240 protein-coding genes, 8 tRNA genes and 8 pseudogenes (2 of these 256 only partly in view) are annotated in these 226,808 nt (G+C 52.6%); 93 read left to right on the top strand and 163 right to left on the bottom strand.

The window, feature by feature from the left end:
• Positions 1–1,020: the 3' portion of a putative basic amino acid antiporter YfcC gene (gene yfcC / locus HV302_RS08020; protein ID WP_181627173.1), read on the top strand. It extends 501 nt beyond the left edge of the window; only the last 1,020 of its 1,521 coding nucleotides appear in the window; the start codon falls outside the window, past its left edge; it ends in the stop codon at positions 1,018–1,020.
• A gap of 56 nt (positions 1,021–1,076) precedes the next feature.
• Here yfcC and yfcD read toward each other — a convergent pair whose 3' ends face one another.
• Genes yfcD through yfcF form a run of 3 tightly spaced genes read right to left on the bottom strand, consistent with a single transcriptional unit; the run spans position 1,077 to position 2,939 of the window.
• Positions 1,077–1,631, bottom strand: coding sequence for an NUDIX hydrolase YfcD (yfcD, locus tag HV302_RS08015; RefSeq protein ID WP_006683645.1), 555 nt, complete (start codon positions 1,629–1,631; stop codon positions 1,077–1,079).
• A 56-nt stretch (positions 1,632–1,687) separates the two neighbouring features.
• On the bottom strand, positions 1,688–2,239 hold the full coding sequence (yfcE, locus tag HV302_RS08010) for a phosphodiesterase (RefSeq protein ID WP_016153846.1): 552 nt from the start codon (positions 2,237–2,239) through the stop codon (positions 1,688–1,690).
• Between the two features lie 55 nt (positions 2,240–2,294).
• The gene (gene yfcF, locus HV302_RS08005; RefSeq protein ID WP_016153847.1) at positions 2,295–2,939 is read right to left on the bottom strand and encodes a glutathione transferase; all 645 of its coding nucleotides are present in this window, start codon (positions 2,937–2,939) and stop codon (positions 2,295–2,297) included.
• 134 nt (positions 2,940–3,073) lie between these two features.
• Between yfcF and yfcG the strand changes: the two genes are divergently transcribed.
• The 4 genes from yfcG (at position 3,074) to HV302_RS07985 (ending at position 5,642) form a co-directional block, all read left to right on the top strand.
• Positions 3,074–3,709 (top strand): GSH-dependent disulfide bond oxidoreductase, encoded by a 636-nt coding sequence (yfcG, locus tag HV302_RS08000; RefSeq protein ID WP_016153848.1) that lies wholly within the window; start codon positions 3,074–3,076, stop codon positions 3,707–3,709.
• A 54-nt stretch (positions 3,710–3,763) separates the two neighbouring features.
• Entirely contained in the window at positions 3,764–4,126 is a 363-nt protein-coding gene (gene folX / locus HV302_RS07995) for a dihydroneopterin triphosphate 2'-epimerase (RefSeq protein ID WP_016153849.1), read from the top strand.
• 20 nt (positions 4,127–4,146) lie between these two features.
• Complete coding sequence (locus HV302_RS07990; RefSeq protein ID WP_016153850.1) at positions 4,147–5,040, top strand: TIGR01777 family oxidoreductase; 894 nt, start codon at positions 4,147–4,149, stop codon at positions 5,038–5,040.
• A 71-nt stretch (positions 5,041–5,111) separates the two neighbouring features.
• Entirely contained in the window at positions 5,112–5,642 is a 531-nt protein-coding gene (locus HV302_RS07985) for a GNAT family N-acetyltransferase (RefSeq protein ID WP_181627172.1), read from the top strand.
• Between the two features lie 18 nt (positions 5,643–5,660).
• Here the strand turns inward: HV302_RS07985 and hisP are convergent, their stop codons facing one another.
• The 15 genes from hisP to pdxB all read right to left on the bottom strand — a co-directional run bounded on the left by hisP (position 5,661) and on the right by pdxB (position 19,942).
• A complete protein-coding gene (hisP, locus tag HV302_RS07980) occupies positions 5,661–6,434 on the bottom strand; it encodes a histidine ABC transporter ATP-binding protein HisP (protein ID WP_043017062.1) in 774 nt (257 codons plus the stop codon).
• A gap of 13 nt (positions 6,435–6,447) precedes the next feature.
• Complete coding sequence (gene hisM, locus HV302_RS07975; protein WP_003028116.1) at positions 6,448–7,155, bottom strand: histidine ABC transporter permease HisM; 708 nt, start codon at positions 7,153–7,155, stop codon at positions 6,448–6,450.
• A complete protein-coding gene (locus tag HV302_RS07970; protein ID WP_016153853.1) occupies positions 7,152–7,838 on the bottom strand; it encodes a histidine ABC transporter permease HisQ in 687 nt (228 codons plus the stop codon). Before HV302_RS07970 ends, hisM begins: the two co-directional genes overlap by 4 nt.
• A gap of 186 nt (positions 7,839–8,024) precedes the next feature.
• Complete coding sequence (gene hisJ, locus HV302_RS07965; protein ID WP_181627171.1) at positions 8,025–8,807, bottom strand: histidine ABC transporter substrate-binding protein HisJ; 783 nt, start codon at positions 8,805–8,807, stop codon at positions 8,025–8,027.
• A gap of 247 nt (positions 8,808–9,054) precedes the next feature.
• A complete protein-coding gene (argT, locus tag HV302_RS07960; protein ID WP_006683634.1) occupies positions 9,055–9,837 on the bottom strand; it encodes a lysine/arginine/ornithine ABC transporter substrate-binding protein ArgT in 783 nt (260 codons plus the stop codon).
• A gap of 288 nt (positions 9,838–10,125) precedes the next feature.
• The gene (locus HV302_RS07955) at positions 10,126–10,695 is read right to left on the bottom strand and encodes a UbiX family flavin prenyltransferase (RefSeq protein WP_181627170.1); all 570 of its coding nucleotides are present in this window, start codon (positions 10,693–10,695) and stop codon (positions 10,126–10,128) included.
• A 95-nt stretch (positions 10,696–10,790) separates the two neighbouring features.
• On the bottom strand, positions 10,791–12,308 hold the full coding sequence (gene purF, locus HV302_RS07950) for an amidophosphoribosyltransferase (protein WP_005129677.1): 1,518 nt from the start codon (positions 12,306–12,308) through the stop codon (positions 10,791–10,793).
• Between the two features lie 33 nt (positions 12,309–12,341).
• Positions 12,342–12,830, bottom strand: coding sequence for a colicin V production protein (cvpA, locus tag HV302_RS07945; RefSeq protein WP_005129678.1), 489 nt, complete (start codon positions 12,828–12,830; stop codon positions 12,342–12,344).
• Between the two features lie 221 nt (positions 12,831–13,051).
• Positions 13,052–13,714: a cell division protein DedD gene (dedD, locus tag HV302_RS07940; protein WP_053389550.1), complete on the bottom strand. Its 663-nt coding sequence runs from the start codon at positions 13,712–13,714 to the stop codon at positions 13,052–13,054.
• Positions 13,704–14,972, bottom strand: a complete 1,269-nt coding sequence (folC, locus tag HV302_RS07935; RefSeq protein WP_181627169.1) for a bifunctional tetrahydrofolate synthase/dihydrofolate synthase — start codon at positions 14,970–14,972, stop codon at positions 13,704–13,706. Before folC ends, dedD begins: the two co-directional genes overlap by 11 nt.
• Positions 14,973–15,164: 192 nt before the next feature.
• Positions 15,165–16,079, bottom strand: coding sequence for an acetyl-CoA carboxylase, carboxyltransferase subunit beta (gene accD, locus HV302_RS07930; protein WP_016153859.1), 915 nt, complete (start codon positions 16,077–16,079; stop codon positions 15,165–15,167).
• A gap of 149 nt (positions 16,080–16,228) precedes the next feature.
• On the bottom strand, positions 16,229–16,888 hold the full coding sequence (locus HV302_RS07925; RefSeq protein WP_016153860.1) for a DedA family protein: 660 nt from the start codon (positions 16,886–16,888) through the stop codon (positions 16,229–16,231).
• Positions 16,889–16,912: 24 nt separating this feature from the next.
• Positions 16,913–17,725 carry a tRNA pseudouridine(38-40) synthase TruA gene (gene truA / locus HV302_RS07920; RefSeq protein ID WP_016157050.1) on the bottom strand — a complete coding sequence of 271 codons (813 nt, stop codon included), beginning with the start codon at positions 17,723–17,725 and terminating at the stop codon, positions 16,913–16,915.
• On the bottom strand, positions 17,725–18,738 hold the full coding sequence (locus HV302_RS07915; protein ID WP_016157051.1) for an aspartate-semialdehyde dehydrogenase: 1,014 nt from the start codon (positions 18,736–18,738) through the stop codon (positions 17,725–17,727). Before HV302_RS07915 ends, truA begins: the two co-directional genes overlap by 1 nt.
• Positions 18,739–18,805: 67 nt before the next feature.
• Positions 18,806–19,942: a 4-phosphoerythronate dehydrogenase PdxB gene (gene pdxB, locus HV302_RS07910; RefSeq protein ID WP_181627168.1), complete on the bottom strand. Its 1,137-nt coding sequence runs from the start codon at positions 19,940–19,942 to the stop codon at positions 18,806–18,808.
• Between the two features lie 108 nt (positions 19,943–20,050).
• Here pdxB and flk point away from each other — a divergent pair, with 108 nt between their 5' ends.
• The gene (gene flk, locus HV302_RS07905) at positions 20,051–21,052 is read left to right on the top strand and encodes a flagella biosynthesis regulator Flk (protein ID WP_181627448.1); all 1,002 of its coding nucleotides are present in this window, start codon (positions 20,051–20,053) and stop codon (positions 21,050–21,052) included.
• Here flk and HV302_RS07900 read toward each other — a convergent pair.
• Together HV302_RS07900 and HV302_RS07895 are read right to left on the bottom strand one after the other, a co-directional pair.
• Positions 21,049–22,227, bottom strand: coding sequence for an MFS transporter (locus HV302_RS07900; protein ID WP_181627167.1), 1,179 nt, complete (start codon positions 22,225–22,227; stop codon positions 21,049–21,051). The genes flk and HV302_RS07900 overlap by 4 nt on opposite strands.
• Before the next feature lie 179 nt (positions 22,228–22,406).
• Positions 22,407–22,784 (bottom strand): hypothetical protein, encoded by a 378-nt coding sequence (locus tag HV302_RS07895; protein WP_181627166.1) that lies wholly within the window; start codon positions 22,782–22,784, stop codon positions 22,407–22,409.
• A 173-nt stretch (positions 22,785–22,957) separates the two neighbouring features.
• Between HV302_RS07895 and HV302_RS07890 the strand changes: the two genes are divergently transcribed.
• The 3 genes from HV302_RS07890 (at position 22,958) to HV302_RS07880 (ending at position 24,257) form a co-directional block, all read left to right on the top strand.
• Positions 22,958–23,209: a helix-turn-helix domain-containing protein gene (locus tag HV302_RS07890; RefSeq protein WP_181627165.1), complete on the top strand. Its 252-nt coding sequence runs from the start codon at positions 22,958–22,960 to the stop codon at positions 23,207–23,209.
• Positions 23,210–23,364: 155 nt separating this feature from the next.
• Positions 23,365–23,733 (top strand): NlpC/P60 family protein, encoded by a 369-nt coding sequence (locus HV302_RS07885; protein WP_016153868.1) that lies wholly within the window; start codon positions 23,365–23,367, stop codon positions 23,731–23,733.
• Positions 23,733–24,257: a YbjP/YqhG family protein gene (locus tag HV302_RS07880; RefSeq protein ID WP_181627164.1), complete on the top strand. Its 525-nt coding sequence runs from the start codon at positions 23,733–23,735 to the stop codon at positions 24,255–24,257. The genes HV302_RS07885 and HV302_RS07880 overlap by 1 nt, the downstream gene beginning before the upstream one ends.
• A gap of 53 nt (positions 24,258–24,310) precedes the next feature.
• Here the strand turns inward: HV302_RS07880 and fabB are convergent, their stop codons facing one another.
• Positions 24,311–25,531, bottom strand: coding sequence for a beta-ketoacyl-ACP synthase I (fabB, locus tag HV302_RS07875; RefSeq protein WP_181627163.1), 1,221 nt, complete (start codon positions 25,529–25,531; stop codon positions 24,311–24,313).
• 159 nt (positions 25,532–25,690) lie between these two features.
• Between fabB and mnmC the strand changes: the two genes are divergently transcribed.
• Complete coding sequence (gene mnmC / locus HV302_RS07870; protein ID WP_181627162.1) at positions 25,691–27,691, top strand: bifunctional tRNA (5-methylaminomethyl-2-thiouridine)(34)-methyltransferase MnmD/FAD-dependent 5-carboxymethylaminomethyl-2-thiouridine(34) oxidoreductase MnmC; 2,001 nt, start codon at positions 25,691–25,693, stop codon at positions 27,689–27,691.
• A 121-nt stretch (positions 27,692–27,812) separates the two neighbouring features.
• Here the strand turns inward: mnmC and HV302_RS07865 are convergent, their stop codons facing one another.
• From HV302_RS07865 to prmB, 6 genes are read right to left on the bottom strand one after another with little or no spacing between them, the layout of a single operon-like run.
• A complete protein-coding gene (locus tag HV302_RS07865; RefSeq protein ID WP_016157057.1) occupies positions 27,813–28,091 on the bottom strand; it encodes a YfcL family protein in 279 nt (92 codons plus the stop codon).
• A gap of 32 nt (positions 28,092–28,123) precedes the next feature.
• Positions 28,124–28,672, bottom strand: coding sequence for an elongation factor P hydroxylase (locus HV302_RS07860; protein WP_016153873.1), 549 nt, complete (start codon positions 28,670–28,672; stop codon positions 28,124–28,126).
• Positions 28,672–29,481 carry a sulfite exporter TauE/SafE family protein gene (locus HV302_RS07855; protein WP_016153874.1) on the bottom strand — a complete coding sequence of 270 codons (810 nt, stop codon included), beginning with the start codon at positions 29,479–29,481 and terminating at the stop codon, positions 28,672–28,674. Before HV302_RS07855 ends, HV302_RS07860 begins: the two co-directional genes overlap by 1 nt.
• Positions 29,481–30,305, bottom strand: coding sequence for a penicillin-insensitive murein endopeptidase (mepA, locus tag HV302_RS07850; protein ID WP_181627161.1), 825 nt, complete (start codon positions 30,303–30,305; stop codon positions 29,481–29,483). The genes HV302_RS07855 and mepA overlap by 1 nt, the downstream gene beginning before the upstream one ends.
• A gap of 3 nt (positions 30,306–30,308) precedes the next feature.
• Positions 30,309–31,394, bottom strand: a complete 1,086-nt coding sequence (gene aroC, locus HV302_RS07845; RefSeq protein ID WP_003028170.1) for a chorismate synthase — start codon at positions 31,392–31,394, stop codon at positions 30,309–30,311.
• A 39-nt stretch (positions 31,395–31,433) separates the two neighbouring features.
• Entirely contained in the window at positions 31,434–32,366 is a 933-nt protein-coding gene (gene prmB / locus HV302_RS07840) for a 50S ribosomal protein L3 N(5)-glutamine methyltransferase (RefSeq protein WP_016157058.1), read from the bottom strand.
• 166 nt (positions 32,367–32,532) lie between these two features.
• Here prmB and smrB point away from each other — a divergent pair, with 166 nt between their 5' ends.
• Complete coding sequence (gene smrB / locus HV302_RS07835) at positions 32,533–33,084, top strand: endonuclease SmrB (RefSeq protein ID WP_016157059.1); 552 nt, start codon at positions 32,533–32,535, stop codon at positions 33,082–33,084.
• Between the two features lie 80 nt (positions 33,085–33,164).
• Here the strand turns inward: smrB and sixA are convergent, their stop codons facing one another.
• The 4 genes from sixA to HV302_RS07815 all read right to left on the bottom strand — a co-directional run bounded on the left by sixA (position 33,165) and on the right by HV302_RS07815 (position 37,777).
• Complete coding sequence (sixA, locus tag HV302_RS07830; RefSeq protein ID WP_003028179.1) at positions 33,165–33,650, bottom strand: phosphohistidine phosphatase SixA; 486 nt, start codon at positions 33,648–33,650, stop codon at positions 33,165–33,167.
• A gap of 208 nt (positions 33,651–33,858) precedes the next feature.
• Complete coding sequence (fadJ, locus tag HV302_RS07825; protein ID WP_181627160.1) at positions 33,859–36,006, bottom strand: fatty acid oxidation complex subunit alpha FadJ; 2,148 nt, start codon at positions 36,004–36,006, stop codon at positions 33,859–33,861.
• Entirely contained in the window at positions 36,006–37,316 is a 1,311-nt protein-coding gene (gene fadI / locus HV302_RS07820; protein WP_016153879.1) for an acetyl-CoA C-acyltransferase FadI, read from the bottom strand. The genes fadJ and fadI overlap by 1 nt, the downstream gene beginning before the upstream one ends.
• Before the next feature lie 176 nt (positions 37,317–37,492).
• Positions 37,493–37,777, bottom strand: coding sequence for a YfcZ/YiiS family protein (locus tag HV302_RS07815; protein ID WP_003834838.1), 285 nt, complete (start codon positions 37,775–37,777; stop codon positions 37,493–37,495).
• 371 nt (positions 37,778–38,148) lie between these two features.
• On the opposite strand from HV302_RS07815, the gene fadL reads away from it, so the two are divergent.
• A complete protein-coding gene (fadL, locus tag HV302_RS07810; RefSeq protein WP_016157062.1) occupies positions 38,149–39,429 on the top strand; it encodes a long-chain fatty acid transporter FadL in 1,281 nt (426 codons plus the stop codon).
• A 59-nt stretch (positions 39,430–39,488) separates the two neighbouring features.
• On the opposite strand, the gene mlaA is transcribed toward fadL, so the two are convergent.
• A complete protein-coding gene (mlaA, locus tag HV302_RS07805; protein ID WP_003028190.1) occupies positions 39,489–40,244 on the bottom strand; it encodes a phospholipid-binding lipoprotein MlaA in 756 nt (251 codons plus the stop codon).
• Between the two features lie 288 nt (positions 40,245–40,532).
• On the opposite strand from mlaA, the gene HV302_RS07800 reads away from it, so the two are divergent.
• From HV302_RS07800 to HV302_RS07770, 7 genes and pseudogenes are all read left to right on the top strand, one after another.
• Positions 40,533–41,474: a formate/nitrite transporter family protein gene (locus tag HV302_RS07800; RefSeq protein WP_047416338.1), complete on the top strand. Its 942-nt coding sequence runs from the start codon at positions 40,533–40,535 to the stop codon at positions 41,472–41,474.
• Between the two features lie 75 nt (positions 41,475–41,549).
• Positions 41,550–41,624, top strand: a tRNA-Arg gene (locus tag HV302_RS07795).
• 160 nt (positions 41,625–41,784) lie between these two features.
• Positions 41,785–42,942, top strand: a complete 1,158-nt coding sequence (locus tag HV302_RS07790; protein WP_181627159.1) for a tyrosine-type recombinase/integrase — start codon at positions 41,785–41,787, stop codon at positions 42,940–42,942.
• Between the two features lie 21 nt (positions 42,943–42,963).
• Positions 42,964–43,083, top strand: a pseudogene (locus HV302_RS07785) (DinI-like family protein); the annotation flags it as partial.
• Positions 43,076–43,246: a hypothetical protein gene (locus HV302_RS07780; protein ID WP_191212338.1), complete on the top strand. Its 171-nt coding sequence runs from the start codon at positions 43,076–43,078 to the stop codon at positions 43,244–43,246. The pseudogene HV302_RS07785 and the gene HV302_RS07780, both read left to right, overlap by 8 nt.
• On the top strand, positions 43,203–43,925 hold the full coding sequence (locus HV302_RS07775; RefSeq protein ID WP_191212337.1) for a phage tail protein: 723 nt from the start codon (positions 43,203–43,205) through the stop codon (positions 43,923–43,925). Before HV302_RS07780 ends, HV302_RS07775 begins: the two co-directional genes overlap by 44 nt.
• Entirely contained in the window at positions 43,925–44,116 is a 192-nt protein-coding gene (locus tag HV302_RS07770; protein ID WP_181627156.1) for a hypothetical protein, read from the top strand. The genes HV302_RS07775 and HV302_RS07770 overlap by 1 nt, the downstream gene beginning before the upstream one ends.
• 205 nt (positions 44,117–44,321) lie before the next feature.
• On the opposite strand, the gene HV302_RS28215 is transcribed toward HV302_RS07770, so the two are convergent.
• Complete coding sequence (locus tag HV302_RS28215; RefSeq protein WP_326928770.1) at positions 44,322–45,323, bottom strand: hypothetical protein; 1,002 nt, start codon at positions 45,321–45,323, stop codon at positions 44,322–44,324.
• 43 nt (positions 45,324–45,366) lie between these two features.
• On the opposite strand from HV302_RS28215, the gene HV302_RS28210 reads away from it, so the two are divergent.
• Positions 45,367–45,579 carry a hypothetical protein gene (locus tag HV302_RS28210; protein WP_326928769.1) on the top strand — a complete coding sequence of 71 codons (213 nt, stop codon included), beginning with the start codon at positions 45,367–45,369 and terminating at the stop codon, positions 45,577–45,579.
• A gap of 107 nt (positions 45,580–45,686) precedes the next feature.
• Here the strand turns inward: HV302_RS28210 and HV302_RS07755 are convergent.
• The 10 genes and pseudogenes from HV302_RS07755 to HV302_RS07710 form a co-directional block, all read right to left on the bottom strand.
• Positions 45,687–45,893: pseudogene (locus tag HV302_RS07755) on the bottom strand (hypothetical protein); the annotation flags it as partial.
• A 167-nt stretch (positions 45,894–46,060) separates the two neighbouring features.
• Positions 46,061–49,897 (bottom strand): phage tail tip fiber protein, encoded by a 3,837-nt coding sequence (locus HV302_RS07750; RefSeq protein ID WP_181627155.1) that lies wholly within the window; start codon positions 49,895–49,897, stop codon positions 46,061–46,063.
• 55 nt (positions 49,898–49,952) lie between these two features.
• Complete coding sequence (locus HV302_RS07745; RefSeq protein WP_181627154.1) at positions 49,953–50,546, bottom strand: tail assembly protein; 594 nt, start codon at positions 50,544–50,546, stop codon at positions 49,953–49,955.
• Positions 50,534–51,265, bottom strand: a complete 732-nt coding sequence (locus HV302_RS07740) for a C40 family peptidase (protein ID WP_181627153.1) — start codon at positions 51,263–51,265, stop codon at positions 50,534–50,536. The genes HV302_RS07745 and HV302_RS07740 overlap by 13 nt, the downstream gene beginning before the upstream one ends.
• Before the next feature lie 12 nt (positions 51,266–51,277).
• Positions 51,278–52,051, bottom strand: a complete 774-nt coding sequence (locus HV302_RS07735) for a phage minor tail protein L (protein WP_181627152.1) — start codon at positions 52,049–52,051, stop codon at positions 51,278–51,280.
• 8 nt (positions 52,052–52,059) lie between these two features.
• Complete coding sequence (locus HV302_RS07730) at positions 52,060–52,410, bottom strand: phage tail protein (RefSeq protein WP_181627151.1); 351 nt, start codon at positions 52,408–52,410, stop codon at positions 52,060–52,062.
• 344 nt (positions 52,411–52,754) lie between these two features.
• Positions 52,755–52,931, bottom strand: a complete 177-nt coding sequence (locus HV302_RS07725; protein ID WP_158513309.1) for a hypothetical protein — start codon at positions 52,929–52,931, stop codon at positions 52,755–52,757.
• 99 nt (positions 52,932–53,030) lie between these two features.
• Positions 53,031–53,807, bottom strand: coding sequence for an ORF6N domain-containing protein (locus HV302_RS07720; RefSeq protein WP_181627150.1), 777 nt, complete (start codon positions 53,805–53,807; stop codon positions 53,031–53,033).
• A gap of 270 nt (positions 53,808–54,077) precedes the next feature.
• Positions 54,078–54,428, bottom strand: a pseudogene (locus HV302_RS28205) (BRO-N domain-containing protein); the annotation flags it as partial.
• Positions 54,429–54,501: 73 nt separating this feature from the next.
• Positions 54,502–54,675: a toxin-antitoxin system HicB family antitoxin gene (locus HV302_RS07710; protein WP_181627148.1), complete on the bottom strand. Its 174-nt coding sequence runs from the start codon at positions 54,673–54,675 to the stop codon at positions 54,502–54,504.
• 111 nt (positions 54,676–54,786) lie between these two features.
• Between HV302_RS07710 and HV302_RS28200 the strand changes: the two genes are divergently transcribed.
• Positions 54,787–55,116 (top strand): Arc family DNA-binding protein, encoded by a 330-nt coding sequence (locus tag HV302_RS28200; protein ID WP_326928768.1) that lies wholly within the window; start codon positions 54,787–54,789, stop codon positions 55,114–55,116.
• A 211-nt stretch (positions 55,117–55,327) separates the two neighbouring features.
• Here the strand turns inward: HV302_RS28200 and HV302_RS07700 are convergent, their stop codons facing one another.
• From HV302_RS07700 to HV302_RS07525, 36 genes and pseudogenes are all read right to left on the bottom strand, one after another.
• Positions 55,328–55,810, bottom strand: coding sequence for a membrane lipoprotein lipid attachment site-containing protein (locus HV302_RS07700; protein WP_181627147.1), 483 nt, complete (start codon positions 55,808–55,810; stop codon positions 55,328–55,330).
• Positions 55,811–55,913: 103 nt separating this feature from the next.
• Positions 55,914–58,724 (bottom strand): phage tail tape measure protein, encoded by a 2,811-nt coding sequence (locus HV302_RS07695; RefSeq protein WP_181627146.1) that lies wholly within the window; start codon positions 58,722–58,724, stop codon positions 55,914–55,916.
• Positions 58,724–59,011, bottom strand: a complete 288-nt coding sequence (locus tag HV302_RS07690) for a DUF1799 domain-containing protein (protein ID WP_016247126.1) — start codon at positions 59,009–59,011, stop codon at positions 58,724–58,726. Before HV302_RS07690 ends, HV302_RS07695 begins: the two co-directional genes overlap by 1 nt.
• A 17-nt stretch (positions 59,012–59,028) precedes the next feature.
• Complete coding sequence (locus HV302_RS07685) at positions 59,029–59,367, bottom strand: phage tail assembly chaperone (RefSeq protein WP_181627145.1); 339 nt, start codon at positions 59,365–59,367, stop codon at positions 59,029–59,031.
• Between the two features lie 65 nt (positions 59,368–59,432).
• Positions 59,433–60,116: a phage tail tip fiber protein gene (locus HV302_RS07680; RefSeq protein WP_326928767.1), complete on the bottom strand. Its 684-nt coding sequence runs from the start codon at positions 60,114–60,116 to the stop codon at positions 59,433–59,435.
• Positions 60,117–60,144: 28 nt separating this feature from the next.
• On the bottom strand, positions 60,145–61,077 hold the full coding sequence (locus tag HV302_RS07675) for a phage tail tube protein (RefSeq protein WP_181627143.1): 933 nt from the start codon (positions 61,075–61,077) through the stop codon (positions 60,145–60,147).
• A gap of 45 nt (positions 61,078–61,122) precedes the next feature.
• Positions 61,123–61,572, bottom strand: coding sequence for a phage tail terminator-like protein (locus HV302_RS07670; protein ID WP_181627142.1), 450 nt, complete (start codon positions 61,570–61,572; stop codon positions 61,123–61,125).
• On the bottom strand, positions 61,562–62,161 hold the full coding sequence (locus HV302_RS07665; RefSeq protein WP_181627141.1) for a hypothetical protein: 600 nt from the start codon (positions 62,159–62,161) through the stop codon (positions 61,562–61,564). Before HV302_RS07665 ends, HV302_RS07670 begins: the two co-directional genes overlap by 11 nt.
• A gap of 2 nt (positions 62,162–62,163) precedes the next feature.
• A complete protein-coding gene (locus HV302_RS07660; protein ID WP_181627446.1) occupies positions 62,164–62,517 on the bottom strand; it encodes a hypothetical protein in 354 nt (117 codons plus the stop codon).
• A 1-nt stretch (position 62,518) separates the two neighbouring features.
• Positions 62,519–63,001: a DnaT-like ssDNA-binding protein gene (locus HV302_RS07655; RefSeq protein ID WP_181627140.1), complete on the bottom strand. Its 483-nt coding sequence runs from the start codon at positions 62,999–63,001 to the stop codon at positions 62,519–62,521.
• 2 nt (positions 63,002–63,003) lie between these two features.
• Entirely contained in the window at positions 63,004–63,177 is a 174-nt protein-coding gene (locus HV302_RS07650) for a hypothetical protein (RefSeq protein ID WP_181627139.1), read from the bottom strand.
• A 39-nt stretch (positions 63,178–63,216) separates the two neighbouring features.
• Positions 63,217–64,356, bottom strand: coding sequence for a P22 phage major capsid protein family protein (locus HV302_RS07645; RefSeq protein WP_181627138.1), 1,140 nt, complete (start codon positions 64,354–64,356; stop codon positions 63,217–63,219).
• A gap of 16 nt (positions 64,357–64,372) precedes the next feature.
• Positions 64,373–65,125 (bottom strand): DUF6651 domain-containing protein, encoded by a 753-nt coding sequence (locus HV302_RS07640; RefSeq protein ID WP_181627137.1) that lies wholly within the window; start codon positions 65,123–65,125, stop codon positions 64,373–64,375.
• Positions 65,126–65,250: 125 nt separating this feature from the next.
• Positions 65,251–65,394, bottom strand: coding sequence for a hypothetical protein (locus HV302_RS07635; protein ID WP_153879484.1), 144 nt, complete (start codon positions 65,392–65,394; stop codon positions 65,251–65,253).
• A gap of 2 nt (positions 65,395–65,396) precedes the next feature.
• The gene (locus tag HV302_RS07630) at positions 65,397–66,503 is read right to left on the bottom strand and encodes a hypothetical protein (protein ID WP_181627136.1); all 1,107 of its coding nucleotides are present in this window, start codon (positions 66,501–66,503) and stop codon (positions 65,397–65,399) included.
• 1 nt (position 66,504) lies between these two features.
• Entirely contained in the window at positions 66,505–67,908 is a 1,404-nt protein-coding gene (locus HV302_RS07625) for a DUF4055 domain-containing protein (protein WP_181627135.1), read from the bottom strand.
• Positions 67,909–67,912: 4 nt separating this feature from the next.
• Complete coding sequence (locus HV302_RS07620; RefSeq protein WP_181627134.1) at positions 67,913–69,484, bottom strand: terminase; 1,572 nt, start codon at positions 69,482–69,484, stop codon at positions 67,913–67,915.
• Positions 69,481–69,969 (bottom strand): DUF2280 domain-containing protein, encoded by a 489-nt coding sequence (locus tag HV302_RS07615; protein ID WP_094543014.1) that lies wholly within the window; start codon positions 69,967–69,969, stop codon positions 69,481–69,483. The genes HV302_RS07620 and HV302_RS07615 overlap by 4 nt, the downstream gene beginning before the upstream one ends.
• A 31-nt stretch (positions 69,970–70,000) precedes the next feature.
• The gene (locus tag HV302_RS07610) at positions 70,001–70,639 is read right to left on the bottom strand and encodes a putative metallopeptidase (RefSeq protein ID WP_181627133.1); all 639 of its coding nucleotides are present in this window, start codon (positions 70,637–70,639) and stop codon (positions 70,001–70,003) included.
• Positions 70,640–70,642: 3 nt separating this feature from the next.
• Complete coding sequence (locus tag HV302_RS07605) at positions 70,643–71,014, bottom strand: hypothetical protein (RefSeq protein ID WP_019076559.1); 372 nt, start codon at positions 71,012–71,014, stop codon at positions 70,643–70,645.
• A 367-nt stretch (positions 71,015–71,381) separates the two neighbouring features.
• Positions 71,382–71,843 (bottom strand): lysis protein, encoded by a 462-nt coding sequence (locus tag HV302_RS07600; RefSeq protein ID WP_181627132.1) that lies wholly within the window; start codon positions 71,841–71,843, stop codon positions 71,382–71,384.
• Positions 71,840–72,334: a lysozyme gene (locus tag HV302_RS07595; protein WP_181627131.1), complete on the bottom strand. Its 495-nt coding sequence runs from the start codon at positions 72,332–72,334 to the stop codon at positions 71,840–71,842. Before HV302_RS07595 ends, HV302_RS07600 begins: the two co-directional genes overlap by 4 nt.
• A complete protein-coding gene (locus HV302_RS07590) occupies positions 72,312–72,536 on the bottom strand; it encodes a class II holin family protein (protein ID WP_181627130.1) in 225 nt (74 codons plus the stop codon). Before HV302_RS07590 ends, HV302_RS07595 begins: the two co-directional genes overlap by 23 nt.
• Before the next feature lie 178 nt (positions 72,537–72,714).
• Positions 72,715–72,789 (bottom strand) — tRNA-Asn (locus tag HV302_RS07585).
• A gap of 144 nt (positions 72,790–72,933) precedes the next feature.
• Positions 72,934–73,617 carry a DUF1133 family protein gene (locus HV302_RS07580; protein WP_181627129.1) on the bottom strand — a complete coding sequence of 228 codons (684 nt, stop codon included), beginning with the start codon at positions 73,615–73,617 and terminating at the stop codon, positions 72,934–72,936.
• On the bottom strand, positions 73,614–74,201 hold the full coding sequence (locus HV302_RS07575; protein WP_181627128.1) for a recombination protein NinG: 588 nt from the start codon (positions 74,199–74,201) through the stop codon (positions 73,614–73,616). Before HV302_RS07575 ends, HV302_RS07580 begins: the two co-directional genes overlap by 4 nt.
• Positions 74,194–74,862: a metallophosphoesterase gene (locus HV302_RS07570; protein WP_181627127.1), complete on the bottom strand. Its 669-nt coding sequence runs from the start codon at positions 74,860–74,862 to the stop codon at positions 74,194–74,196. Before HV302_RS07570 ends, HV302_RS07575 begins: the two co-directional genes overlap by 8 nt.
• Positions 74,859–75,290, bottom strand: a complete 432-nt coding sequence (locus tag HV302_RS07565) for a hypothetical protein (protein WP_181627126.1) — start codon at positions 75,288–75,290, stop codon at positions 74,859–74,861. The genes HV302_RS07570 and HV302_RS07565 overlap by 4 nt, the downstream gene beginning before the upstream one ends.
• 199 nt (positions 75,291–75,489) lie before the next feature.
• Positions 75,490–76,332, bottom strand: coding sequence for a DUF551 domain-containing protein (locus HV302_RS07560; RefSeq protein ID WP_326928766.1), 843 nt, complete (start codon positions 76,330–76,332; stop codon positions 75,490–75,492).
• On the bottom strand, positions 76,329–76,586 hold the full coding sequence (locus HV302_RS28195; protein WP_326928765.1) for a hypothetical protein: 258 nt from the start codon (positions 76,584–76,586) through the stop codon (positions 76,329–76,331). Before HV302_RS28195 ends, HV302_RS07560 begins: the two co-directional genes overlap by 4 nt.
• Positions 76,583–76,900 (bottom strand): MarR family winged helix-turn-helix transcriptional regulator, encoded by a 318-nt coding sequence (locus tag HV302_RS07550; RefSeq protein WP_181627125.1) that lies wholly within the window; start codon positions 76,898–76,900, stop codon positions 76,583–76,585. Before HV302_RS07550 ends, HV302_RS28195 begins: the two co-directional genes overlap by 4 nt.
• On the bottom strand, positions 76,897–78,261 hold the full coding sequence (locus HV302_RS07545) for a replicative DNA helicase (protein WP_181627124.1): 1,365 nt from the start codon (positions 78,259–78,261) through the stop codon (positions 76,897–76,899). Before HV302_RS07545 ends, HV302_RS07550 begins: the two co-directional genes overlap by 4 nt.
• 577 nt (positions 78,262–78,838) lie before the next feature.
• Positions 78,839–79,292: pseudogene (locus HV302_RS28540) on the bottom strand (replication protein); the annotation flags it as partial.
• The gene (locus HV302_RS07535) at positions 79,279–79,443 is read right to left on the bottom strand and encodes a hypothetical protein (protein WP_181627122.1); all 165 of its coding nucleotides are present in this window, start codon (positions 79,441–79,443) and stop codon (positions 79,279–79,281) included. The gene HV302_RS07535 and the pseudogene HV302_RS28540, both read right to left, overlap by 14 nt.
• Positions 79,444–79,466: 23 nt before the next feature.
• Entirely contained in the window at positions 79,467–79,781 is a 315-nt protein-coding gene (locus HV302_RS07530; RefSeq protein ID WP_181627121.1) for a CII family transcriptional regulator, read from the bottom strand.
• A 146-nt stretch (positions 79,782–79,927) separates the two neighbouring features.
• The gene (locus HV302_RS07525; protein WP_080096710.1) at positions 79,928–80,146 is read right to left on the bottom strand and encodes a transcriptional regulator; all 219 of its coding nucleotides are present in this window, start codon (positions 80,144–80,146) and stop codon (positions 79,928–79,930) included.
• A gap of 110 nt (positions 80,147–80,256) precedes the next feature.
• Here HV302_RS07525 and HV302_RS07520 point away from each other — a divergent pair, with 110 nt between their 5' ends.
• Together HV302_RS07520 and HV302_RS07515 are read left to right on the top strand one after the other, a co-directional pair.
• Positions 80,257–80,973: an XRE family transcriptional regulator gene (locus HV302_RS07520; RefSeq protein WP_181627120.1), complete on the top strand. Its 717-nt coding sequence runs from the start codon at positions 80,257–80,259 to the stop codon at positions 80,971–80,973.
• A gap of 254 nt (positions 80,974–81,227) precedes the next feature.
• Positions 81,228–82,175, top strand: coding sequence for a P63C domain-containing protein (locus HV302_RS07515; protein WP_161623292.1), 948 nt, complete (start codon positions 81,228–81,230; stop codon positions 82,173–82,175).
• Between the two features lie 32 nt (positions 82,176–82,207).
• On the opposite strand, the gene HV302_RS07510 is transcribed toward HV302_RS07515, so the two are convergent.
• The gene (locus HV302_RS07510; protein WP_181627119.1) at positions 82,208–82,432 is read right to left on the bottom strand and encodes a hypothetical protein; all 225 of its coding nucleotides are present in this window, start codon (positions 82,430–82,432) and stop codon (positions 82,208–82,210) included.
• 281 nt (positions 82,433–82,713) lie between these two features.
• On the opposite strand from HV302_RS07510, the gene HV302_RS28535 reads away from it, so the two are divergent.
• The 18 genes from HV302_RS28535 to HV302_RS07420 all read left to right on the top strand — a co-directional run bounded on the left by HV302_RS28535 (position 82,714) and on the right by HV302_RS07420 (position 90,468).
• Positions 82,714–83,130, top strand: a complete 417-nt coding sequence (locus tag HV302_RS28535) for an HNH endonuclease (protein WP_000947484.1) — start codon at positions 82,714–82,716, stop codon at positions 83,128–83,130.
• A 173-nt stretch (positions 83,131–83,303) separates the two neighbouring features.
• Positions 83,304–83,465 (top strand): hypothetical protein, encoded by a 162-nt coding sequence (locus HV302_RS07500; RefSeq protein ID WP_164091700.1) that lies wholly within the window; start codon positions 83,304–83,306, stop codon positions 83,463–83,465.
• A gap of 46 nt (positions 83,466–83,511) precedes the next feature.
• Complete coding sequence (locus HV302_RS07495; RefSeq protein ID WP_181627118.1) at positions 83,512–83,841, top strand: hypothetical protein; 330 nt, start codon at positions 83,512–83,514, stop codon at positions 83,839–83,841.
• 155 nt (positions 83,842–83,996) lie between these two features.
• On the top strand, positions 83,997–84,314 hold the full coding sequence (locus HV302_RS28190) for a hypothetical protein (RefSeq protein ID WP_326928764.1): 318 nt from the start codon (positions 83,997–83,999) through the stop codon (positions 84,312–84,314).
• A gap of 188 nt (positions 84,315–84,502) precedes the next feature.
• The gene (locus HV302_RS07485; protein ID WP_181627117.1) at positions 84,503–84,664 is read left to right on the top strand and encodes a hypothetical protein; all 162 of its coding nucleotides are present in this window, start codon (positions 84,503–84,505) and stop codon (positions 84,662–84,664) included.
• Entirely contained in the window at positions 84,661–84,819 is a 159-nt protein-coding gene (locus HV302_RS07480; RefSeq protein ID WP_181627116.1) for a host cell division inhibitory peptide Kil, read from the top strand. The genes HV302_RS07485 and HV302_RS07480 overlap by 4 nt, the downstream gene beginning before the upstream one ends.
• Positions 84,803–85,105, top strand: coding sequence for a hypothetical protein (locus tag HV302_RS07475; protein WP_181627115.1), 303 nt, complete (start codon positions 84,803–84,805; stop codon positions 85,103–85,105). Before HV302_RS07480 ends, HV302_RS07475 begins: the two co-directional genes overlap by 17 nt.
• 73 nt (positions 85,106–85,178) lie before the next feature.
• Positions 85,179–86,150 carry a hypothetical protein gene (locus HV302_RS07470; RefSeq protein ID WP_181627114.1) on the top strand — a complete coding sequence of 324 codons (972 nt, stop codon included), beginning with the start codon at positions 85,179–85,181 and terminating at the stop codon, positions 86,148–86,150.
• A 7-nt stretch (positions 86,151–86,157) separates the two neighbouring features.
• The gene (locus HV302_RS07465; RefSeq protein WP_181627113.1) at positions 86,158–86,355 is read left to right on the top strand and encodes a hypothetical protein; all 198 of its coding nucleotides are present in this window, start codon (positions 86,158–86,160) and stop codon (positions 86,353–86,355) included.
• Positions 86,352–86,510, top strand: a complete 159-nt coding sequence (locus HV302_RS07460; protein WP_181627112.1) for a hypothetical protein — start codon at positions 86,352–86,354, stop codon at positions 86,508–86,510. Before HV302_RS07465 ends, HV302_RS07460 begins: the two co-directional genes overlap by 4 nt.
• Positions 86,507–87,232 (top strand): Rad52/Rad22 family DNA repair protein, encoded by a 726-nt coding sequence (locus HV302_RS07455; protein WP_181627111.1) that lies wholly within the window; start codon positions 86,507–86,509, stop codon positions 87,230–87,232. The genes HV302_RS07460 and HV302_RS07455 overlap by 4 nt, the downstream gene beginning before the upstream one ends.
• 321 nt (positions 87,233–87,553) lie before the next feature.
• Complete coding sequence (locus tag HV302_RS28185) at positions 87,554–88,006, top strand: hypothetical protein (protein ID WP_326928781.1); 453 nt, start codon at positions 87,554–87,556, stop codon at positions 88,004–88,006.
• A 97-nt stretch (positions 88,007–88,103) separates the two neighbouring features.
• Positions 88,104–88,376: a DUF5405 family protein gene (locus HV302_RS07445; protein ID WP_071701032.1), complete on the top strand. Its 273-nt coding sequence runs from the start codon at positions 88,104–88,106 to the stop codon at positions 88,374–88,376.
• The gene (locus HV302_RS07440) at positions 88,373–88,594 is read left to right on the top strand and encodes a TraR/DksA family transcriptional regulator (RefSeq protein WP_181627110.1); all 222 of its coding nucleotides are present in this window, start codon (positions 88,373–88,375) and stop codon (positions 88,592–88,594) included. Before HV302_RS07445 ends, HV302_RS07440 begins: the two co-directional genes overlap by 4 nt.
• The gene (locus HV302_RS07435) at positions 88,594–89,676 is read left to right on the top strand and encodes a DNA cytosine methyltransferase (RefSeq protein WP_181627109.1); all 1,083 of its coding nucleotides are present in this window, start codon (positions 88,594–88,596) and stop codon (positions 89,674–89,676) included. The genes HV302_RS07440 and HV302_RS07435 overlap by 1 nt, the downstream gene beginning before the upstream one ends.
• Positions 89,639–89,878, top strand: a complete 240-nt coding sequence (locus HV302_RS07430; RefSeq protein ID WP_181627108.1) for a DUF4222 domain-containing protein — start codon at positions 89,639–89,641, stop codon at positions 89,876–89,878. Before HV302_RS07435 ends, HV302_RS07430 begins: the two co-directional genes overlap by 38 nt.
• 9 nt (positions 89,879–89,887) lie before the next feature.
• Entirely contained in the window at positions 89,888–90,064 is a 177-nt protein-coding gene (locus HV302_RS07425) for a hypothetical protein (RefSeq protein WP_181627107.1), read from the top strand.
• Between the two features lie 203 nt (positions 90,065–90,267).
• Positions 90,268–90,468, top strand: coding sequence for a helix-turn-helix transcriptional regulator (locus HV302_RS07420; protein ID WP_023294204.1), 201 nt, complete (start codon positions 90,268–90,270; stop codon positions 90,466–90,468).
• Between the two features lie 138 nt (positions 90,469–90,606).
• On the opposite strand, the gene HV302_RS07415 is transcribed toward HV302_RS07420, so the two are convergent.
• Positions 90,607–91,233 (bottom strand): DNA-binding protein, encoded by a 627-nt coding sequence (locus HV302_RS07415; RefSeq protein ID WP_053389554.1) that lies wholly within the window; start codon positions 91,231–91,233, stop codon positions 90,607–90,609.
• Positions 91,234–91,550: 317 nt separating this feature from the next.
• Between HV302_RS07415 and HV302_RS07410 the strand changes: the two genes are divergently transcribed.
• Together HV302_RS07410 and HV302_RS07405 are read left to right on the top strand one after the other, a co-directional pair.
• Positions 91,551–92,582 (top strand): isoaspartyl peptidase/L-asparaginase family protein, encoded by a 1,032-nt coding sequence (locus tag HV302_RS07410; RefSeq protein WP_137351907.1) that lies wholly within the window; start codon positions 91,551–91,553, stop codon positions 92,580–92,582.
• A 203-nt stretch (positions 92,583–92,785) separates the two neighbouring features.
• Positions 92,786–93,954 (top strand): IS3-like element IS911 family transposase gene (locus tag HV302_RS07405; RefSeq protein ID WP_094461488.1). Its coding sequence is split into 2 segments (ribosomal slippage): positions 92,786–93,035 and positions 93,035–93,954, totalling 1,170 coding nucleotides; the frame shifts between segments, so codons are not numbered across the junction.
• Here the strand turns inward: HV302_RS07405 and HV302_RS07400 are convergent.
• Positions 93,944–95,431 (bottom strand): annotated as a pseudogene (locus HV302_RS07400) (methyl-accepting chemotaxis protein); the annotation flags it as partial. The gene HV302_RS07405 and the pseudogene HV302_RS07400 sit on opposite strands and share 11 nt — an antisense overlap.
• 374 nt (positions 95,432–95,805) lie before the next feature.
• On the opposite strand from HV302_RS07400, the gene HV302_RS07395 reads away from it, so the two are divergent.
• A complete protein-coding gene (locus HV302_RS07395; RefSeq protein WP_016157066.1) occupies positions 95,806–96,345 on the top strand; it encodes a DUF2058 domain-containing protein in 540 nt (179 codons plus the stop codon).
• Positions 96,346–96,449: 104 nt separating this feature from the next.
• On the opposite strand, the gene pgtA is transcribed toward HV302_RS07395, so the two are convergent.
• From pgtA to pgtC, 3 genes are read right to left on the bottom strand one after another with little or no spacing between them, the layout of a single operon-like run.
• The gene (gene pgtA, locus HV302_RS07390) at positions 96,450–97,697 is read right to left on the bottom strand and encodes a two-component system response regulator PgtA (RefSeq protein ID WP_181627106.1); all 1,248 of its coding nucleotides are present in this window, start codon (positions 97,695–97,697) and stop codon (positions 96,450–96,452) included.
• Positions 97,687–99,681: a two-component system sensor histidine kinase PgtB gene (gene pgtB, locus HV302_RS07385; RefSeq protein WP_181627445.1), complete on the bottom strand. Its 1,995-nt coding sequence runs from the start codon at positions 99,679–99,681 to the stop codon at positions 97,687–97,689. Before pgtB ends, pgtA begins: the two co-directional genes overlap by 11 nt.
• A gap of 11 nt (positions 99,682–99,692) precedes the next feature.
• Complete coding sequence (gene pgtC, locus HV302_RS07380; protein WP_419095938.1) at positions 99,693–100,886, bottom strand: phosphoglycerate transport regulator PgtC; 1,194 nt, start codon at positions 100,884–100,886, stop codon at positions 99,693–99,695.
• 421 nt (positions 100,887–101,307) lie between these two features.
• Here pgtC and pgtP point away from each other — a divergent pair, with 421 nt between their 5' ends.
• Positions 101,308–102,699: a phosphoglycerate transporter PgtP gene (pgtP, locus tag HV302_RS07375; RefSeq protein WP_016153890.1), complete on the top strand. Its 1,392-nt coding sequence runs from the start codon at positions 101,308–101,310 to the stop codon at positions 102,697–102,699.
• An 83-nt stretch (positions 102,700–102,782) separates the two neighbouring features.
• Here the strand turns inward: pgtP and HV302_RS07370 are convergent, their stop codons facing one another.
• Entirely contained in the window at positions 102,783–103,025 is a 243-nt protein-coding gene (locus HV302_RS07370; RefSeq protein WP_016153891.1) for a DUF2545 family protein, read from the bottom strand.
• 442 nt (positions 103,026–103,467) lie between these two features.
• Between HV302_RS07370 and lpxP the strand changes: the two genes are divergently transcribed.
• Positions 103,468–104,388 (top strand): kdo(2)-lipid IV(A) palmitoleoyltransferase, encoded by a 921-nt coding sequence (lpxP, locus tag HV302_RS07365; RefSeq protein WP_016157070.1) that lies wholly within the window; start codon positions 103,468–103,470, stop codon positions 104,386–104,388.
• Positions 104,389–104,429: 41 nt separating this feature from the next.
• Here the strand turns inward: lpxP and HV302_RS07360 are convergent, their stop codons facing one another.
• A complete protein-coding gene (locus HV302_RS07360) occupies positions 104,430–105,044 on the bottom strand; it encodes a lysozyme inhibitor LprI family protein (protein WP_016153893.1) in 615 nt (204 codons plus the stop codon).
• A gap of 343 nt (positions 105,045–105,387) precedes the next feature.
• On the opposite strand from HV302_RS07360, the gene ypdK reads away from it, so the two are divergent.
• Positions 105,388–105,459, top strand: coding sequence for a membrane protein YpdK (gene ypdK / locus HV302_RS07355; RefSeq protein WP_010723117.1), 72 nt, complete (start codon positions 105,388–105,390; stop codon positions 105,457–105,459).
• Positions 105,460–105,525: 66 nt separating this feature from the next.
• On the opposite strand, the gene alaC is transcribed toward ypdK, so the two are convergent.
• Positions 105,526–106,764 (bottom strand): alanine transaminase, encoded by a 1,239-nt coding sequence (gene alaC, locus HV302_RS07350; RefSeq protein WP_016153894.1) that lies wholly within the window; start codon positions 106,762–106,764, stop codon positions 105,526–105,528.
• Between the two features lie 387 nt (positions 106,765–107,151).
• Between alaC and HV302_RS07345 the strand changes: the two genes are divergently transcribed.
• The 4 genes from HV302_RS07345 to HV302_RS07330 all read left to right on the top strand — a co-directional run bounded on the left by HV302_RS07345 (position 107,152) and on the right by HV302_RS07330 (position 110,765).
• Positions 107,152–108,849: a sensor histidine kinase gene (locus tag HV302_RS07345; RefSeq protein ID WP_181627105.1), complete on the top strand. Its 1,698-nt coding sequence runs from the start codon at positions 107,152–107,154 to the stop codon at positions 108,847–108,849.
• Between the two features lie 14 nt (positions 108,850–108,863).
• On the top strand, positions 108,864–109,598 hold the full coding sequence (gene ypdB / locus HV302_RS07340; protein WP_181221362.1) for a two-component system response regulator YpdB: 735 nt from the start codon (positions 108,864–108,866) through the stop codon (positions 109,596–109,598).
• Between the two features lie 15 nt (positions 109,599–109,613).
• Positions 109,614–110,477 (top strand): AraC family transcriptional regulator, encoded by an 864-nt coding sequence (locus HV302_RS07335; RefSeq protein ID WP_181627104.1) that lies wholly within the window; start codon positions 109,614–109,616, stop codon positions 110,475–110,477.
• Between the two features lie 99 nt (positions 110,478–110,576).
• Positions 110,577–110,765 carry a hypothetical protein gene (locus HV302_RS07330; protein ID WP_032931709.1) on the top strand — a complete coding sequence of 63 codons (189 nt, stop codon included), beginning with the start codon at positions 110,577–110,579 and terminating at the stop codon, positions 110,763–110,765.
• 77 nt (positions 110,766–110,842) lie between these two features.
• Here HV302_RS07330 and ptsP read toward each other — a convergent pair whose 3' ends face one another.
• From ptsP to glk, 6 genes are all read right to left on the bottom strand, one after another.
• Positions 110,843–113,338: a phosphoenolpyruvate--protein phosphotransferase gene (gene ptsP / locus HV302_RS07325; protein WP_181627103.1), complete on the bottom strand. Its 2,496-nt coding sequence runs from the start codon at positions 113,336–113,338 to the stop codon at positions 110,843–110,845.
• A 23-nt stretch (positions 113,339–113,361) separates the two neighbouring features.
• A complete protein-coding gene (ypdE, locus tag HV302_RS07320; protein ID WP_181599023.1) occupies positions 113,362–114,402 on the bottom strand; it encodes an aminopeptidase in 1,041 nt (346 codons plus the stop codon).
• Positions 114,402–115,487: an aminopeptidase gene (gene ypdF / locus HV302_RS07315; RefSeq protein WP_181627102.1), complete on the bottom strand. Its 1,086-nt coding sequence runs from the start codon at positions 115,485–115,487 to the stop codon at positions 114,402–114,404. The genes ypdE and ypdF overlap by 1 nt, the downstream gene beginning before the upstream one ends.
• Before the next feature lie 17 nt (positions 115,488–115,504).
• On the bottom strand, positions 115,505–116,752 hold the full coding sequence (locus tag HV302_RS07310) for a PTS fructose transporter subunit IIC (RefSeq protein ID WP_047499810.1): 1,248 nt from the start codon (positions 116,750–116,752) through the stop codon (positions 115,505–115,507).
• Between the two features lie 20 nt (positions 116,753–116,772).
• Positions 116,773–117,099 (bottom strand): PTS fructose transporter subunit IIB, encoded by a 327-nt coding sequence (locus HV302_RS07305; protein WP_003028254.1) that lies wholly within the window; start codon positions 117,097–117,099, stop codon positions 116,773–116,775.
• Between the two features lie 221 nt (positions 117,100–117,320).
• On the bottom strand, positions 117,321–118,286 hold the full coding sequence (gene glk, locus HV302_RS07300; protein WP_016153902.1) for a glucokinase: 966 nt from the start codon (positions 118,284–118,286) through the stop codon (positions 117,321–117,323).
• 204 nt (positions 118,287–118,490) lie between these two features.
• Between glk and HV302_RS07295 the strand changes: the two genes are divergently transcribed.
• Positions 118,491–119,726, top strand: a complete 1,236-nt coding sequence (locus HV302_RS07295) for an ion channel protein (RefSeq protein WP_053389666.1) — start codon at positions 118,491–118,493, stop codon at positions 119,724–119,726.
• Here HV302_RS07295 and HV302_RS07290 read toward each other — a convergent pair whose 3' ends face one another.
• Positions 119,727–121,379, bottom strand: a complete 1,653-nt coding sequence (locus HV302_RS07290; protein WP_181627101.1) for an alpha-keto acid decarboxylase family protein — start codon at positions 121,377–121,379, stop codon at positions 119,727–119,729. It abuts the gene before it with no gap.
• A 182-nt stretch (positions 121,380–121,561) separates the two neighbouring features.
• Between HV302_RS07290 and mgrA the strand changes: the two genes are divergently transcribed.
• From mgrA to HV302_RS07265, 5 genes are all read left to right on the top strand, one after another.
• A complete protein-coding gene (mgrA, locus tag HV302_RS07285; protein WP_016153905.1) occupies positions 121,562–122,560 on the top strand; it encodes an L-glyceraldehyde 3-phosphate reductase in 999 nt (332 codons plus the stop codon).
• 128 nt (positions 122,561–122,688) lie between these two features.
• Positions 122,689–123,018, top strand: coding sequence for a DUF2502 domain-containing protein YpeC (gene ypeC / locus HV302_RS07280; RefSeq protein WP_016153906.1), 330 nt, complete (start codon positions 122,689–122,691; stop codon positions 123,016–123,018).
• Positions 123,019–123,420: 402 nt separating this feature from the next.
• Positions 123,421–124,980: a PTS transporter subunit EIIC gene (locus tag HV302_RS07275; RefSeq protein ID WP_016153907.1), complete on the top strand. Its 1,560-nt coding sequence runs from the start codon at positions 123,421–123,423 to the stop codon at positions 124,978–124,980.
• 16 nt (positions 124,981–124,996) lie between these two features.
• Complete coding sequence (locus tag HV302_RS07270) at positions 124,997–126,349, top strand: class-II fumarase/aspartase family protein (RefSeq protein ID WP_181627100.1); 1,353 nt, start codon at positions 124,997–124,999, stop codon at positions 126,347–126,349.
• Positions 126,342–127,553: an N-acetylglucosamine-6-phosphate deacetylase gene (locus tag HV302_RS07265; RefSeq protein WP_181627099.1), complete on the top strand. Its 1,212-nt coding sequence runs from the start codon at positions 126,342–126,344 to the stop codon at positions 127,551–127,553. Before HV302_RS07270 ends, HV302_RS07265 begins: the two co-directional genes overlap by 8 nt.
• Here the strand turns inward: HV302_RS07265 and HV302_RS07260 are convergent.
• The 6 genes from HV302_RS07260 to HV302_RS28530 all read right to left on the bottom strand — a co-directional run bounded on the left by HV302_RS07260 (position 127,546) and on the right by HV302_RS28530 (position 131,263).
• Positions 127,546–128,355 carry a hypothetical protein gene (locus tag HV302_RS07260; protein WP_326928763.1) on the bottom strand — a complete coding sequence of 270 codons (810 nt, stop codon included), beginning with the start codon at positions 128,353–128,355 and terminating at the stop codon, positions 127,546–127,548. The genes HV302_RS07265 and HV302_RS07260 overlap by 8 nt on opposite strands.
• A gap of 52 nt (positions 128,356–128,407) precedes the next feature.
• Positions 128,408–129,105 (bottom strand): IS1 family transposase gene (locus HV302_RS07255; protein ID WP_223429336.1). Its coding sequence is split into 2 segments (ribosomal slippage): positions 128,408–128,856 and positions 128,856–129,105, totalling 699 coding nucleotides; the frame shifts between segments, so codons are not numbered across the junction.
• Between the two features lie 33 nt (positions 129,106–129,138).
• Positions 129,139–129,612: a hypothetical protein gene (locus tag HV302_RS28180; RefSeq protein WP_326928762.1), complete on the bottom strand. Its 474-nt coding sequence runs from the start codon at positions 129,610–129,612 to the stop codon at positions 129,139–129,141.
• A gap of 33 nt (positions 129,613–129,645) precedes the next feature.
• Complete coding sequence (locus HV302_RS28175) at positions 129,646–129,870, bottom strand: hypothetical protein (RefSeq protein ID WP_326928761.1); 225 nt, start codon at positions 129,868–129,870, stop codon at positions 129,646–129,648.
• An 83-nt stretch (positions 129,871–129,953) separates the two neighbouring features.
• Positions 129,954–131,192, bottom strand: coding sequence for an Nramp family divalent metal transporter (locus HV302_RS07245; protein ID WP_016153911.1), 1,239 nt, complete (start codon positions 131,190–131,192; stop codon positions 129,954–129,956).
• Positions 131,189–131,263, bottom strand: a complete 75-nt coding sequence (locus HV302_RS28530; RefSeq protein ID WP_418135078.1) for a hypothetical protein — start codon at positions 131,261–131,263, stop codon at positions 131,189–131,191. Before HV302_RS28530 ends, HV302_RS07245 begins: the two co-directional genes overlap by 4 nt.
• A gap of 273 nt (positions 131,264–131,536) precedes the next feature.
• Between HV302_RS28530 and nupC the strand changes: the two genes are divergently transcribed.
• Positions 131,537–132,739 (top strand): nucleoside permease NupC, encoded by a 1,203-nt coding sequence (gene nupC / locus HV302_RS07240; RefSeq protein WP_016153912.1) that lies wholly within the window; start codon positions 131,537–131,539, stop codon positions 132,737–132,739.
• A 153-nt stretch (positions 132,740–132,892) separates the two neighbouring features.
• Here the strand turns inward: nupC and HV302_RS07235 are convergent.
• Positions 132,893–132,968: transfer RNA gene (locus HV302_RS07235), tRNA-Ala, on the bottom strand.
• 42 nt (positions 132,969–133,010) lie between these two features.
• A tRNA-Ala gene (locus HV302_RS07230) sits at positions 133,011–133,086 on the bottom strand.
• 221 nt (positions 133,087–133,307) lie between these two features.
• Here HV302_RS07230 and HV302_RS07225 point away from each other — a divergent pair.
• Together HV302_RS07225 and HV302_RS07220 are read left to right on the top strand one after the other, a co-directional pair.
• Positions 133,308–133,670 carry a YfeC-like transcriptional regulator gene (locus HV302_RS07225; protein WP_016153913.1) on the top strand — a complete coding sequence of 121 codons (363 nt, stop codon included), beginning with the start codon at positions 133,308–133,310 and terminating at the stop codon, positions 133,668–133,670.
• 1 nt (position 133,671) lies between these two features.
• A complete protein-coding gene (locus HV302_RS07220) occupies positions 133,672–134,064 on the top strand; it encodes a MerR family transcriptional regulator (protein ID WP_181627098.1) in 393 nt (130 codons plus the stop codon).
• 56 nt (positions 134,065–134,120) lie between these two features.
• On the opposite strand, the gene gltX is transcribed toward HV302_RS07220, so the two are convergent.
• Positions 134,121–135,536 carry a glutamate--tRNA ligase gene (gene gltX / locus HV302_RS07215; RefSeq protein WP_005130009.1) on the bottom strand — a complete coding sequence of 472 codons (1,416 nt, stop codon included), beginning with the start codon at positions 135,534–135,536 and terminating at the stop codon, positions 134,121–134,123.
• Positions 135,537–135,794: 258 nt separating this feature from the next.
• On the opposite strand from gltX, the gene HV302_RS07210 reads away from it, so the two are divergent.
• The 4 genes from HV302_RS07210 to HV302_RS07195 all read left to right on the top strand — a co-directional run bounded on the left by HV302_RS07210 (position 135,795) and on the right by HV302_RS07195 (position 136,194).
• Positions 135,795–135,870, top strand: a tRNA-Val gene (locus HV302_RS07210).
• Between the two features lie 46 nt (positions 135,871–135,916).
• Positions 135,917–135,992, top strand: a tRNA-Val gene (locus HV302_RS07205).
• Positions 135,993–136,038: 46 nt separating this feature from the next.
• A tRNA-Val gene (locus HV302_RS07200) sits at positions 136,039–136,114 on the top strand.
• 4 nt (positions 136,115–136,118) lie between these two features.
• Positions 136,119–136,194, top strand: a tRNA-Lys gene (locus tag HV302_RS07195).
• Positions 136,195–136,417: 223 nt separating this feature from the next.
• On the opposite strand, the gene HV302_RS07185 is transcribed toward HV302_RS07195, so the two are convergent.
• Positions 136,418–137,344 carry a LysR family transcriptional regulator gene (locus HV302_RS07185; RefSeq protein WP_016153919.1) on the bottom strand — a complete coding sequence of 309 codons (927 nt, stop codon included), beginning with the start codon at positions 137,342–137,344 and terminating at the stop codon, positions 136,418–136,420.
• Between the two features lie 89 nt (positions 137,345–137,433).
• Here HV302_RS07185 and HV302_RS07180 point away from each other — a divergent pair, with 89 nt between their 5' ends.
• The gene (locus HV302_RS07180; RefSeq protein WP_016153920.1) at positions 137,434–138,432 is read left to right on the top strand and encodes a bile acid:sodium symporter family protein; all 999 of its coding nucleotides are present in this window, start codon (positions 137,434–137,436) and stop codon (positions 138,430–138,432) included.
• Here the strand turns inward: HV302_RS07180 and HV302_RS07175 are convergent.
• The 3 genes from HV302_RS07175 to zipA all read right to left on the bottom strand — a co-directional run bounded on the left by HV302_RS07175 (position 138,429) and on the right by zipA (position 141,707).
• A complete protein-coding gene (locus tag HV302_RS07175) occupies positions 138,429–138,647 on the bottom strand; it encodes a DUF3820 family protein (RefSeq protein WP_016153921.1) in 219 nt (72 codons plus the stop codon). The two genes, HV302_RS07180 and HV302_RS07175, sit on opposite strands and share 4 nt — an antisense overlap.
• A gap of 1 nt (position 138,648) precedes the next feature.
• Positions 138,649–140,664, bottom strand: coding sequence for an NAD-dependent DNA ligase LigA (gene ligA / locus HV302_RS07170; RefSeq protein ID WP_181627097.1), 2,016 nt, complete (start codon positions 140,662–140,664; stop codon positions 138,649–138,651).
• Between the two features lie 71 nt (positions 140,665–140,735).
• Positions 140,736–141,707, bottom strand: a complete 972-nt coding sequence (gene zipA, locus HV302_RS07165; protein WP_181627096.1) for a cell division protein ZipA — start codon at positions 141,705–141,707, stop codon at positions 140,736–140,738.
• Between the two features lie 230 nt (positions 141,708–141,937).
• Here zipA and cysZ point away from each other — a divergent pair, with 230 nt between their 5' ends.
• The 5 genes from cysZ (at position 141,938) to crr (ending at position 146,798) form a co-directional block, all read left to right on the top strand.
• Positions 141,938–142,699, top strand: coding sequence for a sulfate transporter CysZ (gene cysZ / locus HV302_RS07160; RefSeq protein WP_016153924.1), 762 nt, complete (start codon positions 141,938–141,940; stop codon positions 142,697–142,699).
• Positions 142,700–142,862: 163 nt separating this feature from the next.
• The gene (gene cysK, locus HV302_RS07155; RefSeq protein ID WP_005121957.1) at positions 142,863–143,834 is read left to right on the top strand and encodes a cysteine synthase A; all 972 of its coding nucleotides are present in this window, start codon (positions 142,863–142,865) and stop codon (positions 143,832–143,834) included.
• 383 nt (positions 143,835–144,217) lie between these two features.
• A complete protein-coding gene (ptsH, locus tag HV302_RS07150) occupies positions 144,218–144,475 on the top strand; it encodes a phosphocarrier protein Hpr (protein ID WP_002913505.1) in 258 nt (85 codons plus the stop codon).
• A 45-nt stretch (positions 144,476–144,520) separates the two neighbouring features.
• Positions 144,521–146,248 (top strand): phosphoenolpyruvate-protein phosphotransferase PtsI, encoded by a 1,728-nt coding sequence (ptsI, locus tag HV302_RS07145; RefSeq protein WP_016153925.1) that lies wholly within the window; start codon positions 144,521–144,523, stop codon positions 146,246–146,248.
• A 40-nt stretch (positions 146,249–146,288) separates the two neighbouring features.
• Entirely contained in the window at positions 146,289–146,798 is a 510-nt protein-coding gene (gene crr / locus HV302_RS07140; protein ID WP_000522253.1) for a PTS glucose transporter subunit IIA, read from the top strand.
• Positions 146,799–146,874: 76 nt separating this feature from the next.
• Here the strand turns inward: crr and HV302_RS07135 are convergent, their stop codons facing one another.
• Both HV302_RS07135 and pdxK read right to left on the bottom strand, forming a co-directional pair.
• Complete coding sequence (locus tag HV302_RS07135; RefSeq protein ID WP_016153926.1) at positions 146,875–147,114, bottom strand: hypothetical protein; 240 nt, start codon at positions 147,112–147,114, stop codon at positions 146,875–146,877.
• Positions 147,111–147,965, bottom strand: coding sequence for a pyridoxine/pyridoxal/pyridoxamine kinase (gene pdxK / locus HV302_RS07130; protein ID WP_181627095.1), 855 nt, complete (start codon positions 147,963–147,965; stop codon positions 147,111–147,113). The genes HV302_RS07135 and pdxK overlap by 4 nt, the downstream gene beginning before the upstream one ends.
• 82 nt (positions 147,966–148,047) lie before the next feature.
• Between pdxK and ptsJ the strand changes: the two genes are divergently transcribed.
• Both ptsJ and HV302_RS07120 read left to right on the top strand, forming a co-directional pair.
• The gene (ptsJ, locus tag HV302_RS07125) at positions 148,048–149,340 is read left to right on the top strand and encodes a MocR-like B6 salvage transcription factor PtsJ (protein WP_181627094.1); all 1,293 of its coding nucleotides are present in this window, start codon (positions 148,048–148,050) and stop codon (positions 149,338–149,340) included.
• 13 nt (positions 149,341–149,353) lie between these two features.
• Positions 149,354–150,070 (top strand): type 1 glutamine amidotransferase, encoded by a 717-nt coding sequence (locus HV302_RS07120; RefSeq protein ID WP_181627093.1) that lies wholly within the window; start codon positions 149,354–149,356, stop codon positions 150,068–150,070.
• A 91-nt stretch (positions 150,071–150,161) separates the two neighbouring features.
• On the opposite strand, the gene cysM is transcribed toward HV302_RS07120, so the two are convergent.
• The 7 genes from cysM to HV302_RS07085 form a co-directional block, all read right to left on the bottom strand.
• Positions 150,162–151,073 (bottom strand): cysteine synthase CysM, encoded by a 912-nt coding sequence (gene cysM / locus HV302_RS07115; RefSeq protein WP_016153930.1) that lies wholly within the window; start codon positions 151,071–151,073, stop codon positions 150,162–150,164.
• 118 nt (positions 151,074–151,191) lie between these two features.
• Positions 151,192–152,289, bottom strand: coding sequence for a sulfate/thiosulfate ABC transporter ATP-binding protein CysA (gene cysA / locus HV302_RS07110; protein WP_016153931.1), 1,098 nt, complete (start codon positions 152,287–152,289; stop codon positions 151,192–151,194).
• Positions 152,279–153,154: a sulfate/thiosulfate ABC transporter permease CysW gene (gene cysW / locus HV302_RS07105; RefSeq protein WP_016153932.1), complete on the bottom strand. Its 876-nt coding sequence runs from the start codon at positions 153,152–153,154 to the stop codon at positions 152,279–152,281. Before cysW ends, cysA begins: the two co-directional genes overlap by 11 nt.
• A complete protein-coding gene (cysT, locus tag HV302_RS07100) occupies positions 153,154–153,987 on the bottom strand; it encodes a sulfate/thiosulfate ABC transporter permease CysT (protein ID WP_003038061.1) in 834 nt (277 codons plus the stop codon). Before cysT ends, cysW begins: the two co-directional genes overlap by 1 nt.
• Complete coding sequence (locus tag HV302_RS07095; protein WP_181627092.1) at positions 153,988–155,004, bottom strand: sulfate ABC transporter substrate-binding protein; 1,017 nt, start codon at positions 155,002–155,004, stop codon at positions 153,988–153,990. It abuts the gene before it with no gap.
• Positions 155,005–155,160: 156 nt separating this feature from the next.
• A complete protein-coding gene (gene ucpA / locus HV302_RS07090; RefSeq protein WP_016153934.1) occupies positions 155,161–155,952 on the bottom strand; it encodes an SDR family oxidoreductase UcpA in 792 nt (263 codons plus the stop codon).
• A 174-nt stretch (positions 155,953–156,126) separates the two neighbouring features.
• A complete protein-coding gene (locus HV302_RS07085; protein WP_016153935.1) occupies positions 156,127–156,783 on the bottom strand; it encodes a FadR/GntR family transcriptional regulator in 657 nt (218 codons plus the stop codon).
• 144 nt (positions 156,784–156,927) lie between these two features.
• Here HV302_RS07085 and HV302_RS07080 point away from each other — a divergent pair, with 144 nt between their 5' ends.
• Together HV302_RS07080 and HV302_RS07075 are read left to right on the top strand one after the other, a co-directional pair.
• Positions 156,928–157,587: an anaerobic C4-dicarboxylate transporter family protein gene (locus tag HV302_RS07080; RefSeq protein ID WP_326928760.1), complete on the top strand. Its 660-nt coding sequence runs from the start codon at positions 156,928–156,930 to the stop codon at positions 157,585–157,587.
• 28 nt (positions 157,588–157,615) lie between these two features.
• A protein-coding gene (locus HV302_RS07075) for an IS1 family transposase (RefSeq protein ID WP_223429336.1) occupies positions 157,616–158,313 on the top strand; the annotation gives its coding sequence in 2 pieces (ribosomal slippage) (positions 157,616–157,865 and positions 157,865–158,313; 699 coding nt in all).
• Between the two features lie 10 nt (positions 158,314–158,323).
• On the opposite strand, the gene HV302_RS07070 is transcribed toward HV302_RS07075, so the two are convergent.
• Positions 158,324–159,463, bottom strand: coding sequence for an anaerobic C4-dicarboxylate transporter family protein (locus HV302_RS07070; RefSeq protein WP_326928759.1), 1,140 nt, complete (start codon positions 159,461–159,463; stop codon positions 158,324–158,326).
• 62 nt (positions 159,464–159,525) lie between these two features.
• The gene (locus tag HV302_RS07065; protein WP_326928758.1) at positions 159,526–159,699 is read right to left on the bottom strand and encodes a hypothetical protein; all 174 of its coding nucleotides are present in this window, start codon (positions 159,697–159,699) and stop codon (positions 159,526–159,528) included.
• A 70-nt stretch (positions 159,700–159,769) separates the two neighbouring features.
• Here HV302_RS07065 and HV302_RS07060 point away from each other — a divergent pair.
• A protein-coding gene (locus HV302_RS07060; RefSeq protein WP_223429336.1) for an IS1 family transposase occupies positions 159,770–160,467 on the top strand; the annotation gives its coding sequence in 2 pieces (ribosomal slippage) (positions 159,770–160,019 and positions 160,019–160,467; 699 coding nt in all).
• On the opposite strand, the gene argH is transcribed toward HV302_RS07060, so the two are convergent.
• The 5 genes from argH to HV302_RS07035 form a co-directional block, all read right to left on the bottom strand.
• A complete protein-coding gene (argH, locus tag HV302_RS07055) occupies positions 160,461–161,678 on the bottom strand; it encodes an argininosuccinate lyase (RefSeq protein ID WP_326928757.1) in 1,218 nt (405 codons plus the stop codon). The two genes, HV302_RS07060 and argH, sit on opposite strands and share 7 nt — an antisense overlap.
• A 456-nt stretch (positions 161,679–162,134) precedes the next feature.
• Positions 162,135–163,034 carry a porphyrinogen peroxidase gene (gene yfeX / locus HV302_RS07050; protein WP_016153939.1) on the bottom strand — a complete coding sequence of 300 codons (900 nt, stop codon included), beginning with the start codon at positions 163,032–163,034 and terminating at the stop codon, positions 162,135–162,137.
• Positions 163,035–163,128: 94 nt separating this feature from the next.
• The gene (locus HV302_RS07045) at positions 163,129–163,704 is read right to left on the bottom strand and encodes an RpoE-regulated lipoprotein (protein WP_016153940.1); all 576 of its coding nucleotides are present in this window, start codon (positions 163,702–163,704) and stop codon (positions 163,129–163,131) included.
• Between the two features lie 59 nt (positions 163,705–163,763).
• Positions 163,764–164,213: a DUF2919 domain-containing protein gene (locus HV302_RS07040; RefSeq protein ID WP_181627091.1), complete on the bottom strand. Its 450-nt coding sequence runs from the start codon at positions 164,211–164,213 to the stop codon at positions 163,764–163,766.
• Positions 164,200–164,625: a GNAT family acetyltransferase gene (locus tag HV302_RS07035; RefSeq protein ID WP_003038048.1), complete on the bottom strand. Its 426-nt coding sequence runs from the start codon at positions 164,623–164,625 to the stop codon at positions 164,200–164,202. The genes HV302_RS07040 and HV302_RS07035 overlap by 14 nt, the downstream gene beginning before the upstream one ends.
• 211 nt (positions 164,626–164,836) lie before the next feature.
• Here HV302_RS07035 and amiA point away from each other — a divergent pair, with 211 nt between their 5' ends.
• Together amiA and hemF are read left to right on the top strand one after the other, a co-directional pair.
• Positions 164,837–165,706 (top strand): N-acetylmuramoyl-L-alanine amidase AmiA, encoded by an 870-nt coding sequence (gene amiA / locus HV302_RS07030; protein ID WP_016153942.1) that lies wholly within the window; start codon positions 164,837–164,839, stop codon positions 165,704–165,706.
• A gap of 2 nt (positions 165,707–165,708) precedes the next feature.
• The gene (gene hemF / locus HV302_RS07025) at positions 165,709–166,608 is read left to right on the top strand and encodes an oxygen-dependent coproporphyrinogen oxidase (RefSeq protein WP_019077353.1); all 900 of its coding nucleotides are present in this window, start codon (positions 165,709–165,711) and stop codon (positions 166,606–166,608) included.
• A 67-nt stretch (positions 166,609–166,675) separates the two neighbouring features.
• Here hemF and eutR read toward each other — a convergent pair whose 3' ends face one another.
• The 18 genes from eutR to maeB form a co-directional block, all read right to left on the bottom strand.
• On the bottom strand, positions 166,676–167,728 hold the full coding sequence (gene eutR / locus HV302_RS07020) for an HTH-type transcriptional regulator EutR (protein WP_181627090.1): 1,053 nt from the start codon (positions 167,726–167,728) through the stop codon (positions 166,676–166,678).
• Positions 167,729–167,776: 48 nt separating this feature from the next.
• On the bottom strand, positions 167,777–168,307 hold the full coding sequence (gene eutK, locus HV302_RS07015) for an ethanolamine utilization microcompartment protein EutK (RefSeq protein WP_016157100.1): 531 nt from the start codon (positions 168,305–168,307) through the stop codon (positions 167,777–167,779).
• Between the two features lie 11 nt (positions 168,308–168,318).
• Positions 168,319–168,978, bottom strand: coding sequence for an ethanolamine utilization microcompartment protein EutL (gene eutL / locus HV302_RS07010; protein WP_016153946.1), 660 nt, complete (start codon positions 168,976–168,978; stop codon positions 168,319–168,321).
• Between the two features lie 9 nt (positions 168,979–168,987).
• Positions 168,988–169,884, bottom strand: a complete 897-nt coding sequence (gene eutC / locus HV302_RS07005) for an ethanolamine ammonia-lyase subunit EutC (protein ID WP_181627089.1) — start codon at positions 169,882–169,884, stop codon at positions 168,988–168,990.
• A 20-nt stretch (positions 169,885–169,904) separates the two neighbouring features.
• Positions 169,905–171,266 carry an ethanolamine ammonia-lyase subunit alpha gene (gene eutB / locus HV302_RS07000; RefSeq protein WP_003038029.1) on the bottom strand — a complete coding sequence of 454 codons (1,362 nt, stop codon included), beginning with the start codon at positions 171,264–171,266 and terminating at the stop codon, positions 169,905–169,907.
• Between the two features lie 11 nt (positions 171,267–171,277).
• On the bottom strand, positions 171,278–172,681 hold the full coding sequence (eutA, locus tag HV302_RS06995; RefSeq protein WP_016153949.1) for an ethanolamine ammonia-lyase reactivating factor EutA: 1,404 nt from the start codon (positions 172,679–172,681) through the stop codon (positions 171,278–171,280).
• Complete coding sequence (eutH, locus tag HV302_RS06990; RefSeq protein WP_016153950.1) at positions 172,678–173,910, bottom strand: ethanolamine utilization protein EutH; 1,233 nt, start codon at positions 173,908–173,910, stop codon at positions 172,678–172,680. The genes eutA and eutH overlap by 4 nt, the downstream gene beginning before the upstream one ends.
• A 27-nt stretch (positions 173,911–173,937) precedes the next feature.
• Positions 173,938–175,125 (bottom strand): ethanolamine utilization ethanol dehydrogenase EutG, encoded by a 1,188-nt coding sequence (gene eutG / locus HV302_RS06985; protein WP_016153951.1) that lies wholly within the window; start codon positions 175,123–175,125, stop codon positions 173,938–173,940.
• A complete protein-coding gene (gene eutJ, locus HV302_RS06980; RefSeq protein ID WP_016153952.1) occupies positions 175,115–175,954 on the bottom strand; it encodes an ethanolamine utilization protein EutJ in 840 nt (279 codons plus the stop codon). The genes eutG and eutJ overlap by 11 nt, the downstream gene beginning before the upstream one ends.
• 12 nt (positions 175,955–175,966) lie before the next feature.
• Positions 175,967–177,370, bottom strand: coding sequence for an aldehyde dehydrogenase family protein (locus HV302_RS06975; protein ID WP_016153953.1), 1,404 nt, complete (start codon positions 177,368–177,370; stop codon positions 175,967–175,969).
• An 11-nt stretch (positions 177,371–177,381) separates the two neighbouring features.
• A complete protein-coding gene (gene eutN / locus HV302_RS06970; RefSeq protein WP_016153954.1) occupies positions 177,382–177,669 on the bottom strand; it encodes an ethanolamine utilization microcompartment protein EutN in 288 nt (95 codons plus the stop codon).
• Positions 177,670–177,783: 114 nt separating this feature from the next.
• Entirely contained in the window at positions 177,784–178,077 is a 294-nt protein-coding gene (gene eutM / locus HV302_RS06965) for an ethanolamine utilization microcompartment protein EutM (RefSeq protein WP_003835054.1), read from the bottom strand.
• Between the two features lie 36 nt (positions 178,078–178,113).
• Positions 178,114–179,130 (bottom strand): phosphate acetyltransferase, encoded by a 1,017-nt coding sequence (gene pta, locus HV302_RS06960; protein WP_016153955.1) that lies wholly within the window; start codon positions 179,128–179,130, stop codon positions 178,114–178,116.
• Complete coding sequence (eutT, locus tag HV302_RS06955; protein WP_016157103.1) at positions 179,127–179,930, bottom strand: ethanolamine utilization cob(I)yrinic acid a,c-diamide adenosyltransferase EutT; 804 nt, start codon at positions 179,928–179,930, stop codon at positions 179,127–179,129. The genes pta and eutT overlap by 4 nt, the downstream gene beginning before the upstream one ends.
• A 9-nt stretch (positions 179,931–179,939) precedes the next feature.
• A complete protein-coding gene (gene eutQ, locus HV302_RS06950; RefSeq protein ID WP_049041588.1) occupies positions 179,940–180,644 on the bottom strand; it encodes an ethanolamine utilization acetate kinase EutQ in 705 nt (234 codons plus the stop codon).
• Positions 180,622–181,101, bottom strand: coding sequence for an ethanolamine utilization acetate kinase EutP (gene eutP / locus HV302_RS06945; protein WP_016153958.1), 480 nt, complete (start codon positions 181,099–181,101; stop codon positions 180,622–180,624). The genes eutQ and eutP overlap by 23 nt, the downstream gene beginning before the upstream one ends.
• Positions 181,102–181,113: 12 nt before the next feature.
• Positions 181,114–181,449: an ethanolamine utilization microcompartment protein EutS gene (gene eutS / locus HV302_RS06940; protein ID WP_003037995.1), complete on the bottom strand. Its 336-nt coding sequence runs from the start codon at positions 181,447–181,449 to the stop codon at positions 181,114–181,116.
• A 161-nt stretch (positions 181,450–181,610) separates the two neighbouring features.
• Entirely contained in the window at positions 181,611–183,890 is a 2,280-nt protein-coding gene (gene maeB, locus HV302_RS06935; protein ID WP_016153959.1) for an NADP-dependent oxaloacetate-decarboxylating malate dehydrogenase, read from the bottom strand.
• 280 nt (positions 183,891–184,170) lie between these two features.
• Between maeB and tkt the strand changes: the two are divergent.
• Positions 184,171–186,164 (top strand): annotated as a pseudogene (gene tkt / locus HV302_RS06930) (transketolase).
• Here the strand turns inward: tkt and HV302_RS06925 are convergent.
• From HV302_RS06925 to aegA, 3 genes are all read right to left on the bottom strand, one after another.
• Positions 186,154–187,197, bottom strand: coding sequence for a DUF1176 domain-containing protein (locus HV302_RS06925; protein ID WP_181627088.1), 1,044 nt, complete (start codon positions 187,195–187,197; stop codon positions 186,154–186,156). The pseudogene tkt and the gene HV302_RS06925 sit on opposite strands and share 11 nt — an antisense overlap.
• Before the next feature lie 123 nt (positions 187,198–187,320).
• Positions 187,321–187,896 (bottom strand): GDP-mannose pyrophosphatase NudK, encoded by a 576-nt coding sequence (gene nudK, locus HV302_RS06920; protein WP_181627087.1) that lies wholly within the window; start codon positions 187,894–187,896, stop codon positions 187,321–187,323.
• 157 nt (positions 187,897–188,053) lie between these two features.
• Positions 188,054–190,033, bottom strand: a complete 1,980-nt coding sequence (gene aegA, locus HV302_RS06915; protein ID WP_181627086.1) for a formate-dependent uric acid utilization protein AegA — start codon at positions 190,031–190,033, stop codon at positions 188,054–188,056.
• Positions 190,034–190,296: 263 nt separating this feature from the next.
• Between aegA and narQ the strand changes: the two genes are divergently transcribed.
• Entirely contained in the window at positions 190,297–191,994 is a 1,698-nt protein-coding gene (gene narQ / locus HV302_RS06910; protein ID WP_103928445.1) for a nitrate/nitrite two-component system sensor histidine kinase NarQ, read from the top strand.
• Between the two features lie 184 nt (positions 191,995–192,178).
• Positions 192,179–195,292 carry a multidrug efflux RND transporter permease AcrD gene (gene acrD / locus HV302_RS06905; protein WP_016153965.1) on the top strand — a complete coding sequence of 1,038 codons (3,114 nt, stop codon included), beginning with the start codon at positions 192,179–192,181 and terminating at the stop codon, positions 195,290–195,292.
• 75 nt (positions 195,293–195,367) lie between these two features.
• Here acrD and ypfM read toward each other — a convergent pair whose 3' ends face one another.
• On the bottom strand, positions 195,368–195,427 hold the full coding sequence (gene ypfM, locus HV302_RS06900) for a protein YpfM (RefSeq protein WP_001386977.1): 60 nt from the start codon (positions 195,425–195,427) through the stop codon (positions 195,368–195,370).
• Between the two features lie 389 nt (positions 195,428–195,816).
• Between ypfM and HV302_RS06895 the strand changes: the two genes are divergently transcribed.
• Genes HV302_RS06895 through HV302_RS06885 form a run of 3 tightly spaced genes read left to right on the top strand, consistent with a single transcriptional unit; the run spans position 195,817 to position 197,532 of the window.
• Positions 195,817–196,173: an ArsC family reductase gene (locus tag HV302_RS06895; RefSeq protein WP_016153966.1), complete on the top strand. Its 357-nt coding sequence runs from the start codon at positions 195,817–195,819 to the stop codon at positions 196,171–196,173.
• 3 nt (positions 196,174–196,176) lie between these two features.
• Complete coding sequence (gene dapE, locus HV302_RS06890) at positions 196,177–197,304, top strand: succinyl-diaminopimelate desuccinylase (protein WP_016153967.1); 1,128 nt, start codon at positions 196,177–196,179, stop codon at positions 197,302–197,304.
• Between the two features lie 27 nt (positions 197,305–197,331).
• Complete coding sequence (locus tag HV302_RS06885; RefSeq protein WP_003835080.1) at positions 197,332–197,532, top strand: YpfN family protein; 201 nt, start codon at positions 197,332–197,334, stop codon at positions 197,530–197,532.
• Positions 197,533–197,580: 48 nt separating this feature from the next.
• Here HV302_RS06885 and ypfH read toward each other — a convergent pair whose 3' ends face one another.
• The 6 genes and pseudogenes from ypfH to dapA form a co-directional block, all read right to left on the bottom strand.
• Complete coding sequence (ypfH, locus tag HV302_RS06880; RefSeq protein ID WP_181627085.1) at positions 197,581–198,279, bottom strand: esterase; 699 nt, start codon at positions 198,277–198,279, stop codon at positions 197,581–197,583.
• Positions 198,280–198,352: 73 nt separating this feature from the next.
• Positions 198,353–200,368: a tRNA(Met) cytidine acetyltransferase TmcA gene (locus tag HV302_RS06875; RefSeq protein WP_181627084.1), complete on the bottom strand. Its 2,016-nt coding sequence runs from the start codon at positions 200,366–200,368 to the stop codon at positions 198,353–198,355.
• A gap of 15 nt (positions 200,369–200,383) precedes the next feature.
• Positions 200,384–200,914, bottom strand: a pseudogene (ypfJ, locus tag HV302_RS06870) (KPN_02809 family neutral zinc metallopeptidase); the annotation flags it as partial.
• 177 nt (positions 200,915–201,091) lie between these two features.
• Positions 201,092–201,805, bottom strand: a complete 714-nt coding sequence (gene purC / locus HV302_RS06865; protein ID WP_003835086.1) for a phosphoribosylaminoimidazolesuccinocarboxamide synthase — start codon at positions 201,803–201,805, stop codon at positions 201,092–201,094.
• 111 nt (positions 201,806–201,916) lie between these two features.
• Positions 201,917–202,951, bottom strand: a complete 1,035-nt coding sequence (gene bamC / locus HV302_RS06860) for an outer membrane protein assembly factor BamC (RefSeq protein WP_181627083.1) — start codon at positions 202,949–202,951, stop codon at positions 201,917–201,919.
• A gap of 16 nt (positions 202,952–202,967) precedes the next feature.
• Complete coding sequence (dapA, locus tag HV302_RS06855; RefSeq protein WP_016153972.1) at positions 202,968–203,846, bottom strand: 4-hydroxy-tetrahydrodipicolinate synthase; 879 nt, start codon at positions 203,844–203,846, stop codon at positions 202,968–202,970.
• Between the two features lie 145 nt (positions 203,847–203,991).
• On the opposite strand from dapA, the gene HV302_RS06850 reads away from it, so the two are divergent.
• Positions 203,992–204,564 (top strand): glycine cleavage system transcriptional repressor, encoded by a 573-nt coding sequence (locus tag HV302_RS06850; protein WP_003037954.1) that lies wholly within the window; start codon positions 203,992–203,994, stop codon positions 204,562–204,564.
• On the top strand, positions 204,564–205,034 hold the full coding sequence (bcp, locus tag HV302_RS06845; protein WP_003835095.1) for a thioredoxin-dependent thiol peroxidase: 471 nt from the start codon (positions 204,564–204,566) through the stop codon (positions 205,032–205,034). Before HV302_RS06850 ends, bcp begins: the two co-directional genes overlap by 1 nt.
• Before the next feature lie 115 nt (positions 205,035–205,149).
• On the opposite strand, the gene iadA is transcribed toward bcp, so the two are convergent.
• The 4 genes from iadA to HV302_RS06825 form a co-directional block, all read right to left on the bottom strand.
• Positions 205,150–206,313 (bottom strand): beta-aspartyl-peptidase, encoded by a 1,164-nt coding sequence (gene iadA / locus HV302_RS06840; protein ID WP_049282283.1) that lies wholly within the window; start codon positions 206,311–206,313, stop codon positions 205,150–205,152.
• 11 nt (positions 206,314–206,324) lie between these two features.
• Entirely contained in the window at positions 206,325–206,786 is a 462-nt protein-coding gene (locus HV302_RS06835) for a YjiG family protein (RefSeq protein ID WP_181627082.1), read from the bottom strand.
• A 1-nt stretch (position 206,787) separates the two neighbouring features.
• A complete protein-coding gene (locus HV302_RS06830) occupies positions 206,788–207,447 on the bottom strand; it encodes a nucleoside recognition domain-containing protein (RefSeq protein WP_016153974.1) in 660 nt (219 codons plus the stop codon).
• Positions 207,448–207,613: 166 nt separating this feature from the next.
• Entirely contained in the window at positions 207,614–208,678 is a 1,065-nt protein-coding gene (locus HV302_RS06825) for an AI-2E family transporter (RefSeq protein ID WP_181627081.1), read from the bottom strand.
• Between the two features lie 226 nt (positions 208,679–208,904).
• On the opposite strand from HV302_RS06825, the gene bepA reads away from it, so the two are divergent.
• Positions 208,905–210,368: a beta-barrel assembly-enhancing protease gene (bepA, locus tag HV302_RS06820; protein WP_181627080.1), complete on the top strand. Its 1,464-nt coding sequence runs from the start codon at positions 208,905–208,907 to the stop codon at positions 210,366–210,368.
• 87 nt (positions 210,369–210,455) lie between these two features.
• Positions 210,456–210,815 (top strand): arsenate reductase (glutaredoxin), encoded by a 360-nt coding sequence (gene arsC / locus HV302_RS06815; RefSeq protein ID WP_046275209.1) that lies wholly within the window; start codon positions 210,456–210,458, stop codon positions 210,813–210,815.
• 35 nt (positions 210,816–210,850) lie between these two features.
• Here the strand turns inward: arsC and HV302_RS06810 are convergent, their stop codons facing one another.
• From HV302_RS06810 to HV302_RS06795, 4 genes are all read right to left on the bottom strand, one after another.
• Positions 210,851–211,552 carry a DnaA inactivator Hda gene (locus HV302_RS06810; protein WP_200049399.1) on the bottom strand — a complete coding sequence of 234 codons (702 nt, stop codon included), beginning with the start codon at positions 211,550–211,552 and terminating at the stop codon, positions 210,851–210,853.
• 95 nt (positions 211,553–211,647) lie between these two features.
• On the bottom strand, positions 211,648–212,937 hold the full coding sequence (uraA, locus tag HV302_RS06805) for a uracil permease (protein ID WP_016157119.1): 1,290 nt from the start codon (positions 212,935–212,937) through the stop codon (positions 211,648–211,650).
• A gap of 95 nt (positions 212,938–213,032) precedes the next feature.
• Positions 213,033–213,659: a uracil phosphoribosyltransferase gene (gene upp / locus HV302_RS06800; RefSeq protein WP_003835110.1), complete on the bottom strand. Its 627-nt coding sequence runs from the start codon at positions 213,657–213,659 to the stop codon at positions 213,033–213,035.
• A 182-nt stretch (positions 213,660–213,841) separates the two neighbouring features.
• Positions 213,842–215,272 (bottom strand): 6-phospho-beta-glucosidase, encoded by a 1,431-nt coding sequence (locus HV302_RS06795; RefSeq protein WP_101700124.1) that lies wholly within the window; start codon positions 215,270–215,272, stop codon positions 213,842–213,844.
• Positions 215,273–215,567: 295 nt separating this feature from the next.
• Between HV302_RS06795 and purM the strand changes: the two genes are divergently transcribed.
• The 4 genes from purM (at position 215,568) to ppx (ending at position 221,070) form a co-directional block, all read left to right on the top strand.
• Entirely contained in the window at positions 215,568–216,605 is a 1,038-nt protein-coding gene (purM, locus tag HV302_RS06790; protein WP_016157121.1) for a phosphoribosylformylglycinamidine cyclo-ligase, read from the top strand.
• On the top strand, positions 216,602–217,246 hold the full coding sequence (purN, locus tag HV302_RS06785; RefSeq protein ID WP_016153983.1) for a phosphoribosylglycinamide formyltransferase: 645 nt from the start codon (positions 216,602–216,604) through the stop codon (positions 217,244–217,246). Before purM ends, purN begins: the two co-directional genes overlap by 4 nt.
• Before the next feature lie 211 nt (positions 217,247–217,457).
• Positions 217,458–219,524, top strand: coding sequence for a polyphosphate kinase 1 (gene ppk1, locus HV302_RS06780; RefSeq protein WP_181627079.1), 2,067 nt, complete (start codon positions 217,458–217,460; stop codon positions 219,522–219,524).
• A gap of 4 nt (positions 219,525–219,528) precedes the next feature.
• Positions 219,529–221,070, top strand: coding sequence for an exopolyphosphatase (gene ppx / locus HV302_RS06775; protein WP_047358231.1), 1,542 nt, complete (start codon positions 219,529–219,531; stop codon positions 221,068–221,070).
• Here ppx and HV302_RS06770 read toward each other — a convergent pair.
• A pseudogene (locus tag HV302_RS06770) lies at positions 221,050–222,138 on the bottom strand (cyclic diguanylate phosphodiesterase); the annotation flags it as partial. The gene ppx and the pseudogene HV302_RS06770 sit on opposite strands and share 21 nt — an antisense overlap.
• A 55-nt stretch (positions 222,139–222,193) precedes the next feature.
• Here HV302_RS06770 and HV302_RS06765 point away from each other — a divergent pair.
• Positions 222,194–222,891 (top strand): IS1 family transposase gene (locus HV302_RS06765; RefSeq protein WP_223429336.1). Its coding sequence is split into 2 segments (ribosomal slippage): positions 222,194–222,443 and positions 222,443–222,891, totalling 699 coding nucleotides; the frame shifts between segments, so codons are not numbered across the junction.
• Positions 222,892–223,022: 131 nt separating this feature from the next.
• Complete coding sequence (locus tag HV302_RS06760) at positions 223,023–223,226, top strand: YfgG family protein (protein WP_047416419.1); 204 nt, start codon at positions 223,023–223,025, stop codon at positions 223,224–223,226.
• Positions 223,227–223,781: 555 nt separating this feature from the next.
• Here HV302_RS06760 and guaA read toward each other — a convergent pair.
• Positions 223,782–225,359 carry a glutamine-hydrolyzing GMP synthase gene (guaA, locus tag HV302_RS06755; protein WP_016153990.1) on the bottom strand — a complete coding sequence of 526 codons (1,578 nt, stop codon included), beginning with the start codon at positions 225,357–225,359 and terminating at the stop codon, positions 223,782–223,784.
• Positions 225,360–225,422: 63 nt separating this feature from the next.
• On the bottom strand, positions 225,423–226,808 hold the 3' portion of the coding sequence (gene guaB / locus HV302_RS06750) for an IMP dehydrogenase (RefSeq protein ID WP_019077375.1). It continues 81 nt past the right edge of the window; the window shows 1,386 of its 1,467 coding nt (coding positions 82–1,467); the start codon falls outside the window, past its right edge; it ends in the stop codon at positions 225,423–225,425.

Genomic DNA, 226,808 nt, shown 5'->3' with positions numbered 1-226,808 from the left:
GGGGAAGAGGCGGTCGCCTTTGCCATTATTATCGCACCGTTAATGGTACGGTTAGGTTACGACAGTATCACCACCGTTCTGGTCACCTATATTGCGACTCAGATTGGATTCGCCAGCTCATGGATGAACCCGTTCTGCGTGGTCGTCGCGCAGGGGATTGCGGGCGTGCCGGTGCTCTCTGGTTCCGGTCTGCGTATCATTGTGTGGGTGGTTGCGACCCTGATAGGGCTGACCTTCACGCTGGCCTATGCGGCGCGCGTCAAAAAGAATCCGCTTTTGTCCCGGGTACATGAATCCGACCGTTTCTTTCGCGAACAGCAGGACGACGTTGTGGAACGACGCTTCACGCTGGGCGACTGGCTGGTGCTGCTGGTGCTGACTGCGGTAATGATTTGGGTTGTCTGGGGCGTGATCGTCAACGCGTGGTTTATTCCTGAGATCGCCAGTCAGTTCTTCACCATGGGCCTGGTAATTGGCATCATCGGCGTGGTCTTTCGTCTCAACGGCATGACGGTCAACATCATGGCCTCCTCATTCACTGAAGGCGCGAGAATGATGATTGCTCCTGCCCTGCTGGTCGGTTTTGCCAAGGGCATATTACTGCTGGTCGGTAATGGAGAAGCGGGGGAAGCCAGCGTGTTGAACACGCTGCTGCACAGCATTGCCAACGGCATCAGCGGGCTGGATAACGCCATCGCGGCGTGGTTTATGCTGCTGTTCCAGGCGGTGTTTAATTTCTTCGTTACTTCCGGCTCTGGTCAGGCTGCATTGACCATGCCGTTATTAGCACCCTTAGGCGATCTGGTTGGCGTAAACCGTCAGGTCACCGTACTGGCCTTCCAGTTTGGCGACGGATTCAGTCATATTATCTATCCTACATCGGCATCGCTGATGGCAACGTTAGGCGTGTGTCGGGTGGATTTTCGTAACTGGCTGAAGGTAGGCGCCACGCTGTTGGGACTGCTGTTTATTATGTCCAGCGTGGTGGTAATTGGCGCGCAGATAATGGGTTACCATTAAAAAACGATTGCCCGGCCTACACGACTTCTCGACGCTGTAGGCCGGATGAGCAGATTTTACTCAGCTTCTTCCTGCTTTTCGGCTTTCGCCCCTTCATTCTTAGCGTTGCGGGTCATCCACAGCGCCAGGGCTTTCAGTGAGTCCGGCGTAAATTCGTCGCAGCGCGCGGTAATTTCTTCCGGCGTCAGCCAGCAAACTTCACTAACCTCTTCTTCCTGAAGCGCAAACGGTCCGTGGGAAACACAGCTAAACAGCCCGCCCCATACGCGACAGTTCTGGTCTTCAAAATAAAACTGCCCATGCTCGGCAAACGGCACGCCCGCAATCCCCAGTTCCTCTTCCGCTTCACGGCGCGCTGAATCCAGTAGTTGCTCGTCAGCCTGCACAACACCGCCAGCGGTGGCATCCAGCATGCCGGGCAAAAAATCTTTTGTCTCAGTACGGCGCTGAACCAGAATTTTGCCCATACCATCATGCACGACGATATACGTTGCACGATGACGTAAGCGTTGCGCCCGCATTTGTTCCCGGCTGGATTGTGCAATGACTTCGTTGTCTTCATTCACAATATCCACCCATTCCGTACTTGCCAAACGACGCTGTTCCACCATCAGGAAACCTTCTTTTTTCTTGCGCTCTTACGGCGCGTTTATGTTTGTGGGGTAAATTACGGATTAATCTCGACCTGTGCAATAACACTTTGATCATTGAGTGCCATTACGCTGAGAACATTATCATCCAGAATCCCGTAACTTGCCGCAAAGCCCCCTTTCGGGATGCTTACCGAGCCGGGATTGAAGTGGTAAACATCCCCTTGACGCTCAGCGACGGGCAAATGTGTATGCCCATAAACCAGCACATCTCCCACGTTGAGCGCCGGCATATTTTGCGGGCCAAAAAGATGCCCGTGGGTCAAAAAGAGTCGCTGGTTTTCTGTCAGAATTTGCTGCCACGGCGCGGTCATCGGAAAATGCAGGAGCATCTGATCCACTTCGCTGTCACAATTGCCACGCACCGCGATAATCCGCGCTGCCAGCGCATTCAACCGCTCAGCAACCTGCGCAGGCGCATAGCCTTCCGGGAGCGCATTACGCGGTCCGTGGTTTAAAACATCACCCAATATCACCAGCCATTGCGCACCGCTTGCGGCAAACCGTTCAAGTACGCGTTCCGTGGCTGGCAACGAACCATGAATGTCCGATGCGAACATCAGTTTCATCACTCACTCCTCGTTGAAAAGTACCTTGTAATGATACTGGATTACGCCCCGTTTTTCAGCAGGAACGCTTCGCTGAAAGCGCGATAAAACGCTGGACTGAAGCGCGCTGCCACTGGAAGGCGGCATATTCTGCAAGCGCTTCGGGAACCTCATCGCCGTTAAGGACCAGACGATTCAGCATTAGCGCTAAATCGCAGTCGGCAATACACCATTCGCCAAATAAATTCTGCTTACCGTGGCTCAATAAATGGCTCGCAGTGGCGAACAATTTCTCCGCACTGACTTTTCCCGCTTCGCTTAACGGACCTTTCTTCACGCCAGCAAAAACCACGTCCGTTGAGCGTTCTTCACGGATAGGCATCAGATCGCTGCGGATCCACGCCTGAACCTGGCGCGCCCGCGCGCGCTTTTGCACATCGTGTGGGTAGATACGCTCCCACTGCGGCGGCGCAAAACTCTCTTCCAGGAACTCAGTAATCGCTGATGATTCGCTCAGCTCGAAACCGTCGATTTCAAGCACCGGCACGCGCCGCGTTAACGCATACCCTTGCCATGAAGGTTGCAAGTGTTCGCCGCTGTTGAGATCAACGGTTTTCAGCGTAAAAGGCAGTCCTTTCTCTTGCAGAGCGACATAAACAGACAGCACGTAAGGGGAGAAAAAATTGGCATCTGACCACAGCGTAATTGCAGATTTGCTCATAATGTCCTCTGAAATGTATTGGCTTGCCTTCAAAATATAGAGTCTTTCTCTCACTGTCACTTGATGAAAACTCACGCACGCCAACAGGCTCTATACTTGTTATGACCCGGTTCATGACAAAACGGACGCTGAAAATGATCGATCTCTATTACACTCCATCGCCAAACGGTCACAAAATCACGCTGTTTCTTGAAGAGGCGCAGCTGCAATACCGTCTGATTCATGTCGATATCAGCAAAGGTAGCCAGTTTCACCCTGATTTTCTGCAAATCTCACCAAACAATAAAATCCCGGCCATTATCGACAGTGCCCCGGTAGACGGCGGAAAGCCCATCAGCCTGTTTGAGTCCGGAGAAATTTTACTCTATCTGGCAGAAAAGAGCGGTAAGCTGCTGAGCGGTGAGTTACGTGAACGCCACACTACGCTGCAGTGGTTGTTCTGGCAGGTCAGCGGCCTCGGACCCATGCTGGGTCAGAATCATCATTTTAGCCACTACGCCCCACAAACGATTCCCTACGCCATTGAAAGATACCAGGTTGAAACCCAGCGCCTGTACAACGTGATGAATAAACGTCTGGAAACGTCCCCCTGGCTGGGAGGCGATCACTACAGCATTGCCGACATTGCCTGCTGGCCGTGGATCCACGCCCATCAGCGTCAGCGCATCGACCTCGACAACTACCCGGCGGTCAATAACTGGCATGAACGCATCCGTACGCGTCCCGCAACGGAACGCGCCATGCAACAAGCACAAAGTGAGAAGCGGTGACGCGATTCGGTTCTCGTGTATCATGCAAAGGTTCATACATGGAGGAAACCTGCAATGTCACAACCTGACGCAATTATTCGTATAAAAAACCTTCGTCTGCGCACTTTTATCGGCATTAAAGAAGAGGAGATCCTTAACCGCCAGGATATCGTCATCAACATTGCCATTCACTATCCGGCAGACAAAGCCCGTACCAGCGAAGATATCAACGACGCGCTGAATTATCGCACTATCACCAAGAGCATCATTGCCCACGTGGAGGGTAACCGCTTCTCATTGTTAGAAAAATTAACTCAAGATGTGCTCGATATCGCACGCGAACATCACTGGGTCACTTATGCTCAAGTAGAGATAGATAAACTTCACGCATTACGTTACGCCGACTCAGTCTCTATGACGCTGAGCTGGCAGCGCTAAAACATAACCCGGGAGGCGACATGCAGATTCTGATTACCGGCGGTACTGGCCTGATTGGACGTCATCTGATCCCCCGCTTGCTGGAACTGGGGCATCAGATAACCGTAGTGACCCGTTCTCCAGATAAGGCGCGTCAGATTCTCGACTCCCGGGTTACGCTGTCCAAAGGGCTGGAAGAGCGGCAAAATCTCAATGACATTGATGCCGTCATTAACCTTGCCGGAGAGCCGATTGCGGACAAGCGCTGGAGTGCCCAGCAAAAGGAACGCCTGTGTCAGAGCCGCTGGGTCATCACGCAGAAGCTGGTCGATTTAATCAATGCCAGCGAGACACCGCCCGCAGTGCTAATTTCCGGTTCCGCTACCGGTTACTACGGCGATTTAGGCGAAGTGGTGGTCACAGAAGAAGAGCCGCCGCATAACGAATTTACCCATAAGCTGTGCGCCCGCTGGGAGCAAATTGCCAGCACCGCGCAAAGCGACAAAACCCGCGTGTGTATGCTGCGCACCGGCGTGGTACTGGCCTCTGCTGGCGGCATTCTGGCGAAAATGGTCCCGCCGTTTCGTCTTGGCTTAGGCGGACCAATTGGCAACGGACGCCAGTATATGGCCTGGATCCATATTGATGATATGGTCAACGGAATTCTCTGGCTGCTGGATAACGATCTGCGCGGTCCCTTCAATATGGTTTCACCGTACCCGGTGCACAATGAGCAGTTTGCCCACGCGCTGGGCCACGCCCTGAACCGTCCTGCCATTCTGCGCGTTCCCGCCACCGCAATGCGGTTGCTGATGGGCGAATCTTCAGTGCTGGTTCTCGGCGGGCAGCGAGCGTTGCCAAAACGCCTGGAAGCGTCCGGTTTCGCGTTTCGCTGGTACGATTTAGAAGAAGCGCTGGCGGATGTCATCCGATAACCCCTAAGCGCTATTCACGGTCGCCGTTGTGGTGGTAAGGTTATAGGCCAGATTTCTGCAATGGCGACGTTATGGCGATAATTTCGACTCCCCGACTTACCCTCTCTTTGTTTCAGTTTTCTGACTGGTCATTTTTCCAGAAACTACGTGAATGTCCTGAAGTCATGCGCTATATGGGCAACATCGCCCCGGTGAAAGATACGCGTCTGTTATTCGCCAGACGCCTTGCCGCACAGCACACTTTTGTCATCCGCGAGCACAACAACCCGACGCCGCTCGGCGATATTGGTCTGCAAATCAGCCATCTCTACCCGCACGAAGCCGACCTCGGCTACGCCATCTTGCCACAGGCGCAGGGGAAAGGTATTGCCAACGAAGCCGTACGCGCGGTGTGCCAGTACGCCTTCGAGCACGCGGCGGTCACGGCGATAAATGCTTACGCACTGGCGGATAATAAGGGCTCAATACGGATTCTGGAAAAAACGGGGTTCGTGCGTACGCAGGTACTGGAAAAGGCGTATGAGATTGATGGTATCGCCTACGACGACTGGGTTTATCGTCTGGAGTGCGACGCGCTAAAATCCCAGGCCCGGAAAGCGTAGCGCCTCCGGGCAGGTGACTTACTTCAACGAACCTTTGAGGAACTGCTGCAAACGCGGGCTTTGCGGATTACCAAATACCTGCTCCGGATCGCCCTCTTCTTCAATCTTCCCCTGATGCAGGAAAATCACGTGCGTGGAGACATGACGGGCAAACCCCATTTCGTGGGTCACGACCACCATGGTTTTTCCCTCTTCGGCCAGTTGTTGCATAATGCGCAGCACTTCGCCCACCAGCTCCGGGTCAAGTGCCGACGTGGGTTCATCAAACAGCAACACTTCCGGTTCCATCGCCAGCGCACGAGCAATGGAGACACGCTGCTGCTGACCACCGGACAGATGCACCGGATATTTGCCCTGAGCGCGCTCATCAATACCCACTTTCGCCAGATACTTCACCGCACGTTCGCGAGCTTCCTGCTTGCTCAGCCCCAACACCTGGATCGGCGCTTCCATCACGTTTTCCAGCACCGTCATGTGGCTCCACAGATTAAAGTGCTGAAAGACCATCGTCAGTCGCGTGCGCAGCAAGCGCAGCTGATTTTTGTCTGCAACCTTAAGCTGGCCGTCTTTGTCGCGTACCAGACCAATGTTCTGACCACTCACCACAATCGACCCGGCGCTCGGTTTCTCGAGAAAGTTAATGCAGCGCAGGAAGGTACTTTTACCGGAACCTGACGAGCCAATAATACTGATAACATCACCCGCATTGGCCTGCAGCGATACCCCTTTCAGCACTTCATGTTCGCCGTAGTGCTTATGTAAATCGATAACGTTTAATTTATTTTCAGACATCGTGTTACTCGAATCATTTAGAGGATACATGCTGCAACCAGCGTTTTTCCGCTTTACGGAACAGACTGATCAGGACATACGAAATAATCAAATACAGAACAGCGGCAATACCGAAGGCGGTAAACGGCTGATACGTTGCCGAGTTGATATCGCGGGCGATTTTCAACAAATCAGGTACCGTTGCGGTAAACGCCAGCGCCGTGGAGTGCAGCATTAAAATAACTTCATTGCTGTAAGCCGGCAGCGCAATACGCAGCGCGGAAGGCAAAATAATGCAGCGATACAGTTTAAACGACGAGAAACCGTAAGCGCGCGCGGCTTCAATCTCACCATGGGGTACGGAACGAATAGCCCCGGCGAAAATCTCCGTGGTATAGGCGCAGGTATTCAGCGTCAGCGCCAGCACGGTGCAATTTAGCCCACTGCGGAAAAACGCGTTGAGGAAGTCCGTGCCTTTGACTATCTCCAGCGTATACATCCCGGAATAAAACACCAGCAACTGGACGTACAGCGGCGTCCCACGAAAAATATAGGTGAACAGCCAGATGGGAAACTGGATAAATTTATTACTGGAAACACGACCAATTGCCAAAAACAGCGCCAGTATCCCGCCCATCACCACCGATGAAATCAGAAGCCACAGGGTGATAGCCACGCCGGTGTAGCGATACCCGTCGGTCCACAGCAGGGACTTCCAGTATTCCTGAATAATCTCAATCACAGGTCAGCCCTCTTCACACCCACGGAATAGCGGCGCTCAAGGTACAGCAGCACACCATTAGAAACAGTGGTAAACACCAGATAGATGACCCCGCACACTACGGCAAAATAGAACGGCTCCCAGGTACTTTTTCCGGCAAGCTGAGTGGCTTTCACCACGTCTTCCAGGCCGAGCAACGATACCAGCGCCGTGGCCTTAAGAATGACCTGCCAGTTGTTGCCAATTCCCGGTAAGGCATAGCGCATCATCGCCGGGAACATAATGCGGCGAAATATTTGTGAACTGGTAAAACCGAATGCCGTCGCGGCTTCAATATGTCCTTTGGGCACGGCCATAAATGCGCCACGAAATGTTTCGGTAAAATAGGCTCCGTAGATAAACCCGAGCGTAATAATACCCGCGACCATCGGATCGATATCAATCTGGCTGATACCGATTGCATCGGTAAGGGTATTCAGCGCGATTTGTAATCCGTAAAAGATGAGCAGCATTAAGACCAGATCGGGCACGCCGCGGATAAGCGTTGTGTACCCTTCGAAAATAAGCGCCAACGCCCGGCTTTGCGACAGCTTAGCTGCCGCGCCGACAAGGCCTATCAGAACCGCCAGTACCACCGAGCTAAGTGCCAGCTCCAGCGTAACAATTGCGCCCTGTAAAATAACACCTGAAAAGCCATACAACATGCTGCCTGTCCTGTCGTGTGTGGTGGAGTAATAAGCCTCTTTTGATTTCAGACAAACTGTTAAATGCGGGATGGCGACTTTGCCTTATCCGGCCTACAAAATCGCTGTAGACCGGATACGCACAGCGCCATCAGGCATAAATTCAACACGTCAAAAATCTACGGGCTTTATCAGCACCTGCGGTGATTAACCGCCGTAAACATCAAAATCGAAGTACTTTTTCGCCAGCTTCTCGTAAGTACCGTCAGCTCGCATCTCGGCAAAGGCTTTGTTCAGTGCTTCGCGCAGTTCGTTATCATCTTTGCGCAGCCCCATACCGGTACCCACGCCGAATAACTTCTCATCTTTTACAGATGCGCCGCCGAATTTGTAATCTTTACCGACCGGCTGTTTCAGGAAGCCTTCGCTGGCTGCGACTTCATCCTGGAAAGCAGCATCAATACGCCCGGCAGTCAGGTCAGAATAGATATTGTCTTGCCCCTGATAAGAGACAATTTCAATGCCTTTTGGCGCCCAGTGCTCGTTGCCGAAGGTTTCCTGAGTCGTGCCCTGCAGCACGCCAACACGTTTACCTTTCAGCGACTCAATGGTTGGCTGAATAGCAGAATCTTTAGCGACAACCAGACGCGAGTCGGCTGCATAAAGCTTGTCGGTAAAGGCGATTTCCTGCTGACGTTTTTCAGTGATGGAAAGCGAGGACATAATCGCATCGATTTTCTTCGCTTTTAACGAAGGGATAAGCGCGTCCAGCGGGTTTTCCACGAAGGTACATTGTGTATTGATACGTTTGCACAGCTCTTTAGCCAGATCGATATCAAAACCGACTAATTCACCCTGTGCATTTTTCGATTCGAACGGCGCATAAGTAGGATCGGTACCGATACGAATTTTTTGCGGAATGGCTGCAAATGCTGCGGTAGCACTGGATAAAGCCAGGACCAGAGAAAGAGACAACACCAGTTTTTTCATAACTATCCTCAACAGACTGTCTTTTATAGGGGATCTTTACAGGACCAGGTGCAGTTATCGTGCCATTAATCGGGCCGACAAGGCAAAGCATTCTACCCTGTCGGCGGTATTTATTTGCATGAAAAGCGCTTAAGTATGCACTCATGCTTATTAAGACAGCGACAAAAGCACCAAAACAGTGCACTGAATTTATTATGCACCGTAATGGTTACCCGCAATGGTGCAGTCCATTCCCCGCTGCGGCGTATTAATCGCCGTAGACATTGAAGTTAAAATACTTGCTCGCCATTTTGTCGTAGGTGCCGTCTTTGCGCAGTTCGCCCAGCGCTTTATCGAAAGCAGCTTTCAGCTCTGCATCATCTTTGCGCAAGCCAATCCCGGTGCCGTCACCAAAGTATTTTTTATCTTTCACCGACGGACCAGCAAAAGCGTAGTCCTTACCGGCAGGCTGCTTCAGGAAGCCTTCGCTGGCCGCGACTTCATCCTGCAACGCCGCGTCCAGACGACCCGCTGTCAGGTCAGAATAGATAAGGTCCTGGTTCGCATAGGCCACCACATCTACGCCTTTGCTGCGCCAGTTGTCATTAGCATAGGCTTCCTGAGTCGAGCCTTGCAGTACGCCAACATGTTTACCTTTGAGGGAATCAAGAGTCGGTTGAATTGGGGAACCTTTCGCGGCGATCAGACGTGAGTCTGCTGCGTAAAGCTTGTCTGAGAACGCAATCTCTTGCTGACGCTTCTCAGTGATTGAAAGCGAGGAGATGATGGCATCAATTTTTTTCGCTTTCAGCGACGGGATCAGCGCGTCAAAGTCGCTGGCTACCCAGGTACATTTGATCTGCATGCGCTTACACATCTCATTTCCCAGATCGATATCAAAGCCGACAAAGTCGCCTTTGGCATCTTTAGAGGAAAAAGGTGCGTACGTTGTATCTGTACCAATACGAACCGTCTGCGGAAGTGCTGCGTAGCTGGCCGCGGTGGCGGAGAGTCCTACCAGCAAAGACAAAGCAAGAACCGTCTTCTTCATACATAACCCTCAAGTGGCGTAATTTTATTATGTTTTACGTTGTGTTGTGTGTTTGCAGACTTTTTCATGCAGGTCTTATGCCATTTTCGCGTCGATGAGGATATTCGACGTTAAATATGTTAATAAAACGTTGCAATAATGTCCTGATTTTGAAGATAGCAGGTCTGACGGTTGAACCGCAGCGTTTCGTTGAGTTTTAACGAATTAAATGTTGAGGATATGATCGCGGTTACAAAATTGCCCTGAAACAGGGCAACGGATGTTTCTTTGCACGCTGATGGAACGGTTTTACGCCCCTTGCCAGCGGGTGAACAGATCCTGTGGAAGGGAGATATCAAACTGGTCGAGTACGCGGTTAACTGTTTGATTAATCACATCATCTAGCGTTTGCGGGCGATGATAGAATGCCGGAACTGGCGGCATAATCACCGCGCCAATTTCTGCCGCCTGCGTCATCAGCCGCAGATGCCCCAGATGCAGGGGCGTTTCACGCACGCACAGCACCAGCGGGCGGCGTTCTTTCAACACCACGTCTGCCGCACGGGTAAGCAGCCCATCGGTGTAACTGTGGACGATGCCTGAAAGCGTTTTGATTGAACAAGGTAATATTACCATTCCGGCGGTCTGAAAAGAGCCGGAAGAGATACTGGCGGCGATATCGCGCGTATCGTGATTTACATTCGCCAGTGCCTGCACATCGCGTACAGAGAGGTCAGTTTCCAGCGCCAGCGTCTGTCGGGCAGCAGCACTCATCACCAGATGGGTTTCCACATCAGTAACGTCACGCAAAACCTGCAGCAGGCGCACGCCATAAATCGCGGCACTGGCACCGCTAATCCCTACAATGAGTCGTTTCATTTTTTCGCCCTTACTTGCTTCAGGGCTGACTTTGCAGGTTTTTATGCGCAGTTGCAAGTCAGTCCACTCTATGTGTCCTGACCTGCAACAGAACATTACCCTTCGTTATGCATCTCGAGGTTTTCCGCTTCGTTCTGACGCAAAATTGCTTTGGCATCGTCATTACGCAGGGAGTCAAGGAAATCGAGATATTGCTGGTCGACGTCTTTGGTGACGTACACGCCGTTAAACACTGAACATTCAAACTGCTGAATATCCGGGTTCTCAGCGCGGACCGCTTCAATCAGATCGTTTAGATCCTGGAAGATAAGACCGTCTGCACCGATTATCTGGCGAATCTCGTCCACTTCGCGACCATGAGCAATCAGCTCCGTCGCCGTAGGCATATCGATACCATAAACGTTCGGGAAGCGAATTTCCGGGGCCGCAGAGGCCAGATACACTTTCTTCGCTCCGGCTTCACGCGCCATCTCGATAATCTGTTCGGAGGTGGTACCGCGCACGATGGAGTCATCCACCAGCAGCACGTTTTTATCACGGAATTCCGCACGGTTGGCGTTCAGCTTACGGCGCACGGATTTACGGCGCAGCTGCTGACCGGGCATGATAAAGGTACGGCCCACGTAGCGGTTTTTCACAAAACCCTGACGGTACGGCTTACCGAGAATACGGGCAATTTCCAGCGCGATATCGCAGGAGGTTTCCGGAATCGGGATCACCACGTCAATGTCCAGATCTTCCCACTCACGAGCAATTTTTTCGCCAAGCTTGGTACCCATATTTACACGGGCGCTGTAGACGGAAATCTTGTCGATAAAGGAGTCAGGACGTGCGAAGTAAACGTATTCAAACAGGCACGGATTGCTGACCGGGTTATCGGCACACTGGCGAGTAAACAGCTGACCTTTTTCGGTGATATACACCGCTTCGCCAGGTGCCACATCGCGCAGGAATTCAAAGCCCAGCGTATCCAGCGCCACGCTCTCGGAGGCTACCATATACTCGGTACGACCATCCCCGATATCGCGTTTACCCAGTACCAGCGGACGGATACCGTTAGGATCGCGGAAGGCAACCATACCGTGGCCGATAATCATCGCCACGCAGGCATAGGCGCCGCGGATCTGGCGGTTGGTTGCCGCAATAGCAGCAAAAATATTATCGGCTTCCAGCGGATAATGGCGGAAGTTATCCAGCTCGCTGGCGAAAATATTCAGCAAAATTTCAGAGTCTGAAGTGGTATTGATGTGGCGGCGCTTTTCTTCAAACAGCTTTTTACGCAGCTCATGCGCATTGGTCAGGTTGCCATTATGGGCAAGCGTGATGCCATACGGTGAGTTGACGTAAAAAGGTTGAGCTTCGGAGGCGCTGGAGCTGCCAGCCGTTGGGTAACGCACATGACCGATGCCCATATTGCCCTGCAAACGCTGCATATGGCGCGCTTCAAAAATATCGCTCACCATTCCGTTTGCTTTACGCAAGCGGAAGCAGTTGTTGGCATCAATGGTGATGATGCCTGCGGCATCCTGACCACGATGCTGGAGCACCGTTAACGCGTCATAAATCGACTGGTTTACCGGCATAACACCGGCGATACCGACAATACCGCACATACGTCTTTTCCTCGTTCAGCAACAACCCAAAGTTTATACTTTGGGCAAGAAACTTGACGAGCTTTGCAGATAGTCAAAGAACCATCTGATGATGAAACTGAACTGCGGGATCAGCTGCGACTTGCTCCAGTCTTCACTTTTCGACAGACCGGTAAAGGTATCGAGAAAGAACAGTATGGCGGCGACGATCAGCGCTCCTCGCAGAGCACCAAAGCAGATCCCCAACACCCTGTCGGTACCCGACAGGCCTGTTTTCTCTACCAGTTGGCCTATCACAAAGTTAACGATAGCGCCGACGATAAGTGTCGCGATAAACAGTATCGCGATAGCAATCCCATTTCGAACGAGTTCGTCTTCAAAGCCCGTAAACCAGACAGACAGGTAAGTGTAGTAATGGCTGGCGACAAAGAAAGCACAACCCCAAGTCACCAACGATAATGCTTCACGAACAAAGCCACGGATCAGGCTAACCAGACAGGAAAAACCAATCACCGCGATAATAGCGTAATCAATCCAGACCATAAGTGTCCCACGATTTAACGCCCTGTCGTCCTGTTCGGGGCGCATTCTAACAGAAAAAGAAAACGTTTGCGTAGGGATTTCCTTTCCACGCGTAAATAAAAATGGCGCTGAAAAAATCTTCAACGCCATACCGTTTTATGCCTCTTCGGGCACTGCCGGATAGCGGTAAAAACGCCCTATCCGGCCTGAATTAAGAGCAGCGCCGTGAACAGCGCAATCCCTTAATTAGGGGTATACCCCATCACTACGCCACTCAGACCGGAGATCTTCTGCAGCTCGCCCAGCGAGCTCTTCAGCTTATCTTTGGAGGCGTCAGGTCCTACGAGAATACGGGTTATTTTACCCTGCACCGGCGTTGACGGGGAAGTATATACCCGGAAGCCCGCGCCACGAAGTTTACCCACGATCTCATTGACCTTATCCGCATTTTTCAGCGCACCGAGCTGTACAACGTACGCTTTGCCGGTTGGAGCTGGCGGTTCCACCGCGGCCGGTTTCGGCGCTGGAGCCGGTGCTGGCGTCGGAGCGACGGCAACCGGCTGCGGCTTCGGTTTGGGTTTCGGCTGTTCTACAGGCGCGGGGACAGGATCTAACTCCGCACTGTTTGCCGTCGTCAAACGTGACGGATCCAACGATGGCGCGGCAGCATCACCCGCGCGCACCTCTTCTGCCGCCCCTTCCGGCGGCTGCGTTGGCAGCGCCTGCGTGGCTGCAGGCATCATGTCTGGTTCATCGCGATCGCCGGGTTTCGGCACCAGCGGGATCGCCGCAAACTCATCCTGATAATGTTTTTTTTGCCCGTCAAGCAGCCCGGGGAGCACAATCACCCCCAGCGCGACCAGCACAATTGTGCCGACTAATCGATTCTGAAACTTACTCGCCACCGCTTCTCCCCACGTCTATCACTTCCATGACATGTGCGACAGTGTGAAACGATCCACACACCAACACGGTATCTTCTGGCTTCGCCTCAGCTAGCGCCGCAGACCATGCCTGCGCCACGCTGTCATAGGCGTAGCCTTTGCCCAGATGCTCCAGCAGTTGTTCTGCAGTAGCACCACGCGGCCCTTCCAGGGGCGCACAGTACCAGGCGTCAACCACGCTTTTTAACCAGGCTAACGTACCGGCAATATCTTTATCATGTAGCATACCGATAACCGCAAGTACACGCCCGCTTTTCACTAATTTTTTCAGACGGCCGGTCAGATACTCCGCCGCATGCGGGTTATGGGCAACATCAAAAATCACCCGCGGCGACTCGCTCACAATCTGGAAGCGCCCCGGTAAAATCGCCTGTTCAATACCGTCACAAATGGCCTGCTCGCTGACGTTAAGCCCGCTTGCGCGCAGTGCTGCCAGTGCGGTCGCGGCGTTAGGTTGTGGGACCTGCGGCAACGGCAGGTGCGCCAACGTGCCGTGACTGTCCGTAAAGGACCAGTCGTTCTCCGTGACCGCATAGCGCCAGTCCACGTCGCAGCGTTGCAAAATCGCCCCGCTCTCTTGCGCAACATCGGCAATGGTGTATGGCATTTCCGGCTCGCCAACGATAGCCGGTTTCTCTGCACGGAAAATTCCTGCCTTCTCACGACCAATGCTTTCGCGATCCGGGCCCAGCCAGTCAGTATGGTCAAGCGCAATGCTGGTGACCACCGCAACATCGGCATCTACGATATTGGTCGCGTCAAGGCGACCGCCTAACCCAACTTCCAGGATGACGACATCCAGTTGGGCCTGTTTAAACAGCCAGAGCGCCGATAACGTGCCGTATTCAAAGTAGGTCAGGGAAATATCGCCACGCGCGTCTTCAATCTCAGCAAACGAGGCGGTATGCGCTGATTCCGGCAGTTCACGTCCCTGCACGCGTACGCGTTCCGTGTAGCGTACCAGATGCGGCGAACTGTAAACGCCAACTTTATAACCTGCTGCGGTCAGCACAGATTCCAGCGTACGGCAGGTTGTGCCTTTCCCATTGGTTCCTGCCACCGTAAAAACAAATGGCGCGGGTTTCAACACACCCAGTTTGCGCGCCACCTGACTTACGCGTTCCAGGCCGAGATCGATGGTTTTACTGTGCAGGTTTTCCAGATAAGAAAGCCACGATGCCAGGGGCGACGCGGCTTGAGGAATACGTTTATTGTCCATGATGGCTGTAGATTCTTTACGTTGAGAAAAGCAAAAGGGCAGCACCAACCGGCCTGCCCTTTTTTACACGTTGTTTTTCACGTTGCAGATGCGTTGGCTGTGCTCGCTCACCCGAATCACTTACCTGTGTAAGCTCATCGGGATCAACTCTCTTATCGCCTGCCTGCAACCCGAAACCCATAGAGTAAACTATCAGGCCTCTGATTCCTGATCGGGAACCGGAGGTACCACCTCGCCTTCACGCGGCTCATCCGGATTCGGCGTAGGAAGATTCATCAGCTTCGCCAGAATGCTTGCCAGTTTCAGGCGCATTTCCGGACGGCGGACGATCATATCGATAGCGCCTTTTTCAATCAGGAACTCGCTACGCTGGAATCCCGGCGGCAGTTTCTCTCGTACGGTTTGCTCGATAACACGCGGACCAGCAAAGCCGATCAGTGCTTTCGGTTCTGCAATGTTGAGATCGCCCAGCATCGCGAAGCTAGCAGAAACACCGCCCATTGTTGGATCGGTCAGTACAGAAATATACGGTAAACCGCGTTCCTGCATTTTCGCCAGCGCAGCAGAGGTTTTCGCCATCTGCATCAGAGACATCAGCGCTTCCTGCATACGCGCCCCGCCAGAAGCGGAGAAGCAGATCAGCGGACAGTTATCTTCCAGCGCCTGCTCAACGGCACGGACAAAACGCGCGCCGACCACAGAGCCCATGGAGCCGCCCATAAACGCGAACTCGAATGCAGCAGCAACGACCGGCATACCGTGCAGCGTGCCTTTCATTACCACCAGCGCATCTTTCTCGCCAGTTTCTTTCTGCGCAGAAGCCAGTCTGTCTTTGTACTTTTTGGAGTCACGAAACTTCAGCACATCTTTCGGCTCAAGCTCGCTACCCAGTTCCACAAGAGAACCTTCATCTAACAGGCTATGCAGGCGATTGCGCGCCGACATGCGCATATGATGGTCACACTTCGGACAGACCTCAAGATTACGTTCCAGCTCAGCACGGTATAAAACCTGACCGCAGCTATCACACTTGGTCCACACCCCTTCAGGAATGCTTGCCTTGCGGGTGGGAGTAATGTTGCTTTTAATTCGTTCAATCCAGCTCATTGGTGACCTTTCTGCCTGAACCCTAGTCAGCTTTGTTATAAGGGGCGCATAATGCCATTTTTGCCCCTAACAGACCATGAATGTTGCACATTAAAACATAACAGCCCGAAACTTTGGATAAAAAAGTGGTCGAACCGCTGAGTTACTTTCTATTTTGCAGCCCGTGACGCAGCGCGTTTATGGCGAATCACTTCAATTATGCCCGGCAATACGGAAAGGACGATGATCGCCACAATCAGTAATTTCAGGTTTTCCTGAACGATCGGCAGATCGCCGAACAGATAGCCTGCATAGGTGAACAGCAATACCCACAGCAGCGCGCCTGCGACGTTATACATCGCAAAGTGACGGTAGGACATGTGCCCCATACCGGCAACAAACGGTGCAAATGTACGCACAATAGGTACGAAACGCGCGAGGATAATCGTTTTGCCGCCATGACGCTCGTAGAACGCATGGGTTTTATCCAGGTAACTGCGACGGAAAATTTTAGAGTTCGGGTTACTGAAGAGTTTTTCACCGAACAAACGGCCAATCGTGTAGTTCACCGCATCGCCGATAATTGCCGCCACAATCATCAACATCACCATCAGATGAACATTGAGATCGTTAGTTGGCAGCGCAGAAAGCGCGCCAGCGACAAACAGTAGCGAGTCTCCCGGCAGGAACGGCGTCACCACCAGCCCGGTTTCGCAGAACAGGATCAGAAACAGAATCGCGTATACCCAGATACCGTATTCCGCAACCAGCTCCGCCAGATGCACATCAATGTGCAGGATAAAATCGATAAGAAAGTAAATCAGGTCCATAGTTTTGCCTTTATACGACTCAAATTAGTCCGCCAGAAATAGCGGGCCCATAGGCGGTTTTGGCAGGTCGAACCGTTCCGGGTAATCTACTGCAACCAGATACAATCCTTCCGCTTTCGCCGTTGCCGCTGCCAGCGTTCTGTCCTTCGCCGCTAGCAGTTCTGCTATCCAGCTCTCCGGCTGGTTGTTGGCACCTACTTCCATCAGGCTGCCGACAATATTCCTGACCATATGATGTACAAAGGCATTCGCTTTAATATCCACCACCACATATGCACCAAAACGTTCAACGTTAATGTGCATCACGTTACGCCACGGTGTGCGCGACTGACACTGCACCGCCCGAAACGAAGTAAAATCATTTTCGCCAATCAAACACTGGGCCGCACGATGCATACGCTCAGCGTCCAGCGGTTCATAGTAATGGGTTACCCCTTTACCTAAAACCGCAGGGCGCAACCGATGATTGTAGATGATGTAGCGATAACGGCGAGCCGTAGCGCTAAATCGGGCATGGAAATCATCGGGTACAGCTTTCACCCAGCGCACAGCAATGTCACCAGGTAAATTCGCATTTACCCCCAGTGTCCAGGCTGCATCTTTACGCTGGGCAGTCGTTTCAAAGTGCACGACCTGCCCTGTGCCATGAACGCCCGCATCCGTGCGTCCCGCACAAAAGACAGTGATGCGTTCATTCGCCACCTGAGAGAGCGCTTTTTCCAGTTTTTCCTGAACGCTACGCACTTCGTTCTGGCGCTGCCAGCCATAATATTTGCTGCCGTCATACTCAATGCCCAGCGCAATTTTATGGGTTGACGGCTGTTGCAGGTCAGACATTAGTACAGGTACTCCTGCACCAGTTTTTCCGCAATTTTCACCGCCATCAACGCACCGCCAAAGCGTACGTTGTCTGCCACAGACCAGAACTGAACCTGTTCCGGCATCCCATAATCGTTATGCACACAGCCAACTGAAAGGTGCGGAGTACCTGACGCATCGCCAACCTGCGTCGGGATATAGGTCTCTTCTGACAACACTACGTCCTCACCGCGTGAAAACGCATCGCGTGCTTCTTCCGCCGCCAACGGACGCAGAGCTTCAAAATTCACCATCTGTGCGTGGCCATAAAATACCGGCGACTGCACGATGCTGGCGGAAATAAGCAGCCCGTCGTCCTGCATAATTTTGCGCACTTCATCGACGATACGGCGCTCTTCGCGCACGCTACCTTCGCGATCCGGCAGCAGCGGCAGCATGTTGAACGCCAGCTGACGGCCAAAGAAATCGTCATCGTCAATCGGGATGCCGTTCAGTAGTTTCGCGCTCTGTCCGGCAAGCGCATCTACGGCTTTTTTACCGTGAGCGGAAGCAGAAATAATATTGGTCACCGTAATACGTGACAGCCCGCCGTCATCAATTAGCGGCTTCAGCGCAGACAGCAGTTGGCTGGTCAGGCTGGAAGGGACCGCAATCACATTACGGTTGCGGTAATCCGCCAGTACGAACGGGTTAACGTCCGGAACCACCAGCGGAACGTCCGGCTCAAGCGCGAACAGGCCACTGCTGTCGATAACCAGGCAACCGGCATTGGTCGCTTCTTCCACCCATGCGGCGGTGGCTTCAGCGCCCGCAACAAAAAATGCCAGTTGCGCCTGCGTCCAGTCAAAGTCTACAACGTCCTGAACAAGGACCGATTTACCGTTAAAACGCAGATGCTCACCCGCGCTTTCATTACGCGCCAGCGCATAAATTTCACCGACCGGGAACTGGCGTTCAGCCAGCGTATCGAGCAGGGCTTCGCCTACGGCGCCCGTTGCGCCCAGAATGGCAATATTCCAGCCTTCAGACATGGTGATTTACTCCAGAAATACGTAAGCGTCCCTGTCGCATTATTCGACAGGGAGCATTAAGAAGACATTAATGTGCCGGGTGATAAACAGCGTTAAAACCCAGCTTACACAGCAAGGTAGCAGCCGTTGCGTCGTCACAAATCACGTATAAAGACGACCATTCACGGCGCTCAAGATAATTTTTACGCAGCTTATCAAACTCACCCGGAATTCCAGCGACTTTACGCAGCGGCGCATCATCGCGGCGCACATCATACACTAAATGCACCAGCCTTTTCAGCGTTGGCTGATCTAACGGGCCATGCAGTGTGATACGACCAAATTCCGGCGCAGGTAACAGGGTATTGAGCGCAACGTGTTGTTCGCGACCAATAAACTTGCTAAAAGCCTCAAAGACCTGCGTGGTGCCGCGCGCTTTTCCTTCCAGGGTATACCCGGCAATGTGCGCCGTGCCGATATCGGCTTTCTCCAGCAATGCCACATTGAGATCCGGCTCCCCTTCCCAGACATCCAGCACGACGCTCAGCGACTGCCCGGCATTCAATCGGTTCAGCAATGCCGTATTGTCGATGACCGGCCCGCGGCAGGCGTTGATCACAATGGTGCCCGGCTTCAGCCGGCTAATCAGCGCATCATCTGCCAGGTGCAGCGTTTTGTACGGTCCGTCTTTAAACAACGGCGTATGGAAAGTCAACACATCGGCTTGCTCTACCAGTTCGTCCAGCGAGCGGAAATCTCCCTCGTCACCGCGATCGGCTCGCGGCGGATCGCACAGCAGCGTGCGGATCCCCAGTGCTTCCAGACGTGCCTGCAAACGTCCTCCCACATTGCCCACGCCTACGATGCCTACAGTACGATCGCGTAACGCAAACCCGTCGCGCTCCGCCAGCATCAGCAACGCTGAAAAAACATATTCTACGACCGCAATCGCGTTACAGCCGGGCGCTGCGGAAAAGCCGATCTTCGACTGCGCAAGCCAGGCTTCATCCACATGGTCCGTGCCTGCGGTTGCCGTGCCGACAAATTGAACCGGTTTTCCGCTAAGCAGTGATTCATTTACTTTCGTCACCGAGCGCACCATTAAGGCATCCGCATCATCCAGTTCGGCAACGGGAATCGGGCGACCGGGAACCGCTTTGACCTCCCCCAAACGACTGAACAGTTCGCGGGCATAGGGCATATTTTCATCAACGAGGATTTTCACGTCTTTCGCACCTGTTTGAGAACGAGAGTTAACCGGGCAAGTGTGCCATAATCTCGCCGCCAGGCATACTGCGAGACCTGGTCAGCACAGATTTAAGGAACAGAGATGATGCAGCCCATTTCAGGTACACCCGCACGCCCTCCCGGCGAAGGCCAAAATGCCCCTTCTGCTGCGGGTGAACAACCGTTATCCACACAACAACGTACCGTGCTGGAACGACTGATTACCCGTCTGATTTCACTCACCCAACAGCAAAGCGCCGAGGTGTGGGCCGGAATGAAGCACGATCTGGGCGTCAAAAGTGATACGCCGCTGCAATCACGTCACTTTCCTGCCGCGGAGCAAAACCTGAATCAGCGGCTGGGTGTTGCTCAGCAAAATCATGCTAATCGTCAGGTTCTCTCACAACTCACTGAATTACTGAGTCAGGGAAATAACCGCCAGGCGGTAAGTGATTTTATCCGTCAGCAGTATGGGCAAACGGCGCTCAGCCAGCTCACGCCTGAGCAGTTGAAGAACGTGCTCACGCTGCTGCAACAAGGGCAGCTTTCTATACCGCAACCGCAACAGCGCCCGGCCACCGATCGTCCGTTATTACCCGCAGAGCACAATACGCTGAACCAGTTGGTTACCAAACTGGCGGCGGCCACGGGAGAGTCAGGTAAGATGATCTGGCAGTCAATGTTAGAGCTGTCTGGCGTAAAAAGCGGTGAGCTGATCCCCGCCAAACAGTTTACTCATCTGGTCACCTGGCTGCAGGCGAGCCAGACGCTCAGCCTGCAAAGTGCCCCGACGTTACAAACGCTCCAGGCTGCGTTGAAGCTACCATTAGAGCCGAATGAGCTGACGGCAATAAAAGAGTATGCGCAGCAGACGTATCAGATCCAACCACAAACGATTCTGACCACGGTGCAGGTGCAGGACTTGCTGAATCAAATCTTCCTGCGCCGCGTTGAACGGGAACGCGAGCTAAACGATCCGCGCCATCTTCAACCTATTTACAGCCCGTTCGCGCCGATGATTGAAACGGTTAAATCTCTGTCGGCACGACCGGGACTGCTGTTTGTCGCGTTAATGATCGCATTAGCCATTTTCTGGCTGGTTGCTTAACCTTTGCGCAGCGTAAGCAGCGTCACGACAATCCCCACCACGGCGGATATCGCTCCGGCAAGGAATACAGAGGGATAACCGTACGCGGTGGCCAGCACCCCGGCGACCGGGCCGCTTATGCCGTAGGAGATATCCTGAAACGCGGCGTAACCGCCCAGCGCCGTACCGCGAACCTGCGCGGGCACTCGCTTCACAACCTCTACGCCCAATGCCGGGAAGATAAGCGAACACCCTGCCCCGGTTAGTGCCGCCCCGAGCAGCGCAATCCATGCTGATGGGGCCTGCCACAGCAGAATCAGCCCCGCGGTTTCAACCAGTAAGGAGACAACGGCTACCTTCACGCCTCCGAACCGATCCGGCATCCAGCCAAACAGAATGCGCATCAGCACAAACGCCCCGCCAAACGCGGTCAGGGTGAACCCCGCCATCGTCCAGCCGTTGCTGACAAAATAGAGTGAAATAAACGTACCGATCACCGCAAAGCCAACGCCCTGCAGCGCCAGGCCCAGGCCCGGTTTCCAGATAAACCCTACCACGCTCCATAACGAAGGGCGTTCTCCTGCATGAGCAGGCACTTTGCGAACGGTGCCGTTGAATGCCCATGCCAGCAGCGGTAATACCATTGTCGTTCCCGCCAGCGCCGCAAAGCCAAAGTGGCTATGGATCAGCAAGCCCAGCGGTGCACCGGCGGCCAGCGCACCGTAAATCGCCATCCCGTTCCACGACATCACCTTACCCGAGCGTGTTGGACCGACCAGCCCAAGCCCCCAGGTCAGCGTTCCGGTGAGCAGTTGGCTTTCGCCAAAACCGAGGATCAAACGCCCGACGATTAACAATGCAAATTTTACGGGGACAGAAACAGGCAATAGCGCGGCTAACAGCCACGCCGCGCCCGCCAACCCACAGGCAAACATCCCCTGTAGCGCCGAACGTTTGGCGCCATATTGATCGGCTAAGCGCCCGGCGTAGCCGCGCGTTAATACCGTTGCCAGAAACTGTACGCCTACGGCGATACCAACCATGGTGTTGCCATAGCCCAGCTCCTGATGCACAAACAGAGGAATAACGGGCAAAGGTAGACCGACCGTCATATAGGTCAGGAAAACTGCAAAAGCGATACGAAACAGCGAAAAGTTCGCCGAAGGTGTTTTTTCTTGTTGGGTTACAGCTGTCATGCGTTACTCCAAAATGCAGAGTAAGGCGAGGAATGTCCACGCCCCCTCTACCTGACTTTCAGGATTAAGGTGCGTTGGATAACGTTAAACGCTTACGCATTATCAGATAGATAATGTTGAGTGCGAAGTCTGCCTGTGAGCCACTAAATTTGTCAACCCTGAAATCTCACCAGGTTGGTTCACGGTAAAGACGACTTTTCGTCGAATAAAAAAGGAAATACAGCATCAATTCCTTTTGTGCCAAACAGTCCGGTCACCTGCTTGCGCTGCCCCGGCGTCAGCAGTCTGAACATCATATCCCAGATCTCTTTCGGTTCCGCTTCCTGTACGCAACGGCTCTCTAAGGCCAGCACCTTTTCAGTTTCTTTCAGGTAAGGACGGAGATACAAAGGGAAAATGGAGATATGAAACTCCTCAGCCTTTGATTTAACACGTTTGCGCTTCACGCCCTCTTTGCCTTCACTGTACATGTTTAAACGGGAACGAACCGCAGGCGCGCTTCCTGGAAACCCCGGCAATTCAAGACATTCCTTTACCGTGAACCACTCTTTTGCCATTAGTTTCTTTCCTTTCTGCCTGTGGAATAAAAAATATTTTTTCTTTTACGCGAAATTTCAGTTTTATTCTGGCAATATTCCAGTGACCAAAAAGAAAGTTACATTCTTTTGTTTCTCTGGTTTATACCCTGAAAAATATCGGCGCCGATAACACATTTCCTTAGGATTACAGAATGGAACACAAAAGCCAAGACTGGCATCGTGCAGATATTAAAAGTGCACTGGAAAAAAAAGGAATCACGCTCAGAGATCTTTCTCGTGCGGCTGGATTATCGCCCGATTCACTGCGCAATGTATTTACCCGAAGCTGGCCCAGAGCGGAGCAGATCATTGCGCAGGCGCTCGAAACCTCGCCAGACATGATTTGGCCGTCACGCTATCCACGCCAGCAGCCAGAGGATAAAACAAGTAATACTGAATATTAAATAGATCACTCGTAATTTATCGAGCATATAAATTAATAAATATCCCAGCTTAATATATTGAGAATATTAATAGCACTATTTGCCATTTCCAATTGCGTAAATACTGTTAAAGCATCACGTAATTGCTATTACGTATGTTATTAACAGGAGTCGTTATGAGTTGGGATAAAAAGGTGGCGGTCAATTACGCCAAATCGCACGCGAGTTCACATTCACAAGGGCGCTGTGCGGAATATACCCGCAAAGCTGTTCAGGCAGGCGGCGTTACTCTTGGGCGCACTTACCATGCCAAAGATTATGGTCCGATGCTGAAAAACGCCGGTTTCAGCGCCATTGGCGCGCTTGAAGAGCCGCGCGAAGGGGATGTCATCATCATTCAACCTTATGCTAATGGAAACCCGAGCGGTCACATGGCGATATATGACGGTCATGACTGGTATTCCGACTTCAAACAGCGAGACATGTGGGCCGGTCCGGGTTATCGGACCGCAAAGCCGTCATACACCATTTACAGGAAGAAGTAATGAAAGCCTTTCCACTGATTGTTCTCATCCTGCTGATTTGTGGCTGTACCCCTTCTCACCGTGACAGCACGCAGGATGTGAAACAGTTCTATCTTTCGTGGATGAAGAACTACACTCAGGATCCGGATGCGCCCCGCGAAACATCAGCATTACTGCAACGCTATGTCGCCAAAGAGGTTATCGGGCGTCTGGCGCTAATTGATACGCTTTATGAGCAGGAGATCGTGCAAGCGGACTACTTTATGTATGTGCAGGATTACGCACCGGCATGGATCCCGCTGTTGCGGGTTGGACAGGCGCAGCCATTCCTCGGCGGTGAAAAACTGAACCTGCAGTTAGGCACTGAGTCAGCCCCTATTCAACTGGAGGTATATACCCGTTGGGAGCAAGGACGGTGGAAAATTTATCGTGTCCGGGACGCGGGTCGTCATTACGAGCAGCCCATTTACAATGCCGGAGAGATTACGCGAGCCAGAGCATGGTCCGCTGAGATCGCGCCGGAATACGAAAAAATGCCGAAGTAAACACGGTAAAAAGGGAGCCTGTTGGCTCCCTTTATTCGTATTCAATCTGAGACTTACGCCTTCAGCTTACGCATAACCAGCGTAGCGTTGGTGCCGCCAAAGCCGAAGCTGTTGGACATCACGGTGGTCAGCGCCTGCTCGGTCGGTTTGGTCACGATGTTCAGACCTGCCGCCTGCTCATCCAGCTCTTCAATGTTGATGCTTGGCGCGATAAAGCCATGTTCCAGCATCAGCAGAGAGTAGATAGCTTCCTGCACGCCAGCCGCGCCCAGTGAGTGACCGGTCATCGCTTTGGTTGCGGAGATTGCCGGGCTGTTGTTGCCAAACACTTCGCGGATTGCGCCCAGTTCTTTCACGTCACCAACCGGAGTCGAGGTACCGTGAGAGTTCAGGTAGTCGATCGGCGTGTCTACACCGTGCATCGCCATCTGCATGCAACGTACTGCGCCTTCGCCAGACGGAGCAACCATGTCTGCGCCATCGGACGTTGCGCCGTAACCGACGATTTCCGCATAGATGTGCGCGCCACGTGCCAGAGCGTGCTCCAGTTCTTCAACCACGACCATACCGCCGCCGCCAGCAATAACGAAACCGTCGCGGTTTGCGTCATAGGTACGGGAAGCTTTTGACGGTTCGTCGTTGTATTTGGTAGACAGCGCGCCCATTGCATCGAATTCACACGCCATTTCCCAGCACAGCTCTTCGCCGCCGCCAGCAAAAACGATGTCCTGTTTGCCCAGATGAATTTGTTCTACCGCGTTGCCGATGCAGTGCGCAGATGTCGCACAGGCAGAACTGATGGAGTAGTTTACGCCGTGGATTTTGAACGGAGTTGCGAGGCAGGCAGAAACGCCGGACGCCATCGCTTTGGTGACCACATACGGGCCAACCGCTTTCAGACCACGTGGGCTACGCATTGCGTCAGCGCCGAACACCTGAAAACGTGGGGAGCCGCCGCCGGAACCTGCAATCAGGCCAACGCGCGGGTTGTTCTGGTAATCTTCTGCAGCAAGGCCGGAATCAGCCACTGCCTGCTCCATTGATAGGAATGCATAGATGGATGCGTCGCTCATGAAGCGCACTACTTTGCGGTCAATGAGGCCAGTGGTATCCAGTTTTACGTTGCCCCAAACGTGGCTACGCATGCCGGAGTCCTTCAGCTCCTGAGAGAAAGTGATCCCTGAACGTCCTTCACGCAGAGATGCCAGGACTTCCTGCTGGTTATTACCGATGCTGGAAACGATGCCCAAGCCAGTAATCACTGCACGTTTCATTCAATACCTCTGTAAGTCGCACTATTTTAAAGTTTCGAGTGGCACAATAGCGTACACTTGTACGCCGAACAAGTCCGATCAGCCATTTTATGTGGAAATTTGCGCAGCCAGGCACTCATCGCTAAGATCGGGACACAGCCTGTCAGACGAGTAACTTACGTGAAACAATACGCTATACAACCTGCCAACCTTGAATTCAACGCTGAGGGTACACCTGTTTCCCGAGATTTTGACGATGTCTATTTTTCTAATGATAACGGGCTGGAAGAGACACGTTACGTCTTTCTCGGCGGTAACCATCTCGCACAACGATTCCCTGCGCATTCACGTCCTCTCTTCGTGGTGGCAGAAAGCGGGTTTGGCACCGGACTTAACTTCCTCACGCTCTGGCAGGCATTTGCTGATTTTCGCGATACCCACCCTGAAGCTACCCTGGAAAGATTACATTTCATCAGCTTTGAAAAATATCCGCTGACGCGTGAAGATCTCACCTTAGCCCACCAGCACTGGCCAGAACTTGCCCCGTGGACCACGGCACTGCAAGAACAATGGCCGCTGCCGCTGGCGGGATGTCATCGCCTGCTGCTTGATGATGGGCGCGTCACGCTGGATCTGTGGTTTGGCGATATAAACGAACTGACCAGTACGCTGGATGACTCTCTGAATCAAAAGGTGGACGCCTGGTTCCTGGACGGTTTCGCACCGGCAAAAAACCCGGATATGTGGACGCCAACGCTGTTTAACGCGATGGCCCGACTGGCTCGTCCCGGCGGGACGCTGGCAACCTTTACATCGGCAGGCTTTGTACGTCGGGGGTTGCAGGAAGCCGGGTTTACAATGCAAAAATGCAAAGGCTTTGGGCGCAAACGCGAAATGCTCTGTGGCGTGATGGAACAGACTCAGGCGCTCATCTCCTCGGCGCCATGGTTTGCGCGTACGGGAACAGATAAGCGCGAAGCCGCCATTATTGGTGGAGGAATTGCCAGCGCATTGCTGTCACTGGCGTTATTGCGCCGCGGCTGGCAGGTCACGCTGTATTGCGCCGACGATAAACCTGCCGGGGGCGCATCCGGTAATCGCCAGGGGGCGCTCTACCCCCTACTTAGCAAACATGACGCAGCCATTAATCTCTTTTTCCCCACTGCGTTTACCTTCGCCCGACGACTGTATGACGCCCTCCCCGTTGAGTTCGCGCATGACTGGTGCGGCGTGACGCAACTCGCATGGGATGAGAAAAGCCAGCAAAAAATCACCCAGATGCTGTCCCTTGAACTGCCCGCTGCGCTCGCCGTCGGGGTTGACGCACAGCAGGTATTACAAACAACAGGTGTGGAAACCGGATGCGGCGGGATTCAGTATCCGGCCGGAGGATGGCTGTACCCGGCGCAGTTAACCGCCGCGGTACTGGACTATGCAACAACCCTGGGATTACGCACCCGCTACCAACATACGCTGACCTCACTGATTCGCCAGACAGCAAGCTGGCAATTGCAGTTTTCCAGTGGAGAAACCGCCTCTCACGCAGCAGTCGTTCTGGCTAACGGTCATCGCATTAGCGGTTTTGAGCAAACGCAGCCGCTACCGGTGTACTCCGTGGGCGGTCAGGTGAGTCATATTCCCACCACACCTGCACTTTCAGCGTTACGTCAGGTGCTGTGCTATGACGGCTACCTCACGCCGCACAACCCGCAAAATCAGCAGCACTGCATTGGCGCCAGCTATCATCGTGGGAGTGAAGAGACAGCGTATCGCGAGGACGATCAGCAACAAAACCGTCAACGCTTAATCGACTGCTTCCCGAACGCTATGTGGGCAAAAGAGGTAGACGTTAGTGACAATGCCGCCCGCTGCGGGGTGCGCTGCGCCACGCGCGATCACATGCCAATGGTCGGCAACGTCGCGGACTATGACGCCACGCTCAGCCAGTACACCACACTTGCTGCAGACAAAGAGCACGCCGTAAGCGCGCCGGTTTATTCCGATTTATTTATGCTGGGCGCGCTGGGATCGCGCGGGCTGTGTACTGCCCCGCTGTGTGCAGAAATTCTGGCTTCGCAAATGAGCAATGAACCGATTCCCATGGATGCCAGCACGCTGGCGGCGCTAAATCCAAATCGTCTGTGGGTCAGGAAGTTATTGAAGGGTAAAGCGGTGAAATAAAAGGATGGGGTGCCCTCTCGTCATGGCCTGATGACGCTACGCTTATCAGGCCTACAAACACCCCAACAAGGTAGGCCGGATAAGACACCAGAGCGTCGCCATCCGGCACAATTTACCGCAATTATTGTGCAGTAGCCTTCTGGAACAGAGTGTCCCACATTTCTTTCACTAACGCCTGGTCACGCGGCGATAGTTCGCCTGCGCTGATGGCTTTTTCCAGGCTGCTGGTCACATTGGCGTACAATGCCTCAGCGGAATGGTCCTCGCCAGCGTCCAGTTCGGCCACGGCCAGCGTCAGGTGTCCACGCAAATAGCCACTGGCAAACAACTCATCATCGCTGGCGTGCTCTACCATATCGTCGATTAATGCCAGAATGCGTGATTCAAACTCCGCGATCATCTTCTTTCCTCATTGTAAACGTGGCAGCGACTTCAGTTGAGCGCCTCGGGCCACGGGAATTGTTCCGCCTTAAGTTCAGGCGTGTGATAATAATTCTGTAACGCGTTAATGAAGCGCGCCGGACGTTCAGGGATCCCCTTTTCCAGGTACTCCATCACCTGAGCATGAACACGGCGCTGGAATACCACGCGATCCGGTTCAAAGTCCCCTTCAAGGTTGTCGCAACTGACGTTAAACGGGTAGCCCGCCGCCATGCAAAACAGCCAGTCAAACGCCTGCGGCTTCACTTCCACATCTTCAAACTGGCATTGCGTCTTCGCGTCGCGTCCGTCCGGACAGTACCAGTAACCGAAGTCGACCAGTTCACGCCGCGCCTTACCGGCGATGCACCAGTGTGAAATTTCGTGTAACGCACTGGCGTAATAGCCATGCGCAAAAACGATACGGTGATACGGTAATTCCGCATCCGCAGGAAGATAGATCGGTTCGTCATCGCCTTTAATCAGACGGGTATTAAATTCATCGGCAAAGCAGCCGTTAAAAATCTCAATTAACTGTTCGTAGTGATGGGTATTATTCATTAGTTCATCCCCAGCCAGTGGAGAATCTCCTGTCCATGATTATCATAAAGTAGCTTGGCGCTCATCACGGCGGAGACAATGACGATCATTGGCCGAATGAGTTTTTGTCCTTTACTGAGCACCAGCCGTGAGCCCATCCGTGCGCCAATAAACTGGCCAATGAGCATCACAAATCCGGTCGCCCAAATCACTTTGCCGCCGAGGGCAAACAGCAACAGCCCGCCGATATTCGATGTGGCATTTAATACTTTGGCGTGGGCCGTCGATTTCGCCAGGTTGTAGCCGCACAGCATGACAAAAGCCAGCGCGTAGAACGACCCCGCAGCCGGACCAAAAAAGCCATCGTAAAAGCCGACGCAGCCCCCGGCCACCAGCGCGAAAGGCAACCCATGCAACCGACGCTGTCGGTCCTCCTCCCCCACTTTCGGCATCAACAGAAAGTAAAGGCCAATACAGATAACCAGAACCGGCAGGATCTGGCGCAGAATATCTGACTGCACGTGCTGAACCAACAGCGCGCCGCTCATTGAGCCGATAAAAGTCATGAAGATATTGAGCTTCTGATCCGCCAGATTAACCACGCCCCGGCGAATAAAATAGAGGGAGGAAGAGATAGATCCTCCACAGGCCTGTAGCTTATTGGTAGCCAGCGCTTGCGCGGGTGGCATCCCGGCCGCCATCAATGCCGGGATAGTGAGTAAACCACCGCCTCCGGCCAGAGAATCAATAAAACCTGCCAGCATCGCCACGAAAAAAAGCACACCTAACAGCAGTGGCGACACCATAAACAGAGAGGCAAAATGATCCATTAGAGTACATGCTCGTCCAGTAGCGCCAGGCAGGAAGGCGGCAACGGCGGCGGTGTCTTCTTCTCAGGCTTGGTGGTTCCAGGTTTCGGAGGTTCGAACCAGCTTTGCAGCTCCGCGCCGCAGCCGTCACCCGGTGGTGGTAACGGTTGATCTTCGCACTCAAGACTGTCGGCAGGACAACGTAACCGTACGTGCATATGCGCACGATGCTGGAACCATGGCCGCACTTTACGCAACCAGTCCCTGTCGGTCCCTGCATCCAGACAAAGTTGCTGCTTAATCGCCGGATTCACGAAAATACGCGTGACTTCATTATCTTTTGCCGCCAGCCTGATCAGGCTGAAAATCTCCGGCTTCCAGAGTGACGGCACGACACGTTTGCCATCCTGTGAGACCAGATCTAACGCCTGCGGCCGCAGCAGTTGCGACTGGGTCCAGCGGGTTTTCGGCAGTTGCAGGAAAATATCTACATCCAGTCCCGTCTGGTGGCTGGCGTGACCGCCATTGAATCGCCCACCGGCCGGCATGCCCATATCGCCGATTAACACCGTACCCAGCCCCAGATTGTTGGCCTGATTACTCAGACGCTGGATAAACATCACCAGATCCGGATGGCCAAAGTAACGGCGCTGATCGGTGCGCATCACCTGATAGTGTTCTGACTGTACAGGCAGCGTATCTGCGCCAACAATACAGCCGTTGGAGAACGCGCCAATAGACTGCGCGCTGCCTGCAACCGGATGGGTAATTTTCTGCCAGGGCGTCGCCGCCAGACAGGCGGTGCTGGCAAACAGAGCCAGCGCCGCAAGTGCCGTTTTTTTCATCTCTTACCAGCGTGGAATATCGGTCTTCACGTCCGCATTTTGCGCCCGCTGACGCAGCAGGTGATCCATCAACACGATCGCCAGCATCGCTTCGGCGATTGGCACGGCGCGGATCCCAACACACGGATCGTGACGACCTTTGGTGATCATTTCGACTTCTTCACCAAAGCGATTAATAGTGCGCCCTGGAACGGTAATACTCGAGGTCGGTTTCAGCGCCATATGAGCAATGATTTGTTGCCCACTGCTGATCCCACCAAGAATGCCGCCCGCATGATTACTCTGGAAACCTTCTTTGGTGATTTCATCACGGTTCTGGCTGCCGCGCAGTGCAACAACGTCAAAACCGTCGCCAATCTCAACACCTTTAACGGCGTTAATGCTCATCAGCGCGTGAGCGATATCAGCATCCAGGCGGTCAAATACAGGTTCACCGAGACCCGCTGGTACGCCGCTTGCAACCACGGTCACCTTCGCTCCGATGGAGTCGCCCTCTTTCTTCAGCCCACGCATCAGTTCGTCCAGCGCCTCGAGTTTATCCGGATCTGGACAAAAGAACGGGTTAAGTTCCACCTGGGACCAGTCTTTGATCTCCAGCGGAATATCACCCATCTGCGTCAGACAGCCGCGAATTTCAACGCCGAACTTTTCCGCCAGATATTTTTTGGCAATCGCTCCGGCCGCAACGCGCATCGCCGTTTCACGTGCGGATGAGCGTCCGCCGCCACGGTAGTCACGCAGGCCATACTTCTGCTCATAGGTATAGTCGGCGTGTCCTGGACGAAAAACGTCCTTAATCGCGCCGTAATCCTGTGAACGCTGATCGGTATTTTCGATCAACAGGCCAATGCTGGTGCCGGTGGTAACGCCCTCGAACACACCGGAGAGGATTTTCACCTGATCCGGCTCACGACGCTGCGTAGTGTAGCGCGATGTGCCCGGACGGCGTCTGTCGAGATCGTGCTGCAGGTCAGCTTCTGTCAGAGAAATGCCCGGCGGAACACCATCGACAATACAACCGAGCGCCAGCCCGTGTGATTCACCGAAAGTGGTTACGCGAAAGAGTTGCCCAATTGTGTTTCCTGCCATCACGGCTCCGTTATGAGTGTTGTGTATGTGCGCGTGTATTTAGTCTTTATAAATGCTGAAGTGCTCGCGAGCAGCAACTAACTGCTCTTTGGTCAGCATGAATACACCTTCACCGCCGTTGTCGAACTCCAGCCAGGTGAACGGTACATCCGGGTATTGCTCTATCAGATGTACCATGCTGTTTCCGACTTCACAAATCAGAATACCGTTATCTGACAGGTAGTCCGGAGCGTTACCCAGAATGCGACGGGTAAGTTTTAGTCCATCGCTGCCGGACGCCAGACCCAGCTCAGGTTCATGACGATATTCGTTTGGCAGATCGGACATATCTTCCGCATCGACATACGGCGGATTGGTCACAATCAGGTCATACTGGACTTTCAGCAGATCGCGGAACAGATCGGAACGGATCGGCGTAACATGATGGATCAGGCCGTGCTCTTCAATATTGTGTTCGGTCACCGCCAGCGCGTCGGTGGAAATATCCACCGCATCCACTTCGGCCTCCGGGAAAGCATAGGCGCAGGCAATGGCAATACAGCCGCTGCCGGTACACATATCCAGGATATGCTGCGGCTGCTCATTAATAAGGCCCGCAAAGCGGTTATTAATAAGCTCGCCAATCGGCGAACGTGGTACCAACACGCGCTCATCAACATAAAACTCATGCCCGCAGAACCAGGCTTTGTTGGTCAAATAAGCGACCGGAATGCGCTCGTTGACGCGGCGAATCACGCGTTCAACAATGCGATGGCGCTCGCTGGAAGTCAGACGCGCGGTACGCATATCTTCTGGAATATCCAGCGGCAGATAAAGTGACGGCAGCACCAGTTGTACGGCCTCGTCCCATGGGTTATCCGTGCCATGGCCATACCAGATGTTCGCCGCGCTAAAACGGCTGACCGCCCAACGCAACATGTCCTGAATGGTATGCAGTTCACTCACTGCTTCATCGACGAAAATTTTATCCACGTATTCCTCCAGGGCATGCTCGTATTAATTTCGGCGGCTAGTTTGCCACGAAGACGGCGATAAATCAGCATTCACACAGGGCCTGAGCGCGAAAATTGCGTTTTAAGCGATCGGATGCCCGCCGAGTCGGGTTAAACTAACGAAAAATAAAAGATGAGACTCTCGAATGAAAAAGAAAACATCGCTCAGCGAGGAGGATCAGACGCTGTTTCGCCAGCTGATGACCGGCACGCGTAAAATTAAACAGGACACCATTGTTCACCGACCGCTACGTAAAAAAATTACCGAGGTTCCGGTTAAAAGGCTGCTGCAGGAACAAGCTGATGCCAGTCACTATTTCTCGGACGAGTTTCAGCCGCTGCTAAATACGGACGGCCCGGTAAGATATCTGCGTGCCGACGTCAGCCATTTCGAACTGAAGAAAATGCGCCGTGGCGATTACTCCCCGGAGCTGTTTCTCGATCTGCACGGGCTGACCCAGCAGCAGGCCAAACAGGAGTTAGGCGCGCTGATTGCCGCCTGTCGTCGTGAGCATGTGTTTTGCGCCTGCGTGATGCATGGTCACGGAAAACATATTCTTAAGCAGCAAACGCCGCTCTGGCTGGCGCAGCATCCGCACGTGATGGCCTTTCATCAAGCGCCAAAAGAGTACGGTGGCGACGCCGCGCTGCTGCTGCTGATTGAAGTGGAAGAGTGGCAACCACCCGAACTTCCCTGATGCAGAAAAACAGAAAGAGCCGCATTTGCGGCTCTTTGATTTTCCGGATGACGGCTGTGCCTTATCCGATTCCAGGCTTTTTAAATTGCTTTTGCCATTTTCAGGTTACACGGGCTCATCTGCCAGTTAAAAGTACCCTTCCCGCTCTCATCAAGCGTTACGCTGGCAATCGCTGATGTGGTAAACATCGGCGGTGTTTCGCCTGGGCAAAGTTCAGACACCAGATACCCCACTAAAGGTAAGTGAGAGATGACCAGCGCCGTGGCGATACCTTCATTGGCCAGAGCCTGTAAATAGGCGCTGACCAGACCGACATCGCCGCAGGGAGTCAGCTCCGGCAAAACATCCACACCGGTTGGCAGGTTCATACATTCCCCCACCACATCCAGCGTTTGTTCGGCTCGTAGGAACGGGCTCACCAGAACACGTTCGATATCCACTTTTTGACCTTTCAGCCAGTTCGCCATCAGGCGAGATTCGTCACAACCACAGGAGGTTAAGGGACGAACCGAATCACTGGCGGCATCGAGGGCTGCGTCGCCGTGACGCATGATAAAAACTTGCATATTGCACCGCTTTTGTTAACCAGAATCACCGACACCTTTATCCACAGCCCCTATTGACCGTGGTAACGATGTGGTGGCCGGCATTGTGCCTTATCCATTCACCGAATGAAACGCTGTTTTTTACCTCAACGGCGTAAGTATAGTCAATCTCTGTTTACATTTTGAGCGCGACCCATACATTCAGTGCGGATTCATCCTACCTTTGACCTCATGAATTCAGGTCAGTTTCCCCATTACTCCAGAATCTTTCACCGCGTTCCGCCATCTGCAATAACTGCTCACACGGCGTAAACCGCGAGCCGTATTGCGTGGTCAGTCGTTGCAGAGCAGCAACCACTTCACCCGCGCCGAGCGAATCCATATACCGGAACGGGCCGCCGAGGAAGGGCGGAAAACCAATACCAAATACAGCGCCGATATCGCCATCACGCGCGCTGCGGATAATCTTCTCATCGAAACAGCGTGCTGCTTCATTGAGCATTAACATAACGCACCGCTCGGCTATCTGCGCGGCGGTGAGTCGGCCCTGCCCCTGGACGCCAATAAGCGTATAAATTGCAGGGTCGACCTGTTTTTTGCTTTTACGCCCTTTCGCTCCATAAAGATAGAAACCCCGACCATTTTTTCTACCTTTGCGATCGTCATTCAAAATTGAAGCAACAACATTTGCAGGCGCGCTAAAACGTTCTCCATATGCAGCTTCAAGCACTGGTATAATTTTAGTGCCCGTATCAATTCCGACCTCATCCAAAAGTTGGATTGGCCCGACCGGAAAACCAAACTTAACCAGCGCGGCGTCAATGGCTTCAACCCGCTCGCCTTCGGTCAGCATACGAATAGCTTCGTTAATGTATGGCGCTAAAATGCGGTTAACATAAAATCCGGCCTTATCTCTGACCACTATCGGCGTTTTGCCCTGCTTTTTCGCCAGTTTAACGGTTGTGGCAATTGTCTGCTCAGAGGTCGTGGCATGCGGGATAACCTCGACCAGCGGCATTTTTTCCACCGGGCTAAAGAAGTGCAAACCAATTACTTGTTGAGGCCTGGCAGCGTTCGCCGCAATATCGCCAATCGGCAAAGATGAGGTGTTAGAGGCAAAAATGGTATGAGATGCGCAATTTTGTTCAACTTCTGCCACCATCTGTTGTTTTAACGCCAGATCTTCAAATACGGCTTCAATAACCAGGTCGCGATGAGCGAAGCCACGGTAATCGGTTGATCCCGAAATCAGCGCCAGCTGTTTATCACGCTCGCTGGCTTTGATATGACGGCGGCGAACCTTCGTTTCAAGCTGATCCCAGCTGTACTTCAGCGCGTGGTTGATTCCCTTGGCATTTATATCTTTGATACGCACCGGCAAGCCGCCTTTACAGGCCGTTACATAGGCAATACCGCCCCCCATCAGACCGCCGCCCAAAATGCCTACACTGTTTAGCGGGCCAGGCTTCACATCACTTCCGGGATCCTTTTTCACATCGGTGTTGGCAAAAAAGATGTGCCGCAGCGCCTGAGACTGAGATGTCATCGCCAGTTCGCCAAACGCGCGGGCTTCGGCGTCGTAACCGCTGCTGCTGCCTTGCGCCAGGCCGGTTTCGATGACCTCAAGGATACGTTCTGTTGCAGGGTAGTTGCCCTGCGTTTTTTGCGCCGTCTTTTTACTGGCCATGCGGAATAACAGCGCCCGCCCCAGCGGCCCCGCTAGCACACGCTCTCGCACCGGCAGAGTACGGTGTGCGGTACTGTCCTTTTTGGCCAGTTCTACGGCCGCTTCCAGCAAAATGGTATGCGGTACAATTTCATCCACTAAACCCACTTTCAGCGCCTGTTTTGCACGTAGTTGTTTTCCGGTGAGGATCATATCCAGCGCGGTACTGACGCCAATCAGACGGGGCAACCGCTGGGTACCGCCAGAGCCGGGCAGCAGACCAAGCTGCACTTCCGGTAAACCCAGTACGGTTTTAGCATCATCGGTACAAATACGATTGTGGCACGCCAGCGCCATCTCCAGGCCACCGCCGAGACAGGCGCCATGAATTGCGGCGATAACGGGGATCGGCAAGGCATTAATTTCCGCCATAATCTGCTGCCCCTGGCGTGCCAGCGTTTCAGCTTCCTGCGCGCTGCGACAGCGACCAATCATGTTGATATCCGCCCCGGCAATGAAGTTATCGGGTTTCGCCGAAATGAACACCACGCCGCGTAATGCTTTGTTATCGCGAATTTGTTTCAGAATGACCCGAACCTGAGAGGCAAATTCCGCCTTCAGGGTATTCATTTTCTCTCCGGGCACATCAATGGTAACAACAGCGACGTTATCCAGACGTACGTTTAGCGTAAAAGCCGATGTCATTTCCATTATTCCGCCTCCAGAACCATTGCCGCACCCAGACCACCTGCTGCACAGGCTGTCACTAAACCAAAACCACCACCACGACGTCGTAACTCATGGAGAGTTTGGGTGATCATGCGAGCACCGGTGGCGGCGAAGGGGTGTCCATAGGCAATCGATCCGCCCAGCACGTTAAATTTACTGTCATCAACCTCGCCCGTGGCATGCGCCCTGCCGAGCACTTCGCGGGCAAAACGTTCGCTACCCAGCAGTTGAAGATTCGCCAGCGTTTGTGCGGCAAATGCTTCATGCATATCGATCAGGGTTAAATCAGCCATGGTCAGACCCGCTCTCTCCAGGGCAAGCGGCGTTGACCACGCCGGCCCCAACAGCATGTCCTGCCAGACATCGATGGCGGTAAAGGCAAAACTACGCAGGTATCCCAGCGGCACCAGCCCCAACTCTTTCGCACGCGATTCCGTCATCATAATCACGGCGGCTGCGCCGTCCGTTAGCGGGGTACTGTTCGCCGCGGTAACGGTGCCGTGCTTTCGGTCAAAGGCCGGACGCAGTTTGGCGTAATCGGCCAGCGTAGAGTTACCGCGAATATTGTTATCTTCTGAAAAAGGATCTTTGAAAGGTGGCGCGTAGGTGGTCATCACCTCATCTGCCAGTTTGCCTTCAGACCACGCCTGAGCGGCGCGCTGATGAGAACGGTGCGCCAGGGCATCCTGTTGCTCTCGCGTAATCCCATAAGTTTTGGCCATTTGCTCGGCCGTATCCCCCATGCGTAAACCGGTGGAATACTCGGCGACGGCTGGCGGTACGGGCATCAGGTCACGTAAGCGCAGTCGGGAGAAAAGTTTAAGACGCTGACCGGTGGTCCGGGCCTTATTGACATCCACCAGCACCCGCGCCAACTTTTTGCTAACGCCAATAGGCAGAACTGACGAGGAGTCCGCACCGCCGGCAATTCCTGCGCGGATAGTCCCCGCCATCAGGCTTTCCGCGACATTCGCCACCGCCTGGAAGCTGGTGGCGCAGGCTCGGCTTACGCTGTAGGCATCGGTGTGCACATTCATCCCGGTTCCCAGCACGATTTCACGAGCAATATTTGGGGCCTCGGGCATTTGCACCACCTGGCCAAAGACCAGTTGCTCAATCACATCAGCAGAAATTTCGCTGCGCGCCAGCAGCTCGCCAACGACCATTTTCCCCAAATCTACGGCGGGAATGCCATGAAACGCGGTTGCCTGGCGGGCAAATGGCGTACGCAATCCGCTTACGATGGCGATGCGATCGCCCTGGCGGGTAACCAGCGGTAAAGCCTGACTCATAACACTCCCCTGTAAAAAATAAAAATAAGTGGTCTGACCTGATCACAGTCTTAACCAATTTTTTACATTTAGCCAAGCAGGGAGAAAAGAAAGTGGGAGCTAAGACACAGTGAATAATCACTGACAGTGACGAAAAAGCCCTTGCTACCGGGTAACAAGGGCTTTTAAAGAAGGGATTAACGCAGACCCAGTTGGAAGATCAGCGTTTCAGCTTCACAGGCAAAAACAAAGTCGATATCCAGACGCACACCTTCAGACTCTTCAGTAAAGGTCGAGGTGATTTGGCAAGGCTCAGATTCCACGCCACGCGCCTTCTCAGTCAGAGCGGCCAGCGTTTCTTCTGCCTCTGCACGATTCGCGAACACACGGCTGTATGACGCGGTGCAATCGGAGTTGTCCATGATGGTGCCAACATCCATACAGCAGCAAACCGGGGTTTCATCAGCACTGCATTTACTCATTGTAGATTTCCTCTGTATTCGCACCTGTGGTGCCAGATAAACGATGGGGATATTTTACGCTCCCATTATTCGCCTCTCCAGTCGTTAATTGTATGAAATGGGATAAGTGACCGAAATCACACTTAAAAATGATCTAAAACAAAAATCACCCAAACAGGTGAGTGTGCATACCCGCAATTTTGCCAGCTGGATCGCGTTTCCGAGATCAGAATTGAAAATATTTATAAACATACTTGCAACATTTCAGCTGGTCAGACCTATACTCTCGGCACTGGTCTGATTTCTAAGTTGTACCTCAGACCCTACACTTCGCGCTCCTGTTACGGTATGTAACATTGTTTGTATAAAAATAAATCAATGAGGTTATGGTCATGAGCCAGAAAACCCTGTTTACAAAGTCTGCTCTCGCAGTCGCAGTGGCAATTATCTCCACACAGGCCTGGTCTGCAGGCTTTCAGTTAAACGAATTTTCTTCCTCTGGCCTTGGCCGGGCATATTCGGGTGAAGGCGCTATTGCAGATGATGCAGGTAACGCCAGTCGTAACCCGGCGCTGATTATGATGTTTGACCGCCCTACTTTTTCAGCGGGTGCGGTGTATATCGATCCAGACGTGAATATTTCCGGTAAATCGCCATACACCGGTCGCAGCACCGATGCGGACAACATCGCGCCTACGGCGTGGGTTCCCAATGCTCACTTCGTGATGCCGATCAACGAACAGTTTGGTTGGGGGGCTTCTGTCACGTCAAACTATGGCCTGGCAACCGAATTTAACGATAACTACATCGTCGGCGAATACGGCGGGAAGACCGATCTTAAAACGGTCAACCTGAACCTGAGCGGTGCCTACCGTCTGAATGATAGCTGGAGCTTTGGCGTTGGTTTTAATGCCGTCTATGCCGATGCAAAAATTGAGCGTTATTCCGGTGAACAAACTGCTGCATTGCCAAAAGTCAGCCAGAAAATTGCCAGCCTGAAAGGTGACGAATGGGGTTACGGCTGGAACGCCGGAATTTTGTACGAGCTGGATAAAAATAACCGCTACGGTTTAACGTATCGGTCTGAAGTCAAAATCGACTTCGATGGCGATTACAAGAGCGGCATCCGCACCCAGGCCAACGCGTTACCTGGCGCAGGCACGGCGTTCCCTTGGGGAACCACCAACGCCACCGTCCCAGGTTCTCTGACGCTTAACCTGCCGGAAATGTGGGAACTGTCGGGTTACAACCGCGTTGCACCACAGTGGGCTATTCACTACAGCATGGCTTACACCAGTTGGAGTCAGTTCCAGGAACTGAAAGCAACCGGCACCAACGGGCAGACGCTGTTCTATAAAGAAGAAGGGTTCAAAGATTCTTACCGCATCGCGCTGGGTACGACTTATTACATGGATAAAAGCTGGACCTTCCGTACCGGTATCGCCTATGACGATAGCCCGGTTCCTGCGAGCAAGCGTTCCATCTCCATTCCAGACCAGGACCGTCTGTGGCTGAGTGCGGGTACCACTTACGCCTTCAATGATGACGCGTCCATTGACGTAGGCGTTTCTTATATGCACGGCCAGAAAGTGACCGTCAAAGAAGGCCCATATACTTTCGATTCTGAAGGTAAAGCCTGGCTGTTCGGTACCAACTTCAACTACGCATTCTGATTTTCTTCAGATATAAAAAAGGTGAGCTTTTTAGCTCACCTTTTTATTTTCATCCTTCCTTACTCAGAATCGATCTCTTTTAAATCGTCCTGAATATCTTTCGCGTTCGGGTTTTCTTCTGGTTTGAGTTTGCCACCGTTCGCAATAAAGTCATGACGCTGGAAGTAAGCTTCTCGCACCATGATGTAAGGGTCGGAAGATTGACGCAGCAGACCGTCGGAATCAAGCAGTTGCGCGCGGGTTTCAATCCCTTCAACCGTCCATTTACCTATCGACAACGGCCAGGTCAGCCAGGACAGTACCGGATACAGCGTATCCACCATGTCGCCGCCATCATCACGCAGCGTGAAGCTGCCGTAGAATGGAAGCTGCATATACGGTCCATAACCAACGTCATAGTGGCCTAACGTACTACCAAAACGGTGTGGTTCAACGCGCTGTAACTTCGGATTAGCCATACCCGCCACGTCGATAAATCCGCCCATACCTAACAGGGTGTTCAGGAAGAAACGGGTGAAGTGCACCATCCCCTGATAGGGGTCGCCTTGCAGGAAGTAGTTGACCATAACGGCCGGCTCTTCAAGGTTGCCGGTAAAATTGCTCAAACCGTTACGCGCTGGCTGCGGGACATAATCACGCCAGGCAACTGCCACCGGTCGAACAACGTATGGATCTAAAACATTAAAGTTGAAGTTGTACATGGTGCGGTTGAACCCTTCAAATGGGTCCGAACGCCCCTGCTGTTCAGTACCAGAGCTCGCACACCCCACCAAAAGTGTGGTTCCCAGCGCAAGCGCCGACAGGCGAAGCTTCATAAGTGTCTCCCTGTGTATTATGGCTATCGCTGATTGCCATCCATGACGGAACGATGACGTATCCGCCTGTTTAGATGTGAGCGATTGTAACAGCACGTCAAATGATGTCTATATACCCTGTGTTACTGATTTGATCATAGCCTGGTAATGCGCACTCCGCGGCGGCTCTATTCTAGCTACCCCAATAAAAACAAACGTTACCATTTTTGCTATCTCAGACTTTCTCCCGCTGATTTTCGGGCAAAAGCCGCTACGCTTTAGCAATACGTGCTAATTCAGGATTCGGCTATGAATGACATTGAGAACGAAAAGATTGATCGGCACAGCGACGAACTCCAGGTCGACAGTGACGAAAAGCTAGAGGGTAAAAAGATTGAGGTCGATGAGGACAGACTCCCCTCCCGCGCCATGGCGATCCATGAACATATCCGCCAGGATGGGGAGAAAGAAATGGAGCGCGACGCGATGGCGCTACTGTGGTCAGCCATCGCTGCGGGACTGTCGATGGGCGCCTCGCTACTGGCTAAAGGAATTTTTCATGTGCAACTGGAAGGTGTGCCTGGGGGATTTTTGCTGGAGAACCTCGGTTATACCTTCGGCTTTATAATTGTCATTATGGCCCGCCAGCAACTGTTTACCGAAAATACCGTCACCGCCGTCCTGCCGGTAATGCAAAACCCTACGCTCGGCAATTTTGGCCTGCTGATGCGCCTGTGGAGCGTGGTTCTGCTGGGTAATATTATTGGCACCGGAGTTGCCGCATGGGCGTTTGAGCATATGCCGATTTTTGATGAAGAAACCCGCGATGCTTTTGTCAAAATCGGCATGGATGTGATGAAAAACACGCCAACGGAGATGTTTTCCAACGCCATCATTTCTGGCTGGTTAATTGCCACAATGGTATGGATGTTTCCCGCCGCCGGTGCGGCAAAGATTGTGGTTATTATTCTGATGACCTGGCTGATTGCGCTGGGCGATACCACGCACATCGTCGTCGGTTCGGTGGAAATTCTCTATCTGGTCTTTAATGGTACGCTGCACTGGAGTGATTTCTTCTGGCCCTTTGCTCTCCCTACGCTCGCCGGGAATATCTGTGGCGGGACGTTTATCTTCGCGCTGATGAGCCACGCGCAGATCCGCAATGATATGAGCAATAAACGCAAAGAAGAAGCCAGGTTGCAAGCCAGGCGGGATGAGCAAAAGCAGAAAAACCAGAAAAAACAGGCGTGAATGGTGACGGTTTGAGCAGTTGGGTGGCCTGAGGCTTACCGTTGTGAGTAAAAAACGCTATACTCGTGCCGCTTCGTCCCCTTAGTTAAATGGATATAACGAGCCCCTCCTAAGGGCTAGTTGCAGGTTCGATTCCTGCAGGGGATACCATTTCACAGTTCGCCACTCTCCGCAGTAGTTCGCAAAATCCCTTACACAGCAAGCTCTCAATAAAATATTAGTTCGCCATAGTTCGCAATAGAACGTTGACAGCCTCATGCTTCGGCGGGTAAAAAACGAGTAAATAATTTTACCCTCCGGAATTTTACCCATGCTCACCATCAAGCAGATCGACGCGGCAAAGCCGAAAGATAAACCGTACCGGCTGCTCGACAGCAACGGGCTGTACCTTTATGTGCCGGTTACCGGAAAGAAAGTCTGGCAATTGCGTTACAAGCTCGATGGTAAAGAGAAGGTGATGACGGTAGGAAAATATCCACTCATGTCATTGCAGGAAGCCAGAGACAAAGCGTGGCTTGCCAAAAAGGATGTTTCTGTCGGTGTCGATCCGGTAAAAGCAAAAAAGCTGTCAGTTAAAGACAACTCGTTCGGCTCTATATACCAGGAATGGTACGAGCACAAAAAACAGGTATGGTCAGAGGTATACAGCACCGAGCTGTCGCGCATGTTCCAGGATGACATTCTGCCGTTGATTGGCGGGATGGAGATTAACGAGATAGAACCAATGCAGATACTGGAAGTGATCCGCAGGTTCGAAGACCGTGGAGCAATGGAACGGGCCAATAAGGCGCGGCGGCGGTGCGGGGAAGTATTCAGGTACGCGATTGTTACCGGCCGCGCGAAGTATAACCCGGCCCCTGATCTTGCTGATGCCATGAAGGGATACCGGAAGAAGAACTACCCTTTCCTTCCTGCAGACCAGATACCAGCATTCAATAAGGCACTGGCTGGGTTCTCCGGGAGCATCGTTTCACGCATAGCAACGCAGGTTCTGCAATACACGGTGCTCAGAACAAAAGAACTCCGGTCCATGCAATGGTCGAACGTCGACTTTGAAACCAGGACGATTACGATCGCCGAAGAGGTGATGAAAGGACGCCGCCCTCATCTTGTTCCAATGTCAGATCAGGTTGTCTCTCTGCTTGAAATGCTGAGGCCGGTAACACAGCCTATATCAAGCTTCGTGTTCGCCGGACGTAATGATAAAACAAAGCCAATCAGTGAGAATGCCGTGCTGCTTGTTATTCGCCAGATAGGATATGAAGGTATAGCAAGTGGCCACGGTTTCCGGCACCAGTTCAGCACAATAATGAATGAACACGAATGGCCCGCTGATGCTATTGAGAAGCAACTGGCGCACGCTAACAGTGGATCAATACGCGGGATTTACAATCACGCTCAGTACATGGATAAGCGCCGGGAGATGATGCAGTGGTGGGCGGACTGGCTTGATGAGAAGGTGTCATAGAAAAGCAGCGCAAAGCCTTGCAAACCGATGATGATACTGCCGGCGATCAACACTGACGCCAGCAAGCATGAGAAAGAACAGATAAGCCGTACTGTTCAGGAAATGTTTGAAGAGGCTGAATTCTGGTTAGTGAGTGAGTAAAGATTTTCAATATCCGCCACAGTTACGTCTTGATTACGCTGTGGCGGATATTCATTTTCGTAAACGTTGGTTTAGGCGGCGGCCTGTCCGGCGTCGTCGGCGCAACGCGCAACGCAGCTATGAGCATCGCTACGGCGTCAGCTACCGCTACTTTTACGGCTGATGAAATTATTGTAGAAACAGCACTGGGCGGTACTCAATATCGACTCAGTTCTTTTAATAAAACTATCAATTTAGGGGTTGTCGGTGCGGGCGGGATGGATGTTGCTGTATCGGCGGGAGTTAGATATTTAGGCATTTATGCAATTTATAACCCGACAACTGGCGCATCTGCTTTACTGTCGACTGCGAATGCAACTGATGCTACCGGCGTATTCTCTACTATATATAACGGCGCTTTGCCATCAGGATACACGGCGTCCGCACTTATCAGCGTTTGGCTTACATCAAGTGGGACGTTTTATGTTGGGTATCAGATTGACCGTAAAGTCTATATAACGTCAAACGTAATCCTGAGTACGACAACAACAGCAACCGCCGCGTCAGTATTAAGTTCCTCATCATCAGCATTTCCAAAAAATGCAAAGACAATCTCCGGGTCAATTGCGACAACCACATCAAGCCAGCAAGTTGCCGAAATTTGGCTATTAGCCTTGCCGATTATCTATAACGGTCCTCGATTCGCCCTTAACTCAATCTGGGCATCAGGCGGCGGCCTGGGTTCCTGCGTTTTCTTTAATGACCATGCAATTACCACGCCGCAGACCATCTATTACAGTGCGTTCTCAACGAATGGCGCGACATTCCAATTTTCAATTAACTTAACAGGATACACATTCTGATGAGCACGAAAATTTATGTGGTTTTAAGCGGTGATGGCAAGTCAATACAGACATATTTTGGCACAACAGATCAGGACCCGGCACAGTGTCCGGGCATTACATCTGTGCAATCCTCAGACCAGATTTATCACGACTATTACGCACTCATGACAACTTACGGGATGCAGTACGGTATGGTCGTGCCTGATTAATTATCGTCATGCCTTGGTAGGAACCGGCCAATACTGCGTCACAATAACTGGGAATGAACTCCAGAAGGCCGCATATCGAGGATCTGATTCATCAACCGTTCCAAGATTTTCGAATGAATCAGGTAATGGGGGGTTACTAAAGTACGTGACGATATCCTTTTCGTCTTTCCCTGAAAACTGAACATAGATTGTCGTCATTTTAACCTCAAAAACTATAACATGTAATATATATGCTAAACGATGGCGTTCCAGTCGATGATGTCAGCGATATTCCCGCCATCTGCGAAGTGGGAATTGATATATTTGAAAACGAAGAGCCAACCGCAGAAAATGCTTGGACCGTAGATGTCATCCCATGCTCACCACTTCGTTGAGAATCAGAAGATATTAATATACTCATCAAACTGGTTTCTGATGAGTACATTAATAATGAACCAGAAACTAAAACAGCGTTAGGTGGTACTAGGGTTGCTATTGAAATAGTGCTACCAGGGGGATACTGAGTTGTGGTTGCCAGCACGGCCCTTGTTGGAGAGGTATTAATATTTCTATTTACTTGTGATCCCGTCAAAAACTGCGACCCTGAACTGGTAGGCCAGACGGATATTAATGCTGACGCAGTATAACCAGCTGGCATATTTGCACCGCCATATACCTGCGGGGCAACAGCTGCCGTGGCATTGACAGCCAGCATCGCACTGGCCGCAGTTGTCGGGTTATAAATCGCATACAGTGCAACATAGCCTGAAACCGGCGCAGTGCCCGTGTCCATCCCGCCAGCGCCGGTTGTAGCTAGGTTGATTGTTTTGTTGAAGCTCCCAAGGCGATATTGCAATCCACCCAGCGCGACACCGACAATCAGCTCATCTGCTGTAAATGTGGCTATTGCTGATGGCGCAGTGACGCTCATTCGTGCGTTTATGGCCGCGCCAACGACACCAGTTAATCCCGAACCTAAACCAAGGTTTGCGAGAGCGTCTGCGGCGTTGTTTGCGCCGAGTCCTCCCTGCTTCAAACTTAACGGGGTGGTCAGCCCTTTCAGCTCTGTGATATCGCTATTTGCCCCTTTCCTGGCGAGACCACCAATGGCCGGAATGGTTACACTGGTCCCATTAATCGTTACGGTGATGCTCTGGTTCGCTGAGATGCTGGCGAACGTCGCCCATGCTCCGATATTCTCGCCGTACTCATTAATAATCTGCGACATACTTTGCGCCAGGCCATCGACTGAGAGGCTGTCGGTAACGAGGATGCCGTACGTCTGTCCGCTCAGTGCCGGTGAAGCAGCCGGGGTAACGGTTAACGATGTGCCGCTGTTGATAGCGGTGATCTGGAACATCTGGACCGGGTTAGACATGACAATAATCGTCTGGCCAGCGCGAACCTGGCTGGCTGGTGCCGTCCAGTTCGTGCCGGTGCCGGTTGCGGTATTACCGTTGATGCTGATGGTTCCGGTGTTATAAATCATATTTTCTCCAGGCATAAAAAAACAGCCGAAGCGGTTAATATGTTAATCGTAGTTTGCCGTTTTTATGGCCGTCGTGGTCGTATGAAAGTCCACGCCGGAAGGTGTCCATGTACCGCTATAGGTGCGGGTCTCCGGGTCATACGTATCCGGAACGCGGATTACGCGCCCTCGCGGTTCGCAGGATATTTGCGGGATAGAGCCGTTAAACTGGCTTGAATCGAATTCGATGTGGAGTAACGCTGTGTTTGGATATCGTAACTTGGCGTCAATAACCTCAGTGAAGCTCTGCAGCGTCATCGTGTCGCTGATTACGCGCTTAATTTCGTACAATTTATTGTCAGGGCCAATGACGATCATGCCCGGCAGAACACCGTTGGCTGTCATTTCCAGCTGATTGAAGCCGTACCGCGCCACCAGCGCCTGCTCAAATACCGGCTCCATCGCATCGGCTCTCCATCTAACTGTGTCGCTCCTTATTAACTAAAGAATCTATCTGTTGCAGGGGAGACGATTACTGTAAATCGGTTTACAGTAAAGTAAAGCGTATTTGGTTGTCCCCCTTGCACCTTCCAGACGTTGACTGTGATTGGTACGTTGACCGCGCCTGCAGGTACATCCACATAACCTACAACGTTTCGGAGGATTGAGGTGGTATTGTTGAACGTTTCATCAAACATAACTACTCCGTTTATCGTTAGCTGGACCCTAAATTGGTTATCTGGTCTAGAAACGCCCATTGAAATGGCTGAATATGGTATGCAAATACGAGCAGGATAATTCAGGCCACCTCTCCAGTATAATGTCTGGCTCCTTCCGTCCCCTCCTGCTATAGACATTTGCGGGAAAGTCCAAATTGCGCAAACGTCACCCTCTATTTTATTAGCTCGGACCGTCCCATTAAAATATCCGTCATTGCCGTAAATTGTACCGCGGACTGTTACGTTATTGAATTCACTATTTCCATTTTTATTGATATGCCAGCCTACCGAACCTGTAACATAGTTGTTGGACTGGATGTAGTTGCCGATTTTGGCGTTACTGATGGTGCCATCGCCTATCACCGTATCCCTGATAATCACCTGCCCGTTCTGAATAACAAACGGTAGCGTAACAGTATCTCCAGCCTGATGAGTCACCGCAAATCGGTCAGCAAGGAAAACAACTTGCGACTGCATACCGTTCGGAGTGTTCTCAACGCCGATCCCCATCCCCGCGGCGTAATACTGTCCGTTGCTGGCCACGCCAACTTTGATTGAGTACAGCGCGGATAAATCACCGTTGATACCTGCAATGGCCTGGGCGTTTGTCGTGATGGATGAGGTATGCCCTTCAACCGTCGCTGTGATGGCGTTGATTTGTGTCGCCGTCGCCTGCTGATAATTCGAAACCGTCTGGCTCAGGCTGTTAATCGAGGATTTATTACCGGCGACGTCCGTTTGCAGACTTAACAGCGATTGAGCAGTGGCCTCCTTCTCATCGACGATAACCTGATCGATGCGGTCCAGCTGCGCGCTGTTTCCGGCAACCGTGGCTGAGAGCGTTTTCCGCGTGGCGACCTGCGCCAGGTTGCTCTGAATAATCGCGATGGCGGAGTTCTTCATCTGCCCGTTCACGCCGTCCATACTTAGCGCGATTTCATCGATTTTAACTGCGGCTTGCGCCAGCCCGTCAGCGTTCTCCTGAATATCTTTGGCCTGTTGCTCAAGGTCATCGACAGCCTGTTTAATATCATTAGCCATGCCAGCGACTTTCTCACTGGTGTCGACAGCATTCTCCATCAGGTCCTTAAACACCAAGGAGTCTTTCATATCCTCCAGGATAGAATCCGTGATATCGGAAACATCGACGCTCGCCTGCCCGCGCACCAAGTCTGTCCATCCGCTCTGATTCCCGATCCTGTCTACAAGACGAGCCCGGTACCAGAACTCCTGCCCAGCCTTTAGCCCCATCTGCTGATAAAGTTTCTGCGGATACGGTACAGATGCCAAAAGCATTGGATTTGAACCGTCAGCTGCAATGCTGTATTGCAGTTCAGTGCTCATGGTGTCACCAGTATTGGCAGGAAATCCCCAGGTAACGTTAACCCCAAAGATGACATCTTCGGAGGCCGTGAGCCCTACAGGTTTTGGAACATCACCCGCACGCCCCGTCAGGTGGGTAAGCGCAGAAGTTGCCCACAGGCTGGATGAACCACCAGAGCTGATAGCGCGGACGCGGACCAGATAATCACCCTCGAAAATGCCAGGCACTTCGATATTGCGAAGACCGGTCTCCGGTACGTTAATCCACTCATTGTCGCCGCGCTTCCACTGTGCCCGATAGGCTATGACATCGGCCTGTGGCTTACCGTTCTTGTCGACAGGTGCATCCCAGGATGCTGTAAGAGTAGCCACTCGCTGCCCCTGGCGCACCGCGTCATAGCTCGCGACCACAATATTGGTCGGCTGGTTGACTAGGCCAGTTGGTATCAGGCTCGTTGGTGGCGTGTCCAGACGGGCATTGTTATCGACCGCATCATATTTTGACGCGTTGTATTCTGCGCCAGTGATGCTGAAGGTATTTTCCTCGTCGTTAAATGTCAGATTGGTGACGCGGAAGTACTGAAGACGCAGCTGACCCGCATCGATGACGAATACTGCGTTAGGTGCTGGCACCGCAGTAAACGGCGTGGACACAATAAGTTGTGTGCCATTTACCGCCTGGATTACCCTGCTTTCAACAATACCACCCTGCGTTCGAATCATCAGCGTATCGCCAGCAACGGCGCTGGTACCGCGATCCGTTGTTACGGCTTTAAGTCCGGCGTTGTAATCAACAACACGTCCACCATAGACCCGCCCTGACAACCGTTCATCAGCAAAAGCGAAAACGGTACCCGGCACATATGCGAATCCATCAAGCCCGGTCTGCAGCGTGATGATGCGGTCAAGAGAGTTCGAATAGACCGCCCAACTTCCACGGCGCTGCGCCTCGCTTTCGCGCGTACATCCGATCGCCGTCAACTGTGTCTGCTTAAACTTAAACTGCTTCACCAACTCAGGGAATATCACGGCGGTGGTGCGATCCTGGTAGTGATTATCCGGGTCGCTGAAGTTAATCAGCGCCGAACTGTAGCGGTTCTTCTCGCTTCCGCTCGAGTAGCTCGGCTTACCTACAACGGATGCGCGGGTGAGTATCTGCAACTTCGACGTGTCTGCCGGCATGTCCGAGACAACATTGAACATGTTGTTGCCCCAGAACGTCATGCCGTTGAAGCCTGCGGCGATATCCTTGATCACCTGCCAGGCGTCGGCCTGAGCCTGAATATAAACGTCAAACATAAAACGAGGCTCGGTACCGCTACCTCCCTTGCCATCCGGCACTTTCTGATCACAACGCTGGGCAATACGATACAACTCCCACTTATCAAGCATCGCTGCCGTAACCCTGCGACCGAGACCAAAGCGGGGTTCAGTCAGAATATCGAACCAAATCCATGCGGGATTATTCGTCCATCCCCATTTGAATGTACCGTCCCATGTACCGCTATACGCACGAGCAATCGGATCGTAGTTCTGAGGGATACGGATTACCCTTCCCTTCGGCTTACATGAAATCTTCGGAATATTGCTGAATGACTTAGCATTGAATGACACATACAGCAGCGCCGTGTGCGGATATCGCAGGCGGGCATCGATTACCTCAGTGATTGCCTGCACCTGGGTTTTGTTCTGCAGCATCTGGCTAGTGCTATCAGCGGTATCTCGAACAACGCGAATCTGCCAACCGGTTGTAGCTTTGGGCAAATTGATACGGTGCGTCAGCTCATAGAGAGAGCTGAGTTTCTCCGTCACCGTTTTGGTCATCACCGTAGAATACGCGCCACCATCAACGGCGAGATCAATATGGTATTGCACGGTTGTACCAACGATATCACCATCATTTTCCTGCTGCTGAAGTCCTGGAATACCAATGCGCACCAGTACGGCATCGATCTGGGTATTACTGATAGCTCGAGTCCATGGGGTGACTTTCGTCAGCGAAACACCAATGCTGGTTTCATTTTCAACTGCCGGGAATCCGGGGATTGGTGTCTGAACCTGAGTGCCAGAACGGAAGTCCCAGGTAACGTTCTCAAAGTTCATCGTACCATCGGCATTGCCCAGCGGAGTGCCGTCTAAGAAAATACGCGTGGCATCCAGCCCACCAGCAAACTCACCTTCACCCAGCGCCAGCAACATACGACAACGCGCCATAGATTGGGCTGAATCAGGCTGTTCTACGGGCGTGTGCTGCTTCTGGCTGCCACCCTTTGCACCAGTAATCTTTGCCATATTGCATCCATAAAAAAAGCACCCGGAGGGGTGCTAATTGAAAGATAAGGAGTCGTCAGATATCTTCGGCAACTATGCCGGCACTGATGATGGCGCCGCCAATCTCGCGCTCACCGTAGAGCACCGCTACCGGGTTACCCATGGCAAGAGTGTTTACCGAACCACCGAAAGCATAGCTGGGTTTATTATCAGGGTCATCACGTCCCTGTAGTCCTCTCGATTGAGGTGATAGCATTTGGTAAATGCCACCGGCCATCATGCCAACACCACCAGCAGCAAGGCTCGCGCCAAAGGTGGCAAGCGCTCCGGAACTGAAATATGATATGGCTATTCCCGCGACCACCATCACAGCACCGAGGATAGTCTGGAATATCCCTGCTTTTTTCGCTCCCTCCATTACAGGTGCAATACGGATATCACTATCCCCCGCCAGTTCTTTAAAGTCCTTCACGCCGATATTGCGTTTCCCACGAAACACGGCGAAAGTCATGCCGTTCTTTTTGGCGTCATAAAGATATTGCTCCAGCCCGTCGAAATTGATGCACAGGGCTTTCACCGCTTCCGCTGACGTTTGCACTGCCAACTTATGCACTCGCCCAAATCGCGCACCCAGCGCGCCGTACAATCGAATCGTGGTTAAGCGCGCCATGGCTGAATCTCCTGCGGCAAATATTTATGACGGACGCAGATCATCGTCCTGTCTTTGAAATAACCTCGCGCATACGGCGTGATACAGGATGGTTGCCCGTACAGATGGTGAAGCAGCTCGCCTTCCTCGGTAATGATCCCCGCGTGGTTCCACTTACTGGATTCAACCTGCATGATGACCATACAGCCTGGCGACGGGTCGCATTCGACAAACCCTTCCCGCTCCCAGTTATCGAAATACAGGTTGTCCGGGTACTGGCTTTCCCACCACGGGTAATCGACGCGGAAATCAGTCAGCGTTACGCTCTGGGTAGCGTGCCAGTCCATGACCAGTCCCCAGCAGTCGTGAGAGCCCAGGATGAACGGGCGGCCAATCAGCGGGATGGCGTCCGGTGTTATCTCGGCATATTCCTCGCAGTCCGGGGCGTAGATGCCCCACACCACACCGGAGTTGTTGCACTGCTGGCGATCGAGGTCGGACGGGATAGGCCGCGAGCCGTCACCCGGATGTGAGTGGATGACACGGATAATCGTGCCGGCATCTTCAGCATTCGCCCAGTGTTCACCATCGATACGGAAATGATCTGTCGGGTTTTCGTGGCTGTTCGGAACCGGGATATAACGCTGGCGCCGCCCCGACTGAATGATGAGACCGCAGCACTCGTGCGGGGATTCCTCCAGCGCATGCGCTCGGATCGCCTTCATAATCGTTTTATTCATTTAGATGTCCGGTTATCGAGAGAAAAGCACGGTTGCTGGATAGCCGCCGAAATCGAGGATTGCGGTATTGGGCTCAGCCAGGCCAGCACCAAACCGCTTACGACAATCGCTCAGACAACCACCGCATACATCCAATGCAGGGTCAGTGACTACATTACCTTTCGCATCGAAATACGCCGTGCCATTGTAGGTACAGCCATCACCGCTGCGGTATTGCCCGCGCAAAGCCCACTCACAGAGTGATGTGATCTGCCGGGTGGGAATAACCAGATTCTGCAAATCCGCCGGGCTGCTAAGAGACCACGACACCACCTCATCATCTTCTGAGGTTTTGGTATCCAGCCAGAAGGTTTGCAAAGAGAACGCTGTCGGATCCGCCGTTGGGTTAACGCCGCCCGGAAAGTTCACCGCGTCAAGATAAACGGCGTAGGTGTCGATGATGCTTACCTTCGCGTTAACCATGTCCTTGAACTGCAGGCAGAGCGCAGTGATATGCCCGTCAAGGTTCGATACGCTAAGTTTCGGCTCAGCGGCCTGGTCGGTCGAGAGAGCGAGGTCAGAAATCTGGAATGGCCAGAAGTCGAAGGTTTTACCATCCCAAAATATGGGCTTTGGTCCAAGTTTAGTCTCATCGCCTTTCGCCGCTTCGATCTCGGCGGGTGTATGGGGAAATGGACTGTAGTGGAAGCGATGAATACCGCCACTGAACTCTGAAGCATCTACTTCAACCAGCCGGACTCTACCGCCCGGCGCCAGCATTGCAGCTGTATCAATCAGTGCTGTCATGCTCCACCTCAGGCATAGACGCCATAGGCGCGTTTAATCGTGAATGTCAGCTCAGCGAATTTGCTGCTAATCTGGTTTTTGCGCACGGAGTCGGCGACAACGCGGTACAGCCCCTTCTCTTCTCCCGGCGGTGTGATGATGAAAGCCTTAACGGTATGCTCCAACAGGAAGTCGCGAACTACGTTAACTTCCGCCTCCGTTCCTGCGTGCTTCATTGGAACCTGAATGGCGGTGGAGTTAATACCGTTCTCAGCTACCTGCTCATAACCATCACCGAACTGTGCTGATCTTACGGTCTGACTGTATTCCACTGCGCCAGCACCGAGTTGTGAGTGCCAGTTATATGTCTCAACGGCCATATTTGCTCCATAAAAAAAACCACCCAAGGGTGGCTACTGTCTGAATATCAGGATGTTGCTAACTGATAACCCTGGTTAATGTGTAGACTCAGCCCGTCAGCGGTGGGACGCTGACGCACTCTGGGAAGGAGGGATGGCTGATTACCTCTGGTTAAGGGAATTTAAAATGGGAAAGTTTTCCATCACATCAATTCGGGATATTGACTGGCAGTCAGACCCATCAAGAACAGGAAACTGCAATGTAACTATTGGCCTCAATACGCCCGCGGGATTCACACAAGTCACATTCGATCCAGGCGATATGGACATCAGAAAATCAACTATCGAAGAGCTTGAAAAGGTGGCTATTGAGAAATTCCACGAGCGGCTAAAGTAGCCGTATCGATATAAGCACTAAATTCGTTAATTCGATTTCTGATAACACTCTCAAAGCAGGAAAGCGCCTCGTTCGTGTCACTGACCTGCTTTTTAAGAGCTGAGACATCTTTCTCCAGCGCTTCAATGCGTTCTTCTAAAGTCATAACGTTCTCCTGCCTTTCGGCTATAGATGTAAAAAACCCGCCGTTAAGCGGGTTTGAGATGTCCTGAATTCTCAGGAGATTTGCCGAGGCTTCGGCTGATTAAAAGATCTTGCGCAAATCCACTCCATACACAGCAAGCCATGCCGCACGGGGCCATGACTTAACCGAGCCAAAACGCGGGTCGTTAACATCATGTGGGGTGGAGTCATTCTCCCGACACCATTTACGCAGAGGCTGCCAGGGGAACTTCTTTCCGAGCTTCTTCTCTACCGGGATAATAGCTGCATAGTTTTTCCCTTCACCAAGGCGTTCTGCCAACTTATTTTTCTCGCGCACAGCGATAGAGGCAGTCGTCATAGCTGTTACTTCTCGCTTCTCGGAAATCCAGCGTTTCTCTTTAACTGCACGATCGCGCTGTTCAATGACAATCCTGTTCATTTTCACCTGAGAAAGCAGATTTTCAAGAGCCTGCTCGTAAGTATCCGGCAATGCCATGTTTTCACGTGGACGGAAGTACGCTTCCTCTAACACCTCGTAATAATCCCAGGCAAGGTCAGTTTCAAGCATCTTCGCGTGCCTAGAAGCTCCGCGATCAGTCCACAGAACAACACTTTTTGCACGCTTTCCAACTACCCCGATAATTTCGGGTCTGTTCTTCAGATCCCGAAGCTCCTCGCCAACCACCTTGAAGTAATGTTTACCCTCTTCGAAACGGCTTTTGTTATTGAGAAAATTATCGCTAATGTTTTTTTCAGTCGCGCCATACCCATTAGCAAGAAATTCAGTGGTAACAACTCGTTTACCGCGGTACGTTATTTCTGGCACGTGGGGTGTAGTGACAATTGAGCCTACATTTGCTACATTCTTAGAAGTCATTCGACATTCCTTATGTAAGAGTTAGGGTTTGTGACATAGCCGCCAGCTGTAACTGGCGGTTTTTCTTTACTGCAAGTAGCTAGTGCGATGTTTAACACCTCCTTTTGATCTCCCTTTCATGTTCATCGTGTACATCCAGAACATATTCATTGTCGAGTTAAGGCGAGCAGCCATCTTTGGATCGAAGGCGTTTATTTGCTGGCGAGCTGAATCCCATGTTTCACAAATCAGCACAAGACTTGAAATAAGACCATCGTCTTTCTCATCCTTTTTGCTGTACTTACCAGTCTTACGAATTGAAGTAAGAACTTCCGCAGTAACCCATTTGCGAAACTGATGAGGGATAGAGACGAAATTTACGGCATCGCGACAGCGGAGCACCAATGTAAACATCCCTGATTCACTGATGATATTAGCCTCGCCCTGACGCCCTAAGTTGAACTTAGACCGTTCATCATCGTCTAGAGATTTCAATGACATAGACGGGTTGCTCAATTTGAGTGCTTTGCAAACATCCTCTGCTACAAACCACGGTTCTCCATCCTTCGTTATGACACGAACATCATGAAAGCCAAACTTAAAGATGGTGAATTCTGGTACTGGTTTTGTTAAACTTTTCATGTCGATATTTCCTAGTCGGTTATTTTCGATAGAAGCCCGGTTAGTGTTCGCGCACTTCCGGGCTTCGCTGTATTTAGCGACCATTCGCCACCTCTTCCCTCACGCCCTTCGCCAGCAGACGAACAATTGCAGAGTTCAGAGAAATGCAGTCCATCTCAGCCAAGCGCCGGATATCTTTATCCAAACTAGCTGGTAGACGAAGGTTTAGCTTGATGTTCTTCCGTTCTGTAAAAAGTGATTCTTGCATATCAATCTCCATCTTTGGGGCCAAGTTAACACCTGATATTAAATTAACACCATTGCAGCATATGTCAAGTTGGCCCCATAATAAATTCAGGAAATAATTTTGAGGATTACCATGAGCAAGTATCCAAGTCAGATGCAGGATAAGTTCAACCTTCGCTTCCCGGACGGGATGCGGGATGCAATTGCAGAGAGAGCTAAGCAGAATGGTAGGTCGATGAATTCAGAGATCGTGCAGATTCTTGAAGATGCACTTTCTGGGAAAGCGAAGTCCATCAAATTCGATATGGTTAATGGAAAGCCAATAGAGATTAAAAATGTAGATAATCCAGAAGGTATAATTAAGGCACTAACCGCTTTCGCTGAGGCCCTTACTGAGATGCACAAAAACCCGGCCGATGTAGATATAAAGGAGTTGTTAAGTGACGACAAAGATCCAACCTGACCGCGCTACGCCACCACCCAACTGTTAAAGAGCACCTACCCCGTATAGCGCGGGTGGGTGCTGGAAGCTAGGTGCTGTAGTGCAGAAATTACCCGTGGGGTAATTTGAATAGATATGGTGATGTGGTCGTAGCACACAATGCTAAAAAGCCCACCTGAGTGGGCTGTGATTAAAGATCCGTGTTGGGTTTAGTGTTATGGGAGCAGCATAATCACATATTTTTGTAGTAACCCACCTTCGCATCGAAATCCTGTTTAGCGAGTGGTGTTTGGCTAGTTACGTATGTTTCCCAAGAGCTGTACGCCTCGATGAGCGCTCTTTTTTCATCTGCATTATTGGTGCTTTCCTTCATGATATCGAAAGCGCCTGATGCTATTTCCTTCCGCTTATCCTTTCTATTTGCCCCACACGATGCAATTGCGTCAGCGACAGAAGAATTCCACCCAACAAGCTGAAGGATATCCAGCCTTTTTTGAGTTACGAACTGATCAGCTGAGGCATTGCGAGCCTGCACAGAGAGAAACTCTGCGAAGTCTTTTTTGTTTGTCGGCGAATGAGAAGGTGCTTCGATAGCAACATCGCATTTTGAAAGCTCATCATACTTGGCTTGCTTTTGAGTGTTGCTGCTTGAGCCACTCACAGTACACGCAGAAAGCGCTAAGGCTAGCACAGCAGTCACAAAGACCTTTTTCATTATCATCCCCTGATTAGTATGGTTTTGAGCATAATAACCAAGGGATGCTTTGGTGTAACTAGGTACGTGTGATATTGCTTTCTCAAAATGACTTCAATGAGAATTACTTCGGCTGGAACTGTCGTCCGAGCAATCCATCACTCCTGGATGCCCTCACTAGGACTTCAGTCACCTTGGCTTCGATCTCCTTTCCTAACGCTCTTGCTGCATCACTCCCATCACCAGAAGTGGTTGATGATGAGTTGCCCTTATTATCGACGTAAATATCAATATTGACCTGAGGTTGGGACCCACCGCCTCCTTGCGCCCTTACGCCAAGTCGTCCAGCAGAGTCTCGAGTTAGCGGCATAATTGCTTCAGCGCCGGCCTCGGCAAACACACCGCCCTTGGCAAACTTCGACGCGCCCTGGAAGGTGAAATACTGAGGAGAATCGTAGACACCATTTACATACTTACTAAGACCCGGCGAATCATAGACGCCTCCTTTAGCATTCGGGGTGTAAGACGGAACAGCAAATGATTGCCCTCCTCCGGGGGATGATGATGCACCGCCATTTATCCAGCCCATAGCTGCTTGCACTGCATAGGCAACCATCAACTGGTTTACGACCTGCGTGATCATCTTCAGCATCGACATCCCAAATGACTTAATCGATGCTTTACCAGTGGTCATAAGGTCGGTAAGCATGTCGGATAGTCCGGTAAGAGCTGAACCAGCAACGCCCTTCACTGCGCTGTAGGTATCGGTCGCAGCCTCCAGATATTCATTCCATCCGCTCAATGCACCTGCTTTCCAGTCTCCCCGCAACTTATCCTCTTCGGCATAGTAGTTACGAAGGGCAGCTAGCTCTTTCTCATAGCCTGTATCTTCGAGCTTACCGCCTCCGTTTAGCCACCCCTGACGGAGTTGCGCTTCTTCCATCATGCGCTGCGTTTGGCGACCACTGAGACCTGCACTGTCACGCAAAGCATCGGTCTTTTCCGACATCTGCGTGAAGTATTTATTCGCCTGCTGCGCCAGGCCGTTAATCTTCTGCTGGGCCTCAACTTCCTTGTTCTTTTGGTCAACAATCTTGGCAGCGTTAAGAATGGCTTCACGGCTCGACAGGAGTGATTTTTCCTGCGTGGTTAGGGCTCGGGTTTTGGCTGCCTCGTCCAGTTCCGCAAAGCGTGACTGCTGTTTGCTGAGTTCGGTATTTCTGACCTGAGTATCACCAGTTTGACGTAGCGTTTCGAGGGTCTGAGTCAGTGTTCTCGATTGAGCCTGGTAGTTCTCGATGGTGCGATCACCAGCATCAACCTTTACGGTGGGTGATTTGGGGTTATTCTTTTTGTCACGCTGCTTTATTGCATCCTCGACCTCACGCTGGCGCAACGCAATGAGTTGCTGAGCGTTTGCAATTGCCTCTTTATCTCCAGAGAAAGCAATTTTCCTTGACTGCTCTCGAGCCTCTTTAAGCCTTGCCTCTGCTCCTGCAACGCGATCGGTTGATTCCCACGTTTTATTGATCCAGTCAACTGAGTCTGCGACTGCTTTATTGCCATCGATTGTCAGCTGGTTCATCGTTTTTTGCAGGTCAATTCCCTGCTCAATGAATTTCAGCCCATAATCAATACCACCGCCAAGCGCGACGTTCTGCTTGCCGAGATTTGAACCAGTATACTTGTTCTTCTCCTTTATAGCGGCTTCTGACCACGCGTCACCGATCTTAAGAATCTCTCGTCGATGAGCGTCAATGTCAGCATTCAGTGCAGTGAAATTGCCCGTGCTTTTGTATTTTTCAACCTCTTTCCTCGCTTCATCATAGCTATAGCCGACATCAATCAGTTTTTTAATTGATTCGCTGGCTCCATCATTGGTGGTAATGAACATCTTGCTAACTTCATCAATCGCCTTACCTGTTTTGTCAGATATGGCGACCATGTTAAGCGCGAGCCGTTCAGCAGCATCACCACTAGCACCAAGAGAAGATGTCGTTATTTTTGATGCTTCATCAATCTGCTGCCGCGCCTTGTACACAGCAACAGCCAACACGCCAAATGCTAGCGCTGACAAACTAAGTGCAGCATTTATTGGATTCAGGAAGGACAAAAACACTTTGAGGGTATTACCAACACCACCAAATGAATCTTTAATCTGCCCACCCTGCTGCAGCAGGATCAGGAATGGAGACTGCCCACCAGCTAACTGCGTTGCAATATCAGTGAACTGCGCAGGAAGCATCCGCAGCGCCTGGTTATATTGCCCAACAGATAAGCCAGCGCGGCGCGCAGCAACTTCCTGCCGCGATAACGCCTCAGGGAGCACGTCAGCCACACTGGATAGGCGCTGGCGTGTCTGATTCAGGACATCGTTAAAGTGTTCAAACTGGGCACCGTTGATGCGGCCTGCTTCGAAGTGGGCCACCAACTGCGCATGCTGCTCATCCAGCGAGTTGAATGCACGGATCGTCGGGTCAATGGAGCCCAGCAGGCCTTTTAGTGCTGCGGATTGCTTCTCAGCGGCCTGGGTGGCCGCCAGCTCGGCCTGCGCTTTCGCCGCCGCTTCGCCAGTGTCGGTTAGCTTTAGGCGAGTGTCGTCCAGAATTTTGCTATACGCCTGGAACGAATCGGTATCCAGAAACCCCTTCGACTGGAAGTTACGTAGCGCAGCCTGCTGCTCGTCAAGCCGGTTCAGCGCCTTGTTTACCGGGTCGATGTTCTCCAGCAACCCCTTCAGCGCGGTCTGCTGTTCCTTAATACCTGCCGTGCCTTGTTTGGTCGACTCAGCGCCAGCACGGAAAACACTGTTCAGGTCATCAGCCTTGCCGACGGCACCTGCCGCTGCCTCTCCGAGTTTATCCAGTTCATTGCTGGCTGTTTTCAGGTCGGCAACATCGGCCCGCAAAGTAATCGAGGCGATCTGGTCTGTCATTACTTCGTCTCCTTATGCATTACTTTGAGAGCCTCGCTTTCCATAATTTGAAGGTCAGCCATGCAGGCCGCCGCATCCTCAACCCCATGTAACTCGAACATCCAGGGGAGAACGTTGTAATCAAGGCCGGTCGCCCCGCTCGCGCCGACTCGCCACTGGGTCGCCAGGGAAGAGAAGATGGTGAAGGACCTCCACACCGAGGGCAGGATCCCCACCTCTTCCTCCACGTCCTCAGGCGTCAAACCAAAAGCGCTCAGCTCCGCGAGCGTCGGTCCCGGCGTATACAATGCTGCGGCGACCTGCCTCAGTTTTTTTCGCGGATACCCATAAGCTCTTTGGCGTAGGCCAGACCGATGCTGTCGAACGCGCGAGGATAGTTCTTCAGGAGGACAATTACGTTATCGCGGGTGAACTCGTCAGGTAGCGCCCAGCCTTCGACAATTTCCATCAGGTAGTCGGCCTGTGGCTCGATAGCAGCCTTTTTACCTTCAGCGGCCTTTTGCAGCTTCTCGTCCATGGAGCGCAGCTCTTCCAGCGTCTTATGGCGGAAAGTGAAAGTCAGTTTGCCGTCTTCGGCCCCGGCGCGCGGAATGCTCGCTGTCACAGAAAATGTAGGAGTGGGGATGAGTGAGAACTTAGTCATTTCGGTTCCTTAGAAAAAGAAAAACCCGCCGGAGCGGGTCGATTTTTTGAGTGTGTGAGCGTAATTTAGCGGCTGTACAGCAGGCCGCCGGGCTTCAGTGCGTTACGGATTGCATCGTTTACCGCATCGTGCATCGCTTGTTGCAGGCCAGCCGGATGATATTGGAACAGATTGCTTTCTCGTACCGTGTCAATGATGGCCATTTTCATTTCGTCACAGAGCACAGTTTTCATCATCTTCATGTCGCTTACCGCGGCCTTTCCGACGGCTTCATGCACCTTAAAGTGATCAGCTTTAAACTCAACCTTGCCCTGGTCGCCTTCAACATCTACGGCCATACCGGCAGCGTATTCTTTTCCATCATTGTTGATGTTCAACGTCACGTTATAGTTAGCAGAAACAATGCCACTACCAATAAAGGCATCTTTGATAAAGACCTTGCCATCTTTGACGCTAATAGCCCATCCCGTGGCTTTATCTTCTGTTACTCGTTCAATGCGGAAACTGAATGGACTCTTTTCATAAAGCCCCATGGCAATCGTTCTTTTCCCATCACGATCATAACGGGCTGTATACTCAGCCGTTTGAAGCTCATGGCCATCGTCACGTAATATGAGCACCATATCTTTATTCATTTTTTCATTTTCTTTTAGGCGTGAGCCTGTCGCACAGCAAAGCCGCCGAAAGTAATCGGTTTGCCCAGGCTCACAGCTGAAAGACTTTCTTTGATGTGCGCGTGCGATGCGCATAAATGAGCCCGGCGAACCGGGCCGGTTTTTAGCTGACGGTGACGGCGCACGCAGCAGAAGTAAGCGTCTTGCCTGCGGCATCGGTGACTTCACAGGTGTACGAACCAGCATCACCGGACGCAACCGACGGGATGCTGAACGTCGATGCGGTTTTGCCAGGAATTGCTGTGCTGCCCTTTTTCCACACGTAGGTGTAAGGCGCGGAACCGCCCTGCATAACCACTGCCAGATCCAACGCTGCACCACTGGCAACAGTTTTGGTTGCTGGCAAGTCAGTCAGGAACGCCAGCGGCGTAGCGGATGCATCAACGATAGGGTAAATCTGCATATCTGATTCGAAGTTCATACGCGCTTCATTGCTTTCCACAGCGTTGATTTCGGTCTTCGGCACTTTCTGGAAGGACACCTTGGCAGAGTAGTAACGATCCGCTTTTCCGCGCGGGTTGTGGAACCAGACAGCCGTGGTATCGCTAGATTCATCAAGTTCAATCAGCCGTTTGTAGATAGCCAACTGCGGGTCATGCGCGAAGGTGTAGACCTGCACCACGGCATTTTTGAACGTTGGGATGGTACGGGCCTTATCATCTTCCAGGAACTGGATAGAGATAGTCTGCTGGTCACCGCCTTCGGTAGAGAGCGTCATCACCTGTGGCATGGTGATCCACGAATCAATTTTACGCAGTGTGCCAGCGCCAGTGCCTGCCGGGAATTTAGCAGTGTTGGTGGTATCGAACGCTTCCAGCACGATTTTTGTACCGGAGACTGACTTAACGCGCACGACCATGTTGTCGAGCTTCAACCAGCCAGAGTTAACCTGGACAACATCGCCCGCGAGGATGCCAGCAGCCGAGGCAACGGTCAGTTCGCATTCCGTGGCATTGGATGCTGCAGTGAAAATAATCGGCGCAAGATAGGCCTTGGCCACGTTTACACGCGACCCGTTAGGGATTGCGAATGCCATTGCATTCTCCTGAATTGAGGTATGAAAAACCCGCCGTTTGGCGGATCAGTAATCAGCGCGGTACTGCATGCTGACGGGGGTGGTGTAGGTGATGGAGCCGCTACTGCCGTTTGGTGCTGACGTCGGGCGATCCTGTATTGGGGAGCGCACCTGCGGCGGCCCGTTGATGTAAACGGTCAGGTCACCATCCGCCAGCGGCAGCCCTTCCGGGAATGCGTCAGCGACCGACGTTGCCAGCCCCCTTGCTTGCGTTACGCCGCTGCCGGCAGGCGCGATGATGTTCAGTTGCAGGATGCCATGATAGGTACGCATCTGACCCTCCAGATCCTGTCCCACCGTTTGGGCGGGCAAGATATAAACGCGCCCGTATGGCGCATTATCAGGGGGAGTAAACGCGATGTTCGGCCAGGCTATCGGCAGGCCCAGCGAAGAACCGATAACCGCGATCCGGCTTTCCAGCAGCTCAGCGATCCGCATTGACTGGTCACCGGCCATTGCGCACCTCGCTCATTGCCTCACGGAACAGCTGCGCGGCGTCCAGCGCAGTGATGCCGACCATGCCACCGGGTGCCTGACCGGAATGCCCGCTCTCCAGCGCTACCGCATAAGGCATGTTATTGGTGAAATAAATCGAGTTGACTTGACCTACCCGGAACACCTCCAGCACCGCCAAGCCGCGGGAGTTTGAGCCCTGCCCGGAAGCATCTGGGATATCGTTCGTCTCTGTGGGCTGGCTATCGAACCCGACATACCAGTTGTTCTTGAACCGACCACCGACATAACCCTCAGGCTTTTTGATGTCCATCGAGTCGTTTACACGCAAACCGCGCTTTAGTCGTCCCGATTTGGTCAGGTTGGCAGGATCAACGCGAAGGGCAGCATTATGGTCACGCACCGCAGCGTTATAGGCCACTGCGGTCTGGTTTACCTCCCATTTTTCCGGCTGCCCAATGGGCGACATCTCAACGAGCTGAGCGAGGATTTTAATGCCCGTCCGGCGCACCACTTCGTCCATCTCCTGCTTCGAGCTATCAACGAACAACTGAATGACAGCCAGGAACGGCTGATTAGCTGTGCTGGCCATACTCACGCCCTCAGTTGTATGTTGTAGGAGATCAGTTCATCAGCAGGCTTGACCGGATTCGGCTGCACCACGCGCCATTTCTTGCCGTCGATTTCGATACGGTCATCGATACGCACTTCTGTTTCAAACGTGGCCGCCAGCTTCTTATCGCCGGTGGCGATTAGGGAGCCGTCGATTTCTCGGGATGAGTATTCGGTGATAACGCCGGTGACGGTCGCAGTCATCGCCGGGGTGGTGACCTCTTTCCCGAACTGATCGCGGGTAGTGCCGCCGCCGCGGGTCAGCTGATAGGTTCTGCCGTTTTCGGTCAGCAGCCGGGTCGCGGTGTTGCGCATGCGTCGGTAGTCGATTGGCATATCACCCCCTTTCGATGCGGATCTGATTGCCGCCAACCACCAGCCCTCGCAGCAAGGAGTAGAACCAAGGGAATGATGGCGCAGCCTTGTTGGTACCCGCCTCGTACTGAACAGTTACCGCACCCTCGACGCGCTCCATCGTCACCGCGCCACCACCGGCAACCGAAGGCATTAAGTCAATCTCCTGCGACTCGATAGCCAGGCGGCACTGCGCGTCAACCAACCGCTGTGGGATAGCATCATCCGGCAGGTCAACACCATCAAAACGAACGCCAGAGCGAGGCCATGATAGCGGCTGTGAAGCAACGCTGCGCTGCCCGCGCCATGACTTACCCTCCAGATAATCCATCGCCTGTATCAGCATCTGCCCACACTCGCCATCATCGGCAGGCACGGTATATCCGCGCCCCGCCGCAAACGCGCGCAGGTCAACAACGCTGGCGTAGGTGTTAAAGTCTGGCGAATGAGGATCGGCCACCAGCATGGTTATTCCTCCAGGCGCCAGTCCAGCGCCAGCCAGTTGTCGATTTCGTCAGGGTGAACCTCAGCACTCAGCGGGCCACCAGGAAACTCTGGGGTATCACGCACCATCTCTACCAGGTCACCCGCATTCTTCTCAGCCTCGCGCTGTGCGCGCTGCTCTTTGGTTAATCCGGCCATTGGGCCTCCTGAAAAACAAAGGGGCCGAAGCCCCAGTAGTTAACCCATGATGATGGCGGAATGACGCGGCGCCACAGCGGCCACGCCCCATGCCAGACCGACCTCGTAACGAACCTGGCGGTACTGACGGTACAGAGCGACCTGGAAGGTGATGCCGGATACCGGGTCGGTCACGTTCATGACGTCATCAGCAGTATCGCCACCTTCAGGCATTGCAGGGGTACGGCTAGCCAGCAGGAATGCGCCGCGGTCAAACGCCATGTTCGGCGCAAACTCGCTGAGCACAGTGACTGCTGCCTGGTCAGCCAGATCCTGACGGAGGCCCGGTGCGCTGATGGTGATGCTGGAAGACGTTGCCGCCACAACCAGGTACTGGTTGTCATCGCCGTCAAACTTCACAGCAGTGCCCGCAGCAATGCCGCCGGTTCCCGCCGAGATGGCAACGATGATATCGCCCTCTTTTTTCGCACCGTTGGCCTTGTAACCAGCCGCGGTGCTTTTCGCTGTGCGCTTAATGCTGAAGGACTCATGGAGGTTGAAGCCCATGATGCGACCGATCACACCTTCACGCAGCAACTGGTCGGTACCCGCTTCGTTCGCTTTGAACAGTACGGACTGCTTACCACGAATGGATGCCATCGCCTCGCCGCCAAGCACCATGCGTAGGTCGGTGGTCGGCGCGCCGTTATCGGTCAGGATTTGGCGCGCCAGCGCCGCATCGGACAGATCGTCCTTGATGCTAAACGGCGTGTCTTTCGGTGCACCAACAGCACGCGAGGAGTTGAGGTAAAGTGCAGCAAGGTCAGCATCAACTTCGTTCGCCAGTGCGCGGAACGCCTGTTTGAACTGGTCGGCCAGAATGGTGTTGTAGGTACCGGCCGGGCCAAGCGCCAGTTGTTCTTCACCGTTCCATTTGACCGGAGCCATTTTGGATTTGGTGATTTTGACATCCACACCACCGATGGTCTGGTCGCCAGTATTAGGTGCTGACGGCCCCGGCGTAATATCTTCAGTGGTGGCTGCAGGTGCGACTGGCGCACGTACAGTCTGGTCTTTTGCAGCAGCATCCGCTTTCGCGTCACGCGCCACCGCAGGAATAAAACCAGTTTGCTCGCGGGACACTACGTCCAGCGCGGTATAGATGGTCGGGATCAGACCAGTAAGGGTATTGCCTGCCATTTATGGCTCCTTTCGATTAATCAACGATGCTGACGCTGTCTTTGAGTGCCGCTTGCTTTCCGGCACCATCCAGAGCGTCAAAAGCAGCGCGTTTCATGGTTTTTTGCCCGGCCTGATGCTGCGATTGGTGAGAACCACCGCCGCTATTACCGGACGCTTTGAGGATGTAGTCTTTCTGCGGATGCAACTCGACCAGAGATTCCAGCGCTTCATCGAATCCAGCCAGTTCGCCAGGCTTGGTGCGGGAGAACACCTTGTTGCCCTGCCCGTCGTAGGCAACGACCTTGCCGTCTTCGATTTTGAAGTTCTGTCCGAAGTGGGAACGCACGAACTCAGCCGGGATCGCCATCTTTTCGGAGATGAACTTCGAGCCACCGAAACGGCCGCCAATCATCTCGTTATAAAGCTGAGTCTCCAGTGTCTGGCTCTTGCCATTCGCTTCGTCTAACTGCTGCTGGAATGCCTTGGTAATTTCGGCTTTCACCTGGTCAACGGCACCAGCGTCGATCAGCTTCTTCTGGTCGATTTTGGTCATCATATCCAGGGCTTCGAGCGCCTTGGTCGGGTCGGTGATGCCAGCGAATTTGGCGAGACCGGCTTCCGCCGCTTCCTTCGCTTCGCGGTGAGTTTTGGCCTCGCCATTCAGAGAAGTGATTTTTGTCATCGCTGCGACCGCATCGAACGGGATTTCTTTGCCATCATCATGGACGTAAACAGGCATACCGTTTTCAACGACCACATTGCCGTTAGCATCGAGTTTGAGTTTCATTGTTTTGCTCCAGCCTTCCGGCCATTGGTAATAGGTCATCCGACCCGGTCACCGCGTCGCATCCGCTCAGCGGCAGGCATAAAAAAGGCCGCCCGGAGGCAGCCTTGATTTCAATGTTGCAATGCTCAGAGCTTATTGATTATTTGCTCTGCGGTTTTAGCATCTTCTTCTGATGGCTCACCAGATAAGGCATAGGCAATCATCGCCATCATGATGAATTTGCGCTCAGCCTCAGTCAGGGTGACAGTTTTGTCTTTTTCGATTTGCATGGTTAACCCTCGAACGCCGACGCATCCACGCGACGCAGTTCGTCCATGGTGAGAAACTCCCCGGCATCGTTAAACATCTCCGGCACGGTGATTTTTCCGTCCCGAAGCATCATGGCGCGGGTAACGCCCAGCACCTGCTCCTGTCGCGCGTACGGCTGCCGGGTTAGCCAGTCGGCATAACTGGTATGCGCTGGTACTTGGCCATCCATTGATGCGCGTGTGGCGCTGCTCAGCTCGCCTGACGCTATCTGCAATTCTTCCCACGACTTCGTGAGCAGGATTTCGCAGGACCTGCATAGAAAATGGATTTTTCCCGGCCCGCGTAGGTAGGGAATTTCATGCCCCAGCGGCTTGCCATCGAGCGTATAGAGTTTGCGGTCGCGGATGATGCACCACTGGCTGGTATGCGTATCCAGGGTTGAGGACCACTGTTTGGCCTTCACGATATCGCTATTGGCCTGAGCGAAGTCCTGACGCGCCGAGGCAGCCATATGATTAACCGCCGTGCGGGTCACCACCGCCAGGTCGCGCCGGGATGCGTTAATCACCCCGTCTTCACGATTACGCTGCGGCGTACCCGCTACGCGCCGGACAATCTGCTCTACCGTTTCGCCCTGGAGGAAACCAGAGCGAACAGCGTTGGTGATTTTGTCCAACCGATCTGATTCAAGCTTCTTCCCCCACTCCTTCAGCAAGCGTCCCTGGAAGGGCTGCGCCACAGCTGCGGCGTAAACCTGCTCAGGCGCGATACTCTGGAGTGGAACGTGTTTCAGGATTTGCTCAGGAATAATGCTGCTGAACAGGTCCAGTTGATACCCGGCTTCATACTCAATGTAGCGCGTCAATTCTCGCGCCAGCGCCGTGTTAACCGGTTCGTAGGCCTGCTGGTTGAGATCCCGCACACCAGCCAGTAGCGATGCAAGGCGGCGCGCGCTGTAGGTGTCGGCACGCTTACCCTCCAGCAGCACCAGCAGTTTTGCGGCCAGGTCAGCATCCATCCTATTCAGCAACGCGACCATGCGCCGGGCGACGCCGGTGCCGTAGCGCGTCACATAAAGGCCATGCGCTATCGTCTCGTCCTGTAGGCGGTCATTGACGGAGCGTGCCATATCACACCTCTTCCGGCGGCGGTTCGGTCAGTGAGGCTGATTCAGCCAGCAACTCGCTCAGCACCACATCAGGATCCGCATCGGCATCAATAATGTTCAACTTCTGTAGCGATTTAATCGCATCAGCTCGACGGATATCACCACCCTGGCGCAGTGCCTGGATGGCAAGCGCGGCGGACGGATTGAATACGGTCGATTCGACATCCAGCTCAGTGCGAACATCTACGTTGCCGCCCTCCTTCTCGCCGATGTACTCGGCCATGATTTGCAGAATGTTGTCGATCGCATCTTCAAGGCTGGTAGCCATGGTGTAGAGCGGTGACTGCTCCTGCATTTTCTCTTCAGAGGTCTGGTCTACCGATTTGGTAGAGGTGTTTTCCGTACGAAGCAGCTTCGCGCCCGCCTGGCGCATCTGCTCCACAAGTTCTGCCAGCGACTCTTTACCAGCACCGATGGAGGAGCCTGTATGCTCGACGTATTCCAGACCCTGCTTTTGCCGATCAGTGAACGACGTAGCTGAAGACGAGCCAATTATCAGCTCTTGCCCCTCTTCCAAACCGAACACCGTGAGCAACGGCACCCTGGCTACGTGCAGAATGTTGTCCTGCTCGCTTTGACTCTGCCAGTGCTTGATGTTCAGCAGGGCCATGTTGAGCAGTGGAGGTGATCCGCACATAAACCCGGTGCGCTTGGTGTAGAGCGTGACCAGAGTGATATCTCTGCGGGAGGTTTGCCACTCTTCGTGCAGCGCCCATGTTGCGTGACCTTCTGCGCCGGTAGACTTGCGATAAATCTCAACCTTGCCAGGAGTAAGCAGTCGGATCTGCTCAACCTTCGTCTGCCCGAAGTCGTCGCCATCTTCGACAACCACCTCTTTGATGCGCAGAGCTGTGAGTTGCACCTTGCCGCCGACCATCTTCGACTTCCAGCCAATCACTTGGCGGGGATTCAGCATCGTGACATACGGGCGCGCGCCAGTAGCTTTCTCGTCGGCTTTGGTCTTAACCTGTTCGGCATCCACCCTGGGATAGTCCACCAGCGCATGGGAAAGGCCATACTGCATCGCCAGGCTGAAGAATGCCTGCGCCCATACATCAAGGCGACTGCCTTCCAGGTCAATGTTCTTCGCATTCTCACGGAGTTTATCTGGGACGTTCTCTCCCAATTGGATCGGCTCAGCGAACACACGCCCGACATTCTGGTTAATCGTCTCTTCGTAGGCTGGTAGTAGCGTGGCCACGGCCAGGCGCTTTTTGTAGTCTTCTTTGTCTTCTTTTGGCCAGCGCGGGAGATAAGACTCTCCAAGCTGTCGCATATAGAGCGTGCCGCCCATCAGGGCATCGTTGATATCCCACGCCTCGACCATGTTCCCATAGTCCAGATTGGGTGTTGAGATGTCAGGCATGGTTTTAAATCCGTAGGTTGGTGACTTTGCCGACTTTCTTCGGCGGTGAATGCAGAACGGCGTATCGCGTGCCGTCCCAGTCGTGGTCTTCCTGCTGGGTATCTACATCGTCAGGGTTTTTGCTGTCGCGCACGAGTACCGGCACACGGCTTATCCAGCCACGGCAATAGTCGAAAACGTAAAATGCAGGTTTCTCTGGGATGCCGGATTCAAGTTTCTTACCTTCGACAACGGCCTCAAGCATGTCAGCAAACAGGGCCGCACCGTTCACACGCGATCCTGGCTTTTTGTTGGATGGCACCCACTTAACGTCCTGAGATTCCATCTTCTGAGCAATGGATAACTCATCATCACCAGTGTTATAGATCGCACCGTCAGCCGGGCCAGGGAGAACCATCTTACAGATGCCGGGCATGATATTGAGTTGCCCCTGAGTTACCCCGTTGAGTTTTATCTCTTCGGGCTCAGCAAGCTCTACGCCCACCAGCCGCTTATCAACCCACGCCACACCCTTGGCAACGTTGGTGGAGGACATGTTCAAGCCCTTGTTGAGCTCGTCCGGCGGGCAGCCGTACCACTCACCAATCAGGATCAGCGACCCGGCAGGCGGGCAGAACTGGCGACCATCAGGCAGCTCAGCGGTGGTGCCGTCAGCCCGCGCCCACCAGAGGTTAGAGAACGGCTTCGACTCACCCCAGTCATGGGAACGGTCAACCGTCCAGCTATCCGGGATGCGGAACGGCTTAATGACGTGCAGCGATGCATTCCACAGGTGGTCAAAGCGCCCACCGCTGGTGACATCCCAGGAGCCCTCTACCCAAGCTTTGCGGCGGTTCGGGTCTTTGATGGCCATCAGCGTTGCGATGTACTGGGGATCCAGATACGGGTTCTCTTTGAACGAGCCGTGAATAGCAACGCGGGTAAGGGTTACATCTTCTTCGCGCTCGGTCTGAGGGTTAAACACCTTCTGAGTTTCGCGAATGATGGTGCCGCGAGGTGCTGGCTCGATGAAGCGCTTCTTCACCCACGTATGGCCGATGCCAAACGGGTTTGTCGTGCTAAATGTTTCGAGCGGGATCGGCTTTAGCAGCAAGCCACCATCCAGCGGATAGTTTTCAGGCCTGAACGATGAGCGGCGGCAGGAGAACATCATCTCGTAGAATTCCGGCGACTGCTGTTTCGTCAATTCGTTAAAGCCAATGAATGGGAATTCCTGCCCGTGGTAATCCCAGTAGTCACCCTCTTCTTTCCCGAAGCGGAAAAGCAACTCTTCGCCAGTAGGCCATACCCAACGTAATTCACTGGCAGAAGCCAGGTAACGAGCGCCATCATTGAATAGCCGATACATACGCTTTGACTGGGTGATGATGTCGGTGAGGTTTTTATACTCGGTATCGAATATCACCCCACGCCAGAACGAACCGTAACCCAGACCAACCAGACGACGAAAGCGCGCCAGCTGCGCGGCAGTTTTACCCGGCCCGCGCGTGCCCTCGTAGAGAATTTCGTTACATGGACAGCTCAGGGAGAGCGATTGCGATCCCGGCAAGGGTTTCCAGACGGCTTTGTAATTCATCCACCAAGAACCTCGCTCTGCTGCTTCTGCGCTGCTGCTTCCCACTCATTCACGTTATCGCAGGATGGGACCGGCATAACGTTATGAGTGGCAACCACTATTTGCTCTACTTTTTGTTTGTTCGTGTAAGCATCGCCAACTTCCTTGGCCGCCTGCTCCATCAGGGCGGCAGTAAGGGCCATGTTTTTCATTCCCTCTGCTTTCGTAGCCATCCTGTCGAGTACACGCAGCCGATATGCCTTATTGGCGATCGGGATATCGGAAATTTCATTCTGGAAGCGTTCGCGAGTTGCGTTGAAAAGTTCGACCCACTTTTTTGCGAGCGTCTTACCGCTGGCCTTCGTAGGGTCGTGAGATTCGGCCTGTTGTCGGGTTATATTGATCCCGAATTCTTTTTGGACAGCCTCGACCACCTGCGATGGCGTGTCATAACACGCAAGCGACTGAATGATGAAGGCTTTCACATCAGGTTTTAATGCAGCCATAAATCACCATTCGTCTTATACAGTCCAGTATTTAAGCCAGTTTCAGCATGCACGTCCCGCATGCTCTGGCGATGTTAAGTTTTGCCACCTCTGCAGGTTGATTGGCTGCGTCCACCAGCTCTTGCACGTCGGCACTCGCTCCGTATCTACGCACAACACCAACGAACTCTTCAACATCGTGGCCACGCAGTGTAAGCACTGGCTGCCCGGTCTCTTTATTGAACTTTGGCGCGCCATAGTCATCGGTGGCCTGGGCTATGTGATAAAGCTCATGCTCTACCAGGGCGCAGAATTCAAGGTCGCTGCATTGCGTACAGTAATCCGCTGCCAGCGTGATGATGAACTTCGGAATGCGCCCGAACCATTCGTACATCTGCTGTTCCATTCTGGCTTTCTGCCATCCACCAGCGCGGAGCATTACCTGTTCGGCCTGTCCGAGAACGTAGCGCCCTTTCTTCGCGAATGAGTCAGAAGCCCACATAAAACACAAATCAGCTTCCATTAAATGGGCGTGGTCTGGGTTATGGATGCTTCCGCTATCGCTGAGGATTTGATGGATTATCCAGTCATGCACTTCATTGGCGGGGATCAATCTGGTGTAGGGCTGCCAGTTATCAGGGCCAATGAAATTAACTGGTGGAAGTGGCCTGCGATCGTCTTCGTTCACCATGAGTTAATCCTGTTTTATATACGGCAAAAATGCCGAAAACATTCTGTCGAGCAGATAGCAGTAGGTTTCATTTGCCGTTCCAGTGTCGATTGTCACACCAACATCATTGCAGCAGTAAAACGTTGCATGAGCGCATTCGTGAACAAGGGTACTAACGCTGTTATCGAAAACACCAATCAGATAAACGTTTTCACCTGTTACATCATCGAAAAAATGGCGGCACGCGCCGTTGAACATGCTTACGTCAGCCAGGGAGACACCAAGCGCTTTTTCTGCCTGCTGCCATTCCTCTTTTGACCGACACAGATACACATTCGCACAGTGAAACAACGGAACGAAAAAGCGCGGTAACTTAGGCCATTTTGTTTTTGCCATTTTTATTACCTCAGGATTTCATTATCGAAGCCCCTCAGTGAAGAGCTTCTGTAATAACTACAGTAACGGGCTGCACAATGCGCCAGTGCTGCGAGGGTGGGCGCCAAAGATATTGATTTTCTCTCGCACGTCTTCGCTGCACATTCGCTCTACGATTCGCCATTCCGCCTTGTCAGGAAGTGCACTTAGGGATGCGGCACTAACCACATATTCTACCGCCCGCCGAAGAGTGCATTTCGTTCTGGACAGGGAGAAGTTGTCGAAAGAGAGAGATGCGATAAACGCCCAGCACCCAGCAAGGAAAGCGGTAATTCGAGGGTAAAACTTAGCCATGCGGTACTCCTGTTTGTTGGTTTCCAGTGCCAGGTTATTTCAGGCACTGCGTGTTGATGTATTCCTGCAGATAGCCAACCTGCTTCGTTACTGTGGCGATTCGCTCTCTGAGGGTGAAATAATCCCGTTGAGCGGAGTCTGTAAGTCGGGGGCCGGAAGCATCGCCCAGGCTGCCGGTGCCGGTCGCTCCGTTCGCGGGACACTTGGCGCTGACGCGCAACCCACACTTGCCATCGCTAACGCAACGCTGCAAATCATCAAGCTGCTTTTTCGCATCAGCTAAGTCCTTCGTGTATTTGGCATCCAGTGCAGCGACATCACGCTGCCTGGTTTGCATGTCTGTGATGGTTGCGTTAGCCAGGTTCAGCGCCTGAGTTTTCTCATCGCGCTGCTTCTTGTATTCGGTGGCGTTGTCTCGGTAGTGGTTAACAGCCCATCCAAGCGATACCAGCAGGCAGATAATCACAGCCCATATAGCGGCGGTTACGCGGCTCATTTCTGGCTCCACTCGCAGACTTCACGCTCAACCTCACGGCGGGTGATTAGCCCTTTCCACTGCTGGCCACCGGCATATGTCCAGCGCTGCAATTCTTTGCATGCACCGGGCAAGTCGCCGGAGTTAAGTTTTTTCAGCAGAGTGGATTTACCGAAAGCACCAGACCCGACGTTATAAGCGAACGAGTACAACGCGGCCCGGGTGGTTACCGGTATTTTTACCTTGATGAGCGGGTCAATCTGGTTAGCGACTTTGTACAGGTCATCATTCAGGAGAACATCGCATTCTTTGTCTGTGTAACGGTGACCGCGGCGGATATCGTTCCCAGTGTGCCCATCACATACCGTCCATACCCCTACTACGTCCTGATACGGATAATATCTGCGTCCTTCCAGACCATCAGCATTGCCCAGCATTACCGCGGCAATCGTAATAGCACCGGACCCGCCAAGAATCGCACCAACCAGTTTATTCCTGAGCGTCGGGTTCATCGTGGCTCCTGCGGCGTCGATTATCTTCGCGGATCTTGAAATAGAGGTTTGTCAGGTATGTCAGTACGGCAACGACTATGCCAACGAGTACGCCAATGGCGTTCCACTGCTCAGGACTGTAGGCGTTAAGCATGCCGTTCAGGATGCTACCGGCAGAAGCGCCATAGGCCGCACCAGTGGTTAGTTTTTCCATGCGATACATGCTCTCACCTCGCGTTTTTAGCGGGTGCTGTGTCGTAGTAGGGGAAAGGCCGTCAGACACATATGCTACGGGGCATCTGAGTTTGAATGTCTGCGGCCTGCAATAAAAAAGCCAGCGGTTAGGCTGGCAATAGAGGGTAGTGCGTTGAGCTTTCGCTCTTATGGTCCTGGTAGGTATTTGGCGGGACAGGAAGGATTCGAACCTTCGACCAATCGGTTAACAGCCGATCGCACAACCTCTGTGCTTCTGACCCTGAATGCAAAAAGCCCCTGCATTTCTGCAAGGGCTCTTAATTTTTGGTGGCTTCATCTCAAGGCGTCTATCGACCCGGTGTGCGATGTTTGCTTATTTCCTCACCACCCCGCTCTTTCGCCTTTGACGTCCGAGCATACACTGATTATGCATCTTCAAAACTTGTTTTCAAGTCTTTTTTGAAAGTTTCTTTATTTTCGATGCCAAGTTCTGCAATTAACGTGAAGAAGACAGCAGAATTGAACAACTCGATACACCAACGAACACGATCGATGCACTGTTTTTCAGTCAAAAAAGGTGCGTGGTGATACTGCATCCAACGGGCCATGTCGTTAATGGTCTTACGCCAGGTGTAATAGTCCTTCCCGATTTCGTAGACAATGCTGTTTTTTGGGAATGATTTGAGGATGATCCGCTCCATGAATTCGGCCTCTTCTTCATCAGCAGCATTACCCATCAAATCGGATAGAGACTTTTTGGGCCAGATGATAGCTTTTGCCTGCATGATAAGCTGATCTCCTGAATATCCCATTTTGCGCAGACCAGATAGCACGGTAGTAATCCTCTCCTGCTGCTCACCAGTCCATCCAGTGAGTATCATCGACCACATACCACCACCGCCAGACAGATATGAGGTATCACTACCACCAAACTCTCTACCCCAAAGTCCTAATAGCGAACGAACCCAGCGACTTTGCGACGGAGTGAGGCGGCGATATTTCCCGAGATATGAGCGGCGCGGTACAGAAGCCAACTTCATCCATGAGCATTCAGGGTCGGCACGCAGCACCGATGCTTTCTGGTAATTTTCGATATCGGTGCGGGTCATGCTGCCTCCTGCTGTTTCAGTTTTTTGAGCTTTGCGCGGTAATGCGCAGCCAGTGCGTCGAGTTCTTCACGGGTCCATTTCTTTGCTTCGTGCGGGCCCATCAGACGGTCATATGCTGCCTGTCCAATCTTGGTGATCAGCCGCGGGCGGTATTCGCCGATATTTCCTGACAGATAGGAGTTACAGGCCTCACACTGGATATGACAGTTGGTTTCGTCGTAGCGGGTTTCTGGCGATGCGCCGACAGTACGGAAGTGACCAGCGTTCATCTTCGCGCCGGAGTTACGACCACAACTGATGCATGGTTGTCCTGCGTCACGCTGGCGAATAAACGCGCTAAACGCTATCTGGGCGCGTTTGTGATATTGGCTAAGTGGTTGCAAGGCTTTCTTGCGAATCTTCAGCTCACGGCGTTCCTGCTGAGCCTCCTGCTTGCGCTTGCGCTCGGCTGCCAGTTTCTTCCTGGCTAACAGGAGTTGGCTGTACTCGAAGCCATGCTCAGGACAGCACCACCAGACGTTGTCGTAGGTAGCGGTGAATTTGGTCTTGCAGATTTTGCAGTTGCGGCGGGCTGGCTTACGCATGGGCACCGCCCTGAACCTGCACCATTGTCAGGTTTCCGCAGAATACGGCACCGGTATCGATATACATCTGGTTGGCGTATTTGACTGGTTCGCGCGCCGGTGTATGCCCGAAGATAAACAGGTCTGCACCGGTGATTTCGTGATGGTTCCCATCTTGTGAATTGGCGATCCGCTCTCTGTTCCAGATCACCTGCTCTTCGTCGATATCCTTTCCGAACTCATAGACTCCCGCCGGGTAGTCGGCGTGGCAGACAACAATCTTCTTATCACCGGTCACCAGTTCAATGACCAACGGCAACTCAGCCGCTTTGTGAACGAGCGCCTTAGCCAGCACTTCTTTGTCGTAGTCGAGATTGAAGAACCAGCCTCCTCCATTCATCAGCCAGTGATTGACGTTGCCGTACTCCGACAAGCTGTCGATCATCATCTGCTCATGGTTTCCGCGAACCGCCCGGAACCACGGCATCGTGATCAGCTCCAGACACTCTACATTTTCAGCGCCGCGGTCGATGAGGTCACCGACAGAGATAAGCAGGTCATGCGCCGGGTCGAACTTGAGTTCATCCAGCTTGCCCATCAGATTTGTGTAGCAACCATGCAGATCGCCCACCACCCAGACATTGCGCCAGTCAGCACCGTTAATGCGTTGATAGATGCTCATACGTTTTCATGTCCTTTTGCGTGGTATTCGGAGTTCGCGGGGATCCGCAGCTTGATGCCGCGCTCGATGCACCAGACTTCGATGCGGCGCAGGTAGAAGGTCATTTCTTCTGAGTCGAGAAGCTTTGTAGACTTAACCCATTTCGTTTCACCGAAAATTGTCACTGGCTTAGCCGGGCAATAGAGGTCTTTGAAGAATTCATGGAGTTCTTCATCGGTGTGGGTTTCGGTTGAATTCCGACTTGCCGCTTCAGCGACATCGCTATTCCACATCCACATAAGTGAGTTCTGAGGAATGGAGCGCTTTTCTTTCCACGGCTTGATGATGAGGCGATAGCAGTCGCCAGACTCCAGCATTGGCTGTATCTGCTGACCGATAGCGTTGAAGTTGGATTTGTGTAGACGGATGCCGTCTTTATGCAGGTTCATACGCCACCTCCGAGAGGTAACGCAGAATGCAGAAAATCGCAGGTGCATTTCTGCATCTGTGAAAGGTGGTTTGAAGTACTCTTTGTGTTTCGCATCTAATTTCCCAATCAGATGCAGAGGTCACAGCCGGGTGCTCAATCCGACTGCGACATAATTATAACATTAATTTTGATAGTGGGTAATGTTGCTTGACGTTGCGTTAGTCATCACCTTCAGACAGTTTTTGCATAGCTCCGGCGTAACGCTGCATTCCATGTTCAAGCGATGACTTCACCTCCTGTTGAGGTGCTGCTGGATATGCGCTACCAACCTGCCCTGGCTCGTTACTGCCGGTGCAAGCGTTGTTATGGTCATTTGCATGAGGGCAGCGCTTGTTGCCGCATTCTGGGCAGACGACAAAACGCATGTCACTCATCGTCACCGGTCGGCAAATTCGACACCAACAATCCGGAGTTACCGGAGAGTTGCCATCCTGAACGGTAGGCATATCCGGACCTTTGCGAATCGCCCTGGCAAGCTCGATTGGGTCGTCGTACAACCAGTCACCTGTTTGCGGATGATTAGCCTCTGCCAGTTGTGCAGCCCACTCCAGTCCGTCTTTGTGTCCTTGCAGATAGTCCGGCGGTAACTCATCACTATTACTTGCAGGTTCTGCCTGAAGCATGGCTGCGCGATAGGCGTTCCAGCCGACAGCTTTTCCGTGTTCAAACGCGCTGTCAAAGTCATCATCCATTTCCATCGCAGCGGGCACAGATAACACCGCTGGCTGCGGTAACTGTGGTGCTGCGTAGAGGGGAGTTTCGACTTTACAGCAAATGGCGAATATCTTGTCGTCACAGCACTCTTCCCGCGTCACAACCTGCCCGCTGTGATGCATATACGCCACAGCCTCCGCTTCGAGCGATGCCAGTGCGATACGCGCATTATTAATCAGGAGGCTATCAGCAGGAGATAAAACAACATGAGCGTTTCCCTCCGCATCAATTTCAGAATTCGTAATTTTTCTGAACAGCTTTGCCAGTTCTTTGGTAATAGTGCTCATGATGTCGCTCCTTTCCCGGCTGCGGCGGCGCGATTAGCATTCTCCAGACGACCCAGCAATGTGCGTATTTCATGCTGCTGAAATGCTATCGTGGCGTCCTTGGCTTCCAGCTCATCCAGCAGCGCCAGCACATCCCGAGTGGGAACCATGAAGTTCGGAATGAAGTTATCTTTCGCTTTCTCTGCGGTTAGGCGCAGCGCCTGTTTGTTGATGGTCATCCCGAGATCTTTCGATAATTTCTCACGTTCAGTCATGATGATGTTCTCCCGCCCCTGACTTCTGCCAGGCGCTGATTGAATAGGTTGCTTAGTGGGTTGATTTCGCTGTTGTCGCATCGCGCTGGTCGTGATTTTTGTTTCGCAATCCGATCTGCAGGATTCACAACGTAGTAGCGGTATCGTTTTTCAAACCCTTCACGGCGCAAAACTCCGGCTCCTGACTGCTTAAACAGCACGGAAGTAACCGACCCTTTGGCAATATTCATTTCTCGGATGACGTCTGACATGTAGCATCCTGGGTGATCGGCGATAAACTGAATGATCGCATCGGTCTGGCCTTTGTTATTCATACGTCCGCCCCTTTGGGATACCGGCTGCCGGTGTGTTTTGTGGTTGATATCCTGCGAACTTCATCCTGATCGCATGGCATGAAGTGACCGTTAACGAATCGCTGGTAAACGGTACCGAGCGTGCCGAACCTGTTTTTTGTCACGATGACCTCAGCAAATGGCGCTGCCGGGGAATGCTCGTCGTACACAGCCTCGCGGTAGAGCATGATGATGCTGTCTGCGTCCTGCTCAATGCTGCCGGAGTCGCGCAGGTCAGCGTTGGTTGGACGCTTGTTTGGGCGCTTCTCAACGTCACGTGACAGCTGGCTCAATGAGATGACCGGGCTCTTCAAATCCTTCGCCATGGCTTTCAGGCTGCCGGAGATATGCGCGATCGCCAGGTCGTTACGGTCTGCTTTCGGCTTGGATATCAGGCCGAGGTAGTCAACCAGGATAAGCGACAGTGACGGGTGCTCCTGCTTGTGGCGTTCGGCGATGCTGCGGATCTCTTCGACGGTCAACTTCGACGCATCAACCATCCACACATCCAGGTCTTTCAAGTGGCAAATAGCGCTGAACACCCGCGCCCAACCCTCGTCGTCCATGTTGGCCGGATTACGCAGAACGCTGACGGACATGTTTTCTCGACCGGCAATGCTGCGCTCGGCGATTTGGAGGTTGCTCATCTCCATGCTGAAAATCAGCACACCGCGCAAGCTGTCAGTGCCGGGCATTGGTCGACTGGCCACACCCTCTGCAATCTTCAACGCCAGCTCTGTCTTGCCCATACCAGGCCGCGCCGCGATAATCACCAGGTCTTCCGCGTTCATGCCGCCGGTAATGGCGTCCAGTTCGTCGATACCGGTCTTCATGGTGTCTGACTCGTCGCCGTTTTTAAGCCGGTTCTCCAGCGTATCGGCGTAATCATTCAGCACTTCGCCGAGTCTTACCGGGCGCACTTCTGTTTTTGGCTTCCTGATGGTGCTCAGGCGACGCATTAGCTCGTCCATTGCTGATGCTGCACCGTCCAGAGTTCCGTTGCTCACGTCGCCGCGTAGCTCGTCTATGGCATGCAGGAACAATCGTCGCTGATACTGGTCAGCAAGCATATCGGCGTAACCAGAGAGGTTTGCAGCGCTGGGGCATGCTCTGGCAGTCATCATCACATCGGTAGCATGCTGATCACCACATTCCTCAGCCACCATCAGAGCGTCAATCAGTTTACGATTTCTGGCCTGTTTGCGGATCACCTCAAATGCTTTCCGGTAGAGTGGGATGGTGAACGCTTCAGCATCAATCCGGGCGATAACGTCATTTGCCGCCGGGGTAAGTCCGCCGAGAAGTAACCCGCCAATGACGCTGGCTTCGATATCCTGTCTCATAGTGAACCCTCCTTGACCTTGCGAAGCGTCTTCAATTCCATCAGGGTGTCGAAGTTCGCACACCATCCGGATCCGTCCGGCCCACCAAAGTAAAACTCTCTGGCAGATGAAAGGAACGCTTTGAAATAGTTACGGAAACCTTCGACATTCTTCTTGGCAAGGTGGGTAGCCATCTCACGAATTGCTATTTCCCGATCCCGATACAATTCAGCAAATGGCATACGCCCATCAGTAACTTCGTTGTAGGCGTCGATTACTGCCTGACAGTCAATATCAACACCTTCTCGCTGCCACTTCTCGGCGTCAGACAGGTATCCGTCGAAATATTTAACGCGGCAGATATTTTCCGGCTTAGGAAATGAGTTCCCTTTTTTCTTCCAGGTTTGAATTACCCATCTGGTAACCAGGGTGACGTCTTGCAGGGTGTAGGCTTGTCTGGTCTTGGTTGCCGTCATCAGCTTCAGATAGTGCTCAGCAGAACGGCACGATGAACCGGTTAGCTCGTTGTAATACTCAAGAGCCTTAATCGCCCCTTCCAAATCCCCCTCGGGGGGTATGGGGGGATCTTGTTTTTCTTTCTTTTGAATAGTGTCTTTTGTGTCCCCCTGTTTTGAGGGATACGACTCCCTCATTTTGAGGGATGTTTTATCCCTCGTTTTAGGGGATTTTCCCTCACTTTGAGGGATACACCATTCTGAGATGTTTTTATTAGGTCCGAACATGCCGCCTTGCTGCTTGATAACGTTCATTCTGACGAGTTCTAACTTGGCTTCATTGCACCGCTTGACTGGCAACTTTGTTATCTCGCTAAGTTGCGAATCGCTTATTCTGTCCATTGGCTTATTCCAACCGTAGGTTTTTCGCAAAATGGCAAGCAGCACTTTAAAATGTCGCTTGGTCAGATCTGCGCCTGAATAAGCCTCAAGGAGCATGTTTGATAGTCTGGCGTAACCATCATCGAGATCTGCCACCTGACGCTCCACGGCCTCCAGTGATGGCCTGTAGTCTGCTAATTGCTTAACGACGCCCATGCTTCACCCCTGCCTTAGCCATTGCGATACGAATAACGCCAACAAGACGCTCTGCGAACGCCTTATTTTTAGAAGCAGCAACGACCAAACCATCTGGTGAATCAGGGTGTCGAATCTCTTCTTTTTCCTGGTACTTTTTGCGTTTAGCCATTAAAATGACTCCTGTAAATTGCTTTAAAAATCCATCGTGATTTGGTCATAACGCTCGGTTGCCGCCGGGCGTTTTTTCTTTCCGCACATTCTCTCTTCCAGCAAGTCAGCCAATCCCACAACAACACGTGAAATGTCGTCGTCAGTAATCGAGTAACCGATGAATTCGAGTAGTGCAGCCATGCGCGGTATGTAGTGTTGCTTCCACTGAGATACCGATGATTTGTTTACGCCCATGTGTTCAGCTACACGGGTTGTGCCAATAATGGCGATGCGGTTTAAGATCCAACTCTCAATGTTGCGAGCGCTGGTTTTGTTGCGTGTTGTTAAGTCATCCATTTGTTAAATTCCTTGGTGTTGAATAGTTAATTGATAAATCGTTTGTTCTTTTTATCGTGCACCATTGACGGTCATCCATGACCACGCCGGGCACCCGACCATATACCGGGCCGTTCGGTTGTTACTGGTGGTACATCAGGCGTTTTTTATGGCGCCGGATGAGGGAATAACTCAGGGAGATCAGGTCTGATTTCATGCGCCTTAATCTCGCCACCCGTGGCATTGACGATTGCATTCACCTTCTCTGGTGAGACAGAACCGCCATTCAGCCATTTGTGCACCGCTGGCTGGCTGACACCGCAGACATCTGCAAGTCGCTTTTGGCTGCCAACGATTTTCAAAGCTCGTTGAATAACTAAGTTCATGGATTTTTCCTATCCGATTACTGGATTAATGAAAAGATAACTCAAGTTATGATGAATGTCCATAACCTTTGTTATTTTACTCTGCATAACCTCGGTTATATATTGGTGAAATGAAAACATTCGCAGAAAGACTGAATGCGGCAATGACAGCCGCGGGGGTTTCTCAGGGTCAATTGGCTGAAATGGTGGGTATATCCCAACCAGCAATTCAGAAGATGACATCAGGGAAAACAAACGGCAGCCGCAAGATGGTTGAGCTTGCTAATGCGCTGAAAGTAAGGCCGGAATGGCTTAGTTCAGGCATTGGTGATATGCGTTATGAAGTCAATAAAGATTCTTCAATTCCACCGGAAAGCGAATGGGGATCAGTTGACGCTTGGGACAAGAACACGCCACTACCAGATGATGAGGTTGAAGTGCCGTTCCTTAAGGATATCGAGTTTGCATGTGGTGATGGGCGTGTACATAGCGAAGATCACAACGGTTTTAAGCTGAGATTCTCAAAAGCAACATTGCGTCGCGTTGGAGCCAATAGTGATGGCTCTGGTGTTCTCTGCTTCCCGGCGACCGGTGACAGCATGGAACCAGTAATACCCGACGGGACAACCGTTGCAGTAGACACGAATAATAAGCGCATAGTTGATGGAAAGCTTTATGCGATCGCCCAGCCTGGAGGGGGAGACGATAAGCTGAAGCGAATAAAACAGCTATATCGCAATCCCGGCGGGATGCTGACTATACGCAGCTTTAACCGTGAAGATGAGACGGCGAACGAGTCCGATGTAGAAATCATTGGGCGCGTGTTCTGGTACTCCGTGTTGCTGTAGTGGCCTGAAGAGACGTTTGGGTGATAAGAGAATATCTGATAGTAGGCGTGGTTACTTTGCTCTCGGTTGTTGCGATCGTGCTTATGGTGGCCTGATGAGACGTTTGGGTGAGATTGATGATGTGAGAGAGGTCGCAGAGATGCGGCCTTTTTTTTGCTCAACATAATGCAAGCATAAAAATTAAAAATAATTCTTGCTTGTATGGTTATACAGTGATTATTATGCAAGCACACCTTACAACAAGAGTGCCTACAATGTCAGAAGATCAAAAAGAACCTACTGGAAAAGCAAAAGGCGGCGTTGCCAGAGCTAAATCTCTCACTGCAAAACAAAGAAGCGACCAAGCAAAAAGCGGAGCTATTGCCAGGTGGGGCTATAAAGCCACTCATATGGGTAATTTTAAAGAGCAATTTGGAATTGACGCTGAGTGTTATGTTTTAAATGATGATTTAAAAACTCCCGTTGTAACGAAAACAGGATTGGCTCAACTGCTTCAAATAGGTACTCTTGCTCGTGATATAGACAGGCTGATGTCGGCTCCATTTATGAGTGAAATGCGTGATCCAGATTTAGAGGAAAAACTAGAAAAACCTCTTAAATTTCAATTGGAGGCGCGATCCAATAATTCAACGATTGCGCATGGATTTGATATCGGCGTAGTAATTGACATAGCTAAACTTCTAGTCAGGGCAAAAGAAAAAGGGGTTTTGCCAGCCAACAGAATTGCAGCAGCAGAAGCCGCACAAAGACTTATGAATGCCTCTGCCAAATCAGGTATACGTGGTGTTGCATATGCTGTTTCTGGTTACGAACCCGCTGCGCAGGCCGTAATTGAAGCTTTCAAGATGTATGTACGCGAGGAAGCTCGTGCGTGGGAAAAGGAATTTCCTGATGAACTTTACTATGAATGGTATCGGCTATACGAACTTAAAAAACCAGAGAAAGGAGGTCACCCAGGTAATTTCCGCTGGTTCACCGAGAGACACATCTACGAAACACTAGCCAAGAGCGAAGGAAAGATACTAGATATCGCTAAAGAAAATCGCGAAGAAAACGGTAAGAGAGGGGACAAAATACATATGTTTCTTTCGGACGTAGGTGTAAAAGCTCTCCGTAGGCACATTGGCAAAATCATCGGTATGGCATCAATGTGCGAAACAAAGGAGCAGTACGAAAGCGCCCTAGAGCGAGTTTTCAAATAAATCGTCAATATCCCGGCAACCGCGCCGGGTTTTTACTGTCCTTTCCTCACGAACTCCGCAGAGTCCCTAAGCAATCCCTTGTGAATCACATTACCCACCGCCCTCCTCTTGGCCTCCAGACTATCCACAATCGCATCCCTATTAATCACCACCCCGCCGATAATCAACTCAACAACCGCGCCACCGATCTCGCCAGCGATGAAAGCTGCACGATCTTCTAGTAGTTCATCTCTTCCAATATCCATTCCTAAACCCATAACAATGTCCTCTTTGATGTTTTTCTGAGCATATCACCCATTTTTTACAAAAATAAATTCATTTAGTTATCATGTATTTATAACTTTTGTGATGATAATTATAAATTAGGTTATTGCCATTACTCATAACTAAGGTTATCTTTGTCCCATCGAAACAACACAGCGTTTCGGTCAGTCGAACGGCGCGACAGTAAATCATGCGTCGGCCCCATGGCGAGCCAATGGACGGTTCCAATATGCGGGATTGCTTAACCTGATGTTTTCTTTTTAGAGAGATCAACATGTTAAGTGATTGCATAGAGCATAACCAAAAACAAAATTACGGTACCACTTCAACTCGAATCAACGGTAAGACAGTGGCGATAAGGCTTCACAGGAAAGCCTACTGCGAATCAGTCGGTGTCTCTATTGAGAGCATTAAAGGGCGTGTAGTGCTGCATATGTGTGATAACCCGCGATGCATCAACCCAGAGCATTTGGTGCTTGGTACTCAGTTGGAAAACGTAAGGGATATGGAAATTAAAGGGAGAGGAAATCACGTCTCTGGAGAGAGAAACGGTTCCGCGAAACTTACCGCAGAAGATGTTCTTGAAATACGAAGCTCCACGCTGAGTAACAGGAAAATAGCAGCCATCTATGGACTGTCTGATTCGTACATTAGTTCAATTAGGCTTCGCAAGAAGTGGAAACACATATAGCCCGCCTAGGCGGGTTCAGGATGAACGGCAATTGGATGCAAACGGAATGGTTTGTAGTGCGGTGAAATGCAACTGCCAGACAGTAACCGGGAAGATAAGCAACCCGGAACCGCACCACAAAGGATTCCGATTTAATCGGTTACGGCGCGTTAATTAACTTATGAGGTGAGGCAATGGAAGGTAATTACTTTCGATGTACCGGCCAGTGGAATGATGAAGAGTTCGATCGGGTTATTGAAGCGGAAGATGAAGGCGATGCGCGTGACCACTGGATGTACTGGTCGTGGATAGCTGGAGCAACGTTGAAAAATCTGGAAATTAAACAGGCTGCCTAACTGGCGGCCTTTTTATTAGCTCACGATACAAACAGAGGGTAAGGGTATGAAAATTGGGGTGCATGATGGCATTCACTTCGATCCTGATGACGAGTTCAAAACAGAGATAAACCCCAAGGCTTTAGCGGCTCTGATAAAGCAATACAAGCACTGCTGTCGAATGACTAAGCATTGCAGCTCAGTGGCAGCATACCGCCTCTGCCCTCACAAATTGGCAAGAGCAAAGCAATACCAGACTCGTCGCGATCACCTTGAAATATTCCTTCGGCTACTCCACACCGAAAGCAAGGAGTATGACATTGAGGAAATTGACGATCACTTCGGTGGTGAAGTTGACGACTGGTCGCTAATCCTAAAAGACAAGGTCCCAGACTAACCCGCTCCGGCGGGTTTTTTATTGCTGATACCAAAGCATCTTCACGAGGGTGCTCCGTTATCAGGGCGGCTATCCACCGCTTAAATTTCTGTATCGATGAAAATTGCATGCAGAGGTCTTTAGCTCAGCGGCGCGGCTTAAGCGCGGAGATGATTATGACTCTTATCGAATTGACCAAAAAGAAAATGGCAATTGAAGCCGAACTGGCTCAGTTGAAGGCGAAGTTTGCTGATGATACCTCACGCATCGGCAGGGAGTTGATTGCCGTGTCTGAGGGTATAAACCTGGCCAATAAAGGTCTAACGGTTGATATGGTTCGGCATGGCATGACGATCATTAACTTCGGAGACCCGAAACAAAGCGCGGAGCGACGCGGGTGTGTTGAAGACGCGATTAACGACATTGCGTCGGGGTTCACCCGTCTGAGCGAGCGTTATTTTGGCACAAAAAACTACGCCCAATGGAGCGATTAGCGTGAAGACCATCGCTATGGATATGGCCCTAAACACGGCTCTATCTGCTTCAAGATTGGCTTAACTGGCACCGCACTTAATAAGCTGGCAAGCGGCGGGTTGAGTGATTACGACGCTGAATGCGCTATCAACTGCCTGATGAACATTGACGCCATCAATGCGGCAAACGCCAAAGCCCGGGAGGCATCATGACAGTCACCCACAACAACAAGCAGTACACAGTGACAAAGCTTGCAAACGGGCATTCGTATCGACTGACATCCATCAATAAGCCGCGTGAATCATTAACCCTTAACCGCTGGCAAATGCATATCGCTGGGTTACTTGAACAGGTCGAGGTGAAGGCATGATTGACCACTACTTACTGCGGGTTGCTCAGGGAGAGCTGGCGATTGCCAAGGTTATTGGCGACGGCAATCTCTGGGCCCGAGCAATGCAAAAGATGCGCGTTGCAATGGGGACGCCGAGATATAAGCGTGGGGGCTCAAATGGACAAGCTATCTAAATGGCTAACCAGTGGTGAATACTTGCCACACTTCATGCGCGATTTTCACGACCAGAAAGACGTTTTCAAGACCATGCATAACACCATTAAAAACGCAGACGAAAATGGCAACCCGCGTGATGGTCATATCTATGTGGTTGATACCTTTCTTTGGTATATGGCTCGCTGCGGATACACGCTGCAAAAATCACGGAAAAACGTCACATTCAAAGATATGCAAGTTGATATTGACCGCTTCAAAAGAGAAATGACCGACGCCTTTTCCAAGATGCTTTCTGATAAGTAAATACTAAATTCACCCCCCCTACTCGTCCGGCTATAGCAGACGGGAAGCGCACAACCAAATTTCAGGAGAGACCATGAGTGAAGTAACGGATTTAGTCGTTATCGAAAAATCGAGCGCAATGGCTGTATTCACCAATAACGAGCAGCTCGATCCCATCATTGAAAAAATTGAGAAAGAAGCTCGAAGCCTGGTACCGGATGTATCCACCAAGAAAGGTCGTGATGCTATCGCATCCATGGCGCACAAGGTTGCGCGTTCAAAAACATATATCGACAACGCCGGTAAAGACCTTGTAGCAGAACTGAAAGCATTGCCAAAGCAGATTGATGAGAGTCGCCGCATTGTTCGTGAGCGTCTGGACGCGCTGAAAGATGAGGTACGCCGACCGCTAACAGAGTGGGAGGAAGAACAGAAGCGAATTAAGGCAGAGGAAGCCGCCCGGATTAAAGCCGAAGAAGACCGGAAGAAATTCGAATCCGATCATGAAATTGCTTTGCTGATGAACGACGTATTCGACCGTGAACAGGCAGAGAAGAAAGCGGAAGAAGAACGCCAGCGCATTGCTCATGAAGAAGAGTTAAAGCGTCAGGCAGCAGAACAGGCCAAGCGTGAAGCTGAAGAGAAAGCAGCGGCTGAACTGGCGGCAGCGAAGAAGCGTGAAGAGGATGCGATTGCAGCAAAAGCTCAGGCTGAATTACTGGCTAAGCAAGCACAAGAACGCGCAGAGCAGGAAGCTAAAGACGCCGCTGCGAAAGCTGAAGCAGAGAAGAAAGCAGCCATTGAAGCGGAACAGCGCAAAGCTCAGGAAGAAGCAGATCGCATCAAACGTGAAGCTGAAGCGAAAGAAGCCGCACGTCTGGCAGAAGAGAAGCGTATCGCTGACGAAAAGGCAAAGCGTGAAGCTGACGTGAAGCACCGCAAGGCAGTTGGAACTGAAATAGTTAACGCACTCACCGCTAATACCAGCATCTCGCGTGACCAGGCTATCGAAGTCCTGAAAGCGCTGATGGATGGCCTGGTACCGAGAACACAAATTAACTACTGAGGTGCATATGAAACTGAAACTCAAATATGACCACGCTCATGGATATCTGGACAGCCAACGCAATCAGGTCCTAGAGCTTGATGGTGTGACGCTTGATGGGACAGTAGACACACGAGAAGTTCTCCCGCAGTTGGATGGTGCTGTAGTTCTCGAATGGCTTACTGAGCAGGGTTATGTAATCACACATCAGGAGCGAGCAGCATGATCGTTGCAGAGCGATGGGATGATGATGCTTTCATCCGGCTGATGGCTGATTTAATTCTCGCAGATCCAGATGAAAGAGATGAACCGGTTAACCTGGCTGCTGAGCGACAGAATCCGATTATCAGTTGGGCCGAATTTGCGGGGGATTTTACATGAATCTGGATCAGTTAGATGCGCCATTTGCGAGTGAAGATATTGAATGGCGCATTCAGCAGGCGGGGAAAAATAATAACGGTATCTGGGCAAAAGTGCTGGCCTACGTAACCAACAGGGCAATCATGAAGCGCCTTGATGAGGTATGTGGTAAGGCTGGATGGCGTAACGAGTATCGAGATATCCCGAACAATGGAGGGGTTGAGTGCGGTATTTCCATCAAAGTTGATGGCGAGTGGATCACCAAGTGGGACGCAGCCGAAAACACGCAAGTAGAAGCGGTTAAAGGTGGTCGCTCAGGAGCTATGAAGCGTGCAGCTGTCCAGTGGGGTATCGGGCGTTACCTCTACAATCTGGAGGAAGGCTTCGCCATTGTATCGGCACAGCGGGCACCAGGATTCCATTATGCCAAGTCAAAAGAGGCTGGCGTGTTTTACTGGAAACCGCCTTCCCTTCCAGCCTGGGCATTACCTGACGGATCAGTTGTTCATCAGCCAGAACCACGGTTACCAGAGCAAATCAACGAGTCAGAACCACCTCAAGACGTGGACGCTGATAAGGTGCTCGCCGATTTCTCCCAATATGCCAGCAAAGAAAACGACGGCGTGAAATTGAAAGCTCGTTATGAAGAAACGTGGAAGTTGTTAAACGGATTTGCTGAGCATCAGGCTAAATGCAAAGACGTTACCGGCATTCGAATCAGAGAATTAAAACAGGCGGCATAACCGCCTATCCTATCTAACAGCGGGCGGCATCGCCGTTATCGATATGACTCCAGAAACTATCCTCAGCATTCTGCGCAAGGACGCGCGGAACAATATCACTGCGTTCCATAGATGGAAAACTTCAGCAGGCGCACTAAGCCACTCAGAAGGAATCACCCTCAATTACCACGAGCCATATTACGAGGGATGGGCACCTAACTTAGAGATGCAACAAACATTCATCTCAGGTCCTGCGCTGGACCAGATACAACAACACCTGGTCGCTGAGGAATGGGGAAACGGAACGATCGGCGGCTGTGTGTATCGCCTTAAGGAGAACCAATGAGCGAACTTTGGCAACCGTGGGAAAACCTGTTCCTGCATGAAGTTGGCAGAACAATGCCGGTTCATGTTATCGCTGAAAAGCTTGAGCGTTCCGAATCGGCAATCACTCGCCAGGCATCACGTATCGGCGCACCACTCATCAGAAAGATGACCGGCAGACCATGGACACCAGCCGAGCTTCATCTCTTTGGTCGGTTCTCAGAGGAAGAGATAGCCAAGGCAACCAATCGAACCATTTACTCAGTCAGAAGCAAGCGTAACGTACTGGCCCGCTCCGGAGGATTAACTATGCGTGAATGGTCAACGGAAGAGTTAGCAATACTGATGCGCTACACCAACGCAGAAGTAGCAGAGATTACCGGTAGGAGTATCGAAGAGGTCGGAGATAAGCGTCTGCAGGTGAATATTGAGCGGAATGGCTGGGATAAGCATAAACCAGAGGACACATGACGCTAACCAAACGAATCACAAGGTCGCTATGTCGGTCTTTTTATTTTCTCGCGTTCACCTTCAACCGAATTAACCGACAGTTTATGGAGCACTGATTATGAGTGAAAAATTACGAATTGAACTTGGCGATAAGTACGTCGTCACCGGGTCTGCGCATGACCTGATTCTTAATGAGAAGAAGATTTCCAAGGAAGGTAAAAACGCCGGTCAGGAAGTACTTTCTCGACTTGGTTACTACAGCAAGTTTGAGCATCTGGTACGTGAATTAATGCACAAAGAGATTCTGGAATCCGAAGCACAGACCCTCACTGAATTACGCGACCACATCTATCAACTCAGCGAGAGGCTGGGTAAGGCTGTTGGACTATGACATCAGAAATCATCGATCAGGCCAGCGCTCTCGAAGAGATGATGCGCGACCATGCTATTCAGGCTCACAGACTCAACCACTCAGCAGTATCAGCAACGCACTGTGATGAATGCGGGGACAAGTTACAGGATGCGCGCCGGAAAGCGTATCCGGGATGCACGATGTGCGTTAGTTGCCAGGGTGAGATGGAATTGCGGAATAAGCAGCGAGGCGGGTGATGGCAGCCTATTACAACGAAATCGACCAGTATGTAGCTCAATGGCTGCGTAACCTTATCGCCGGTGGTCACATCGCACCAGGCGAAGTTGACGAACGGAGTATTGAAGATGTCACACCTGACGACCTCAGAGGATTTACCCAATGCCACTTTTTCGCCGGAATTGGCGTCTGGTCTCATTCCCTGCGTCTCGCCGGCTGGCCAGACGATAAGCCAGTCTGGACTGGTTCCTGCCCGTGCCAGCCTTTCAGCGCGGCAGGCAAAGGAAATGGGTTTGATGACGAGCGGCACCTATGGCCTTCTTTCTTCCACCTCATCAGCGAGTGCAGACCTCAGCACATCTTTGGCGAACAGGTTGCAAGCGGTAACGCAAATACATGGTTCGACCTTGTACAAGCAGACATGGAAGGATTGGAATACGCCTTCGGGATTGTGCCGTTTACGTCAGCGGGCATCGGTGCGCCGCACATCAGAGAGCGGGCATACTGGGTGGCCAACGCCAGTAGCAAATACGAATCCACAGCCGGAAACGAAACGGGGATTGCAGCACGTCTCCGGAGCAGCTCGCCTGACAGGCTGGCAAACACCGGTGGCGAACGACTCAACCGGATCGACTCATTGCTACAGCGGGAAGAATCAGGACGGGTCGCCAAAAGTGTGCCTGAAGTTACCGGGCACAGCGTTACTGGCTGGATGGGTTACGCCGACCACTCGCGACTGGAAAGACACTTCGGGAATGACGGCGCAGCGGGACGGAAAGGACAGGCTGGATCAGTTGCCGCGTCAGGCGTACACATGCGGCCCCTTGAGGTTAACGGTTTTTGGCGTGATGCAGACTGGCTCTTATGTCGAGATGGCAAATGGCGTCCAGTTGAACCCTGCACATTCCCGCTGGTTGATGGGGCTGCCGCGCGAATGGGACGAGTCGAGTCCGGGGTGGCAAGAGTGGCAAGCAGCAACCGCACCGGCAGACTCAGGGGTTACGGTAATGCCATAAACGCACAGGCGGCTGCCGCTTTCATCAGCGCTTATATGGAGTCAGCCAATGTTCCAGTTAATTCAACGGGGTCAGATTTACGCTGACCAGCATGGTTGGCCCGTCATAGTTCACTCCGTCACTTCAGAAATAGTCCGCTACTGGCGACAGGGCCGGATCAACACCGCTTCAATCGACCGCTTTAATAACGATTTCGAACACCTAGACCCACACGAGGCGGCACAGATACGCGCCGAACTTGAAACAGCAGAACACTTAAAACGCCTCCGCGCTATGCGGGCGGCATGAGGAGAGATTATGGGGAAGATGACATTTGTCTTTGAATATGAGGACGGTAAAGAGCCGCCAGTCAGTGCTGCCGATGAGTTCATGGGAGGCAGGTTAGTTTCTGCGGCATTATATGATTATCGTGATGACTTTTTCACGGAAGAGCAAAAAGAAGCTATTGCCGAAATGTTGGAGGAGTCCGAGTGACATGACCATATTGAACAGCATGAAGCAGAAGCAATTATGAAAAAGGTCGAATCTCTCACCTACTGAGCGCAACTTATAGCCAGTTATGAGCTGGCTATTGGGTGCGAATGCACTGCCACGTTATCCCCCATTTGCCCGGCCAATAGTGCCGGGTTCTTTTTGCCTGGCTTCCAGGTTCGATTTCCAAACCGGAGATGAAACCCATGCAACACCAATTACAGCCCGATTCACTGGTTGATCTGAAATTCATCATGGCAGATACTGGTTTCGGAAAGACCTTCATCTATGACCGCATCAAAGACGGCACCCTGCCAAAAAGTAAACTCATCCACGGCCGCGCACGCTGGCTATATAGTGAACACTGCGAGTTCAAACAAAAGCTCTTAAGCCGCCTCGATGGGTAAAATTGCGGGTAAAATAAAATTCACTTCTGAAAATTCCCTTTCCATACAATCCCCTGCCATGCCAATTCGATGTATGCAGGGGACACTTTTAATTAAATGCATCCGGCTAAATCCTTTCATTTACCTGTCAGTTCACCCCTAAGCCAGGCGATAAAACGGCACATTCCTCACCGTTGCAGTAAGATTGTCGGACACCATTGTCTGCTCAGTAGCTATCCGCATCCCTGATTTTCTCAGCCTCAGTACGTCAGCAGCAATACGTTGGCTGCCAAACCAGAAAAGCCCGTCCAAAGCAGTGACATCAAGGCCTGATTCCAGTGCCAGCTTCAGACGCTCACGCGGTGCTTTTACCGTTTTAGCAATTTGCTGATATGGCGCTTCGCTTGAACCTGCACGATTAATGCGTCGAATACGATGCGACAGGCGGTACTGAAATTCATCCGGTATCCCGCCGAGACTCGCTTTCAGGCTGTAAACACAACCAAAGCGTTTGCCGTTAAAGATTACGTTTTTCTGACTAAGCTGTAGCTCTTCACGAACGCTGGCAATCAGTTGCGGGGTACGGAGTAATAACAAACGGAAAGGCAGCTCAAAGCTGGTCACATAGTCCACATTCAATAAAGCAATACGCAGACGCTCTTCCGGACCCGCCTTCATTTCCCGACATTCAGCAATAACATCAGCCCACTGGCCAGCCAGACGGGAACTTTCAGTCGCCTCAGTAAAGCTGTATTTTTCAGTCTGATAATCAATACGTTCGGTCACTCGGAATTCCCTTCTGGCCACATCTCGGTATTGGTTGCTCACTTTACCAGCGACAGACTGCAACCGGAAGCCTGCAGGTATAGTCAGTGGAATGATAGAAACTTCTGCGGAAACGCTTCATTTTTTGATAAATCAATCATTAAAAATATATTTTGACTAAAATCAATTAACCAAAATTATGATTATTGAAGTATAGCCATGATTAATCTTTAGCCAGTTTGTCAGGAATAAGTTCTCCATAAACAGGCTGATTAATACCGGTAATGAGAAACATTATCGGAAATGATTCATCACTCAGAAAAAAGGAATTTATTCATATGATCAGAATCAAGACCAGTATCGCTACTTTGACCCTTTGTACCTTACTGACAGCTCCCGCATGGGGAGACGCGCAATCGCCGATAAGGCTGGTGATCCATGGTGGTGCCGGTACCATTACAAAAGATACCATCACACCAGAACAGGAAAAGCAGTATACAGAAAAACTCACTGAAGCTCTGAATGCAGGTTATGCGGTTCTGAATAAAGGCGGTAGCAGCCTGGAAGCCGTTCAGAAAGCGATTAATGTGATGGAAGATTCTCCTCTCTTCAATGCAGGTAAAGGTGCCGTGTTTACCCACGATGGCCGCAATGAACTGGATGCGTCCATTATGGATGGGAAAACCCGAAAAGCCGGTGCCGTTGCTGGTGTAACCACGGTTAAAAACCCAATTAATGCGGCGTATGCCGTTATGACTCAAAGCCCGCACGTTCTCATGGTCTCGACAGGCGCGGATACCTTTGCAAAAGAACAGGGACTCGCAACCGTTGATCCTGCTTATTTCAAAACAGATTTTCGCTGGCAGCAATTACAGAATGCAATCAAAAAAGAAAAAGTGCTCCTTGATCACGATGGAAAGAGCGCTGCCCTGTTCGCTGACCCGATGATGTATGACTATAAATATGGCACTGTCGGCGCTGTTGCTCTGGATAAAGACGGTAATCTCGCTGCCGGAACGTCTACAGGCGGAATGACCAACAAACGTTACGGACGTGTGGGGGATTCACCTATCATTGGCGCAGGAAATTATGCCGACAATGAAACCGTGGCGGTATCCGCAACCGGCTCAGGAGAAATGTTTATCCGCACGCTGACCGCGTATAACATTGCAGCCCAGGTGAAATACCGCAATACCCCTTTAAAAGACGCAGCGCAGAATGCTCTGGATGAAGTTAAGGCGCTGAATGGCAGCGGTGGAGTAATTGTGCTTGATAAAGCCGGTAATTACACCATGTCCTTCAACTCTGAAGGTATGTACCGGGGAACCATAGGCGATGACGGAAAACCCATTGTAGCCATTTATCGTTAATACTATTTCCCCGCCAGGGGATGAACCGACCCGGTATGTTGTCCGGGTCGGTTAAACGGCGTCAGGTCAGACAACAAAACGATTGACCAGCCCCTTCATGGTGACAGACAGATTGTCCAGACGCTGGCTGTTGAAGTGGCACACTGAATTTGGCCACCTGAACAGAGGTGATATGCTCACCTCAGAACAACACAGGTGCTCCAATGAAAAAAAGAAATTTCAGCGCAGAGTTTAAACGCGAATCCGCTCAACTGGTTGTTGACCAGAACTACACGGTGGCAGATGCCGCCAAAGCTATGGATGTTGGCCTTTCCACAATGACAAGATGGGTCAAACAACTGCGTGATGAGCGTCAGGGCAAAACACCAAAAGCCTCTCCGATAACACCAGAACAAATCGAAATACGTGAGCTGAGGAAAAAGCTACAACGCATTGAAATGGAGAATGAAATATTAAAAAAGGCTACCGCGCTCTTGATGTCAGACTCCCTGAACAGTTCTCGATAATCGGGAAACTCAGAGCGCATTATCCTGTGGTCACACTCTGCCATGTGTTCGGGGTTCATCGCAGCAGCTACAGATACTGGAAAAACCGTCCTGAAAAACCAGACGGCAGACGGGCTGTATTACGCAGTCAGGTACTTGAGCTACATGGCATCAGCCACGGTTCGGCCGGAGCAAGAAGCATCGCCACAATGGCAACCCGGAGAGGCTACCAGATGGGACGCTGGCTTGCTGGCAGGCTCATGAAAGAGCTGGGGCTGGTCAGCTGTCAGCAGCCGACTCACCGGTATAAACGTGGTGGTCATGAACATGTTGCTATCCCTAACTACCTTGAACGGCAGTTCGCCGTGACCGAGCCAAATCAGGTGTGGTGCGGTGATGTGACCTATATCTGGACGGGTAAGCGCTGGGCGTACCTCGCCGTTGTTCTCGACCTGTTCGCAAGAAAACCAGTGGGCTGGGCCATGTCGTTCTCGCCGGACAGCAGGCTCACCATGAAAGCGCTGGAAATGGCATGGGAAACCCGTGGTAAGCCCGGCGGGGTGATGTTCCACAGCGATCAGGGCAGTCATTATACGAGCAGGCAGTTCCGGCAGTTATTGTGGCGATACCAGATCAGGCAGAGTATGAGCCGGCGCGGAAATTGCTGGGATAACAGCCCAATGGAACGCTTCTTCAGAAGTCTGAAGAACGAATGGATACCGGTGGTGGGTTACGTAAGCTTCAGCGAGGCAGCTCACGCCATAACGGATTATATCGTTGGATATTACAGCGCACTAAGACCGCACGAATATAACGGTGGGTTACCCCCAAACGAATCGGAAAATCGATACTGGAAAAACTCTAACTCGGTGGCCAGTTTTTGTTGACCACTTCAGTCTGAAACGAAATATCGTCTATCGAGGTCACAATATTCGAGATTTTCTCACTGGAAGAGCGAATATCCCCCATGCTCTGATTTGCCGCACTGGCGACGTTACTGGCCTGGCGGACCTCTTTTTCCAGCCTGATTGTCAGATGCTCCGCTTCGCGGGCATTGTCCGCCGTTTGCGTAATCGTCGTGGAGAGCTGTTCCATACTGGCCACCGCTTGTACTATTGATGCTGCCTGTTCATCCGTGCGTTGGGCCAGGTCCTGATTACCCGCCGTAATACTGCTGCTGGCATCGGATAAAACCACGGAGCCTTGTTTAATCTCCTGGACGATATGCTGAATACTTTCCAGCATCGTGTTATAGGCGCGATTAAGTGAGGAAAGCTCATCTTTCCCTGGGGTCGCCAGTCGTTGAGTCAGATCGCCGTTCATACCCGCAATCTTGCGGAGCGTGTCACTAAATTGACGATGCATATTGATAGCGATTGCCCCTGCGAACGCCAATGATGCCAGGAGCGCTAACAAGCTGACAATCATATATATTTGCCAGTTTTTTCGTGCATCCTGCGCGAGTTTTTCCGCATTCGCTAACAGAAGATTCGCCGTCACATCTTCTATCTGCCGCATCACTTCAATACGCTGGGTTTGAACCTTGAACCAGACAGTAGGATCGACATCAAATCCACCGTTCGCGGCATGACTAAACGCGGTTTCGCGAAATGAGAGGGCTTTTGACGCTTCTGTGGACTGTAAGCGGCTTTCCAGCATGGCCGCCTGTTCCGGAGGGCTCAGACGCAACGATTGTGCCAGCCAGACGTTCTGTTTACTGACGACATCACTGAGTTGATGTAACTGCCCCTCGGCGAAATGACCGGAGGAAAAGATATTTGACAGCAGCGCGCGTTCAATACCTGCCTGTTCTTTCAAATTCAGCAAGTTGTAGTAGGCGGCGAATGCGTTCGCCATCTCGCCTGAATCCGTCAACTGTCCCAACCTGCCCACAAAACTCAGCACATCAGCAATGACATTAGTATAAAACTTAACGACATCGGAGGCCGGAAGCCCCAATCGCGTGACGTTTTCCCGGATGGTGGCAAGCGACAGAATGTTTTTCTTAAACGTGGTGACAGAATTGGCGGCATCCCCTTCTGGTAATGCAGTATCGGACAGTGAACGCACAAAGACCTCGATCTCGCGATCGGTTAAAGCCCGCTGCGCGGTTAACTCATCTTTGAACGTCTTCCCTTCTGCCCCCAGAAATCCGACGCTCATTCCCCGTTCTTTTTGCAGCTCATGCACCACATTTCCGGCACTACGCGCGAGCGCTGTCAGTTGAGCAATATTTTCCATCTGCCGTTCTGTCTCAATGCGCGTCAATATTCCTGAACCAGCAAACCAACATAACGCCAATAATAGTGGTTGTAGCGCGATTATTAACTTCATTTTCATCGGCATTCGATAAACCCACCACATGCCACTTCCCTCCATTGTCCATATTTTCATTATGGTTATCGGCGCAATGAGGCTGCACTTTAAATTTGATCAAGAGACAACTGATTGTTTTTTAGATTAAATACCTGCCAAAATAACTCTATTTGATTATGACAATCAGGATAAATCACTAGAATATTTATATTTATGATATCTATTCTCAAGTTAGTTAAATCATTCAGCATATTATTTCTTATTAAAAAACGGGTTAACTATCAACACGATTCGGAAAGGGAGTAAGACACAGAACAGTGACACCTACTGGAGATAACCGTCGTGGCACGGCCATTTTCTGGCATCCCGCCGAACGTTAAGGTTATAATCCTGACAACGATTTTATTGGATTAGAAGCGACGATGACAAAACTTACCCTACAAGAACAGATGCTTAAGGCAGGTCTGGTCAGCAGCAAAAAAGTGGCCAAAGTGCAAAGAACGGCGAAGAAATCGCGCGTTCAGGCTCGCGAAGCCAGAGAAGCGGTTGAAGAGAATAAAAAAGCGCAAATTGAGCGCGACAAGCAGCTCAGCGAACAGCAGAAACAGGCCGCGCTGTCTAAAGAATATAAAGCCCAGATCAAGCAACTGATTGAAATGAATAAAATCACCATTACCCGTGGCGATATTGGTTACAACTTTACTGATAATAACCTGATCAAAAAAGTCTATGTTGATAAGGTGACTCAGTCTCAGTTGATCAAGGGCCGTCTGGCCATTGCCCGACTCACGGCTGAAAGCGGCAACGATAGCGAATACGCCATTATCCCGGCTGTCGTCGCCGACAAGATTGCGCAGCGCGATGCAAGTTATATTGTTTTAAATTGCGAGCTGAGCCAGGAAGCGAAGGACGAAGACGATCCGTATGCTGATTTTGTCATCCCTGATGATTTGATGTGGTAAGAAAAACAACCAGATAATCACCCGGACTTCCGTTGCCTATTTCGGTGAACGCCAACGCCGCCACCGAAATACTCTCGACGTCCCTTCTCCCCCAATTCTGTCGACTAAAACTTATAGTGTTCTTTGCTCAGCCCGTATTTTCTCATGCGTAAATACAATTTTTTACGCGGGATTTGTAAATACTCCGCCACTTCATTAATGCGCCCCTGATGAATATTTAGCGCTTCAGTAATGATCTGTCGCTCGTACTCTTCAACCCGCCGATCGAGCGGTGTTGGTTCAGGCAGATGCAGCTGCGGATTCGCGGTTTCAGCCAGCGGGAGTAGCCCAACGGCAAAAAGCTCGGCGGCATTCGCCAGTTCCCGGACATTACTTAACCACACGCGGCGCCGCATGCCTTTCAGTAACTCCCCTTCAACCTCGGGCACGGGATGGTTCAGGCGCAGACAGGCTTTCTGCAGGTAATGACGAAACAGCGGCTCAATATCATCCGGACGCTGTGACAGCGGCTGACAACCGATTTGCGTCATCGCAAAACAGTAGTAGAGTTCGGCCACAATCTGGTTGGTTGCCGCCAGTTCCACTAACGATGTGTCACCAATGCCTATCAGACGAAACGGACGCCGCTCCTGGCTTTGTAGATGCACCAGATGGTGCTGCTGTTCACGCGTCAGGCATTCAATATGGCTCAGGACCAGCGTTCCTCCTTGCGCCTGTGCAATAAGGTCATTGAGTAGTCCCGCGTTCCCGGGCGTCAGTTCACCGCGGATAAACGGCCCATCAGCGCTGCGCCCAAGCTGATGCAAATACCGGGCTCCGGTCATACGTCCTGTCCCGGGCTCGCCATAAAACCAGACGGCAATATCCGTTTCCGCCAGGTGTTGCAGACGTTGACGATACTGATTGACCCAGTCGCTGTAGCCGAGCAGTTCAACCTGAAGTTTTTGCTGGCAATAATGGCGACGGGCAATCACGGATTTTCTCTGACGCAGTGCATCCTCTGCCAGCGACAGCAGTTTGCCGGGGTCGACCGGTTTTTGCAGAAAGTCCCATGCGCCTTTCTTTACTGCCTCCACCGCCATCGGGACATCGCCATGCCCGGTGATAAGCAGGATTGGCAACTGATTATCATCCTGATGAAACAACGTCATCAGGTCTATTCCATTGCAGCCAGGCATACACACGTCGCTCAGAACAATCCCCGACCAGTCGGCCTGCAGCCAGTTTCGGGCATCAAAAGGGTTATTGCATGCGTAAACACGGTACCCCTCTTGTTCAAGCAACAGAGTGTAAGCGTCGAGAACATCGGCATCATCATCAATCAGCAGAACAGAATAGTCATCACACAACATCGTTTACATCCGTCAGATTAAATTGCAGAACGACGCAGGCATTACGCCCCGGTGTCGATGCCAGGCGCAGCTCGCCGTTCATTTGCCCCATTAACGATACACAAATCGATAAGCCAATACCGAGCCCCACATCCTTACTGGTGGTAAACGGCTTTAACAGTGATGGCAATAACGCCTCAGGCCAGCCGGGGCCGTTATCGCAGACAAAGACGCACAATCGGCTGCCCTCAGCCTGCCAGTGAACCTCTATTTGCGCGCCAGTCGGACTGGCATCCAGCGCATTTGCCAGTACGTTTACCAGCACCTGCTGAATACGCACTTCATCACCTGTCACCCATACACTCTGGGCTGGAAGCGTCAGCGTACCCTGCTGAGGCTTATGCCGCATGGCCAACAGTTCCCAGGCGGCGCTGAATGTTTGTCGCAGATCGACCGGATGCAAAGGCGCGCCCGGCTCAGCCCGACGTGCAAACTGACGCAGCGAACGGATAATGGCATCAATACGGGTAATCAGCCCCTCCGCTTTGGTTAATGTACTTCTGGCCTGAGCGGATTGTCCTTGTTCAATTGCCCTTCCCGCCGTAAACAGGTACATCGACAGCGCATTCAGCGGTTGGTTAATCTCGTGCGCCAGCGTGGTCATGGTCTGTCCAACCACTGCCAGTTTTGCCGTCTGGATCAGTTCATCCTGCGTTGCCCGGAGATCGGACTCAATCTCCTTGCGCTCTGTCACTTCCTGCTCCAGCTGATTTTTTTGCGCACTCAACTGGCCCAGAGTATGGCGCAGCAATCCTGCGATGCGCCCGAGCTCATCGCGCCCATAAACCGGGATGGTGGCATCCGTTCTGCCAAGACCAATTTGCACCACGGCCTGGTTGAGTGCGGTAAAACGCTTCACCAGACGCGAACGAATAAAGTAATGGTTGAGCCCCCAGGCGAGAAGTAGCGCCAGCAGCGTCGCCAGCAGAATAAGTCCACCGCTGACGCGAACAATTTGTTCCAGTCGCTGGTTAAACATCTGCATTTGCTGATGGCTACTCCCCAACTGCGCCTCAAGCAGTGTCCGAAAGCGCCCGAGCGTTGCCTCTCTGGCATGGTTAGCATCAACGAGCGCTTTTTGCGCGGCGACATAATCGCGCATGGTATCGGGCATTTTATTTTTCATCATCCCGATTTCCAGTAACTCATCAATGGTTTGCCGCAGGGTGATAGTACTGGGCCAGTCATCGAGGGTACGAATATTTTCATCGGCCGTTTTCTTCAGATTCTCCAGATAGCGGATATGATTCTCCACCAGCATTCCGTCGTCGCTACCCGACTTCAGGTCATTGAGCCTGTCGCGTAAATCATCCACGATCTGATTTTCAATTCTTGCCAGGGTGTAAACCTGCTGCTGCTCGTTTTGTACTTCTCTGGCACGTTTGAGATACTGCGCTGCATCGCCGTTTTTGGCCTCAATTTGATCCAGCAACGTCCCCTGCTGCCAGGTAAAATCCTGCACCAGCGAATTCAGCTCGGTAGTAAAATCATCATGTAGCCAGTCGATGCGCGCGGAGAGTTCACTCACCTTTTCGCGCACGAGGAACATGTTGTAGAGCACCCGGTCCAGCTCCGCCATCAGCGCCCGACTGTCTTGCAAAATCACCGCCAACTGCTGTTGTTCTGCCGATTGTAATCCCCGGCTCAGCACCTCAATTTTGTCCAGATGAGAAATAATTTGATTGCGCAGTTGCAGCCTTACCATGGTGTTGGGGGCCAACAGGAATTCATTAAGCTGATCCACAACCAGGTTGAGATTTCCTTCTATCAAAAAAGCGGAATGTACGCGCGGGAAGTAATCATCAAGTGAATAGCGTATCTGCGAGCTCTGCTCATGCCAGGAGTACAAACTGACGCAGCTTACGCTCAACGTCAGTAATGCGCCCGTCAGAAACGCTCCCCGCAGGCTACTGCTGATGCTGAGCTGGCGCAGGCGTTGCAGTATCGAACCACCTTTCATTTTAACTCTTCCAGTTTGGATATCGCCTGACGCTGATTTTTAAGAAACCAGAGCTGCCACTCCATCATCTGCTGTTCGGCTACGCTTTTATTCTCAAATTGCGCAAGCCAGTCCTCATCTTCACTACTTCTGGCATCTATCGGGACGCTGGTCAGTAATGCTCTGATTTCGGGTAGCGGGCGTTTCAGGCGCGCTTCCGCACTGTATAGCGCCCGCCAGGCATCTTTCAGCTGCGCGAGTCGAAAACTGATGGCGGTATCAAACATCCGCTGCACCAGCTGTTGCCGCTTAAGGATCAGCCGATAATTAAGCGCGGGCTGGCTCATCAAAATAGCCTGCTGAGCGGCGCGTGGGTTATCAGGCGCGAGCTGCGTGACCGGATATTTCCCCGTGTTCGCATCCGCAAGGATCCGCTGTCCTTCCGGGCTTAACAGATAGCGGATAAAGCGACGCGCTTCGTTGGGGTGCTGGCTATTCTTGAGTACGGCAACATAGGTGGGTGACACCGCCGAGCGAGGGAAATAGGTAAAAGTAAGGTGCGGATCGTTAAGCAACAGGTTGGCATAGTTATCAATGACCGGCCCCGCTACGCCCAGACCGCTCTTAATTTTGTCGGCCACGCCAAAACTGCGTGATGAAATCGTTACCAGGTTACCGGCGCTGGCCAACAGCGTCGCCCAGCCCTCTTCCCACCCTTTCTGTTGCAGCAGCGACTCAACCATCAGGTGGTTGGTATCGGAACGCGACGGGCTACTCATCAACAGCGCGTTCTGATATTTAGGCTGCGTTAAATCCCCCCAGTCGGCAGGCGGCGGAAGATGCCGCGCTGCCAGCGCAGAACGATTAATCAACAGGCCAAACCCTGATATCGCCACTGCCACGGAGGTCGAGCGAATCGAGTCTGGCACCAGCCGCTGGCTTTCTGGCAGCGCATTATCGAAAGGAGCCAGCTTCTGATGCTCCTGAAGATGCTGCAACAGCATGGGTGATGAGGTCAAAATCAGATCGACGTTTTCTGCATTCGCAGTATCCAGCAACTGTTCCAGCGAACCGCTGGTCCGGTTTAACGTGCGAATCATCACTGACCCTGGCTCCGTCTGCCAGCGCTGGATAATCCAGGCCGTGGCCCCTGGGGAAAAGGTGGTCGCCATCACCAGCTCTTTACCCAGGACCTGGCAGCTCGCCGACAGCGACATAAAACAGAGCAAGAATGCCCAAAAACGTCCCCGGCCCAACAGTCTGTTTGTGATCCCGTTCATAAATACCAACATGTACAAAAAATAATATTGAGACAAAACTTACCCGTTTATCACCGCTGGGGGGAAGAATAAGGTTATTCGTAGAATAACCAAACGGAAAGTGACGACATCAGTAAAGAATACCCGAAAATGCAGCCTGAATTTGTTAATACCCGCACACGCCGATGATAAAAATGCCCGTGAAAGAATAGAATTGAAAATCCATTATTAAAAAAGAGTCAAAATCTGCCACGCCGCCCGAGAATTGAGTCAATAGTGACACATTTCATCAACTTGAGTTTCTTTGCCGTCTATTTCACTCTTCACTGCGAAAAATCCTGATATTCACATCAATAAAAAATTAGGTGATGATATGTTATCAATATTTAAGGCAGGACCAGCGGCGAATAAAGTCCCGGCGGAGAAAGTCCAGGCAACTTATGGCCGATACCGCATTCAGGCATTACTCAGCGTATTTCTTGGCTATCTTGCGTACTATATTGTGCGCAATAACTTCACGCTTTCGACTCCATACCTGAAGGAGCATCTGGATCTCAGCGCTACGCAGATTGGTTTACTCAGCAGCTGCATGCTTATTGCCTATGGGATCAGTAAAGGCATTATGAGCAGTCTGGCAGACAAGGCCAGCCCGAAAGTCTTCATGGCATGTGGCCTGATCCTGTGCGCTATCGTCAACGTAGGCCTGGGGTTCAGTACCGGATTCTGGATATTCGCCGCGTTGGTCGTTTTCAACGGTTTGTTTCAGGGGATGGGCGTTGGCCCTTCATTTATTACCATCGCTAACTGGTTTCCACGTAAAGAACGTGGACGCGTTGGCGCATTCTGGAATATCTCACACAACGTTGGCGGTGGTATTGTCGCCCCGATTGTTGGCGCCGCGTTTGCCATTTTGGGGAGTGAACACTGGCAAAGCGCCAGCTATATTGTTCCGGCCTGTGTTGCCGTACTGTTTGCTTTTATTGTGCTGATGCTGGGGAAAGGTTCACCACGCCAGGAGGGTTTACCGGCTCTGGAACAAATGATGCCGGAAGAAAAAGTCGTATTAAATTCCCGACACGCTGTCCAGGCGCCAGAAAATATGAGTGCCTTCCAGATCTTCTGCACCTATGTATTGCGTAATAAAAATGCCTGGTATGTTTCACTGGTAGACGTTTTTGTCTATATGGTGCGTTTTGGTATGATTAGCTGGCTGCCAATTTATTTATTAACCGAAAAACATTTCTCGAAAGAGCAAATGAGCATAGCTTTTCTGTTTTTCGAATGGGCGGCAATTCCTTCCACATTACTGGCGGGTTGGCTCACCGATAAACTGTTTAAAGGCCGTCGCATGCCGCTGGCCATGATCTGTATGGCGCTGATTTTCGTCTGCCTGATCGGTTACTGGAAAAGTGAATCGCTGCTGATGGTCACTATTTTTGCCGCCATCGTGGGTTGCCTGATTTATGTTCCGCAGTTCCTGGCCTCCGTTCAGACCATGGAAATCGTCCCCAGCTTCGCAGTAGGTTCTGCGGTAGGGTTACGCGGATTCATGAGCTACATTTTTGGCGCATCGCTGGGAACCAGCCTGTTTGGCGTGATGGTCGATAAAATGGGATGGCATGGCGGCTTCTATCTGTTGATGGGCGGGATTGTATGCTGCATCCTGTTCTGCTACCTCTCCCATCGCGGCGCGCTGGAGCTCGAACAACAACGGAAAAACGCTCAGCAAGAGGAAGCGTCACTCCAGTTGGCTGATGCCCGGTAGCCGATTTCAGTCTCGCAAAAAGTGCCAGCGACGCTGGCACTTCAATACATTCAGATAAAGAATAAATAGCTCAACGTGATAATTTATTGCTTACCGTAACCCACCATAAAGCGGATGATCAAACCGCATGCTGGGGCAAGAAAAAGGAATAATCCGGTAACCATCTCGTTACCATTGGTCAACTGCATAGTAAAAACGTAAATTAATGCCGTGAGTATGGCCATGCCGATAAAAGCACTTATTGACGCCGCAGCCCCCATAACCTGCCAGATATAGCAACTGACGCTCAGAATGCTCAACGCGAGAAAGATCCAAAAATAGAACATAGCGATACCTCCTGTTTGCCGTAAAAATTTACGTAAGTCCTTACACTCCCTTGAATTTATATTCTAAGACAATTCCCAATAGTTCGCAATTTAAGCAACATTTTCGTTACAAAAATCACCCAATCGCTGACTAATAATTTATTCGACTGCCGTTTATTTAATCGTCATAAAAACAACGCATTATATATCGACTCATTTTTGACCTTAATCGCCGTAAAAACATTTACGAATCTTGAGTAATTATTTCTGGCTGACATTAATATTCGGGTGTACATTGAGCGTCCGATCATTCATGCCCCTTCCTGGTTTTGTCCTGACTCAGTTTTACACTCTTTACAGGAACCAATGTCGTTCATGGCGGCCTAACGATCAGTACAGACTGTAAAGCGGCAGACTAAAGAATCTTCGCGATACACCTATTTCGTATCAACAACAGGTGCTTATGTTCCCCCAATGTAAATTTTCACGCGCGTTTTTGCATCCGCGCTACTGGCTCACATGGTTTGGCGTCGGTGTGCTCTGGTTACTGGTACAACTTCCCTATCCCGTGTTGTGTTTTCTCGGTACCCGTACAGGAACGCTGGCTCGTCCATTTTTAAAGCGCCGTGAATCTATTGCTCATAAAAATCTCGAACTCTGTTTCCCAAATCTGTCGCAAGAAGAAAGAGACAAACTGGTCGATGAGAACTTCCGTTCACTCGGCATGGCCCTGCTTGAAACGGGTATGGCCTGGTTCTGGCCGGATCGCCGGGTACGCAAATGGTTTGATGTAGAAGGGCTGGACAACCTGAAACGCGCACAGATGCAAAACCGTGGCGTGATGGTGGTAGGCGTACACTTTATGTCACTCGAGTTGGGTGGTCGCGTAATGGGACTTTGCCAACCGATGATGGCAACCTATCGCCCGCACAACAATAAGTTGATGGAGTGGATCCAAACCCGCGGTCGTATGCGCTCCAACAAGGCCATGATCGGCAGAAATAATCTGCGCGGTATTGTCGGCGCCCTGAAAAAAGGGGAAGCAGTATGGTTTGCCCCCGATCAGGACTACGGTCGTAAAGGGAGTTCATTCGCCCCCTTCTTCGCAGTCAAAAACGTCGCGACCACCAACGGTACTTACGTGCTGTCACGGTTATCGGGCGCAGCGATGCTGACCGTAACCATGGTGAGAAAAGCAGATAACTCCGGTTACCGCCTGTTCATCACGCCAGAAATGGAAGGTTATCCAACAGATGAAAGCCAGGCAGCGGCGTATATGAACAAAATTATCGAAAAAGAGATCATGCGCGCACCCGAGCAGTATCTCTGGATCCACCGTCGCTTCAAAACTCGCCCGATGGGTGAAGCCTCGTTATATATCTAAAAAGAAAGGCCGAAAGGCCTTTCTTTTTTTCTGCGCCTGAATTACTTCACGCCCCACTTGTTCTGTAATTCAGCCATTCGCTCATTGTAGTTACGGGCTATACACGCTGGCTTATCCTGCTCTTTCCAGCATTCGTTACGCCCTTTCACCCAGCCGCGTTGCTCTGCTTTGAGCGTCGGGTTATTACTCGATTTCACCAGCGCCTGCTTGTAGGCCCCGTTCAATGCCAAATCCATGGCTGAGAGCGAAGGACTTTGACAGATAACCTCTTCGATACTGCCCTTTGCTACCGCAGAACAGGAAAAAGAAGGCCCGTTGCTGGTCGATTTCTTTGCCCCTGAAAAGTCGATATTGTCTTCAGGCAGGCAAATCCCGTGCTTACGATTAGGCCCGGTCCAGGAAACGTCCGGATTCCCGTCATCTTTACGGGAGATAGACACGGTATTGTTACCGCTTTTTGCTTCCCAGTAATTTTCATTGAAGGCCTTTACCGTCGCCTTAGTGCCATCAATCCAGATATTGCCTTTACCATCACTATTCACACCACCAATACTTGCGCAGCTGAAATTGAATGCCATCGGCGAGGCCGCCATCGACGTCACTGGCGTAAGAACGAGTGCTAACATCATTAATCTGGTCATTTTTAACCTTTTCATAATCTCATTCCGCGAAAAATTAACCGCATTAACATCATGGAGATATGAGAATTCTCCGAGTAAACATTTCGTCGCTCAATAGCAATTTATTACCGACAGAAATTAAACTGTCGCCGAATCACGACACTTGTAAGTTATTAAAATTAAATAAAAAAATGCCCCTTGTCTCACCTCATTTTTAGGCGTACATTAGCGCCGTCTGGAGCATAAAAGCTCAGAATTCTGAGGTGATGCAGACAAGCAAACGAAGGGAATTCTCCATTTCGTTTACGCGTGCATCAGCTCTCTGTCAGGTTAGCATATGTTCATTTAGACGTACCTCAGGTACGCGGAGAGATGAAAAGTGAAATATTTCTTTATGGGCATTTCTTTTATGGTCATCGTTTGGGCCGGTACTTTCGCCCTGATGATCTAAATTAAAAGACGCAGCAAAAAAAACAGGAGCCTGATGGCTCCTGTTTGCTTTTGGGGAAACGTGTTGTTAGTCGGTACTTTCAGTGGCCGATTTTGCACTGGCAGGCAGTAAGCCATCGGCGCGGAACATTGCTTTGATGCCACGGATCGCCTGGCGGGTACGGTCGCGGTTTTCAATTAACGCAAAGCGCACGTGCGTATCACCATAATCACCAAAACCAATCCCCGGCGAAACGCATACCTTCGCCTCGTTCAGCAGTTTCTTGGCAAATTCAAGTGATCCCATCGCGGCGTATTGCTCTGGGATTTTCGCCCAAACGTACATCGAGGCCTTGGGCATCTCGACCATCCACCCGGCTTCATGCAGCCCCTTAACCAGCACATCTCGACGACGTTTATATTGCTCAGCAATATCCCGCACGCACTGCTGATCGCCTTCCAGCGCGGCGATTGCTGCAACCTGCAACGGAGTAAAGGTTCCATAATCGTGATAGCTCTTAATTCGAGCCAGCGCGTTCACCAGCGTTTTGTTACCTACCATAAAACCGATACGCCAGCCCGCCATATTGTAGCTTTTCGATAGGGTGAAAAACTCCACCGCGACATCACGAGCGCCCGGTACCTCCATAATCGACGGCGCTTTCCAGCCATCGTAGACGATATCGGCATAGGCCAGGTCATGAACCACCAGCACGTCATAGCGTTTAGCCAGGGCCACAACTTTTTCGAAGAACTCCAGCTCGACGCACTGCGCAGTCGGGTTGGAGGGAAAACCTAAGATCATCATCTTCGGTTTCGGGTAGCTTTCGCGAATCGCGCGCTCCAGCTCATTAAAGAAATCGACGCCTTCGACCAGCGGCACTGAACGTACCTGCGCGCCGGCAATCACCGCGCCATAAATATGGATCGGATAGCTCGGGTTCGGTACGAGGACCGTATCGCCGTGATCCAGCGTGGCCAGCATCAGGTGCGCCAATCCTTCTTTCGAGCCAATCGTCACAATCGCTTCGGATTCCGGATCGATCTCAACGTCATAGCGTTCCTGGTACCAACGGGAAATCGCCCGACGCAGACGCGGAATGCCGCGCGAGGTGGAGTAACCGTGCGTATCCGGGCGCTGCGCCACGGTACAGAGTTTTTCGACGATGTGAGGAGGCGTGGCCCCATCCGGGTTCCCCATGCTGAAATCGATAATATCTTCGCCGCGCCGACGCGCAGCCATCTTTAGCTCAGCAGTGATGTTAAAAACGTAAGGGGGAAGGCGATCAATACGCGTAAAGCGACGTTCAGGGCGGGAGTCAGCCATAATATCCTCAGATTAACGTTAGCGCCCGGACCGTCCGAGCGACGCTGCCACGATGGTGGCACGTTTAGAAAATAGCCTGAATAATTTCCTTCTGTCGAGAGGCAAAACAAAATATTTTTTATTGAGATAAAAGAGGAAGTGCCAGAAAAAATGAGGAAATAAAATTTTTCACACTCCGCTTAAAATTACCACCATTTAACATTTTATTGTTAAACATATTACTTTTCGCGCTCCATTGACAGGACAGGCATTGTAAATACAACAATCATGCAACAATCCCCTTTTAATATTAAGGTTTTTCCCCATTAGCCACAGGCTGCGCGGGTGCTGGTCATCCAGCCTCAGGTTACCTATCATAGAGGTTTAACCCTTGCGCAAGAGTCACCCGTGCACGAAATATTCAATATGCTGCTGGCGGTATTCGACCGGGCAGCACTGATGCTGTTCTGTCTGTTTTTCCTGATTCGTATCCGCCTGTTTCGCGAACTGTTGCACAAGTCAGCCCACTCCCCGAAAGAGCTGCTCGCCGTTACCGCGATTTTCTCAATGTTTGCCCTGTTCAGTACCTGGTCCGGCGTACCGGTTGAAGGCTCACTGGTTAACGTACGTATTATCGCCGTCATGTCAGGGGGAATTCTGTTCGGTCCCTGGGTCGGTATCATTACAGGCCTGATCGCGGGCACCCACCGCTACCTGATCGACATCGGCGGCGTAACCGCCCTGCCCTGCTTTATCACCAGCATTCTGGCAGGCTGCATTGCCGGCTGGATCAACCGTAGGATCCCCAAAGCGCAGCACTGGCGTGCGGGTATTTTAGGCGGAATGCTGTGCGAATCTCTGACCATGATCCTCGTCGTCGCCTGGGCGCCCACCACCGAACTGGGGCTGGATATCGTCTCGAAGATCGGCATCCCAATGATTCTTGGTAGTGTCTGCATTGGTTTTATCGTCATGCTGGTGCAAAGCGTGGAAGGCGAGAAAGAAGCCAGCGCCGCGAAGCAGGCTAAGCTGGCTCTGGATATCGCCAACAAAACTCTGCCGCTTTTTCGCCAGGTCAATAGCGAATCGCTTCGCCAGGTGTGCGAAATTATTCGCCATGATATCCATTCTGATGCCGTCGCTATTACCAACACCCAGCACGTGCTGGCCTACGTTGGCGTGGGTGAACTTAACTACCGCGATAATGATGATTTCGTCAGTCCGACTACGCAACAGGCGATCAATTACGGAAAAATCATCATTAAAAACAATGATGAAGCGCACCGTACGCCGGAAATACACTCCATGCTGGTGATTCCGCTTTGGGAGAAAGGTGTTGTCACCGGTACGCTAAAAATCTACTACTGTCACGCCCACCAGATAACCTCCTCACTACAAGAAATGGCCATCGGCCTGTCGCAAATTATCTCGACTCAGCTGGAAGTCTCCCGGGCGGAGCAGCTACGCGAAATGGCAAATAAGGCAGAGCTGCGTGCGCTACAAAGTAAAATAAATCCCCATTTCCTGTTTAACGCCCTGAACGCAATTTCATCGTCGGTGCGACTGAATCCAGACACAGCGCGCCAGCTGATTTTTAATTTATCGCGCTATCTTCGCTATAATATTGAATTAAAAGACGATGAGCAGATCGACATCAAAAAAGAGCTGTATCAAATCAAGGATTACATCGCCATCGAACAGGCCCGTTTTGGCGACAAGCTGACTGTTATTTATGATATCGATGAAGAGGTAAGCTGTTATATTCCCAGCCTGCTGATTCAGCCGCTGGTAGAGAACGCTATCGTCCATGGGATTCAGCCCTGCAAAGGAAAAGGGGTGGTCACCATCAGCGTTGCGGAGTGCGGTAATCGGGTACGGATTGCCGTGCGGGATACGGGCCACGGCATCGATCCAAAAGTGATTGAACGGGTCGAATCCAATGAAATGCCGGGCAATAAAATTGGTCTGTTAAATGTGCATCATCGCGTTAAGCTGCTCTACGGCGAGGGCCTCCATATCCGCCGTCTGGAGCCAGGCACAGAGATTGCCTTTTATGTGCCTAATCAGCACTCGCCCGCAGCCGCACCGGTCACATTGTTGCTTTAACCAGGAGTGAAGTCGTGAAAGTCATCATTGTTGAAGATGAATTCCTGGCCCAACAGGAACTTAGCTGGCTGATAAAAGAGCACAGCCAGATGGAGATTGTCGGCACATTTGACGACGGTCTGGACGTGCTGAAATATCTCCAGCACAACCGCGTTGACGCCATTTTTCTGGATATCAATATTCCCTCGCTGGATGGCGTCCTGTTGGCGCAAAACATCAGCCAGTTCGCGCACAAGCCCTTTATTATCTTTATTACCGCGTGGAAAGAGCACGCTGTTGAAGCCTTTGAACTGGAGGCTTTTGACTACATCCTGAAGCCGTATCAGGAATCACGCATCGTCGGCATGCTGCAAAAGCTGGAAGCAGCCTGGCAGCAACAGCAAACGGGAACCTCGCCTGCCAGTCCGGTGACCCGCGAAAACGATACGATCAATCTGATCAAAGATGAGCGGATCATCGTGACCCCGATCAACGACATCTACTACGCAGAAGCCCATGAAAAGATGACGTTTGTCTACACCCGGCGCGAATCGTACGTGATGCCGATGAACATCACTGAATTTTGCAGCAAATTGCCTGCTTCGCATTTCTTCCGCTGCCACCGCTCGTTCTGTGTGAATCTGAATAAAATCCGCGAGATCGAACCCTGGTTTAACAACACCTACATTTTGCGCTTAAAAGATCTGGAATTTGAAATCCCGGTGAGTCGGAGTAAAGTGAAAGAGTTCAGGCAGTTAATGCACTTATAGCGCAGAGAAAGAGCGATGAAAGAGCCAGGCCTCCCCGCAGACCAACAGTTTTTCGCCGATCTGTTCAGCGGCCTGGTATTGAACCCGCAGCGTCTTGGCCGCGTGTGGTTCGCGACCCATCCCCCCACGTTTCCGTCCGGCAGTTTGTGTATTGACCTTCCGCGCCTCGATATCGTGCTGCGTGGCGAATACAGTAATCAACTGGAAAAACAGCAGCATAGCCTGCCTGAAGGCGACATGCTGTTTATCCCGGCGAAAGCGGCGAATTTGCCCGGCAGCGATAACCCCGTGATGCTACTGAGTCTGGTGTTTTCTCCGGCCTGGCTGGGGCTCTCTTTTTACGATAATCGAACGGCATCGCTGTTACGTCCTATCCGCCGTATTGAGTTACCACATCCGCAGCGCGGCGAAGGCGAGGCGATGCTCACCGCATTAACCCATTTAAGCCGCTCTCCTCAGGCCCAGGATATTATTCAGCCGCTGGTGCTTAGCCTGCTGCATCTGTGTCGTAGCGTGGTGAATACCCGCCCTGACACAGAGCGTCCGCGCGCTGAATTTCTCTATCACAGTATGTGTAACTGGGTGCAGGATAACTATGCCCAACCGCTGACCCGGGAAAGCGTAGCGCAGTTTTTTAATATCACGCCCAACCACCTGTCAAAAGTGTTTGCCCAGCACGGCACCATGGGGTTCGTCGAGTACCTGCGGTGGGTCAGAATGGCGAAGGCGCGCATCATCTTACAGAAATACCATCTGTCGATTAGCGAAGTCGCACAGCGGTGCGGGTATCAGGACAGTAATTATTTCTGCCGCCTGTTCCGGCGTCAGTTTGGCCTGACGCCGGGAGAGTACAGCGTACGTTTTCAGTCAGCACGTTAAGTGAGACAACACCAACAGGTTAGTAATATCCGTTTGCATCGTTGTAAAATAACGGCATGTAGCTCCCCCTGCAGGCTTACTCAATAAAGTGAATATGCGATGAAAAACAGACGTGCACTCTCCCTGATGTGTTTTCAGATGCTGGAATCAGGTGCGGATCGTCAGACCGTGAAAAGAGCCCTTACCTCCCGCCGTGTTAAAGCTCGCCAGGCGGTAGTTCTGCTCTGTAAGCAAGAAATGACGCTCTTAAGAGCCGGGAAACTGCCGGTGCCAAACGCGCCACATTGATGATGTCGCTTTCCGGTCGCGTTCATCCAGCCTGCAACCAGATCGTCGCAGGCTGGAGAGCGCTCTTTCAATGAAGCTTAAAACGTCAGTTCCGCCTCCAGCAACGCGAGAATACTGTCGGCATTTTCAGCGGCAAACAACGACTGGCGGAACGGCTTGTTCACCAGCTTACGCGCCAGCTGCGAGAAGACCTTCACGTGGTTAATGCCTTCATCAGCCCCCAGCGTCAGCATGATAACCAGTTCCACTTCGCCCATCTCTGACTGCCAGTCAACGGGATAAGCAAGCCGGGCAATACTGATGCTGGAATGGCGGATCCACTGGGACTTAGTGTGCGGAATAGCCACACCAAAACCGACAGCAGTGGTGACTATCTCTTCGCGCTGCCAGATATCTTCCTCCAGCTCAAACGGATGTTCAGTTCGCCCATTAACACCAAGATTGCCGCACAGAAACTGAATCACCTGCTCTTTGTTACTCAGAGATTCACCAACAAAGATGTTCTCCCGCGCCAGCAGCGGACGCACGTCTTTCTGCGGTGCAAACTGGTTTAGCAGATCTTCTATCTCTTGAGCGCTACGGCACTCACAGGCCCGTATGGCGAGTTCACGGCATGCCTGGCCCTCCAGTTGACGAAGCTGACTTTTCACCGCCGGAATACGTGGACTGCTCATGCTCAGCTCGTCGAGTCCTAAGCCCAGTAGCAGCGGTAAATAGCGTCCTTCGCCCCCCAGTTCGCCGCAAATGCCCACCCATTTACCGCGTTCGTGCGCCACACGGACAATCTGCTGCAACATTCGCAGGAACGACGGCGTAATCGGGTTGTACAACGGCGAAACGCGCGGGTTATTACGATCGACGGCGTACAGGTACTGGGTCATGTCGTTTGAACCAATACTGAAGAAATCCACCTCATCGCAGAAATGGTCGATGATGTAGCACACCGACGGCACTTCAACCATAATCCCCAATGAAATTGTCGGAGCATGGCGTAAACCGTCGGCTTTCAGTGCCACCAGCGCTTTTTGCAGTTCGCTTTTTACCCACAAAATCTGGTCAAGGCTGTGCACCATTGGGATCATCAGCTGCGCATTGCCGAAGGTTGCCGCACGTAAGATGGCGCGCAGCTGCGTGCGAAACAGTCCGGCAAACTGCGGATAAATTCGCACCGCGCGGTAGCCCAGGAACGGATTATCTTCCTGCGGAATATTGAGGTAACGGATATTTTTATCCCCCCCAATATCCATGGTGCGAAAGATAACCGGCTTGTCGCCCGCGGCCAATAAGACCTGCTGGTAGGCTTCAAACTGTTCCTGCTCGTCGGGAGCGCTGTCGCGGTCCATAAACAGCATTTCAGTACGAAACAGCCCAATCCCTTCCGCGCCATTGGCAAACGCCCCCGGCGCTTCCAGCGCGGTACCGATATTCGCTGCAACGTCAATACGCTGATTATCTTTGGTCAGCGCGGGCTGGGCGGCATCAAGCGCCTGCCGCCGCTGGCATTCATCGGCCAGCTTCTGCGCAATCGCGTAATAACCGCGAACCGCATCGTCCGGATTGATGGCCAGTACCCCACAGCGGGCATCCAGTACCGCATGCTGGCCTGCATAGCGGCTAATGGCCTCCAGCGGCAAGCCGCTAAGCACCGGTATAGCCGACGCGCGAGCGAGGATCAGGGTATGCGATGTACGCCCTGTTTTCTCCAGGATCATGCCTGACAGATGCTGCAAATTGAGGCTTAAAAACTGGCTGGGCGTCAAATCCTCAGCGACCAGAATCGTCGGCTTATTCAGCACCAGCGCATTGCGCGGACGTCTTTCAGGCCAGGTGATGTGCAGCAGTTGTTCGCTGATATCACGGATATCGCTAACGCGCTCGCGCAGGTAATCGCTACCGGAGGCCGACAGCTTGTCGCACACCTGCTCCATATTGGCGATAATCGCCGCCCCTAACCCCAGATGCTGCTCCAGCATTAAGCGACGAATATTCCCGGCAAACTCGTCGTCCTGAATCAGAGACAGATGGGCGCTGAGGATGGTTTTACTCTCACCCTCACGCTCGCGCAGTTGCTGATTGAGCTGTTCGGCAAGCGTCGCCAGACTATGCTCCAGCCGGGTATTGTCTTCCGCACTCGGCGCAATCGCGCGATAGCTTTCCAGATTATCGCTCTGCCAAAGCGTGAGCGAACCTGCCCCCACGCCTCCTGCCAGCACGGTGCCATAAAGAAGGTCTGGGTTGAGGCGAATCAGCGAACGCGGCAACGGATGCGCCGCCAGTTCCGCCGGCGTCGGCTGAACGCTGTCGCTGTCAATAAACCGGTGCAGGAGGTACTCCTCTAGCGCTCGTCGGGCCTGTTCTTCATCGCGACCGGTGATGGTTAAGCTACAACTGTCATTAAACAGCGTCCCGGTGCCAATCAGCGCCAGGGAGCTTTTCGCATCTGCCCTGGCGTTCTGGCGATGGTTAAGAAATATCACCTCACTTTGCCACTGGCTGCACTGCTCTTTCAGCTCCCACGCCGGACGCGCATGCAGGCCATTGGGTAGCGGGCAAAGAAATTGAATCGTTAGCATAACAACTCCTGATTAGCGCGAAATCAGCACCTGAAATCCGTCAGATGAACCACGGTTTCGCACGTAAGATGTGAAAGAAGAGCCGACAACAACTGCTGCGTCTGGATGATGTCACGGCAGTCGGCAATCGACGCCGCGCAGTGTCCATGCCGCGTAGCTGGCCCCATGACAACCGTGGGGATCCCCGTACCGCTTACGTGCACCGCCCCGCCGTCAGTGCCGCCGTTACTGAACATGTCAAACTGCAGGGTAATGCCCGCATCGGTGGCCACGCTTTCAACCCACGCCGTCAGCTTTGGCGAGGCAATCAGCGATTTATCGCTTAACACCAGCATCGGGCCATTACCAATCTGTCGATGGTTGGCCGCACCATGATCAAAGTTTTTGGCCCAGCAGGCGGTATCCAGCACGATCGCCACATCCGGGGCGACCGCGCGTGCTGCCGTTTGTCCTCCGCGCAGTCCCACTTCTTCACTGGAACTGGCCACCAGCCAGACCTCGCATGGGAGAATGGCGTTATGCCATTCGCGCAGCAGCGCCACCAGCAAATAACATCCAAGTCGATCATCAAAGGCTTTGCCCATGACTCGCTGGTGCGGCAAAACCTGAAACGTCGTGTCAAAGGTGACGCGATCGCCAGGGCGTACGCCGGCCTGAAGTACCTCGTCATAAGACCGCGCGCCAATGTCCACCTGCAGCGCACTGACGTCATTACCGCTGCGCACTCCGTCGAGCAGACCGGGAATTTTGCTCTCTTCACGGGTAGTGATCCGCACCGGCTGCAATTGCCTGGCCGCCATACGCACATTTCCCACCGGCAATACATCGATCGCTCCTTCGCTGGAAATACTGCGCACGATAAATCCCACTTCATCCATATGCGCGCAGATCATTACCTTCGGACCGGTTGATTCATTCAGACGGATCAGCACCGATCCCAGGCCGTCAAAGCGCACCTCTTTATGCAGACGATCCGCCTCTTCAAGCAGGATCTGCCGCACTTCCTGTTCTGAAGAGGCGATCGCGTCCGCCTCACTCAGCGCCTTCAGTAGCGATAAGTCCATTACGCTTCTCCCGTGTGTAACAATGTCTTCGCCATGGTGTTGAGCACCTCGCCGCCGTCTGGCGTAACCAGCACCACATCCTCAATACGCACGCCTCCCTGCCCCGGCAGATAAATACCCGGCTCAACGGTGAGCAGCATGCCAACCGCCAGAGGCGTCGCGTCGGTGGGGGAAAAACGGGGATTTTCATGCACCTCAATGCCGATAGCGTGTCCGGTATTGTGACCAAACTCATCACCATAGCCCGCCTGCGTAATGACCTGCCTGGCTGCGGCGTCAACCTCATGGCAACGCCGACCTGGTCGAATTGCTGCCACCGCCGCACGCTGCGCCGCCAGAACAATCTGATACACGGAAAACAGCGGGCTTTCTTGCGCTGGCTGGTTTGCGTCTGGGATGCGAAAGGTTCTCGTCATATCCGAACAATAGCCCTGATACTGCGCGCCAAAATCCAGCGTGATGAACTCACCCGCCTCGACACGCTTGTCGCTGGCTTTACCGTGCGGCAGCGCGCCGCGCCAGCCGCTGGCGACAATGGTGTCAAAAGAGGGTTTGTCTGCACCGCGCGTGCGCATGTACCACTCCAGTTCAGCGGCGATTTCGCGCTCACTGAGGCCGGGTTGAATAAAGCGGCGAATATGTTCAGCACTAAGGTCAGCTATCCGACAGGCTTTGCGAATGCAGGCTATCTCCTGCGCCGTTTTTACCTGCCGGAGCACATCCGGCACGGCACTCACTAGTCGCGCAAGCAGTTTGCCCGACCATCCATTCACCGTATTCCAGCTTACCTGCTCGCCTTCAAATCCCACCGTCTGCAGCTTTTCGTCAGCAATAATGTGATTCACCCGTGAATACAGCGTCTGCGCGCCATCAAGTAGATGGATCTGATAGCCCTGAGTACGCGTGGCAACATCGGTGTAGTAACGGGCGTCGACCAGAATATGCGCGCTTTGATGGCTGATAAACACAAACCCTGAACCGCTGGAGATCCCCATATGCGGCTGTTTATTCTGCCGCGATGACAGCAGCATCGCATCGAGATGTTGCGCCGTTAGCCAGTCACGCAGCGAGGCAAGTAAGCTCATGGTCACAATCCTTTTAATCAGAGGCTTTCAATCAGCAATTTGCCTTTGCGGTACATCATGTTGCGCAGGAACACCACCATCAGCGCCGTAATCACCGCACCTAACAGGATCCCCGCCATATAGACGCCGAGGTTAGTGACCAGCGGCCATGCCCAAATAGCCGATTCCGGGAACCACTGCACCGCCCCCAGCCAGACGGCAGCCGTCGATCCGACAATAGCGCCAACCATATAGGATGGAATTGCCGTGATGGGGCTTTCCAGTGCAAACGGGATCGCCCCTTCGCTGATGCCCATAAACGCGAGGAACATTGCCGTTTTCCCTTGCGGGTAGAGCTGTGCGCTGAACAGGCGTTTGCCAGTTAAGCGCCGATCGAGAAGCGTAGCCAACCCGAGGCCAATTGGAGGAATCACGATGGCAATAGAGCGTGCGGTTACCGGCAGAACGTGATCGGTAGTAAAGCTAAAGGCGACAAATCCTGCGGCTTTATTAATCGGACCGCCGAGGTCAATCGCCGTTGCCGCAGAAATCCCCATCGCGTACATCAGCGTGCCTTTCTCTCCAGCCGCCGTCAGCAGAGAACGAATTCCGCCGTTGATCCACCCGCCAAACGGCGTTATCACGTAATACATCGCCAACATGACGAAGATCGCGGAAAGAATGGGCAGTAAAAAGGTGGTTTTGAATGCCAGCAGGAAATCAGGCAACTGGATTTTTTGGTTCATCCACTTCACCAGATACCCGGCGACAATCGAGATAATCAGCGCGCCAATAAAGGTTGACGGGACGGGGGCACTGGTTGCCCATTGCAGCGTCGCTGGGTCAAAATTCAGTATCTGCGTGGGCTGAGTGGACATCAGTCCACCAATGAACCCCGCCGGAAACGCCAGCTTACCGCCGATAGAGTTGGCGACAAACGCGGCAAACATCGGAATAGCAAAACCAAACAGCACGCCGCCAAAAGATTGCGACAGCCAGGCAAACTTCAGTAATGAGAGATTAAAACCGCTGAATTTTCCGCTGTTCAGCGCATCCATGATGCCGGTGTCAGCAGGAATATCGAGCCAGCTATAGGCGATCAGTTGCGAGAAGGCGAGAATTACCCCGCCCATAATTAACGTCGGTACCATGCGAGAAATACCCGACATCACATGCTGCGGAAGTTCGCCCCAGAAGCTATTGTGGGAGGCCGGTGGATTTTTTATTGCCGCTGCCGCACCAGATGCGCCAGGCACAACGGTTGCACTGCGTTTTTTAATGGCCATACGTAATTCCCTGTCGATGATTATTGTTGTTCAGCGGCAACCATCTCTTCGATCTCTTTGATGATGCCGGCTGCATTTTTTATCGCGTCCTGTAACGTAATTTCGTAAACGTCACGCGACTCAAAACGCTCGTTATCTTCCGGAGTAACGGCAACAGAATGGATGATCAACGTTGCCTCTGCGATATCCTGCGCCGTCAGGCGATTTTGAATTCCGTCCGCACCCTGGGTTTCAATTTTCACTTCATAACCCGCTTCAACCGCGGCTTCTTCCAGCGCCTGAGCCGCCATAAAGGTATGGGCCAGCCCCATTGGGCACGCGCAAACGGCAATCAGTTTTTTGCTCATAATCATTTCCTCGTAATAGTTAACGAGTGAAATTATGGTCCGGGGAAAGTAACGACCGTTATCAGACAAATAATGCTTTTACTGGACAAATAATCCCGCCACTCGGAAATGTGACGAAGGTCGGAAAGGCGGGCGGCAGGCATAAAAAAACCGCGTAATAAACGCGGTCTTGCGGGATATGTGTAAGCCGGATAAGCGCTGTGCACCGTCCGGCGTTGGCCTTACAAAATATGACCCAGTGTCTGGCGCAGATGCGCACCGGAACCAAGCAGGCCCGGGTTATCATGCACGATCAGATATACCGGAATATCCTGTACGTAGGCTTTAAAACGCCCCTTATCCTCAAAACCACCACGGAAACCCGAAGCTTTAAAGAAGTCGAGGAAGCGCGGTACGATGCCGCCAGCGATGTACACACCGCCAAACGTGCCCAGCGTTAACGCCAGATCGCCGCCAAAACGCCCCATGATGACGCAGAACAGCGACAGCGCGCGACGACAGTCGATACAGGAATCAGCCAGCGCACGCCCGGTGATATCCTTCGGCTGCAGATTTTCCGGCAGGCGCCCGTCTGATTTGACGATGGCGCGATACAGATTAACCAGCCCCGGACCTGACAGTACGCGCTCTGCGGAAACGTGACCAATTTCCGCACGCAGGACCTCAAGGATAATCCCTTCTTCTTCGCTGTTAGGCGCAAAATCCACGTGACCGCCTTCACCAGGCAAGCTTACCCAGCGTTTATCTACATGAACCAAATGCGCCACGCCGAGTCCGGTACCTGCGCCATAGACAGCAATCGGTTTGCCTTCAACAGGTTCCGCACCGCCAAACTGGATCAAATGCTCTTTCTTCAGCATCGGGATCGCCATCGACACGGCGGTGAAATCATTGATGATTTCCAGATGGCTGAAGCCCAGATTTTTTTTCATCTCAGCAATAGAGAATGCCCAGGTATGGTTGGTCATTGCCACCCAGTCACCGGTAATCGGACAGGCAATGGCAATACAACCATCCTCGACGCTGACGCTATGCTCATCCAGGTATACGCGTACTACCGCCTCGAGGCTTGGGTAATCCAGCCCGGAATAGGTTTTTGCCTGCGAAATCTCGCCGCTGGCAATGTCGCACAGAGCAAGACGCGCGTTGGTGCCGCCAACATCACCTACTAAAGCATATTTTGTCATTCTTCCACTGCTCCGCTAAAGTCAGAATAAATCTTTGCCACACTGTAAATTCATGGGGGCATAACAACAACGCCCTGAAGGCTGATGCCCGTGGAAAATCGATCCAGATCACATAATTACTTTATCGTTTCAGCACCATTTGCAGCGATGCGGTTGCGCAGGCTGTGCAAACTATGTCTATGACTCTGTTTTAAGGAATAGAATATGCTTCATCCACGAGCCAGAACGATGCTCTTGCTATCAACTCCTGCGCTAATTATTGGTATTGCCTCCAGCCTGGTGTTGATCGTTGTGATGAAAGTGGCGTCCGTTTTACAGCAATTTTTGTGGGAACGCCTGCCCGTTAGCATCGGTATTGCCCAGGACTCTCCGCTGTGGATTATCGGCATGCTGACGCTCACGGGGATCATGGTCGGGTTAGTTATTCGCTACAGCCAGGGTCACGCGGGACCGGATCCTGCCTGTGAGCCGTTAATTGGAATGCCGGTCCCCACCTCAGCAATTCCGGGCTTGCTGGCAGCGCTCATCCTCGGCCTGGCGGGTGGCGTCAGTTTGGGTCCGGAACACCCGATCATGACCGTGAATATCGCACTGGCTGTGGCGCTCGGCAGCCGTATGTTTCCCCGCATTGCTAAGCTGGACTGGACCATCCTCGCCTCTGCCGGCACCATCGGCGCGCTATTTGGCACCCCCGTTGCCGCCGCGCTGGTCTTTTCACAAACGCTGAATAGCTCGGACAATGTTCCTTTGTGGGATCGCCTGTTTGCACCGTTAATGGCCGCCGCCGCGGGCTCGCTGACCACCAGTCTGTTTTTTCACCCCCATTTTTCACTGCCCATCGCGCACTACACGCAGATGCACGTGATCGATATCCTCAGCGGTGCGGTCGTTGCCGCCATCGCCATTGCCGCCGGGATGGTGGCTGTCTGGTGTCTGCCGCGTTTACACCATTTAATGCATCGATTGAAACACCCGGTCCTGATTCTTGGGGCTGGCGGCTTAATCCTCGGCATTTTAGGCGTTATCGGCGGACCGCTTACCTTGTTTAAAGGACTGGACGAAATGCAGCAAATGGCATTTAGCCAGACGCTGGGAGCATCGGATTATTTCATGCTCGCCGTGATCAAATTGGCGGCATTAGTGGTTGCAGCTGCGAGTGGTTTTCGCGGCGGGCGAATTTTCCCGGCAGTATTCGTTGGGGTCGCGCTTGGCCTGATGTTGCACGCCCACGTTGAAGCGGTGCCAGCGGCCATTACCGTCTCCTGCGCGATTCTTGGACTGGTGCTGGTCGTCACCCGTGACGCCTGGCTGAGCCTGTTTATGGCAGCAGTGGTGGTGCCAGATTCCACCCTGCTGCCGCTGCTGTGCATCGTCATGCTGCCCGCCTGGCTGCTGCTGGCGGGCAAACCGATGATGATCGCCGAGCGTACCGATAAGTAGTTAGCCTCCGTTACGCGTTTCCAGCGCACGGGTCACCGTGCGCAATAGCTCAGGAAGATCGGCTTTCGGTAGTACCACCTCAATTAACGACAATCGTTGCGGATGGGACAAACGGGCCAGCACTTCTTCCAGTTGTACCGCCTGCTCCACACGCCAGCACTCCGCCTGACATTCACGACGAAACGCCTGCGGCACCTGCGTCCAGTTCCAGGCGGCGATATCGTTATAGCGCTGATTTGCCCCATGTATAGCCCGCTCCACGGTATAGCCGTCATTATTTAGCAGCAAAATAACGGGAGATTGCCCGTCTCTGAGCATAGAGCCCAGTTCCTGAATGGTGAGCTGCGCCGCACCATCGCCAATAATCAGGATCACCCGGCGGTCCGGGCAGGCGGTTTGCGCGCCAAATGCAGCCGGGAGCGCGTAGCCGATAGACCCCCACAGCGGCTGAACCAGCACCTCCGCTCCACCGGGTAGCGTGAGCGCAGCCGCGCCAAATGCAGCGGTCCCCTGGTCGACGAGGATAATGTCATTGGGCGCCAGATACTGCTGCACCGTATGCCAGAAATTTTCCTGCGTCAGAGGTCCCTTCTCAACCTGAATACGTCTAACTGGCGGACGTTCTGGCGGCAGTGAAAAGGACATCTCCAGACACAGTTCCCGCAAGGTGGTTACCGCCTGCTCCATCGGAACGTTAAACCAACGGTTTCCAATCCGTGAGGCATGTGGCTGCACCTCAATCGTGCGCTCCTGTGGTAGCTGTTGCGTAAACCCGGCGGTCAGAGTGTCAACAAATTGTGTGCCAACACACACTATCGTGTCGGCATCTTCTATCGCCTGACGTACATAGTCGCTGCTGGCTCCAGCGCTGTAGGTGCCGACAAACGCCGGATGACGCTCATCGAATAGCCCTTTGCCCATCAACAACGTGGCGTGGGCCATCGGCGATTCCGCCATCCAGCGTTGCAATACCGGCTGCAGGCCAAAGCGTTGCGCGAGAACGTCTGCCAGAAGCGCTACGCGCGGGCTGTCCAGTAACCGCTCGCGGGCATGGTAGCGAAACGCTTCTGCCACGCTGCTTTCTGGCTCGCTCAGAGGAACAATCAGGATGTCATTCGGCGGCGTGGTCCGCTGTTTTGCCACATCAGCAGGTAACATCAGATAGCCCGGCCTGCGTTCGATGAGCATTGTTCGCAGCACGCGGTCAATTTCATAACAGGCGTTTTGTTCATCCAGCACTGTGCTGGCCGTCGTCACCGCCTGCTGCATACGATAAAAATGCTGAAAATCACCGTCCCCAAGGGTGTGATGCATCAACTCCCCGCGACGTTGAGCACCGCGACAGGGCGCGCCAACAATATGCAAAACAGGAACATATTCCGCATAACTTCCCGCGATACCGTTAATCGCGCTTAACTCACCCACACCAAACGTGGTGAGCAGCGCCCCCACCCCGGATACCCGGGCATAGCCATCCGCAGCATAAGCCGCATTCAACTCGTTCGCACACCCGACCCAACGTACGCTGGGATGTTCAATCACGTGGTCAAGAAACTGCAAATTATAATCGCCAGGCACACCAAAGAGATGGCCAACACCACAGCCTGCCAGCCTGTCCAGCAGATAATCAGCAACGGAATACGGGGTTTGCATGACAGCTTTCCTTCTGACGGTAACCTCATGTTGAGTATCGAAGAACTGTGATGACTGTCCAGGAAAGTCGCTGTGAAGGGGGTGGAAAGCAAGATGTACAGTTTTCATCCCTAAATTTAATTGCAGCTGGCCTTGTGTAAACGTATACACTCAAAGTCACACCTTATCTGACAGGAGGCTATATGGCTTATCAGGCTGCTGAAAATCGTTATCAGACAATGGAGTACCGCCGCTGCGGTCAGAGCGGCCTCAAGCTCCCGATTGTATCACTGGGGTTGTGGCACAATTTTGGTGATACCACGCAGGTCGAGAACAGTCGGGCGCTGTTACAGCGTGCATTCGATCTGGGGATCACCCATTTTGATCTGGCGAATAACTATGGTCCACCGCCGGGTTCAGCGGAGCGAAATTTTGGTCGCATCCTGCAGGAAGATTTTTTACCGTGGCGAGATGAGCTGATCATCTCCACCAAAGCAGGTTACACCATGTGGGAAGGCCCTTACGGGGACTGGGGTTCACGCAAATACCTGATTGCCAGCCTCGATCAAAGCCTGAAGCGTCTGGGGCTGGAGTATGTCGATATCTTCTACCACCATCGCCCCGACCCTGAAACACCGCTCAGAGAAACCATGCGTGCACTGGATCATATCGTCCGTCAGGGCAAAGCGCTGTACGTAGGCCTCTCTAACTATCCGGCTGAACTTGCCAGACAAGCGATTGAAATACTCGACGATTTAGGTACGCCATGCCTTATTCATCAGCCCAAATATTCTATGTTTGAGCGTTGGGTCGAAGAGAGCCTGCTGTCGCTATTACAGGAAAAAGGCGTCGGTAGTATCGCCTTCTCACCGCTGGCTGGCGGGCAGTTAACCGACCGCTATCTGAACGGTATTCCTGCGGATTCTCGCGCCGCAAGCACCAGCCGTTTTCTGAATCCGGACCAGATCACCCCACAAAAACTGGAAAAAGTTCGAGCGCTGAACGCACTGGCAGAGCGACGGGGACAAAAGCTGTCTCAGATGGCGCTCGCGTGGGTTCTCCGGGAAGACAAGGTCACGTCTGTGCTGATTGGTGCCAGTAAACCGGCGCAAATTGAAGATGCCGTCGGCATGCTGGCAAACCGTCACTTTACGCCTGAAGAGTGCGCGGAGATTGATGCCATTCTGAGTCGGTTGAAATAAAGACACATTTATTAACAAAAAGTGCTCTCACTTGCGATTTAAGAGTTGTGGCGATGAAACGGGGCTTTACTGCCCCGTAATATTACGTTAACAGGCCGGCTACGGCTCGATCGTGAAGGAGAGAAAACATGTTCAGGTCACTGATTCTGGCGGCAGTCTTAATGGCTTTTACACCGCTGGCCGCGAACGCTGGCGAAATCACCCTGCTGCCATCAATAAAATTGCAAATTGGCGATCGCGATAATTACGGTAACTACTGGGATGGCGGCCGCTGGCGCGACCGGGATTACTGGCACCATAACTATGAGTGGCGCAAAAATCGCTGGTGGCGTCATGACAACGGCTACCATCGTGGCTGGGATAAACGCAAAGCTTATGAACGCGGCTACCGAGAAGGCTGGAATGACCGTGACGACCATCGCGGTCGTGGGCGCGGCGGTCACGGGCATCGTCATTAAGAAAAGGAACCTGTGGTAACAGAGAATTTTTAACAATGGCAAAGGGTTCCGTTCACCGTATGTTCATTGTTTCTCTGAACCCCTCATTCCCGTAACGGGCAAGGGAGGTTCACCGTCTCCCTTGCCACCCAGGCTTCCGGCAGGAAAAATCGTCACTTCGTGATCCATTCGCCTTATGTCGTCTTCCTTCGGATCGCTTCAGTACGCTGACTTTCAGTTCAATCCGTTTCGCTTTAATAAAAAATACCTTTGCAGCTAATCAATCCTTAAGTGACCAGCATTAACCTGCAGGCTGCTTTTTTATGGTCAAATCCTGCGCTTTTTATTTTTCACTATTTGCCCTTGAGCAAAAATCTCCTGAACGTATCTTATCCTCAAGAGAATTCACGTCAGGATTAACTTATGAATGCTAATTTTAAGAATGAAATTCAGACATTCGGTCGATCGCTATTATTACCGATCGCCGTACTGGCGCCTGTGGGGATGGTCATGGGTATTAGCGCTGCGTTAGGGCAGAGCTATATGATTGATAAACTCCCCTTTCTGGGCAATGAAATTTTCAGAGCAATTCTCTCTTCTCTGGGATTAATCAGCAGCGTCGTTTTTAATAATATTCCTTTACTGTTCGCGATGGGTGTCGCCTACGGTATGTCTAAAAAAGAAAAAGGGATTGCTGTATTTGCATCCGTCGTGGCTTACCTGACTCTGCTTATCGCCATGCATGTGCATCTTAAGCTGGCAGGTACGCTGGCGAAAGAGGATATGGCTTTCGTCGGACAGGGAATGGTATTAGGTATTCAGACGCTGAAAATCGAAGCGCTGGGCGGTATTATTGCCGGGCTGCTGGCAGCTAAAATAACCGACCGTTTTTACCGGCTGCAATTACCTCTCGCTTTCGCCTTTTTCAGCGGTAAAAAATCCGTCGCGATCTTAGCCATTGCTTTTTCCATTCCCGTCGGCTTGATCATTCCTTTTATCTGGGATCTGTTTACCGCAGGTATGCGCGCCATATCAACAATAATGATGGCACCCAACATTGGTGCAGGTATCTATATGACGCTCAATCGCCTGCTGATCCCGTTTGGCCTGCACCACGTCCTCAGTTCCACCGTGCGTTTCACCGCGGCAGGCGGTACGTACCTGATTGACGGGCAGACCTATGTCGGTATTTTGCCCGCTATCAATAAAATCCTGTTTGAGCTTGGTCCCACCCATCCGGCCTGGAAAGAGTATATGCCGACGCTCACCAGCTATCTTGCCTCATCACAAATGCTCACGACGCTTTTCCGCGTTCCGGCGATTGGTCTGGCGATGTACCACATGGCCTATTTCAAGAATAAGAAATTTGCCAAAGGGATGATCCTGACCGTGGTGCTGACCGCCATGCTGGGGAATATTACCGAACCGCTGGAGTTCTCCTTCCTGTTTATCGCGCCAAAACTCTTTATTGTCTATGCGGTACTCTGTGGCTTATTGACCATTCCACTGCAATTACTGGAAGTCTCCATCGGCTATATTCGCGGCACTATTTTTGATTTTGGTATTTTCGGTTTGATGTATGAACACACCCAATGGATTAATTTAATTATCCTCGGCGTGATTAACTTTGTTGTCTTCTATTTCGTCTTCCGCTTCGCGATCGGTAAATTTGATATTAAGACCCCAGGCCGCGAGAGTGAAATCGCTGACAGCACCTTACTGAACAATAAAGAGTACGACAAAGTCGCCGAACTGGTGATTCAGGGGCTGGGCGGGACAGACAATATCAAGCGCGTTGAAAACTGCGTTTCACGGTTACGTATTGATTTGAAAGATCAGAAAAAAATGGACATGGCCATTCTTAAAGAATCTGGCTCGCTGGGAACCTTTATCCCCTCCAGCAACCATGTTCATGTGGTATTCGGCCCACACGTAGAATTTGTCCGTAACGCGGTAGACGACCGCCTCGTCGGTGCGAAATAAATTCAAGGAGATAGTAATGCGTGCACTGTATGATTCAAAAAGCAAAACGATCGACGATCGAGGAATGAAATCTCTGCTCGCACAGCCAGCGCGGGTACAGTCATGGCTCGATGTTGAAGCCGCCCTGGCTCAGGCACAGGCCGGACACGGCATGATCCCCGCCAGCGCCGCAGTCAATATTACCGCTAACTGCCACGTGGATAAGATTGACCTGACGGAAATGGAACGCCTGCTGCGCGAGATTGGTCACGGCTTCGTTCCGGTCATCAAAGTGCTGGTCAAAGCCTGTGACAGTGAAAGCGGAAAATACGTGCATTACGGCGTCACCACGCAGAATATTCAGCAAACCGCACAGCTTTATCTGGCAAAGCAGTTCGATACCATCATGCAGGGTTTTGTGGACGATATTCTGCGTAACCTGGCAAAGATGGCATCTGACCATAAAGCAACGATTATGGCCGGACGTACCCACGGTAAGCACGCGCTGCCCATCACCTGGGGCTATAAAGCCGCCGTGTGGATTGATGAGTTACTGAGCGCCCGGCAGCGCATGCATGAAGCGGAAAAACGCGTCTTTACCGTGATGATGGGGGGAGCCGTGGGCGCCTTCCACGCAACCGGTGAAACCGGCCGCCGGGTTCAGGATAGCGTTGCCCAAAAGCTGGGAATGCATTCAATGGCGATTCCCTCCCGCAACTCGCGCATTTACCGCACTGAATACATCAGTAATTTGTGCCTGCTGGCGACGACGTTACACAAAATAGCCGAAGAGGTTTATCAGACCTCAAGCGAAGAGTTTGCCGAAGTTTCAGAAGCCTTCACTAAAGGCACCGTTGGCAGCAGCACCATGCCGCAAAAAGTGAATCCTAAACTGGCGAAGGGGATCATCGCCAACGCGCAGAAATTGTACTCAGTATTGACCTCCTGCCTGTATGTCAGCCCACGTCCCTTCGAAGCAGACAGCTCCGCTTACTTTATCTTTGACGGTAATATTCAGGAGAGTATGGAGTTAATGGCTGAGATTGTGATGCGAGCCGAAGAGTTGACGCGGACGCTGGTCATCAATCCTGGTCGTATGCGCCAGAATGTGCAGTTAACGCATGGTCTTATTAATAGCGAAAAAATCATGATGCAACTGGTGGAAAGGCTGGGCAAAGATGCCGCACATGAACGCGTCTACCAACTGGCAATGCGCAGCACGCATGAAGGCATCCCCTACGCTGATGTGCTGCGTGATGACCCTCTTATTCGCCAGCACTTTAGCGACTCAGAAATTAATACGCTGCTGGATCCTGCTCACTACATCGGTCTTTGCGCAGAAATCGCCGAGGAAACGGCCGCTCGCGTATGGGAGAAAGACAATGGCTGATCCCCTGCTTTCTCTGGCAAGTGAACGCATTGTCACCCCGAATGGAATCGAAAGCGGCTATCTGCATATTGAAAGCGGACGTATTTCTGGCCTCGACAGTACACCGCGAGGGAAAATCGTCGATTATGGCCATGCCATGCTGATGCCCGGTTTTGTGGATATTCACGTTCACGGCTGGGGGAGAGGGTCGTTTGCCTGGAGAGGTGAACGCCGTTCTTTGCAGGCGATGAGCCGGGATCTGGTTAACGCCGGGGTTACCGCGTGGCTTGCAACATCAGCCACCCAGCCGGAAACGTTCTTGCTGGAGAGTCTTTCCACCGCCGCGGACTGGATTGCAGACGCAAAAGCGGAAGATGGTGCCGAAGCGGTGGGTATTCATATGGAAGGCCCCTTTATTAACCCTGCATACAGCGGAATGCAGAGCAAGGACGCAATCCAACCACCCGATATCGAAGGGTTCAAACGCTATCAGCACGCCGCGAGGGGAAATATCCGTCTGATGACGCTCGCACCCGAACTGCCGGGCGCCCTGGCGCTAATCCGCTATTTACGCCAGTCAGGCGTCACCGTGTCAGCCGGTCATACCGACGCCACCTTTGATGAAACCACTCTCGCTATTGAAGCCGGTTTAACCCACTTTACCCATGCCTTTAGCGCCATGCGCGGGCTGCATCACCGGGAGCCTGGCGTGGTGGGGGCGCTGATGTACCATCAGAATACGTATGCCGAGGTGGCAAAGCAGAGCGGGATTACGTTGCGACCAGAAGTGTTCGACATTCTCTATCGGTTGAAAAAAGATCGCCGGTTGGTCATGGTCAGCGATTGTCTGGGATATGTGGATTTTCCCGAAGGATCTGAATTCCACCATTACCTGCGCCAGGAGACGTTTCGCATTCACAATCATTGTCTTGAAATCACCGACCACAGCGGAAAGACCCGAACGGTTTCACCCACGGAATGGTCCGAAGTGTGCAAACTGGAGATGAGCTTTCTGGACTCCGTGAAAAATGTGGTCGACAGGCTGGAAAAAGGCTGGGTTTCAGCCGCGCAGATTGCCTGCCTTAATCCGGCTATCCTGGCGGGTGTTGACGCGAGAAAAGGCAGCCTGACGTCAGGAAAAGATGCCGATATTCTCGTGTTGGGTGCAGAGTTAAACCTGGAAGCCGTCTGGTGTCGCGGCGTTTCGCAACCTCTGGCTAAATAAAAATATCACTGTAATGCGTATCAAGAAAAATTTTTAACGCCTCCTGGCTCATTCCCTGAACCTGCTGAATAAAGTCCTCAGCAGGTATTTTTTTGCGCGCGGAGGGAAGTCCATTTTCGCGTAATAACAGGAGATCGTCCTGCGTGAGCCAGAAATTCACTTTGACATAATCCAGCCCGGCGTACCGGAGATGACTCGATATCTTGTTTGTAAAGGTAATCAGCAGGTCGAATTCGAGCTGCTGAAGCCGCGCAATCTCATTGATGTTGATGCAGGCGGGGATTTCAATATGGAAGCGGGAGAAAAGCATCTCTTTAAAATAGCCGACTTTACTCTCTGACGAGTTCGTCACAATAATGACCCGCTTTTTCTTATCGCCAACAACCCGATTTTTGAGCGCATACTTTTTGATAATCAGCACCAGGGTTGCCAGGTGAATAGCAGAAAAGGTCGTTTGCCAGTTATGTTCAATCTCTTTCACCGCATACTGGACATGTTCCCATAGCTCAGGATAGCGTCGCTGGACATCATGGAGCTTTTTATCATCGAACCAGAGATGAAATTTATTCTGGATGATGGCGGCATAGATAAAATTATAAATCTCCGCAAACCAGGCGTGCTGATTGTGAATGGTGTTTTCCAGACATCCGGCTAAAGCGTGACAGGTGCGCTTAACGTAAGAGACCAGCCGGGCGTCGTATAATGTGAAGGGGCGATGAGTAAACGTCAGTGAAGCAATCAGCAGATCCAGACAGATATTTTCATCCGCATCAGGCAATACGGCATAAGCAAAGGTTGTCAAAAACTCAGCCGCCGAACTCTCCGTAATTCTGTGTCCCGGTAATGACTCCAACTTACTGATAGTGTTTTATGTTCAGATAATGCCCGATGACCTTGTCATGCAGCTCCACCGATTTTGAGAACGACAGTGACTTCCGTCCCAGCCTTGCCAGATGTTGTCTCAGATTCAGGTTATGTCGCTCAATGCGCTGAGTGTAACGCTTGCTGATTACGTGCAGCTTTCCCTTCAGGCGGGATTCATACAGCGGCCAGCCATCCGTCATCCATACCACGACCTCAAAGGCCGACAGCAGGCTCAGAAGACGCTCCAGTGTGGCCAGAGTGCGTTCACCGAAGACGTGCGCCACAACCGTCCTCCGTATCCTGTCATACGCGTAAAACAGCCAGCGCTGACGTGATTTAGCACCGACGTAGCCCCACTGTTCGTCCATTTCCGCGCAGACGATGACGTCACTGCCCGGCTGTATGCGCGAGGTTACCGACTGCGGCCTGAGTTTTTTAAGTGACGTAAAATCGTGTTGAGGCCAACGCCCATAATGCGGGCGGTTGCCCGGCATCCAACGCCATTCATGGCCATATCAATGATTTTCTGGTGCGTACCGGGTTGAGAAGCGGTGTAAGTGAACTGCAGTTGCCATGTTTTACGGCAGTGAGAGCAGAGATAGCGCTGATGTCCGGCAGTGCTTTTGCCGTTACGCACCACCCCGTCAGTAGCTGAACAGGAGGGACAGCTGATAGAAACAGAAGCCACTGGAGCACCTCAAAAACACCATCATACACTAAATCAGTAAGTTGGCAGCATCACCCTGTGTCCCCTGCGGATACGGTGCAGAGCAAGGCTAAGATAGACCAGTAAGTATTTTCTGCCGTTATATCCCAGGGCGATGACCGGACTGATTTTCTCTTCGTAATAGTCTGCCGCCTGGTTTATCTCTGCAGCACACTCATGAAGAAACTGTTCGGCAATCGAACGGCCTGTCGGCTCATTGGCCTGGTGGGCGATAAGTCGGTGATCCTCACCAATTTCAACCGTTTTTAGTATCGTCATGCACGCCGCCAGCCGCAGCTGGAACTCATCCCCCGCAAGCCGGGAGCCCTTACGCGGGATACTTTGCACAATCAGATCGCGTTCCTGCACCAGGCTCATCATGACGGGATTATCATTTTTTACCGTTCCCGCACTGACATAAAATTTTTTGTAATAATCATTTTTATTCACCACATCGTGCAAACAGAGCGCCACAAAGAGATCCTTCACCCTCTCTTCTGCCGTAGTGATATAGCGATTAAACTAGACGCGCGCTAAAAACTGTCGGTATTCGCTGTAGCCAATCCGGGTGGTAATAAACTGATTATCCTGATGTAGCTGGACATTTTCTGGCAGAAGTTCATTGAGCTCTTTCATTGTCCGTTTTAGCGTGGAGAGCGTTTTACCGAAACGCTCGACGGCCTCTTCAACGGGGAGCGGACTGTTGTCCTGGAGATATTTCAGGAAAGAGAGATCAAAGTGATTCATGAACGCCTGCCAGTTAATTATGCAGGGCACATAATAGAGGAAAAGCTCAATTAAAACCGTGACCCGTCGCGAGTCACGGTTGATTATAACCCCATCGCCGTGCCTGCCAGTAGCCAGAGATTGAGCGCCACGACCAGTATCACAATGACCCAGCCAATCTGTTTAACGCAACGACGATTGACCAGATCCCCCATCAGCTTACTGTCGCTGGTGAAGATCAGCAGCGGCACCAGCGCCAGCGCGATACCAAAACTGAGCAACACCTGACTCATCACCAGAATACGGGTCGGATCCAATCCCATCAGAATCACAATAAATGATGGCATCATGGTGACGGTACGGCGTACCCATAGCGGAATGTGAAAACGGATAAACCCTTGCATCACCACCTGCCCCGCCAGCGTACCGACCACGGTAGAAGAGAGTCCCGCAGCCACCAGGCTTAAACCAAACACCGTCGCTGCAGCGTGACTCAACAACGGTTCAAGGGTCAGATACGCCTGATCGAGATCGGCAATACCGGTATGCCCGCTAAAATGAAATGCAGCGGCAGCCGTCGCCATCATCGCCAGATTGACAAATCCGGCAATCGTCATAGCGATAGCCACATCCCATTTAGTGGCCGCATAGCGCTGTTGGCGTGTTCCGCCGTGCAAATGCTGAGTTAAGGAAGAGTGCAGATAAATGACGTGCGGCATGATAGTCGCACCGAGCACCCCAGCGGCCAGGAACACCGCTTCGGAATTAGGCAGGCTTGGGATCACCATTCCCTTACTAAGCTGCGCGAAGTTCGGTTGGGAAAAAACCAGCTCCACAATGTAAGCCGCGGCCACAAACAGCAGCAGGCCGCCAATCACCTTTTCCAGCGGTTTTTGACCGCGACGCTGCAGCATCAGAATTAAGAACGTCGCGATGCCGGTGAGTACGGCCCCTTGCAATAAGGAGACGCCGAGGATCAGTTTGAAGCCAATCGCAGCGCCAATAAATTCAGCAAGGTCTGTTGCCATAGCGATAATTTCTGCCTGCACCCAGTAGAACCACACCACCGGGCGAGGATAATGATCGCGAATTTGCTCCGCCAGGTTTTTACCCGTAGCAATGCCGAGTTTTGCCGACAGCACCTGAATCAGCATCGCCATCAGGTTTGCCCAGACCACCACCCACAGCAATTGATAACCAAAGCTGGCCCCTGCCTGGATATTGGTGGCGAAGTTACCCGGATCGATATAACCGATCGCCGCGATGAACGCAGGTCCCATTAATGCGAGCTTCAACTTGCGCGCTGCCCGCCCACTGCTACTCTCAACGCGATCGTTAGTCATTTTAATGCCTCAGAAACATAGCCTTTGCTATGTTTCAAGCTACGCCTACTGAGAATGATTATCAAATTCATTTTAATGGGTGACGTTGATTTCTCTGATAGCGTTTGTCTATGGATCGATAAGGATTCTGGAAATACTGGCGAGATGTTTAATTATTGTTATGAGAATAGCACAGTGACATAACTTTTCACTTCCATACTAAACATAACGGAAGTGTATCACCGATCACTAATTTTGAATCTCGTCACAGGTCCTTATTATAGTGTGTGTTTGATCTCGTTTTCTTTATGGTTGTTACATAGAATGTGCACGAAAACTAAACCTGCCTCATATTTGGAGCAAATATGGACCGCGTTCTTCATTTTGTCCTGGCCCTTGCCGTGGTTGCGGTACTCGCACTGCTGGTAAGCAGTGACCGTAAAAAAATCCGCATTCGTTATGTTATTCAATTGCTTGTTATCGAAGTGTTACTGGCATGGTTCTTCCTGAACTCTGATGTCGGTCTGGGCTTCGTGAGAGGCTTCTCCGAGATGTTTGAGAAACTGCTCGGGTTTGCTAATGAAGGGACTAACTTTGTCTTTGGTAGCATGAACGATAAAGGCCTGGCATTCTTCTTCCTGAAAGTGCTTTGCCCGATCGTCTTCATCTCCGCCCTGATCGGTATTTTGCAGCATATCCGCGTACTGCCGGTAATCATCCGCGCGATTGGTTTCCTGTTATCCAAAGTAAACGGTATGGGCAAACTGGAATCCTTCAACGCCGTCAGCTCTCTGATCCTGGGTCAGTCTGAGAACTTTATCGCCTATAAAGATATTCTCGGCAAAATGTCTCGCAACCGTATGTACACCATGGCAGCAACGGCGATGTCGACCGTTTCCATGTCTATCGTCGGCGCGTACATGACCATGCTTGAGCCGAAATACGTGGTTGCGGCGCTGGTTCTGAACATGTTCAGCACCTTTATCGTGCTGTCGCTGATCAACCCTTACCGCGTTGATGCCAGCGAAGAAAATATCCAGATGTCTAACCTGCACGAAGGCCAGAGTTTCTTCGAAATGCTGGGTGAATACATTCTGGCTGGTTTCAAAGTGGCAATTATCGTTGCGGCGATGCTGATTGGTTTCATCGCACTGATCGCTGCCCTGAACGCCCTGTTCGCCACCGTGACCGGTTGGTTTGGCTACAGCATCTCCTTCCAGGGCATCCTGGGTTACATCTTCTACCCGGTTGCATGGGTAATGGGTGTGCCGTCCAGCGAAGCGCTGCAGGTGGGCAGTATCATGGCGACTAAACTGGTTTCCAACGAATTCGTTGCGATGATGGATCTGCAGAAAATCGCCGCTACGCTCTCCCCGCGCGCAGAAGGCATCCTGTCCGTGTTCCTGGTTTCCTTCGCTAACTTCTCTTCCATCGGTATTATCGCCGGTGCGATTAAAGGCCTGAACGAAGAGCAAGGTAACGTGGTTTCTCGCTTTGGTCTGAAGCTGGTGTACGGCTCTACGCTGGTGAGCGTACTGTCCGCATCTATCGCCGCACTGGTGCTGTAAGCGTAAGACAACGTCGCAGTGATAAAACCGGGGAGATTCAGATTCTCCCCGGTTTTTTTATGCCTGCGATTCAGCAAACCAAAGAGATAAAGAGTAAGAACTGGCAGGATGCAGAAACAAAAAACCCCCGCTTTTCAGCGAGGGTTTAAATTTTGGTGGAGCTAAGCGGGATCGAACCGCTGACCTCTTGCATGCCATGCAAGCGCTCTCCCAGCTGAGCTATAGCCCCACGATGCTTTTACGTACGTACCAAATTCATTGGGATTAAATTTGGTGGAGCTAAGCGGGATCGAACCGCTGACCTCTTGCATGCCATGCAAGCGCTCTCCCAGCTGAGCTATAGCCCCATTACGTAAAGCTTGTCGAGTTGACGGGCGGCATCATATGAATTCCCTTCGCGTGTGTCAACGGCAAAATTAACTCATAGAATTCAATCGCTGAAAAAGCAGTCAAATGAAGAACATTGCGTAACAACTCGCATTCAGTAGTTAAACGCGTCACGGTTTCTACTAAAATGGTGCTATAAAATGAACCACTAATTAACCCCACGACTATTCAGGGAATCGTTATGTTCAAGGAACGGATGACGCCAGAAGAACTTGCTAATCTGACCGGATACAGCCGACAGACCATCAATAAATGGGTACGCAAAGAAGGTTGGGCGACATCACCAAAACCAGGCGTTCAGGGCGGTAAAGCCCGGCTGGTTCACGTCACCGAACAAGTTCGTGAATACATTCGCAGCGCTGAGCGTTCAGCCGAAGGTTTATCAGATAACTTATCGTTATCCGGCGATACCTCTGTTGAAGCGCTGCTGATTAGGCTCGCTAAAGAAATGACGCCGACAGAACAGAAAATGTTTACCTCACTGATCCTGCGTGAAGGCATTACGGGTTTATTACAGCGTTTAGGGATCCGCGAAAACAAATAATATGAAAAAATTACGCAGCAAAATGACGACCGAAGAGCTGGCGGAATGTCTCGGGGTTGCCAAACAAACCGTCAATCGTTGGATCAGAGAACAAAACTGGACTACCGAAAAGTTTCCCGGCGTTAAAGGTGGTCGTGCCAGACTGATTCATATTGACTCCAGCGTCCGCGCGTTTCTGCTCAATATTCCCGCTTTTCGCAAAGTTCCTGAAGTTTATCAGGCTGAAGAACCGCTGGCAGAATACACCCACGTAGTACGCAGCCACGCGTACCGCCAGATAATTAGCGCACTGGACAACATGTCCCCAACGGAACAAGAAAAGCTGGCGATGTATATTTCGCGCGAAGGTATTCGCACTTTTCTTACTCGTTTGGGTATTGATGAGTCTGAATAACAGGCAAAAAAAACGGCAGGATACGCTCCTGCCGTTGTTTCATCGGTCAATCAGTCTTATTGCTGGCTTTCACGCTCAGCAATAAACGCTAGCGCTTTATTAATACGCTCAATGCTGCGGGATTTACCAATCGCATGCACCGTAACGTCTAACGCTGGGGACTGACCCGCGCCGGTAACGGCTACGCGCAGCGGCATCCCGACTTTACCCATGCCAACTTCCAGTTCATCAGCCGTTGCCTGAATCGCATGGTGCACGTTTTCTGCCGTCCACTCGCTAATCGCAGCCAGCTTGTCGCGAACCACTTCCAGCGGCTGACGCGCAACCGGGCGCAGGTGTTTCTTCGCTGCATCAGCGTCGAACTCGGCAAAGTCTTCGTAGAAGTAGCGGCAGCTCTGCGCCATCTCTTTCAGCGTTTTGCAGCGCTCACCGAGCAGTTTAACCAGCTCTGACAGCTGCGGGCCTACGCGGGTATCGATATTTTCCTGCTCAATATGCCACTGCAGATGGGTTGCTACATATTCCGGTGCCAGCGCATTAATATAGTGATGGTTCAGCCACTGCAGTTTTTCGGTGTTAAACGCACTCGCAGACTTGCTCACCGCACCAAGGGAGAACAGTTTGATCATCTCTTCACGGGTGAAAATTTCCTGATCGCCACTGGACCAGCCCAGACGCACCAGATAGTTCAGCAGCGCTTCCGGCAGGTAACCGTCGTCGCGGTATTGCATAACGCTGACCGCACCGTGACGTTTGGAGAGTTTTTTACCATCGTCACCGTTGATCATTGATACGTGTGCGTAAACTGGCACCGGCGCATTCAGCGCTTTCAGGATATTGATCTGACGCGGAGTGTTGTTGATATGGTCTTCACCACGAATAACGTGGGTGATTTCCATATCCCAGTCGTCGACAACAACGCAGAAGTTGTAGGTCGGGGAACCGTCGGTACGGCGAATGATCAAATCATCCAGCTCCTGGTTGCTGAATTCGATCGGCCCACGGATCTGGTCGTCAAAAATAACGGAACCGTCCTGCGGGTTGGCAAAACGGACCACGCAAGGTTCATCAGCGGCATGATGCTCGTGGCCGTGGCGGCATCGGCCGTCGTAACGCGGCTTCTCACCGTTCGCCATCTGCTCTTCTCGCAGCGCGTCCAGACGCTCTTTAGAGCAGTAGCATTTATATGCGGTGCCTGCTTCCAGCATTTCATCAATCACCGCGTTGTAGCGATCAAAACGTTTGGTCTGGAAGTACGGGCCTTCATCCCATTCCAGATTCAGCCAGTTCATGCCATCCATAATGGCTTCAATAGCTTCCGGAGTGGAGCGTTCGAGATCGGTGTCTTCAATACGCAGCACAAACTCACCGCCATGGTTGCGTGCAAAAAGCCAGGAATAAAGAGCAGTACGCGCACCGCCGACGTGCAGGTAGCCTGTCGGGCTTGGCGCGAAGCGAGTTTTGATTTTCATGAAATGGCCTTACGTTTATAAAGATGCCGACAACCGGCAAATCCAGGGAAGATTATCAGGCTCGTATTCTATCACCGTGGTCTGATTCCTCAATGTTGTTCAGGTTGGAACATTACGCTTTGCCATTTTCGTATACAAATCATGCCGCACGGATTGTTTTGCGATCGTTTTGTTTAAATTTACGACGAACGAACAATTTCTTTAGAAAATGCGTTGACTCATTTTCAACTCTCCCTATAATGCGACTCCACACAGCGGGGGTGATTAGCTCAGCTGGGAGAGCACCTCCCTTACAAGGAGGGGGTCGGCGGTTCGAACCCGTCATCACCCACCAACTACTTTATGTAGTCTCCGCCGTGTAAAACAAGAAATTGAGAAGTGGGTGATTAGCTCAGCTGGGAGAGCACCTCCCTTACAAGGAGGGGGTCGGCGGTTCGATCCCGTCATCACCCACCACTTTCTCGCCAGCTGGATTTCTTGTTAAAATGTGAAGTACCGAAGTGGGTGATTAGCTCAGCTGGGAGAGCACCTCCCTTACAAGGAGGGGGTCGGCGGTTCGATCCCGTCATCACCCACCACTTCGGGTCGTTAGCTCAGTTGGTAGAGCAGTTGACTTTTAATCAATTGGTCGCAGGTTCGAATCCTGCACGACCCACCAATGTAAAAAGGCGCCCTAAAGGCGCCTTTTTGCTATCTGCAATTTATAAGATTCGAACCAGCAGCAGGTCGAGTCGAACGTAGTGAGACAACGGAGCCGTTTACGGCGACGGCCCGAAGGGCGAGCGAAGCGAGTCATCCTGCACGACCCACCAATGTAAAAAGGCGCCTTTTTGCTATGCAGAGAAGAACCATTTCCCCTCTGATAACCATCAGCGTGAGCGTTATAACTGATACAACGGATCGCGGGCGCGGGCTGCGGTTAATTCACTGGCCTGCATACGCACCACATCCCAGAGCGCCTGAGCAGCGGTTGATAAAGAGCGGTTTTTACGTCGGGCCAGCATCAGTTGCCGTTCAACAACCGGCGTCAGGCGCTTAACCTGCAAGTGGCTGCCCTGCGGTAAGGGGAGCGCCAGCGCGGGCAGCACGCTGATGCCAATCCCCGCCTCAACCATCGGAAACAGCGTGGCGGGATGGCCTATCTCCTGAACGATATTGGCATCAATGGAAAAATGGGCCAGCGCAGCGTCGATCAGCGGTCGACTACCGGAAGCATAATCCTGTAGCACCAGGCGTTCGTGATACAAATCCTGCCAGTTCACCCACTCTCGTTGGGCTAACGGATGATCCTGGCGACACAGCAGCAGGAACGGTTCAGACAGCACGGCTTCACACTGCAGATCGGTGACTGCGCCGGGATCAATCACAATGCCAAAATCCACTTCTCCCTGGCGAATACTCTCCAGCACCCATTGCTGTGGCCGGTCGTGCAGCACAAAATCGATAGCCGGATAAAGCTGATTACTCTGGGCAATACACTGCGGAATAAGATGAGCAGAGATCGTCTGGCTGGCGGCAACCCGCACCGTGCCGGTTAACTGCGTACCTACCTGTCCGGCTTCGCGCAGCGTGCTGTGCAATTCATCCAGAATACGTTCCAGCCGCGCCGCCAACTGGTGTCCGGCCTCCGTCAGTACCACTTCCCGCGTCGTTCTGTCCAATAACCGCACACCCGTCTGCCCTTCCAGCTCTTTGACACTATGGCTAACCGCCGACTGGCTTAAGCCGATGATATCCCCCGCCCGGCTAAAGCTTTTGGCTTGAGCGACGGTGACAAAGATACGCAACTGACGCAGAGAGTAATTCATCTATTCGATTCATATATGGATGCAATAAATCAATTTTATTTCTCAAACGGAAAAAAGCAAAATGTTACTACCGAATTTCAGGAGTCTTTATGAAACTTTTTCGTATTCTTGATCCGTTCACGATAACGCTGATTACCGTTGTTTTGCTGGCGTCCTTTTTCCCGGCCGAAGGTGGTTTTGTGCCTTTCTTTGAAGGCTTAACCACCGCCGCCATTGCCCTGCTGTTTTTTATGCACGGGGCGAAACTCTCGCGTGAAGCCATTATTGCTGGTGGTAGCCACTGGCGTTTGCATCTGTGGGTGATGTGCAGCACGTTTGTTGTCTTCCCGGTTCTCGGCGTTCTGTTCGCCTGGTGGGCGCCGGTCAACGTTGACCCGATGCTGTACACCGGTTTTCTGTACCTGTGTATTTTGCCTGCCACTGTGCAGTCGGCCATCGCTTTTACGTCGCTGGCGGGCGGTAACGTTGCCGCCGCCGTTTGTTCTGCTTCGGCCTCCAGCCTGCTGGGTATTTTTCTCTCGCCGCTGCTGGTAGGGCTGGTGATGAATATGCACGGCGCAGAAGGCAGCCTGGAGCAGGTGGGAAAAATCATGTTGCAGCTGCTGCTGCCGTTCGTGCTGGGTCACCTTTCACGTCCGTGGATTGGAAACTGGGTTTCTCGACATAAAAAATGGATCGCGAAAACGGATCAATCCTCTATTTTGCTGGTGGTGTACTCCGCCTTCAGTGAAGCCGTCGTTAACGGGATCTGGCACAAAGTGGGGGTGGGTTCACTGCTGTTTATCGTGGTGGTCAGCATCATACTGCTGGCAATCGTGATTGGCATAAATGTCTTTGTTGCGCGCAAATGCGGCTTTAACAAAGCTGATGAAATCACCATTGTATTCTGCGGTTCGAAAAAGAGCCTGGCGAACGGGATCCCAATGGCAAATATTTTGTTCCCGACTTCGGTGATTGGGATGATGGTGCTGCCGTTGATGATCTTCCATCAAATACAGCTAATGGTGTGCGCCGTGCTGGCGCGTCGCTACAAGCAACAGACGGACGCATTGCAGGCGCAACAGAAAAGCCGCGCCGCGAAGGCTTAAAGAGGACGTTTCAGGGGCTGCACCAGTTGCGTCAGCCCCTCAGTTTTAATCAGCAGCGTGATTTGCATCAGCTCGCCAAGCTTGCCCGGCGGGAATTCATCCTTACGGGCAAACCACAGCAGATACTCTTCCGGGACATCAATCAACCGACGCCCTTTATATTTACCAAAGGGCATCACAGTATTAGCGATGTCAACCAGCTGCTCTTTTTCCATCTCAGGCACCCAGTAAGCGGATCATTTCAGCTTCATCGATCACGGCAATACCCAGTTCCTGTGCTTTTGCCAGTTTCGAACCCGCTGCTTCACCGGCAATCACCAGATCGGTTTTCTTCGACACGCTACCGGCCACTTTTGCACCTAACTCGGTCAGTCTCGCTTTGGCGTCATCGCGCGACATCAGGCTCAGGCTCCCGGTCAGCACCACCGTTTTACCTGCGAAGGGGCTGTCGATTTCTTCAGCGTTAATGACCACCGGCGCTGGCCAGTGGATCCCCTGCGCCAACAGTTGAACAATTACCTCGCGGTTGCTCTCTTCGGCGAAGAAATTAAACACGTGCGTCGCCACCACAATGCCGACATCCGGCACTTTTTGCAGCTCTTCAATGGAAGCGGCTTCCAGCGCGTCGAGCGTGCCAAAATACGCCGCCAGACCAGCAGCCGTGGCTTCGCCGACTTCACGAATGCCTAGCGCATAGAGGAAACGGGCAAACGTGGTTTCTTTCGCTTTTTCCAGCGCGTTGACCACGTTTTGCGCCGACTTCGGCCCCATACGATCAAGCCCCGTCAGTTTACCGGCGGTCAGGGTGAAAAGATCCGCCGGCGTGTGGACATACTCTTTCTCGACCAGTTGATCGATAATTTTGTCGCCCATGCCGTCGACGTCGAGCGCGCGGCGGGAAACAAAGTGTTTCAGCGATTCCTTCCGCTGTGCCCCGCAGATTAAACCGCCGGTGCAGCGAGTGACCGCTTCGCCTTCCACACGTTCAACATCAGAGTTACAAACCGGACAATGCGCTGGAAACACAATTTCGCGGGTATCGTCCGGGCGTTCAGAAAGCACGACGTTCACCACCTGCGGGATGACATCGCCCGCACGGCGAATGACGACTTTATCGCCAATACGCAACCCCAGACGCTCGATTTCATCAGCGTTATGCAGCGTTGCGTTACTGACCAGCACCCCGGCAACCTGGACCGGCTCAAGGCGGGCGACGGGCGTAATCGCCCCGGTACGTCCAACCTGAAACTCAACATCGCGTACGAAAGTCATCTGCTCCTGCGCCGGGAACTTAAAGGCCACAGCCCAGCGCGGCGCGCGGGCAACAAAGCCCAGTTGCTCCTGCAACGCCATAGAGTTGACTTTGATCACCACGCCATCGATATCAAATCCCAGCGTTGGTCGGTCTTCTTCAACCTTGTGATAGTAAGCAAGTACTTCCTCCGGGGAGTCGCAAAGCGCCACTCTGTCGCTTACCGGCAAGCCCCACTCTTTAAATTGCAGCAGGCGGCCCAGATGGGTATCTGGCAGCGCGCCGCCTTCCAACACACCAACGCCATAGCAGAAGAAAGTAAGCGGTCGCTTCGCTGTGATACGCGGATCGAGTTGGCGCAATGAACCGGCCGCTGCGTTACGCGGGTTAGCAAACACTTTGTTGCCAGTGCGGCGGGCCTCTTCGTTAATTTTTTCAAATCCGGCCTGCGGCAGGAACACTTCACCGCGCACTTCCAGACGTGAAGGGATGTTTTCGCCACGCAGTTTTAACGGGATCGCGCGAATGGTGCGCACGTTAGAGGTAATATCCTCACCCGTGGTGCCATCACCGCGCGTTGCGGCGCTGACCAGCACACCGTTTTCATACAGGATACTGACTGCCAGGCCGTCCAGTTTCAGTTCACAGCACCAGGTCAGTTTATCGGTACTCTTTAGCCTGTCCTGCACGCGCTTGTTGAAGGCGAGAAAACTCTCTTCATCAAACACGTTATCCAGCGACAGCATCGGCACTTCATGGCGAATCTGGCTGAACGCGGTTAACGGCGCGGCGCCAACGCGTTGGGTTGGCGAGTCGGGGGTAACAAGGTCCGGATGCTGCGCTTCCAGCTCGCGCAGTTCGCGCATCAGGCGATCGTATTCCGCATCGGGAATTTCCGGCGCGTCCATCACATGGTAGAGATACTCATGATGGCGAAGCGTGGTTCGCAGTTCTGTCAGTTGTTGTTCGATTGATTCCATATCGCACCATCAATGATAAAAAACCCCCGACAGGCGGGGGTTTAGAAAGGAAATGTCACGCCAGAGGAAAATCAGGCGCGAGATTCTTTAACTTCGCGGATGCGGTCCTGATACTCGCGCAGTTTCTGCGGCGTCATCATGCGACGTTGATCGTCGAGCACCACACCACCCACTTCATCGGCAATGTGCTGTGCGGACTGCAGCATCAGCTTAAAGTTTTGCAGCTCGTCCCCGTAGGACGGAACCTGCATAAAAATAGTCACACCAGGGGTGCTGAAGTCGCCCGTCATTTCTGGGTCAAACGTTCCCGGATTAACCATATTAGCGAGGCTAAACAGCGACGGACCGCTGCCATCCGGGCTCAAATGACGATGGAAAATATTCATATCGCCAAATTTGAAACCGGCCTGCTGAATGCTGTTGAGCAGCACTTCCCCGTTGAGCTCGTTACCATGATGAGCCGCAACGTTCATAATGATGACCGCTTCTTTACGCTGCGGTTTTTCAGCAACAGGCGCTTCTTCTACTACCGGCTCGGGCTGCGGTTGATGTTCAACAACAGGCTCTGCTGGCTGGAAGGTCTGCGGCGCAGGTTGCGGTGCCTGCTGAGCAGGTTGCTGAGCAGGTGGCTGCTGAACAGGCTGATGTTGCACCGGCTGCTGCGGTTGTACAGGCTGCGGCTGCTGAACATGCGGCGGCGGTACCGGCGCTTGTGCAGGCTGCTGCGCAGGCTGACGCGGCTGAGCAGACGCATAAGGCGGCTGGTACTGGTGTTGCGGCGACTGAGGAGGAACACCATGTTCCTGCGCATTACCGGGAGCATGATTCACACGATGAACGCGAACTTCGCCCACGCCTTCGTCTTCCTCGACGTTGTCGTCGAACGAATCCTCGTCTTCACGTTTAGACTTCATGCGTTTCAGTGGGCGATCGCGGAATATAGAAGACCGCTCTTTACGGCTAGTCCAAAAACCATGTACCAGTAAAGCGATTATGGCGATCGCGCCAACAATGATTAATATCAGACGCAAATCCTGCATCATTATATTCTCTGTTGTTCTAACACCTTGCCACCACGGCAAACATTTACTCACTAAGAGTATTTGTCGATTACGCCAAGTGCAAGTGTACTCTTGGCTTTCACGGCATAAAGATGAACAAAATTGTGCTTTTTGCTGTTTTTTCGAACATTTCCGAACAGCTTAACGCTCAACAACCCGGTAAGATACGCACAGTTTACCAGAGCTTATATAACAAGGAGTACGTCCTGACCATGGTTTCATCATCTGCAGTTGTACCTCGCAGCGGCCTTTATTACTTTTCTCAGGGATGGAAGCTCATCACCCAACCGGGCATTCGTCGTTTTGTTATTCTGCCTTTGCTGGTGAATATCCTGCTGATGGGCGGCGCATTCTGGTGGTTATTTACGCAGCTCGGTAACTGGGTTCCCGCGCTGATGAGTCACGTCCCTGACTGGCTTCAGTGGCTCAGCTATTTACTGTGGCCGATTGTGACCATTTCCGTGCTGTTGGTGTTCGGCTACCTGTTCTCCACTATCGCCAACTGGATCGCCGCACCGTTTAACGGTCTGCTGGCTGAACAGCTGGAAGCGCGTTTAACGGGCGCAACACCGCCCGACACCGGCATTCTCGGCATTATGAAAGACGTTCCGCGCATTATGAAACGCGAATGGCAAAAGCTGGCGTGGTATCTCCCGCGCGCCTTCGTGTTGCTGATCCTCTATTTTATTCCAGGCATTGGGCAGACCGTCGCCCCGGTCCTGTGGTTCCTGTTCAGCGCGTGGATGCTGGCCATTCAGTACTGCGATTATCCTTTTGATAACCATAAGGTGCCTTTTAAGGAGATGCGCGTCGCGCTGCGCACGCGCAAGGTGACCAATATGCAGTTTGGCGCATTGACCAGCCTGTTCACCATGATTCCGGTGCTCAATCTGTTCATCATGCCGGTAGCGGTTTGTGGTGCCACGGCGATGTGGGTAGACTGCTATCGTGCTAAACATGCGTTATGGAAGTAATGCAAAAATGTGTAAAAGCGGGCTGGCTTATGCCCGCTCTTATTCCATACTGCTACGCATTATTTCTCATCAGCATATAGATATGCGAATTCCTTACTTCCCCATACTTTCTCAACAGGTATGCTGAAGCGGTATCCCAATTTCATACAGTTAAGGACAGGCCATGAGTAAGATTTTTGAAGATAACTCGCTGACTATCGGTCATACGCCGCTGGTTCGACTGAACCGTATCGGTAACGGACGCATTCTGGCGAAGGTGGAATCACGCAACCCAAGCTTTAGCGTCAAATGCCGTATCGGTGCCAATATGATTTGGGATGCCGAAAAACGTGGTGTACTGAAACCTGGCGTTGAGCTGGTAGAACCGACCAGCGGCAACACGGGGATTGCGCTGGCCTACGTTGCCGCCGCCCGTGGTTACAAACTGACTCTGACCATGCCGGAAACCATGAGCATTGAGCGCCGCAAGCTCTTAAAAGCCCTGGGCGCGAACCTGGTGCTGACTGAAGGCGCAAAAGGTATGAAGGGCGCAATTCAGAAAGCGGAAGAAATCGTAGCCAGCGATCCGGAAAAATTCCTGCTGCTGCAGCAGTTCAGCAACCCGGCGAACCCGGAAATTCACGAAAAAACCACCGGCCCGGAAATCTGGGAAGATACCGATGGCCAGGTTGATGTCTTTATTTCCGGCGTTGGCACCGGCGGCACGCTAACTGGCGTGACCCGTTACATTAAAGGCACTAAAGGCAAAACCGACCTGATCACCGTCGCGGTAGAACCTACTGACTCCCCTGTTATCGCCCAGGCATTGGCGGGTGAAGAACTCAAACCTGGCCCGCATAAAATTCAGGGTATTGGCGCGGGCTTCATTCCTGGCAACCTTGATCTGAAGCTTATCGATAAAGTCGTTGCCATTACAAATGATGAAGCTATTTCTACCGCGCGCCGCCTGATGGAAGAAGAAGGTATTCTGGCAGGGATCTCTTCTGGCGCAGCCGTGGCTGCCGCGCTTAAGCTCCAGGAAGATGAATCCTTTACCAATAAGAATATTGTGGTTATCCTACCGTCATCGGGTGAGCGTTATCTGAGCACTGCACTGTTTGCCGATCTCTTCACAGAGAAAGAACTGCAACAGTAATGCCAGCATGTTAAAAACGCGTAAAAAAGCACCCTTTGGGGTGCTTTTTTGTGGCCTGCTTCAAATTTTCAACTCTCCTGGCATTGATTCAACCCGCCGGAACTGGTATTTAACCAAACTAATTATTTTGATGCGCGAAATTAATCGTTACAGGAAAAGCGCTAGCTGAATCGATTTTATGATTTGGTTCAACTCTTCCTTTCGCGGCATAATGTTTAATGACGAACGAAACGTCAGCGGCAAGAAGTTGCCAGCAACGGATTGCACCGAACTCCTTTTGTGTCGCGTCCAGTTTACGCCGATGCTAACAATACAGGCTAAAGTTGAACCGCCAGGCTAGACTTTAGTTCCACAACACTAAACCTATAAGTTGGGGAAATATAATGTTCCAGCAAGAAGTTACCATTACCGCTCCGAACGGTCTGCATACTCGCCCTGCTGCTCAGTTTGTTAAAGAAGCAAAAGGCTTTACTTCTGAAATTACTGTGACTTCCAACGGCAAAAGCGCTAGCGCCAAAAGCCTGTTTAAACTGCAGACTCTGGGCCTGACTCAGGGTACCGTTGTCACCCTGTCCGCAGAAGGTGAAGACGAGCAGAAAGCAGTTGAGCATCTGGTTAAACTGATGGCTGAACTCGAGTAAGTTCAACGAGTTCTTTTAAATATCAGTCACAAGTAAGGTAGGGTTATGATTTCAGGCATTTTAGCATCCCCGGGTATCGCTTTCGGTAAAGCATTGCTGCTGAAAGAAGACGAGATCGTCATTGACCGGAAAAAAATTTCTGCCGACAAGGTTGATCAGGAAGTTGAACGTTTTCTGAGCGGTCGTGCCAAGGCATCTGCGCAACTGGAAGCGATCAAAACCAAAGCTGGTGAAACGTTCGGTGAAGAAAAAGAAGCCATCTTTGAAGGGCATATCATGCTGCTCGAAGATGAGGAGCTGGAGCAGGAAATCATAGCCCTGATTAAAGATAAGCACATGACGGCTGATGCAGCTGCGCATGAAGTTATCGAAGGTCAGGCCACAGCCCTTGAAGAGCTGGATGATGAATACCTGAAAGAACGTGCGGCTGACGTACGTGACATCGGTAAACGCCTGCTGCGTAACATCCTGGGTCTGGCTATTATCGACCTGAGCGCTATTCAGGAAGAAGTTATCCTGGTAGCTGCAGACCTGACCCCGTCAGAAACCGCACAGCTGAACCTGAACAAGGTGCTGGGTTTCATCACTGACGCGGGCGGACGGACTTCCCATACTTCTATCATGGCGCGTTCTCTGGAACTGCCAGCCATCGTAGGTACGGGTAGCGTCACCTCTCAGGTTAAAAACGACGACTATCTGATTCTGGATGCCGTAAACAACCAGGTTTACGTCAATCCGACCAATGAAGTTATTGAGCAACTGCGCGCCGTTCAGGAGCAGGTTGCTACCGAAAAAGCGGAACTCGCTAAGCTGAAAGATCTCCCGGCTATCACGCTGGACGGACATCAGGTAGAAGTTTGCGCCAACATCGGTACCGTTCGTGACGTTGAAGGCGCTGAGCGTAATGGCGCCGAAGGTGTTGGTCTGTACCGCACCGAATTCCTGTTCATGGACCGTGAATCGCTGCCGACTGAAGAAGAACAGTTTGCTGCGTATAAAGCCGTTGCTGAAGCCTGTGGCTCTCAGGCGGTCATCGTCCGTACCATGGACATCGGCGGCGATAAAGAGCTGCCGTACATGAACTTCCCGAAAGAAGAGAACCCGTTCCTGGGCTGGCGTGCCGTACGTATCGCCATGGATCGTAAAGAGATCCTGCGGGATCAGGTTCGCGCAATCCTGCGCGCCTCTGCTTTCGGCAAACTGCGCATCATGTTCCCAATGATCATCTCTGTTGAAGAAGTGCGCGCACTACGCAAAGAGATCGAAATCTACAAACAGGAACTGCGCGACGAAGGTAAAGCATTTGACGAAAGCATTGAGATTGGCGTGATGGTGGAAACACCGGCAGCGGCAACAATTGCGCGTCATTTAGCCAAAGAAGTTGATTTCTTTAGTATCGGCACCAATGATTTAACGCAGTACACCCTGGCAGTTGACCGTGGTAATGATATGATTTCACACCTTTACCAACCGATGTCGCCATCTGTGCTGACGCTGATCAAGCAAGTTATCGATGCTTCTCATGCGGAAGGCAAATGGACTGGCATGTGTGGTGAGCTTGCAGGCGACGAACGTGCTACACTTCTGTTGCTGGGGATGGGTCTGGACGAATTCTCTATGAGCGCCATTTCTATCCCGCGCATTAAGAAGATTATCCGTAACACGAACTTCGAAGATGCGAAGGTGTTAGCAGAGCAGGCTCTTGCTCAACCGACAACGGACGAGTTAATGACGCTGGTTAACAAGTTCATTGAAGAAAAAACAATCTGCTAATCCACGAGATGCGGCCCAATTTACTGCTTAGGAGAAGATCATGGGTTTGTTCGATAAACTGAAATCTCTGGTTTCTGATGATAAGAAAGACACCGGAACTATTGAGATTGTTGCTCCGCTCTCTGGCGAGATCGTCAACATCGAAGACGTGCCGGATGTAGTTTTTGCTGAAAAAATCGTTGGTGATGGCATCGCTATCAAACCAACCGGTAACAAAATGGTCGCCCCTGTTGATGGCACCATCGGCAAAATCTTTGAAACCAACCACGCTTTCTCTATCGAATCCGACAGCGGCATTGAGCTGTTTGTTCACTTCGGTATTGATACCGTTGAACTGAAAGGCGAAGGCTTTAAGCGCATCGCTGAAGAAGGTCAGCGCGTTAAAGTGGGCGACCCGGTTATTGAATTCGATCTGCCGCTGCTGGAAGAAAAAGCCAAGTCTACCCTGACTCCGGTTGTTATCTCCAACATGGACGAAATCAAAGAGCTGATCAAACTGTCCGGTAGCGTGACAGTGGGTGAAACTCCGGTTATCCGCATCAAGAAGTAATTCTTGCTGCAGAGAAGAATGGCGCCTGATGGCGCCATTTTTTTATCTGGCAGACCTCAAAATCTGCCGGATAACGCTAAATTTGTGAGGTGACCGGTCGGTAACACGCCTCGCGCATCAGGATTTTCATCCCTTCCGGCCCGCTTTCCAGCATCCGTCGCTCCGAATCCGCCACTAACAGTTCACAATTGTAGCCACCCGCGATGCCAAACATGGCCCGCGCCACACAGATATCTTCCAGCGCCGTTGCCCCGCTGGTGTCAAAATGTCCAACCATACGCCCATTCTGGCGAACCACCAGCCGGTAACTCTTCATCGCGCCTCCCGAATTAACTCATCACAACCGCACAGATTGGTCCATTTCATCACTTCCAGTACGCGCTGAGCTGCATCGTGCGTCGCGGTTGTCAGCGCTTTACCCAGCACAATACCGCTCACCAGCTCAGCACAAAACAGATCGCCAGTTCCCTTCAGATCCGTTTTAACCCGTGGATGAGCGAACACCTCAACCGTTTCAGCCGTCACCACCGCAACGTTAATAATATCTTCGCTATCCCCCGGCGCGCTGGTGATCACCACCCATTTCAGCGTTTCGGTAAGCAGCGATTGCGCCGCCGTGATGGCTTCATCAAGCGTACGACACGGCTTTCCGCTCAGCATTTGCAGTTCAAACACGTTCGGCGTCAGTCCCTGAGCCAGCGGTAGCAGGTGCTGACGGTAGGCCTGCGGAATTTCAGCTTTTACATACATACCGCTGTCCGTATCGCCAATCACCGGGTCGACCAAAATGCACACTGTCGGATGCGTAGCCCGCACCGTTTCCAGCCACTGTGCTAACAGAGCGATTTGCTCTGCACTGCCCATATAGCCTGTCGTCACCGCCTTCAGCTCGCGTAAAGCATCACGCTCATTCAAGGCGCGGAGATACCCGCTAAACCAGTCGGCCGGAATAACGCCGCCGTAAAATGTTTCATAATGCGGGGTATTACTGAACAGCACCGTAGGCACTGCCGTCACGCGTAATCCCTGCGCTTTAATGGCCGGAACGGCGATGCTGTTGCCTACGCTGCCATAAACCACCTGTGACTGGACGGCGACGATATCGGTCTGTAACGCCCGATGCTTGTCGCCGAAGAGCACTGACTGAATATCACTCCCCTGCTCCATAAATTTCTCCTCTCGCTGGACAGCGGGCTTACGCCTCACTATTATCGTCATATGCTAAAATTCATTTTGTCATAGGTCAATAATGATCGACGGAAAAACCGCTAACGAAATTTTTGACAGTATTCGTCAACATGTCGCTACAGGCACGTTGGCGGCAGGAGAAACGTTGCCGCCGGTGCGTGAACTGGCAACAGCATTGAACGTTAACCGTAATACTGTCGCGGCGGCTTATAAACGCCTGGTCACCTCCGGGCTGGCACAAAGCCAGGGACGTAACGGCACGGTAATCAAGGGGATTTCAGCCCCCGTTGCGCTGGAAGGCGGCAATCCGGATACCGCGCTTATCGATCTTTCCGGCGGTAATCCAGCCCCCGCGCGTCTTCCCGACCTCAGCCGTTATTTCGCGCAAATAAATAAGAATCCCCGTTTGTACGGTGATGCCGCTGTATCACCCGGCCTTAAGGCGTGGGCCACGCAATGGATGCAAGATGCGATGCCAGCCACGGGAGAAATTGATATCACCAGCGGCGCCATTGATGCCATTGAGCGCCTACTGTGCGCCCATTTACTGCCTGGCGACAGCGTTGTGGTAGAAGATCCATGCTTTTTGAGCAGCATCAACATGCTACGTTATGCCGGATTCTCCGCCAGTCCGGTCAACGTTGACAGCGAAGGCATGCAGCCAGACATGCTGGAAATCGCGCTACAGAAAGGCGCGCGGGCGGTGATTCTGACGCCGCGCGCCCATAATCCGACAGGATGCAGTCTGAGCGCATCCCGCGCGGCGCAATTGCAGGAAATCCTGGCCCGCTATCCGCAGACGCTGGTGATCGTCGACGACCACTTTGCGCTGCTGTCCGCATGCCGTTGGTATCCGGTGATTGCGAAGGAAACCACGCACTGGGCGATTGTTCGCTCAATGTCGAAAACTTTAGGCCCGGATTTACGCCTGGCCATCGTCGCCAGCGATCCACTCACTTCCGCGAAACTGCGTTTACGGCTCAACGCCGGCAGTCAGTGGGTCAGCCATCTGCTGCAGGATCTGGCCTGCGCCTGTCTGAGTGACGAGACTTATCAACACACGCTGGCGCAAACTCAGCAGTTTTACGCCGCCCAGCAGCAAAAGCTGGCAGCGGCTCTGCGGCTTCATGGCATTACGCTGCCCGACAGCGACGGTCTTAATCTGTGGCTGCCGCTAGAAGATAACAGCCAGGCGATCGCTTTTGCGCTGGCAAAGTCCGGCTGGCTGGTACGTGAAGGCGAAGTGTTTGGCGTCAATACGCCTGCGCATGGCCTGCGCATTACGCTGTCAACATTAGCAGACAGCGACATTGATAAGCTGGCGACTGATATCCATCAGGCGCTAAAGCGCTAACAGGAGAGGAAAAGTGCGAGTTCATTTTGTTATTCATGAGTCTTTCGAATCTGCTGGCGCGTACCTGCCGTGGGCCGAATCACGCGGCTATACCATCAGTTGGTCGCGCGTTTACGCCGGAGAAACTGTTCCCGCTAATGCCGATGGCTTCGATATGCTGGTGGTATTTGGTGGGCCGCAGTCACCCCGCACCACGCTCGCAGAGTGCCCATACTTTGACTCTCAGGCAGAGCAGCATCTGATAAATCAGGCGATTGCGGCACGAAAAATCGTGGTGGGGATCTGTTTGGGGTCGCAGTTAATCGGCGAAGCACTGGGCGCGAAGGTGTGCCAAAGCCCGGAAAAAGAGATTGGTCACTATCCGATCGCCCTGACCGAGGCAGGCCAACAGCATCCGTTGTTCAGCCATTTCGGCTCACCGCTCAACGTGGGTCACTGGCACAATGACATGCCGGGATTGACCGACCAGGCGACAATTCTTGCCACAAGCGAGGGATGTCCGCGACAAATCGTACAATACGGTAATTTCGTCTATGGTTTTCAGTGCCATATGGAGTTTACCGCCGAAGCGATCGAAGGATTAATTCAGCACTCTGAGCAAGAACTGGCCGAAGCGAAAGGGAAGCGCTTTATTCGCGCTGTTGAAGAGATGCGCACCTGGGATTACCAGCAGATGAATGAGACGCTGTGGCAATTCCTTGATAAGTTGGTAGAAAAACGTAACGATTGAACAGTGCGGGCCGGAGAAGACGCTTTGCGTCGTCATCCGGCGATCCTGCCGTACGGTTGCCTGCTAGCGCTACGCTTATCAGGCCGACAAATTAAATACCTAATCCCTGGCTGAAATGCTCTTCGCCAAAGACCCCGGTGGAAAGGTAGCGATCGCCGCGATCGCAGATGATCGCCACCACCACCGCCCCCGGTGTCGCGCGCGCCACGCGTAACGCGCCCGCAACCGCGCCGCCAGAACTCACTCCGCAAAAAATCCCTTCGCGAACGGCAAGTTCACGCATGGTGTTTTCCGCATCGTTCTGATGAATATCCAGCACCTCATCCACCAGCGAGGCGTTGAAAATGCCCGGCATATATTCCGCTGGCCAGCGACGAATGCCCGGAATACTACTGCCCTCTTCCGGCTGCAGGCCAACGATGGTGACGGGTTTGTCCTGTTCACGCAGAAAACGCGATACGCCGGTAATGGTGCCTGTCGTCCCCATGCTGGAGACGAAATGGGTAATACGTCCTGACGTCTGCTGCCAGATTTCGGGTCCGGTAGTCGTGTAGTGCGCATACGGGTTATCAGGATTATTAAACTGATCGAGAAGTTTACCTTCTCCGCGCTGCGCCATCTCAAGGGCTAAATCACGCGCCCCTTCCATCCCCTGCTCTTTGGTCACCAGAACCAGTTCAGCCCCGTAAGCACGCATCGCCGCACGTCGTTCCTGGCTCATGTTGTCTGGCATCAGGAGCTTCATGCGGTAGCCTTTCAGCGCGGCAATCATCGCCAGCGCAATACCCGTATTACCGCTGGTAGCCTCAATCAGCACGTCGCCTGGCTGAATTTCCCCGCGCTTTTCCGCTTCAACGATCATCGACAACGCCGCGCGGTCTTTCACTGAACCTGCGGGATTATTGCCTTCCAGCTTGACCCAAATTTCACTGCCGTTATCCGCCGTCAGACGTTGTAATTTCACCAGAGGCGTATTGCCAATTGTTTGTTCTAATGTGTTCACGTTTTCAGCTCAATAAAATGCCGGGTGGCGCTGCGCTTACCCGGCTTACAGGTCATGCACCACCCGTTAAGCCCGGTAAGCGCAGCGCCACCGGATGATAACTATACGAATTAACCTATCAGGCACTTTGCGCCAGGGCAAGTTCCTCTTCACGCGTTTCAATACGCTGGTCGCCATTATACAAACGCGCATTTTGCAGCCCAACAAACAGACGTTCGCCGCGGTTCGGGGAATCATCGCCCTGCATAATCACTGTCAGCGGTTCGTTATACCACCCCAAGGGTTGCACAACTAATTGGGTGTAGTGTCCTTTCGGGCTGGCTTCCAGCACCTGCACCGGCAACGGCGAATCCAGACTGGTACGACGGCTGACGTCCACTTCCCACGGACGCAGGAACAGATCCACCGGGCCCTGATAGCCAGGTGTATAGCCCAGCGGCCAGCGATGTGCGCCCACGTGGAATTGTCCACCGCGAATCGTCCCTTGCAGGCGGTTAACTTCACCCATAAATTCCAGGACAAAACGGGTAGCCGGTTCGCGCCATACCTGATCGGGCGCATCAGCCTGCTCGATATGACCCTGGCTCATCACCACCACGCGGTCTGCGACTTCCGTCGCTTCTTCCTGATCGTGGGTAACAAACACGCTGGTGAACTTCAGCTCTTCATGCAACTGACGTAGCCAGCGACGCAGTTCTTTACGCACCTGAGCATCGAGCGCGCCAAACGGCTCGTCGAGCAACAAGATCTGCGGCTCTACCGCCAGCGCACGCGCCAACGCCACGCGCTGCTTTTGCCCCCCGGAAAGCTGTGCCGGGAAACGGTCCGCCAGATGAGCCAGTTGAACCATCTCCAGCAGTTTGGTCACTTTTGCTTTGATCGTTGCCGCATTCGGGCGCTCCCGCCGTGGCAGAACAGTCAGACCAAAAGCGATATTGTCGAAAACGGTCATATGACGAAACAGCGCATAGTGCTGAAACACGAACCCCACCTTACGGTCGCGGGCGTGCAAACGACTGACGTCAGTGCCGTGGAAACGGATATGCCCGCTGGACTGATGCTCCAGCCCGGCGATGATGCGCAGCAGCGTAGTTTTGCCCGATCCGGAAGGCCCCAACAGGGCGACCATCTGACCTGAAGGAATATCCAGCGAGATATCGTTCAGCACCTGGGTGCGACCAAAAGACTTCTTAATATTGGCAATCTCAATGCTCATGATTTTCCTCCTGCTGCGCGCGCTTCTCCTGGTTTTCCAGGCGCCATTGCAACATGCTCTTCAAAAACAGGGTAATAATCGCCATCAGCGTTAATAGCGCCGCGGCGGTAAAGGAGCCGACAGTGTTGTAGTCCTGCTCCAGTAATTCAATCTGTAGCGGCAAAGACAAGGTTTCACCGCGAATCGAGCCAGAAACCACCGATACCGCGCCGAACTCGCCAATCGCACGGGCGTTGGTCAGCACCACGCCGTACAGCAATGCCCAACGGATATTCGGCAGCGTAACGCGACGGAACATTTGCCAGCCGGATGCGCCAAGCAGAACCGCCGCCTCATCTTCATGGCTGCCCTGGCTTAACATCACCGGCACCAGTTCGCGCACCACAAACGGACAGGTCACGAACACCGTCACCAGCACCATTCCCGGCCAGGCAAACATAATTTGCAGGTTGTGTTCATCCAGCCATCCGCCAAGCGGGCCGTTAGAGCCGTAAAACAGCAGATAGACCAGGCCAGCGACCACTGGTGAAACGGCAAACGGAATATCCAGTAACGTGAGCAACAACTGGCGTCCAGGGAAGTTAAAGCGGGTCACCAGCCAGGCCAGTAACACGCCAAACACCAGGTTCACCGGCACCGCAATCAGCGCAATCAGCACCGTCAGCCAGATGGCGTGCAGCATGTCCGGATCAGCCAGGTTGTGTAATACCGGCATCAACCCCTTGCTGAACGCCTGCACGAAGATGTAAACCATCGGCACCAGCAAAATAAAGGCGGATACCAGCATGCCCGTGCCGATCAGAAACCATTTCCCCCAGTTGATGCGGGGTGCGCCATAACGTTTCAATTGGGTAATGTCTGCCATCAGTGACCTACCACGCGTCGACCAAAGCGACTTTGCAGGGTGTTAATTGAAAACAGCAGCAGCAACGAAGCCCCGAGGATCACAGATGCAATCGCGCTGGCGGCCGGGTAGTCAAACTCCTGCAAACGAACAAAAATCATCAGCGAGGTCACTTCCGTTTTCCATGCGATGTTTCCGGCGATAAAGATAACCGCGCCAAACTCACCGAGGCTGCGGGTAAACGAGAGCGCAACGCCCGCGACTAGCGCGGGAGACAGCTCCGGCAGTACCACTTTACGAAAGCTCTGCCAGCGCGTAGCGCCGAGCGTTTCCGCCGCTTCTTCATACTCCGGACCTAACTCTTCCAGCACCGGCTGCACGGTACGCACCACGAATGGAATGCTGGTAAAAGCCATCGCCACCGCAATGCCAAGCCAGGTGTAGGTCACTTTAATATCCAGCTTCGCCAACCACTCGCCGTAGAAACCGTTGACCGAAAACAGCGATGCCAGCGTCAGACCTGCTACCGCCGTAGGCAGCGCAAACGGCAGATCCATCAGCGCATCCAGCAGCGTACGGCCCGGAAAGCGATAGCGGGTTAAGATCCACGCCATCAGCAAACCAAACACGCCGTTAAAAATCGACGCCACAAACGCCGACAGCAGCGTCACTTTATAAGCCGCCACCACCTGCGGGTTGGTAATCACATCCCAGTATTGCGCCCAGCTCATTTGCGCCAATTGCATCACCAGCGCGCTAAGCGGCAGCAGCAAAATCAGGCAGACAAACAGTAAGCTGGTGCCCAAACTTAAGGTAAAGCCGGGCAGCACGCGTCGGGAAGAAACAGCAAACATTTACTTACGCCCCGCCGCCAACAGTTTGTCCAACTCACCGCCGCTGACAAAGTGCGTTTTCATTACCTCAGGCCACGAGCCAAACCTGTCTTCCACGCGGAAAAGTTCGGTCTGCGGGAATTTATCCTGCAGTTTGTCCATCACCTGCGGATTATTCACGCGGTAGTAGAAATCAGTAATGATGGTTTGCGCCTGCGGGCTGTACAGCCAGTTCAGGTACGCTTTTGCCGCTTTTTCAGTACCGTTAGCCTGCACATTTTTATCTACCCAGGCCACCGGGAACTCCGCCAGAATGTTGACCTTCGGCACCACCACTTCGAAGCCCTGGTCTTCATACTGTTTACGGATGTTGTTCACTTCTGATTCAAAGGTGATCAGCACATCGCCCAGGCCGCGTTCCACGAATGTGGTGGTTGCCCCGCGACCGCCGGTATCAAACACTTCCACGTTTTTCAGAAACTGGGTCATGAACTGTTCAGTTTTGGCTTTATCCCCACCATCCGCTTTATCTGCCGCGCCCCACGCAGCCAGATAGGTATAACGCGCGTTACCGGAGGTTTTCGGATTCGGGAAAATCAGTTTCACGTCCGGGCGAACCAGGTCGTTCCATTCGTGGATATTCTTCGGGTTACCCTTACGCACCAAAAATGCCATGGTGGAATAGAATGGCGAACTGTTATTCGGTAGACGGCTTTGCCAGTCGGCCGGGATCAGCTTGCCTTTGTCATGCAGGATCTGTACATCGGTCACCTGGTTATAGGTCACCACATCGGCTTTCAGCCCCTGCAGAATCGCCAGCGCCTGTTTTGATGACCCGGCATGAGATTGTTTAATCGTCAGTTTGTCACCGCCGTTATCCTTCGTCCATTGCTGTTCAAACGGCGGGTTAAGGGCGGCAAACAGCTCGCGAGAGACATCGTATGAACTGTTCAGCAGCTCCGTTGCCTGCGCCTGACCCACCAGCAACAGCATTGCTGCCAGCGTCAGGGTTCTTTTTTTCAGTAAGTTAACGGCCATTGCGCACCCTTATAAATTTAATGACTTTCTTATGGTCATCATATTTATAACCAGTGCTAAAGGAGTAACGGTTTTATATACCGTTTGATGATTTGAAAGTTGAAAAGAGAATAAGGGTACCTCCTCCCCAGCGCACGGGGAGGAGACCGGCATCAATCAGACGCCGACGCTAACGCTTTCAGGCAGGGTGCTGCCGCCATCAATCACGTTTTGCGTGCCAGTTAAGTAACTGGACTCATCCGACGCCAGGAATGCCGCCAGTTCACCGACCTCAAGTGGGCAGGCCAAGCGGCGCATCGGGATCGCTTTTGCCATTTCGACTAATACGGATTCAGGATCCTCCGGATTAGACTGACGAGCGATATTTTCCGCCATCGGCGTACGAACGTAGCCCGGGCAAATAGCATTAACGCGAATGCCGGACTGCGCGTATTCCACCGCCAGAGATTTGGTCAAACCAATGATTGCGGCTTTCGACAGCGCGTAGGCCGTTTCGCCCGGATCGGCAACCATATCGCCGGTCACAGAGGACATCATCACGATGCGCCCGTCTTTGCGCGCAATCATCTCCGGCAGAACGGCTTTCGTCACGTTCCAGACGCCTTTAATGTTGATATCAATGTGGAAATCGCGATCTTCATCGCTCATATCAAGGAAGTTGCCGAGGCGACATACGCCCGCATTGTTGACCAGAATATCGATTTTGCCTTCAATCTTCTTCGCGCGTTTTACCGCTTCCGTGACCGACGCAAAATCTCTGACGTCAGCGTGAACGGCGGTGCAACGGTGCCCGCGCCCAGCCAACTCATCCGCCAGTTTTTCAATCTCATCGGAGATATCCAGCAGGATTAGGTTCGCGCCATGGCGGGCAAATGTTCTGGCGATCCCTTCGCCAATACCCTGAGATGCGCCCGTAATCAATGCCGTTTTGCCCGTGAGTTTTCCCATTTCAATATTCTCCTTTTGAATATGAAGCATTCGCTTCATTCACGCAGAAGATACAGCAATAACAAATAAGTGCTGAGGAATAGCTCACTAAATCAGGTTAATCTCAGGTAAAAAAAGTCCCCGGCATTGCGGGGACCCAATAGTAAACATGCTCTGACCAGGTTAACAGAAGACTTACAGCCGTTTTTCCAGCAAATGTGCTCTCATCAACTCCGATGCCATCTGCGCATCCCCTTTTTTAATATGAAGCAGTATTTCCCTCTGTTTTGCCGCCGTATCAAGAAAATACTGACGATCGTTCGCAGGTAACGACTCCCTTGTTTTCTCAAAATAAGTAATGAGGACATCAGAGAAAACCTGCAGCACCCGGTTGCCACTCGCCTGTAGCAAGAGCAAATGAAAATCTCTATCGTGACGATCGGCCACCTGGGGGTTATCCGCATTCTCTTCAATAAGCCTTAGCTCATTTTCAAGTTTGGAGAGCATCGCCGGAAAAATTCTACGCGTTGCCAGAGGGATAATCGCGCACTCAATCAGGATCCTTGCCTCTGTAAATTCTGTGATATCAAACCCAGACAAATCAAACTGCATTAACAACTGGTGATTGATGTTGTGCTGTTCCAAATTCTTCAAGACGCTGCCACGACGAGGAGATCGTTCCAACATTCCCATCTGTACCAGTGTGCTAAGCGCCTGACGAACTTTATATCTTGATGTATTAAAACGAACGGCAAGCTCAGTTTCAGTTTCAATGCGACCATCAGCATTACGGTTAGCATCATCAAGCAGATAATTTTTAATACTTTCAAACAGTTCGTTTTTGTTATCCATAAACACTCTCGGATTAAAGTGCTGCAAAACTGATGAGTATAAATAATCTAATAAGTTAGATTGCTTAATATACTGTTATGGTAAGATTATAGCCCCTATTATTCAAATTATACCAAGCCATTTGTTAATAAAAAGGAATTAATTATGGTGTTATTCGTAACTCAGTTTGCGATAGTACTTATATGTATCGGTATAGGTGGGCGTTTTGGTGGGATTGGCCTGGGGGCTGCTGGCGGGTTAGGACTCGCTATCCTGACTTTTGGTTTTGGACTCCCTCCCGACTCACCTCCTTTCACTGTTATTTCTATTATCCTTGCGGTTATCACTTGCATCACAATCCTCCAGGCGGCTGGCGGGCTTGATTTATTCGTTACGATGGCAGAACGGATCCTCAGAAAGTGGCCGGGCGCGATCACTTTCCTCGGCCCCGCAGTCGCTTACCTTTTTACTGCTATCTGCGGAACAGGATATGTTGCCTTTTCGGTTTATCCAGTCATTGCTGAAATTGCAGCAGATGCCAGGGTACGGCCAGAGAGGGCCATGTCGATGTCAGTAATCGCTGCCAATTTTGGGCTTATTGCCAGCCCGGTCAGTGCGGTCGTTACAGGGACAATTGCTGTCCTTGCTGGATTACATGTCTCTGCTTTAGATATCTTGTTAGTCACCGTTCCCGGAACGTTCCTTGGCTGCGTTGTCGGCTGCCTGTTCGTCTTTAAAAGAGGTCATGAGCTTAAAAATGATCCGGAATTCCAACGCAGGGTTGCTGAAGGTGAGTTTGGTGATGCTGCCAACTTACTGATTTAGTGTATGATGGTGTTTTTGAGGTGCTCCAGTGGCTTCTGTTTCTATCAGCTGTCCCTCCTGTTCAGCTACTGACGGGGTGGTGCGTAACGGCAAAAGCACTGCCGGACATCAGCGCTATCTCTGCTCTCACTGCCGTAAAACATGGCAACTGCAGTTCACTTACACCGCTTCTCAACCCGGTACGCACCAGAAAATCATTGATATGGCCATGAATGGCGTTGGATGCCGGGCAACCGCCCGCATTATGGGCGTTGGCCTCAACACGATTTTACGTCACTTAAAAAACTCAGGCCGCAGTCGGTAACCTCGCGCATACAGCCGGGCAGTGACGTCATCGTCTGCGCGGAAATGGACGAACAGTGGGGCTACGTCGGTGCTAAATCACGTCAGCGCTGGCTGTTTTACGCGTATGACAGGATACGGAGGACGGTTGTGGCGCACGTCTTCGGTGAACGCACTCTGGCCACACTGGAGCGTCTTCTGAGCCTGCTGTCGGCCTTTGAGGTCGTGGTATGGATGACGGATGGCTGGCCGCTGTATGAATCCCGCCTGAAGGGAAAGCTGCACGTAATCAGCAAGCGTTACACTCAGCGCATTGAGCGACATAACCTGAATCTGAGACAACATCTGGCAAGGCTGGGACGGAAGTCACTGTCGTTCTCAAAATCGGTGGAGCTGCATGACAAGGTCATCGGGCATTATCTGAACATAAAACACTATCAGTAAGTTGGAGTCATTACCCAAAAATAGCGATAAGAAACGGGGCTGGAATACCTAAGGTAACACCGAGTGGCATGATGGCGGCTACCGTCGCCGCCGGGCTCATAATGACCAGCGAGAACAAGAATACAACCACACCAAATAGCATTGGTGCATCATTGACAATGCCACCAAAAACCTTAATCAGTTCTGGCTGATAGGCATCAAAAAACGTCGCCGTCATCCATGAAACACCGAGTATTGCTACCACTCCCATCAAACCTGCACGGAAGACTGAGCCGCTATTCAAGGTACTACTTGGTACTTTACTGACAATCATAATAAACAACGCGGCTGTCAACATGACCATCTGAATAACCATTGGGGTTGACAGTCTTTTTCCATCCCAGGAAGGGAGTAACTCAGTAAAAGAACCTAAAATAAGTACCAGTACCACACCAATCGCAAAGATAACGACACCTTTTTTAGCGCCAGCTGAAGCAACAAATTCTTTTTTCTGCTCAGTATGCATGAACTCATATTCACCAGCAGCAACTCTCCTCTGGAATTCCGGATCATCCTCCAGCTCTTTTCCGCGTTTATAAACAGAAAAGCTGGTAACAATAGCTGCCATAAAGAATGATGGGAGAGCAATCGTCAGTATTTGCCCAAGGCTAATCCCGGCATATTCATGCAGAATAGCCAGCATCCCCGCGGTTGCCGCACTCATCGGACTGGCAGCAACCGCGACACTGGCCGCAATAACCGTTGCGGACAACGCTCGCTCCGGACGGACCTTTGCTTCAGCAGCAACTTCAGCGACAACCGGATACAAAGAGAAAGCAACGTAAGTAGTCCCACAGAATAGCGTAAATATGGAAGTTAATATGGGGGCAACAAAAGTAATTGCCTGTGGTTTTTTACGGAGTAATTTTTCAGCCACGCGCACCAGATAATCAAGCCCACCAGCGGCCTGTAATACGCTGACAGCGCCAATCACACAAATAATAATTAGCATTGCAGTAATAGATGGTGCGGAGGGTTTTAGTCCAAAACCCAGAACTAATATTGCAACACCAAGTCCTCCACCAGCACCCAGCCCCATTCCGCCATAACGTCCGCCTATACCAATACAGGCGAGTACAATAAATAATTGTATAAAAAATAAAGCATCCATTTTTCACCTCAAAGCGTCTCCCGGATATTGCATCCGGGAGATATTAATTACTATGCTCGGGATTAGTTTAAATATGATTTAGCAATTTCGATCTGTTTTTTAACAGCATCAGTCCCTGTGCCACCATAAGACATTCTTGATTTAATACATGCTTCGAGAGATATACTCTCATAAATATCATTTTCGATTTTATCATCAAATGTGTGGAATTCATCCAGAGTAAGCTCTTCCAACATTTTTCTATGTTTTATGGTGATGCTGCCAACTTACTGATTTAGTGTATGATGGTGTTTTTGAGGTGCTCCAGTGGCTTCTGTTTCTATCAGCTGTCCCTCCTGTTCAGCTACTGACGGGGTGGTGCGTAACGGCAAAAGCACTGCCGGACATCAGCGCTATCTCTGCTCTCACTGCCGTAAAACATGGCAACTGCAGTTCACTTACACCGCTTCTCAACCCGGTACGCACCAGAAAATCATTGATATGGCCATGAATGGCGTTGGATGCCGGGCAACCGCCCGCATTATGGGCGTTGGCCTCAACACGATTTTACGTCACTTAAAAAACTCAGGCCGCAGTCGGTAACCTCGCGCATACAGCCGGGCAGTGACGTCATCGTCTGCGCGGAAATGGACGAACAGTGGGGCTACGTCGGTGCTAAATCACGTCAGCGCTGGCTGTTTTACGCGTATGACAGGATACGGAGGACGGTTGTGGCGCACGTCTTCGGTGAACGCACTCTGGCCACACTGGAGCGTCTTCTGAGCCTGCTGTCGGCCTTTGAGGTCGTGGTATGGATGACGGATGGCTGGCCGCTGTATGAATCCCGCCTGAAGGGAAAGCTGCACGTAATCAGCAAGCGTTACACTCAGCGCATTGAGCGACATAACCTGAATCTGAGACAACATCTGGCAAGGCTGGGACGGAAGTCACTGTCGTTCTCAAAATCGGTGGAGCTGCATGACAAGGTCATCGGGCATTATCTGAACATAAAACACTATCAGTAAGTTGGAGTCATTACCTGTTTTATACAGTAATTAACAGCACTGCCAACAATATGGTGAGCTTCTCTAAAAGGAATGCCTTTACGAACCAGGTAGTCAGCCATATCGGTTGCGTTTGAAAATCCTCTTGCCGCTGCGCTGCGAGTATTATCTGAAAGAATAACCATTTTTTCGAGCATCGGCGCCATAATTTTCAGACTGGTCTGTAAGGTATCCATAGAGTCATAGACCTGCTCTTTATCCTCACTCATATCAGTATTATAGGCCAGAGGGATACCTTTCATAATGGTCAACATCGCCATTAGATTTCCGTACATACGCCCCCCTTTACCGCGCATTTTTTCAGCCACGTCGGGGTTTTTCTTCTGTGGCATGATGCTGGAACCGGTACAGAAATCATCTGAAAGCTCAATAAATTTAAAATCCTGACTTGAGAATAAAACCAGTTCTTCTGACAAACGGGTAAGATGCATAAAGCACATAGCAGCGGCGGCAGTGAATTCAACCATATGGTCACGATCGCTGACAGAATCAATACTGTTTTCAGTCGGCTTGTCAAAGCCAAGCTCTTTAGCCGTGAAATCACGATCAATGGGGAAAGTAGTACCGGCAAGGGCTGCTGAACCTAAAGGGCATTCCCCCATGCGTTGATAAAGGTCTGCAAAACGAGTCCAGTCACGGCGTAACATCCAATAATATGCCATTATCCAGTGCGACAGAAGAATAGGCTGACCGGTCTGTAAATGAGTATAGCCAGGCATGATCGCATTAATGTTATTTTCAGCCTTGCTGATAATAACTTTTTGTAGATGAACGATATCCTGCTGAATTTCACGAATAGTCGATCTCATGTGCATTTTCGAATCGACAGTCGTCTGGTCATTACGACTGCGGCCAGTATGTAGCTTCCCGCCAACAGGACCAATTATTTCTGTCATACGTCTTTCTATCGCCATATGAATATCTTCATCAACGGTATCAAAAACGAATTGCCCTTCCTCAATCTCTTTATTGACCTGCCTTAACCCGCCAATAATCGCATTCGCTTCATCCTGCGTGATAATCCCCTGACGGCCCAGCATAGTGGCGTGAGCAATACTCCCCTGAATATCAAAAGGGCAGAGACGTTGTTCCAGCATAATTGTCGCATTATAAGATTCGACCAGTTTATTTGTAGGCATATCAAAACGCCCACCCCATAATTTTGTAGACATAAAACCTCCAATGACCCTTTGTTGCAAAATGGTTAAATATAAATTCCGTTATTTTTCGGTCATTTTCAGATTACAAGACAGCCATTTTAATTGTCAACAAATGAAGACATTAAATCAATTTATAGCGAAATTAACTACACTTATTATTTATTTTATTTTCATAAATTGCATTAAAAAATCTGATCTTCCTCACATTTAAATTGTGATTTAATTGAGATATATTCAGAATTTTTAAAGTAATAAATTGGCATTAATAGTTTATTAATTCTAAATAATTCCATTTAATACCGTTCTCATAACCAATAAACTGGCAGGTAAATAATAATGAACGTGGGAGGTGATTTTTCAGGATGAGCGTCAACGCGAGTGCATCATCAGCATGGCGGACGTTGGGTGGTTCAAGGGAGAGCTATATTGTGCCAGATGGCGGCATCAGCGCCATCTGGCATCAAAAAATTACAGGGCCAGCAAACGATCCAGCGATGGCGCGAAATAATAGCCGCCGGTCACCGGTTTAGTGAAACGCAGCATCGCGTCGCGCTTGCCGTCAGTGTCGCCAAACATGCTCAGCAGTTGCTGCTCGATGTTGTGCAACCGGGCGCAATAGGCACAGAAATAGAGGCCGTGCGTACCGCTGGCGGTGCCGTATGGCAGGCTCTGGCGCACAATTTTCAGTCCTTTACCATCTTCTTTGAGATCGACACGGCTCAGGTGAGAAGTAACCGGACGGTCATCACCGTCGATCTCTTCGTTGGCTTCCTTGGTACGCCCAATCATCATTTCCTGGTCATGAATGCTCATGCGGTTAAGCTGCTTCAGGTTATGTTCCCAACGCTGCACAAACACATAGCTGCCACCAGCATCCACGCCATCTTTAATAACCGCGACTTCACGGCGCGTTTCAACGCCTGCCGGGTTTTCCGTTCCGTCAACAAAGCCGCTGAGATCGCGCTCTTCAACCCAACGGAAACCGTGGATCTCTTCTTTGACTTCAATACAGTCGCCAAAGGCTTCCATTGCCGCCTGTGCAACGGAGAAATTCACGTCATGACGCAAAGAGAGAATATGAATCAGCACATCATACTGGGTGGCTGGCGCAAGACCTTTACCGTAAGGGATAAAGTCTTTTAACTCTTCTGCGCCAACGCCGCCGCTCAGTGTACGCCAGGTGTTGTTGCCAAAAGCAACAACCGCGCCCAGATGCGCATCCGGGAACTTCGCTTCAAAGGTCGCCAGCTTATCGGCGAAGGTTTTGCTGGCCCCACGCAGGGCCTCAACGTCGCCTTTAACATTGGCTTCAATCCAAATCGCCGCACGGCAATGTTCTGGCAAAATGCCACTCTGAACCTGAGACATTGTTCCTCCTGAAAAAAAAGATGCCACGACATCGTGGCATTGATGGGCGCTATTCTACCTGTTTTTTTAACAAGCCGATTTGTTCAGACGCAAATTAACGCCGCCAGATAATTTTGCTTACTTTCCATGCTTTCAACGTATCGTCAGACGGCATTAAGCCCTCAGGCCCGCTCCACTCACCGGAAAAGACGTAGCTAATATGTTGACTTCCTTCAGCTTTACATTCAACACCCGCGCTGTCATCGCCAGTCGCCTTCTGACAATTACCAAAGGCTTTAGTGTAAAGGTCGCTAAACGGTGTACCGATTTCGACACCCGCAGAAGAGGGAATATCGCTGTCGACTACATCAATACGGCTAATCGTTCCCTGATTGCCATTGATAACCATCGCCAGCTTGTCATCTTTCATCGCTTCATAAAAGCGCACCACATTACCGTTATCGGTCTTCATCCCGCTACGCAGGCGGTAATCACCGTCCAGCGCATCAGCGATGGTTTTTTCATCCAGCGGGGTTGCGCCAGTCAACGCTCCGACGCCCTGCTCAGTGACCTGCGTTGAAGAACCAAACCAGTTCCACGGATTGGCGGCAGACCAGTTCACCGATGACAACGTTGAACACCCGGTCAATAGCAGCGGCATCGCGCATAAAGTCAAACGCAGTGATTTCATTTCACTTCCTTCCTTATTTATCAACGTTGCTTGGAGTCCGGTTTCGCCAAAAAGTGCCGTTATTCTTTCTCGAGGGAAAAACAGGCGCGCAGACGTTGATTAGTTAACAGCCAGATCAGCGCAACGACATCCGCCACCAGCAGCGCCAGCCCGACGCCGTTGACCGGATCGCCTGCCAGCCACATCACCGACTGCCAGCACAGTAGCACCAGTTGAGCGAGGATCAGTAATCCTCGCAGCCAGCGCCATACCACCGGAAACGCAAAGCGTCGCCCGCTGAGTAAAAATGCCAATACCGCAGGAACGCCGGGAAGCAAACCCAGCCAGAAAGCGTCGTGATCGGGATAAAACAGATTCAGCAGCGTGTTGCCCTGCTCGCGGGAAGAACCGGCAATCACAAACAGAACCCAGGTGCGCGCCTGCAGCAGCAGCACGCACCAGAAGAGAAAAGGCAGGCGCAGACGCCCATGAGCGTCATAGTCGGCCGGATGAAACTCAGTACTCTTCATCTTCGATCAAACGCTTGCCCAGATTGAGTACATCCGCATGTTCATAGCCCAGACGTTCATACATACCCTGTACGACGTCATTATCGTCACGCACCATGATTTGAATCTTCGGACAACCGCGAGCAATGAGCTTTTTCTCCAGCCGGTTGAGCAGCGCATTGGCAATGCCGCGACCGCGAAACTCAGGATGTACGCCCAGGTAATAGGCCGAGCCGCGATGCCCGTCATATCCGCCCATCACCGTACCGACCACCTCGCCATTCACTTCAGCGACCAGGAACAAGCTGACGTCATGATTGACTTTACGCTCAATGTCCATTTCAGGGTCGTTCCATGGACGCAGCAAATCACAGCGCTCCCAGAGGGTGATCACCTCTTCGAAATCTTCCTGGCGAAAAACGCGTATTTCCATGGTATTGGGTACCTTTTCAGGACGTTAAAAAGCGATTATGGCGCGAACGGCTGATTTAGCCAATATCTGACGCGAAGCGGCGGAAAAAATGGCATAATACGGAATTGTCACGTATTGAAATGAAAAGTAAAACAATTCTTATCCCGATCCGTCGCAACGGACAACGCGATACGATATAACGTTTAGAACCTTTTTTTACAACTCAGGCCGTATGAGCACTTTTAAACCACTAAAAACACTCACATCGCGCCGCCAGGTGTTGAAAGCCGGGCTGGCCGCCCTAACGCTGTCAGGCATGTCGCAAGCCATCGCTAAAGAAGAAGCGCTTAAGACCAGCAATGGACACAGCAAACCGAAAGCGAAAAAAGCCGGCGCTAAGCGCGTTGTTGTCCTTGATCCGGGTCACGGAGGGATTGATACCGGCGCAATTGGTCGCAATGGGTCGAAGGAAAAGCACGTGGTACTGGCGATTGCCAAAAACGTGCGCTCGATTCTACGCAACCAGGGGATTGATGCGCGCCTGACGCGCTCCGGCGATACATTTATTCCGCTTTACGATCGCGTCGAGATCGCTCATAAGCATGGCGCTGACCTGTTCATGTCGATTCACGCCGATGGTTTTACCAATCCGAGCGCTGCAGGTGCGTCGGTCTTTGCGTTGTCCAATCGCGGTGCCAGTAGCGCCATGGCGAAGTATCTGTCCGATCGTGAAAACCGGGCCGATGAAGTGGCCGGGAAGAAGACCACCGATAAAGACCATTTGCTGCAGCAGGTGCTGTTCGATCTGGTGCAAACGGATACCATTAAAAACAGCCTGACGTTAGGCTCGCATATTCTCAAGAAGATCAAGCCGGTACATCGTCTTCACAGCCGCAGCACGGAACAAGCCGCCTTCGTGGTGCTAAAATCACCATCAATTCCGTCGGTACTGGTCGAAACCTCGTTCATAACCAACCCGGAAGAAGAACGTCTGCTAGGTACGGCGGCATTTCGCCAGAAAATCGCCACCGCTATCGCCAATGGCATCATCAGCTATTTCCACTGGTTTGATAACCAGAAAGCACACTCGAAGAAACGTTAACCATGAAGCCCGATGCACAGCGCGTAAAACAGTTCCTGCTCAGCCTGCAAGATGATATTTGCCAGCAGTTATCCGCCGTAGACGGCGCCGAGTTTGTTGAGGATAACTGGCAACGTGAAGCAGGCGGCGGCGGGCGCAGCCGGGTGCTGCGTAACGGCGGTATTTTCGAGCAAGCGGGTGTCAACTTCTCCCACGTTCACGGCGAGGCAATGCCGGCCTCGGCTACCGCCCATCGCCCCGAGCTTGCGGGACGCAGCTTTGAGGCCATGGGCGTCTCGCTGGTGGTACATCCGCAGAATCCCTACATTCCGACCAGTCATGCCAACGTGCGATTTTTTATCGCGGAAAAACCGGGCACTGACCCGGTCTGGTGGTTTGGCGGCGGCTTTGACTTAACGCCCTACTACGGCTTTGATGAGGATGCGGTTCACTGGCACCGCACGGCGCGAGATCTGTGCCAGCCGTTCGGCGAAGACGTTTATCCCCGTTACAAGAAGTGGTGCGATGACTACTTCTTCCTCAAGCATCGCAACGAACAGCGCGGCATTGGCGGGCTGTTTTTCGATGATTTGAATACGCCGGATTTCGACCACGGCTTCGCCTTTATGCAGGCGGTAGGTCAAGGCTATACCGAAGCGTATCTGCCCATCGTTGAGCGCCGCAAAGCAATGAGCTGGGGCGAACGTGAACGCAATTTTCAGCTTTACCGTCGCGGACGCTATGTGGAATTTAACCTGGTGTGGGATCGCGGCACGTTATTCGGTCTGCAGACCGGCGGCCGTACGGAATCGATTCTGATGTCGATGCCGCCGCTGGTGCGCTGGGAGTATGACTGGCAGCCGGAAGCGAACAGCCCGGAAGCCGCCCTTAGCGAGTTTATTCAGGTTCGCGACTGGGTGTAACCCCAGACAATACCAGCCCCCAGGCCGGATAAAACGCATTTGCGTCGCATCCGGCACGTTCATCGCATCATGCCCACTGGCGAATGCGCTGATGCAGCGTCAATGAAGGTTTTTCCGCAAACAGCTGCTGGTAGTCGGTGGCAAACTGCCCTAAATGCCAGAATCCCCACTGCATGGCGGCGTCTTTCACCGTCGTACTCTGCGACCACGGGCTTATCAGCTCGCGACGTACGGCGTTCAGGCGAATGCGTTTTAACCAGGCATTCGGACCGATACCAAGGATCGCGTGAAAGGCGTTTTGCAACGTCCGGCGGCTGACGTGCAGTTGATTACACAGATCGAGCACAGTCAGCGGTTCTGACATATTTTCCAGCACATATTCACGCGCACGCGACAGCAGGCGACGATAGCTCTGATGGCTGATGCTCTCAGCCGTGATAATCGGCTGCGCCTCTTCCAACATAGTGCCCATCGCCAGCAGCAGGTTATCGCCCAGCACTTTGCGTACCGCAGGTTGATGGAGGTTTTCCGGATTTTCGCTAAACGTCGCCAGCGCCTGCTGCACAAAGCCCCATAACGCGGCTTTGTGTTGTTCTTTCACTTCCAGCGCCGACTGGTTGCGCAGCATATGCAGCACTCTTTCCGGGTTATGCAGGAAGTTGGCCTGACGGGCAATCGCCTCTTCCGAAATGACGACACCCAGAATGGTGTAATCATCCGGCGTACTCAGTTCAAACTCTGTCCCGCCAGGGCGGGTGGCAATTTCAGCGTTCCCCAGACACTGGGTGCCAATAAATCCCTGTTCGCCGCGCGTGGCCGGAATACCAAACCAGAAAGAGTTCGGCCAGACAAGACACGACTGACGCAACGCCAGTCCGGTGTATTCACGGAACACCTGAATATCATCGAGCAGGATTTCCGTGAACTCGCCATGAAATTTTCCCGGATGTAACTGGTCGTAGATCTGCTGCCATGCGGTAATCGTCAGCGCATGCTCATACACATCCGTTGTTCGCCGCTGGTGAACGTTGTCCACCTCCACTTTCGGCGTAAGTTTAACGTCTTCGGGTAATGCTTCATGATAAAGATGGTGCAGGTTTGCAGTACGGTTCTTTTTCATGATCTTTTAAGCCGGAAGCTTCAACGAAGCCCCCGGCCCTCCGACAGGTTAATTTTTTAAGCGATAGCGACTACTGCGTTTACGCAACGCTCCGTCAGAAAAGAGCTGTTCCAGCGCCTTTCTGGCTTCATCAAGTGACCAGCCAAAGTGGGCAGCCACTTCCCCTGCCGTCATTCCTTGACGGACCGATGCCAACAGCGTCAGAAGTTGATCAGAGGATTCAGGCGTCAACGGGGCGTCCTGCGTCTTCTGCGTTTTTACATCTGTTTTCACTTCTGGCTTCTGTTCTGGTTTCTTCGGCTGGCGCTTAAAACCGCCGATCAGCCACTGGGTATCATCGTCCGGTCGGCCGATTTCCTTACGGCTGATAACACGGCCTGTACGCGCAGCAGCGGCGCTGCCGGCATCCAGCGCTGCGCGGCACGCCGCCAGATCGCCTTCCACCACCAGCGTCAACCGGCCAGGATCGAGCACTTCGTGGCTAAGCAGGCGCACGTTCGCGGCTTTCAGCATGGCATCCGCCGCATCCACGGCAGCGACCATGCCATCCACTTCCAGTAATCCCAGTGCATTGATCATCACAACCTCTCTTACGCGCGCTGGATTGGGTTACGGGCAATATCCAGAACGGCATCGGCAAAGGCGTTACATGCAGCTTTACAAGCGGCCTGGCTACCGGTCATAAACGCAGCCGAATAGTTGGTTTCTGACGGCGGCGGAACGTAGGTCACCAGTTGTACATCAGCCGATTTCAGCGCAGCATCAATACCAAATGTCGCTTCCAGCGGCGGCGCCACCAGATACGCCATCGGATCGCCAAGCCGGCATCCTGCGGTCGCCGAGAGATACGAACCGGTACGCGAAACCACATGCGCCAGGAAGGCGGTATCTTCTGCGTCATTCGCCCACTGAAACGCCGCGCCGCTTTCAATATTGGCTACCATCGCGTCCAGACCTGCACGAACTTCTGCCGGGTTGGGTCCACCGAGCATAATCAGCACTTCACCCGAAGTTGGAGAGGGACTGTGCGCCGCGCCGGCATACAGCGAGCGGCCATAAACCACTTCCACCATTGCCTGTTTTGTCGCTTCGTCTGCGGCAATATACGCCACGTCATCAGAATCTGCTGTGATGAGTCCGAGGCTACGTATATGTGGCGGTAATTTAAGTTCACGGGCAAAACCGTCATTTACCGAGGCAATCACGCGCATTGCGGTGACTGAAGGTCTAATCAAATCTAATGCTGGCATGATGCCTCCTTAACGGGTCATATTGATGCCGGATGCTTTTTGCTCCAGCATGCGCTTGGCCAAATCCACAATGACCGCCGCCGCTTCAACCGGTGGCGTACCGCCCTGGTGAATGTTCGAGATACAGGTACGGTCAGCTTCAACGGTCGTCGCCACACGCGGTGAATAGACGGCGTAGCAAGAAAGGCTTTCCGACTGGCCCAGGCCCGGACGTTCCCCAACCAGCAGGATCACCGCTTTCGCGCCCAGCAGTTCGCCGATCTGATCTTCGATTTTCACGCGACCATAGCGAACAAAGAACGGTGTCCCGACCTTCAATCCGGCCTGTTTTAAGCCAGACAACAGCGGCGGCAGGATCTCTTCGTAGTTAGCGGTGATAGCGTCCGTAGACAGGCCATCAGAGATAATCACCTGCACATCCGGGTTCATTACACACTGTGATTTCAGCGCTTCAATGGCATCCGCACTCAGACGACGCCCCAGATCCGGACGCGTCAGATACAGGTTTTTGTCACTGATTTCCGAGCGCACTTCCAGCAGCCCCTGGGCTTTTACCCACTCTTCCGGCACTTCTTTCAATACCGTATCTTTCGAACGCGAGTGGTCGGCCAGGAAGCGCAGCAGCGCCTGGGTACGCGGACGTGGACCGGCTCGACCGGTACATACACGCGCCGCAGTGCTGCGACGCAGTTCAGTCAACACCTCTGCGCGGTGCGGATTCTCAACACCAATCCACGCTTTAGCCTCGGCTGAGCCTAAATCCATCGCACAGCTTTCACCGGTCGGCGCGGCGCACTGGGTGGTGCTGCATTGCGCTTGTGCTGCCGGCGCTTGCGCCTGCGGCTGCGACTCACCCATTGACGCCATCACGCTGCGTACAATTTCTTCAATCTGTTTTTGATCCATCGTGTGTCATCCCCGCGTCATCAGAAGAACAGTGACGGATCGCCCGCCCGTTTGGTCAGGCGACCGTTTGCCATAATGCCCATGGTTTCCAGCCAGCGTTCAAACTCCGGCGACGGACGCAGGTTCAGCAACTGGCGCACGGTCGCGGTGTCGTGGAAGGCGGTGGTCTGATAGTTGAGCATGATGTCGTCACCGAGCGGCATGCCCATGATGTAGTTGCAGCCAGCGGTGGCGAGCAGAATCATCAGGTTTTCGTTGAGGTTCTGGTCAGCATCAGCATGGTTGGTATAGCAGCAGTCGCAGCCCATTGAGATGCCGCTCAGCTTGCCCATAAAGTGATCTTCCAGACCCGCGCGAATAATCTGACGGTCGTTGTAGAGATACTCCGGCCCGATAAAGCCGACAACGGTGTTCACCAGGAACGGATCGTAGTGACGCGCCAGACCGTAGTTACGTGCTTCCATCGTCACCTGATCGGCACCGAAGTTAGCGCCAGCGGAGAGCGCAGACCCTTGTCCGGTTTCGAAGTACAGGCAGTTTTCCCCGGCGATACGGTTAAACTCAGCGCCCACTGCACGCGCTTCATCCAGCATGGCCAGCTCAACGCCAAACTCTTTTAAGCCTTTCTCGCTGCCGCAGATACTCTGGAAAATCAGCCCGCCCGGCGCGCCGCGACGAATGGCTTCGATCTGGGTAGTAACGTGCGCCAGGACGCAGCCCTGGGTCGGGATATTGAATTTGTCGATGACGCCGTACACGGTATCAAGTACGCGGCTTAAGTTTTCCACGTCATCTGTTACCGGGTTAACGCCAATCACCGCATCGCCCGCCCCGAAGGACAGCCCTTCGTAGATTTGTGCCGCAATACTCTGCACGTCATCACGGGTGTCGTTCGGCTGTAAACGACAGCTGAAGGTGCCCGGCAGACCAATGGTGGTGTTGGCCTTTTTGATCACCGGCATTTTCTTACCGCCGTAGATCAGGTCCGCGTTAGAGCAGATTTTTGCAACCGCTGCGACCACTTCCGACGTTAATCCTTTGCGCGTAAACGCAATGTCATCAACGGAGGTTTCATCGCTCAGCACGTACTCGCGCAGCTCGCTGATACTCCAGTTTTTGATGCGGTTATAGGCCGTTTCGTTGACGTCGTCCTGAATCAGACGCGTCACGCAGTCCTCTTCATAGGAAATCACCGGGTTGTTGCGGATATCCGCTACCGTCATTTCCGACAGCACCTGTTTGGCCGCCACTCGCTCTTGCGAACTGGTTGCAGCTACCCCTGCCAGCACATCCCCCGAACGCAGTTCGTTGGCTTTTGCCAGCACCTCTTTAACATCCTTAAACTGATAAACATTGCCGAACAATGTGGTCTTTAGTTTCATAAGTCGTTCCCTCAGGAAGGAAATGCGAGTGATTTCACCGTCACCGGCACAACCGATCCGCCAAAAAGAGGCGTACCAATGTCGATATAGTCCCCCGCCCGGACAACCACCTCATCGATGACTGCCAGCGGGTGTTGCTGTAACTGTGGGCGTAACAGCATGCCCAGGGCTTTACCAAAATCCTGCTCGGCTACCACCAGCAGGGGATGCGGATTCGGATGGCGCGCGACAAAGGCCAGTAGCGCATCAATAACCGTTAACAGCGCGGCGTAGCGCACCGGCAGCGAACCGGGTAGCGCCAGCACGTAAGCGTCTGTTTGCGGGTCCAGATCGAGCTGCATCAGCGCTTGTTGCCAGGCGGCCACCAAATCAGCCTCATCAACCGGAATCGCCACCGGCAGATTGCGCAGCGGAAGCGCCACACCTTCCAGCCAGATGGTGCTGCCCGAAAGCGACAGCGTATGCGCACCGGCGCCAATCACCGTGGCGCGCACGGTTTGCGCCGGGAACTGCACGTTCATCTCACGCAGGCGCGGATGTTCATGCAGCGCCGTCGCTAACAGCGGCCCAATATCGGAAAAACAGAATGGATCGGCAGGCTGGTTGCGGTAGCACTCGCCCACCCCGCCGGACAACGTAATCACTTCCGGCTTCACACCCGTCGGCAACAGACCGGTTTGCATCAGCGCCTGCGCCAGCGGTGACAGCGTGCCGTCAATCACCTCAACGATCAGCGCCGCCATCCGTCGGGCCACCTGAACAAGCTGCGCCGCATTAAGAGTTCGGGCGTCGGTGCCTGGACCAAATACGTCATCAACAATCATCTGTCCTGGCTGATGCGCATGCACCACCCGCCCCTGACCGTCCGTTTCCAGCAGCCGTCCGCCGACGTTCAGGCAGGCCGAACCGCTGACTTTTCCGGCATCGAACAGGACGTAGTTCGACGTCCCGCCTCCGATGTCGATATTCAGTACGCGGCACAACTTCTGCTCTGACAGGGTTTGAGCCCCTGCGCCGTGACCGGCAATCACTGATTCCAGATGCGGACCGGCGCTGGCAACCACGAAGTCCCCCAGCGACTGAGAGAGCGTCATCACCGCTGGTCGCGCGTTGCGGGTTTTGGCACTTTCTCCGGTAATGATGATCGCGCCGGAATCGACGGTCTCAGGCGCAATCCCCGCCGCCTGGTACTGGGCGAGGATCAGCGCCTTAAGTTCGGCCTCTTTCAGCCCGCCCTGCTTATCAACGGGGGTAAAGAACACCGGGCTTTGCCAGCTAATTTCGCGTTTGATGAATTCGTAACGCGGCACCTGCGACACCGCCGCACGGTTGACCAGCTCAAGGCGCGAGAAGATCACCTGAGTGGTGGTGGTGCCGATATCGATACCGACGCTGAGTAGCTGGCGAGTATTCACGATTGCGCCTCCGGGTTGGTTTCTGCTGGTGCCGGAACATCTTCGTCTTTCGGTACCAACAGCATAGCCACACCAATCGCCGTCACGCCGCCAATCAGCTTGCCGACAATCATTGGGAAGATCATCGCGTTCATGTTGGCCGCGGCGAAACCTAAGTGGTCACCCAGAGCGAAGGCTGCGGAGACCGCAAAAGCGCAGTTGATCACTTTGCCGCGGGTATCCATATTCTTCATCATGCCGAACATTGGGATGTTGTTCGCCAGCGTCGCCACCATGCCCGCAGCCGCAATATTATTGATTTTTAACAGGTTACCGACGCTCATCAGCGGCTTTTCAAACCAGCGGGTCAGCAGCAGTACCATTGGGTACGCACCCAGCAGCACGCAGGAGATAGAACCGATAACTTCGATGGCGCGCATCACTTCACCTGGCTTGTCACCCGGTGCCATGAAGATAGGATCAAGACCCGGAATCAGTTCCCAGCCGAGCAGGAATTTGATTACCGCTGCCGCCAGACCGATGGTGATCAGCGCCACCAGGAATTTCGCGAAGATCTGGAAGCCGTTGATCATTTTTTCCGGGATGAATTTCAGTCCCAGCGCCACCAGCACGGCAACGATCAGCACCGGGATCATGTTCATCAGGATCAGCGCGAAGGTGAACTCCACCGGCTGCCCGTTGATTTCGACACCGGAGTACATCGCGATCAAACCACCCGCAATACAGCCAATCGGAATGGTGACGATCCCAGCCAGCACGCCCAGTGCCAGATAACGACGGTCGGACGGTTCAATAATCCCCAGCGCAACCGGAATAGAGAAGACCAGCGTCGGCCCCATCATCGCCCCGAGGATCAGGCCGGAGTACAGCCACGCCGCAACGTCGCCGCCCGCCAGTTCTTTCGCCAGGAAGAAGCCGCCCATATCGCACGCCAGCAGCGTTCCGGCAAACATCGACGGGTTCGCGCCCAACATTTCGTACAGTGGAATAATCACCGGCCCGAGCACATGCGCCAGTACCGGTGCCAGCGCGGTCATACCGACCATCGCCAGACCCAGTGCGCCCATCGCCATAAAACCTTCTTCAAACTGGCCGCCCGATCCCTCAATACTCTTGCCGAACTTACCGAGGAAGCGTGCCGAACCGCCGAACTGCGACAGGATCCTGTCCACGGCGGCAATCAGCATAAAGAACATCATGATGTACATGATGATTTCGTTAATTCCCATAACCTTCACTCCCTGTCATATGTGTATTTATTGTGCCGCCGCATACAACGCGATAATGTCGGCCTGCGTGGCGGTGCGTGGGTTACTGCGAATACAAATATCCTCCAGCGCGGCGTGAGCCCATGCGCTGTAATGCTCGGGCTTCGCCCCAACGTCAGAGAGTCGTTTGGTCTGGCCCACTTCGCTAATCAACTCGCTGACGGCGTTGATGGCATCGCGATCGTCCGACTTCTTGTTGGTTAGCGCCCGTCCGATATGGCTGAAACGCTCACGACACACCATGCGGTTGAAACCCATTACTGTGGGCAGCAGCATGGCGTTAGCCTGTCCATGTGGAATGTGCAGCGTCGCACCCGGCTGGTGCGCCATCGCGTGACACAGGCCCAGCCCCGCGCTGGAAAACGCCATCCCGGCCATACAGGAAGCCAGTAGCATGCTTTCTCGCGCCGCCAGATCCTGACCATAGCCAACGGCCTTCGGCAGCGATTTACCTATCATCGCAATCGCGCCAATCGCCAGACTGTCGGTAAACGGCGTCGCGTTCAGAGCGCTATACGCTTCAACAGCGTGCGTCAGCGCATCGATCCCGGTCATCGCCGTTACGTGTGCGGGCACACCTTCCGTCAGCGCGGCGTCAAGAATCGCCACATCCGGCATCAGGGTTGCGTGGGCCAGCACTTTTTTAAGCCCGGTCGCGGCGTCGATAATCACCGTGACATTAGTGGTTTCTGAACCCGTTCCGGCGGTAGTCGGTACGGCAATCAGCGGCAGACGCGGGCGTAACGCGCTGCTCTCATCCATGTCTGCCAGCGTCTGGGTGGGATTGGTCACCAGCAACGCCACGGCTTTTGCGGCATCCAATACGGAACCGCCACCAAAGGCCACTACGCCATCGCACTTCGATTCACGCAGTTGCGCGACCGCCGCGCAGACGTCCGTAATGCACGGTTCGCCCACCGGACATGGCCACAGCGTCATCGCCACGCCTTTCATCGCCAGGCTGCGTTCCAGTGCGGCGGTCATCCCTGCCTGGTGCAGGAAACTGTCGACCATGACGAACATATGCGTCAGGCCGCGCGTTTGTGCTTCCTGTCCGCAGGTACTGAGCGCTCCCAGTCCACACAACGTAACCGGTGGAACGCTAAACGTTTTTACGCGTTGCAGATTCAGGGTATCGAATGCCTGAAAGAGCGCGGTCTGCAATTCAGCTTGCATAGATTCCTTCCGCTTTTTCTTTTCCGCTATTTGCAATCGCCAGCGGGGTCATAAACAGGCTGTGCTGGGGTAAATGCACCTGCAGTTCCGGGAAACGCTTACGAAACAGTTCATCAACGCCCGGCTGCATACAGGAACCACCGGCCAGCCATAAATCAGCCACGCCCTGTCCGGCAATATGGTGAGCCACAATTTCCGCCATTTTTTCGTAGACCGGCTTAACCACCGGCCAAATTTCTTTACCGTTGCTGCGTTTGTACTGCTCCGCCTCTTCCAACTGGATGCGACGGTTCCCGGCAAGCGTCAGAGAAATGTGGTGCCCGCCGGTCGCTTCATCGGCGGAGTAAGTCACCTTGCCTCGCTTCACAATCGCAATCCCGGTGGTACCGCCACCGATATCCACCACGCCAGCGTTATCAAGCTGCAACAGGTCCGCCACCGCGGTCGGTTCGTCGAGCACATGACTGACTTCAAGCCCGGCAGATTCCAGCACGTTGATCGAGATCCGTGGGTCAGTTCCCGGTGGAAACGAGGTTGCCGCGTGGGTAAAGCGGCAACCCAACTGTTGTTCGAGCGTATCGAGATGGCGACGAACGATGGTCACCGCACCGAAGAAATCCCAGACGATGCCATCGCGCACGACGTCGGCCCAGTCCAGGCAAACCGCAACCGGCTGTCCGTCACTGTCGACAACCATCGACACCACATCACACGTCCCCAAATCCACGCCCAGCCACAGCGGTGAATCGCTCTTTACGGGCGTCTGGTTACATAGCGTTGCCGCTTTTAGCAATCTGGGTGTCAGCCAACGTTGTTCGTCGTGCGCCATGTCGTTCACTCCTTATACAATTCTGAAGGCATCCACCAACACACAGCGACGCAGACGCACAAATGTGCGTGCGCTGGTCACCCCTTCCCCGGTTGGCGTGGTAATGGTCATCGTGGTCCAGCCTTCGCCGCCGAGTCCAAGACCGGCAATGCACGGTCCGTTCTTAACGAAAATGCTGGTATCAATGGCGTTTGCCATGCGGTTCATGTTGTCGATATTGCGCGAGTGCATCGCCGCCGTATGGTGACAGCCGCCTTCAAGCTTGACCGCCAGTTCAATGGCCTCATCGACGTTGGCGACCCGCACGACCGGCAGAACCGGCATCATCAGTTCGGTTACGGCAAACGGGTGAGTCGCAGAGGTTTCGACGAATAACAGCCGGGTTTGCTCCGGTACGTTCAGACCAATCGCCGCAGCGATTTTTCCTGCGTCGCGGCCTACCCAGTCACGACTGACCGTGCCTTTACCGCGTTCATCGACATTTTTCAGCAGCACCGGTTGCAGCTGTTCGGCCTGAGCCGTGGTCAGCTTGACTGCATGCTGGCTTTCCATCAGACGCATCAGCTCATCAGCGACGCTATCGACCACGATCAGCACTTTTTCGTCGGCGCAGATAATGTTGTTGTCAAACGAAGCGCCTTTGACGATCGACTGGGCTGCGCGTGCCAGATCAGCCGTTTCATCAACCACCACCGGCGGATTTCCCGCACCGGCGGCAATCAGACGTTTGTTGGTGTGCTTACGCGCGGCATCCACTACGGCTTCACCGCCGGTCACCACCAGCAGGCCGATGCCTGGGTACTTAAAAAGACGCTGGGCGGTTTCGATATCCGGATTGGCCACGGTAACCAGCAGGTTTGCCGGTCCGCCTGCAGCAACTACCGCCTGGTTAAGCAGAGTGATAGCGCGCTGAGACACGCCCTTGGCAGCCGGATGCGGTGCGAAGACCACGCTGTTGCCAGCCGCAATCAGGCTAATGGCGTTGTTAATAACGGTCGCAGCCGGGTTGGTGGACGGTGTCACCGAGGCCACCACGCCCCACGGCGCGTTTTCAATCAGCGTCAGGCCGTTATCACCGGTCAGAACCTGTGGGGACAGGCATTCCACGCCCGGCGTGGCGCGTGCCTGCGCCACGTTTTTGGCAAATTTATCTTCAACACGTCCCATGCCGGTTTCTGTGACGGCAAGTTCCGCTAATTCTCGGGCATGTTTTTCGCCCGCCTCACGTAGAGCCGTGATAGCCAGTTGGCGCATGGCAACGCTTTTCAGCCCTTGCTGGGCCAGTTTAGCTGCCGCCACTGCGTCATCCAGGGAGGCAAAAACGCCCATTTCTTGAACGGCACTGACGGGTTGGCTGCTGTCTTTCATTTTCAGCAGTACCGCTTTCACGACCTGTTCAATATCCTGTTGATTCATGATTTTCTGCCTTATTTATGGAAGATCACCTGACCACCTGCCACCACTTCATCAACAATGCCAATCACGCACAGATCGACAGGTGATGATTCGTTACGGTGCGCCTGACGGGCTGAGCTTCCGCTGACCAGCAGCACCCACTCTCCGGTTCCCGCCCCAATGCTGTCGATAGCAACAGCACATTGCCCGTCGGGATTTCCGCAGGCATCAATCATTTCCACCATCAGCAACTTGTCGTGCGCGAGCCCCTGATGGCGTACGGTACAAACAATTTGTCCTGTGACGATTGCCAGTTTCATACGCGCCTCCGTGGCATATTTCAGGTAAAACCTCCCCCTACCCTCCGCAGAAGGTAATGTGAAAAGGAGAGAGGGTGACGCCAGCAATGAAGTCTGTGGCGTCACATGGACGACTTACATGTCGTTGCTGTCGCCTTTAAAGCTGATCGGGAACACTTCTTCCAGATCGCCATGCGGACGCGGGATTACGTGTACGGAAACCAGCTCACCAATACGCTGTGCAGCAGCAGCACCAGCATCCGTTGCGGCTTTACATGCCGCTACGTCGCCACGAACCATTGCAGTAACCAGACCGCCGCCGATCTGCTTCACGCCGACCAGTTTCACGCGTGCCGCTTTAACCATTGCGTCAGAAGCCTCAATCAGTGCAACCAGGCCCCGGGTTTCAATCATTCCTAATGCTTCCATTGTGTTTTCCTCTCATTAAGGGGTCCAGAACGGGACCTAAACAACCAGTGTGTGTGAGGCGTTTTCACGACTCATGTCAGTCTGACGCGGCACTGCTGCCACCAACGCCAGTTCGATAATTTCCTGTACGCTACAGCCGCGAGAGAGGTCATGAAGCGGTGCGGCAAGCCCTTGGATCAACGGACCTACGGCACGATACCCTCCCAGACGCTGGGCGATTTTGTAGCCAATATTGCCTGCCTCCAGCGATGGGAAGACCATCACATTGGCATTGCCCTTTAACGGACTGGCGGGCGCTTTTTGCGCGGCGACATCCGGAACAAAGGCGGCATCAAATTGCAGTTCCCCATCCACGGTAAGCTGCGGGGCACGCTCACGAACGATCTCCGTAGCCTGCTGCACGTTAGCGACGTTAGGATGACGAGCACTGCCTTGACTTGAAAACGACAGCATGGCCACGCGCGGTTCTTCACCGGTAATCGCCTGCCATGTCTGCGCGCTGGCAATCGCAATATCCGCCAGCTGTGCGGCTGTGGGCTGCGGCACGACGCTGCAATCGGCAAACCCTAATGCCGGCCCGAGGTACTGCGGCAGCATCAGGAAAATTGACGACAGCGTTTTACAGCCTGGCTGTAGCCCAATAATGCGTAACCCAGCGCGCAGCACGTTTGCTGTCGACGACAAATTGCCCGCAATACAGACGTCAGCTTTACCCGCGCTAACCATGGCGGCGGCGAACATCAGCGGATCGTTGAGTTTTTCCAGCGCATCTGCAGGCGTTTTATCTCCCGCGCGGGCCAGCCAGCGCAGCGCAAACTCTTCACGCATGGACTGGTTGCTTTGCGGGTCGATAACCTGAATGCCATCCATCGCCACCCGATGGCTGAGGGCAAACTGGCGCAGCGCAAACGGACTGGCGACGAGAACAGGATGTGCCAGACCATGCTGATGCAGGTAATTTGCCGCTTTCAACACCCGAACATCCAGAGCATCCGGGAACACCACCCGTGCAGGTGAGCGCTGGGCGAGTTGACGAGCACGTTCAATGATCATTGCTTCTCCCCCAGTCGCTGTTGAATTTGGCTAACCGTCAGTGGATGCTTCGCTACGCTCAGTATCATCATCACGTAGACCGTACTGGAAAGGCGATTGAGCGCCTGCATGATGTCCGGTCGCATCACGTCAAAACTACGGGTGATGAATACCTGGGCCGCCACCGTCTCCGTTTCACGGACTTTGGTACGCAGCAGATTAAGCAACGCGCAATCACGGCCATGACTGGCTTCAGGCACCAGATGGTCGTGGTCCAGATAGCGCAGCGGCTGATGCGAAAGCCGGTGTAAATCTTCGTCGCTTAACCCGACGATAGCTTGTGCTGCCAGCGGCTCGTCGATAGCGTCGGCGCGCATAATGTTGCCCAGACGCGAACGGATATCCGCCAGCCACGGCTGCCACGGTTCCGCCAGCTCTATCTGCAACCACACGGCCAGGGCGATGGTGCTGTCCAGCGCGGCGCGAAATCCCAGGCGCGGGTCACTTTTAGCGACCATCTTGTCCGCTGTCAGATGCGTCAGCGTGTCTGCTTTCTTCACCACCGGTTGATGACACAGTTCGCAACTGGCCTGTGGATGCGTATCGCTGCTGGTTAAACCATGCACCGGCTGCGGCTGCAGTTCTTCGTCATCAATAAACAGGCTGCCCTGCTCGTTGATAAACTTAATGCGCAGATGTCGGCTTTCCAGTAATTCCCGGGCAGATGGCGTCAGGCGAGCATCAGCGGGGAGATGAATTTCAGCCCCTTCGCTGAGCGTATGATTCGCTCTAAGCCACGCTTCGGTAATGAAATCCTTCATACATCCGCCTTAGCAGGACTGCCAGTTCGCAGGCCAGGCCACATACAGAAATTTCACCGTCGATGGCGTACCAAATTCGATGCTGGAGCCTTTCGGGATAAACATCACGTCCCCGGCTTTAGCAATCATGGTTTCGCCTTCGTGGCGAACGTGCAGCTCGCCTTCCAGAATCATGTCGATTTCGTCGTAGTTCAGCGTCCATGGGAAAAAAGCGTTATCCCACTGCATGAACCCGGCGGCCATGCTGCTACCGTCCTGGTCGGTCACCAGATCGGTTAAACCCACGCAGTGCGGCTGTGCGCCGTCAAAACGACCAAACTTCACGCTGCTGCCGTCGATGACTTTGACGCCGCCTTTGCCGGTCACCGAGTTAAAGCTCGGCTGCATTCCGCCCTGCTCCAGCGACTGTTTCTCCTTCATGACTTTGTCCATCAGTTGGGCGACCAGGCTTTCGGTAAACTGCCCTTCCGGTAACTGCGCAATGATGGTTTCGCGAATGCGCTGGCTTTCCGTTTTGCCATCATCCACCGCAGCTGGTGCGACAGCAGCAGCGGTTGGCGCGGATTCATCGCATTCACTGATGGTGACGCCCAGCAGCTCCGCAACTTCGCGCGCCTCCGGGGTGATGATGCTGGCGCGCAGAACAACCGACATTTCCTGTTCGCCGCGTGCGTGGGCCGCACGAATATCGTTAGCTGTGATGAGTTTTTTCACCTGCCCTTTCCTCCTTTTGGCTGAGCTCAGTCAGATAATCCACCAGGTGCTGCACGCTGCGCGGGTCATGGCTGTTGAGTTCGAAAATCGGCTCCTGGAACCCTATCCCGCGAAGTAGTTGTCGCGTTGCGGCGACGTCGGCATCCGGCATGTCCGTTTTGCTGATAACGGCGATTTGTCGTTTACTGGCGCCGATATCCAACAGCCCGGCAGGTAAGCGACTTTCTTTATCATTTGCCGCGTGTATATAAATCAACGTATCAACATCCTGCAGCGTAGTAATTAAGGCGTGATACCAGCGCGGATGGCTAAAATATTCTCCTGGCGTGTCGATATCGCCATTTTCATTAAACTCCACGGCCTGTGTTTTTCTGGCGAGGGAATAATTTCCCTGTAGCGCATTAAAGAGCGTTGTTTTCCCCGCCCCCACCGTACCGACAAACGCAATACGTTTCATCGCCGCCTCTGATTAACTTTTTGTCAGGTTACACAAAGTGAAATTTAATAACCGACCCAGACCGCTTACCGTCTGTAATAACGCTTCTTCTACCGCGCCTACCGAGCCGTAGATGACCAGCGCACCGCTGAATCGATCGAGAAAGCCGATATGTACATCTGCCGCTTTCATAGCTAAGTCACCGGCAATCATCGCGGTTTCGCCTGGCGTCAGCGTCATGATGCCGATGGCGCCCGCTTCGGGAACGCCGATCTTTTTCGCCAGTTCCTCACCAGGGTGCGCAATGAGATGCGCCAGCGTAACCTGTTTCCCCGGCACAAATTCCTGAATAATGCGTTCTTTTTCCATTGCTCACCGCCTCCGCTAAAACTGCCCTCATCGTGGCAATTTTTTGTCAGAGTAAATAACAAAATTCGGCAACCATGTTTAAAAGGTGAAGTGGATCACTAAGAAAGGGGGAAATAAAAAGGCGCGGGAGAAACCCGCGCCGGAAATAAATTAAAGTGAAATTACAGCGGCTGAGTTTGGGCTTCTACGACCGCCAGCGCCACCATATTAACGATACGACGAACAGAAGCGATCGGCGTTAATACGTGAACCGGTTTCGCAACCCCCATCAGCACCGGGCCGACCGTTACGCCTTCAGAGCTGGAAACGCGTAGTAAGTTGTAACTAATACGGGCAGCTTCCATATTCGGCATCACCAGAATATTCGCTGAACCTTTCAGCGGACTGTCCGGCATGCGGTCATGACGGATGCTTTCCACCAGCGCGGCATCGCCGTGCATTTCGCCATCAATCATCAACTCTGGCGCACGCGCCTTAATCAGCTCCAGCGCTTCGCGCATTTTGCTGGCCGACGGACAGTTAGATGAACCAAAGTTGGAGTGCGACAGCAGCGCTACCTTCGGTTCGATACCAAAGCGGCGCACGGTTTCTGCCGCCATCACGGCGATTTCCGCCAGTTGCTCCGGCGTAGGATCGTCGTTAACGTAGGTATCGGCGATAAAGGTGTTACCGCTTGGCAGCAGCAAGGCGTTCATCGCCCCGGCAGTATGCACGCCATCGCGATGACCAAACACCTCTTTCACCACGCTGAAGTGCTCATGGTAGTCGCCTATCGTACCGCAGATCATTGCATCCGCTTCGCCACGCTGCACCATGATCGCGCCGATCACCGTGGTGTTGGCAATTACCGCACGCTGCGCCTGCTCCTGGGTAATACCACGACGTTTCATAATCTGGTAGTACTCGCTCCAGTACTCTTTAAAGCGCGGATCGGATTCATTGTTGACGATCTCAAAATCGACGCCTGCTTTGATCTGCAGACCCAGTTTCTGGATACGCATTTCGATAACGCTCGGACGACCGATCAGGATCGGTTTCGCCAGACCTAAAGTGATCAGCTCCTGCGTGGCATGCAGTACACGCGCCTCTTCCCCTTCAGTCAGCACCACGCGCTTCGGCGCTTTGCGTGCCAGAGAGAAAATCGGCTTCATGAACAGGTTGGTTTTGTAGACGAATTCGGTCAGCTTATCGATGTAAGCGTCAAAGTCGGCAATCGGACGCGTTGCCACACCGGAATCCATCGCCGCCTTCGCCACCGCAGGGGCGATTTTGACGATCAGACGCGGGTCGAACGGTTTCGGAATAATGTATTCCGGCCCGAAGCTCAGGTCCTGGTCGCCATAGGCGGAGGCCACCACTTCGCTCTGCTCGGCGTGCGCCAGCTCAGCAATGGCGTGTACCGCGGCCAGTTTCATCTCTTCGTTGATGGCAGTAGCGCCGACGTCCAGCGCGCCGCGGAAGATGAACGGGAAGCACAGAACGTTGTTAACCTGGTTCGGGTAGTCGGAACGGCCGGTGCAAATGATGGCGTCGGAACGCACCTCTTTCGCCAGCGGCGGCAGGATTTCCGGTTCCGGGTTGGCGAGGGCCAGGATCATTGGCGCACGCGCCATCTTCTTAACCATTTCCTGCGTCAGCACTTTCGGACCAGAGCAACCGAGGAAAATATCCGCGCCGTCAATGACATCATCCAGCGTACGCTTACCGTCATCCACCACTGCGTAAGCCGCTTTGGTTTCCGCCATGTTTGGTTCACGATCTTTGTAAATCACCCCTTTGGAGTCGCAGACCACAATGTTGTGTTTCTGCATACCCAGCGCCACCAGCAGGTTCATACAGGCAATCGCCGCCGCACCTGCACCGGACACCACCATGCGCACATCAGAGATATTTTTTTCAACCACCCGCAGACCGTTAAGGATTGCGGCAGTACTGATGATTGCCGTGCCGTGCTGGTCATCGTGGAATACCGGAATATTCATGCGCTCACGGAGTTTTTGCTCAATGTAGAAGCACTCCGGCGCTTTGATATCTTCGAGGTTAATGCCGCCAAACGTTGGTTCAAGCGCCGCTACCACGTTGATAAATTTATCCGGATCGAGTTCATCAACTTCGATGTCGAACACGTCAATCCCGGCGAATTTCTTAAACAGAACGCCTTTACCTTCCATCACCGGTTTACCGGCCAGCGCGCCAATATTACCCAGACCCAGAACCGCAGTACCGTTGGAAATAACCGCAACCAGGTTGCCGCGTGCGGTGTATTTGTAGGCTGCCAGCGGGTCCTTTTCAATTTCAAGACACGGTGCAGCCACGCCCGGCGAGTAGGCCAACGCGAGGTCGCGCTGGGTTGCCAGAGGCTTGGTCGGAGAAACCTGGATTTTACCGGGTACCGGAAATTCGTGGAAATCGAGGGCGCTTTGTTTTAACTGGTCATCCATCTTGTTGTTCCTTTCACGTATCTATCAAAAAAGTGGCGCGGGTAACCATTCTACTGAGCCGCACATTATCACCTCAGTCAACGGCACAAACTTTGAAGGTCCCCATACTCTCACCATTCAAAGAAAGAATTTGTTATCAATTTATAACATCTATGTTACCTGCTTAAGCCAGCAATACCATGCTTGTCTGCTATGCTTTTTGCTGACAACACCCGCAATTATCTCAAAAGTGTGAATCACAACACGCATCTAACACTTTACTTTTCAAGGAGTATTTCCTATGACCCGTAAAGAGCTTGCCAATGCCATTCGTGCGCTAAGTATGGATGCCGTCCAAAAAGCTAACTCTGGCCACCCTGGCGCACCAATGGGGATGGCCGATATCGCCGAAGTGCTGTGGAACGATTTCCTGCGCCATAACCCGTCCGATCCCACCTGGTACGATCGTGACCGGTTTATTTTGTCCAATGGCCACGCCTCAATGCTGCTTTACAGCCTGTTGCATCTTTCCGGCTACAACCTGCCGCTCGAAGAGTTAAAGAACTTCCGCCAGCTCCATTCGAAGACGCCAGGACACCCGGAAATTGGCTATACGCCGGGCGTGGAGACCACCACCGGACCGTTGGGTCAGGGTTTAGCCAACGCTGTCGGAATGGCGATTGCAGAACGCACGCTGGCGGCGCAGTTTAACCAGCCAGACCACGAGATTGTTAATCACTATACCTGGGTCTTTATGGGCGACGGCTGTCTGATGGAGGGCATTTCTCACGAAGTGTGCTCGCTGGCGGGCACCCTGGGACTTGGCAAACTCATCGGCTTTTACGATCACAACGGCATCTCAATTGATGGCGAAACCGACGGCTGGTTTACCGACGATACCGCGAAACGCTTTGAGGCCTATCACTGGCATGTAGTGCACGAGATTGACGGTCATGACCCTGAGGCGGTAAAAAAGCGATTCAGGAAGCACAGGCCGTTACCGATAAACCGTCGCTGATTATCTGCCGCACGGTGATTGGTTTTGGTTCACCGAATAAAGCCGGGAAAGAAGAAGCGCACGGCGCGGCGCTGGGTGAAGAAGAAATGGCGCTGACCCGACAGAAGTTGGGGTGGCATCATCCTGCCTTTGAAATCCCCAAAGAGATTTACCGGGCGTGGGACGCTCGTGAAAAAGGCGAGAAAGCCCAACAGAGCTGGAATGAGAAATTCGCCGCTTATCGACATGCGCATCCGGATCTGGCGGCAGAGTTTACCCGCAGGATGAGCGGTGGACTGCCGGAAGAGTGGGAAGAAACGACCCAGAAATATATCACCGAGCTGCAGGCCAATCCGGCCAAAATCGCCACCCGTAAGGCCTCGCAAAATACCCTGAACGCCTACGGGCCGATACTGCCTGAGCTGCTTGGCGGTTCGGCGGATCTGGCGCCCAGCAACCTGACCATCTGGAAAGGCTCCACTTCTCTTAAAGAGGATCATGCAGGAAACTACATCCACTACGGCGTGCGGGAATTTGGCATGACCGCGATTGCCAACGGTATCGCTCACCACGGGGGCTTCGTACCGTACACTGCAACATTCCTGATGTTTGTCGAATATGCCCGTAATGCCGCACGCATGGCGGCGCTGATGAAAGCCCGACAAATCATGGTTTATACCCACGACTCGATTGGCCTTGGGGAAGATGGTCCCACGCACCAGGCCGTCGAACAGCTCGCCAGCCTGCGTCTGACGCCTAATTTCAGCACCTGGCGACCCTGCGATCAGGTTGAAGCGGCGGTAGGCTGGAAGCTGGCGGTCGAACGCCATGACGGGCCAACGGCGCTGATCCTCTCGCGGCAAAATCTGGCCCAGGTTGAGCGGACGCCTGAGCAAGTGCAGCAGATTGCCCGCGGCGGCTATGTGCTGAAGGATGGTGGCGGTAAGCCGGATGTTATCCTGATTGCTACCGGTTCAGAAATGGAAATCACACTGCTGGCAGCGGAAAAACTGACCGGTGAAGGTCGTAACGTGCGAGTGGTTTCTCTGCCCTCAACCGATATCTTCGACGCCCAGGATGAGGCGTATAGGGAATCGGTTCTCCCCTCAAACGTCAGCGCGCGCGTGGCGGTAGAAGCAGGAATTGCCGACTACTGGTACAAATATGTTGGGCTGAAAGGGGCGATTGTCGGTATGACGGGTTATGGGGAGTCGGCTCCGGCAGACAAGCTGTTCCCGTTCTTCGGCTTTACGGTGGATAACATTGTCGACAAAGCGCATAAGGTGCTTAACGTGTGATCCACAGCGTGGGCCAGGCATCTGGCCCATGCCAGTTATCGCAGCTTGTCTCTTGGGCATAGCGCACCAGACGAAAACGCTGGCCGTCGTAGCGCCAGCGAGTCTGGATACCGCAATCAGCCAACCCTCGTCCTTTAGCGAGGGTTACCAGCTCGCGCGACTTCTCATCAAACGTGGCGTTGGTCAGCTCCATATCGCGACTTTCCGCATCCGTTTTAAAAGGCAGGCTTAGCCGTACCGCCCGTGACGTCAACGGGGTAGTACGTGAAACCACCCACGCCAGATCGATGGTGTTATATGCCCCGGCTTCACAGCCGATCATCAGCAGCGCTTTATCATCCGTTAAGGCCGTGACGCGCATCTCGCGACGCAGCGGATCGATCGAACAGCGAATACCGTTGATCCGCCAGTTACCGTAATCCAGCAATTCACTGCGCTCTTGTTGCGTGAGAGGCGTTGGCGTTGGGTTAATCACAGCCACGCCTTTTAAAGCGGGAGCGGGAGGTACGCTGAGCGGAGGCTCGTCGCCTTTTTCGATCCATGCGGTTTCGCTGCCGACCCGTTTTTGCTGGGCGTCGATAAAAAGCAGCGCGGCTTTTAGCCCGACCAGGGACAGGTTTTGCGCCCCTTTTTGCAGGGTTATCGCCTTCGCGTCCTGTACGGTTGTTAAAAATGCGCTGATGGTGGCCGGATCATCGGTCATCAGTTGCCAGGGGGTAATACGCCAGTGTTCGCCGCGAAGCGGGAGCGCTGAGCCATCCAGTAGCAGACGTGGCGCAATATCGCTCTCTTTGGCTGTGGGCGATTCCAGCCCACCCAGTTCAATACGCAACACGGCGTCGGTATGTGCCCCGGCACTGCGGCTCAAGGTCATGACCAGGCCGTGATGTTCTCCGGTATTGCGCGCCACGCAAAAGTTTTGGTTATTGCACGTCACCTGCCAGTCAGAAAACGTCTGTTGCGCGGGCGCGGCCCACAGCAAACGGACGGGTAACAACCCGAGCAGGAAAAGTAAAATAACGCGATAGCGCATGGACGGTACAACCCCGAAGTCAAAACACACAGCCTAAGCGGTATCTTCCTTGCGCGACTGATGTGGCTCAATAAGAATCGTCGGATTGGCCGAAAATTTGTAAAGAAATATAAATCCCGCGCATTAGTCCATGAGATGCGACGACTGCAAATAGTTCAGCAATAGCACCGTCTTACCGTCACTGATCTCACCCGTTTTAATCATTTCCAGCGCCTGTGTGAACGGCAGCTCCAGAACCTCAATATCTTCATCTTCCACCCCTCCGCCCGCATTTGCCCGCTGGCTGTCGCTGTATTGCGCAATAAAGAAATGAATTATCTCCGTCACGCCGCCCGGCGACATATAGAGTTCAAACAGCTTACGCACTTCACCCACTTCAAAGCCGGTCTCTTCAATGGCCTCTTTCCGAATGCACGCTTCCGGTTCGTCGTTATCCAGCAGCCCGGCGCAGGTTTCAATCAGTTGACCGCTTTCATTACCATTGACCCAGGTGGCGACGCGAAACTGGCGGATGAGCACCACCGTTTTCTTCTCCGGGTTATACAGCAGGATAGTGGCGCCGTTGCCGCGATCGTAAACCTCGCGTTTGTGACGAATCACCTCTCCATTGCTACGGGTCAGGTCATAGGTGATATTGCGCAGGATGAAGTAGTTATCGGAAAGGACTTTATCTTTGATGAGGGTAATTTTTTGCGACATACCGGCTCCACAGCAAGAAGTGAGAAATAATACTACGCCGTGAAACCGGGTTTGTCTTGGTGCAATGTCGGCCTGATAAGCGAAGCGCCATCAGGCAATTATGCGGCACAGAGCCGGATAGCAACGCTAACGCGCCTTATCCGGCCTTCTTAGCGACTTAGTGAGATTTGACTGATTTTACGCCCAGCCAGTCGACGATCCCCTGGGCGGCATGCCGTCCTTCCGCCATCGCCGTAACCACCAGATCCGCACCGCGTACCGCGTCACCACCGGCGAAGATTTTCGGGTTGCTGGTTTGATAACGGTATGCGCTTTCAACATTGGCGGCAATGCGCCCCCAGTTATCGACCTTAACCCCATGCGTCTCCAGCCACGGCATGCCATGTGGGTGAAAACCAAACGCCATGATCACCGCATCTGCGGGCATGACAAACTCACTCCCGGCGAGGGGAACCGGGCGACGACGCCCCTGCGCGTCCGGCTCGCCAAGCTGGGTACGTAAAAAACGCACGCCGCTGACTCGCCCATCATCATGCAACACCAGCTCAACCGGCTGGACGTTAAACTCGAAGAACGCCCCCTCTTCCCGGGCGTTCTTCACCTCTTTTTTCGAACCGGGCATGTTGGCTTCATCACGACGATAAGCGCAGGTCACCTGGCGTGCGCCATGACGCAGCGCGGTACGCACGCAGTCCATTGCCGTATCGCCTCCGCCCAATACAACCACGTTCAGTCCGGCGGTATCGATGAACGGCTCTTCAGGCAGTTCATCCAGCCCTATCACCTGTTTGGTGTTGGCAATCAGGAACGGTAACGCGTCATAAACGCCAGGCGCGTCTTCATTCGGCAGATCCGCCTTCATGGAACGATAGGTTCCTACGCCCACGAACACGGCATCGTAATCCTCCAGCAGCGCCGACAGCGCCACATCCTTACCCACTTCACAGTTAAGTTCGAAATGAATACCCATGGCGCTGAAGATTTCACGGCGGCGGGCCAGCAGCGATTTGTCCAGCTTGAAGGCCGGAATGCCGAACGTCAGCAAACCGCCGATTTCAGGGTGGCGATCGTATACGGTGGCGCTGACTCCGCTGCGCGCCAGCACATCCGCGCAGGCCAGACCCGCCGGACCCGCGCCGATGATAGCAACGCGCTTATCCACTTTCTGCACGTGGCTTAAGTCCGGTCGCCATCCTTTGCTCAGGGCCCGATCAGAGATGTAACGCTCAATATTTCCGATAGTGACCGCCCCATGCTCGCTACGCACCGTACATGCCCCTTCGCAAAGTCGGTCCTGCGGACATACGCGCCCGGTCACTTCCGGCAGGCAGTTGGTCTGGTGAGAAAGCTCAACCGCCGCGTCGATATTCCCGGCTTTGACCAGTTCAATCCACTGCGGAATATGGTTATGCAATGGGCAGGTCCATTCGCAAATACTGTGGTCGCCGCATTTCAGGCAGCGGGACGCTTCCCGTTCCGCCTGCGCCGTACGAAACGGCAGATAGATCTCCTCAAAGCTGGTTTTACGGGCCTCAATTGCCAGCTTATCCGGCTCACCACGCGCAGGCGTCGCCTGCATTTGCTCACGTTTGGTAATTGCATGCGAAACGAAATCGGTGGCGTTGGCATGCCAGGGCTGGCTTTCCAGACTGGCGGTGCGTAGCCTGCGCGCTTTTGACAGACCAGTAAGCGAATTTTCCGTCACCAGTTGTAACGCTTGTGCCGGACAGTTCTCTACGCAGGCGGGTCCCTGTTCGCGTCCCTGACACAAATCGCATTTGTGCGCAGTGGCTTTCACCTTCCCTTTAGCGACAGGAGTGAGTACGATCTGCATCGTGCCGAAAGGACAAGCAACGACGCACGATTTACAGCCAATACACTTTTTCGGGTTCACCTGAACGCTGTCGTTATCATGGCTGATTGCCCCGTTCGGGCAACTTCTGGCGCAGGGCGCATCTTCACAGTGATGGCAGGTTACCGCACTGCGCTGCTGCTGATGCTTGATGACGGTAATTCGGGGCTGGAAATGCCGTTGACTCAGGACATGCTGCTCGCCATTGTGAGCCATGACGCAGGCGACCTCACAGGCATGGCATCCCAGGCACTGCTGGCTATTAACCATAATAAAACGATTCATGGCTTCCTTCTTTTTTGGTTGCAAAAACCTTATTCTTTATATGAGTGTTGTTATTAACCGACACGGAAGGAAGCGGCAATGTTCATTTGCCCAGGAAGCACAACTATTTATCCAGAACCTGTGGCAGATCAATTTATTTCATCGCATATGAAATTGCGTTTCAGTTACCATCCAGTTTCATGGCGTTTTATTAACATTTATCAAATACACCGCATCGTTCGGGCTGTTTTAAGGCGCGACGTGTATTGTGTGAGGATGCACAAGTGACGGTAAAGCGTCCGGTCTCGGCCAGTCTGGCTAAAGCTTTTTTCTACATAGTGCTGTTGTCGATTCTCTCAACGGGTATTGCGCTGCTCACGCTGACCAGCAGCTTACGAGATGCCGAAGCCATCAACGTGGCTGGCTCATTGCGCATGCAAAGTTACCGTCTGGGTTACGATCTGCAAAGCCAAAGTCCGCAGCTTAACGCTCACCGCCAGCTTTTCCAGCAGGCGCTAAACTCGCCAGCACTACAGAACCTGAACGCGTGGTATGTGCCTCAAGCAGTAAAAAGTCGCTATGGGCGTCTACATGCAAACTGGCTGGAAATGAACGCCCGTCTGATCGATGGCGATTTAAATTGGTACCAGAGCAATATCAATAACTATGTCGATCAAATCGATCTCTTCGTGCTGGCGCTGCAGCATTATGCCGAACGCAAAGTGATGCTGGTTTTTGGTATTTCACTGGCGGGCGGGATCGGCATTTTCACCCTCGTTTTCTTTACCTTACGGCGTATTCGCCAGCAGGTGGTGCGTCCGCTGAATAAGCTGGTGGTGGCCAGCCAGCACATTGAACACGGTCAGTTTGACATCCCCTCGCTGGATACTGGTTTGCCCAACGAACTCGGGTTGTTGGGCAAGACCTTCAGCCAGATGTCGAGTGAATTACACAAGCTGTACCGCTCACTGGAAGCGTCTGTCGCTGAGAAGACCCACGATCTCCACGAAGCTAATCGTCGTCTGGAAGTGTTGTATCAGTGCTCTCAGGCGTTAAATACCAGTCAGATTGATGTGTACTGCTTCCGCCATATTTTACAGATCGTCCGCGAGCATGACGCCGCCTATTTCCTGGAACTCACCGTCGGAGATAACTGGCGAATTAGCGAAGGCGCAAAAAGCCCCGAGCTGCCGATGCAGATCCTGCCGGTCACCATGCAGGAAACCGTCTACGGTGAACTGCACTGGCAAAGCCCGAACGTCAATGCTTCTACCCCTCTGCTCAACAGCGTCTCCTCGATGCTGGGTCGCGGGTTGTACTTCAACCAGGCGCAAAAACATTTTCAGCAGCTGTTATTAATGGAGGAACGGGCGACGATTGCGCGCGAGCTGCACGACTCGCTGGCGCAAGTGCTCTCTTATTTACGCATTCAGCTCACGCTGCTGAAGCGTTCGATTCCCGAAGATAACGCCCCAGCGCAAAGCATTATGGCGGATTTCTCTCAGGCGCTGAACGATGCCTACCGCCAGCTACGCGAACTGCTCACCACCTTCCGCCTGACTTTACAGCAGGCCGATCTCCCCTCCGCCCTGCATGAAATGCTGGAAACGCTGCAAAATCAGACCTCGGCTAAACTGACGCTTGATTGCCGGTTACCTACCCTGGCGCTGGACGCGCAAATGCAGGTGCATCTGCTGCAGATCGTCCGTGAAGCGGTGCTGAACGCGATTAAACATGCCAGCGCAACCGAAATTGCCGTCAGTTGCGTGACTGCGCCGGATGGTAATCACACGGTTTATATTCGCGATAACGGCATCGGCATTGGCGAGCCGCATGAGCCTTCGGGGCACTATGGGTTAAATATTATGCGCGAGCGGGCGGAAAGGCTGAGCGGCACGCTGACTTTCTCTCAACCCTCCGGAGGGGGAACGCTGGTGAGCATCAGTTTTCGTTCGGCAGAATCCGACGGTGAGCTAACGTAAAGAACCGCAAAGCGCCGTCGGTTCTCGATCCAGGCCTGACGGCGTTGGCACGAAAGGTATGCTGTAAACGGGCATGATAATTTACATTATCTTCTTTTTTTCTCCACGTTTGCCCCGTACCTTGCCGCTAAAGTGAAGCAATTCACACCCATAACGATACGCAGAAACACGAGGTCCCCTTTTAATGGCGAATTTTTTCATCGATCGCCCCATTTTTGCCTGGGTGTTAGCAATCCTGTTGTGCCTGACAGGTGCCCTGGCTATTTTTTCGCTGCCCGTTGAGCAATACCCCGATCTGGCACCGCCAAACGTGCGGGTAACCGCGAACTACCCTGGCGCGTCCGCACAAACCCTGGAAAATACCGTCACCCAGGTTATCGAGCAGAACATGACTGGTCTCGATAATCTGATGTACATGTCGTCGCAGAGCAGCGGGACAGGCCAGGCGTCGGTTACGCTGAGTTTCCTCGCGGGAACCGATCCTGATGAGGCCGTCCAGCAGGTGCAAAACCAGCTGCAATCGGCAATGCGTAAGCTGCCGCAGGCGGTACAAAATCAAGGGGTCACGGTGCGCAAGACCGGGGACACTAATATTCTGACCATCGCCTTCGTCTCCACCGATGGCTCAATGGATAAGCAGGACATCGCCGACTACGTCGCCAGTAATATCCAGGATCCGCTCAGTCGTATAAACGGCGTGGGCGATATTGACGCCTACGGTTCACAATATTCCATGCGTATCTGGCTCGACCCGGTCAAACTTAACAGCTTCCAGATGACCGCCAAAGATGTGACCGATGCTATCGAATCACAGAATGCGCAGATTGCCGTCGGGCAACTTGGCGGCACGCCTTCGGTGGACAAACAAGCGCTGAATGCAACGATCAACGCCCAGTCGCTGCTGCAGACTCCGGATGAATTCCGCGCGATTACGCTACGCGTCAACCAAGACGGCTCAGAAGTTAAACTGGGTGATGTGGCGACGGTCGAAATGGGTGCGGAAAAGTATGACTATCTCAGCCGCTTCAACGGCCACCCGGCTTCCGGTCTGGGGGTAAAACTGGCCTCCGGTGCCAATGAAATGGCAACGGCGGAGCTGGTTATCGACCGCCTGAATGAGCTCTCTCAGTATTTTCCGCACGGGCTGGAATACAAGGTGGCGTATGAAACTACCTCCTTTGTCAAAGCCTCAATCATCGACGTGGTGAAAACACTGCTGGAAGCGATCGCGCTGGTATTCCTTGTGATGTACCTGTTCCTGCAAAACTTCCGCGCCACGCTGATCCCTACAATCGCCGTTCCCGTCGTCCTGATGGGTACTTTTTCCGTGCTCTACGCCTTTGGCTACAGCGTTAACACCCTGACGATGTTTGCGATGGTGCTGGCGATCGGCCTGCTGGTCGATGATGCCATTGTGGTGGTGGAAAACGTCGAGCGAATTATGAGTGAGGAAGGCCTCTCGCCGCGGGAAGCGACGCGGAAATCGATGGGGCAAATCCAGGGCGCGCTGGTCGGTATCGCCATGGTGCTGTCGGCGGTGTTTATCCCGATGGCCTTCTTCGGCGGCACTACCGGGGCTATCTACCGCCAGTTCTCGATTACCATCGTCTCCGCAATGGTTCTTTCAGTTCTGGTGGCGATGATCCTCACCCCTGCCCTGTGCGCCACTCTGCTCAAACCGTTACATAAAGGCGAGCATCACGGGCAAACCGGTTTCTTTGGCTGGTTTAACCGGATGTTTAACCGCAACGCCGAACGCTACGAAAAAGGCGTCGCCAGGATCCTGCACCGCAGCCTGCGCTGGATACTGATTTACGGCCTGCTGCTCGGCGGTATGGTTTTCCTGTTCCTGCGCCTGCCAACCTCCTTCCTGCCGCTCGAAGACCGCGGCATGTTTACCACCTCGATACAGTTGCCCAGCGGCTCCACGCAGCAGCAAACATTGAAAGTAGTTGAGGAAGTGGAGAAGTATTACTTCACCCATGAGAAAGACAACATTACGTCGGTCTTTTCCACGGTCGGTTCCGGCCCTGGCGGGAACGGTCAAAACGTGGCGCGGATGTTTGTCCGCTTAAAAGACTGGGATGATCGCGACACCACCACCGGAACCTCTTTCGCCATCATCGAGCGCGCGACTAAAGCCTTTAATAAGATTAAGGAAGCCCGCGTCTTCGCCAGCAGTCCTCCGGCGATTAGCGGTCTCGGGAGCTCTGCCGGTTTCGATATGGAGCTGCAAGATCACGCCGGTGCGGGCCATGATGCGTTAATGGCCGCGCGCGACAAGCTGATTGAGCTGGCCGGGAAAGACGCGTCTCTGACCCGCGTTCGTCATAATGGTCTGGACGACAGCCCGCAGTTGCAAATTGATATCGATCAGCGCAAAGCCCAGGCGCTGGGCGTTTCCATTGATGACATCAACGACACCTTGCAAACGGCCTGGGGCTCCAGCTACGTCAATGACTTTATGGACCGGGGTCGTGTGAAGAAGGTTTACGTACAGGCGGCAGCAAAATATCGCATGCTCCCGGACGACATCAATCTGTGGTACGTCCGCAATAATAGCGGCGGCATGGTGCCTTTCTCGGCCTTTGCCACGTCGCGCTGGGAAACGGGTTCACCGCGTCTGGAACGCTATAACGGCTACTCCGCCGTCGAGATTGTTGGCGAAGCCGCCCCAGGCGTCAGTACCGGTACGGCGATGGACATTATGGAATCGCTGGTCCACCAGTTGCCGACCGGATTCGGACTCGAATGGACCGCGATGTCTTACCAGGAACGGCTGTCGGGCTCTCAGGCGCCAGCCCTGTACGCCATTTCTTTGCTGGTGGTGTTCCTGTGTCTGGCGGCTCTGTACGAAAGCTGGTCGGTTCCCTTCTCCGTCATGCTGGTTGTACCGCTGGGGGTCATTGGCGCGCTGCTCGCTACCTGGATGCGCGGCCTGGAAAACGACGTGTACTTTCAGGTCGGGTTACTCACCGTGATCGGGCTTTCGGCGAAGAACGCAATATTGATTGTTGAATTCGCCAATGAGATGAACGAGAAAGGTCACGACTTGCTCGACGCCACGCTGCATGCCTGTCGCCAACGCTTACGCCCAATTCTGATGACGTCACTGGCGTTTATCTTTGGGGTGTTGCCGATGACCATCAGCAGTGGCGCAGGTTCCGGCGGTCAGCATGCGGTGGGGACTGGTGTAATGGGCGGGATGATTTCAGCCACTGTCCTGGCGATTTACTTCGTTCCTCTGTTCTTTGTGCTGGTACGCAGACGCTTCCCGTTGAAGCCACGCCCAGAATAATCGGACACAAAAAAGGCGACTTACGTTGAGTCGCCTTTTATTATCCTTTGCAGGATATGAATTTCTTCCAGAAAATTATTTACGAAGCATCACTTCGATAAAGTCTTTCCAGTTCCCCAGTTCACGTTCAATCATAACAACCTCTCTTATTATTATGGGCATTCTACGAAATCATCATCATAAAAAGAAGATCATTTAACCAATGGTTGCGATTACATCCTCCAGTGTTCGGGGGTATATGTAATCACTATGCGCTAACCCCATAAATTTTATGTGACTTACTGCAATATTTTGAAATATTCATACATCATCTACGACTTTGGCAATTCTGATGGAAAAACAGGCTGATGCAAACAGGCAAAATCTGATTTTCAGTTCCCCGTGAATTTTGGAACTTTCAGGAATCATTATTCACCATTCAACAACAATGTTATATTTTTCTATAACGGTTCGATGACAATATGTATTATTCATGTTTATAGAACACGAGAATAAATATTCAAATTACGTCAATAAGGATTCAAATGATCACCCTCTACGGCATTAAGAATTGCGATACGATTAAAAAAGCCAGACGCTGGCTGGAAGACAATGGGGTCGACTACCGCTTCCATGATTATCGCGTCGACGGCCTGGACAACGCGTTATTACACGCCTTTATCAGCGAATTAGGTTGGGAGGCGCTGCTCAATACACGTGGAACCACCTGGCGCAAACTGGATGAAGCCACACGTAACCAAATCACCGATGCGTCCTCTGCTGCTGCATTGATGATTGAAATGCCTGCAATTATCAAACGCCCATTGCTCTGCGCGCCGGGTAAGCCTATGCTGCTTGGCTTTAGTGAATCCAGTTATACGCAGTTTTTTAATGAGGTATAGTCTATGTCGTGCCCGGTTATTGAGCTGACACAGCAGCTTATTCGCCGTCCTTCCCTGAGCCCGGATGATGCCGGGTGCCAGGCGTTAATGATTGAACGCCTGCGCGCGGTAGGTTTTACCGTTGAGCGTATGGATTTTGGTGACACACAGAATTTTTGGGCATGGCGCGGCAAAGGTGAGACTCTGGCATTTGCCGGTCACACTGACGTAGTGCCTGTCGGCGATGTCGATCGTTGGATTAATCCACCGTTCGAACCGACCATTCGCGATGGCATGTTGTTCGGGCGTGGCGCAGCCGATATGAAAGGCTCACTGGCGGCAATGGTCGTGGCCGCAGAACGTTTTGTCGCCCAGCATCCGAACCATCAGGGTCGTCTGGCGTTTTTGATAACCTCTGACGAAGAGGCCAGCGCCCAAAACGGCACCGTAAAAGTGGTTGAAGCACTTATGGCGCGCAATGAACGACTGGATTATTGTCTGGTTGGCGAGCCGTCCAGCACGGAAATCGTTGGCGACGTGGTGAAAAATGGGCGTCGTGGTTCACTGACCTGCAATCTGACCATTCACGGCGTGCAGGGCCACGTAGCCTACCCGCATCTGGCCGATAACCCGGTACACCGCGCAGCGCCAATGCTCAATGAACTGGTGGCGATTGAGTGGGATCAGGGCAACGAATTCTTCCCGGCGACCAGCATGCAGATTGCCAATATTCAGGCAGGAACCGGCAGCAACAATGTTATTCCCGGCGAACTGTTTATCCAGTTCAACTTCCGTTTCAGCACCGAATTAAACGATGAAATGATTAAGTCCCGGGTGCTGGAGCTGCTGGAGAAACATCAGCTGCGTTATACCGTCGACTGGTGGCTTTCCGGTCAGCCGTTCCTGACCGCACGCGGTAAACTGGTGGATGCGGTGGTGAACGCCATTGAGCACTATAATGAGATTAAACCGCAGTTACTGACTACAGGCGGGACGTCCGACGGGCGTTTTATTGCCCGCATGGGGGCACAGGTAGTAGAACTTGGGCCGGTCAACGCCACCATTCATAAAATTAATGAATGTGTTAATGCCGCCGACCTGCAGCTGCTTGCCCGTATGTATCAACGTATCATGGAGCAACTCGTCGCCTGATGAGTGTTCCTGTAAGAGGAAATGAGCATGGACTGGCTGGCAAAATACTGGTGGATTCTGGTGTTGGTGTTTCTGGTAGGCGTATTGCTGAACGTGATTAAAGATCTCAAGCGCGTCGACCACAAGAAATTTCTTGCCAATAAGCCGGAGCTTCCCCCGCATCGTGATTTTAACGATAAATGGGATGACGACGACGATTGGCCAAACAAGGATCAACCGAAGAAATAAGCCAACGTAGGCCGAATGGCGGTTTCACATCGCCATTCGGCCTGCGGGTTAAATCATCTCAATCACATCATCATCGTGAGGCTTACCGCCGCTCAGCGCTTCATCAAAGTAGTGCTTCGGTACGGTAAAACGCAAGTGGTCGAGCGCAAACTGCATACTGCGTTCATCAATAGCGTGCCCCAGATTTTCGACGATATCCAGCGTCACATCCCCACCGGCGCGAATTAACGCCTCCTGCGCGGCAACGGCATGAGATAACTCAATCACCCGGTCTTCACCGCCGTGAATCAAATGCACCGTCGTCGCGGTAGTTGCAACCTCCGGCAACGTGGCATAGCGACCATTAAAGGCGATGACCCGCGACGCCAGCCCAGGCTCGGCTTTAATACTCTCAAGCGACATAATCGAGCCCTGAGAAAAACCAATCAGCGCGGTCGCCTGAGGCGAAACGCCGCTTTGCTTCTGCCAGTAGCGAACGGTTTCGATAAAGACCGGCATTATCGCGTCAATACGCGCTTGGCGGTTCTCTTCCGTTATCCCCTGTACAGAAAACCACTGACGCCCGGAAGTTGTACCATAAGGCTCTGCCCCGCCAATGCTGACGATTAGCGCATCTGGAAACAGCGGCGCAAACCAGGAGCCAATTTCGCCCATGGCAACCGGGTTATCGCCGACGCCATGAAACAGCAACAAGAGCTGTTGAGCGAGTTTATCGGGACTTTGAACAACAAAATGGTCATGTTTCATGGCGATCTCCTTAACTGATGAGAATCATTCTACGCCGCTTAACCGCAATGACCATGCCAGGAAATTGAAGAAGTTAGTGAAAAAATTGCCATTGCATAATGCGATTATGTAGCCGTTGTTCACGCTCAGCATCCAGCTGTTTTAAGGCCTGCGCCGCCTCGGCGCGCTGAACTGCCAACAGCGCTTTGCGACCCGATATTTTCAGCTGTTGGCACAATTCAGCATCGCTGCGTTGAGCCTGTATACGCCCGCGTAATGCCGGAAGAGGCAACTCGCTGTGCTCAAGCAAACGACTCAGACAACCTAATGATGTAAGTAATGGTCGATGCGCGAAGGCAAACCCAGCCAGCTCACCCCAGTCATCCTCATTAAGCGTAGTCTCTTTCAGTGGTACCAGCGGAATGCGCTCTGCGTTCCACTGAGCAAGAATCTCCGCATCCCGTCGCAGGCGCTGGTGCGCCCGCCAGGAAAGGCGTTTTCCTGCTTCGCTGATGGGCAGCACCGCCATAGCGGTATAACAGCCGCTGCTGGCTTCCCGATGATTCCCCATCCGTACCAGGACAAAACCGCAGCGCTGCCAGAAACGCCATAATTCAGCCGTATAACCAAAGCTGACGGACAGATAGTCGCACTGCGTGCAATAGTGCCGGGCCTGCAGAATCAGCTGTTGCCCAATACCTTCCCTTTGACGCGCGGGATGAACCGCAATTCGACTGACCCGCCGCCCGACGAGCGTCGCCGCCAATGGATCTCCGCCGTGCGCCGCCAGTGACTGCGCAACCAGATTTCCTCTTGGTCGGCGATATCCGGCCCAGACGGCCTGGCTTAATTCTGCGGATAATCCCCCCTCGTCGACCAGCCAGACGGCTCCCGCCACCGAGTCAGCAGCCGAAGCCTGAAGAAAATGCTGACCCGGCGCGTCCATCATTCGCCGCAGATCCAGTGGCGAGGTGCGATAATGCGCACCGGAAAGTAGCTGATATACCGCTAACGGCAGCGCCGGGTTTGTCTGCCATGAGAGTTGATCAAATGCCGAGAAGTTAAGCTCCCCCAAGGGGGCATGCGCAAAGGTTTCGTCGTCAAACACCAGCGCATCGCTGACGATTTTCTCCAGCGGACATCTCTGCGCCCAGCGTACGGGTTGTTGCAACTCATAGGGTCGAAGATGAGGAAAGCGGGCGCAGAATTTCAGCAAAAAGCCTCTGCCGGTTCCCTCGTAGCCCTGTACGGTGGTGGTTAACAGCGTACGAGGGAAACGCGCAACCAGTTGGTGCAGCAGCGGCGCGGGGATCGCGGCGGCTTCATCCACAACCAGCCAGTCTGCGGTTGCAGAACTGCTTAACAGCGCATCCGGGGCCATAAAGCGGTAACGCTCTGCGGCAAATTGCGCCAGCACATCCGTTGCCGCTTTAGCAGGCGCGGTGACAATCGCGGTCCCGTTGATACGTGCTATCAGTTGCCCTGCCAGAGCCGATTTACCCCGGCCACGTGCAGCTGTGACCGCAGCCACGCCGGGAGTCATATCCAGCAACTGGGTTAAAATCATCGCCTGTTCAGGCTGAGGATCACCGGTTGCCGCGTGCCAGACTGCACGAACAGGAAAACGCGGGCTGGAAACTGCGTGATGCTGCTGCCAGTGCAGAGCCTGTCCGTCACGGGAAATCACCCGTTTGACATGTTCAACAAAGTGCGGCGTTGGGATAGGTTCAGCACAGTCGCTCCAGCGCAGTGAATCCACGTCCGGATGCGTGTGCCAGGTATGCCATGGGGGAGTCAGCAAAACCAGCCAGCTCCCGGCGATCAGCGTTCCGCTTAAGGCGGCAAACGCCGCAGCGTCAAATCCCTGCCCGGCGTCAAAAACCGCATGACGAAACTCGCGGCCTAATAACGTTTGCAGCGCCTGTGGCGTACAGTTCGGCTCAGCAGGGGCTTGTGCGCCCACCCATAACCAGTCGCCGGGTAACGTGTCGCGTAGCGCTAAAGCCCGCTCCTGACACCAGTTCCCCTCACCACTGATAATCAGCAGACGACGGATCCCTTCGTGGGCCATCTGTTCGGTTAACGCGCTCAGCGCCGTATTATCAGACATCCCTGCCTCAGTAGCTTAAATGCCTTTACCAAAAGTATTACATTGTCCCGGATCGCCGCTGTCAAAACCGCGTTTGAACCAGCTAAGCCGCTGCTCAGAAGTGCCGTGGGTAAAGCTGTCCGGCACAACGCGTCCTTGTCCCTGCTGCTGCAGGCGATCGTCGCCAATGGCCTGAGCGGCATTCAGCGCTTCTGCCAGGTCGCCGGACTCCAGCACGCCCTGCTGCTGCATACTGTTGCCCCAAACGCCAGCAAAGCAGTCCGCCTGCAGTTCCATACGTACGGAAAGACGGTTCACTTCAGCCTGTGAGGCATTCTGCTGCATCTGGCGAACTTTCGGTTCAATACCCAGCAGTTTCTGCACGTGGTGGCCCACTTCATGGGCGATAACATAACCCTGAGCAAAATCACCATCGGCGCCCAGCTTGTTTTTCATGTCATCATAAAATGAGAGGTCGATATACACCGTACCATCCGCCGGGCAGTAAAACGGCCCCATCACCGACTGACCTGCGCCACAGCCAGTACGCGTCGCTCCGCGATACATTTCGTCTGTCTTCCACATTGTCACTTTCACGACGCCCTTGCCAGCGCATAATCACCTCAACTTTTTATTCATTATGATGATGATCGTAGGCGGTTCGGAACAGGATTACCATAAGAAACAGTAATCAAAATCGGCGGGATTGATGAGCCGGAGAGCGATCGCCGGCTCAGGGGAGGATTAGTCTAACTTCACACCCAGACGATGCGCGACGGCTTCATAGGCTTCGATCAGGCCGCCCAGGCTCTGGCGGAAGCGATCTTTGTCCATTTTATCCAGCGTTTCTTTGTCCCACAGACGGCTGCCGTCCGGTGAGAACTCATCGCCCAGGACCACTTCACCTTTATACAAACCAAATTCAAGTTTGAAGTCGACCAGAATCAGACCGGCATCATCAAACATCTTTTTCAGCACGTCGTTGGCTTTGTAGGTCAGCTCTTTCATACGCGCCAGATTCTCTTTGCTCACCCAACCAAAAGTTTCGCAATAGGAATCGTTAATCATTGGATCGTGCATAGCATCGTTTTTCAGGAACAGATCAAACAGCGGCGGATTCAGTTCAATACCTTCCTCAACGCCTAAACGCTTAACCAGGGAGCCTGCTGCGCGGTTACGAACCACACATTCAACCGGTACCATCTCCAGTTTTTTCACCAGACATTCAGTATCGGAAAGCAGTCGCTCCATCTGGGTAGGAATGCCCGCTTCTTGCAGTTTAGTCATAATGAAATGGTTGAACTTGTTGTTCACCATGCCTTTACGATCAAACTGTTCAATGCGCGCGCCATCCCCTGCTGACGTATCATTGCGGAATTCGAGCACCAACAGGTCCGGGTTTTCCGTGCTGTATACGGTCTTCGCTTTACCACGATACAACTCAGCTTGCTTTTGCATCTTTATTACTCCTGGGTGTGAATTAACGATAAATATTGCGTTTTTCTGCCGACGCACACGTTTGCGTATCATATCAGAAAAAAAGGGCTGGAGTTATCCAGCCCTTTATTTTTACTTACTGAACGCTGTCTGGAAGACGGCGACCAGCGCGTCGTTCTGGCTTTGCGTCAGGGTATGCCCCTTCGGATCGATAAACTGCAAGCTACTGCGGTTGTCTAAATCACCGACCTGCAGTTTATAGTCGCCGGATACCAGACCCGGATCGCTTGCGCCCAGCTCCTGCCAGTTGCTATCAGACAGTGGTTTGTAGGTCACGGCGATGCTGCCCTGAGAACGGGTGCTGTCGGTCACTTTCATCCCCACTTTCTCAAGCGCTGCCGGCAGACGCTGCCATACCACGTTGAACGGTCCACGTACCACCAGCATCGGTAAACCGGTGTCATCGGCAGCACTCTGAACATCCATGGTGGCGGCAGAGCGGTTCTGCGCGGCATTCGCGGCATCAGTGGCGTTCTTATCCAGACCTGCGGAGATAACGTTCATCATCTCAGCGCTGTAACGCTGCATTGATGCTGGATCAGCTACGGGTTTCCCCGCCTGCTCGAGGTTAATCAGTTTCACCGTTACCGCTTGCTGATAGCCCTGCGGTTTAACCGAGATTTGATAACGTCCACGGTACTGCTCGTCTTCATCCAGACGGTTCCAGTTAACCCAGTCGGTGGTCAACGTCTGGCTGGCATCATCACGTTTGGTGATCGTGTAGTTTTTAGACTGAATGACGCTAACGACCTGTGGCCACAGCGTGTTGCCACGACCATTTTCCACCAGCAATGTCGACGTATCACCCGCGATCTGAGTGCGAGCGCCGGTGACTAGTGCTAACGGCTGAGCCGGCGGGCGAATGTCCAGCGCTTTACCAACGGCACCGCTGCCGTTGGTGACCGGGATATTATAGTCACCCGACATAACTGGCAGAATCATCCCAGCTGGAGCGTGAAGCTCAGCAAGCGGTGCGGCCTCCAGATAGGATTCATCACCGCTCACCTGGCGCTTATAACGCGAGTCAGAACTACAGGCCGCGAGCAACATAACAAGCGAAACACCCGCAACCTTGGCCAGGCGCGACTTTTGTACTGAGTAAGCCATCAAATCTCCCTAAACTTTACAGCAAACCGGCATGCTTAAGCGCCGCTTTGACGATTTCACGAGCATTATCCGTGATTGGCGTCATCGGCAGACGTAGCGTATCGGTCGCCACAAGTCCCAACTCCTTACACGCCCATTTCACTGGGATAGGATTGGGTTCGACAAATAGTTTGTTGTGTAACGGCATCAGACGCTGGTTAATCACCCGCGCCTCGGCAAAGTTCCCGGCTGCCGCCAGTTTGCACATTTCGGCCATATCGCGTGCCGCAACGTTAGACGTCACGGAAATCACGCCATGACCACCGAGCTGCATAAAATCCAGTCCGGTCGCGTCATCACCGCTGAGCAGAATAAAGTCGTCTGAAACCAGCTCTTTGATCTGGTGAACGCGACTTAAGTTCCCCGTGGCCTCTTTAATAGCGATAATATTTTTTACTTTCGCCAGGCGACCAACGGTTTCCGGCAACATATCGCAGCCGGTACGGGACGGTACATTATACAGAATTTGCGGCAGGTCAGTATGTTCAGCGATGGCTTTGAAATGCTGGAACAAACCTTCCTGGGTTGGGCGGTTGTAGTAAGGCGTCACCGTCAGGCAGCCGACAACACCACTGTCGTTGAAACGCTGCGTCAGACTAATGGCTTCCGCGGTCGCATTAGCGCCGGTTCCGGCAATCACCGGAATACGCCCGTCGGCCAGCTCCAGGGTCATCATCACCACATCGCCATGCTCATCATGACTCAGGGTGGCAGACTCACCGGTGGTGCCAACCGAAACGATCGCCGAGGTGCCGCTGGCGACATGATAATCAATCAGTTTTTTCAGGCTCGACCGGCAGACTTTACCTTTCTCATCCATCGGCGTAACAAGCGCGACAATACTTCCCGTGAACATGGGCCATCCTCTGTGCAAACAAGTGTCTCAATGGTACGTTTGGTACGACAATAAAAGCAAGCGACCAGAGCCGTTCTGATTGTTGTATGCATGTTTTTTTTATGCTTTCCTTATGATTACCTCACCGCTCAAAGGAAGAACAGGTTTGACATCGTCATCGCAACACTATCTGGTCATTACTGCGCTGGGTGCTGACCGCCCGGGAATTGTGAACACCATCACACGTCATGTCAGCAGTTGCGGCTGTAATATCGAAGACAGCCGACTGGCCATGCTGGGTGACGAGTTCACGTTTATCATGTTGCTGTCGGGCACCTGGAATGCCATTACCCTAATTGAATCAACCTTGCCGTTGAAAGGTGCAGAGCTGGATTTACTGATTGTGATGAAGCGCACGACCGCACGCCCCCGTCCGGCGATGCCCGCTACGGTATGGGTGCAGGTCGATGTTCCTGATTCTCCGCATTTGATTGAACGCTTTACCGCCCTGTTTGACAGCCACCAAATGAATATTGCGGAACTGGTTTCACGCACGCAACCGGCTGAGAACGGAAAGGCGGCACAGCTGTTTATTCAAATTACCGCACATAGTCCTGCGTCACATGATTCGGCAAATATTGAAGATGCGTTTAAAGCACTCTGTACAGAACTCAATGCGCAAGGCAGTATTAACGTCGTCAATTACTCACAGCATGATGAACAGGATGGAGTTAAGTAATGAACCCACTGAAAGCCGGTGATATCGCACCGAAATTTAGCTTGCCGGATCAAGACGGAGAACAAGTAAATTTAACCGACTTCCAGGGACAGCGTGTTCTGGTTTATTTTTACCCGAAAGCCATGACACCCGGCTGTACCGTACAGGCCTGCGGCCTACGCGATAACATGGATGAGTTAAAAAAAGCAGGTGTTGAAGTGCTGGGAATCAGCACCGATAAACCAGAGAAGCTTTCCCGATTCGCGGAGAAAGAAGTCCTTAACTTCACGCTCCTGTCCGACGAAGATCACCAGGTTTGCGAGCAGTTCGGCGTCTGGGGTGAGAAGTCATTTATGGGCAAAACCTATGATGGCATCCACCGCATCAGCTTCCTGATTGATGCTGAAGGGAAAATTGAGCATGTGTTTGATGACTTCAAAACCAGCAACCACCACGACGTGGTAATGAACTGGCTGAAAGAGAACGCCTGATTTACATTTTGCCGGATAGCGCCTGATGGTGACGCCACGCGTCTTATCAGGCCACCATCCGCATAACTCCGTAGCCGGATAAGGCGTTTACGCCGCCATCCGGCATCAACGTCGTTTATTCAAACGTCCCTTTTACACAGGCTTTTTTCTCTCTGACGACGGCTTTGCCCTTCGCCCACAGGTGATGAACTTCAAGCGCATCATTGAGCACCAGAATGTCGGCATCGCATCCCACCGCCAGACGTCCTTTATGTTCCAGTCCCAAAAATTCTGCGACCGTTCGCGTCAGCGGACACAGCGCCAGTTCCAGCGGTATGGCATGAACCTTCACCAACTGGCGCACTGTTTCAGCCAGTGATTCAAACCCTGCGACACCGATGCCGGTAAGATTACCGTAGTCATCAAATTCCGGCTGGCTACCGTTGCCATCCGAACTCAAGGTAATACGCGACAGCGGCACGTTCTGGCGTAGCGCTGTGGCGATAGCCGTAGCCGGGTCGACGGGTTCATCAATGCTGCTGGTAATGTCGATATAACCGCCTTTGCGGGCATACTCCAGCGCCGACTGAAACAACGGTTCCGCACGATTGACGTGTGTGGGCAGCAGCTTGGTAATCGGTACATCGCAACTGTCGAGGATCTGATACAACGGCTCCAGCATGCGCGGGCTGTCGCCCATATGGAAGACGCTAATCCCCGGCTTGCGCCCTAACAATCCGCCAACGCGCGACTGCGCCGCCATGTTTGCCAGCGCCGAGGTGTCCGGGGCTGAAGAACGATGGTCCGAAACAGCACATTTCACGCCAATGATTTTATCGATCAGCGCCACATCGCGATCGATACTGCCGGTGATGGTCGGGGAAGGCAGAGAATACGCCCCGGTCAGCATCCATGCGCTGATGCCTTCAAATTCCAGCGCGCGGGTTTTCGCCAGCAGCGATTCAGGGTGACGGGTAATACCATCTGTCCCCAGCAATCCCACCACCGAGGTGACGCCAGCTTCAACCAGCCGCGACAAGCGCACTTCCGGCGTGCGGGTGTGCGGCCCCGCTTCTCCGCCGCCGCCAATCAGATGGACGTGTTGATCGATAAATCCTGGGCACACAATCGCGCCGTCAAGATTGATACACTCGCAGCCAGGAAAATCGTCAGGGGAAATCGACGGTGCGATGGCAACAATTTTGCTGCCAGACACCAGTATATCCTGGCGCCCTAAGTCTTCCGGCGCGTACACGTGTCCCTGCTGGAACAACGTCAAATTAAGAATGGAACAGTTCATAACCTTCCTTGTCAGGAAATAACCTGCATAACCCAAATAGAGAGCAGCGCATTAATTACGCATACCGCAATAATAAGCGGGTAATAACGGGGATGGACCCCCGCGGTACCCAGACAGCGTCCCACATTTTGCACCGGATTGCCCATCAGGTAGATAGCCGGTAACAGCACCGTAGCATTATGTCCCGAAAGCGTACCGGCGACAACCAGGCTGGCGCAAACACCGACGCCGCCTCCCATACTCATCACCGCCGCCAGCAGTACGGTAGCAGATTCCCCCGGCAGTCCCCACAGCGCCATTACCGGCTCACATACCCGCCCGACAATCTCGAGCAGTCCCGTCACCTTCAGCGCCTGAATAATCACAAACGCCATTACCACGTTAGGCAACAGGCTGGTTGTTGCAATAGTGAATCCGCGCCGTGCGCCATCGATAAACATATCCATGACGTTTTTACGTACTTGCGTTGTCATCTCACGCCTCCTGCTGCGTACGGCGATTTTCCAGCTGCGCAATCCACAAACGCAGCAGGTTCGCACCCACAAATTTGAAGACAAGGATCACCGCCAGCGGCGTAATCACCGGAACGGTAACCATCGTAAACAACGCGGCACCCGAGGAAAAATAGTTGGTAATACACGCACTGCCGCTGGTTTGCCAGCAGGCAAAAATGGCACGTTCCTGTTCAGTGATAATGCCCTCTTCCGCCATTTCTTTAGTCATCCCTGCCGCAGCATCGGTATTTTGCAAATTCGCAATCAGCGCCAGCGAGCAAATACCCGGAATACCGAGTAACGGGCGCAGGACTGGCGTCATCAGTTGCTGTGCCGCACGCAACCCTCCCAGCCCTTCGGTGACGGAAATTATCCCGAGTGAAAGAATGACGGAAGGCGCCAGCTCAAGCGCGAATAAGAAGCCGTCTTTTGCGCCCATACCGCCCGTGCCGCGAAAAGAGACCGCCGTGTCCCCCGCCGCATTAATCTGCCCAAACGCACCGTTGAGAACGGTGAAATCAAAGACTCGCCACCATTCGGTACTTTTCGCAAACATGCCGGAAAAAAGAATAATCGTAATAAAAAAAGCGAGATAACCGCCCCATCCCACCTTCTGCTGCGTGTGTGTGTTGTGACCCATTTTGTTCTCCTGTTGGCCTTATTCCTTGCGTGACTTAAAGACATCACGCGGGTCAAGTTAAAGACAAACGCAGAGAAAAACGACACCAGAGGAGATTATTCAGAATGTGTGGATAGAGGTCAGACAAGTTCGGCTCAGGCGACATTGCATCGCCGGAGCAAACAGATTAGGGTTCATCAACGACCTGACCATCCGGCCAGGCATGCATTACCGCTTTGATTAACGTCGCCAGAGGAATCGCAAAGAATACGCCCCAGAATCCCCACATGCCGCCGAATATCACTACTGAGAGAATAATCACCAGCGGATGCAGATTTACCGCCTCGGAGAACAGCACCGGCACCAGCAAATTACCGTCCAGCGCCTGGATTATCAGGTATACGGCAAAACAGCTCCAGAACTCGGTGCCAAGCCCGAACTGGAACAATGCCACACCGACCACCGGAATAGTGACCACGAAAGCGCCGATGTACGGGATCAGCACGGAGAAGCCTACCAGCACCGCCAGCAGCAGCGAATAGTTGAGGCCAAACAGCAGGAAGCCGAGCCAGGTCGCCACGCCGACCACCACCATTTCCAGCACCTTGCCGCGGATATAGTTGGTGATTTGCTGGTTCATCTCTTTCCACACCTGCCCCGCCAGTCCGCGATTACGCGGCAGCACCCGACGCACTGCGTTCAGCATTTGTCCTTTATCTTTGATCAGGAAGAACACCATCAACGGGACGAGAATCAGATACACCGCCAGCGTCAGCAATCCGACCAGTGAAGCCAGCGAATATTTCACCACCGAATCGCCCATGGTGAGCATTCGCGAGCGCATATTCTCCGCCATCGCATCAATAATGCCCGCATCCATCAGCGCCGGATAACGCCGCGGCAAGGTGGCGGCAAAATCAGACAATTTGTTGAGCATGCCGGGCATATCGCGGATCAGGTAGATCCCCTGTTGCCATGCAACGGGCATTACCACAAACGCCATCAGCAGCAAAATACCGACAAACACCACCAAAACAATCGATGTCGCCCAACGCCGTGAACAACCAATATGTTCCAGCCGTACTGTCGGCCATTCGAGCAGGTACGCCAGCACAATGGCGACCAGCAGCGGCGCCAGAAGACCGCTAAAAAAGAACAGGATGCCAAAACCGGCAACCAGAATAATCAGCAAGGCGATGGCTTCGGGGTCGCTAAAGCGGCGGCGATACCATTGCATCAACATTTCGAGCATAAAACCCTTCCATGAATCCAATAGCGGGATTGCGATCCCGAATTGTATCGAAATGTCACAAAAAAGACTTCGCTTTTTATAGCGGATTACGCAAAGTGAAAAGTCATTTTTCTTGGGTGTTCATCGTCAGGTTTCGCAGTTACACTCCCTAAGCTTGCGGAGTGTGAACGAAACTTCACGGCATTGGTCAAATGGCTATCTCAAAAAAGAATACAGGACAGAGGTTATGTTCAGGCAGTTGAAAAAAAACCTGGTTGCTACCCTCATTGCTGCACTGACCATCGGTCAGGTTGCGCCCGCATTTGCAGAAACCGCGGACACCCTGCCTGATATGGGAACCTCGGCAGGGAGTACGCTTTCCATAGGACAGGAAATGCAGATGGGCGATTATTATGTACGCCAGCTGCGCGGCAGTGCGCCATTAATTAACGATCCGTTGCTGACGCAATACATTAATGCGCTGGGGATGCGTCTGGTCTCGCACGCCGACTCGGTAAAAACGCCCTTCACCTTCTTTTTGATTAACAACGATGAAATCAACGCCTTTGCTTTCTTTGGCGGCAACGTTGTTTTGCACTCCGCACTGTTCCGCTATTCCGATAACGAAAGCCAACTGGCCTCGGTTATGGCGCACGAAATTTCCCACGTTACGCAGCGTCACCTGGCGCGTGCAATGGAAGACCAGAAACGCAGCGCGCCGCTAACGTGGGTGGGTGCGTTAGGGTCAATTTTATTGGCGATGGCCAGCCCGCAGGCGGGTATGGCGGCGCTGACCGGTACGCTGGCGGGTACACGCCAGGGGATGATTAGCTTTACGCAGCAAAACGAACAGGAAGCAGACCGCATCGGTATTCAGGTACTGCAACGCTCGGGATTCGATCCCCTGGCCATGCCGACGTTTCTGGAAAAATTGCTCGATCAGGCCCGTTACTCTTCGCGTCCACCAGAAATTTTGCTGACTCACCCCCTGCCAGAAAGCCGTCTGTCGGATGCCCGTAACCGCGCCAACCAAATGCGTCCGGCTGTCGTCCAGTCTTCAGAAGATTTTTATCTGGCCAAGGCACGCACCTTAGGCATGTACAACTCTGGTCGCAACCAGCTGACCGATGACCTGCTGAGTAACTGGTCGAAAGGCAACATACGTGAGCAACGTGCGGCGCAGTATGGCCGGGCATTGCAGGCAATGGAGGCCAGTAAATATGACGAGGCACGTAAAGCACTGCAACCGCTGCTGGCGGCAGATGCTAACAATGCCTGGTACCTGGACCTGGCAACGGATATCGATCTTGGCCAGAAGAAAACCAGCGATGCCATTAATCGGTTGAAAAACGCCCGCGACCTGCGCACCAACCCGGTACTGCAGCTCAACCTGGCAAATGCGTATTTACAGGCCGGGCAAGCCAAAGAGGCAGCGACCATCCTGAATCGCTATACGTTTAACCATAAGGACGACCCTAACGGCTGGGATCTGTTAGCGCAAACGGAAGCCAACCTGAACAACCGCGACCAGGAGCTGGCAGCCCGCGCGGAAGGGTATGCCCTCGCAGGACGTCTGGATCAGGCGATTTCGATGCTCAGCAGCGCAAGCTCACAGGTCAAGCTGGGTAGCCAGCAGCAGGCCAGATACGATGCCCGTATCGACCAGCTACGCCAACTGCAAGAGCGCTTTAAACCGTATACGAAAATGTAATTATCGAACCCTTGCCGGATGGCGATATGTAGGCCAGATAAGGTCTTTTGGTCGCCATCCGGCAGGATTGTTATGCAAGGAGAAGTCATGTCAGACGCGATTAAAATCTACCATAACCCACGCTGCTCCAAGAGCCGTGAAACGCTGGAGTTACTGAAGTCCAACGGTGTGGACCCGGAAGTGGTGTTGTATCTGGAAACCCCGGCTGACGCCACAACCCTGCGTGAATTGCTGCAGATGCTGGGCATGTCCAGCGCGCGCGAGCTGATGCGCCAGAAAGAAGATCTCTATAAGTCACTTAATCTGGCGGACGTAAATCTGAGTGAAGATGCGCTGATTCAGGCAATGGTGGAAAACCCGAAATTGATGGAGCGCCCGATTGTGGTTGCCAAAGGCCAGGCGAGAATTGGACGCCCGCCGGAGCAGGTACTGGAAATCATCGGTTAACCTGAAACCTGCCGCAGTTTTTTCGGCTGCGGCGCTTACAGCTTCAGTATCTCTTTTACGAATGGAATGGTCAGCTTACGCTGGGCGGTGATCGATGCGTGATCAAGCTGATCCAACGTCATAAACAGCGTACGCATTTCTCGATCCAGACGCTTGAGCAGGAAGCGTCCTACATCTTCCGGCAGTTCAAACCCACGAAGTCTGGCGCGTAATTGCAACGCCTGCAGCTTATCTTCATCGGAAAGCGGCTGCAGCTTGTAGATTTGTCCCCAGTCCAGGCGCGAGGCGAGATCCGGCAACCCCAGATTCAGCTGTCTTGGCGGGCGATCGCCGGTGATCAGCAGACGCGTTTTCCCCGACTCCAGGATGCGGTTGTAGAGATCAAAGATCGCCATTTCCCACAGCGAATCCCCGGCCACACATTCGATGTTATCGATGCATACCAGCGATAAATGCTCCATACCGTCGAGCACCTCGGGGACGAACCAGGTACGCTTGTCGAGCGGCACATAGCCTACCGCATCGCCGCGCGCGGACAGTTCCGCACAGGCTGCATGCAGCAAATGACTACGGCCAGCGCCTTCACGCGACCAGAGATAAATATACCCGCTATGGTCCTGACGCAGCACGTTTTGCAGTGCAGCCAGTAAAGAGGAGTTATCCCCCGGCCAGAAACTTGCGAAAGTTTCGTCGTCAGGAAGATAAAGTGGCAAAGAGAGCTGTGCCGGTGTGTTCAGAGATACCTCAACCCAGGATTTCATAAAATCGCGTTGAGTTTAACACAGAAATACGTCGTGATAGAACCGGGCAGCATCGCCGCCCGGTAAGAGATTTACTGTTGCGGACTGTCGGCATCTTCCGCGTCAAGCACGACTTCTTCCGGACGCAGCAGGCTGATAACTTTGAAAATCAGGCTCAGACAAACGCCAACAATGGTCGCCAGCGCCATGCCTTTCAGCTCAGCGGCGCCAATGTGAACTTTCGCGCCACTCACGCCGATGATCAAAATAACCGAGGTCAGGATCAGGTTTTGCGCTTTGTTGTAGTCAACTTTTGACTCGATCAGTACGCGAATACCGGAAGCACCAATCACGCCGTACAGCAGCAGCGATACGCCACCCATGACCGGCAGTGGAATGATTTGGATCGCCGCCGCCAGCTTGCCCACACAGGAGAGCAGAATGGCAAAAATTGCCGCGCCGCCGATAACCCAGGTACTGTAAACACGAGTAATCGCCATTACGCCAATATTTTCACCGTACGTGGTGTTCGGCGTAGAGCCGAAGAAACCAGAGATAACCGTAGACAGGCCGTTGGCAAACATTGAACGATGCAGGCCAGGATCGCGAATCAAATCTTTTTTCACGATATTCGCCGTTACCACCAGGTGTCCAACGTGTTCAGCGATGACCACCAGCGCCGCCGGCAGGATGGTCAGAATGGCAACCCATTCAAAGCGCGGCGTGTAGAACGTTGGCAGAGCAAACCAGTGGGCCTGCGCAATCGGCGTGGTGTCCACGACCCCCATCACGAAGGAGAGCGCGTAGCCGGCCAGCACCCCAATCAGAATCGGGATAATCGCCATAAAACCGCGGAACAGTACAGAGCCAAATACCGTAACCGCCAGCGTCACCATTGAGATGATGATGGTTTTTGAATCCGGTAATTGCCCCTCTGCTGGCAGTAACCCCGCCATGCCCGCAGCGACGCCAGCCAGCTCCAGACCGATGACGGCAACGATTGCGCCCATCGCCGCAGGAGGGAACATGACATCCAGCCAGCCGGTTCCTGCTTTCTTAACGATGAAAGAAACCAGACAGAACAGAACGCCGCACATAATGAAACCACCCAGCGCCACTTCATACCCTAACGGCAGCAACAGCAGTACCGGGGAAATAAATGCGAAGCTGGAACCCAGATACGCAGGAATTTTACCTTTACAGATAAAGAGATACAGCAATGTACCAATGCCGTTAAACAGCAGAACGGTAGCCGGGTTGATGTGGAACAGGACTGGCACCAGTACCGTTGCGCCAAACATGGCGAACAGGTGCTGCAAACTAAGCGGGATTGTCTGTAAAAGCGGCGGTCTTTCACTCACCCCGATAGCACGGCGCGTCATAGTGTTTTCCTCTGAGTGTTGTTTGTTATTAGCCTTGGGTTGTTATATTCAAAAAAAAGCCGACTCTTAAAGTCGGCTTCTTTTCACTTATTCGTTTACTTGGTACCAAAAATCTTATCGCCGGCATCGCCGAGCCCCGGAATAATGTATCCGTGCTCGTTCAACCCCTGATCGATGGAGGCCGTGTACAGCTCAACATCCGGGTGCGCTTTTTCCAGTGCCGCGATACCTTCCGGTGCCGCAACCAGGACCAGCACTTTAATGCTGGTGCAGCCTGCATTTTTCAGCAGGTCGATGGTGGCGATAACGGAACCGCCGGTTGCCAGCATCGGGTCAACGATCAGCGCCATACGCTCATCGATGTTAGATACCAGCTTCTGGAAGTACGGAACCGGCTCCAGCGTTTCTTCGTTACGGTACATACCAACCACGCTGATACGCGCGCTCGGAACGTTTTCCAGTACGCCTTCCATCATGCCCAGGCCCGCACGCAGGATTGGCACAACGGTGATTTTTTTACCTTTGATTTGGTCAACTTCAACCGGACCATTCCAGCCTTCAATGGTCACCTTTTCGGTTTCCAGACCAGCGGTTGCTTCATAAGTCAGCAGGCTGCCAACTTCCGAGGCGAGTTCACGAAAGCGTTTAGTGCTGATGTCGTTTTCACGCATCAGTCCCAGCTTGTGTTTGACGAGTGGGTGTTTGACTTCCACGATCTTCATACTCTTCTCCTTTCCTCAGACGAGTGGCAACCACAAAAAAATCGCCGGATTATACCGCTTTTCGTCTCTGGCGCAACACTGGATACGCTTGATATGGATCAACCAAAGTCGTTTGCGTCTGGATGATGAGTATAAAACAAGCCCCGCATTATTGGCGGGGCTGGCTGTCAATACTATGAATTTTATAGATATTCAGCATTGGTCTGGATAACGTTTTGATACCATGAAAAAGATTTCTTCGGCGAGCGTGCTAACGTTCCGCTTCCGTCATTATTTTTATCAACATAGATAAAGCCGTAGCGTTTTTTCATCTCCCCCGTCCCGGCTGAGACTAAGTCAATACAACCCCACGGGGTATAACCCATCAGGTCCACACCATCTTCCACTACCGCTTTTTTCATTTCGCTGATATGTGCGGCCATATAGTCAATACGATAGGAATCATCTACCGAGCCGTCGGCCTGCTGCACGTCAATCGCACCAAAGCCGTTTTCGACGATAAACAGCGGCAGTTGGTAATGATCCCAGAACCAGTTCAGCGAATAGCGCAGACCGACGGGATCAATCTGCCAGCCCCAGTCCGATTTCTGCACGTACGGGTTGGAAACCAGACTTTTCGACTCGTCGTAGTCCAGCTGTGGGTTGTCTGCCGTGGCCTGCGTTGCGAAAGACATATAGTAGCTAAAGCCGATGTAATCGACACAACCCTCGGTCAGCGCCTGACGGTCTTCCTCGGTGATATCAAGATCAAAGCCACGCCGGGCAAAGTAGTTGAGAAGATGCTGCGGGTATTTGCCGCGCACATGGACATCGGTAAACCAGTAACGCCGGTGCATGGCGTTCATGGCCATCATCATATCGTCCGGCGCGCAGGTCAGTGGATAGATAGGACACATGGCAATCATGCACCCTATCTGCAATGCCGGGTTAATCTCACGCGCAGCCTTTACCGCCAGCGCGCTTGCCACCAGTTCATAGTGCGCCGCCTGGTACATAACCGGCTCGCGGTCTTCACCGGGCTGGTATTTCAGGCCAGAGTTAGTAAAAGGCGCGAAGTCTTCGTGATAATTTGCCTGGTTGTTAATTTCATTAAACGTCATCCAGTACCTCACTTTGTGCTGGTAACGGGTAAAAACCACTGCGGCAAAACGGACAAAGAAATCGATAAGCTTACGGTTACGCCAGCCGCCATATTCCGTCACCAGATGGTATGGCATCTCGAAATGCGACAACGTAATCACCGGTTCAATGCCATATTTCAGGCATTCGTCAAACAGGTCATCATAGAACTGCAGGCCAGCCTCATTGGGTTGCGCTTCGTCGCCTAAGGGGAAAATACGCGTCCAGGCAATCGAAGTGCGAAAACATTTAAACCCCATTTCGGCAAACAGCTTAATGTCGTCTTTATAGCGGTGATAAAAATCGATGGCGTCGTGGTTAGGGTAGTTTTTACCGGCAATCACACCGTCAGTGATTTCACGCGCCACGCCATGCGCCCCCGCCGTCATGACATCGGCAACGCTAATTCCTTTTCCACCTTCCTGCCAGCCACCTTCCAGTTGATGAGCGGCTACGGCACCACCCCACATGAAATCTGCTTTAAATCCTGACATACCCTTCCCCTCTCGTGATTACTCTGTGCAAAACGCTGTTGATGAGGTCCGCAACAGAAAACAGAAACCGGTTTCAGTACGATACTGTGTATTCAGCTGGCAGGTTTCAAGCACAAGACTGTACCCGGTTTCATTTTCGTGGCGCAGTTCAAACAAATAGATAAATGATTGTAAAATGCTGAAAAAATCAGCACATAAAACTTGATGCAGAGCAGGCTCGCAAACGTTTGCTTTCCCTGTTAGAATTGCGCCGAATTTAACTTTTACTGCAAGTAAACATGTGGGGAAGCAGGCAGTGACCGATAAAACCTCTCTTAGCTACAAAGATGCCGGTGTTGATATTGATGCAGGTAATGCTCTGGTTGATCGAATCAAAGGCGTAGTAAAGAAAACTCGTCGTCCGGAAGTTATGGGTGGTCTGGGTGGCTTCGGTGCGCTGTGCGCATTGCCGCAAAAATATCGTGAACCGGTACTGGTTTCCGGCACTGATGGCGTCGGCACAAAACTGCGTCTGGCGATGGATCTGAAACGCCACGACACTATCGGCATTGACCTCGTCGCAATGTGCGTCAACGACCTCGTGGTTCAGGGCGCTGAGCCGCTGTTTTTCCTCGACTACTATGCTACCGGCAAACTGGATGTGGATACCGCAGCCAGCGTCATTAACGGTATTGCCGAAGGCTGTCTGCAGTCTGGCTGTGCGCTTGTCGGCGGTGAAACGGCTGAAATGCCGGGGATGTACCACGGCGAAGATTACGACGTGGCAGGCTTCTGCGTTGGCGTCGTCGAAAAATCAGAGATCATCGACGGTTCAAAAGTGGCTGACGGCGACGTACTGATTGCACTCGGCTCCAGCGGTCCGCACTCCAACGGCTACTCTCTGGTGCGCAAAATTGTTGAAGTTAGCGGTTGTGACCCGGAAACCACCGAGCTTGAAGGCAAGCCGCTGGCCGATCACTTACTGGCCCCGACCCGCATTTATGTCAAATCCATTCTGGAACTGATTGAGAAGGTTGATGTGCATGCCATTGCCCACCTGACCGGCGGTGGCTTCTGGGAAAATATTCCACGCGTTCTGCCAGACAACACGCAGGCTGTGATCGACGAATCTTCATGGCAGTGGCCAGCCGTCTTCAACTGGCTGCAAACGGCGGGTAACGTCAGCCAGCATGAGATGTATCGCACCTTTAACTGCGGCGTAGGCATGGTTATCGCCCTGCCAGCTTCTGAAGTGGACAACGCCCTTGCTTTGCTCAATGAGAAAGGTGAAAACGCATGGAAAATCGGTATCATCAAAGCTTCTGATTCCGAACAGCGTGTGGTCATTGAATGAAAAACATTGTGGTGCTCATTTCCGGCAACGGAAGCAATTTGCAGGCGATAATGGATGCCTGCGAACAAAATAAAATCAATGGCACCATACGTGCAGTATTCAGTAACAAGGCCGATGCGTTCGGCCTTGAGCGCGCACGCGAAGCGAATATTCCTGCACACTCGCTGGAAGCCGCCCAGTTTGCCAGTCGCGAAGCATTCGACCAGCAACTGATACAAGAGATCGACGCTTATGCCCCCGATGTCGTGGTGCTGGCCGGTTATATGCGCATTCTAAGTCCGGCGTTTGTTGCTCACTATTCTGAACGATTGCTGAATATCCACCCGTCTTTATTGCCGAAGTATCCTGGCCTGCACACGCACCGTCAGGTTCTGGAAAACGGCGATGAAGAGCATGGCACTTCCGTCCATTTCGTCACCGATGAACTGGACGGCGGACCGGTTATTCTCCAGGCCAAAGTTCCGGTATTTGAAGGCGACAGCGAAGATGATGTCACGGCACGAGTCCAGACCCAGGAACATACCATTTACCCGCTGGTGGTAAGCTGGTTTACTGATGGTCGCCTGAAGATGCGTGATAACGCAGCATGGCTGGACGGCGTTCGTCTGCCGCCACAAGGCTACGCCGCCGACGAAGAATAAAATCAACCTGTAAACCGGATCTCACCATCCGGTTTACAGGCATAAATACCTTTTCCGGTTAACATCTCCGGTATTCATCTACGCTCCCCCCTTTCTCTTTGCTATCAGACGGTTTATTGTCATATTTTTCTGGCACTGTTGGACATCTGAGAGCAATGCTCGCCATAATAAATCGGTAGTGTCCCGTGAATGAAACGGAGTAAAAGTTGTAATGGGTCAGGAAAAGCTATACATCGAGAAAGAACTCAGCTGGTTAGCGTTCAACGAACGTGTACTCCAGGAAGCTGCTGATAAGTCAAACCCGTTGATCGAACGGATGCGTTTCTTAGGTATCTATTCCAATAATCTCGACGAGTTTTATAAGGTTCGTTTTGCCGAACTGAAGCGCCGAATCATTATTAGCGAAGAACAGGGTTCAAACTCTCACTCCCGCCATCTGTTAGGCAAAATCCAGGCCCGCGTATTAAAAGCCGATCAGGAATTTGACGGCCTGTACAACGAGTTGCTGCTGGAGATGGCGCGCAACCAGATTTTCCTTATCAATGAACGTCAGTTGTCGGTCAATCAACAGAGCTGGTTACGCCACTACTTCAAACAATATCTTCGCCAGCACATTACACCGATCCTGATCAACCGCGAGACGGATTTAGTTCAGTTTCTGAAAGATGACTACACCTATCTGGCGGTGGAAATTATCCGCGGCGATACGACCCGCTACGCGCTGCTGGAAATCCCTTCCGACAAGGTTCCCCGTTTTGTGAATCTACCGCCGGAAACCCCGCGCCGTCGCAAACCGATGATCCTGCTGGACAACATCTTACGCTACTGCCTTGACGACATTTTCAAAGGGTTCTTTGATTACGATGCGCTGAACGCCTATTCGATGAAAATGACTCGCGACGCCGAATACGATTTGGTGCACGAGATGGAATCGAGCCTGATGGAGCTGATGTCGTCCAGCCTGAAACAGCGTCTGACCGCAGAGCCTGTACGTTTTGTCTATCAGCGCGACATGCCGAATGCGCTGGTCGAGGTACTGCGTGAAAAGCTGACGATTTCTCGCTACGACTCGATTGTTCCCGGCGGGCGTTACCATAACTTCAAAGACTTTATTAATTTCCCCAACGTTGGCAAAGCTAACCTGGTGAACAAACCGCTGCCGCGTTTGCGCCATATCTGGTTCGATAACGAGAAGTTTCGTAACGGCTTTGACGCCGTTCGCGAACGCGACGTGCTGCTATATTATCCGTATCACACTTTTGAGCACGTTCTTGAACTGTTGCGCCAGGCCTCTTTCGATCCGAGCGTGCTGGCGATTAAAATCAACATCTACCGTGTGGCCAAAGACTCGCGCATCATTGATTCGATGATCCATGCTGCGCACAACGGTAAGAAAGTCACCGTGGTGGTGGAGTTGCAGGCTCGCTTTGATGAAGAAGCCAACATTCATTGGGCCAAGCGTCTTACCGAGGCTGGCGTTCACGTCATCTTCTCCGCGCCGGGCCTGAAAATTCACGCCAAATTGTTCCTTATCTCGCGTAAAGAAGGTGATGAAGTTGTGCGCTATGCACATATCGGGACGGGGAACTTCAACGAAAAAACGGCGCGTCTCTATACCGACTACTCGTTACTTACCGCCGACTCACGCATTACCAACGAGGTTCGTCGGGTTTTCAACTTCATCGAGAACCCGTATCGTCCGGTGACGTTCGATTATCTGCTGGTTTCTCCGCAGAACTCGCGCCGTTTGCTGTACGCGATGATTGACAAAGAAATCGCCAACGCGCAGCAAGGACAGCCTTCCGGTATCACGCTTAAACTGAATAACTTGGTCGATAAAGGCCTGGTTGATCGTCTCTATGCGGCCTCAAGCTCAGGCGTGCCAGTCAATTTATTGATTCGCGGTATGTGCTCTTTGATTCCGAATCTGGAAGGCATTAGCGACAATATTCGCGTGATAAGCATAGTTGACCGCTACCTTGAACACGACCGGGTTTATATCTTCGAAAACGGTGGTGACAAGCAGGTATACCTCTCCTCCGCAGACTGGATGACCAGGAATATCGACTATCGCATCGAAGTCGCCACCCCGCTGCTAGACCCGCGTCTTAAGCAACGGGTGCTGGATATTATCGATATCCTGTTCAGCGACACGGTGAAGGCCCGCTTCATCGATAAAGAACTCAGTAATCGCTACGTACCGCGCGGAAACCGCCGTAAGGTTCAGTCACAATTGGCGATATACGACTACATCAAATCACTCGAGCAACCTGACTAACGCTATGCCAATACACGACAAGACTCCACGACCGCAGGAATTTGCTGCGGTCGACCTTGGTTCAAACAGTTTCCATATGGTCATTGCCCGCGTGGTTGATGGCGCAATGCAGATTATCGGGCGACTGAAACAGCGCGTTCATCTGGCGGATGGCCTCGGCGAAGATAACAAGCTGAGCGAAGAGGCAATGGAGCGCGGATTAAGCTGCCTGTCGCTGTTCGCCGAACGTCTGCAGGGCTTTCCCCCATCAAGCGTATGCATCGTGGGAACCCATACTTTGCGTCAGGCGCTAAATGCGACCGATTTTCTCAAGCGAGCAGAAAAAGTTATCCCCTACCCGATTGAGATTATTTCCGGTAATGAAGAAGCCCGACTGATTTTTATGGGCGTGGAGCACACCCAGCCGGAAAAGGGTCGTAAGCTGGTTATTGATATCGGAGGTGGTTCAACAGAACTGGTGATCGGCGAAGATTTCGAGCCCAAACTGGTGGAAAGTCGTCGTATGGGCTGCGTCAGTTTTGCTCAGATGTATTTCCCGGGCGGCGCTATTAGTCGGGAAAACTTCCAGCGTGCGCGCATGGCGGCAGCGCAAAAGCTTGAAACCTTAACCTGGCAGTTTCGTATTCAGGGCTGGAACGTAGCGCTGGGCGCATCGGGCACGATTAAAGCGGCACACGAAGTGCTGCTGGAGATGGGCGAGAAAGATGGTTTTATCACCCCCGAACGCCTGGACAAACTGCGATCCGAAGTGCTAAAGCATGCGTCATTCGATGCGCTCAGCCTGCCGGGGCTGTCTGAAGAACGAAAAGCGGTGTTTGTGCCGGGACTCGCAATTCTGTGCGGCGTTTTTGACGCACTAGCTATCCGCGAACTCCGCCTTTCTGATGGCGCACTACGCGAAGGCGTACTGTATGAGATGGAAGGTCGTTTTCGCCACCAGGACGTTCGCAGCCGTACCGCGAGCAGCCTGGCGAACCAGTACAACATCGACAGCGAACAGGCCCGGCGCGTACTGGAAACGACGATGCAAATGTACGACCAGTGGCATACGCAGCAGCCAAAGCTGGCCAATCCACAACTGGAAGCGTTGCTGCGCTGGGCGGCGATGCTGCATGAGGTTGGGCTGAACATCAACCACAGCGGTTTACATCGCCACTCGGCGTATATCCTCCAAAACAGCGATTTACCGGGTTTCAATCAGGAACAACAGCTGATGATGGCAACCCTGGTTCGATATCATCGCAAAGCGGTGAAACTGGATGATTTGCCCCGCTTTACGCTGTTCAAGAAAAAACAGTTTTTGCCGTTAATTCAGCTGTTGCGCCTGGGCGTGCTGCTGAATAATCAGCGACAAGCGACCACCACGCCACCGACGCTGACCCTAATTACCGACGACAACCACTGGACCTTACGCTTTCCGCATGACTGGTTTAGCCAGAATGCGCTGGTGCTGCTCGATCTGGAAAAAGAGCAGCAATACTGGGAAGCCGTTACCGGCTGGCGTCTCAAAATTGAAGAAGAGAGTTCACCCGATATCGCCGCATAAGCTCTCAGCAGGTGCCAGTTCTTCTGGCACCTGTTCTTCCAGCATTTCATGCAACGCCTGCGGTTTACCAATCAGATACCCCTGCATGTAATCAATCCCCAGCGAAATTACCGCACTGCGTATTTCTTCGCTTTCGACGTACTCCGCGACCACCAGCATTCTTTTCATCCGCGCCAGATGGCAAATAGAGGCCACGATTTGATAGTCGAGGCTATTCGAAACGATGTTGCGAATAAAGCTGCCATCAATTTTCAGAATATCGGCATTCACATTCTTCAGCCGCGCATAGCTGGCATATCCGGTACCAAAATCATCAATTGCAATCTGACAGCCCAATGATTGCAGCTGCATTAACGTTGCCTGCGCCTGTTCCGCATTGGTTAAGGCATTGCTTTCCGTTACTTCAAAAATCAGCTGCCACGGTTCAACTTTGTACTTAATCAGCAGTTGGTTGATGTCATGCGGAAGCCGGGCCCGGCATACCGATGTGGGAGATAAGTTAATAGCAAACCGACGGGCGGGCATTTTTTCCCGATTCTGCGCCATAAACTTCAGCGTATTTTCAATCACCCACAGATCGATGCTGGATGACAATCCAAACTCATGCGCTACCGGTAAGAAGCTGTCAGGACCGATGGTTTCACCATCATCCCCCTCGAGCCGCAGCAGAATTTCGTGATAAACATCACCGCGCACGCCTGAAATCGGCTGCGCCATCAGGAAAAAGCGATGGTGCTCCAGCGCCAGCTGCAGACGATTCATCATCGCAACCTTATCTTTCAGGTCACGTTGCAGGTGCATCACGCCTCGGCGCTGCAAATTCTCTGGCGCATTGGTCGCCAGAGAAAGCTCGGCGATGGTGCTTAACTCCCCCAGTAACAAGTAGATGTGATTAACAGGAGAACGGACATAGCAAAAACTAATCCCCACCTGCGGCTGTAAAGGCATGCCATCCCAGATAAAACGAAACTGCTTGATATGCCTGTCCAGCGCTTCAATACGCTCCTGATGCGACTCGGTGTTAAAACGCAGAACTAAATCATTACCCGATAACTGATAGACATGCTCGGTGATGCTGCCAACTTACTGATTTAGTGTATGATGGTGTTTTTGAGGTGCTCCAGTGGCTTCTGTTTCTATCAGCTGTCCCTCCTGTTCAGCTACTGACGGGGTGGTGCGTAACGGCAAAAGCACTGCCGGACATCAGCGCTATCTCTGCTCTCACTGCCGTAAAACATGGCAACTGCAGTTCACTTACACCGCTTCTCAACCCGGTACGCACCAGAAAATCATTGATATGGCCATGAATGGCGTTGGATGCCGGGCAACCGCCCGCATTATGGGCGTTGGCCTCAACACGATTTTACGTCACTTAAAAAACTCAGGCCGCAGTCGGTAACCTCGCGCATACAGCCGGGCAGTGACGTCATCGTCTGCGCGGAAATGGACGAACAGTGGGGCTACGTCGGTGCTAAATCACGTCAGCGCTGGCTGTTTTACGCGTATGACAGGATACGGAGGACGGTTGTGGCGCACGTCTTCGGTGAACGCACTCTGGCCACACTGGAGCGTCTTCTGAGCCTGCTGTCGGCCTTTGAGGTCGTGGTATGGATGACGGATGGCTGGCCGCTGTATGAATCCCGCCTGAAGGGAAAGCTGCACGTAATCAGCAAGCGTTACACTCAGCGCATTGAGCGACATAACCTGAATCTGAGACAACATCTGGCAAGGCTGGGACGGAAGTCACTGTCGTTCTCAAAATCGGTGGAGCTGCATGACAAGGTCATCGGGCATTATCTGAACATAAAACACTATCAGTAAGTTGGAGTCATTACCACATAAATAGATAAAACAACTGAAGCAATTTTACATAACGAAAAATTGACCATTTCCTCACAGTATGCCTTAATGTGACTATCGCCCTCAGTTGGGTACACTACAAGGAACCTTTTGTGAGCCAGGTTACCAGCCTACGCAAACGACACCGATTTAACAGTCGCATGATCCGGATCGTACTGCTTATCAGCTTTCTTTTCTTCTTCGGACGCTTCGTCTACTCCGCCATAGGTGCGTGGCACCACCACCAGAACAAAAAAGAATCTCAGCAGATCACCCTGCCGCAACAGGCATCTCCTGCACAAACTGACGTACGCTGATCGCTCGCGCCGAGGATCCCCCCAGCATTAAGATTCCTTACCGGATGGCTAATCGCCTGACATTTAACCATCCGGTAAGGGATTTGAGTGATGAAACTTCCCGCAGTCTTACCCGCCCACACGTGCTGATATATCGTATAATTAACCGTGTTTTTCGCACAAATACACCATCTTTTAATCCCACTTCACCGCGCCATTCGCGCTGATTTTTTACGTTCCAGAGTACTGGATATAAAAAAGATACACTGCGCTCAAATAGACGCTAATTAATATCGCCAGAAAATATCACCGGCTAAAACATTCATATTTAGCATAAATTTAAATGCTTATCTGAATTGTTACCGTTATTAAATTCTACAGGGTAATACCCTGAGTATTTTTCATTATTTCCGTAAATAAGAAGCGGTGTTGAATGGAGCGCAGACGTTAAGTGTGTGATTAACCCTACTATCGAGCAGGACTGTCGCATCGATAAAATTCGCGCAATAAAAAGCCCTCTATAAACAGAGGGCTTTTACATACTACCGGTTCAGAAACCGCTAAACGGGAGGAATATTATTCCCACTCAATCGTAGCTGGCGGCTTACCGCTGATGTCATACACCACGCGGGAAATACCGTTAACTTCGTTGATAATGCGGTTAGAGACGCGGCCTAAGAAGTCATACGGCAGGTGCGCCCAGTGCGCGGTCATAAAGTCGATGGTTTCAACAGCACGCAGGGAAACAACCCAGTCGTACTTACGGCCATCGCCCATGACGCCAACGGAACGTACCGGCAGGAACACGGTGAACGCCTGGCTCACTTTGTTGTACAGGTCAGCGTTGTGCAGTTCCTCAATGAAGATAGCATCCGCACGGCGCAGCAGGTCGCAGTACTCTTTCTTCACTTCGCCCAGCACGCGTACGCCCAGACCCGGACCCGGGAATGGGTGACGGTACAGCATGTCGTACGGCAGACCAAGCTCCAGACCAATCTTACGCACTTCGTCTTTGAACAGCTCACGCAGCGGTTCAACCAGACCCATCTTCATCTCTTTCGGCAAACCGCCCACGTTGTGGTGAGATTTGATGACGTGCGCTTTACCAGTGGCAGAAGCCGCGGATTCGATCACGTCCGGATAGATGGTTCCCTGCGCCAGCCACTTAACGTCTTCCAGCTTCAGCGCTTCTTCGTCGAAGACTTCCACGAACACGCGGCCGATGATTTTACGTTTAGCTTCCGGATCGTTCTCGCCTTTCAGCGCGTCCAGGAAACGCTTTTCACCTTCAACATGAATGATGTTCAGGCCGAAATGGTCGCCGAACATATCCATCACCTGCTGAGCTTCGTTGAGACGCAGCAGACCGTTGTCGACGAACACACAGGTCAGGTTTTTGCCAATTGCACGGTGCAGCAGCATCGCGGTGACGGAGGAGTCAACGCCGCCGGAGAGGCCGAGGATCACTTTATCAGTGCCAACCTGCTCACGAATGCGGGCAACGGCGTCATCGATAATTTTTGCCGGGGTCCACAGCGCTTCACACTGGCAGATGTCGCGCACAAAACGCTCCAGCATGCGCATCCCCTGACGGGTGTGGGTAACTTCCGGATGGAACTGCACACCGTAGAAACGTTTTTCCTCGTGCGCCATGATGGCAAACGGGCAGTTGTCGGTGCTGGCAACGGTCACGAAACCTTCCGGAATAGCGGTCACTTTGTCGCCGTGGCTCATCCACACGTCCAGCAGTGGTTTGCCGTCTGCGGTCAGAGAGTCTTCAATACCGCGGATCAGCGCGCTGTCGGTCTGAACTTCAACCTGCGCATAGCCGAATTCACGTTCGTTAGAACCTTCAACATGACCACCGAGCTGCATTGCCATAGTCTGCATGCCGTAGCACACGCCGAACACAGGCACGCCCGCAGTGAAAACGTATTCCGGCGCACGCGGGCTGTTTTCTTCAGTGGTGCTTTCCGGACCACCGGAAAGAATGATACCGCTTGGGTTGAATTCGCGAATTTGTGCTTCCGTAACATCCCACGCCCACAGTTCACAATAGACGCCCAGTTCACGTACGCGACGAGCAACCAGCTGAGTGTACTGAGATCCGAAATCAAGGATGAGAATGCGATGTTTATGAATATTGTCTGTCATTGACGCTAATTCCGAGGCAAGTGAAACAAATTCGCCCGGCATATAGCCGGGCGCGGAAACTTATCAGGAGCCCATGCGGTAGTTAGGGGACTCTTTGGTGATGGTCACATCGTGGACGTGACTTTCCTGAATACCCGCACCGCTGATACGTACAAACTCTGCTTTTGTTCGCAGCGCGTCGATAGTACCACAGCCGGTCAGACCCATACAGGAGCGCAGGCCACCCATCTGCTGGTGAATGATCTCTTTCAGGCGACCTTTATACGCAACGCGACCTTCGATACCTTCCGGGACCAGTTTGTCAGCGGCGTTATCGCTTTGGAAATAACGGTCGGAAGAACCTTTGGACATCGCGCCCAAAGAGCCCATACCACGGTATGATTTGTAAGAACGGCCCTGATACAGTTCGATTTCGCCCGGAGATTCTTCAGTCCCCGCCAGCATAGAGCCAACCATCACTGCAGAAGCACCCGCAGCGATCGCTTTTGCGATGTCGCCGGAAAAACGAATACCGCCATCGGCAATAACCGGGATACCAGTGCCTTCCAGCGCTTCAACAGCGTCAGAAACGGCGGTGATCTGCGGTACACCGACGCCGGTAACGATACGGGTAGTACAGATGGAGCCTGGGCCGATACCGACTTTAACAGCGCTGCAGCCGGCTTCCGCCAGCGCGCGAGCGCCTGCACCAGTCGCAACGTTCCCCCCGATGATCTGCAGATCCGGGTATTTAGCACGAGTTTCACGGATACGCTGCAGTACGCCTTCTGAGTGACCGTGAGAGGAGTCAATCAGCAGAACATCAACGCCAGCGGCAACCAGCGCGTCAACACGCTCTTCGTTACCCGCACCTGCGCCTACAGCAGCCCCAACGCGCAGACGACCATGCTCGTCTTTACAGGCGTTAGGTTTACGTTCCGCTTTCTGGAAATCTTTAACGGTGATCATGCCGAGCAGATGGAAGCTGTCGTCAACAACCAGCGCTTTCTCGACGCGTTTTTCGTGCATTTTGGCAAAGACAACATCGCGTGCTTCGCCTTCACGAACGGTCACCAGACGCTCTTTCGGCGTCATGTAGACGCTAACCGGCTGATTCAGATCAGTCACAAACCGTACGTCACGACCGGTGATGATGCCGACCAGTTCGTTATCTTCAGTCACTACCGGGTAGCCTGCGAAACCGTTACGCTCGGTCAGTTCTTTTACTTCGCGCAGAGTGGTGGTTGGCAGTACGGTTTGTGGGTCGGTCACGACGCCAGATTCATGTTTCTTCACGCGACGAACTTCTTCCGCCTGGCGCTCAATAGACATGTTTTTGTGGATAAAACCGATGCCGCCTTCCTGAGCCAGGGCAATTGCCAGGCGCGCTTCCGTCACGGTGTCCATTGCTGCGGAGAGCATAGGAATGTTCAGGCGAATGGTTTTCGTCAACTGGGTGCTGAGATCAGC

Source organism: Citrobacter sp. RHBSTW-00859, assembly GCF_013729795.1.
Taxonomy (GTDB): Bacteria; Pseudomonadota; Gammaproteobacteria; order Enterobacterales; family Enterobacteriaceae; genus Citrobacter; species Citrobacter braakii.
Note: the sequence above shows the minus strand (reverse complement) of the source record. Positions and strands in the feature narration are given on the sequence as shown.

Bases quoted from the DNA above. Each gene is read 5' to 3' on its own strand.
- HV302_RS07815 (WP_003834838.1), bottom strand. From the start codon at position 37,777: ATGAGTAAATGCAGTGCTGATGAAACCCCGGTTTGCTGCTGTATGGAT.
- fadI (WP_016153879.1), bottom strand. From the start codon at position 37,316: ATGAGTCAGGCTTTACCGCTGGTTACCCGCCAGGGCGATCGCATCGCC.
- HV302_RS07525 (WP_080096710.1), bottom strand. From the start codon at position 80,146: ATGAACTTAGTTATTCAACGAGCTTTGAAAATCGTTGGCAGCCAAAAG.
- HV302_RS07635 (WP_153879484.1), bottom strand. From the start codon at position 65,394: ATGCAAATCGAAAAAGACAAAACTGTCACCCTGACTGAGGCTGAGCGC.
- bepA (WP_181627080.1), top strand. From the start codon at position 208,905: ATGTTCAGGCAGTTGAAAAAAAACCTGGTTGCTACCCTCATTGCTGCA.
- HV302_RS07570 (WP_181627127.1), bottom strand. From the start codon at position 74,862: ATGAGCATCTATCAACGCATTAACGGTGCTGACTGGCGCAATGTCTGG.
- HV302_RS07630 (WP_181627136.1), bottom strand. From the start codon at position 66,503: ATGGCACGCTCCGTCAATGACCGCCTACAGGACGAGACGATAGCGCAT.
- HV302_RS07640 (WP_181627137.1), bottom strand. From the start codon at position 65,125: ATGAAACTCAAACTCGATGCTAACGGCAATGTGGTCGTTGAAAACGGT.
- dapA (WP_016153972.1), bottom strand. From the start codon at position 203,846: ATGTTCACGGGAAGTATTGTCGCGCTTGTTACGCCGATGGATGAGAAA.
- HV302_RS07900 (WP_181627167.1), bottom strand. From the start codon at position 22,227: ATGACAGCTGTAACCCAACAAGAAAAAACACCTTCGGCGAACTTTTCG.
- mlaA (WP_003028190.1), bottom strand. From the start codon at position 40,244: ATGAAGCTTCGCCTGTCGGCGCTTGCGCTGGGAACCACACTTTTGGTG.
- HV302_RS07530 (WP_181627121.1), bottom strand. From the start codon at position 79,781: ATGGATGACTTAACAACACGCAACAAAACCAGCGCTCGCAACATTGAG.
- ypeC (WP_016153906.1), top strand. From the start codon at position 122,689: ATGTTCAGGTCACTGATTCTGGCGGCAGTCTTAATGGCTTTTACACCG.
- HV302_RS07040 (WP_181627091.1), bottom strand. From the start codon at position 164,213: ATGAAGAGTACTGAGTTTCATCCGGCCGACTATGACGCTCATGGGCGT.
- HV302_RS07175 (WP_016153921.1), bottom strand. From the start codon at position 138,647: ATGGAAAAAGAGCAGCTGGTTGACATCGCTAATACTGTGATGCCCTTT.
- nupC (WP_016153912.1), top strand. From the start codon at position 131,537: ATGGACCGCGTTCTTCATTTTGTCCTGGCCCTTGCCGTGGTTGCGGTA.
- HV302_RS07865 (WP_016157057.1), bottom strand. From the start codon at position 28,091: ATGATCGCGGAGTTTGAATCACGCATTCTGGCATTAATCGACGATATG.
- accD (WP_016153859.1), bottom strand. From the start codon at position 16,079: ATGAGCTGGATTGAACGAATTAAAAGCAACATTACTCCCACCCGCAAG.
- ypfH (WP_181627085.1), bottom strand. From the start codon at position 198,279: ATGAAACATGACCATTTTGTTGTTCAAAGTCCCGATAAACTCGCTCAA.
- yfeX (WP_016153939.1), bottom strand. From the start codon at position 163,034: ATGTCTCAGGTTCAGAGTGGCATTTTGCCAGAACATTGCCGTGCGGCG.
- HV302_RS07970 (WP_016153853.1), bottom strand. From the start codon at position 7,838: ATGTTGTATGGCTTTTCAGGTGTTATTTTACAGGGCGCAATTGTTACG.
- HV302_RS07290 (WP_181627101.1), bottom strand. From the start codon at position 121,379: ATGCAAACCCCGTATTCCGTTGCTGATTATCTGCTGGACAGGCTGGCA.
- HV302_RS07470 (WP_181627114.1), top strand. From the start codon at position 85,179: ATGAGTGAAGTAACGGATTTAGTCGTTATCGAAAAATCGAGCGCAATG.
- arsC (WP_046275209.1), top strand. From the start codon at position 210,456: ATGTCAGACGCGATTAAAATCTACCATAACCCACGCTGCTCCAAGAGC.
- eutC (WP_181627089.1), bottom strand. From the start codon at position 169,884: ATGGATCAAAAACAGATTGAAGAAATTGTACGCAGCGTGATGGCGTCA.
- HV302_RS07655 (WP_181627140.1), bottom strand. From the start codon at position 63,001: ATGCTGGTGGCCGATCCTCATTCGCCAGACTTTAACACCTACGCCAGC.
- pgtA (WP_181627106.1), bottom strand. From the start codon at position 97,697: ATGTTGTGTGATGACTATTCTGTTCTGCTGATTGATGATGATGCCGAT.
- HV302_RS28190 (WP_326928764.1), top strand. From the start codon at position 83,997: ATGACTCTTATCGAATTGACCAAAAAGAAAATGGCAATTGAAGCCGAA.
- HV302_RS07070 (WP_326928759.1), bottom strand. From the start codon at position 159,463: ATGGATGCTTTATTTTTTATACAATTATTTATTGTACTCGCCTGTATT.
- HV302_RS07510 (WP_181627119.1), bottom strand. From the start codon at position 82,432: ATGGGTTTAGGAATGGATATTGGAAGAGATGAACTACTAGAAGATCGT.
- bcp (WP_003835095.1), top strand. From the start codon at position 204,564: ATGAACCCACTGAAAGCCGGTGATATCGCACCGAAATTTAGCTTGCCG.
- HV302_RS07915 (WP_016157051.1), bottom strand. From the start codon at position 18,738: ATGTCTGAAGGCTGGAATATTGCCATTCTGGGCGCAACGGGCGCCGTA.
- HV302_RS07685 (WP_181627145.1), bottom strand. From the start codon at position 59,367: ATGACTAAGTTCTCACTCATCCCCACTCCTACATTTTCTGTGACAGCG.
- ptsJ (WP_181627094.1), top strand. From the start codon at position 148,048: ATGATCGACGGAAAAACCGCTAACGAAATTTTTGACAGTATTCGTCAA.
- upp (WP_003835110.1), bottom strand. From the start codon at position 213,659: ATGAAGATCGTGGAAGTCAAACACCCACTCGTCAAACACAAGCTGGGA.
- eutB (WP_003038029.1), bottom strand. From the start codon at position 171,266: ATGAAACTAAAGACCACATTGTTCGGCAATGTTTATCAGTTTAAGGAT.
- HV302_RS07800 (WP_047416338.1), top strand. From the start codon at position 40,533: ATGAATGACATTGAGAACGAAAAGATTGATCGGCACAGCGACGAACTC.
- HV302_RS07620 (WP_181627134.1), bottom strand. From the start codon at position 69,484: ATGAATTACAAAGCCGTCTGGAAACCCTTGCCGGGATCGCAATCGCTC.
- yfcG (WP_016153848.1), top strand. From the start codon at position 3,074: ATGATCGATCTCTATTACACTCCATCGCCAAACGGTCACAAAATCACG.
- eutK (WP_016157100.1), bottom strand. From the start codon at position 168,307: ATGATCAATGCACTGGGATTACTGGAAGTGGATGGCATGGTCGCTGCC.
- HV302_RS07065 (WP_326928758.1), bottom strand. From the start codon at position 159,699: ATGTTGGAAGAGCTTACTCTGGATGAATTCCACACATTTGATGATAAA.
- HV302_RS28195 (WP_326928765.1), bottom strand. From the start codon at position 76,586: ATGACTGAACGTGAGAAATTATCGAAAGATCTCGGGATGACCATCAAC.
- HV302_RS06885 (WP_003835080.1), top strand. From the start codon at position 197,332: ATGGACTGGCTGGCAAAATACTGGTGGATTCTGGTGTTGGTGTTTCTG.
- HV302_RS07395 (WP_016157066.1), top strand. From the start codon at position 95,806: ATGACAAAACTTACCCTACAAGAACAGATGCTTAAGGCAGGTCTGGTC.
- HV302_RS07565 (WP_181627126.1), bottom strand. From the start codon at position 75,290: ATGAACCTGCATAAAGACGGCATCCGTCTACACAAATCCAACTTCAAC.
- folC (WP_181627169.1), bottom strand. From the start codon at position 14,972: ATGGACAATAAACGTATTCCTCAAGCCGCGTCGCCCCTGGCATCGTGG.
- HV302_RS07360 (WP_016153893.1), bottom strand. From the start codon at position 105,044: ATGAAAAGGTTAAAAATGACCAGATTAATGATGTTAGCACTCGTTCTT.
- eutG (WP_016153951.1), bottom strand. From the start codon at position 175,125: ATGCAAGCTGAATTGCAGACCGCGCTCTTTCAGGCATTCGATACCCTG.
- HV302_RS07265 (WP_181627099.1), top strand. From the start codon at position 126,342: ATGGCTGATCCCCTGCTTTCTCTGGCAAGTGAACGCATTGTCACCCCG.
- HV302_RS07740 (WP_181627153.1), bottom strand. From the start codon at position 51,265: ATGAATAAAACGATTATGAAGGCGATCCGAGCGCATGCGCTGGAGGAA.
- gltX (WP_005130009.1), bottom strand. From the start codon at position 135,536: ATGAAAATCAAAACTCGCTTCGCGCCAAGCCCGACAGGCTACCTGCAC.
- HV302_RS07645 (WP_181627138.1), bottom strand. From the start codon at position 64,356: ATGGCAGGCAATACCCTTACTGGTCTGATCCCGACCATCTATACCGCG.
- HV302_RS07575 (WP_181627128.1), bottom strand. From the start codon at position 74,201: ATGCGTAAGCCAGCCCGCCGCAACTGCAAAATCTGCAAGACCAAATTC.
- maeB (WP_016153959.1), bottom strand. From the start codon at position 183,890: ATGGATGACCAGTTAAAACAAAGCGCCCTCGATTTCCACGAATTTCCG.
- HV302_RS07045 (WP_016153940.1), bottom strand. From the start codon at position 163,704: ATGAAATCACTGCGTTTGACTTTATGCGCGATGCCGCTGCTATTGACC.
- iadA (WP_049282283.1), bottom strand. From the start codon at position 206,313: ATGAACTGTTCCATTCTTAATTTGACGTTGTTCCAGCAGGGACACGTG.
- HV302_RS07710 (WP_181627148.1), bottom strand. From the start codon at position 54,675: ATGCAAGAATCACTTTTTACAGAACGGAAGAACATCAAGCTAAACCTT.
- ypdF (WP_181627102.1), bottom strand. From the start codon at position 115,487: ATGAGCTTACTTGCCTCGCTGCGTGACTGGCTAACGGCGCAACATCTC.
- HV302_RS07925 (WP_016153860.1), bottom strand. From the start codon at position 16,888: ATGGACCTGATTTACTTTCTTATCGATTTTATCCTGCACATTGATGTG.
- eutT (WP_016157103.1), bottom strand. From the start codon at position 179,930: ATGAAGGATTTCATTACCGAAGCGTGGCTTAGAGCGAATCATACGCTC.
- mepA (WP_181627161.1), bottom strand. From the start codon at position 30,305: ATGAAAAAAACGGCACTTGCGGCGCTGGCTCTGTTTGCCAGCACCGCC.
- HV302_RS07535 (WP_181627122.1), bottom strand. From the start codon at position 79,443: ATGGCTAAACGCAAAAAGTACCAGGAAAAAGAAGAGATTCGACACCCT.
- HV302_RS07605 (WP_019076559.1), bottom strand. From the start codon at position 71,014: ATGGCAAAAACAAAATGGCCTAAGTTACCGCGCTTTTTCGTTCCGTTG.
- HV302_RS07480 (WP_181627116.1), top strand. From the start codon at position 84,661: ATGATTGACCACTACTTACTGCGGGTTGCTCAGGGAGAGCTGGCGATT.
- smrB (WP_016157059.1), top strand. From the start codon at position 32,533: ATGAAAAAGAAAACATCGCTCAGCGAGGAGGATCAGACGCTGTTTCGC.
- ypdE (WP_181599023.1), bottom strand. From the start codon at position 114,402: ATGGACTTATCGCTACTGAAGGCGCTGAGTGAGGCGGACGCGATCGCC.
- HV302_RS07035 (WP_003038048.1), bottom strand. From the start codon at position 164,625: ATGGAAATACGCGTTTTTCGCCAGGAAGATTTCGAAGAGGTGATCACC.
- HV302_RS07180 (WP_016153920.1), top strand. From the start codon at position 137,434: ATGAAACTTTTTCGTATTCTTGATCCGTTCACGATAACGCTGATTACC.
- HV302_RS07790 (WP_181627159.1), top strand. From the start codon at position 41,785: ATGCTCACCATCAAGCAGATCGACGCGGCAAAGCCGAAAGATAAACCG.
- HV302_RS07085 (WP_016153935.1), bottom strand. From the start codon at position 156,783: ATGGATAACAAAAACGAACTGTTTGAAAGTATTAAAAATTATCTGCTT.
- hemF (WP_019077353.1), top strand. From the start codon at position 165,709: ATGAAGCCCGATGCACAGCGCGTAAAACAGTTCCTGCTCAGCCTGCAA.
- HV302_RS07665 (WP_181627141.1), bottom strand. From the start codon at position 62,161: ATGGCCAGCACAGCTAATCAGCCGTTCCTGGCTGTCATTCAGTTGTTC.
- HV302_RS28185 (WP_326928781.1), top strand. From the start codon at position 87,554: ATGAGCGAACTTTGGCAACCGTGGGAAAACCTGTTCCTGCATGAAGTT.
- HV302_RS07330 (WP_032931709.1), top strand. From the start codon at position 110,577: ATGAAAAACAGACGTGCACTCTCCCTGATGTGTTTTCAGATGCTGGAA.
- eutS (WP_003037995.1), bottom strand. From the start codon at position 181,449: ATGGAAAAAGAACGCATTATTCAGGAATTTGTGCCGGGGAAACAGGTT.
- HV302_RS07560 (WP_326928766.1), bottom strand. From the start codon at position 76,332: ATGAGCACTATTACCAAAGAACTGGCAAAGCTGTTCAGAAAAATTACG.
- HV302_RS07425 (WP_181627107.1), top strand. From the start codon at position 89,888: ATGGGGAAGATGACATTTGTCTTTGAATATGAGGACGGTAAAGAGCCG.
- HV302_RS07615 (WP_094543014.1), bottom strand. From the start codon at position 69,969: ATGGCTGCATTAAAACCTGATGTGAAAGCCTTCATCATTCAGTCGCTT.
- HV302_RS28200 (WP_326928768.1), top strand. From the start codon at position 54,787: ATGAGCAAGTATCCAAGTCAGATGCAGGATAAGTTCAACCTTCGCTTC.
- HV302_RS07295 (WP_053389666.1), top strand. From the start codon at position 118,491: ATGCTTCATCCACGAGCCAGAACGATGCTCTTGCTATCAACTCCTGCG.
- HV302_RS07675 (WP_181627143.1), bottom strand. From the start codon at position 61,077: ATGGCATTCGCAATCCCTAACGGGTCGCGTGTAAACGTGGCCAAGGCC.
- eutM (WP_003835054.1), bottom strand. From the start codon at position 178,077: ATGGAAGCATTAGGAATGATTGAAACCCGGGGCCTGGTTGCACTGATT.
- argT (WP_006683634.1), bottom strand. From the start codon at position 9,837: ATGAAGAAGACGGTTCTTGCTTTGTCTTTGCTGGTAGGACTCTCCGCC.
- yfcE (WP_016153846.1), bottom strand. From the start codon at position 2,239: ATGAAACTGATGTTCGCATCGGACATTCATGGTTCGTTGCCAGCCACG.
- HV302_RS07410 (WP_137351907.1), top strand. From the start codon at position 91,551: ATGATCAGAATCAAGACCAGTATCGCTACTTTGACCCTTTGTACCTTA.
- HV302_RS07335 (WP_181627104.1), top strand. From the start codon at position 109,614: ATGAAAGAGCCAGGCCTCCCCGCAGACCAACAGTTTTTCGCCGATCTG.
- HV302_RS07680 (WP_326928767.1), bottom strand. From the start codon at position 60,116: ATGCGCATCGCACGCGCACATCAAAGAAAGTCTTTCAGCTGTGAGCCT.
- cysA (WP_016153931.1), bottom strand. From the start codon at position 152,289: ATGAGCATTGAGATTGCCAATATTAAGAAGTCTTTTGGTCGCACCCAG.
- guaA (WP_016153990.1), bottom strand. From the start codon at position 225,359: ATGACAGACAATATTCATAAACATCGCATTCTCATCCTTGATTTCGGA.
- HV302_RS06795 (WP_101700124.1), bottom strand. From the start codon at position 215,272: ATGTCAGGATTTAAAGCAGATTTCATGTGGGGTGGTGCCGTAGCCGCT.
- HV302_RS07455 (WP_181627111.1), top strand. From the start codon at position 86,507: ATGAATCTGGATCAGTTAGATGCGCCATTTGCGAGTGAAGATATTGAA.
- HV302_RS06830 (WP_016153974.1), bottom strand. From the start codon at position 207,447: ATGGGTCACAACACACACACGCAGCAGAAGGTGGGATGGGGCGGTTAT.
- HV302_RS07310 (WP_047499810.1), bottom strand. From the start codon at position 116,752: ATGGCCATTAAAAAACGCAGTGCAACCGTTGTGCCTGGCGCATCTGGT.
- fabB (WP_181627163.1), bottom strand. From the start codon at position 25,531: ATGAAACGTGCAGTGATTACTGGCTTGGGCATCGTTTCCAGCATCGGT.
- HV302_RS07890 (WP_181627165.1), top strand. From the start codon at position 22,958: ATGGAACACAAAAGCCAAGACTGGCATCGTGCAGATATTAAAAGTGCA.
- lpxP (WP_016157070.1), top strand. From the start codon at position 103,468: ATGTTCCCCCAATGTAAATTTTCACGCGCGTTTTTGCATCCGCGCTAC.
- HV302_RS07660 (WP_181627446.1), bottom strand. From the start codon at position 62,517: ATGCCAATCGACTACCGACGCATGCGCAACACCGCGACCCGGCTGCTG.
- ucpA (WP_016153934.1), bottom strand. From the start codon at position 155,952: ATGGGAAAACTCACGGGCAAAACGGCATTGATTACGGGCGCATCTCAG.
- yfcD (WP_006683645.1), bottom strand. From the start codon at position 1,631: ATGGTGGAACAGCGTCGTTTGGCAAGTACGGAATGGGTGGATATTGTG.
- HV302_RS07275 (WP_016153907.1), top strand. From the start codon at position 123,421: ATGAATGCTAATTTTAAGAATGAAATTCAGACATTCGGTCGATCGCTA.
- cysK (WP_005121957.1), top strand. From the start codon at position 142,863: ATGAGTAAGATTTTTGAAGATAACTCGCTGACTATCGGTCATACGCCG.
- ptsI (WP_016153925.1), top strand. From the start codon at position 144,521: ATGATTTCAGGCATTTTAGCATCCCCGGGTATCGCTTTCGGTAAAGCA.
- eutN (WP_016153954.1), bottom strand. From the start codon at position 177,669: ATGAAACTGGCAATCGTCACAGGACAAATTGTTTGTACCGTACGCCAT.
- HV302_RS07700 (WP_181627147.1), bottom strand. From the start codon at position 55,810: ATGAAAAAGGTCTTTGTGACTGCTGTGCTAGCCTTAGCGCTTTCTGCG.
- ptsP (WP_181627103.1), bottom strand. From the start codon at position 113,338: ATGCTAACGATTCAATTTCTTTGCCCGCTACCCAATGGCCTGCATGCG.
- zipA (WP_181627096.1), bottom strand. From the start codon at position 141,707: ATGATGCAGGATTTGCGTCTGATATTAATCATTGTTGGCGCGATCGCC.
- HV302_RS07435 (WP_181627109.1), top strand. From the start codon at position 88,594: ATGGCAGCCTATTACAACGAAATCGACCAGTATGTAGCTCAATGGCTG.
- pta (WP_016153955.1), bottom strand. From the start codon at position 179,130: ATGATCATTGAACGTGCTCGTCAACTCGCCCAGCGCTCACCTGCACGG.
- mgrA (WP_016153905.1), top strand. From the start codon at position 121,562: ATGGCTTATCAGGCTGCTGAAAATCGTTATCAGACAATGGAGTACCGC.
- eutJ (WP_016153952.1), bottom strand. From the start codon at position 175,954: ATGGCGCACGACGAACAACGTTGGCTGACACCCAGATTGCTAAAAGCG.
- yfcF (WP_016153847.1), bottom strand. From the start codon at position 2,939: ATGAGCAAATCTGCAATTACGCTGTGGTCAGATGCCAATTTTTTCTCC.
- ppx (WP_047358231.1), top strand. From the start codon at position 219,529: ATGCCAATACACGACAAGACTCCACGACCGCAGGAATTTGCTGCGGTC.
- HV302_RS07735 (WP_181627152.1), bottom strand. From the start codon at position 52,051: ATGACAGCACTGATTGATACAGCTGCAATGCTGGCGCCGGGCGGTAGA.
- alaC (WP_016153894.1), bottom strand. From the start codon at position 106,764: ATGGCTGACTCCCGCCCTGAACGTCGCTTTACGCGTATTGATCGCCTT.
- HV302_RS07895 (WP_181627166.1), bottom strand. From the start codon at position 22,784: ATGGCAAAAGAGTGGTTCACGGTAAAGGAATGTCTTGAATTGCCGGGG.
- HV302_RS07880 (WP_181627164.1), top strand. From the start codon at position 23,733: ATGAAAGCCTTTCCACTGATTGTTCTCATCCTGCTGATTTGTGGCTGT.
- argH (WP_326928757.1), bottom strand. From the start codon at position 161,678: ATGTCTACAAAATTATGGGGTGGGCGTTTTGATATGCCTACAAATAAA.
- HV302_RS07885 (WP_016153868.1), top strand. From the start codon at position 23,365: ATGAGTTGGGATAAAAAGGTGGCGGTCAATTACGCCAAATCGCACGCG.
- HV302_RS07420 (WP_023294204.1), top strand. From the start codon at position 90,268: ATGCAACACCAATTACAGCCCGATTCACTGGTTGATCTGAAATTCATC.
- HV302_RS07595 (WP_181627131.1), bottom strand. From the start codon at position 72,334: ATGAACCCGACGCTCAGGAATAAACTGGTTGGTGCGATTCTTGGCGGG.
- HV302_RS07465 (WP_181627113.1), top strand. From the start codon at position 86,158: ATGAAACTGAAACTCAAATATGACCACGCTCATGGATATCTGGACAGC.
- eutH (WP_016153950.1), bottom strand. From the start codon at position 173,910: ATGGGAATTAACGAAATCATCATGTACATCATGATGTTCTTTATGCTG.
- HV302_RS28535 (WP_000947484.1), top strand. From the start codon at position 82,714: ATGTTAAGTGATTGCATAGAGCATAACCAAAAACAAAATTACGGTACC.
- HV302_RS28175 (WP_326928761.1), bottom strand. From the start codon at position 129,870: ATGAATCACTTTGATCTCTCTTTCCTGAAATATCTCCAGGACAACAGT.
- sixA (WP_003028179.1), bottom strand. From the start codon at position 33,650: ATGCAAGTTTTTATCATGCGTCACGGCGACGCAGCCCTCGATGCCGCC.
- HV302_RS06895 (WP_016153966.1), top strand. From the start codon at position 195,817: ATGATCACCCTCTACGGCATTAAGAATTGCGATACGATTAAAAAAGCC.
- cvpA (WP_005129678.1), bottom strand. From the start codon at position 12,830: ATGGTCTGGATTGATTACGCTATTATCGCGGTGATTGGTTTTTCCTGT.
- HV302_RS07670 (WP_181627142.1), bottom strand. From the start codon at position 61,572: ATGGCCGGTGACCAGTCAATGCGGATCGCTGAGCTGCTGGAAAGCCGG.
- HV302_RS07520 (WP_181627120.1), top strand. From the start codon at position 80,257: ATGAAAACATTCGCAGAAAGACTGAATGCGGCAATGACAGCCGCGGGG.
- aroC (WP_003028170.1), bottom strand. From the start codon at position 31,394: ATGGCAGGAAACACAATTGGGCAACTCTTTCGCGTAACCACTTTCGGT.
- dapE (WP_016153967.1), top strand. From the start codon at position 196,177: ATGTCGTGCCCGGTTATTGAGCTGACACAGCAGCTTATTCGCCGTCCT.
- HV302_RS07750 (WP_181627155.1), bottom strand. From the start codon at position 49,897: ATGGCAAAGATTACTGGTGCAAAGGGTGGCAGCCAGAAGCAGCACACG.
- HV302_RS07460 (WP_181627112.1), top strand. From the start codon at position 86,352: ATGATCGTTGCAGAGCGATGGGATGATGATGCTTTCATCCGGCTGATG.
- truA (WP_016157050.1), bottom strand. From the start codon at position 17,725: ATGTCTGACCTGCAACAGCCGTCAACCCATAAAATTGCGCTGGGCATT.
- hisJ (WP_181627171.1), bottom strand. From the start codon at position 8,807: ATGAAAAAACTGGTGTTGTCTCTTTCTCTGGTCCTGGCTTTATCCAGT.
- HV302_RS07370 (WP_016153891.1), bottom strand. From the start codon at position 103,025: ATGTTCTATTTTTGGATCTTTCTCGCGTTGAGCATTCTGAGCGTCAGT.
- HV302_RS07590 (WP_181627130.1), bottom strand. From the start codon at position 72,536: ATGTATCGCATGGAAAAACTAACCACTGGTGCGGCCTATGGCGCTTCT.
- cysZ (WP_016153924.1), top strand. From the start codon at position 141,938: ATGGTTTCATCATCTGCAGTTGTACCTCGCAGCGGCCTTTATTACTTT.
- cysW (WP_016153932.1), bottom strand. From the start codon at position 153,154: ATGGCAGACATTACCCAATTGAAACGTTATGGCGCACCCCGCATCAAC.
- HV302_RS07475 (WP_181627115.1), top strand. From the start codon at position 84,803: ATGGACAAGCTATCTAAATGGCTAACCAGTGGTGAATACTTGCCACAC.
- purC (WP_003835086.1), bottom strand. From the start codon at position 201,805: ATGCAAAAGCAAGCTGAGTTGTATCGTGGTAAAGCGAAGACCGTATAC.
- HV302_RS07730 (WP_181627151.1), bottom strand. From the start codon at position 52,410: ATGGCCGTTGAGACATATAACTGGCACTCACAACTCGGTGCTGGCGCA.
- ppk1 (WP_181627079.1), top strand. From the start codon at position 217,458: ATGGGTCAGGAAAAGCTATACATCGAGAAAGAACTCAGCTGGTTAGCG.
- HV302_RS07600 (WP_181627132.1), bottom strand. From the start codon at position 71,843: ATGAGCCGCGTAACCGCCGCTATATGGGCTGTGATTATCTGCCTGCTG.
- HV302_RS07625 (WP_181627135.1), bottom strand. From the start codon at position 67,908: ATGCCTGACATCTCAACACCCAATCTGGACTATGGGAACATGGTCGAG.
- HV302_RS07720 (WP_181627150.1), bottom strand. From the start codon at position 53,807: ATGACTTCTAAGAATGTAGCAAATGTAGGCTCAATTGTCACTACACCC.
- purF (WP_005129677.1), bottom strand. From the start codon at position 12,308: ATGTGCGGTATTGTCGGTATCGCCGGTGTTATGCCGGTAAACCAGTCG.
- fadL (WP_016157062.1), top strand. From the start codon at position 38,149: ATGAGCCAGAAAACCCTGTTTACAAAGTCTGCTCTCGCAGTCGCAGTG.
- crr (WP_000522253.1), top strand. From the start codon at position 146,289: ATGGGTTTGTTCGATAAACTGAAATCTCTGGTTTCTGATGATAAGAAA.
- HV302_RS07445 (WP_071701032.1), top strand. From the start codon at position 88,104: ATGAGTGAAAAATTACGAATTGAACTTGGCGATAAGTACGTCGTCACC.
- ptsH (WP_002913505.1), top strand. From the start codon at position 144,218: ATGTTCCAGCAAGAAGTTACCATTACCGCTCCGAACGGTCTGCATACT.
- eutL (WP_016153946.1), bottom strand. From the start codon at position 168,978: ATGCCAGCATTAGATTTGATTAGACCTTCAGTCACCGCAATGCGCGTG.
- HV302_RS06825 (WP_181627081.1), bottom strand. From the start codon at position 208,678: ATGCTCGAAATGTTGATGCAATGGTATCGCCGCCGCTTTAGCGACCCC.
- fadJ (WP_181627160.1), bottom strand. From the start codon at position 36,006: ATGGAAATGACATCGGCTTTTACGCTAAACGTACGTCTGGATAACGTC.
- HV302_RS07225 (WP_016153913.1), top strand. From the start codon at position 133,308: ATGTTCAAGGAACGGATGACGCCAGAAGAACTTGCTAATCTGACCGGA.
- ligA (WP_181627097.1), bottom strand. From the start codon at position 140,664: ATGGAATCAATCGAACAACAACTGACAGAACTGCGAACCACGCTTCGC.
- flk (WP_181627448.1), top strand. From the start codon at position 20,051: ATGCAGCCCATTTCAGGTACACCCGCACGCCCTCCCGGCGAAGGCCAA.
- HV302_RS07610 (WP_181627133.1), bottom strand. From the start codon at position 70,639: ATGGTGAACGAAGACGATCGCAGGCCACTTCCACCAGTTAATTTCATT.
- cysT (WP_003038061.1), bottom strand. From the start codon at position 153,987: ATGTTTGCTGTTTCTTCCCGACGCGTGCTGCCCGGCTTTACCTTAAGT.
- aegA (WP_181627086.1), bottom strand. From the start codon at position 190,033: ATGAATCGTTTTATTATGGTTAATAGCCAGCAGTGCCTGGGATGCCAT.
- HV302_RS07185 (WP_016153919.1), bottom strand. From the start codon at position 137,344: ATGAATTACTCTCTGCGTCAGTTGCGTATCTTTGTCACCGTCGCTCAA.
- HV302_RS07135 (WP_016153926.1), bottom strand. From the start codon at position 147,114: ATGAAGAGTTACCGGCTGGTGGTTCGCCAGAATGGGCGTATGGTTGGA.
- HV302_RS07500 (WP_164091700.1), top strand. From the start codon at position 83,304: ATGGAAGGTAATTACTTTCGATGTACCGGCCAGTGGAATGATGAAGAG.
- HV302_RS07990 (WP_016153850.1), top strand. From the start codon at position 4,147: ATGCAGATTCTGATTACCGGCGGTACTGGCCTGATTGGACGTCATCTG.
- HV302_RS07855 (WP_016153874.1), bottom strand. From the start codon at position 29,481: ATGGATCATTTTGCCTCTCTGTTTATGGTGTCGCCACTGCTGTTAGGT.
- amiA (WP_016153942.1), top strand. From the start codon at position 164,837: ATGAGCACTTTTAAACCACTAAAAACACTCACATCGCGCCGCCAGGTG.
- pdxK (WP_181627095.1), bottom strand. From the start codon at position 147,965: ATGGAGCAGGGGAGTGATATTCAGTCAGTGCTCTTCGGCGACAAGCAT.
- HV302_RS07080 (WP_326928760.1), top strand. From the start codon at position 156,928: ATGGTGTTATTCGTAACTCAGTTTGCGATAGTACTTATATGTATCGGT.
- HV302_RS07430 (WP_181627108.1), top strand. From the start codon at position 89,639: ATGTTCCAGTTAATTCAACGGGGTCAGATTTACGCTGACCAGCATGGT.
- pgtP (WP_016153890.1), top strand. From the start codon at position 101,308: ATGTTATCAATATTTAAGGCAGGACCAGCGGCGAATAAAGTCCCGGCG.
- HV302_RS07095 (WP_181627092.1), bottom strand. From the start codon at position 155,004: ATGGCCGTTAACTTACTGAAAAAAAGAACCCTGACGCTGGCAGCAATG.
- HV302_RS07860 (WP_016153873.1), bottom strand. From the start codon at position 28,672: ATGAATAATACCCATCACTACGAACAGTTAATTGAGATTTTTAACGGC.
- eutR (WP_181627090.1), bottom strand. From the start codon at position 167,728: ATGAAAAAGAACCGTACTGCAAACCTGCACCATCTTTATCATGAAGCA.
- HV302_RS07580 (WP_181627129.1), bottom strand. From the start codon at position 73,617: ATGACCCGCACCGATATCGAAAATTACCAGAAAGCATCGGTGCTGCGT.
- glk (WP_016153902.1), bottom strand. From the start codon at position 118,286: ATGACAAAATATGCTTTAGTAGGTGATGTTGGCGGCACCAACGCGCGT.
- HV302_RS07515 (WP_161623292.1), top strand. From the start codon at position 81,228: ATGTCAGAAGATCAAAAAGAACCTACTGGAAAAGCAAAAGGCGGCGTT.
- HV302_RS07245 (WP_016153911.1), bottom strand. From the start codon at position 131,192: ATGACTAACGATCGCGTTGAGAGTAGCAGTGGGCGGGCAGCGCGCAAG.
- HV302_RS07550 (WP_181627125.1), bottom strand. From the start codon at position 76,900: ATGAATAACAAAGGCCAGACCGATGCGATCATTCAGTTTATCGCCGAT.
- HV302_RS07485 (WP_181627117.1), top strand. From the start codon at position 84,503: ATGACAGTCACCCACAACAACAAGCAGTACACAGTGACAAAGCTTGCA.
- purN (WP_016153983.1), top strand. From the start codon at position 216,602: ATGAAAAACATTGTGGTGCTCATTTCCGGCAACGGAAGCAATTTGCAG.
- HV302_RS07955 (WP_181627170.1), bottom strand. From the start codon at position 10,695: ATGAAACGACTCATTGTAGGGATTAGCGGTGCCAGTGCCGCGATTTAT.
- HV302_RS06925 (WP_181627088.1), bottom strand. From the start codon at position 187,197: ATGCGCTATCGCGTTATTTTACTTTTCCTGCTCGGGTTGTTACCCGTC.
- HV302_RS28215 (WP_326928770.1), bottom strand. From the start codon at position 45,323: ATGTCGCAGATTATTAATGAGTACGGCGAGAATATCGGAGCATGGGCG.
- folX (WP_016153849.1), top strand. From the start codon at position 3,764: ATGTCACAACCTGACGCAATTATTCGTATAAAAAACCTTCGTCTGCGC.
- HV302_RS07985 (WP_181627172.1), top strand. From the start codon at position 5,112: ATGGCGATAATTTCGACTCCCCGACTTACCCTCTCTTTGTTTCAGTTT.
- acrD (WP_016153965.1), top strand. From the start codon at position 192,179: ATGGCGAATTTTTTCATCGATCGCCCCATTTTTGCCTGGGTGTTAGCA.
- bamC (WP_181627083.1), bottom strand. From the start codon at position 202,951: ATGGCTTACTCAGTACAAAAGTCGCGCCTGGCCAAGGTTGCGGGTGTT.
- HV302_RS07725 (WP_158513309.1), bottom strand. From the start codon at position 52,931: ATGACTTTAGAAGAACGCATTGAAGCGCTGGAGAAAGATGTCTCAGCT.
- HV302_RS07545 (WP_181627124.1), bottom strand. From the start codon at position 78,261: ATGAGACAGGATATCGAAGCCAGCGTCATTGGCGGGTTACTTCTCGGC.
- HV302_RS06835 (WP_181627082.1), bottom strand. From the start codon at position 206,786: ATGACAACGCAAGTACGTAAAAACGTCATGGATATGTTTATCGATGGC.
- HV302_RS07270 (WP_181627100.1), top strand. From the start codon at position 124,997: ATGCGTGCACTGTATGATTCAAAAAGCAAAACGATCGACGATCGAGGA.
- HV302_RS07650 (WP_181627139.1), bottom strand. From the start codon at position 63,177: ATGGCCGGATTAACCAAAGAGCAGCGCGCACAGCGCGAGGCTGAGAAG.
- HV302_RS07495 (WP_181627118.1), top strand. From the start codon at position 83,512: ATGAAAATTGGGGTGCATGATGGCATTCACTTCGATCCTGATGACGAG.
- hisP (WP_043017062.1), bottom strand. From the start codon at position 6,434: ATGTCTGAAAATAAATTAAACGTTATCGATTTACATAAGCACTACGGC.
- HV302_RS06975 (WP_016153953.1), bottom strand. From the start codon at position 177,370: ATGAATCAACAGGATATTGAACAGGTCGTGAAAGCGGTACTGCTGAAA.
- eutP (WP_016153958.1), bottom strand. From the start codon at position 181,101: ATGAAACGTATTGCGTTTGTCGGTACGGTGGGGGCGGGGAAAACAACG.
- HV302_RS06875 (WP_181627084.1), bottom strand. From the start codon at position 200,368: ATGTCTGATAATACGGCGCTGAGCGCGTTAACCGAACAGATGGCCCAC.
- HV302_RS07775 (WP_191212337.1), top strand. From the start codon at position 43,203: ATGAGCATCGCTACGGCGTCAGCTACCGCTACTTTTACGGCTGATGAA.
- HV302_RS07220 (WP_181627098.1), top strand. From the start codon at position 133,672: ATGAAAAAATTACGCAGCAAAATGACGACCGAAGAGCTGGCGGAATGT.
- HV302_RS28210 (WP_326928769.1), top strand. From the start codon at position 45,367: ATGCCGTACGTCTGTCCGCTCAGTGCCGGTGAAGCAGCCGGGGTAACG.
- HV302_RS07695 (WP_181627146.1), bottom strand. From the start codon at position 58,724: ATGACAGACCAGATCGCCTCGATTACTTTGCGGGCCGATGTTGCCGAC.
- HV302_RS07440 (WP_181627110.1), top strand. From the start codon at position 88,373: ATGACATCAGAAATCATCGATCAGGCCAGCGCTCTCGAAGAGATGATG.
- nudK (WP_181627087.1), bottom strand. From the start codon at position 187,896: ATGTCGCAAAAAATTACCCTCATCAAAGATAAAGTCCTTTCCGATAAC.
- uraA (WP_016157119.1), bottom strand. From the start codon at position 212,937: ATGACGCGCCGTGCTATCGGGGTGAGTGAAAGACCGCCGCTTTTACAG.
- HV302_RS07745 (WP_181627154.1), bottom strand. From the start codon at position 50,546: ATGGCGCGCTTAACCACGATTCGATTGTACGGCGCGCTGGGTGCGCGA.
- HV302_RS07770 (WP_181627156.1), top strand. From the start codon at position 43,925: ATGAGCACGAAAATTTATGTGGTTTTAAGCGGTGATGGCAAGTCAATA.
- HV302_RS07305 (WP_003028254.1), bottom strand. From the start codon at position 117,099: ATGAGCAAAAAACTGATTGCCGTTTGCGCGTGCCCAATGGGGCTGGCC.